Here is a 230,686-nt window from a genome sequence, read left to right on the forward strand (position 1 = left end):
GCTTTTCTCTTCAGGCTCCACCAGGTATCAGGCCGACTGCCGGGCTGCGGGACACCCGGCTCCTTCCGCTTCCGCCGGCGGGCGATCGCTTCAGACATATTGCTCCCCCTCCTTATTGCGGAAGTCCAAATTCTCTCCGTTTCGAGCGTATCTCTTCATGCATGAATTCGACGTATTCGACGATGGTCTCGCGAGGCTCGGCTTTCTTGCCAGGTACGCGCAGACCGACCACATACTGATCCTCACTGTTGACAACCACCGAATAGAAGGCATTGAGCAAATGACGTCCCGTAAAGTAACCGCCAGGCACCTCGGGAATTCCTTCGACCCATTCGAATTGTGCCTTGAGCTGCTCGTAGTCATTGACCGGCCACGGCAGACTGTCGAGTGCTCGTATGTTCGCTGTCGGGTAGCGTGCAGCGGCTCCCATCAGACTCTCCATCTCGCGGCCATAAGCGATTTGCACCTCATCGCTGGTCCACCATTTCATGAACTCCCATGACGCATCCTTATCTTTCGCACTCTCCAGCATGACTGTTGCACTGCCGCCGCTCGGCACCGAACGGTCAATGCTGCCATCCTCCTGCAATGTGCCAGGGATAGGGACGAAGCCCCACAGCCCCCGGATCTCCGGTGCAAAGACGGTCAACTGGTTATAGGTCGTGTAGTCGGCGATGCCGACAGGCATCTCACCGGTCCGAAAGCGGTTAGCGAAGTCAAATTCGCGTTCCAGCTTGTAGTCGGTATAGAGCTCCGTCCAGGTTTTGAACGCCTCGACGCCAACCCGGGAATCCAGATCGGATTCGCGTCCGCCATCCCGGTAGAACTGGCCGCCGTTCTGGATCAGCAACGAAGCATACAGCGAGTTCGGCGGGATATTCTCCCCCGGATACTGTGGCTGCAGAACCAGTGGCATGCCGAAGCTCATCTGATTTTTGTTCAAAATGGCGAACAGGCGCGTGATATCCTCCCAGGTATTCGGCACGGACATGCCTAACTCGTTGAAGATATCCTTGCGATAAAATAACATGTTGAAGGTCTGGGTTTCCGGCAATGCGTAGACGCCGCTCTCGTACTGGTAAGGCACGATTGCGCTGGGCCGGAAACGCTCGGCAACTTCTTCAAAATCGCTGAAGCCGGCCAGATCGGCTACCGCATTACGCATCGCGTAGTTGACGGGAATATCATTGCCGATCTGCATCGCCACGTCCGGGCCTTGCCCTGCCAGGGTAGCCGGCAAGAGCGTGTGCATTTGCACCAGCTTCAGATTGACCGAGATGCCAGTCTCTGGCGTGAATGTGTCGTCGATCATTGACTTCAACGTATTGGCCTGGTCTCGGCCACTGCCAATCCAGACGGTAATCGAGCGCTCTTCGTTACCGCTTGCGACATTGCCAATCTGGTTGTAATCAATGAAGAACGAATAGGCGAACGTACTCAGCTCATGACGCAGCCCTTTCCAGAAACCTGCCCCTTTTTTCTTCAGCTTCTCATCGGGCGAGACGACATAGAATTCGTCAATCTGCAGCGGCATCTCTCTCGCAGTCAGCAGCCAAGTGCCCAGACCACCCGTGTTAGCCTTGTATGCACCAAGCCGGCGGGGAATCGTATGCGGTTCGTCGACCATCTCATCCAACTGGTTATACATCGTCTTCAGCAGTGCCTCTGAATCCCCGCTGCCGCCGGAGAGACGCCGCAGTTCTTCACTTACCTGCTTCAGACGGTCACTCTCTGCTGCGAAGGTCTCCAGCAGATGAGGCACCTGCTGCTCCACCCGATAATCCCGGAACTGATCCGGCGAAGCGCCAGTTATCATCAGAATCTTCCGGTAGATCGCGTTCAAGTGATACACGCTCTCCTCCACCTGGCGGATGAGCTCTGCGAACTCGCCCAGCGTAACCTCAAGACGCAGCACATGCTTGCCTTCCTCCAGGTAGTAGAGGTACGGCTCATCCTCACCCAGCACATCCGTCCGGTATCCGCTCGCGTAGCGGAACGGTACCCGCTCCATCTCCTGAAACGGCACTTCGCCATCAATCGTCAACCGGCGGGTGGAATAGATCCCCCGTACGAAATTCTGCTGCACCTTGAAGCCAAGGTTATACAATCCCGACTCCGGCACTTCGAACTCCCATTCGATCCACTCTCCCGGCAACCGCCAATTGTGACCGCCAATCGTATTGACTCTCGTTTCCGAGGGACTGTATGGATGGACAGCAGGCGAGGAGCGCTCGATTTGCGGATACAGGGTCGGCGATGATTTGGCTATCGCATCCTCTCCCTGAACGACCACTCGTACCCCGCTGGTCGGTTGTCGGCCAGCATCCGTGTGCGCAGCTTTCACTTCTTTGTAAGGGACTGCATCCGGCTGCTGGAACAGCTTGAGCTGGCGGATCGCCATCGGTTCACGCTGTGAAACCAAGGTCAGCGTGTGCTCCCCCGCCGATAGATAGAACTGGAACGGCTCCTCATAATATCCTTCCGAGTCCTTGAACAGTGTCTCGCGCCACTCGGGATTCTCCTGCTGCCTTGGTCGCAGTTCATTGCCGCGGTTATCTCGCTGCACTTCGCTCAGTTCGTTGTCCCAAACCCGGTCGAATTGGAGATAGGCCGCTTCCTCAAACGGTACCTCGTCGTCAATCAACAGTGTGCGGACGATGCCTGAGCTTTTGCCCCGGGTGGGGTAATAGAGCATGGATATATGGTAAAGTCCCGACTGCGGGACATTCACTTTCCACTCCACCTGGCCTTGCTCTTCCGTGAGGAGAGCCGTGCCGTCCATCCCTTCAAACCGGTCCCGGGTCTGGAAGCCCTCGCCTCGGATCTCGGTATAGTCCGCCGCATCGATAACGATCTCCCGCTCCGGCGCAGCTACACCGTCATGAGACGCTACATAGTCGGCATAAGTATTGCCCTGCATGATCATATCGAACAAGCTGTCCGCATCCAAACTCGTCTGTCCGTCAGCCTGTGAAGAGAGTTGCTGTTCTTCGGCCTTGAGATTCGAGGTGGCGGCAGGTACGCCGCATGCCAGCGTAATGCACAAACCTGCGATGAAGGTACGAACCAATCGACGCGTTCTATTCAATGCCAGACCTCCTCTTCTTGAGCCTTAAGACAGGAGGGTGTGCCCAGACGCAGCACACCCTCCCGAGGCTCATGACTGCTTAACTACCGAGGTTCGCCAATGCTTCCTGGGCCGCCTGCTTGTGACTTTCGACGGTTGCGGTTACGGATTGCTTCTGGATGATGATTTCATCCATGATTGCGAAGAACGGATAATCCGGCACACCTTCCTCAATCGAGATCATGCCTGTTCCGTTCACATGCTCCAGCGCAATTTCAATATCGCGCTCGGTTTTGTAACGGCCTTCCAGCCAATCCTGACCAACATACTCTTCTGTAGTGGTGATGTCGCGCATTTCTTCGAAAATGCGGTACACGTGCTCCGGGTTCTCTACACCTTTTGGAATGAACCAGCCATTCAGTGCCGTGTTGGCGAATGTATGGGTACCATCCGAGTTCGGACCAGCAGGAATCGGTACAACGCCAGCTTCAAAGCTCAGATCGCCGATGTTCCAATCGTACTGCAGCGACATCGCCACATCGCCATCTTTGAACGTGTTCGTTTCATTCCAGTCCATCGGATTGCCCGATTTGACCTTGACGACATTCTCTGCGTTGTAGACACGGTTCACGAATTCCAGCGCTTCAATCATTTTTGGATCAGTGGACTTATCCTCCATCGTGTTGCCGTCTACAAAAGTGATGCCGTTGGAAACGCCGAAGTGACGCGCCATATCGGCTGCCCAGCCAGAGTATCCGTAAATATCCGGAGTTCCATCGTTGTTCGTGTCGCGTGTCGCAGTCTTGGCAATTTCCAGAAATTTATCCCAGGTCCATTCTCCGCTCTCCAACAGATCCTGCGGATCCGGCAAGCCAAGCTGGTTGAAGATCTCACGGTTGTAGTGAATCCCTACGATCGATACACTCGGCGGCCAGAAAGCGTATTCACCACCGGCTAGTGCTGGAAGCTTTCCTACCAGATTGCCCTCGTTGTTGATGTTGCTGTCCGCTGTCGTGAACTCGCTGAGCGGCAAGACCAGTCCGGACTTCACCGGAACCGCGGCGCGCTTGTATTCCATAACGGCAACGTCGGCAAAAGGTTCGCCGGAGAGCACCGAAGTTGTAAATTTGTCCATATATTCTTCAAAGGGGATGTTAATGAATTCAAACTTGAAGTTATAGGCTTCTTCCAGCTCCGCCATTTTCTCGAGCTGGGCAATCTCGTCCGCCGTCTCGCCAGCCGGCATTCCATCCCACCAAGCTGCGATCCGAATGGTCCGTCCGTCCAAGTTAATATCCGCTACTTCCTCCACAGGCTCTTCAGCTGGTGGATCCTCTGCCGCCGGTGGCTCATTCTCTTGAACCGGTGGTGCTGGTGGTTCATTGTTTCCCCCGCTGCATCCTGCCACCACTAGTGTAAGCGCTAACATAACCAATAAAAGCCATTTCACTGATTTCATTGTTGCCATCCTCCCCTGGAATTGTTTTGGAGATGAAACCTGTTTCTGTTTGACTGAGATTCTGTTTTAGTAAACGCTTACAACCCCCTTTTAAAAAATAAGCACCACTACCTGCTTGATTCTAGTTAAGGAAAAGGCTGGATGCTAATCACAAAAAAATAATAACACGACACCTACCAAACGTCAACATTTGATATTATTTTGTTTTTCTTTGTTATGACTTGTTTTGCTTCTGTTTTGTTTTTGTTAGGAAAAAGAGCCCTCTTCGCTTGGAAGAAGGCTCTTTTTGCTTGATTCATTTGCTAGAGTCAGCTAGACGCTGCTGACTGTTTTTCGCCCATGCTGTTCTCTGACAACCAACTCTCCGGCGATGAGCTTGCGCTCGGGACTACTGTCGGGGCAATCCAGACGCCAGAGCAGCTGATCCACCGCCCGGGTGCCCAGCCATCCCTTGTTAACATCGATGGTTGCCAGAATCGGCGCCTCCTCCATCGTGTTGTCAAAACCCGTCACGACGCAGTCTGCAGGGACGTTGAGCCCCCTTTTGGCCAGCTCCTCAATCAGATAGGAGGCATTCACGTCATGCGCGCATACGAAGACTTCCGGCAAGTTATCCAGCGGGTATTGCTGCATCATCAAGTAGATGTCGTACGCCTGGGCACTGATAAGCAGCGGGTCCTGCTGCAAGGGGATCTCATGCTCCTCCAGCGCAGACTTGAACGCAAGCCAGCGCAGCTCGAAGCTGAGTGCGTCCTGGATAGGGCCGACAAACTGATACGAACGGTAGCCCTTACTGATGAGTCGGACCATCAACTGCTTCATGGCATGAAAATTATCGACGAACACTGTATCACATGGAAATGCAGGATCGTCATGATCTACCATCACCGTAGGGATCTTGGTCTTGGCGATATCCAGCAGGATATGCGTGGAGACTGCGCCTATGGTAATGATTCCACGAATGGCTCCTGGATTAAGCAGGCTGAACAGGTTGTCTCCCGACGGCTCCGTCACGGTCAGAAAATCAAGTCCCCGTTGTTCAAGCCGGTTCGTAATGCCTTCGAATATAGGCCCCCAATAGATCGAGTCCCTGTTCTGATATCGGACATTGGGAAAAAGCACGACGATCGTGCCCGACTCCGTGCCGTTGGGACGCCAGTTACTGTCGGGGCGCGGCGCGGACTGTCGTATCGGCATCTGTTGGTTCTGCTCCGGTTGTCGGAAGTAGCCCAGCTGTCCTGCGGCTTTCAAAATGGTTTCTCTCGTCTGCGGGCTAACGCCGGACTTAGCGCTCAAGGCACGGGAGACAGCAAACTTGGAGACGCCCACCAGATCGGCAATCTCTTGTATGGTAACTTTTTTCCTCATGTTCCACCCATCCTCGAACGAACTGTCATCTAGCCTAGTATAGCATTTTTCGTCGTTTATTCACTCCCCGGCTGTGTCAAAAATTCGGGGAGCTCATCCAGAGTCAGAACATACTCATGATTCAGCACAGCCGCAATATGCTCCGGGCTGTTGTGCTTGCCGTCTCCGATAAATTCGTCGCTCCAGGTACAGAACCAGCTCCAGTGCGCACCATACTGGATCATGAGCTCAGGATTGGGTATCGCCCCGTTCTCGGTCAAGGCAACCAGCTTGCGATCATTCACGAGACGGACCAGATTATCGTAGCTGCGGCTGACGGGATGGTGATCGCCCGGCTGAGGGTAGGAATCGACACTTACAATATCAACCACATCGTCCCCAGGATACCAGTCCGGGTCTTCCGAGTTCCAGATCCAGATGAGATTGCTCAGCTCATGCTTGACGGTTAGTCGTTCGAATAAAATCCGGTACAACGCCTTGGCTGGCTCCGGTCCTTGAGCGCCCCACCAGAACCATCCACCCTCGGCTTCGTGAAGTGGTCGCCAGAGCACTGGAACCCCGGCTTCCTGAAGACGTTTCAGCTGAAAAGCGATGACGTCGATGTCGCGCATCAGCAGTTGGTAGGCCTGTGACTCCGGATCCGCTAAAGCTTCCTGCACATTGAAGGTCGTGCCGTCTGTATAAAAGCCTCTCCACCATGGCTGATCCTCGCTATCGATAAGATCCATCGGCGCATTCCAATGCCAGGCCAGCGTGACAATGCCACCCTTGTCATGCCAAGTCAGCATGTCCTCGACCTCGCGGGAGGTCGTGCCCCGTTCCGTACGGCTGGGCGTATAATCCATCAAGTCGAAGCCCGCAATGGCGGGCAGCTTGCCGTAGGTCCAGCCCAGTTGAAGCGCCTCCTGCAGGGTCTGCTGTCCCGAGAGAATCTTGCTGCCATACTGCTCGATGAGAAACTCGTGCAGCGCTAGTGCCCCCGCGCTGGGCTTCGGAGTAACCAGCACATTCTCTACGTTGTGCTCCGCGCGGACAGACGCAAGGCGAATATCCACATAATCCAGGTCATACCACCCCCAGGAGGAGACAAATTGCAGTGCGTTCTCCCCTTCCTCCAGCAACAGCTTGCCGGCATACACTTCTTCGAACCCGCTGGAGGCGGGCAGGCGCAGATCGCCTGCAGGATCATCATTCAACCGCATGACCGTCATCTTCTCACCATGCGCGCCACGGTAGCCGACCCGGACTTCATACAGTGATTTTGTAGACGCTTCCAAAATAACCGTCAAGGCATCGTCCTCTTGTTCAAACCCTGTCACATAGCCCTGTCCAGAAAAACCGTCGCCATCGGAAGACGCTTCCGTGCCATGCACCAAGCCTTCTTCCGCTTCAAACCGCAACCAGGCTTCTTCTACCGACTGGGTAGTGCAGGCTGCCAGTATCAAAAGCAATCCAATCCCAGCTAGGGCTTTCAAGGATCTGTTGCGAATAGAATCCCCTCCCGGGTCGTCCGAACCAAACAGTAGGACGATTTTATATTTATTTTGTTAGGATAATAATAACTTTAAACACAAAACAAAACCTCGTCAATAGCCTCTACAACATTTCTTCAATTGTTCATGTGATTATTAGACGGAAAATCATGCCTTAATTAGCTATTGAACATACTAGCCGGGAAACAGTCGAAACCGACAAAATGACAAGTTCCATCTAACACAAGGCTATTTTAAAACCATTATCATTTCCTTATTATCAAATATAGAGGTGATGATAAATGCCCAAGAAACCTAACATTCTGCTAATCACAAGCGACCAACAGCATTGGAATACGCTCGGTGCATTTCAACCGGAGCTCACGACGCCGAATCTCGACCGGCTGGTGCGGGAAGGCACGACATTCGACCGAGCCTACTGTCCCAATCCGACCTGTACGCCCAGCAGGGCCTCCATCATTACAGGGATGTATCCGAGTCAGCATGGCGCGTGGACGCTGGGCACCAAGCTGCTAGAGACCCGTCATACCGTCGGTGAAGACTTCGCCGCGGCTGGCTACCGCACTGCCCTGGTGGGCAAGGCCCACTTCCAGCCGCTCCGCTCCACGGAAGCCTATCCATCGGTGGAGGCTTACCCGTACCTCCAGGACTTGGCCTATTGGCGAGACTTCCACGGCCCCTTCTATGGTTTCGACCATGTCGAGCTGGCACGAAATCATACCAATGAAGCACATGTTGGCCAGCACTATGCCTTATGGCTAGAGGAACAAGGCTGCCACGACTGGCGACAATACTTCCTTCCCCCAACCGGAAGTATGGATCCCGCAATCACCTACACCTGGCCGATTCCGGAGCAATTCCATTACAATACCTGGATTGCCGAGCGTACCAATGTGCTGCTGGAGAGCTATCAAGCGAAGGACGAACCATTTTTCCTATGGGCCAGCTTCTTTGATCCGCATCCTGAGTATCTGGTGCCTGAGCCGTGGGCATCCATGTATGACCCGGAGCAGCTTACGGTACCCGCTGTCACCCCAGGCGAGCATGACCGCAATCCGCCGCACTTCGGACTGACCCAGCAGGAGGACCCGGATTTCTCACATCTGGCTGAGACTGGCTATGGTATTCATGGTTACCGCTCCCATCACTATTACGAATACGGGCAGCAGCTGCGCTTGACAGACGTCGACCGCAAGCGTCTGGTAGCCGTCTACTACGGTATGATCAGCATGATGGACAAATATATTGGACGTATACTGGACAAGCTCGACGAGCTGGGTTTGGCCGAGGACACAATCGTCGTATTTACGACCGACCATGGGCATTTCTTCGGACAGCACGGCTTGCAGGCGAAGGGTGGATTTCACTATGAGGATTTGATTCGGCTCCCTTTTGTCGTCCGCTATCCTGGGCAGGTGCCTGCGGGACGGCGGTCAGATGCCATCCAGTCCTTGGTCGATCTGGCGCCGACATTTTTATCCTTCGCCGGACTGCCCATTCCCCATGAGATGACAGGATGCGACCAACGCAAGGTATGGCTGGGGGAACGCGAATCGGCCAGGGAGCATGCCATCGTCGAATTCCGTCACGAGCCGACGACGATTCATCAGAAAACCTATGTGGATGCGCGCTACAAGATTACGGTGTATTACAATCAGATCTATGGGGAGTTATTTGATCTGCAGACGGATCCGAATGAACTGTGCAATCTGTGGGATGATCCAGGGAGCGCAGCGTTGAAGAGCGAGCTCCTGCTCCGCTACGTGTGGGCCGAGCTTGGCAAAGAACCAATGCCAATGCCGCGGATTCATCATGCGTGAAGGTAGTTGCACAACTTGTCATAAAATGTAACTAAGGCCGGACCCCGACGGGATCCGGCCTTGCGTGCAAGAGGATATTATTAGGATCAGTTCGGATCTTTCCTGCCCGTTCACATCCTATTATTATTTGCTAGCTTCATAGGTAATCATGCTGCCCGCCTCTGAGGGTGGCGATCCATGCTTGTAATTCCCCGTCACTGTTACATCCGTGAACCCGGTGCTCTCCAGCAGCAAACGGAATTCGTCGACTCCGTACCAGCACAGCGGCAGCCGCTGCAGCTCAGACTGGACGAGAGATCCATCACGCCATTTGTCATAGCGCAAGAGAGAGAGGATACGCTGGTTAATGAAATCAACCTCGATTCGTTTCTCCTCCAGTGTAATGGCATCCCCATCCTCGGTTTCCCACATTCTTGTTTTCGTCGTGTCCAGGTTGTAATCGGTGGGAAGAAAGGTGTCCAGAATCAGCACGCTCTGCTCCTGCATATGCGTGCGGAAGCATTGGAGTGCTTGTAGCAGCTCCTCCCGGGTCTCGATTAACTGAATGGAACCCCCGGGGATAATGATGGCTTCATACGAGGCGTCCAGGCTGAAACGGCTCATCTCCCCATGGTGCAAAATAGGTTCAACTCCAAGCCTGCGACCATTTCGTCTACCGGCCTCCAGCATGGCTGGCGCATTATCCACCCCTTCTATGGCAATGCCATGCTGCAGAAGCGGAATCATGACGCGACCAGAGCCGCAAGCCACCTCCAATACGCGACCGGAGACGTGCTGAAGCCGCTCCTTATAATACTCGACATCCCCATAAGAGAAACCTACGGGTTTGCTAATCTCATAGACCTCGGTACATAATTCACCGTAAGTATGCATGTGGTCTTGCTCCTTTCCTTCGAGCCTCTAGATGGAGGCTTGAGGGTAACCCAATAGGCGCAAAGCTCGTTCGTACTTGTCCAGTCGTCGCTGGTCTTCATCCGTAGGATTCGGGATGCGCGACAGATCCATATTTTCCTGGATATCAGCAATCTTGACCGACCGGGCCAACGTATGGGTGCTTACCCTAGCAATGAATTTCTCGTAGCTGTCGCCTTCTGACTTGGTCAAGCGCGCAACGGCCTCGATAATGGGCTCTTCAAATCCTTCTCGTCTTAATTCTTCAAGCGTCACATCAGAGTCCTCCACGACATCATGCAGCACGGCAACTATCTTTTCGTCGAGCGTATGTACCCGGTTCATAACCGCCAGCGGATGCAGAATATAGGGGTGGCCGCCTTTGTCCAGTTGGCCTTGGTGGGCCTGTAGAGCAATGGCAATGGCGCGTTCGATGTTCATTGTGGGCTTCCCTCCTTCATAGCTTGATCGTACACCTAAACCGCTCCACGCCGGGATACTTCTCCCCCAGGCTCTGAATCTGGAAACCGCATTGCCTGTAAAATTCGACCGCGTCATGGTCTGTCTCCGCCTCCAGACTGCGGATTGCGTGTAACCCAACATACTCTGAAATCATGCGCTTGCCTATCCCCTGATGGCGACAGTCTTCTCGTACCGCAATATGACGGACGATTGCGCTGTGGTCCAGTCTATAACGAACGCCCATTAGGCCAGCCACTACCTGGTGCTGAAGCATACCGTATAGCGTGTAATCGTCATTTGACATATAGGAGTTGTAGACCGTTGCCACCTTATCCCGGTCACCCCAGACGCAGGCGGACAGCAGCTCATTGATGGCATTGAAGTGAGTCGAACCAACCAATTCAACAAATGAGCAAGCTTGCTGATCTGTCATCTTAATATTTTCTCCATGCACACACTTGACGGACAGTCGGCGTATTCCCCAAATCGTTCAATCTCGTAATAGCCATTCTTCGCATAGAACTTCATCGCCGCCACCTGGGGCAGTCCCGCTTCTAATTTGAGGATCTTACAGCCTCGCGCAAGCGCCGCGGCTTCCAGATAATCAAGAATTTTTTTGGCAAGGCCAACATTACGGTACGCTGGCCTCACATAAAATCTCTTTAATTCAACACTATCCAAGTGGAGCGGTTTTATGGCCCCGCATCCGACAGCTACTCCATCCGCATAGGCGACAACAAAGCTCACCTGTTCACTTGTTGGTGCATCCAGATCTACCCGGAATACTTCTTCCGGCGGATAGAGGGTATCCAGATAAGCATCCAATTCCCCAACTAACTCGCGCAAATGGGGGGCGTTGGCACTCACATCCCGCAATTCAATTGTTCTCATGTTGATCTCCTTTTCAGCCCGAACACCAGCTATCTGCTGCTATTGTAGCATACATACAGACAAATGAGCGGAAAAGCATTGACTATGACCGAGGATAGAATTATACTTTATTTAAACATATGATCAACTATTCATATATTAAGTTGAAGGGATGAATTTCTTATGACAGTGCCTACCTCGAATCACACTCATGCTCACGATCACAATGACGAACACACCAACAACAAGAAGATTCTACTTGTATCGTTCTTAATCATTACCTTCTATATGGTTGTCGAGGCCATTGGCGGGTTTCTGACGAACAGTCTGGCACTCTTGTCGGATGCCGGGCATATGCTCTCTGACTCCATCGCGCTCGGGATTGCCTTGCTGGCATTTACCTTTGGACAAAAGGCAGCTCACCAGCGTAAAACCTACGGTTACCGTCGTTTCGAGATTCTCGCTGCCTTGCTGAACGGTGTTACCTTAATTGGAATTTCGCTGTACATCTTCTACGAAGCCATGGTGCGCCTCAGCCATCCGCCAGAAGTTGCCACGATGGGCATGCTAATCATCAGTACGATCGGGCTGCTTGTGAATATCCTGGTTGCCTGGCTGATGATGCGAGGCAGCGATACGGAGCATAACCTGAACATGCAGGGCGCTTATCTTCATGTCATCAGCGACATGCTGGGTTCGGTCGGTGCTATTGCCGCCGCACTGTTGATGCTGTTCTTCGGTTGGGGCTGGGCAGACATTGCCGCTAGTGTGATCGTCGCCGCACTCGTATTGCGCAGCGGCTACAAAGTAACCCGCTCTTCCCTTCATATCCTCATGGAAGGCACACCAGCAAGCATGGAGTTGGATAACATCGTCCGTTCCATACGGGAGGTCGAAGGCGTGAAGGGAATCCATGATGTGCATGTCTGGACCATCACCAGCAGTCTGCATGCGCTCACCGCCCATATCGAAGTGGATGCCAGCCTGACCATAGCCCACACCGAAGCCATTCGACAGGAGATTGAACATCGTCTAGCACACCAGGATATTCAGCATGTTACCTTGCAGCTTGAATCTGTCGACCATGGGCATGAACGATCGGTGTTATGTACGGTGAAGGCTGCACTTAACACTAGTCACGTGGGACACAGTCACTAGAGAAACGGGGCTCTCGCAGTGGAGAGCCCCGTTCTTCACACAGTTATCCCTGAACGCGTGGACAATCCTGGACAAGAGAGCTTTTTACGCCTATTATATCAAGTAAAAACCAGATGTACATGCATTATGTTAGCTTATTAGCCTGGCGGAGCTTAACCCGCCTATACACATATACGCTTGCTAGGATCGCCACAACTCCGGCAATCAGGAGATAAGGCCAAGCCGCTGCCACTGGACGATTACCACGCAGATTCCAAGTCTTCGCATCCTCTGCAGGAGTCTGAACGCTCATTGTCTGAGCTTCAGCGTACCGCTGCATCATGACATCTATGGGTTGTGTTTGCCCATGGATGTCAACAGTAACCTGCCCGTCCTCAACCGGGAGCGAAGTAATCCAACTGGGGTGCAGGAGAGTCATCTGTCCGTCGTCTCCTTCCTTGAAGAAAACTACGGAAGACTGTCCCTGAGCGAATTGGGCTGAATAATCAGGACACGTAGAGTTTTGCCCTTTATGATCGTAAAACGTAGCCGGCATCACAATCGCAGGCGGCGCCGAGACGGCGCCAATAAATTGTTCCACCAGCAGTGTCGCCTTTCGACCATCCCGGCTGACGTCTGTTAGCTGACCATACACGACGGCTGAAGATTGCCCCGCTAAGGACTCAAAGGACCAAGTGGCAGGAGTACATGCATAAACAAATATCTGCCCGCCCCACCAGCCTGCGATTACCATCATCCATAGACACACACAGACCATTACTCGTTTCATCCCGGCACGCTCCCAATACTTGGTATATCTTGAGAAACGAATGTCGGGGTGAAAAAGTTGCTATATTAAGGAATTTTCTAAATCAAGTGATGATATACTCGCAGACTTGAAGGAATATGACCTGCTGCAAGCAGAAGCGCAAACACGCTCATGAACCACGAGTGCAGCAACAACGAGGACCCGGCAAAATAAAGAACAGGCGCAACCGCTAATGGAACCGGGATGCCCATGAGTTGCTCATACAACAACTTGCTCGAGCGTCTTCCCGAAAAAAAACGAAGCCATCCGGCATAATACAGCGCCAGTGCAGCAAACATGACGGCCAGCGCTGCTGTCCCACTCGCGCCGCCCAACTCGGCTGGCAAAAAGAGAGGGAGCGTCAGCACGCCAATTCTGCCCAAATTCTCGGCTATGATCCATGAGCGCGGCATCCGAATCTTGGAAAATGCTGTCTCCGCTCTCGGCGGTGCTACAATCAGCAGCACATTCGGTAATAGAATGAGAATCGGAATCCACAAATTAGCAACCAGGATCATGATGGGTTCATCGACCTCTCGCAGTGATGCTTAGCGCCTGCTCCATATACTGACAAGCTGCCAATCCCAGCTCTTCCTCACTCACTTGCATAGCATTGCATACGCCGAATAGCGGGAGCCAGTTGGCTCCTACCAAATTTGCCGTAGCCTCATAAGGACGAGTCATTTCCTCCAGACTGTACCGGTTATACCCCTCTGGTCCGTAGGATTCCGCTGGACTGCCTGCCGTGACCGCCACCATCCATTCCTGTCCGTGAAGCCGATCCCCGCCCGGTCCGTACGCCCAACCGAATGTGAGCACCTCATCGAACCAATGCTTCAGCAGCGGCGGTGCGCTGTACCACCAGAGCGGGAATTGAAAGATCACTCGCTTGTGCCCGAGTAACAGCTCCTGCTCCCTTTCAACATCAATCTTGCCATCTGGATAGTTGGCATAAAGCTCATGGATCGTTACCTGCTCGGACTCACGCAACTGTTTCACTAAACGACGATTGACCCGCGAGCCCTCCTCCAGCCCGGGATGGACCACAATAACCAGTGTATGCATCGCACTTCTCCTCCTACTCCGTCTGGTATGGCTTGCCATTACCGCTCTTGGCTAGGCAAGATTCAATACGAGACCTGAATTACTTTGAACTATAACCGATCCCACCGCGCTTCCCTATGACAAAAATCACGTCCTCTTTCTCATCGATCTCATGCCCAGTTCATCGAAATGGACATTCAAAAATAAATTCACCACTTGTGATTACTTTCACAACCAAGCGACATCAAATGCGTTATGGTTAGAATGTGAATGAATTCACAATGAGAAAACGGAGGGTTCAGCAATGAAAAAAATGTGGAGTAGCCTGCTCGTCATGACGTTGACCATCGCCTTGTTATCAGCTTGCGGAAGCAACAACGACCCCGAGGAAACGCAGCCAGTCAATGCCGACCCTGCCCCGCCTGTCACTTCAACGAATGAGGGAAATGAGGGGCTGGCAGACGGACGTTATTATGCCGAAGGTGACTATGCGGAAAAATCCGGCTGGAAAGAAGTTGTCGCCCTTGACGTCCAGAATGGCCAAATCGCAAGCGTTCACTGGAACGGCCTGCACAGGGATGGCGGTCTTGACAAAAAATCAGTCTCCGAGGCCGGCGCTTATGGCATGGTCGCGAACGGTGGCGCGCAGGCCGAGTGGCATGAACAAGCTGCCAAAGCCGAGCAGTTTGTAGTGGATCAGCAAAAGAGTGAGGCGCTCGCGCCAAACAGTGAAGGCAAAACCGATGCAGTCTCCGGGGTATCCATCGGTGTCGGCGAGTTCTCTTCCCTAATTGATGAGGCGCTGGCCGCCGGTCCCGTGACCCCTGGCCCTTACAAAGACGGGACGTACCGGGCCGAGGCTCCCGAATTCGATGCCAAGTCTGGCTGGAAAGAAAATGTCACCATCACGGTCATTAACGGCAACCTTGCAGCAGTTAGCTGGAATGGTACCCACAAAGACGGCGGCACCGACAAAATCACGCGTTCCAAAGACGGCGAATACGGCATGAAAGCCAACGGCGGAGCCGCGGCTGAATGGCACGAGCAGGCCCGCAGCGCCGAACAGTTCCTGCTGGAACAGCAAGACCCGGCCAACATTGTTTATCGGGCAGAAGACGGCAAGACGGATGCCATCGCAGGTGTTTCTATCCACGTGGACAGCTTTGTCCAGTTGGCTGAAGAAGCATTGGCAGGCGCCAAGTAACCCCAGCATCGGGCAACCAAGACTACTACACCCTTAAGGGGGACAACACAATGAAGCGAATTATCGTCCTAGGCGGCGGCTACGGCGGGGTTCTGACCGCCAAGAAGCTCGCCAACCGGTTGCGCAAGCATCCTGACGTGTCCATTACACTTATTGATCGCAAACCGTATCATACGCTGCTTACCGAGCTGCATGAGGTTGCGGCGAACCGGGTAGCAGAAGACTCCATCAAGATTGATCTCAAGAAGATTTTTGCCGGCTTCCGCAATGTGCGGGTCGTGCTCGATGAAATCGGAGACATTGATTTTGAGAGCCAGACTCTGCAAGGTCACCAGCAAACCTATGCCTACGATTACCTGGTCATCGGGACGGGCAGTAAGCCAACCTTCTTCGGAATTCCCGGGGCTGATGAGCATGCATTGACGCTGTGGTCCTACGAGGATGCCGTTCGACTGAAGGAGCATACCCGGGAGATGTTCCGCAGCGCCGTTAAGGAATTAAATACACAGGCCCGCAAAGAAATGCTGACCTTCGTCGTGGTGGGCGGCGGGTTTACAGGGGTAGAGATGATCGGCGAGCTCGCTGAGTACACGAAGGAGCTGTGTCGGGAATTCCATGTCGATCCCGGCGAGGTCTCCCTCCATGTGGCCGATATGATGGACCGCATCCTGCCCATCTTGCCCCAGCGACTGATCGACAAATCACAGAAGCGGCTGCGCAAGATGGGTGTACAGATCTCCACCGGAGCTAAAATTACGGAAGTGAAAGCAAATGCCGTGACAGTGGGCGGAGCAGACATCCTCTCGCGTACCGTCATCTGGACGGCCGGCGTCGAAGGCACCGATCTGGTGGGAGAGCTCGACGTGGAGCAGAAAGGCCGCCGCCGGATTCTAACCAACGACAAGCTGCAGGTACCCGCGCATGAGAATGTGTATGTGGTCGGAGACAATATCTTCTATATTCCGGAGGGGGCTACGCACCCCGTGCCCCAGATGGTCGAAAATGCCGAGCTAGCAGCGCCAATCATTGCGCACAACATTGCATCCGAGTTTTTAAAAAAACCTAAAAAAGCCTATCAGCCGACCTTTCACGGAACGATGGTCTGTATCGGGAGCCGTTACGGCGTCGCCAATGTAGGGATTCCGGGCATGATGTTCCAGCTTAGCGGCCTGCCTGCGATGGCTGTGAAGCATCTCATCAATCTCGTTTATTTGTTCCAGGTGTGCGGCTTCAACAAAGTGTATCATTATCTGCTGCATGAGTTTGTCTATATCCGCAACAATCGCAGCTTCCTGGGCGGACACTTCGCCAAGCGGTCACCGAACTTCTGGCTCGTCCCCCTGCGGCTGCTGACGGGGGGCATGTGGTTCCTGCAAGGCTGGGATAAGATGGTGAAGATTTTAAAGGAGCCTGGAGCGGTGTTTCTGATCCCCGCCCAGGCGGCGGACGGCACTAGTGGTGCAACCGCTACGGCTGATGCAGTGTCCGCGGCATCAGCCCATACCGAAGCTGCCCTCTCTGCCCTGCCCGTTCCTGACATCGTTCAATCGATTGTTGACTGGTCGATGGGACTCATGTTCTTTCATGGAGATGGCAGCTACAATGCTCTGGCGTACGTGTTCCAGGCCACCATGGTGGGGGCCGAGCTGATTGTCGGACTCCTGCTCATTGTCGGATTGTTCAGTGCTCCTGCTGCAGCTGCATCTGTAGCGATGGGGGCAATGATCTGGATTTCCGGCATGGCTCCCTACGACATGCTGTGGTACATGGCAGCCGGCATTGCCCTGATCGGTGGATCGGGAAGCACGTTCGGACTTGATTACTACGTCTATCCCATACTCAAAAAAATATGGCGCCATATCCCGCTCGTCCGGCGCTGGTACACCTATTCTGACTAGCCCGGTTTTCCCGGAGAGCTGCAAAGGAGTGTGAGTTCCATGACAACTGTGCTGATACACGAAGCGCTCCGGCTGTTGCGCGAACAGATGGACCCGTCGGTCGAGATGGCATTGACGCTGGATGTAGTGCCCTCCGAGGATATCGCGGCCCTACTGCAGATGCATGAGCTGGATTCTGACCGGAAGGTGACCATCCTCGCCTGCTGCATCCTTATCCGCATGGCCGTCATGAAGCATCGCCGCCTGTCCGCAGAGGACAATGAACAGTTGACACGGGCGATACTGGATGGTGATTACTTAAGCGGACTCGTCTATCGTCTCGCCTCCAGGCGCAAGGAGTGGAAGCTGCTCGGCATGTTGACGCCTCTGCAAAAGCGGATGCAGCTCGCCCTGCTGCGGGGGCGGGCAGCAGAGGGGCTCTTCGCGGAACAGCGCCAGCATATAGCAGAGTATTTGAATCGGTCCTGCGCGTGAGATAGCAGTACAATCCAACAAGAGGAGGAGGAATGCCGCATGAAGCTACATGACCAGTTAGGTGTGGATCTGCGCGTCATTGATGCGACACTGCGGGAGGTCATCCGTACGGACCGGGACCTCCCTGCCTCCTCCATTGTCCGTGATGGGATCTTGAAGTTGATTGACGCCGGGGGCAAACGATTGCGTCCTATCATGGTTATTGTCGGCAGCCGGTTCGGCAAGCTGGAGCGGAGACGGCCGGTCCTCAGGGTCGCAGCTCTCGTTGAATATTTGCATATGGCTTCCCTCATTCATGACGACATTATCGATCAAGCCGACCTGCGCCGGGGAGCGCCGACTCTGCACACGCAGATCGGCATCTCCGGCGCTGTTCTTACAGGTAACTACATGATGGCACGAGTCCTGGAGTGGGCGGCCGAGGCTGCCCCAGACCGGGAGCCTGATGCACAGGAGCAGCAGCAGTCCCAGCTGGCGGCCAGTCTCTCGGAGTTGTGTATTGGCGAATATCAGCAGCTGCATAACCGCTTCAACTTCGATCTGACCCTCCAACATTATCTGGATAAAACTCGGCGTAAAACCGCCCTGCTGCTCGCCTTGTGTCTACGCGCAGGCGCCCATAGCACACACGCAGAGCCCGAGGTTGCCGAGCTGCTCTATCAATTGGGCGAAGCGCTGGGCATGACATTCCAAATCCGTGACGACATCATGGATTTCACGCAGCAGGAGGGCCAACTCGGCAAGCCGGTTGGAGCAGACTTGCGTAACGGCAACATTACACTGCCGGTGCTCTATGCACTAGAGGAACCCGAACTTGCACAGCAGATTCGTGCGCTGGGTCCGACAGCGAATGCGGCTGCCTTTGACGAGGCGATACGTGAGATTGCAGCCAGTAACGCCATCGAACGCTGTGAGGCAATGGCAGACTCGTACGCACAGGCGGCCCTGGCGCTGATCGGCCAGCTGGCTCAACATCCCGCAAGCCCGCAGTTGCGGGTGCTGGCGCAATATTTTCTGAGCTGATGGCAGACAAACAAACGACGACCCACAAGAAGGACACGATGCACGTGCCCTCTTGTGGGTCATTTGCGTTATACCTAAGGCCAGTTAGGGAATTAGGATACAAACGAACGCATGGAAAGAGTAATATTGGCGGAAGGCCAGGGGGATGGGAGGTTAGTAGACTGGAGAGTAGTTCACTGAGTCGTAGTGAACTGGAGCATAGCTACTGGGTCGTAATAATCCAATGTTCGGCGTGACCACCGACCAGAACGTAGTCGGTTATCATTATGACTGTTATGGCTTCTATTTTCCTTTATGAATGGTTTAAACCCAATTCTACGACGATGTGGCGCAAATGTTCCGCTATTGCGTGAATTCAGGCCGATTTTGCTAGTCCATTCAAGAAATAACGGAACATAAGCGCCATAACCTTCTGATGCCCCATGTAAAATGCGATATAGCGGAAAATATGCGACGTTTCATACGTTCATAAGCAACCTCACACGTCGCTTTCGTCTTAAGATTCGCTTCCCCCTGCCCCCTCAGCCCCCAAGCAGCGCAGCCGCCAGCATGGTCAGGCCCATCAGCTGGTAGAGCTGAATCGTTCCGGCGTTCGCAGCGAGAAACCTGGGAAGATCGTCCAGATGTCGTACTGCCGAGCGGACCGTGCGCCAAGCCAACGGTATAGTGACAAGTCCAAGCAGCCAATACAGGTTGCCGGTCAACCAAGCCAGGACGGGGAGACTGAGATACGTACACACGAACAGGCCGCCGAAGACGAACAGGCCGGGACGTTTGCCGATTCGTACCAAGCCATTGCGCTTGCCCCCGCGGATATCCGCTTCGTAGTCCGGATACTGATTAATCCACAGAATGGCCATGACGAGAAACGCAATGGGCACACCGATCAGCACCACCTTCAGATCCAGCCTGCCCGTCAGCATGACATACATGCCAGAGAGGAGCAGCGGGCCAAACGCCAGACCCACCGCGAACTCGCCCAAGCCATTGTAATTTAGTTTGAACGGCGGCAGGCTGTAAGCCACCGCCAGTACTCCTCCAATCATTCCAATCCAGAACACATGTGGTTCGCGGAACCAGGCGATCAGCACGCCAACAATGAAGGCCGCGGCTAAGGTCACCAGTGCAATGAGGGCTGTCTCGCCGAGTGTGAGTCTGCCGTCGATGATTGTTTTTTTGCCACCGCTAAACGGGGTCCGACGATCTGCAGTAACATAGCGGTCTACGCCTGTGTAGTAATCAATGAACTCATTGACGGCGTTCTTACCAATCTCAATCAGGTAGATGCCGACCAGGGCGGCTACGATCCATCCGACAGGCAAGCTGCCCGTATCTGCATACGCCAGTGCTGTCGCAATAAGCAGCGGTACGGTCGAAGCGATCCAAATCTTCGGGTCGGCCAGCTGCCAGAATCCGCGCCAGCGTCTTCTCAAGGTGGTCTCCATCCTATTCATCTCCTTTATCTTAGTCTGCTATGGACTATAACCAAGCGGCGGCCGCAATGGGGAGCACGAACAACCCAAGGAAGCATGAGTCGCGGAGCTGCCAGCTCAGAGAGCGATACCTGGTGCGGGGAGCATCCAGACGATAGCCGCGCGCTTCCATCGCCTCTGCCAAGGCTACCGCCCGCCGCAGCGCACCCGCGGTTACGGGGATCAGCAACGCAGCCAGCAAGCGTGCCCGCTTTTGCAGAGGTTGGCTGCGCAGGTCAAGTCCACGGGACACCTGTGCCTTCCATATCCGCTGAGCTTCATCGAACAGCGTGGGCACAAACCGCAGCGCAATGCCCAGCATCAGCGTCAAGCGATCGCTGCGCACACCCAGCCGTCGCAGCGGGGCCAGCACCTCGCCCAATCCTTGTGCCAGTTGGTCCGGCTGGGTTGTGAACGTCAGTACAGCCGCAAAAACGATGAACATCACCATTCGCAAGGCGGCAACAATACCTCGCTCTAGCCCGCCTGTGTACAAAGCCACTGCTCCCACCTGCATCAATTGTGCGCCGCTGCTGTCAAACAGCAGGTGAAACAAGACAATGAAGGACAGCAGCAGCCACAGCGACTTCACCGCCCGGGCAACCGCTAGCAGCGATATGGAAGTTGACTTCACTAGCAGGAGAGTGAACGCCAATAGGGCCAGCAGCTTCGTATAGTCGTCGACAAGGAAGACCGCGGCCATAAAAAGAGGCACAGCGAGTATTTTGGCGCGAGGATCCAGTCGGTGCATCCACGAGTCCCCCGCAATATATCGTCCAAAAATCATCCGTTGTCTCTTCATGTGGGCCGCCCCCTCTCGTATGCCTGATGAATCGCAGCAGCCAATTCGGAGGGCTGGGGCCAGATCCTGTCAAATTCAATGCCAGTCAGCTCGGCTACCCCAAGAGCCAGACGTATCGCACCCGGTACAATCACGCCTGCCGCCTCCAGTGCTGCGGTATGCTGCAAAAGCGTATGGCCTGCCCCATGGAAGGTAAGCTGTCCCTCCCGCAGAACGACATAGTCTTCAGCATATGGCGCGACATCCTCTAACCGGTGAGTGGCCACAAGGACGGTTTTGCCTGCCTCCCGGCACATGGCATCCAGCCTGGCCATTAACTCGCAGCGACCAGCCGCATCGAGTGACGCTGTCGGTTCATCCAGAACGATGATATCCGGATCACAGGCCAGGACAGCGGCTATGGCTGCCCGGCGCTGCTGCCCCGAGCTGAGCCGGAAGGGGCTGCGCGCCAGCAGCGAGTCATCCAGACCCATCCATTGCGCCGCCCGCCGAGCAGCAGCCTCTGCCTCCGCTTCATCCACGCCATGATTCAGCGGTCCGAAGCACAAATCCTGGAGGACCGTTTCCTCAAACAGCTGCTGCTCGGGATATTGAAAAACCAGACCGACGCGTCGCCGTACTGCCCGGCAGGCCGCTTGGCTACTGCCCGCATCCAGGGTAATCTCCCCTACCCTTACGTTGCCACTGTCCGGCAGCAGCAACCCGTTGAAGTGCTGGAGCAGAGTAGACTTCCCTGAACCAGGTGCGCCAAGCACAGCTGTCATGGCACCTTCCCTCAACTGAAAACTCAAACCGACAAGGCCTGCTCCATGCGGATAGGTGAAGCTGATATCTTCGAGACTAATGCCCATAACGCATCCACCGCCTCCCGTTCTGTCGTCCACTCCCCGGTCTCCACACCGAGCTGGCGCAGCTCTCGGCATACTTGCAAGGCATAAGGGATCTCAAGCCGGCTGTCCTGTAGCAAGCCTTCATCCCCTAGCAATTCTCCGGGCTTGCCGTCGGCGACGACACAACCTTCGCGCAGCACAATTAACCGGTCCGCCGCCGCCATCTCCTCGATCTCATGTGTTATCATAACAATCGTTAGAAGACCGGATCGGTGGGTACGCTTGAGCCAAGACAACAGGTCCGCCCGCGACGAACCATCCAGCATGGCAGAGGCTTCATCCAGAATGAGAATTTCCGGCTGCATAGCTAGCACAGCGGCCAGGGCCACTCGCTGCTTCTGTCCTCCGGAGAGCGTACCGGGATGCCGATCCAGCAGCTCCGTGAGATTGAACTGGGCCGCTATTTGCCATAGCCGTTTATCGATTGCTTCTGGGGAGAGCCCTTGATTCTCCAGCCCAAAAGCCAAATCATCCTCTACCGTCAATCCGACGAATTGATCATCGGGCTGGGGGAAAACGATACCTACCTTTTGCCGAATATCCCAAAGCGTATCCGCTCTCAGCCAACGTCCATCTATTTCGATTGTTCCACTCTCTGCTAGCAACAGGCCGTTAAGTAGTCGGACTAGCGTTGATTTGCCTGAGCCGTTGCCGCCAGCCACACAGACCCACTCGCCTCGCTCCACAGTTAGCGTCACGCCATTGATGACGGGTGCTTCGCCAGTTGCTCTGCGGCAAACAACATCCTTCATCCGAATCACCGGATTGGACTTCTTCTTCTGGACCATCATCGCCACCCTCCCTCAGATCTTGTCACTTGCGAGATGAAATAATCCATGACGCGTCAATGCTGTACTTAGGTAGCCCGAAGCGACACCGACGAACAAACCTGTAGCGATGCCGGCAACGAGCAGGAACGGCAGATAGTAGTAGATTTTAAAGGTCCCCAGTACCCAAGAGGCTGCCGTTAGCTGGCCAAGGTTATGAAATATTCCACCGACAATGCTAATTGAAATCAGGCTGAAACTGCCGCTGCCAAGCTTCATCATCGCCAGCATGACAAGAAAGCTTGCCAATGCGCCCATGATGCTGAAGAGAAAGGTGGAGAAGCTTCCCAGAATGAATGCCGTCAACAAGGTTTTGACGACAATTAGCATGATCGTGTCCTTGCCGCCAAAGAACAGTAAAGCTACCACCACCACAATATTTCCCAGTCCCAGCTTGGCTCCGGGAATGGCTACGGCAAAGGGTATCATCGACTCTACAATTCCCAGCACCACGGCGAGCGAAGCAAAGATCGCCACCATCGTCAGCCGCCTTAACCCCTGAGGGTCATTGGACAACAGCATCGATACCGCCCCCTTCCTCCTCATGATCCACCATTTCCACGAATACGCGGTTGGGCAGGCAGACGATTTTTTCATTGCGATGATGGATCCGCTTCATGGCCAGACATAGCTTGTCGGGACAATCGGCCTCAATCATTTTGACGCCAGCTGTTGAAATCTCCAACACGTTGTGCCCCTGATAACCCGGAATCTCTACGAATTGGACGGAAGCTGTCACCTCGATCGTCTCGAACAACTTACCATCCACCTCAATGCGGACAGCTGCCGCTTCCACAGGCGCCCCGCTCCCGAACAATTGAACACTCATCCATACGCCAACAATGGACAGAATGACCAGTAACCATTTATCGCCTCGTTTTCGCATGCTGCATTCCCCCACCTGCAGGTTGATACTCCCATTATCACCGCTTGTGAAAATATTCACTATGATATCCGTCACAGGAGAGAATGCTCACATCTGCTACGATGAGAAAAAGTGTGTCGGAGGGATCACAATGACAATCCAGCGCAGCCAGATAACGATGGTACTGATGCTCGTCGTCTCCTTGCTCGTTACAGGATGCGGGGGGGCAGCCAAGGCAGACGATAAACCAGCCAGCCGAACTTATTACCTGTTCAGTACCATTATTACGGTACGTGTTTTTGATGATCGTATAACGGAGAAGCATTTCGATCACATTCGTGGGCTGTTGGAGGAGATCGATCAACAGATGAACCGTCAACTCGCAGGCAGCGAGTTGGATGAGGTCAATCGGCAAGCGGGCGGTCAGTCGGTCGTCGTATCTGCGGATACTTATAAGGTCGTGGAGCGGGCGTTGTTCTATGCCGAGCAGTCGCAAGGTACCTTTGATCCGACGGTGGGTCCGCTCGTAGATCTGTGGGCTATCGGCAATGGTGGGATTGAAGTCCCCAGGGGAGATCAAATCCAAGCAGCAGTTGCCCTTATCAATTATGAGGATGTGGAAATGGATGCCACTGCTCGCACAATCCGGCTGAAGCAGCCCGGGATGAGTCTCGATTTGGGGGCCATCGCCAAGGGATTCGCTGCGGATCTCATTGCGGAGTATTTGACGTCAGAGGGCATTGGAAGTGCGCTCATCGATCTAGGGGGCAACCTGATAGCACTCGGGGCTAAGCCCAACGGGGACGCCTGGTCAATCGGGATCCAGGACCCGGCGGAGCATCGCGGCGCCCATCTGGGCACATTGCAAGTGGTGAACAAGACCGTCGTTACTTCAGGGGTCTATGAGCGTTTTTTTCGGGTCGGGGACACGATCTATCACCATCTGCTTGATCCGAAGAGCGGCTATCCATTCCAGAACGATCTGCTCAGCGTAACAGTCATAACTGAAGAATCGATGGCGGCCGATGCGCTCTCGACCTCCGTGTTCGGCCTTGGCTTGGATCAAGGGCTCGCCTATCTCGAGCAGTGGAAAGGCGTCGAAGCGATCTTCGTGACCACTGACCACGTGGTGACTCTGACACCCGGACTGATAGGCAAATTCCATCTGAGTCATGATGGTTATCGGTTTGCGGAATAGACGGTACGTTTTTGATACCCGCGCCAAAAAGCGACGACTTGCACCATAGGGTGAGGGTCGCCGCCTTTTGCTGGAACAGATGATGCAGCAGTCGCATTCATCCATCAACGAACAAAGGTATTCTGCACCCGGACCGACTTTCTGAAATAAGGAATCCAGATGGCACACGTCATCGCCGAGCGGCCGAGATCTCGCATGGTCTCCCCTTCATCCAGTTCACGCAAAAACGGAATATTAAAGACTAGGAACGCATCGGCAACCGCAAGGAGAAAACTGAGACTGTAGAAAATAATCATCAGCCGCGGGACAATCCACTTCTTCTGGTAGAAGCAAATCAGAATATAAATGATGAAACCAAACAACAAAAAATTATACGCCGCTTCAAAGATGATAATGGGCCCGACCGCCGGGTGGTAAAACTCCAGATCCGGTGAAGTGAGGACGGTCCAGAATTCGGAATCCAGCAGAATCGGAATTGTGCCGGTAGCTGAATAGTAACCGATGAGCAACAGCGTCAGGTACAAACCAATCTGCACTAAAATCAACCATCCACCCAGTCCCTCAATAGTGAGAGAGCGATTGAACTTCTTTTGCTTTTCTAATTCGGAATTCATTTAGGTGACCACGTCCTTTGACATAATTAGGAATAAGCTATGTATGCTAGTTCATTGGTATCTTAAACGCTTTTCTCCAGTATAAATCCAAAATTACCCACCCACAACAAAAAACAGACACCCTGCGGCTAGATTGCGCAAGGTGTCTACTCCCGTTTAAGTTATGATACGCCCTCTTCGCCAAGCATCCTCAGGATCAAGGTCACCGCTTCAGCCCGAGTAGTCTCGCCTTGCGGCACGAACAGATTATTTCCACGACCCTTAATGAGACCCCGTTCTGTAGCGGCCGCAACGGCTGGGCGGGCCCATGGCTGGATAAGCTCTGCATCGCTGTAATTCAAAGCGATCCCCGCTTCCTCCGGAAGAGGCTGCTTCATCGCGCGCATGATCATGACCGCCATCTCGGAACGGCTGATCCGCTTGTGCGGCCGGAAGCTCTGATCTTCAAACCCTTGCACGATTCCAGCGGCTACCGCCTGTGCAACATGGGTCTGCGCATAGGCTGGGATCTGATCCTCATCGATAAATTCCAGTCCTTGCCCCGATCCCCCCGTCAGCATGAGTGCTCTGGATAGCATGGTAGTGAATTGGACTCGTGTCACCGTCTCCTGTGGTCTGAACGTCCCGTCAGGATACCCGTTCACCCATCCCAACTGGGCCGCTCGCAGGATGTTGGCGCTGGCCCAATGGCCGTTAATATCTGTGAAGGAAATCTGTGGCTGTTCAACCTCTGGAGCGACGGACAACCGCAGTTCAAGGCCCGGCTCGACGAGCTCACTCTCAATCTTGCTGTTAACCAGCTTAACCCGCACGAGCGAGATGGAGGTATCGCCCGGAACAAGTGCTTCAAACCGCAACGTCGCTAGCTGCGCCTCCCCATTCCTACCCGGCGTTTGCCCAATCAGCGTATGCGCAAAAATAACCTCTCCCGAACGATCAATAGGCGGCACGGTCATGCCGCTCCAAGAGGTTGTTCCACTAAGAAACCGAACCTTCTGAGGGTCATATGCAACGCGAAGCTCAAACCCAAACACATCCATCAAGTGACTACCCTCAATCGTTACTGCCGTCTCCTCTCCCATCTTGACATCCAGAATACTAATCGTGTCAGAGCCATTTATCGAGAAGACCGGCTTCTCTTGCGCGAATCCCGTTGACGGCAACAGGGGCAACAACAGGATCAAGGATAACAACAGGGGGAGTAGTCTCGTATTCACGGGCAATGTCTCCTTTATAAATGGGAATGACACAACGTATGAAAAATCCTGCTCGGGCATCAACAGGAATATCTGTCCGTCGATGCCCTTACAGGTTAGTGCATTACTGCGCGAGGATCAGTCTGGCCAGGATGACCAAATCCTCGATATCGATGACACCATCCTTGTTCATATCATAGGCTTTGAACTGATTCCAATCCGGACTATCCTTCGTTTTGCCGTAAGCCTTGGCCATGTTGGCCAGGTCACCCACGCTTACCCGTCCATCATTGTTGTAATCCCCTGGTATCGTAGGTCGTTGAATCTGAATGGTATGTGTTGTTCCATCCGCCAGCGTCTCGACCCCATGCTCATCTGCGAGGATCAAATCGGTTACCCGTACATGAGCTGGGCCCACCCTATCCTTGGCCTGGAACGCGAGCTTCATCAGATCCTGATTCGGGTTCGTCTGGAGATCGTCCAGGTGAATGCCGAGAATCCGGGTCTTGCCTGCCTCCTGGACATAATCAACAACCAGGAATTTATCGCTGTTCAACGACATTGGTAAACCTGTGAAATCCAGCTTGTCGACATCATGTTCAATCGTAATATCCTGCGCCAGGACATTCTGCTCCACTCCACGCAACCCGTACAACAGCTCCAGCGCTTGACCCGGAGCAACTGTCTCTTCACCGGACAGAACGGCTGAGCTTGTTGCAGAGACAAGCGGTTTTTGCGGATACAGATCAAATCGGTCAAAGGCCGGGGTATACTGTCGCGGCACCGCTGTATAGTGCGTAAAGCCAGCCGTTCCAGCGCCATTATTGCCTCCGAATGGATTCGACCCTCCATCATACGTATTGTTATTGGAGAATCGAATCGTATTGACGCCCGCCTTCAGCTCCACATCGATTGTCTGTGTAGCAAATTGATGCCAAGAGATCGTGTTTTTGAAGAATACCGTTTGTGGCTCGCCCCCATTGACGCTGATTTGGGCATAACGTTCGACCACATCGTTATTGTAAGCGTGTGTGCCGGCACTTTCACCGTTGGCGTAAGTGACTACCAGCTTGTAAAGACCATCCTCTGGCACGTTAACCGAATCCAGCTCCAGATAGCGCTCTGCACCATCATAGGATGTAATGCCACTCACATACTTGCCGCCCGAAGCATATCTCGCGAACGCGTCATTGCGGATGAACGGAAGCTCTGTGCCAGCAGGCGTTCCCACCACTACTGCCTCTTCAGCCTCGATGGAATACAATGCCGTAGCATCCGCGAAGACGGCCTCTACATAATCCAGACTCAGATCAGCTGTAGATTGAATATCCAGGAGGTTGATACCTGTACGCAGGAACATCCTCAGCTTCGCCTCTTGCCACTGCCCGTTCGTATGGGCCACAGGCAGGTTGACCACGTGCTTGCGGTCATGATCCAGCTTGATATGACCGTTGCCACTTGCGGCATAACGAATCGTAACGTCATACATCCCGTCGTCGAGTACGCTGACAACAAAACGTGTATTCGCCGAATCGTCCTTACCATAGCCAGCAACATAGCCCGCACCTTGGAATCCGGCAAGCTCACTGCCGCGGCTGAGGCCATTCGCCGTGTCATACTCGGCGAATTCTGCCTGCACACGATAGCTCGGACTTGCGCCCATCTCCCCATTGTAAGTGAGTTCAATGGCGTCCAGCGTTGACTCGCCTTGACCCGCTTCGCCATTATCCGGGTTAAATTTACTGATGCTGATGGAATGAGTGCCTTTCTCCAAATCAATGTGAATCGTGTTACCGCCAAGCAATTGATAATTATAATCGGCCCTTAGCACCACTTTCCTGGATGGTTGATCATCAACCTTAACGAACCATTCCGAATTAATCCGCTGATTCGCCTGACCGGTATTCGCCTGATTTGGCATATTAGCTGTCGCGCCGCTACCGCCAATCAGATCGACCCGGTAACTGCCATCCTCGGGAACCGTAATATTGGTCCATTTCACCAGACTGTCTTGCTGTCTGATTCCCTGCACGTATTGTCCATTAGACGCCGACCGGCTCGCATTGCTAATGACAGGATATACACTCGTAGTCGTAACATTCGTTTTCACTTCGGCTAGTTCAGCTTCATACCGGCTGTACCATACTTCTTCCGAGTCGCTGTTGACAGCCGGGGTAATGACAGCGAAGTAGGCGGCCGTGTAGTCATCCAATTCAACGTCCAGCGTTACCGTCCCATTCTTGACCGGATAATTGCGATCCAGAATTTGTGTAGGCTCAACAAGGAATCCCGTTAATCCGGTATATCCTGCGTGCCACACTGTAATATGCACTTGCTCGGCGCCCTTTAAGAAGTCTGGACTGTTGGCGTGACCTGTCAAGTGATTGAAGACAATGGAACTGTCTCCCTTGGTTCCGCCAAACGCTAGGCTTACCTGTTCGCGGTCGTCCTGAATCGAGGATAGGCCATACAGCCCCGGACCATAAGCATCCGATTCACTTCTTGGCGTCGTCACTCCGACCTTGGCCATGTCGCCACCCATCATATCGGCATACCACTTGTAGAGCCACCACGAACCATTCGGCTCATTTTGACCAGCAAGCAGAGACCCATACGAGTTAGCGGTATTCCAGTACGGCAGCATACTGTTCATCTTCAGTTCGTCATAGCGAGCAATATATTGCACCAGTGATCCGCCTACAGCGATCTCTGCCGGAGCAGCATATTCGTTAATATCCACTTTAATTGGAAAAGGCACTTCGCGATCAGGATATAACTCCTTGAATCGTGCTGTAGCATTCGCTTCTACCGTACGGTAGGTTGCTACATTGCCAGCAGCCTGTGCGAACGCTTTGTTCCACAGCATGTGCCAGCTGGTGATATCGGGCAGACAGTCATTTTCCACGCAGAAAGGAATGAAGTCCTCAAACACCTTTGCTCCATATTGCGTGAGGTTTACACCTGAAATAACAGCTCCCGGGTCAATCTCCTTGATCTTGTTCGTAACCGCCAGCCAGTCATTGTTGAAGACGGCTCTTGAGTTCCGGCCTGTCTGGTTGTCTGCCAGCAGTTGCGGATACCGCGTATTGTCCTGCTCGGGCTCATTGTAAGGGATATAGATAAATTTCTCATCCGGATTCTGTCCCGGATTCTCGGCAGCCCATTGTTGTTTGAATGCTTTTACTGCTTCTGTGATCGGAATGATCGCTTCATTGATGAATTGCTCAGCTGTCCTCGAAGGATAGTACCACCGCTGATAATAATCCTGCATGACGATGTTCACGACTTCTCCGCCAGCCTCAAAGAAATAGTCCGCCACGCGCAAGGCATCACCGGTCGGGTGCTGGATGCCATTGGGCGGCTTCTGAGTAATATGGGAAGGCTTGATTGGAATGAGGGTATTAATGTCCGGTACGTTAGGCTCGCTTATCGCATATAGCGCCCCTGCAGAACCGTGGAACACAGGACCCAGAGATCGGTCTGCCAGATCGACTGTAATTTTGGCTGGAATCTCAGCGTCTACTTCCTCATGCTTGGTTTCCTCATACAAAGCGTTCACTTGCTCCGCCGTTAGCTTGGTTGTATACAACCGGATATCGTCGAACTTCCCACGGATGTCGCCATCCGAGGTGTAGAGGGATCTGCCAAATGCATTGTATGTGAGCGCATCCAGATAACCGCGTGAGAAGAGCCGGTCCAGCACGCTCGCCAGCGTAGCGCCCGAAGTACTGTTGCCCGGGTCAATTCGGCTCTCACCGAGCGGATTTCCATTGAGATACACGGAGTACGCGCCTTCCTTGTTCATGGAAACGGCCACATGCTGCCATCTGCCTTTGGGCGGGGAGGCCGGCCACACGATATCGCCCTTGTAGGTGGCGATTGCATCAGGATTGGTGCCCGTGTATATCCGGTTATTAAAAGATCCGCCACCGGTCACAAGAACGAATTCAGAGTCCTGCCAGCCGCTAATGCCGCTGTTCGAGAGACCTTTTTCCTGAATGGTCGAGGAAAGCAAGCGTGTATAGGCACTCGAGGCCTGGTCGATATCGGTCCACACCGAGAAGGTCAATTCGTTCTCCACTTCCCGGTACAAATGATCAGGCAGCTTCAGCCAGCCCGCTCCATTCGCTCCGCCTGGCAGAGAGAGCACCTCACCGCGCTGTTCATCGTTTACGATGGTTGCTGCTCCTCGGAGCTCTGCATAATCAGCACTAGCCTCCGGTTTGCTACGATTCACAACCGTCCGACCTTCTGTGGTCGCAGCTTGGTTAAAATCCCAATTAAACACGGGGGCTGGTACGGAGCTGCTGACAACAATTGCTGGAGCAGAAGGCTGATCACCTGAAATGGAGGCGCTTGCAAATGTTGGCGGTATCATGATTACAAGAGCAAGCATGGTTAGAACAGAACGTTTTGCACCAAATCTCACGATCTTCTCACCTCTTGGCTTTTTTTTGATCCTTCGTGTTTCTTATATGACCCGTGACCTCGCCGTTAAACCAACCGTTGGCTTGGTTTCATACCCGCTACACCCTCCCTTGATCTTCCCAACTGGTCTGTTCACTGACCATGATAAGCCAAGCGATCCTGATAAGAAATCAAGGTTTTTTACTACTCCTGTACCTTTCTTTACGCCATGAAAAGACCCGTGAGCTCAGCCCATTACAAGCTGTCCTTTTTTTGTGCTTTCTGTCCTTTTTTGACCGTAGATCATTAATTCCCCCAATCAATGTCCTTCCCTTGCATGATCGATAGCTTCCTGAATGAATGCAAGCGCGTCCTCCAGCTCAGCTCCAGTCAGGTACTGGTTTACTCCCTCAAGTATCTTCACCTGCAGCGTTTCCGTCGAGACGGTATGAGGCCAGAAGATCATCGCATCTTCCCGGGTGACCACTGCGGCAATTTTCTCAATGATGGGGTGGTTCACTTCCACTCCCTTGACGGAGGGGACGGCGAGCGCACCCAAGGCAAGCTTCTCCTGGTTTATCTTGCCGTTCATAAAGGCGACAAACTGCTTGGCCTGCTCTGGATAACTCGTATTTGAATTAATGACCCTATAGGTTCCAATATTAATATTCGGCACCGCCTGCTCATCACCCGGTACAATCATGAATCCAATGTCCATCTCCGAATTACGCTCAACAATACTAGGGATATCCCATGTTCCGGCAGCCATCATCGCTGCTTTTCCCTTGCCCATCAAATCCTTGGATTGTTCATGCTTCAAGCTCAGCCAGTTGTCCGGGACATACCCGAGATCCACCAGTTGCTTGGTCTTGGTCATCGCATCAAGGAAGAGCGGATCGGAAGCAGAAATCTTGCCATTCTCCAGATTTGCAGTCCACACCGAATCCGCACCATTGCTCGTCAGAATGGAGCCAAAGATAAATTGCGGCACCCACCATTCAGAGTCAAGTGCGATGGGTATGATTCCCGCAGCTTTCAAAGCGGCGCATAAGGCCAGGAATTCCTCCCAGGTATGCGGCGTCTCCAGTCCGAGCTCATCCATCAGCTGCTTATTATAAATCAGACCATCGCTGTGCATGACTTCGGGAACACCGTAAATCCGGTTGCCGATGGTGACAGGCTCCAAGGAGGAAGGAAGGAAATCCTGCAGGAACGAGGAATCCGTTAAATCCAGATAAATCGCATCCCCGAGCCTTAGAAATTCAGCAAACAAACTCGGAGACCAGGTGTCAAAGACATCCAGTTTCTCACCACCAAGGAGCCTTGCCTTGATTCCAGCCGTATAATAGGCATTTTGAATAAAGTCCGTCTCAATCCGGATCGTCGGATGCAGCGCTTCGAACTCCTCAATTGCTTTGTAATAGGTTCGTCCGGCTTGCGCCATATCCAGTAAATAGCTGGCATAACGGAGCGTGATAACCGGCGGCTCAAGAGGCGCGTGTTCGTCGGCGCTCTGATTGTTGAAGCTGTCATAAGGTGCGCAAGAGGACAGGAGCAAGATCCATCCTGCGATAAGGCAAGTGATGATGCGGCGTCTCACAGGCGCCCCTTCCTTTCTATGCATTTGAATCACCCCCGGTACTCCTCAGGACTCACACCAACGACTTTTTTGAAAATTCGGCTGAAATACGAGTAATTATGATACCCGACCTTCTCTGCCACCTCGTATACCTTCAGCTGTTTGTTCTCCAGTAAGGCCTTGGCTTGGCTAATGCGGATATCAATGAGATAGCTGACAAAATTCATTCCCATCTCCTGCTTGAAGATCCGGCTCAGATACGATGGATTGACATTGATCTGCCTGGCTACGCTCTGCAAAGAAATATCCGAGCTGTAACAGCGGTCTATGATACGTATGGCCATGCTACCGTAAGTTTGCTGTTCGTTCTCCCGATTCCGAAGGTCGATCATCCCTACCATGTAGTCCTCTACAAGAACGTGGATGTCCGGCCAGGTGCCCTCCTTCAAGAGCATATCGTAGAGCGCCCGATCGTCTGCCGGATCACGGGGACGCAGGGCATGCGAGTTGGCCAACTCAATGAGGGAAATATAGATGCCGCGAACCTCCTCAGCACTGGCCTGCTCCTCTAGCAGGGACTGCCGGAGTTCATGTAGAAATTGACGCAGACGGCTACCGTTTCTGCTTTCCATCAAGGATTGGCATTCTCGTGCCTGCCGACGACTCAGCATGAAACCCTGGTTCACCCGACCTGGCAACTGCCGGTTCTCCTCTTCAAAGAACAAAACATGACCTGCCCCCACATAAAAACGCTGATGCAGGGCAAGTGTTGCCTCCTGGAAGGCAAGTCGGATGAACCGGAAGCCATCCACAACTGTACTGACACCTGCGGACAACTGCAGATTCATAAAATCCTTGAGTGATTGCATCATTTTGCTGCAGAGCTTGCCAATCTCATCACGTGATGCGACAGTGGAGCTGGATGCAGCATTAAGGATGACAAGATATTCTGACGAGCTCTCCACAATAATCTCCTTCATCCAACGGTTCGGGACGACCTCCTCTAGCACATTGACAATGGAGAACCGCAGCAGCTGCTCATCCTGCTCCACATACTTTCTCTTCAGCTCCTCAAACTGCTCAATTTTGAGCTTAATGAGGAATAGGGGCTGCGGCCGCAGCCTAATTCTCAGCTGCTCGGTCTTAGCTACCAGCTCCTCGCCCGCTTTCAAACCGCTGATGACTTCCTTGAACAAGCTTTCCTTCAAATAACCGATGCTGTGCTTCAAATCGATATCCGGCAGCTGCATACTATACCGATGGTGGGATGGATGTACGATTTCTCCACGAATCCGATGTAACAACTGAATCAGCGTGTCCGTCTTCATCTCACATTTGATCAGATAGTCCGAGGCGCCAAGCTGCATGGCCTCTTTGACATACCGAAACTCATCGAAATTACTTAGAATGACATACTTACATCCTTTTAGAATCAGGCTCGCCTCTCTGACCAGTGCGATGCCGTCCATAATGGGCATCCTTACATCCGTAATAATCAGGTCTGGCTGAACACTGGACGCAATCTCTAGTGCTTCTCTGCCATGAGCTGCTTCACCAGCAATTTGAAAACCATGCGCCTCCCATTGAATCATGGAACGGAGGCCAATTCGCATCAATAGCTCATCATCGACGATAATTGTCTTCAACATGGCATCTTCCCCCTCCAGTGCTCGCCGCCAGGAATAGTGATGGTGCAGGTGGTTCCCTCGCCAGGCTTGCTCGTTATTGCAACCCCATAATTCGAACCGAAGTGGAGCTGAATCCGACGATGCACATTCTGCACACCGATTCCGTGATCAGAGCCTCGCCTGTCCGATAGACTTTCCTCTAATGCAGCCAGTGTATCCGCTTCCATTCCAATGCCATTATCGCAGATCTTAATTTCGATGACGTCACCGACCTGACCCATCCGAATGGCAATGATTCCTTCATCCTCGGACTCCGCGAGCCCGTGAAAGATGGCGTTTTCCACCAAGGGCTGCAAGATGAGCTTGGGTACTTGGTAATCCAGTAATCCTTCGTCAATGTCTGTTACGATCGTCATGCGATTATAATACCGGACATTCTGGATCGTCATATAATTGTGGATATTGCCCAACTCCTCACGTACGCTCACCATGAAGCCTTCATGCCGTGTGGCGTAGCGTAACAATGAGATCAGTGCTTCGGTCATGTCGACAATCTTGTGTGCTCGCTGCATGGAAGCAATCCATTTAATGGATCCCAATGTGTTATAGAGAAAATGGGGGTTAATTTGCGATTGCAGTGCACGAATCTCGGCAGCCGCCTTCTCGCCCTCTTCCTGTTGGATGCGTTCCACCAGCTGCTTCAGCTCAGCTGACATCTGATGAAACCGGTGAGATAGAAGGCCAATTTCGTCGCGAGAGCGAATGGTTGTGAATGCATCGAATTGCCCCATTTCCACAAAGGTCATATTATGCATCAAGCGCTTGATCGGCCTGGTGATGAAACTGGAGGAATACCAGAATAACAAAACCGAGAACAACAGCATGAGAAGCGCAAGAATAATCAAATTCTGCTTCATAATGGCGCCTTCGGCAGAGACTTCATGCAGCGGCATATAAAAATAAGTGGTCCAAGGAAAGTTGTAGAAGGCGCTCTTGGCGACAATATAATCGACATCCTGTGATCGTACAATGCCACGTTCCCCCGTGAGTACAGGATCGCCCTTGTCCACTGGCAATACGGTGTCGGCAAATGGGCGCCCAATTAGCGAGGTGTCGGCATGGTAGATGATTCTCTGATGCTCATCAACCACTGCGAATCTGGAGCGCAGACCTTCTTGCAGCAAATCGTGAACAATATTCATAAAGGACACATCAATACTGACGACCATTACTCCGATCAGTTTGCCATTATGAATATCAAAGATTTTGCGAGCCTGCAAAATAGCAAGATGGTTCTCTGTTCGCACCTGCGGGTCCGGTCCGGTACTCATGAGTGCCACCTTTTGATCGGACTGCAAAAACTGTTGGAACCACGTCTCATGAACCGCACTGTAATTGTAATTAATCGGATGATGCGCACTGATATAAATATCCTTGCCGCCATTGAGATTGTACAAATAGACCGAGAACACGCGATCTTTCATCAGAATATAGTTCATCAACATCCGGTAAACAATGCTTTCATTCAAGTCACCGTCGTCTCTCAAGTAATCCTGAATCGGATAATCCTCATGGGACGAAGCGGATACGTAGCTGTTCATGCCATAGCTTGCAACCAGGGTGAGCGTTTCCATCTCACGCAAAAACTCTCCGATGCGGATCGTCGATTGGCTTGCTATATCTAATAGTAAATCGGAATATTTGCGTTCAAGAAGGCTCTGAGAGGTGTGGTACGAATTGAGCGTCATCGTGAGGAGAGGAATAAGGATACCACTCAAAAAAATAATCAACAATTTGGCCTTAATGCTGACAAATGGAAACACGCTTCGCATCGTCATCACGATCCCTGCATAGTCTGATTTCAGATGTACTCTATTGTCCATGAGCCGCCAATGCTAGTCAATAAAGGGAAAATCAACAAATTAACCAAGTGCCCAAAGACACAGAAACACGCCTCCGCCGCTGTCGAAATATAGCCGACATTGGCGTAAGCGTGCACTGTTGCGGGGTTCACAGCTTCCCTCCGGAGGAAGCAATGCCCTCCACGAATTGTTTCTGGAAGACAATATACACTAACAGCATGGGCCAAAATGCCAGCACGGAAGCCGCCATCAGCTCAGGGTAATTCACGGAGATGGCACTCTGAATCTTGGCGAGTGCGGATGCAAGGGTTGCGGATTGTGCACTCGTATTAATAATTAACGGCCACATCATGTCCTTGTAAGCAAAAAGTGCCGTAAAGATGCCCAGGGCTACCAGCCCGGACCTGGTGAGCGGAAGCATCACCAAAAGGAAGGTCTGCCCGATGTTGCAGCCATCGAGCTTGGAGGCCTCTTCCAGTTCTCGTGGCAGTCCCAGAAAAAACTGCCGCAGCAAAAAGGTGCCAAACGCACTAACGAACCCAGGGAACACCAGTGCAAAAATCGAATTGCGCATGCCGAGGGCGTCTACCATCAGATACTGCGGAATAATAAAAATCTGCGTCGGCACCATCATCTGGAACAAAACGATACCAAACAGGAAATTGCGTCCGGGAAACTGAAGCCGTGCAAATGCATACGCAGCCATCGCACTGAACAGTAACGAACATAGAATACGGAAAAACATCATCAGAAACGTGTTGACATAGTAAGCAGAGAAATGGTTTTGATTCAGGACTCGCGTATAGTTATCCACCCTCCAAACGGAGGGGAAAAATACAAAGGGATTCATCGATGTCGATTCAGCCACCGTCTTGAATGAGGTCAGCAGCATCCATAGCAAGGGAATGATCATCAGCGCGGCGCCGGTTATCAGAAACAAATAAGCCGCGGCCTTGGCTGCTTTACTGGCAATCCCCACCCCAGCTCACCTCCTACATGTAATTCACCCATTTTTTCTCGGCCTTCAACTGAAAATACGTAATGATCATGATTAATACCAGCAGGAGCACAACAATGGCTGATCCATACCCCTTGTCCATGTACCTGAATGAGTTATTGTAGAACAAATAAACTAGCGATACGGTCCGTTCGTAGGCAGGATTGGTCACATCAATCATCATGTAAATGACATCAAACACCTGCATCGACTGGATGATCGTTGTCACGAACACGAAGAATAGGGTTGGGGTTACCAACGGCACCGTGACAATGAAAAACTGCTGCATCTTGCTGGCCCCGTCGATATCGGAGGCTTCATAGAAGTCACGAGGAATTTCTTGCAAGCTCGCAAGCAGCAACACCATGTTGTACCCGAAGATGCTCCATATGCCTATAAGCGAGATGGAGATCAACCCTACCTGCGGATCTGTAGTCCATCGAACCGGATCGAGTCCTAGCTGCGTTAGCACATAATTAATCAAACCAAACTGGGGATTATACAGCCACCTCCAGACCATCGTAACGGCGGCGGGTGCAGCAATCATGGGAATGAAGTAAATGGTGCGAAAGATTGAGGTGCCCTTGACCTTACCATTCAGCAGCACCGCAATAATCATGGCTAGCGCCACGCTGAGTGGGACCACGAGTACGGTATAGAGCAAGGTATTGGCAACCGCGTGCCACACCTGCGCATCAGCAATCAGTCGCTCATAGTTGCCGATCCCTACATATTGGTTGCCCCGACCGAAGGCCCCACTCTTGAACAAGCTCAGATATAGGGTCTGGAAGATTGGGATAATATTCAGAATCAGTAAGCCAAGCATCGTAGGGGCTACCAGAAACCAACCCCACAACCACATATTCCATGTGTTCCGCGGAACACGTATTCTCTTGTATCCAGCCATAAGAATACTCCTCCTGCATAACGGCAGCCTCAGACAGACTGCCGCATGCGGGTTGTTGAGAGCCGCCCGTCATTGCGCGTGGTGCGGCTTACAGCACTTATTCTTCCGCGAGGATCTGGTTCATTGCCGATGCGGCATTGCTAGCGGCCTCTTCGACATCCACGTCACCCGTGAAGGCGGCCCGCAAGGACTCGTAAGCTCTGTCCTCCCAAACAATCGTCGTGTTGGAATAGGGCCGAATCACACCATACGCTACCATATCAACGAAGGCCTTGACATTGAAGGTGTCATTGGAAGACACCCACAGATCTGCTGCCCCTTCGTAAGCGGAGATGGCAATGCCGAGCTCGGCATGCCGCTCCTGCCCTTCCTTGGAACCCAGATATTCGGTGAAGGTCCAGGCCTCCTCCGGATGCTCTGTATTATGAGCAATCGCATGAGCCAGACCGTTGTAGATGGAGGCTTGCCTCTCCTGCTTCGGCAGGACCGCTACATCGAAATGCTCAGCCATGAAATTATTCGCTGTGAATCCCGACAGGTTCCAGGAGCCAAAGAAGCCCATGGCCGCCAGCCCATTCTGGATCGCCTCCGCCCGTTCTGCATCGCCATAGACTTCCGGGGACAGCCCTTCACGTACAAATCGCACGTAATACTCCAGCGCTTCGATGGTTTTGGGGTCATCATAGCCGGACTGCTTGTCATCTGTAATAATGGTGCCGCCATTCTGATAGACAAAATTATAATAGCCCTCTTGATTATGGAGCGGCGCCAGAATGCCATATACCCCATCCTTCGTTAGCGCCTTGGCCGCGTCATAGAGATCATCCCATGTCCAAGATTCATCAGGATAGCCCACTCCCGCCTCGTCGAACAGCGTCTTGTTATACCATAGCCCGATGGTATCGAAGTCCTTAGGCACACCATATTGATTGCCCTGGAAGTTGTAGATATCCACGATGCCTTGCGGGAATTTGCTAAGATCCACCTGATCACTAGACTCGATATACGTATTCAGATTCATTAGCATTCCATTCGAGGCATAACGGTAGATTTCATTTGAGTGCATCCAGAACACATCCGGCAGAGAGCCACCCGTTGCACCCGCCTCTAGCATGGTCCAATAGTCTGACCAGCCCACAACCTCAATGTCGATCTTGATCCCCGCATTGGCCGCTTCAAATTCGTCAGCCATCACGCGAAGGCCATTTGCTTGATTGGCATCCCACACGGCATACCGAAGGGTCACTTCATCCCCTACTTCTCCCGTGTTTGTGTTCGTTTCTGTCGGCTGCGGTGGCTGTGGTGGATCGTTCTGTCCATTCTCGGGCTGATTCCCCCCGTTCGTTGTACAGGCAGTCATGACAGCTAAACTTAGCATCATAACCAGGGTTGACCTCAGCATTCTGTTTTTCATCCTGCAATACCCTCCCTTATTCCAGTGAAAAGCGTTTTACTCTCATCATAGTAGAATAAAAGAAGACATCCGAAAATCAACACGTTTTACATCTCCTGTTCCTTTCTTTACCACCTGGCAGAGTTAGGGCTGAGTATGCCTGAGTCCTCGTACTTCCTTTACTTTTACATTGTTTTTTTTACTATTCCGTTAAAAAGTTAAACACGTGAGAGGCCTATGCGCATGCGCATAGGCCTCTCACAGATCTGGACAAGCAAGTTACTCTATCGAGTGTCGTTATCTCCAGTTGCTAAGCTTCTCCAAGTGTTCCTCGCTAATTGGAATGTGTAACTCCTTAAATGCTAACAGCACGGCACCGATGACCGGAGGGTAGACCGGCTCGACCAGTTGATAGCTCCGCTGTACGCCTTGAGCCAATCGGGAAGCAAGTCTTTCTCTGAAATAGTCGCTGGTGACTACGCTCCCAATCAAGGATACCTGTACCTTCGGTCGCTCAAAATACGAAGCCAGCATCTCCACCCCAATCGCAATCTGGTGTAGCGCGCGATCGCACACGCGCTGCGCCAAGGGACTGCCCGACGTGGCAGATTGGGTAATGAGCGGCGCAAGCTCGGCGAACCGTTTGTTGCGTTCTCGTTGATCCGCGATGAATCCCTGAAGTGCCAAGTGCGACAGCTCTTTGACCGTCGAGACATCCCAGAACGCCAGCATCTCCTGAATCAATGCATTGTCGCGATCTTCGACGCTTCCGGCCAGCAGCTCGTACGTCGCATCATACGCCAGAAACCGTGCAGCACTTGCCGCATAATGGTGGAGATCGTAATTGCGGATGCGACGTCCCTCCTCGTTCACGGCATAGAGGATCGAGCCCGTACCTGAGATGACGATAATGCCCGGCTCTGCCATCAGCGCGCCGCTATGCGCAACAACAGCATCATTGACGTGAACCTTAGTGCAGTCCAGCCCTTCCACATCAGTTAGAGGCAGCACCCACTCCAGATCGGATTCAGCGTCGAAGCCGGCAATTCCCGCGGTCAGCATGCGTACTTGCGCCTTGTCGACTCCCGCCTGCTGGAGAGCCTCTTCTATCGCTTGCCGCACATTTTGACTGGCTTGCGCGTCTTTGTAAATGGACGAAGCCCCTTTTTCCACATAAGACAGAACCTGTCCCTCCAGGTTGGCCACCATCACTCGGGTATGTGTCCCTCCGCCATCGATGCCGATGACAACCTCTTGATTTTGCGTCATGTTACACGTCCTTTTATCTATAAGATGCATTGTTATAATCACTCTGCAACATTGCGTACATTCGTTGATTAACGAAATACCCTTGAATTCTCAATTGTTCCCGCAACAGCCCCTCGAAGGTCATACCGAGCTTCTCCATCACACGGTAAGACCCCGGGTTGTGCTCGCTGCATCTTGCTTCCAACCGATGGACACCGACTTCAGTAAATAGGAAAGATACTACACGCCTACCTGCCTCTGTTATGAATCCTTGTCCCCAAAATTCACTTGCCAATGCGTACCCAAGCTCCGCTTTTTCGTGGTCTCCATCGACATTAATGATACCGATCCGACCAATGAGACGGCCACTTGATTTCAGGACAATTCCCCAGTGATAAGAATGTCTCAAGACATTTTGTTCTTCTACACGCTTTAGATAAGTATGGGTATCTGATAGCCGCTCGTGTCTAGGCCATATCGTGTGAGTAGTTACTTTTGGATCGGATGCGAGTAAAAAGTAATCGTCTGCATCTTCTGCTGTGAGCGCCCTAAAGAATAGTCGATCCGTTTCAAGGCCTGACGTCCTCGTAAACAGGTAGTCCAAATCCATGAAAATGCCCCCTAGTCCATCACGCAGTTTTCATTGTGAGGTCAAAGTATATCTATATATCCTCGTCTCACTATCATCCAGCAAGTATCCCTTGCCTATGTAATCCCAGCCTTGACGATCGTAGTAACCGGTTAAGTCTGTACACAGAAAAAGCTCAGGGTATCCCTTCTCTTGCGCCTGCGTCAGGGCATGCTGCTGCAGAGTGCCGCCCAGCCCTTGGCCTCGATGCTCGGGATTCACGAAGAGGCAAGCAAACCACGGACTTAAATCCTGTCTGCTGTTCAAGTCGCTTCGCAACAAGGCATAGGACCCGATGAGGGTATCGCCATCCAAGGCAAGATAGAAGCGGGGAACCGCTTCCTCGGTGCGGCAGGCCTGCTCCATACAATCACGATAAAAACGGGCATTCGACTCCTCGCCCCACTGTCCCCATATGAACTGATAGGCTTGCTCAAATAATTCGGGTACTTCTCGAATATCCACAATCTTCATGATGACAATTCTCCTTTAGTTCGATGAATCCTTTTTATAATGTAGTGTAAATTCCTCATTTTTAAGGATAAGATCAGATTTTTTCAAGTCCAAATCATAGGTTCCAAACGCCAACTCCATACGTTGATCCTCAACAATTTCATATCCCATTTCCACTTCTTGGCCATAAAATTCGCGTTCCTCTGGACGGACTCCGTGGATCGGGGCAAATTGTTTTAAAATCACTTCCTGTTCTTTAAATTCAAGATAATTGAATTGTACTAATTCATTATCCGCATCTACCATTTGATCAACCTCTTTCAAAGTCCAGGACCCTTGTATCTGCTCCACTTTGCTTTGTGAACAGCCTGTCAGGCTCAGCGCAAGAAACGAGGCCAAAAGGATACTTTTTCGAAGTTTCATCATCTTTTCCTTTCTACATGACCAATAAGCAAATTATAAGAAATAGCCGGAAGGCGCTTGTGTTACACTACAAGGGATAGTACACATTTCTAAGGAGGTCTGATGATGGCAGCCACCAATGCAAACACTGCAAGCCCAGGGATCATCCCACACCTTTGGTTCGACAGGCAGGCGGCAGAGGCCGCAGCATTCTACTGCTCCATTTTCCCTCGATCAGAAATAACCACCCAGGCAACACTTCGGGATACGCCATCTGGCGATAGTGACCTTCTGTCCTTTTCGCTATGGGGCGTGCCTTTTATGGCCATCTCAGCAGGTCCGTATTTCCAAATCAATCCATCGATCTCGTTCATTGTTAACTTTGATCCTTCTCGAGATCTCAATGCAGCCAGCTTGCTGACTGAGGTATGGGACAAGCTCTCGGAGGGGGCTACCACACTCATGCCGCTGGGAGAATATCCATTCAGTCCTCAGTACGGTTGGCTGCAGGATAAGTTTGGGGTTAATTGGCAGCTGATGCTTACAAACCCCGAAGGCGAGCCGCGTCCAACCATTGTGCCGAACCTCATGTTTACCGGAGAGAACGTAGGCAATGCGGAGGAAGCGCGCGCCTTCTACCTCTCTGTCTTTCGGGACAGCAGACCTGGCGCTCTTATACATTATGGTCCAGGACAGGAACCTAACAAGCCTGGGGGCGTGATGTTCTGCGATTTCATGCTTGAGCGTACGTGGCTGTCTGCGATGGATAGCGGATTGTTACACGACTTCTCCTTCAACGAAGCTGTCTCCCTGCTAATCACATGCGAAACGCAAGAAGAAATCGATTATTACTGGGAGAAGCTGTCCGCCGTCCCTGAGGCAGAGCAATGCGGTTGGCTCAAGGATCGGTACGGCATTTCCTGGCAGGTTACTCCCGCTTCAATGGAGCATTACCTCAGTAGCGGCACACCAGAACAGCGGGCACGAGTAACGCAAGCTTTTATGAAAATGAAGAAATTCAATCTAGACGAGCTTGAACGAGCGTTTCACGGCGCTTGATTTCGGGGGAGCGCCTCTGCTAGCACTAGCTGGTAGAGGCGCTTAGCCTAACGGATGATGCGTCATAACCGTCAACTAGAAGTCCACTTGCTGATCCAAAATCTTCTCTTCGATTCTGAAGCCAAAGTCTTCTTTGCTGGGGATCAAGGAGAATTCTACCCCGTCCAGACTGTCTGGAATTGGCGGGCTAACGAGAAACTGCATCTCCGTCTGCAAGCCGCCACCACGGCTGCCGTGCCGATTAATGGTGAACCGCTGGCTATCACTAATAATTTCAAGCATCAGGTGTGGAATAAGGTGCAAATCATGTCGTGTCCGATCTAAGTACTGGATTTCAACATGGAGAATGCTCGCATGCTCATGCTGCATAGCGTGCGTCAGCTTATATTGACATTCCTCAACAACGGATTGTTTCAGGATGGGGAGAACATTGCGAAGCTCGCCTGGACCTTCCTCAACGACGCGACGCATGTGGTTCTGATCCTGCAGCTGATGCAGTAAGTGTTGAATCTGCATCGGTTCCAATTCATATTGCTTGGCCCACGCCTCAATCGTCTCCCCTGCAGGGTATAGACGTACTCCTTGGCTCAGTTGACGCCGTTTGACACTTAGAGCAATAATTTGCTCATCCAGCGCCTGAACTTCTTCATTGTAAGCATTGGGGATCGCTCGCAATTCGCTCCAGCCCATAATTTCATCTCCCATCATTAAATGACAACGCAGTTCAGCTTTTTTGCCATCGATTCTTGTATAGGTCTGTTACCGTGAGTACAAGGGTAGCTGGCATCTTCAGTTCAGAGGATGGAACGTCATTCTCCGTTAGAAATGAGAAGGAAAAGCAATCCCCGTCCTTGTAATTGATGCCGCAGTGCCCGGTCCGATATGCATCAAGTTGACGGTTATCGTAGGTGTATGTCATCTTAGCCGTTTCCAAACTGGTGAAGCCCCCTTCCACCCTCTGATGATGTACGCCTGACACTAGACTAGCCCCGGATAATGAATACTTGCCACTTGATCGGAAGCCAATATCGTAACCCCCATTATTCGTTTTCTGCAACCAGAATACATAAATGCGGTGCTCTCCATCGTTATATAACTCTTTCCCTAAATTTGCATCTAAATCTGTTAAATCAATTGAAATCTCATAGTCATCATCAATTGAATGTCCATTCATAGTGTATTGAGATGTATGTTGAGAAATATAGGAGATTCCATGTGTCCAAATGCCTACCAAACCTGACGACCATAGAAACGCCAACGAGATGATCGTCAAGATGATGAATAACCATACAGATTTTCTGATCTTCACATTTCAGCAACCTCTCTGTAATAGTTAAGGAGTAAAGATGAAGCTATAATCGCATATCTATAATATGCTTTTGGTCACGCAGCTCCTTGCGAAGCATTCGTATTTCTTTGACTAACAACACTACTCGTCTGGATGTTCTGGAACTATCCATGGCCTTCCGAATGACAACGAATAATAGGAAGAAACTAACCACCCAAACGATCAAACCAATTAAAAACCACTCTTCCTTCATTATTTCGACCCCTTATTACACAATTTCCTATGTCTACTGATCATCTAGCATCTCCAACATGCGAGGATAACTATCTGGATCAATGATAGTCATTTGTGGGTGCAATTCATCAATTACGAGCTCCGGATGTTCGCGATCCTCTTCGAATGCTTGGAATAATGACGAATAAATAGCAACCACTGCCTCCAATTTCATGCGTTGCTCAACATTTAAGTCATACGAGCCTTGTTGCAGAAAACTAGTGTTCAGCTCTAAGAATAAGCCTTCAATCCGTGATAAACCAGCCTGCCACAAATGCCACCGATTCGACAAATCACCCATCACATGCGGATCAAAACGAGCCCAGTGGTACGAGTTTGACTGGCTTTGCCCCATGATTATTCGCCACGAATCCGTGAGTTCCTCGAATGGCACATTCGGTTCAGGTTGAAGTATTTTTTGAAGATACTTTGCTATGTTATTCCCACCTGTTGCAACACCCAATAAACCAGTATGATTGCGCTTTTGCATATTTTCAGTCTGATTGTTGCGTTGTGAGACAGCAGAGAGATTATAGGTTAGTAACACCACTAGTAAAAAGATTAGTATCTTGTTCCATGTGGTTGTAGTCATTCTATCGTCCTTTCTTTTGACTGAATTCATTCCTTTAGAAGTGAAATAATTTCATCGTAGGTCTCAACGCTTGGTGTGTTAGCTGGATCAATGATATGTAAATAACCACTCGCAACTTGTTGTTGCCAATATTGGGCGATCTCAAGAGCCGTCCAATCATTGTTACTCTTAAGGAATGGATCTGCACCAGCAAACAAAAGAAATTTCACAACATCCACGTGTCCGCCACCAGCAGCATTTTGCAGCAGCGTTGTCGGAAACGATGAACGGACATCTATATAGTTTACATCCATGCCATACTCCAAAAATAATGCAACGATGTCAACTGATTCATCTGCAAAGCTAAAGATAGCAGTTCCTAAAGGACCTATGTTTGTAGTTGGATCCGCACCAGCTTTTAATAAACTCTTGGTTAAATCTACATCTTTTTCTATCACTGCATCAAACAGCTGATTTTGCAAAGCAGATAGAATCCAGACTACGTTTAACTCCCCGCCGTAAAGCTCTACTGATCCTCCGCTAGCTGTTCCTACGAAACGAAGTGGGATATACGTGATTCCATCTTGGAGAACAGGGGCCAGGGGCATCTTCACTGCTGATCCGTTAATCAATGCAGAATCAGAGCCAATTTCGAACTTAATAACGTAGTCCGAATTTCTTCCAACGACTTGTTTTTGTTGCTTGTTCCATTCAATTGTTAGCCCTAACTGTTCAAACACAGGCCTGAACGGTACCATTGTCGTTCCATTTTGTAAATAAGGGGGCTCAGACAAATCTAGTTTCTTGCTATCAATAAAAATATCATAAGTAGGGATAAATTTATTTGAATTCGATGCATGCACATTTGAGGCGAATGCAAGAATGAAAATCAGAACCAATAAATTAATTTTCTTATTAAAATACATGTACATTGGCCTCCCGATGTTGTTCAAGCAATGTTTTTCTTTCTATTTACTAATCAATAAACCTAGATATCACTTGCCTCCGAGTAACGAACTCATACGTCCGCAGAAAAAACCAAAGGAACCCCGCATAGAATCCCACCCAAGGGTAGCGAAAGGAGGCCGGTTTATTCCCTTCAAAGTAAAAATGCCCTATCCAGGACAAGGCGTAGTGAAGAACCGCGAACAGGATTGTAAACCGCCAATCAATCAGAAGAAAGACCCAACCTAAGAATGCAAACAAAAAGGCAAAGTAATGCAGATGTTGATTTGTCCTGTGTTGATGCGCTTGGAGGTAATATGTAAGATCTCTTTTGATAGATTGCTTCAGGCTCATGCCTTCTCACCTCAGCATCGCTTCATGCATGTTTGTACCTCAACCCACGCGTTCTTCCCTCGCTGCGATTAACCACGGATGAACAAGCTTCAACTTGGTACGCTGCTCCCAGATGTGATTCAGATAGATGAGGATGCCATCCTCTAGTTGTAACGCATCGACTCTTTTCAACGGATACTATAGATCTTTCTTAAGATAATAATGCTTATATCCACCGGCATTCTCAATCGTTCCAAAGATCTCAAAGCCCTCGTTTTGATAAAACGCCAGCGCTTGAAAGCTTAACGTATCTAGCTTTATGAAATCACATTGTTTTTCTTTTGCACGCAATTCTGCTGCCCTAAGGAGTTGCCGCCCGTACCCCATCTTTCGGATGTTCTCATCCACATACAGATAATGAACCTCCAGCCAGTTCCAACAAAACTCTCCGACTATTCCTCCAGCCACTTCACCTTCCTGATTGACCAAGAACAAATTCAGTGGTTCATATCGCGTTCTTAGCTCAGCTGGGAAATGGGAAGCGTTAAATGCAAACATGTTTTGGGTCACGTAAGTCTTGTAATCATCCTTAGTCTTATTGATGATATGGAATGACATTATTTCTCTCCTACAGTTCCTTAGTAAAATACAAACACAGGTCATCATCGACCCGAACATGGTCCCCTGCCTTGACCTCTTCATTGTTGTACATGAGTCCGCGGCCATCGGGAATGTAGCCTCTTCGGCAATAGATGCGTTGGGCAGCGGCATAGCTCTTGAACAAGCCGACGCCAATGCCAATTTGGGTGTGCTTGCGTGCGGCAATCGCTTCGAATTCGGCCATGATCTGATTGGCGATCCCTCGCTGGCGAAAGGCCGGGAATACATTCAGATCGTTAATCTCCGGGATATCATGCTCCTTAAAATACGGATAATCGGATTCAAATTTCAAATGTGCTACGCCTGCTAAGTCTTGACCGATGAAAGCCAATAGAGTGACTCTTGCCTCGGTTTGATTCTCGTGCAAACATTGTGTGTAATAGTCATCTGGACGATGGAACTGTAGGGATTGAAAAGACTCTTTCCATTTGTAAAGTAATTCTGGATTCAATGATCGGATTGTTAGTTCCATAAGGTGCACCCCTCGCTCTGTTAATGAACCATTAATGAATCATTATTCCTTCAATCGCTCTAATTCTATCTATTTCAATTGGATCATCGGTGTTAATAATACCTATCTGCTCATGCGCCACCGTAACTAACCATGGCTCGCTCTTCTTGAAGAAGCAAATGTCCTCCGGCAGAGACGGCATGATCCACTGATAGAGACGGTCGGTACTGGCTTGGAGAATAGCTTCCACTTCTGGGTGGCATGCGATGTAATAAACATCGGCATAGTGACCGACTAGTTGAGTCCCTGGCCAGTACTCCTGCTTCTTAACCGTGTTGACATAGGGTTGTAACGTGTACAAGTGCCTTTGCATTCGCATCGAATGCTAGCTGGTCTCTCATTACTAGAATCAACTCATCACAAACATTGAAAGCCAGTGAAAGTAACTGGTGATATGTCACCCCGGCCGGCTCTTGCAAAATTTTTATCCTACTTGTGTTGCTCATCCTACGATTACCCCTACCACGGTATAGCCTATAATGCCTACAAGAAAAACCACAATAAATCCTAGACCAAAACTTATCCATAAAGGCTGTTCACGCGATTGCTTGTGGGTCAGCTTATCTAATTTGGTTTCCATTCGCTCTAATCGTTCGTTCATCTGTAGGAGTTGTTCTTCTGTCTTCATTGCAGGCCCTCCATTTCAAAAGTACGACTTAATCATTCAGGATACCTACTAAACTGCATACCGTCTTCCTTATTATACATCATATTCCAACCTCTATCTTAAGCTTTATCTAAAATGATATGAAAAAGAGACCCTGTACCTATATAAGGTATAGAATCTCAGCGAAAAACAGATGAATGGCCATATTATTCATTGCAACTGGTCAAACAAAAGAGCATAATACTCTTCCGTATTCGGTGTGATATCCTCTAACCGTACAACTCGTCGGTCCGCGCGCTCCGCTCCTGCTGCATCGTCAACATAGATTCCCTCAACCTCTACCTGCTCGATTGTACCCTCCACCAGCTTCTTGAAGTCATCCTGTGCAATAAAATAAAGTCCGGAGACCTCCTCCCGTTGAAAACGGTAGTCCGACAGCGGTCGAGAGGACGTATGAATAAAGACATGATTGAATTCCCTGTCGATTAGATGTTCATGAATTACACATTCCTGCGGCACCACTCCGCAATAGTGCAACTCCTCGAAGTCCACAGGGATACCCAGTTCCTCCTCCAATTCTCGCACCCCATCCTGGACGGTCTCACCCGCCAGAAGATGACCTGCGGCGGACACATCCAGTTTTCCCGGGAACGTGTCTTTATCCTGTTGGCGAAGCTGCAGCAGCACGGCCTGATCATGAGGGCGAATCACCCAGCAGTGAAACGTTTGATGCCAGAGTCCCTTTGCATGAGCTTCAGCCCGACTAGCCGTTCCCGTCCAGTTCATAGACGCATCGAATATATCTAGTCTCTCATCGTTTGCCATCTTTTCCCCCTCCTCGCCTCTCTCAGATGATTGATATTAGATTTAGACCTCGACAATACCAACAGCGGTATACGGGTAATCCAGCTGCTGTCTCACGGTATCAGCGGCTTCTGCGCCAGCAAACATCGCAATGATATACAGTCCCAGGTCAATCGATGTCGCGACGCCGCCAGCCGTAATGAGGTTACCATCCTTGACGATTCGGGACTTAATCACTTCCGCGCAATACGGTTCCAACAATGGATACACATTTGGGTGCGTGGTCGCCTTTTTATCCTTCAAGAACCCCGCGGCTCCCCACAGCAGGGACCCGGTGCATACAGACACTTTGTATTGTACCGGCTCAGCGGTCCGGATCCAATTAATAAAATCTTGGTCGTCCTTTAAGGTTCGGCTCCCCATCCCGCCTGGAATGAAAACCATATCGTAAGCAGATAAGTCCGGGTTAAGAACATCGACTTTGACCTTCATCCCCAGCTCATCCGTTACTTCCTCGGTCACCCCACACAGATCCCAAGTAAGCTCCTTTGTTGCTTCATACCCTTTAAGACGGTAAACCACATCGTAAAATCCTACAAAATCCAAGAAAGTCAGACCATTAAATAAAACAAAGGCGAGCTTCATCCCTTTACCTCCTTTTTTTATCCTCGATCTGCTGGATCAAGGCATCTACCTCTTTTGGCGTTCTGACAATGATAACATTTGTGCGGTCCCTCATCTGCTCCAGCTTTTGAAGTGTGCCGAGCCGGCCTCGTTTGGGATAATTCCATACCCATTTGATGAAGGGGAGATCTATCTTTTCTTGGCAGCCTTCATTCATGTCGGGTCTGGATTTCTTGTGATACATGATTCTGCGTTTAAAGATACGGTACATACATCGCCAGCGCGGAATATCGAGATAGATGACCATGTCCGCGCGCGCCAGTCGCAGATCCATCGTCCGGGAGTAATTGCCATCGATGATCCATCGCGGCTCCTTGACCATTCCCTCCACAAGTCTATCCCACTCCTCATTTGGCGTGGCTACCCAGCCCGGCTGCCAATAATATTTGTCCAGATGAATGGCCGGGAGATTCAGAATTTCACTTAAGCGCTGCACGAGCGTAGACTTACCTGCCCCCGCTGACCCCACTACCACTATACGATCCATGTCTAATCACCCAAAATCCCAGATTCTGATGCCTTCTGTTAACTGTTCTCCTTGGAATACAAGCTTATAGATATCAGGCATCGTAGACGCTTGCCAAAATGAAAAGCCATATTCTACGTTCCAATAATTAAGCATCAACGTCATGATATCCCCATGCGTCCCTAGCGCTATTATCTTACCAGCATGAGCATGAATGATCGGCTGAATGGCTTGAACGGCCCTTTCTTGAGCGACTGCACTCGATTCTCCATTAGGAAACGAAAAGTTAAATTCGTGATACAGCTTTTGTTTTGCTTCCAAGAATGAGAGAGGGGCAAAGTCCCCCATGTTCCTCTCTCTTAAATTTTCTTCAATATGTATATTTTCTCCTTTTAATAGCGGGCCTAATGTATCCACTGCTCGTTGATACGGACTGGAGACAAAAACGTCTATAATTACTGTGCTCAATAGCTGTCTAACGATGCTTGCATCCCGCTGGCCTTGCTCCGTGAGCCCCCTTCCCCGTTCATTGCCTTCCACATAGACCGATGCCGCATGTCTAACAAAGTACAGGGTTGTATTCATCTATTAGAAAACCCTCCTTTGCACGTTTAACTCAAACCCAAGTGCTTCAAATAAAACTTAATGCCCGCACGGTCGACATCAGAGAATTGCAATGGGTTTTCAGTAAATAATTGATGAAGTTCAGGTACAGGGATCCAACAGACCTCTGCTGTATCGTCTCCGCTAGACAGAAGAGTTCCCTCGGCTTTGCATCGAAAATAGTAACCTATGGAATCAACCGGTCCTTTAATCGTCTGATAGGCAGCAAATGGCTGCAAACACTCTACTTCAAAGGAGGGATTGATTCCTATCGTATCAACCTTTGTCTCCAGACCCTCGACCTCATAGACATCAAGTCCAGTCTCTTCCTTTACTTCTCTAATCAACGCTTGAATAATAGATTCAAAAGGCTCGATTTGTCCTCCCGGAAGCTCGAGGGCTTGCGGCATATCTGCTTTTGTTCTTCTTTGAATGACGACCTCAGTTATGTGCTCCGACGTTCGTTCAATGATAGCCCTTGCATTGACGTAGAACATTTTTCTCCTCCTCTGCTATCTTGACCCTATCATGGCTCGCAAGTTCGACTTTACCATGTGCAATGGAGCTTTATTAGAAACCGCAGGCTCTGTCCAGCCAAATCCATCTCCCATGTATCTAGGAAACACATGCATGTGATAATGGTCCAGGTCATTGAAGCTCCCGCCATTTTGAAGAATAGAGATCCCATCGGGTTTGTAGATCTTGTTGAGCGCTGTAGAAAGTAATACGGAAGCCTTCATTACCGATTGTAATGTGCGATCGTCCAACTCATCCAGCTCTCGTATGTGGCGCTTCGGAAGAATGAGCGTATGGCCTTCATTGAGCGGATCAATATCCAAGATACAAGTGATCCACTCATCCTCATACACTACGTGAGCCTCAATGAGCTGGTTGGCAAGTTGGCAGCCTAAGCAAGACATGTTCCTGCCCCCCTCGATCCAAAAACACAACCCTTATCACTGACTCTGCTCTCGATTTGTTCATCCCAATAATATGCTGCCATCTCGTGCCCGCTCCCTTCCAAGATTGGAAAAACCATTATACCATAATATTCCTGGTGGTAGTTCTGTTTCCTACACGATTCAACGCAGTTACATAATTCAAGGTTTAATCAGCCAGATTATGGAGGTCAACCTTATCGGAGAGAAAGGAAGGGATCACGTTGTTTTTCGGTAAACGATCTAAAGCCACACAGCAGCCGCTATCAGCCGGAACAACCGATGCCAGTAAATCTGACCGAAAAACAAATCCGTTTACTCCTTCGCTCAAGACGAACCTGGATGCCTTGAATCAACTGCTGGGGCACAGCTCCGATTTAAGCTCCAGAAGCCTAGGAAGTCCGCTAGCACCAGATATTACAATGTCCATCCTCTATCTCGGCGATCTTGTGGATGACACCAAGCTGAATGAGCATGTTTTGCGTCCCTTGCTATCCAGCCGATTACAGTCAGACCTAAGAAGCAATGATCTGGTTGAACTTATAGGAGAACGCGTCATCGAAATCGGCTCGACTTCGGTCTCCGTTTCATTGAATGAGTGTGCAGATCGTCTGCTTGAAGGCTATTGTCTCCTGCTCATTCAGGAAGCGGCATGCGGCTTGCTCATTGACATTCGTGAAATCAAGGTTCGACAGGTGAGTGAGCCAAGTGCGGAGACCGTTGTACGTGGAGCTCAGATCAGCTTTAACGAATCCATCAGCACGAACCTTAATTTGCTGCGGCAGATTTTGAGGTCCCCTAGCTTGCATGTAGAGGAAATGGAGGTTGGCAGTGAGACACGGACACAGTTGGCCTTAATTTATTTGGATGGCGTCGCTTCCTCCGATACCGTGAATACTGTAAGAAGTCGCTTGCAAGCTATTCAAATTAGCAGTGTATTGGATAGTGGATATATCGAGGCTCTTATACAGGACAAAGGATATACGCCGTTCCCGACCATCAAGAATACAGAGCGGCCCGATGCCGTGGCTGGCGGTCTTCTGGAAGGACAGATTGCGATCATCGTCGACGGCTCCCCCTTCGTACTGGTGGCACCGGTTACGTTTTTTCAGCAGTTTCAATCGCCAGAGGACTACTATATCCGATTTGATATCGCGACCTTTTTGCGCTTAATCCGTTATGCTGCCTTTATCATCTCTATGACACTGCCTTCCTTGTATATTGCCGTCACCACCTTCCATCAGGAAATGCTGCCGACCACACTGCTAATTACCTTGGCAGCCCAGCGGGAGGGCATACCATTTCCGGGACTGGTCGAGGCGCTGATGATGGAGCTGACCTTTGAGATCTTACGAGAAGCTGGCGTACGGATGCCCCGGGCCATCGGACCAGCCATATCAATAGTAGGTGCGCTCGTACTCGGACAGGCTGCTGTAGACGCTGGCATTGTTTCGGCTGGCATGGTCATTATCGTCTCGTTCACTGCCATCTGCAACTTTGTCATTCCCCAATTGAATATGGCCATTGCCGCCCGCCTGATCCGCTTCTTGTTCATGCTGCTTGCAGGCATGTTCGGCCTGATGGGAATCATCGCCGGGGTACTGGCCGTCATGATTCATGTGGTGCGGCTCGAATCGTTTGGGGTGCCCTATATGTCGCCACTTGCACCCTTCAGCTGGTCACGTATGAAAGACACGTTTATCCGCGCGCCCCTACAGAAGTTAATCAAACGGGAACCTCACAAAGTGTTCCAACCGGACAATAAACAAAAATAGGCCTCGGCCAATCAGAAGCTAGGAGGAACAGCATGATCAAGCATTGGCTGCGTTTTATGTATCCGTTCATCCTGCTCCTGCTTCTATGCGGCTGCTGGAATCGGGTCGAAATGAATGAAATCGGGGTCATCTCTGCAACGGCTGTCGATTGGAAAGATGGGAAGTGGATTGTCTCCTATCAACTCGTGATCCCACAGGCGATCTCCTCACACAGTGGCTCTTCCTCACGATCTGAGGCGCCTGTGAACGTATTCTCCACGGAAGGCGCCAGTATTCGCCAAGCGATTGGTGAGGCCAGCCGTGAGATGTCGCGCAAGCTTTATTTTGCCCATAACCAGATCGTCGTGGTCAGTGAATCGGCCGCCCGCAAGGGGATCTCTGCCATCTTGGAGATCTATATGCGGAATCCCGATGCACGAGAGATGGTATCCATGTTCATTACCAAGGGAAGCTCGCGCAAGCTGATTGAACAGTTGCTGCCCATTGAGAAAATCCCGGGCAATGCCATCCAGCGACTGATTGAGAACGAAGCGGGCAACAATTCACTGTACCCGGACATGACACTCTATCGCGTACTGCTCGATCTGTTGGGTCCCGAGCAAGCAACGGGCATCCCCGAGCTGACCATAGCCGGTGCAGATGAACCGCTGAATTCACTGGAGTCGCTCAAGACCACCTCCACCAAGTCTAAGATTCGTCTAGGCAATCTAGCGGTCATCCAGGGAGATCAATTGAAAAGCTGGCTAAGCCAGGAGGACGCTGCTGGTCTCATGTGGCTGACGGATGAAGTGGGACGAGTTACGATTGGATTCGATTGCTCTAAGGAGCAGAACGGTCCTAAGAATTCGGCGGCCATTGTCTCCAAAGCTACGACTAAGCACAAGCCGGAGCTCAGTGCAGACGGGAGAGTTACGATGCGAGTTACGGTTAAGGCCAATGGCTCTCTGCTCGAGTATGCTTGCCCGCATAAGCTGACGGAACCGGAAATTGTAAAACAAATCGAGCGGAGAATAGCGGAGGAAATTGAAGCTGAAATGATGAAAAGCTGGCATGCCGTACAACGTATTGAAACCGATATTGTTGGCTTCGGCACAGTCGTTAATCGTGCGTATCCGAAGCAATGGAAAGCCATGCGCACAGAGTGGAACCAGAATCTCACGGACCTTAAACTCGAGGTTAAAGTCACCTTTAATCTGACTCGAGTCGGCTTCAGTACCCGAAACTTCAAGGATGCACAAAACTCAGAATGAGTGGAATCCATGTGCTAGAAGCCCTATTCCTTAAGAGGAGCAGACGTCATGAAGCAAACGCGTATCAGTAACTATCAACTTGCCCTCATGATCATGCTCTTCATGATTGGCAATACTCCGCTTGTCGGGGGCGGCACCTCTGCCAAACAGGACGCCTGGATCGTCTATCTGATTGGCGCTTTGGTCGGCGGGCTGTTTTTGTGGATGCTGCTGATTCTGCAGCGACGGTCTCCAGAAGCAGACTTGCCGGAGCTATTCCGGCAGCTATTTGGCACATGGCTCGGATGGGTGCTGGTGCTGCCACAAGGCATTATTTTTGCTTACCAATCCTCACGCAACATCAGGGACTTCAGTGACATGACCGTCATGACAATCTTAACGCAGACACCTGAATGGAGTATCAAGCTAATCATTGTCGCCCTCTCGCTGTACGCGATCTGGGGTGGGGTGCAGTATTTTTTCCGATTAGCCGAGCTGCTGTTCCCGATTGTTCTATTCAGTTATGTCTTCCTGATCCTTCTTATCATGCTGACGGGACTGCCCGACTTTCATCGGTTGCAACCCGTTTTGGGTAATGGGTGGGGCCCCATTCTTCGCGAGGTATTTCCCAGCATGATTGCCTTTCCGTTCGGTCAAATGTTGACCATGTTGTTGTTCTGGAAGTATGTCACGCCAAAGGACGGCCTGCGTTCGACCACCCTGAGCGCCTATGGTTTAATCTCGCTGTTTATCATTTTCATGAAAATGCTTTCTCTGGCTGTATTAGGTCCCGGACTGTTAGATTACAGTACTATTCCTTTACTGGAAGTGGCACAGTTAATCCGCCTGGCCGATTTTCTGGAGCGATTGGATGTCGTCGTTACTCTGCTATTGGTGATCGGGTTGTTCATTAAATTATCGTTGCTCATGTTGGCTGCTGTTCTTACAATAAGCGCCTTATTCAAGCTTCCTTACCGTGTATGTGCGGCTATATTGGCGCCTATCATCTACGGGGTTTGCTTTCTGGAACCCAATAGCTCAGTCCATGAATGGATTGGAGAGCATATTGTCATTCCGTATGTTATACCGGGTCAGATGTTGTTGGTAGTTATTGCCTTTCTGGTTGGTTTTGTGAGGAAATCCGGGCGTCAGTCGACAGGTTGATGGGTAATCGGACGTATTATTTTTTTAGAATCCATTGTACCGCATCCCAAACGTCTTCCGCGATATAGTCAGGCTCCGTTTCCGCCCATTTCTCCCGATATGTCGTTAATGAGGGGGGTACCCCAACCTGTTCTGACAAGTATCTTCTTTGCGCCAACGGCATGAGCGGCAAGCATGTCCGTGCTCCCCACATCCCCGATCACAACACATTTTGTCAAATCCAGGTTGTGTTCCTTTGCAGCATCGATTAGCATGCCTGGCTTAGGTTTTCTGCACACGCATTCATCCTCATGCGGACAAATATAGGCTTGATCGAATCCGTACCCTTGAAACTGCTTATTAAAAGCTTCAACCGTGGCCTCGCCTCGTGAAATTCGGTGTTGGTTTGTGAGGGCAAACACGCGGATACCCGCAAGTTTCAAGAGATCGATCGACTTTTGTGCATTGGGATATAGTGTGAACGAATCTGGATGAACAAAGTGACCTGTTCCACCGATTGTTCCGTCTCTATCCATGAATACAGCTTGCACTTTATCATACGAATTAGACAAAATTTCATCCTCTCCTGAGCTGCTGTGCTGTTTCATGTCAGGTCATGGTTTCGAGGTTGGCTAGCGCTCACTTTGATATAATGATGAGGAACGACCATTCCTTCCCCTCGCCTTACTACTTGAACGATTGGCGCATGATGTTGATTACGATAGTCACCTAACTCTACATAAGAATCGACGTATGCCTGTGTACATTCCTTGCCATCTCTGCAATCATAGCCAAAGCCAATGCCTGTTCCTTTGTTATCCTGGAGCCGTTTGCACTCTAGGATGTGCGCATAATCCGCAATGTAGATCTGAAACGCATGCACAGGTACGCTAACTTCTAACAGTACTTCCCCAATATATTGAGTAGTAAGTAAGGCGCCTAGATCATCATAATATTTGCTTTGCGTTAACCAGTCTGGATACGGATCGATAAATCCTTCGATAAGAAAGGTTCCACTCAAATGTGTCGGGGGCTGTGGGCAAGCGACTTCACGTCGCGCCCATAACCCCTCTTCAAGGATGTTGGAGAGATGAGATGCATGCGTATAGTGGTAAAAAGCAAAACATCCGTCTGCACTCATGTTGAGTTCCGCTTGATCAGTTGAATCGAATAACTTGTTCAGGGAGATTCTACTGTTCCTCATAGCCATGTCCTTCCCCAGTGCGACCTACAAACAAGAATATACAACATTGCGCAATCGTCGATGAACGTAAGGCTCCTGGTTGTTCAGCAGATGCTGCGCATACATCACAGTGAGCTCCGACTCAGGATCCATGATCGCCATGCATCCGGCTGCGCCGCTCCATCCAAATTCACCGAGCGAGCTCAATGAGCCGCTTTTCGCCTTGGAGATGTGGGTGCGAACTCCTAGCCCATAACCATACCCAGCCATATGGTCCCAGTTGAAGTCGCCGCGCGTCGCTTCACTCAAATGATCCGTCCGCAGCAGATCCACACCAGCCGATGACAGAATACGCACACCCTTCGGACTGGTGCCTCGCCCTGTTAAGGCATTGAGGAATAACGCGTAATCACTAACTGTGGACAATAGTCCCGCCCCACCGCTCTCCAACTCGGTTCCTTTGCGGAATCCGTTGCCGTCCATGCGCTCAGCCTGTTCAAGCGCATCATTATAATGATACTGGGGAATCAGACGCTTTGCCTGCTCCGTATTCAAATCGAAGCTGGTATCGTTCATACCCAGCGGCCCAATAATTTCATCCTGCAGATAAGCGCCAAACCGTTTACCGCTGACAACCTCCACCAACGCCCCCAGCACGTCGTGGCACATGCTGTAGTTCCAACGGGTGCCCGGTTCGAATGATAGCGGATCTAGCGCCAACGCTTTTGCAAACTCACGGGTCGGCAAGGCGCCATTGGTTCGCTCCACAGCAGCTTGAATGTGGGCCGAACCAATATCATACGTAAATCCCGCTGTCATGGTAAACAGATCGCGCACCGTAATCGGTAGTGTAGCCGCTTCCAATTCGACCTCGCCATTCGCTAAAGTCTTCTTTACCTGCATCTCACGATACTCCGGAAGATACTCGTATACTGGATCACTCAGCAGCATGTCTCCCCGCTCCACAAGCTGCAGCGCGGCGACACAAGTCATAATTTTGGTCATGGAATAAAGGTTGAAGATCGCCCCTTCCCCAATTGGGGTCTTCTCCTCCAGGTTGGCATACCCGTTACGGTAACGGAATACGGTTTCATTTCTATGTACGACTAGCACTTCAGCCCAAGGAACTCGCCAGGATGTAACTCGATCAATGAAAGATTCTAACGGTTTAAAGTCCATTCTTCAACCATCCTTCTGTGTGAAATTGAAAGCAAAGGGACCCGCATACTACTAATCATACGATCAATTGTGAATCTTGACTACCTCAACAATATAATTGAAGCCGAACTAGAAGTTCTTGTTGGTATAGAGGAAATCTATATACTTCTCAGTTAGTGTTTCGAGTAAATCGGGTCTTCTGAGCATAAGCTTTTCATTATCTAAGACAAAATTAAATGATTGATATAGCCCATGAGCATCCTTTGTTCCTAATACACCTAACAAATTTTTATACTCCTCCGCAGTTGTAATGCTTTCGATCATTTTTTTTCCTAGTCCTTTACCTCGATATTCCTCATCAATGAAGACATCGCACAACCAATAAACAGTCGCATGATCCGTAACTAGCCTTGCTAGCCCGATTTGTTTTGTTCCGTGGTAGACGCCTACACAGATGGAGGCCTCGAGAGATCTTCTAATTGTTTCTTTTGATCGATTACTAGCCCAATAACTTCTCGACAAGAAGTGATGAATGGTTTCATGATCCAATAGATTTTTATCATCTGAAATTAAATATTCTTCGACTTCAATATGCATAGGTTTCCGGCCTCCTTGTGTTTTCCCCAGGATTAAATATTATCTTTTAATTGCACCAACATTATAAAAATCCATACCGGGGTACCGATGATGCTCCTCTACTGTCTTTACAAAAAAACCAGCAGCCTGTAGTGCATGCAAGGCTTGTTCTTTAGAAAGATATTTTTCAAAGTTCATTAAGTATAGTAGTCCATCATCTTTTAACGCCTTGTGCGCTCGAGCTAATAGCTGTTGGCTTTTCCCAACTTGATGCATGGTAGAGCCAATAATGGTAAGCAAGTCAAATCCGCAAGCCTGTTCATTGGACCTCAAAAAATCACCGCAGATGACTTCAGAAGGATTACTATGGCCCTCCTTCTTTTGTCGTAATTTAAAGACATCACAGATTTCTGAATCAATATCAATACTGGTTAACTGACCTTTACCCTCCAAATAATATCCAAGAAAATCATCCCATTCTCCCACACCAATCCCTACATTACATACCTTGCTACCAACAGTAGGCTTGTAATGACGGTGTAAAAAATCTCGCGTTTCTAACTCAACATATAAGCTCCTAGGCGAAAGATTCCACTGATAAGCTTCTCGATCTCGAAGGGAGAGATAATATTCAAGCAAAACTCGATCTTCCATAGAACACCTCATTAGCTGATAGCTGAATATTAAATTGTTAATGACTCTAACTCTTGTACTATATTCAGTAATAAGATATTATCACCTTGTTTTATAAAGCAAATCGTATATTTAAGCATAGTTACCTCTGTTTTATTTACTTTTTCACTTCACTTTTTTAATAAACCGCTTCCCTGTAACCTCAAAACCATATTTCGTGTATAGGTCATGTGCTCTTTTTCGTTCGTCTTTAATTCCACTAGTTAAGTATAAGGTCTGGGAGCCACTTGCCTCTGCCCTCTCTTCAACATGCTTTAACAATGCTCTTCCGATGCCTAACCCTTCGTACTCTTTTTTAGTGACCAAACACATAATATGCGTAATCACATCATCACTCTCATAATTTAAAATCGTATCAGTGCCGATCATCCCTACTATCGAATCATTCATGATGGCTACATAAGTAATATAGCGATCCGATTGCTCAAAACGTGTAAGTCTACGATCCATTTGTTCGATAGTCGTTGGGTAGCCTAAGTCTGACATAAGATCCGTCAAGCCACCTAGGTCAGTAGACTGATAAAATCGAATAGTTATCAACTTGTCGCCTCCTTAAACCGGGCTTTTTTCATACAGATTAGCACTCCAGCCCTCTCCATCAATTCTCCTTATGTAAGTGAACCCCAAGTCTCGATAGTATTGATTAAGCCGCGCGTTTTCTGCCATACAATCCAATCTGATGGTTGTCTTCCCATTTTGTTTAATCTGCTCTTCTGCTGTCTGCAAAAGAACCTTGCCGATTCCCAGCCCTTGATAATCTCGGTTCACGGCAAATCGATGAATATATCCTGACTTTGAGTTGTCGAGCTCTTTCCAAATTAATGGATCTGACCACGTAATGATATAAGTCCCTACAATGCTTTGATTTAGTTCGGCCAGATACACAGCAGACCCGTTATTTATAAATTTTAAGGTTTGTTCAATATGGAAGAACTCAGGTCTCCATTGATAAATTCCTTTTTCATTAAGCCACCTTGCCGAACCCTGCCAAAGGTTCAACACAACCGGGGCTTCTTCTAGCAACGCCGGCCTGATTACAAGCTGGGACTCGATGTGTTCCATTGTGAGAACCTCCCAACATTACTATGTCCATTCCACGCATTTTAAGAAAGCTATTTTGTACCCGACGACTTCTCGGCTCTCTGGACCCAGTTAGGGATATGATGACCAAAATACCTCGTGATTTTCTGCGCTTCAGTTAGAACCAGCTTGATACTTGTCTCATCCCGAAACCAGTTGTCTCGATTGACACGATAGTCATCCTGCTTGACTTGAAATGTCACCTCGTGTGGAAATACCGTCTGATACGTCATTAATGCCCTTCTCGAGAAAAAAGACTTACAAACGATAAGCGCGCGTTTCACCACAACGCCGTTTTCCTGAAGAACACGCCATGAATTGCGAGCATTATCAAACGTGTTTTGGGCCTCATCTTCTTGGAGAATACGCTTCTCTGGTACACCAAGTGACAAGGCGATGTCTCTAAGATGCTCCCATTCGGTTCTATTCAGCTTGGCATTGAATCCGCCAGATGGTAACAAATAAGGTCCCATGCCTGCGTGGTATAATTCAGAAGCGATGTTCATCGGATGGTTATGCGAGCCACCAGGTACTAATATAATATCTGCGGGTTGAAGCTCTTCCTCTTCAACAAACACAAGATTTGTGAGGCAATCAAACGGATATTTCAATGGAATGCCTCCTTTCGGGATAATGCTCCACATCTTCCTCAGCACCGCAGCATCATCTTATTCGATACATGAGCTGAATTGGGTCTTTTTCTAGTTCGTCTTTGAAAAAATAATTGTGATCTGCTCCGACGATACAGAGAATTCGTTTACTAGGACTAGATTTAATTTCATTTCTAACCCATTTAACCATAATGAGGTTCCTTACATCTGATCGGAAGTTTTGAAGATGGAGGCAATAATAAGGTCTGCACATTCTTCCGAAGTACGCTTACTTGTGTCCACTGAGAAGCTATATTTGATGTTAGCCGACATGAGGCGATGCTGCTCTTCCGATTGATGTTCTCCGCGGTCCCCACGCTCTATATTTCGTTGTCGACAAATCTCCAAGGGACAGTAAATCTCAACAATATCTAAAGGATAGCCGTCAAAAATAGCTTGAACTTGTTGATAATGAGGCTTTAACCCTGGCCAATCTGCGAGGATACCATCGATTAATACATGCCTCCCACGATCGGAAAAAAGCTTCGCAGTATGGTACATGACGATAATGGCCTCGCTTAAATATTTCCAGTAGTCTGATTGCAGATGTGTGTCGCCAATCGTATTCTCAAAGAGATCATTGGCCACCACGTAAAAAAACGGATCCGAATGCACTTGCATAGCCTCTACGATGGAGGTTTTACCTGAACTGGTGACACCATTCAAAAAGATAATTCGGCCTTGCTCCATGTTGTTTATCTCCTTTAATTATCCTAGTACTTTTGCCTTGAACTCATAATGAAGGTAAGTAACGAAAGAATTACTCCATTAAAAATAATCGTTTCTGTGGGAATGCCATATCCAATAGAAAACTCAAAGCCTTTGTCATTTAGACGCGGAAAATGATCAACGTTATTGATGTATACCTTGGTAATGATTAAAGATAGTAGACTATATAGCCCACCAGCGAGCAGCGCTGATAGTACATTTACCCATGCAGACGCTCGTGTAGCAATAGTTGCTGTAAGCCAAGAAAATAAGATCGACACCACAATGGACACGTTGGGAAAGTAAATAATCGCTCCATAATAATCCGAACCGGCGAAACGACTATTGAACATGAAAACGCCAAGTACAAAGGAAAGAATAAACGAAAGGATAGGGACGAGCAGACCATTTAGTACTCCATACATTAGCTGATTTTTCATGGTTGATCCTCACTTAGATGCTTAAAGGCAAACTCTCGATAGACTTCAAAGCCAAGTTTTGAATAGAATTGTTTTGCATCCTCATTCATGGACCAATAGTCCAGTTCAATTCGTTGGATCCCTCTTTCGACCGCAACTTCCATAACTTTGTTCATTAATTGCTTTCCTAATCCTTTATTTTTATGCGCTTTTGCCACACACAAATGCTGAACAAATATAGATTGATAGGCATGTAGAAAAGCATTTTCGTGATACGCTTTTATTTCAATCCAGACGTAACCTAAAGCTTCGCCACCCTGGCTTGGGATGATGAAAAATAAGTGCTTGGGGCTCTCCATCACCTGCTTGAAATAAGCATTAATCTCAGCAAAATTAAATTCCTTGAATCGCCAAGGAACCATTGAACGATGAAGGGTTTGAATTTCTTGATTGAGGTTGGTAATTAATTCTGAATTAAACGTTTGGATGATCTCCATCATTTAACCCTCTTTTCTACCGACATCATTTCTTGGAAAGGCATTAATTAGCCTAAGTTTTATTCCATTTGATCATTATGTACATACGCCAATGGCAATAAATCCTGGATTTCCACTTTGATCATTTTTTGTGACTCGTTATTTAAAATCACTTTGATGTGAGGACTATATTCAAGTAACATTTGACGGCAATTGCCGCACGGAGGTAGCAAACAATTTGGAGCATTTTTGTACACTGCTACAATAGTATCAAACTCTCTCACTCCAGCGGCTCTGGCTGCACCCATACTTATAAATTCAGCACAGGAACCATGAATGCCATCACAATTTATTCCAGTAAAAACCTCTCCACTCTTAGACCGAATGGCTGACCCTACCGTATAAATATAAGTTTTAGTATCAAAGTTTGTTTCAATAATCTCTTTCGCTCGATCAATGAGTTCATAATCTTGATTCGTTAATTCATACTGCTTCATGAAGGAACACCTCGATCTCCTTAAATTCTCAACTTCAATTGCATCTTTGATTACAACTCGAATCTCTCTTTGATCAACTCCGCAACCTTTTCAGCTGACAAGTCCCTGTTAGAAATGCGGATATAATGATCTTTAGTAATCTCCCCAGGTAATGAATTTAATCGATGCTTTTCATAGGTGGTAACAAGCTCGTCCTCGGACCACTTGAGATCGCGCTTCGAGGGTTTATGTAGCAGTCTATTCTCCGTACGATTACGTCTTTTCCGCTCTTCTAGGTCTGCCTCGAGTTCAACGTAATACACTGTGCCGCCTCGAGATTCAAACAAATTTGAAACTTTTTCTATGTAGTCCCAGTCGCTCTGAAGATCGAATGCCCACACGAACGTAAAGATGATACCTTTCAATTCGCTCTTGGAAACTTCCTCAAAAATCTCTTGTCTAATTAAACTTACGAGACGCTTACCCGAAGGTGTGCCGTAATCGAAAAACTGGGATACAAAATCAATAGACATATGATTATGAAAAAGCTTCAGGTCCGTTATGGTTGCCAGGTGTTGCCCCACGGTCATTTTCCCTACGGCTTGTGGACCAAACAGGATGATTAATTTCATTGGAGAGCGCCTCCCTTGCTACGAATGTTATTTATTTTGGAAACTAAATATCAACTTGTCTCCATCATCATTCGTGCGCTTAACTTCTTTGTGATAAGCACCCGAGGTATATTGTTGAATCGTTTTCGTCCAAAAGGCCTGCGCACGTAGGTTGGTATGTGTCGGATTTGTTTGAACCTCCCAGCTTCCTCGATGGGAATCAAAGACCTGATTTGCTGCCGACTGTGCGACCCCATGCGCTCTAAAAGGTTGCAAAACAAAAAACTCATTCATATAGTAATCCGTGCCGTGAGGCGTATAAGGCGGTGTGGCGACAAAAGCTAACCCTGCTGGAATGCCATCGACTCTAATTAAGTAGGGAAATAAAATGTTCGTATGAGCGTCTTCCCACCACACATCAAAAACCTTATTTTGTTCCGTTAAGGTGGGAATATCGCTTTCTTCGTAGACCCCGTACTTATTCGGCTTCCATCCCCAGATGCCGGATAAGTCGTGCAGATACAGAGGATAAATATTGTTCACGATGAATTTTGTTGTCTGATCTGTGAGTTCTATTGTGGTTTTCATTATGAGGTCTCCATTTATGTTTTTGTGGCCTTGATTGAGAATAGCAGAGGCAAATAATTATTGTCTTGCAGCCTCCATCTGCCTTGCTCGTCTTGCTGCATATGACCCGGGAACATGTTATAGACGGTATAAGAATGCTCATGTAGGAACTCTAAAGTAAGTCCCGCTCCAGTCAATGCACTTACGATATCCCCCAGCGTGTGCTGCCATTGATAACTGGTGCTATGTTCCAATACGTCGTCGTCCCCCGTGTAGGTTGTCGAGGCATCGTAAGCTTGCACCTCCCGGTCAAAATAAGGCGTGCTCACAAGAAGCAGGTTATCCACGACCTCATAGATAAAGGCAATCGGATGAAATTCAGCGATATAAAACGTGCCACCCTCCTTTAAGGAGCTAAAGATTAACTTGGCCCAAAGGTTCAGATCAGATAGCCAACACAGCACACCATAGGAGGTATATACAATATCGAACTGTTCACCTTGAAGAGCTTCATGGGCTTCATAGATGTCCGAGCAGATAAAGCGCGCATCGAGCCCCATTTGTTCGTTCAAGGATCGAGCTAACGTAATCGCCTCTTCAGAGAAATCGACTCCCGTTACCTTAGCGCCTGCCTGGGCCCAAGCTAACGAATCCTTGCCGAAATGGCATTGCAAATGAAGCATCGTACGGCCGGCTACAGATCCTAGTTCTGCTTGATCTAATTCGGATAACTTGGTGTCTCCCGATACGAAAGCTTCAACATCATAAAATTTGGACTTCGCATGAATCCTCGTACGGTCGTTCCAATTTAGACGGTTCATGTGCCGGTAGTTGGTCATGGTGATGTCTCCTATCTATAACGAAGTTTCTGGTGGATCCACAGTAATGTCTACTTCGATGTTTTGGTTATAGTTACTAGTGTCAGTCTCTGCAGTTAATGAAAAATTAGTGGCCGCAGTAATCTTATAATTGCCCGGCGGTAGATAGAGGTCCTTTTCGTTATAGAAACTTCTCCAGAATTCAAAGTTGGGATCGCTTTCATCAAAACTTCCGGATTTGGCAAAAGGAAAGGTATAAACCTTCCCCTTCGTTAAAGACGTCGAGCTGAGTATATTTTGTACGATGCCGCCCGTATTCATTTGCTCGCCGTCGCTAATAAAGAAATCAAGATAGGGTAAACCATGCCATATCGTTATTTTATTCTCCAGTCCAAGGTATTCAAGCGTAGCATGCAGCTCAATTTTTTCGTCTGACCTGAAATGTAGTTTTTCAAGATGCAAAACGAGTCGGAACATCTCGTCCTCACTTACATACTGATGGCTGAGTGGTTCTAAAGGTTCCGAGTGAAAAGTAGTTGTGTTGGTATGACATGAAACTAAGAACAACATGGCTAGGATAAAGGTTAGTGTTCGCTTCAAATACATTCCCTCTTGTTCTTGTCAATTTTCTTAGCAACATAAGTAATACAATCCGTGGTGAGTTGAACTAGCTCACCATTTCGTTCAATTCTATCCATTCACCTCTTATGGGTAAGGCTATATCAAATGGCTCACGAAAGATACTTTGAATTTACTAAGTTCCCTTTTATATCTATCTCTTTAATACCATTCGGTCGTTTGCCATAGAAGATATCCTGAAAAGAGGAAGCTTGACCTTGTAGAAACTCCTTTAAAAACGCATTCAAGAGACTACAGATCGTCTTGTGTTTCTCCGACACATTTAATTCCTTGTAATGTAAAGGAATGTCACTGAACGTCATATGATGTGCCCCTTGAACTTTAACGGTGTATCGGTTTCCAACCAACTGGTTGCAAGTCCTCTCATAACCTTGTATGTAAGAAGTAATGATTTCTTCAGGCAGCTCATCAAGCAGTTCATCATAGGTGCACTTTTCCTGTCTCATAACCAAAAAAGGAGTACCCAGCTTGGTGTTTTTCTTCGCATTCAAAAGATGAAAACTGGCGTCCAACATAACGCCTGCCCGAATCCTTTTGTCTTTTTTGGCCACCTCAAATGCAGCAGCCCCACCCAGGGAATGGCCTACAATTCCTATGTCATCCCAATTCACATCTCCAAGATTCGTGCCTTCGATTAGGAGATCTAAATGCTTAATAACAAACAGGATATCTTCTACCCTGGTTTTCAATAGTTTTTGCCAAAGCGAATAATCGGAGTCTTTAATATTAGATAAAACTTCTATTTGTTTAGAATATCGACTATCAGGAAAAATTGTGAAAATTGATTCATAAGTTGACCCTATAGAGATGACCACAAACCCACTACAGACCAATTCCTCCACGTGATAGCTATACATGTCCTTAGTAACACCAAAGCCAGGCGAGAATAAAATTACTGGGCGTCTACCATGAACGAGGTTTGGTGTAGCATCGTTGATAATCACTATTGGTAGAGACGCCAGATATTCAATATCCACTCCCATGTCTTGCAGGATAATGCTCGCCATTTCTTTGCAAGGATCAAATAAGTCTAGATAAGAATTAAAACCTATCTGGGCATGCGTAACATCTGCCGGATAATAGATGCTAGTTATGATTTCTCTAGTCTCACCGTCAGCAAAGGGGTCTTTTCTCGAAATATCATTTAGGGCCACTATTTTTCTACCCACAGCCATGTATTACACCTGTCCCTGTAGAACATAGTCTTGTTTAAGAATGGCATAGATTTCTAAATCAACAATCCCTTTGCCTGTCCATACATTTGCCTGTCTCAGAGTTCCTTCTTTGAGATATCCATTTTTAGTTAAAACACGCTTTGAACCTTCATTTTCAATCATCACTTCAGCATGTATTCGATTCACATTCACTATTTCGAACAAATGCTTAGTCAAAAAACTTACAGCCTCGGAAGCAATACCCTGCCCCCAATAGGTGGGTTCTAAATAATACCCAATGGTTACCATATTGACTTTCTGGTTAAAATCGAAGGCTTCAAGGATTCCAACTAGCTTACTTGATGAATCGTTTAGAAAGATTCCCCACTTCACCTTAGAACGTTTATGATAGTCTCGCTCAAAATGACCGATCATTTTTTCAACGGTATCTTTGTTATGCCTGGGAGTAATGCCACAATACTTAAAGACAATTTCATTACTATAAATGGAAAACACATCATCCAGGTGTATTATATCAATCTTCCCTAAATGGATTTTCTCACCGTTGATAACTGGAAATGATTCGAACAATTCGTTCATGCTCTGCTCCTTTTATGGACTAGATTTCAACCCTTAGCATCGTCTGTCATGTCTTGATTATTATCTGTTTGCTATACATTTAATTGAAGTCGCAAACGCTCAACATGTTGCTGAACTTCCATCCAACTACGAGCACGCAAGACTAAATCATGTTCAATGTGCCGATTATAGGGCTGATCGTATAGAACATAGGGCTTATTACATAAAACAAATTCTTCTGCGTAATGAGGCGCATCATCTATTAATAGATCTACATTCAGTTCCCGGCATTTAGCCAGCTTATCTTCAGTAAAAATGAGATGATGGTAGCCAATCTGATGTTTGTTCAGCCATTGAATCGTGATCTCTCTACAGAACATCGGTCTAGCCGTTATGAAAGAAACCGTATGACTTTGATATAAATTTCTCAGCACCTCTAATGCATCGGGGTACGGCGTTGAATGCCAATGAATATCAACCGCGTATTGATTCAATACGCGTTCTCTCTCCTCAATGCTCCACCCATATAACCGATAGATATAAAAATCATTCACATCGTCCACGCATTTAGACTGACCTGAAGCTAAATTATAATAATGCAAATGCGTCGATGTAGCGTCGAGTATGGTGTTATCTAAATCAATGCCAATATGGATATCCATCCCCTCCTAACTTTCCCGAGCTATCATCTATGAACTTGAAATAATACATACGATCCGGTCCACATTTGACTTGTAACGGTTCGCTGAGCGTTATCCTTTTTCGTAAAGAAGTATCCCGAGCCCAGCTGCTCAACAAATGTCCATTCTGCTTCCAGCATTCTTTGTTTCAGTGCTTCTTTTGCATCTAGTGGATTTCCTTTATAGCCATACCATTGGGTATTATCCTTTTCAATAAGCGGAATCAATTCATTCTCACTTTGTGCTAACAAGGAATAAACTTCTCTTTTTGATACGCCTTCCATAGGCAATTGAGGATAGTATGCTTTACTCATGAACAGCAGTAAGATACCGAGTCCAATCAGCACACAACTACTCAAAATAATTAGACGAATGCGCTTGATCATAGGTTGTCCTTTCCACGATTCCTCTAATGATATAGCCGTTTTCATAGATGAAAGAACGAAAAACCCACCTGCTGCTCTACCTAGGGTGGGCTGCTGCCGTTTCGATGGCACTGAAATTCTCTAATCGCCTTTCCTATTATACCATCATCTACCATTTCAGTGAAGGATGATTGTTAGATGGTTTCTCATCCACATTCCTGAATTTAAACCCTTGATAACAATTCATTTAATATATCATCGAGTTCTTCATGTTCTTCATCAGCTGTGGGCATATTCTTGACTCTTTCTAGGTCAGGCTTTAACTGATACAGGATAGAGTCCGGGAGTCTCCTGACTAGTCCATATAGTAGGAAGTATTTCCAAGATCCATCATCGGTTTGAAAAATGTCTCTCACATAGGGCACCAACTCCTCTTGAAATGGAGTACGATATCCTCAATAGGCTTAGCAATGGGCCAATTGGCATCTTGCAGCCATTCAAGCAGATCAGGAAGAATGGGCTTTATATCTTTTAGATCCAACATTTTTATAATTTCTACTTTTTCAAAATCACTTTTGTGCTGTGGGATTATTTCGCTTGGATTCATAAGAAGATCCTCACTTCCATTAATGCGGAGTGCTCAAAACTAACTGACCCATGTCTTAATGACTGCAAAGTACTCACGAAGCATATAGTTTATTCTTATCGTAGTCGGCGTCTTGCTTGATACCCCTACAGGTTCTAGATGGAGTTGCTTGGCAATCATCTTTGCGCGAAGCATATGATAATCGCTCGTAATTATTGCAATGGTTGGCATGCCGCTATCATCTATTTCATGTGCTATGATACTTTTAGAGAAACTTAGATTTTCCTCAGTATTCGTAGATGTATCTTCAAGGATGATTCTTTCAGTGGAGATACCTTCGCTTACCAAATATCGAGACATGGCCTCTGCCTCAGAGATACTGGCTCCTAGAGATTTACCACCGGATACAACCACCTGTAAGTGTGAATTCGTCTGTAAAACTTCGATAGCGGAATCTAGCCTGCGTTTCAGGGTCTTTGAGACTTGCTCCCCCTCAAGTCCAGCTCCTAATACAACGGCAAATTGAACCGCTTCAAGCTGATCGTTAGCATTGGCTTCCTTTAGGATGAGGCCACTTACTACAAGCACAGATAGTAAGAAAGTAACTATAGACAACCCCATTAGTTTTGCGAGTAGCTGGTAACCAAGATGTCTAACCCACAAAGCTAGGATGATACATCCTAGTACAAGGCCAATCGTAACTGTTCCAAAGCTAAATCCAAACACCAATAGTAAAATAAGCGCAATTATCGCTAACAGAACGGTAAGAATGACCATTGGATTGCGATGATTAAGTATGGTTTCACGTCCTTATACATCAGTTCACTTGCCTGTCATCCCATCTCCACAATAACACGCACACGTGGCCGCTCGCCGCTAGTGTCTATTTGTTGTCCCGGATGACCGAAGTAGGGAGTCCCGTCGGTATTCCAAAGCAATTGCTGCACACGTGTGTGGCGGTTTGGGTCGTACAGGGGCTCACCGTCAATCTCCTTGTAAGATCTTGCATGATAGACCATCAGGTCGGCGCTGCCATCCTCCGAGACAGTGAAGCTGTTGTGACCAGGTCCATATTGACTTGTGGACTCACAGCTGGAAAAAACCGGTTGTGGCGTTTTGGTCCAGGAGGCCGGATCGAGCAGATCACTTGACTCGTCTGCTGTGAGCAGGCCCACGCAATAACGGTCATCAGTAGCACTGGCCGAGTATGCCATAAAGACACGCCCGTTACGGATGATGACAGCCGCCCCCTCATTCACCCGATGACCCTGAATCTCCCAATCATGCTCGGGAGCTGCGATAAGCACCGGCTCCGTAGCAATGGACCAAGGCGTATCCATCCGCGCGATGTAGATAGAGGAGGATTCGATAATCTGGGCCCAGGCCAGATATCTCTCTCCCCTGTGCTCGAAGGTTGTTGCATCCAGGGAGAAGCTTTCAATAGGCGTCTGGATTCTTCCCTTTTCGACCCATGTGCCGGTAAGCGGGTTTGCATCGGCGCACTCCAGTACATAAGGCCGGATGGCCCACTTATCTTCTGCAGATCCTGCAGCAAAATAGATATACCACTTGCCATCAATCCTATGCAACTCGGGCGCCCAGATATGATTACCCATTTCGCCGGCATTGTGCTTGGTCCAGATGACCGTCTCCTCCGCTTCCGCAAGCTCCACAATTGTGCGGGCTCTGCGGAGCACAAGCCGGTCGTACTCTGGCACAGAAGCCGTAAAGTAGTAGTAACCATCGGTATGCTTTATGACAAAGGGATCAGCCCGGTTGAGGATAAGCGGCTGCGGGTACTCCCGTTCTTGGTAGGTACCCTCTACAACAAAGCTTCCGGGGGTCTCCAGGCGCGATGCATCTATTGGCTCCCATTCGACGGGTAACGAACCCTGCACACCACCAGATAATTCCACCTTCAGGTGTTCAGGCAAGTGTAGCGGCTCGCCGATCATCACTTTAATGACTTGCTCTTGCGAATTTTTTATGGTCAACATTTCTGCTCTCTCCTCGTACCAAGCGTCAGCAGAAGCTAGTGCAAAGGCCTGGTTTCTGCATAGCATTATTTTGACATACACGACTTTAAACGTAAAGAAGGCGCTTACGTGTAAGAGCGGACAGGTACTAGATAATCTGGACAATATGTGATGACACCTTGTCGTAGCTCTCGAATAAGCTTAGGTCATGGTACGGCAGAGGAATGTAACCCTTATCATATGCAGCCCGAATGAACGACTCGTTATGAGCTAAATTTGAATATACGCCTACGGGTTTTGCGTGGAGCAAATTATCGCGCACATAACATTCATCTCCAGTAATGACATACTCCTTGCCATCATGAACAAAATAAATGACCGATGAACCGTCAGTATGTCCGCCAATGACCTTGAACGTAAACTTATTCTCGACAACGTATGTGTCGTCAACGGTGAGGACATTGTCCTGAAGAAGTCTTTCTCGAACCCGTGGATTGCTGCCCTCAAGCGCTTGAAGGTAGTCTACCTGGCTGATGATAATCTGGGCATCAGGAAACTGGTCAATGTTGGAAATATGATCAAAATGATGATGCGTAATACAAATCAAGTCTACCTGTTCCACATGCAGCTCATTCTTTACTTCATCCTCAATATGGTTTAGCGTAATGCCCCATTCCTTGGCCGTCTGCGGGTCGCGGAACCCGACATCAAACAAGATCGTCTTCTGATTATACTTAGCAACATAATAGGACCATGCGATCGGAATGAGTTCTTCAGAGGAGGCACCACGAAAAATATAATTGGCGTTTAGTAACGATTCGCCGAATTTTACAGCATAGAGTTGCATCTGCGCACGCTCCCTAAATAATGGACTGATAAATTATAACGAGGATTTCTTATTCAATAATTGAATGCAATTCGAAAGCTTGAGCCTTCTAACTTTATAATCATCTGACGTGCCGTCTCAAAATTCATCACTACTCTACCTGACGTTTCAAAACCTTTTTGCCAATTTAGATACTTTTTCACCCGAGCAATAACAAAAACAGTGTATGTGTCTGTACTCTCCCAATACCATGATGCGATTGGAAGTCTATATTCATCTAATTCAATCCCTGCTTCTTCAACGGCTTCCCGGTTTAGCGCGGCAATCAAATCCTCATCTGCTTCGATTCTTCCGCCAACAGTAGTTAAAGTCTGCTCGTTTATGTCCCACACCAGAATGATAGAGCCATCTTCAGTAATGGGTAGACTATGAATACCTGCAATTTTCTTGTCATTGGGATAACTGTTAATCGGATTTAACACAACCATCCCCCTCTTCATCACACAGTTTCAACAACAACTTTTCTAAAATCTGGACATCGTTTTTTAGCCATAGAATAGTTTCATTGTGTTCTTTATCCGTCATGATTTTTCTTATCCAGTAAATATAGTTCCCCGCCTTATAATTCAGCATGGCAGCAGTTATACTTTGCCTAAAATCATACCAGCTTATTTGAATAATGGCGTATGTATTCCAAGCTTGAAAAAACGTCTGTTGAGACAAAAGAATACCAGTTTCTGAACTAGGAATTGACTCGTAAGCTTCCGCAAAATGTTCGAAGAACATGCTCAAAGGGCGAATGACAGCTGATTCAAAATCAAAAAAGACAACCTTACCACTGTCACCATGGATTTTTGCGTTATGCAGTGAAATATCCCCCGGATCTAATGCTTTTGGGATTTTCATAATACATTGAAATATATTATCTTTATGCGCCACAAGCTGTTGCATCATGTCATATGAAAAGGTTCCAACATGATTCTTTATCAGCTCCTCCTGATCTTGAAGAAGCGTTTTTAACTCAGTCATATGTATTAGCTCATCCGTGTCAAAGTCAAAGTAATTATTGTTCAAAAATGAGGTCTCTACTGCAAACCGTCCCAACGAATAAAAATAGTTCTGAATATCTTTATTATCTTGAAAGTCAGGATATCTTCCATCAATCCATTCTAATACGAGGAGATATAGGCTATCTATCTGTTCACAATATATGACCGACGGAATGCTAAGCTTTAATGTGCCTATTTGCTGGTACGTTTGAACCTCTTTCTTCATTCCAACATCTGTTCCATATTTCAAGACGAGAACTCTGGAACCACATTTGATCTTCTCGATGATCCTACCTGCCTTTGAATCGTCAAGCATCTCACGATAAGTGATTTTGTCTGAAACGATAGTTTCTATTACTTCGTTATCCATTAGTTTCATTGTTTTCACCTTCATTTACACGAAAATCTTTGAAATCATCTATGTAATAACAATCAACTACTTGCTTATAAATCTCTTTAATTTCGTTTTTAGGCAACCCACAATGAGTTAAAAGCCATTCCCTCATGAAGAATATATCCTTATTCTCAGTTTTGGCGTCAATACTGATGCACCGACATATGGGGAGTATTGGGATAAAGATCTGCAGAAACCTTTTATGATCTTAGGCAGCAAAACGATTGAGTATCCCACTCGAACAACCTTTTTGTACAACTCGAAGGATGCGTATCTCATCACTTTTGATCATGAAGACAATCGTATATTCCAATCGTGAAGGCATATCGCTTGACTACCCGCCAGTGCAAGCCCATCCGCCATTGACTATTACTATCTATTTCCTTTATCTTTTTTCTTAACTCTATATATGTACGAAAACAAAACTAACATAGCCGCTGGACCAAATATCATTATTAAGTGAGGAAATACTGCATAGGCCAGAAAGTACAAAACAGACCAAACAGCAATAATTGTAAACCTTAATGTCTTTCTATTTTTGTATTTCTCTTTATTCTTTAAAATCATTCCAGCTATAAGTCCTATGAAAATAGTATTTATTAACTGAACCAATGGGGCACCTCCTGCTTTAAATCATTTGCTAATATTTCAGATAACGTTCTTGTATGTTCTCAATAAGTCGTGGTATTGATGTATTGATATAATTTACAAGTTCTTTCATCTCATCCTTAAATCCTTCACTATCGGGTGCTCCAACCTGTACTGATACTTGAGAGCCATCGATCATCTCATTGAATCATACGATCTCTCTTCCAAATTTCTCTTTAATAAATTCGACATGAAGGTTGCTCATTCCAATATTAATATCGTATTTTTTGAAACAATCTTCGTTGAACATCATCCTTTTAAACCCACTAGTATCAACTCCGATTTCTTTTATTAATTCATATGCTCCTTTAAAGGGGCTTGGTTTGACAATCTTACCAGCGATCTTTCATCTAACGTTCTGATGCGCGAATGTGGTGTTAGATGAAGGATGCGCTCTCTTCGATTCATCGTAAACATTATTCTATTGGGTTTTCAAAGAATGTCTCATTTGTTATTTCTATGAGCTTATCTGTTGCTTTTTGATTTGATGGATCTTGTTGCATAATATAAAATAGATCTCTAAGCTCATCGATTCGAGATAAGACTAAAGCTTTCGACCTCTCTTCTCGCAATGAAATGTACAGATTGTGTAGACTTACATCTAGATCATCATTTATATCCTCATAAGAGGTTAGTGTGGACATTGAAGCCAAACTATACACACTTGCAATCATCCCTCTGTATGTATATTCATTCACTTCCACGCTAAAACTGCCGATAAGCATTCCTAACTGATGTTTGAAAGTTTGGTCATTTAATCTTTGAATATCACGATTGATGTTTTCTGATGAAATAATTTTAAACCCAAGAATTACTACGAGCACAGATAATATAGCTATGATATATGTGTTTCTCTTCATTGAATTACTCCCAGTTTCATGATTATGCTTTCGTCCATTCTCCAACAAGTACAGGGAACGGACTTGTACAACTAGGAATGGCTACTCTGGCAGCCATTTGCGTGACGGCAAGGACTTTATTGCAACTTACGTAGTCCATTTTCCTGAATTACTCTCTTAAATTCAAACGCTCACCACTTCGTTCTGATCTTGTAGAGCAGCAATGTTTGAAATAATGATTCTCGATCCCTATGGGTAGAGACTTTATTATGATACGGAAAATCATCGCTCGTAACGAGCATTTTTCCCACGGAGCTTGCCGGCTCATAATTAATCTATTCATCAAATTGAACCTTGCCTGATTCAGATCTTGTGAAGTTTTCCTTCGGCAGAATATACAACATCCCTTGGGTCCATGGATCATTGTTCATTGTAGATTCGTTCAATGAAAAATAATGATACCTGGAATTATGATGTAGGATGCAACCGTTTCGAAAACTGCCGATCAAATGACTTCTGTTAAAGACAGCGTAAAAGAGCGGCCAAATGGGATCCGTTGTGGCGAACACGGCTTTTGCCAATTCCCCATTATACAAGGTCTGTTCTCTAGGCTCAAAAACTTCAATATGAGAGTTATTCGAACCATGGAACACATACTTCTCCTTCATTGAAACGTAGGAAAGAAATCGAAATTTAGGGTAAGGCAGCATATACTCAAGAACTTGGCTTTGTCTGTCACCAATGGATGCTAGCAGTTGATCATATTGTTCTGCTTCTTCCTTCTCAATATCAATAGGGGGTGAACGATAAAGCAGGATCTTCAACAATGCGCTTATCATATCTGTGTAGGTCTCCTTAAGCTAGTATTGAGCAGGTGAGAACCTTTCTACTTGCCGTCCATCTCGTGTCATGACAAAAATTTCATTTTAATTTAATGCCTCGATATACTCCCGTTCTTAGTTCTTGAATATATTCATTTAATAAGGGCATATCGGCCTCTATGGCTTGGTCAATCGAGCGCTGAATGGAATAAGGAACTCTCACAAATTGAACACTTACTGCCGATTCTTTGGTTTCCCCATAGTGCCCCTCAAGTATCACATAGGAGGCTTGCGTAATCTCAAGCGGATTACCGACACTTCCTACATTAAATAACGTCTTGCCTTCGAAATGCTGGATGTACGCATTATGAATATCCCCATACCCCACTACATCTGCCTCAACATCACTTTCGCACTCATTTGAACTTTGGAATAAAGACAACAATGTTTCCCGGTCATTCCAAGGATGAATGCGTTCATACAAACTTCTCGGAGATGCATGAAACAGCCTAATCTTTTTCCCGCTCATTACGAATTCAATCGAAAACGGCAAAGAAGCCAGGTACGCTAACCGTTCTGGTCCAAGTTGTTGTTGATGCCATAATAACGCTTCCTCTTCCGTGGGTTTTGAAATGAACTCGTCCCAATTGCCTCGGATTACTTTTTCACATGTTTTAGCTATTAGATCCACTACAAGATGCCCGCTAGGTCCTTTTCCAATCAGGTCACCTAAGCAGTAGATGCTTTCGATTTCTCTTTCAGCTATATCATCTAGAACAGCCTGTAATGCAGGTAAATTTCCATGTATGTCTGAGATTAATGCTATTCTTTTCATCGGTTAAGCCTCCAAATTGTTATCAAGCTGCTCCGCCAATCCGATCAGAAGCCCTTCTACTCCACGAATGTAGCAGAGCCGATACGAATTCTCGTACTGAACCACTTCCCCGACAAGTTGCGCGCCATACTTTGCAGTGAGTCTAGATACCAACTCATCAATGTCTTGAACGGCAAACATAACACGCAGATAACCGAGAGAGTTTACAGGAGCAGTCCGATGATCGGATGTAACAGAAGGCGTAAGAAACCTCGAAAGTTCAATTCGGCTATGGCCATCTGGGGTAACCATCATTGCAATCTCAACGTGTTGTGACCCCAATCCGGTTACGCGGCCAGCCCATTCACCTTCAATTGCAGCTCGCCCTTCGAGTTTCAAGCCAATCTCCTCAAAAAAAGAAATGGCATCATCAAGGGATTCTACAACGATGCCAACATTGTCCATTCGCAATAATTTGTTAGGGTTCATCGTTTTTACTCCTCTTATGTTTTATGTTTGTCGTTAGTTACATTGACAATGATGTCCTTTAGTTCACTCAGAGTCTTAATTCGATAGCTGGCTTGTGAGAAGTCATGTGTTCTTGTGAAGTCATTATGTACGATAGCACAGTCGATACCAGCCGCGACGGCTGAATTTAATCCTCTGTTTGAATCCTCCACAACTAGAGTCTCTTCTTTTGTAGCACCGAAGCGCTCTAGGGCAGTCAAGTATGGCTCTGGGTGCGGCTTTGGGCGGTCGTAGTCTTCGCGAACAAGGACAAACTCCATGAATTGCGCAATCTGGCGCTTCTCATGAATCAGTTCAAAATCAGCACGTTTAGCAGTCGTTACGATGGCCATGCGGACGTATTTTGACAGTTCAGCTAGCGTCTCAACTACGCCTTCAATCTCTATCGCTTCGGTTCTTAAATATTCCTGATAATAGGCGTTGCGGACCTCACTCTGCTTGATAATGACCTGTTCATCAATACCTGCTGCCCTAGCTTGGGCCCAAGTGCCTAAAGGCTGGGTCATGTCGAGAAGATATTGATCTTTATCCAAGTTAAATCCAATATCAGCATGAGCGCGTTCCCCCGCTTTGTAATACCAGAATTCGGTATCCACCAGAACACCATCATGATCGAAGAGTATATACTTTTTCATTGTTCAGACTCCTTTTGGCAGCCATGCGCGCCACCACGCACAGTTGATTACATAAGTGAACTGTCACCGGTGTAAGCGAAGATATTTAAAAATGTAACCTCATTTACTCAATGATCAGCTTTATTCGCTCCTCTTCCTCAAACATGCTTAATAGTCTTTCTTTATTTCTTTGATCTTTAAATGCATACCATGCTTCTAACAAATCTTTATCCTCGGACAATGTATCCTTAAATCTCCGAAATACACCTTTCCCGCCACGAAGCGAACGTTCAAGATGATCCTTCATGATTTTGTTTGAAACGGTTTCCGTGAATTCTTCCATATCCTCAAAGGACTGCCAGGATTCTATGGTCGGCACTCTTATATACCGATCTTCAAAATCTTCTTCAATTCGTTCTTTTAGATCGGGGTCTACTTCAGTATAATCACCTAGCATTTCAACTTCACCAGTCTGCTTGTCAAAATAGAATCTAAGATCATTCCCAGAATTTTCACAAGCAAAAACCAATTCATTCCATTGAAAAAGTGTGATTTTAATTTCTTCGATTTGACCGTCCATAAATTCACCCTCTTTAAAATTTTGTATTTTCCCACATTATTATATTGACGACGTCATGGCCCTTTAGGTTTTAGTCCAAGGAAGTTCTGGAAGCAGCCATTGCATTTAAGGCATTCTCAAAATAGCTATATACTTCATCTGCAATTGCAAGAAACTCTTCAACACATACACTATTACAATCCAAGTAACAAGCGTACAGATAATCAACTAAAGCGGAGTCAATCTCACAATAGTTTACTATGGCATTCTTCATCATACTAAAGTCATCTTGCCACACACCTGTGTCTACTAAAACCAAAGAGTATAAGGCACGAATTAATCTCTTCGAGTAACCTTTAATATATCTGGTTTTCATAGTATTATCATTAGCATTAGAAAGTAAACGATGTATACGAACTACTTCCTCCTTGGTCTCTTTATTCAAGTCTAGAATAAACGCTGGCGAAATAAGTATTGGTGGTACTTCTTCACCAACGTCATGACCGTATATGCACACACAAATTATCTTGACCCAAAAGCCCCACTCATTCGGTTTACTTAATACATCGTCCATCGAGCAAATTGTCGTATCAATCTTAGTTAATACGGGATACTCTTCAAGAAGCCTGTCTTTTATTTTTGACAATCTTTCGTGATCCACAACTTTGGTATTCATACAAACAATAGTAAAATCTGCATCTGACTTAAAAGGTGTAGCCGTTCCTTTTGGAATCGAGCCACACATATAAATGCTATGAATCTTATCTTTGAATTCGGCAAGTATATGATCTATGTACTTATCAACAAAATCTTTATATTCACTTTGAATTTCAATTCTATTTATAACTTTTTGTAGTATCATATAGCCTCCTAAACTAAGAAATTATTTGGGCCAAGATTCGTACGTTCAGGCTGTGCAAAAGTTGTCTGCTTGAACCAGCTTCCTCGAATACCCTCGGGCAGACCAAGGGACTACTTTCTCACAGCGTGAATGTTTTGTTATGCGATGAATCACTCTACTCCGAATATGCTAAAAATCAATATGGTTTATCTTCCATTTTTCATTAGGAACCTTAGACAATTGAACTACAATCTTAAGGTCACCTTTGTCACCTTTCACTTTAATTTTGTAATTTGCATTCCCATATCCATTACTTTTATTTATACTACCTGAGGGAAAAAAGCCAAACCCATTAAACTCACCGATTTTTTCCTTAATAGTTACATCATTCTCAATGTGGATGATTGCAGTTTTGTAAGAAGCATCTTGTTTAATCATAAATGTGATTCCTAAGATGAATAATGAACCTATCACAGTTAATGAACCTAGAACTCTAATTATATTACTGGTTCTATCCTTATTCTCTACTATGAAAACATCAAGTCCATTTATAATATCTCCTTGTCTACGTTTGTCTGTAGAAAACAAAACATTAATTAGGTCCCTAGGCCAATTGAATGAAATTCTATTCCGATCTATCAGTTTACGTCTGTTGGGCAGCTGATAGCTCTCCACTTCTCGTATACCAATGTTGAAAATTCTCTTACCAACACTCTGACCATTAAATATATCTTTGAATATTAGTAAGAATACACCTCCAATAGTTGTAATTAATGTGACTATTAAAGAAAATATTTCATGCCTTTCAAGCCAATTAATAACAATAAAAGTTAGACTAATTGTCATAAAGACAGTTAGGTATGTGTCTATCATCCCCGCAAGAAAACGAACGTTTCTGGGTGCTCTTCTCATATATTTTCCTCGATTCGAGTGATTCAATTTAGTTATCTTTCGCATAACATCGTTGCATTTACGAATCCGAGAGGCTTAGGCTGCCCGCGAAGCGGTCATCATGTCAGGTCGCCAGACTTAGCCCCCGCAGGGTTTTCCGGCTGATTCTGCTTCCTCGCTTCATAACTTCTGTCGGACCAAGCGCGAACGCTCACCGCGTTAATCTGGTGTTATCCGAAGTGATTGGCTTCCGTGTTCATCATTATCAATCGTTCATTTCTTCTAATATCTCTTGAGCAGTGATATGCACTTCTTCTAGTTCCTCCCCTTTAGTAGGTCTGTGAGCAATTCTTTCAAGTTGTTCTCTTAAACTCTCTTTTAAATCTACTGGTAAATCTATCACAAAGTATCTTAGACACCATTCTTTCCAAAGATCGTCCTGGCCAGCAAGAACATTATTTACGAAAGGTAATGCTTCATGAGGAATAGTCAATAAAAGTTTTGATACCTCATTTGCAATTGGCCAGTTTATATCTTGTAGCCATTCTAGTAATTCCGGCACTATTTTTGTGAGTTCATCTCTGTCTAACCTTTTTAAATTATATACACTTTCAAAATCATGTTTATCTTTTGGCAATAGATCTTTAGAATTACTCATGCCAATATACCTCCTTCTATTTACAATAATCGCTGCTTAGACAACCATCTGCATGACTGCTTGGAATTGATGGCTTCAATATCTGTAGGCCTCAAACTGTTTAACGTAATTGTGATGTACTGATCATTTTCCTTGTGAATCCATACCTCCATAATACATCTCTATCATACCAAATTTATCTAAATAACCTAACAAAAAAGAGATTCTCCCCCTGCTCCAAGCAGGCTTTGAATCTCCGAAGCTTTCGGATGATTTCTATTCTTCGTGTTCTTTAGTAGCAAGCCCAACCACCACTCGATTAGCCGATGTAAAAATCCTATCTTGTCTCCAGATAGACGATGAACACTTTCAATCTTCTCCCCATTTCGACCAGGCCATTTGATGAGGTGGAGATCATCCAACTATATACATGACTACAACGAAAATTGGTGTGACAGAACCGTAATAGGAGCTTGAGTATTGACCTTTTAACTCCCGCAGCTCAACTTGGGCTGAGCCCTCCACCAGAAATGATAAAACCAAGTTATTTAAACTGCTCAAGTATAACAACTTTTCCACGAGCCAACTACCCGATCCTTTTTCTTATTAATTCCACAAGTTCTTGTTTTTCAACTTCCGGTATCCGTTCATTTAGACGAGCCGCTGCAACTGGAATCATCCAATCATCTACTTCATGTTTACTTATCATTGAATTCTTAAGATATTCATCTAGATATTTACTTGAGATTAGATGTCTTATTTGAGATCCGATCGTTGATATTAACTTTGGTGTTTTTTCAGATAGTCTACCGAGCTTTAGAATTAAAAATGACCTTGCAACATCTCCTGCCGGATTCCCTTCCATCCCCGTCATCCAGTCAATTATCCACTCATTCTGTTCACTAAGTATGATATTATCTGGATGGAAATCTCCATGGCATAATTTCGTATCATCTTTTAATTGATTCATGTGATTAAAGATCTGTTGCTTCTCTTTAGCTAATAGTATCGGAGCCTGAATAATTCTTTCACTGAGTACTTCTTTTTGTTTTGGAATATTAGAAATCGTATGGCTATGTATGCGAAGATGAATTCGGGCCAGCCTAATAGCTTCTCTACTTAACCTCCAAAATTTCTTGGAGATGAGATTAAGCATCGTCATCCCATGTACTCTAGTGTAGATGATGCCTATTCGACCATTGTACTCCGTTATATTAATAGGTGCTGGGCAATCAATTCCTAATTTATAAACACTATTGCTGATAGCAAATTCCTCGTGTATCAATTGTTCCGGCAAATCAGCATTAAATAATTTCAGAACTTGATGATCGCCCAAAGATAAGATGTCTGCTGATCTTCCAGATGCAATTACTGTATACTTCATGCTGCGCCCCCTTCGCTATTATTACACCTACATTTGCGGCTTAGCGTACCTTTATAGGTCTAGGATAACGGGCTATTATACATTACCTTCCCTCAAATGATTTTCAATCTGTGCCATATGGTGTTTGTTATGCCATATGAATCGTTGCAGCGCTTTTTCCAATGTGATTTCACCCAACACTTCGGTTTGGATCGTCCGTTTAAATAGGTTGGGATCAAGCTCAATCAGTAAGTGAAAAAAACGAAAATGGAGCATTTCCAGAAGCAGGATCGAATTATCTATGGGCAAGGTCTGATAATCATTCAGCTCTGCCCATAAGTCTTCTCGGTAAGTATTTGCAAGGGGATTATCCTCGGTTAATCCTCACTTAATCCATATGAGATGACCCAACTCGTTGCTCATAAGATTAATATCTGGTTGAAATTGGCCAATGGGGAATCTAACTGGATCCATTTTGTTATCTCCTCTTTTATTCGATTTTGAATCTCCAGTTTTTCGGATGTCGTTTCAATTTTAAAGCTGTAACGGCCACCACAGCGGCTATTTGGCCCGAAATCAGGGGTTTGAAATTCTAACGGCCATATAATTCGTTATTGCACCGTCCGAGGTTAATTTGTTAGTCATTTCGTTGAAATAAGTGCTCCTGTGGCCGTTAGAGGAGAATACTAGCTAAAAATGGGGAAATAAGCGCTCCTGTGGCCGTTAGCGGAAAAACCTGCTCTGCCACTCAACTCTGCTGCTGCCTGGCCACGGTTTTACTCTACTCTGCCCCCTACTCCGCTACTGTCTGCCTCCCCTGCTCTTACTCTACTCTAATCCTACTCCGCTATTCCCACCAACTGCACCTTACCATGAAAATGCAAAAACCCCCTTCATCTAGCCTGTCATCGTAGGCTGGACAAAGGAGGTCAATGTGTCGAGCATTATGTATAGATGTCGTCCATAAGAGCAAAGCTCATAGAAATCATATGGTGCCGAGGACGGGGGTCGAACCCGTACGATGGTCACCCATCGCAGGATTTTAAGTCCTGTGCGTCTGCCAATTCCGCCACCCCGGCATGGTGTCATAAATGGTCACAGCATGGTGGGCCCTGAGGGACTCGAACCCCCGACCAATCGGTTATGAGCCGACCGCTCTAACCAACTGAGCTAAGGGCCCTAAAAAGGGATTCCAACATGTGATTGAAATTGGTTGCGGGGGCAGGATTTGAACCTGCGGCCTTCGGGTTATGAGCCCGACGAGCTACCGAGCTGCTCCACCCCGCGATGGTTTCAATTGTGAGTCATTTACGAATGGCGACAAGATATAATATACTACAGGAGCCAAGCGAAAGTCAACCATTTTTTGACGATTTCTGACCTTGGCTCGCCAATATGTATTCTCAAGTTACTGTATATACCGAACCCCGTATCTCCCCCGCCGGGAACGGAAAATCTCGACCTCTTTGGGACTCTCATAGCCGTATAGCCACCAGTCGTTCTCCATTCGCTGCACGAGGCAGCTTGCCTGGAATTTGGTCTCATACAATCGCACCCAATAGATCCACCGCACCTGTCATCCCTCCAACATTTGTTAGTTCTAGCCTGCCCATTCTTCACAATATCAAGCCATATTGGGCATACTTGACTTATACTCTCAGCGGAAAAGGAGACTTCACTATGCAGATCGGACTGGTTATTTTCCCGTCCCGCACCGTCCAGGACTTTGCCAACAGCTGGCGCAAACGGCTAGACCCGCGTTACAGTGCCATTCAACCGCATCTAACCCTTCGTGCAGGGCTTCAGATCAGCGAGGAGGAGCTCGCCGTAATCACCACCCAATTGGAGCAAGCAGCGGCCACACAACCGCCGTTCTCCATCCGTTACGACCGCGCGTCCACCTTCTATCCGGTGAGTCAGGTGATCTATCTGGCTCTGGAGGATCCTCAGCCAGTCATCGCACTCCGTGAAGCATTGTGCACGGGTCATTTGGCAGAGACATCAACGCCCTATGTATATACGCCACATGTCACCCTTGGCCAGGAGCTCTCGCCTGATGAGCTGCATGATGTCCATGCCAGCATCCGTCAGAGCGCGATCGATTTTACCGACCGAGTAGACCGGGTCCACTTGCTCTATCAGACTGCCAACGGTTCCTGGACGGCGTATCAATCCTTTTTGCTGCGAGGGTAGCGTCAACAAGAGATCAGCAAGAGATATCTTCTCATCCCTCACGCTCCACACCATATTGCCAGTACAGCAGACGCACAGGACTTAAAATCCTGCGATGGTCTCGGGTGTACACATATTAACAATCGCATCCTACATCGCAAAGAGCCCGCCATCCTCTCAAGGGATCGCGGGCTCTTCCTGTATTCTTTCTGTATGTTACCCGGCTGGAGCCGGCTGCACTTCTACTGAGCCGCCTTCCTCCGTGCCGCCGCCAGCTGAGGCATCCGGATTAGTCTTCATTTGCTGCAGTGCGGCATCGCCCTTGGTCTCCCACTCGGCGAGCGCTTCCTGCGCGGTCTTCTTGCCTTCAATGACTTCCTGGAACAGCGGCTGTCCCATGGAAGTTACCTCATAGATGTTCGGATACTTGCGGTACGCCGCTTCCATCTCCATACTCATTGGCTGGGAAGGCTCCATGGTGTAGAACGCCGCCATGTTGTAATCCAGGCCTTCACGCGGCTTCAGGAACTGCTGGCGAGCGACCATCTCGTTGACACTGCGGGATCTCAGCTTCGCCCATGCTTCGCTATTGACGAATTTGATATATTCCCACGCATCATCCGGGTTCTGCGCCTTGGCGTTGATGCCCATGAGCGCGCTCAGCATAATATTGCCTCCAACGCCTGGCTTCTCCGGATGCTCAGGTACGGTGACCACATCCCAGTCGATCATTTCGAAGCCCTCCACGCTGCCTTCGCTCTGCTGAGCCCGCTTCAGATCATTAAGATAGTAGTAGTCGCCAATCATCATCGCCACTTTGCCGCTCAAGAACGCATCGTGCTCGAAGGGGCTCATCGGACGGTCCACCGTCATACTGCTCTGCATGTCCATGGACGTTGGAATAATCTTGTCGCGATACAAGCCGCTGATTGTCTCCCACGCGTTGGTCCACTGGTCGGAATTAACCAGCATTTTTTCAACCTTATCATCGAACACCTTCAGCTGCAGCGGATCCACATACGTCTGCAGATCCCAGAAGCCATCGCCGCCCCAACGGTTCATCATGAAGCCGTATTTGCGATCCTCGCCTTCGCCAGCAGTCACCAGACGGGCTTTGTTGAAGACATCCGGCCACTGCATGCCATCCGTAGGCGGCTCAACGCCAGCATCACTGAAGATTTTTTTGTTATAGTATAGTGCAGACGATGTGAATGTAGGGGTCAGGGCAAAGATATTGCCATCACCAGCCGTCTTAATACCCTTGAGCACTGTTGGGACATAGTCGTCCACACTGAATCCATCCTCCTGCATGAGCGGATCGAGCTGCTTCAGCGAGTTGTCCTGGACCAGGCGCCGCAGCATATTGTACTCGACCACCACGACGTCGACAGGATTGTCACCATTCAGCATCTTCTGCATCTCTTCATACGGGTCCGGCTGTTCTTGCTGCTGATCCGGCATCGCATAACGCATATTGCTATAATCAATGGCAGGCACGATTTGAATCTCAATATTGTTATTATTGAACTCATACATATCCGTGTATTGCTGACGGAACCACGGTTCATTCTCTTCGCCGCCGTACAATACGCCGATTCTCAGCACACGGTTCTCCGCCGTCGAAGTACCGCCATCCCCCGTACAGGCCGCCAGCAGCGGGACCAGCAAGGTCATTGTCAGGCCTGTAGACATCCATTTGCGCCATGGTTGTTTTCTCATTTTCTTTACCCCTCCAGTGATTTTGGTGCTCGGATAATAATTTTTTCTCCGTCAAACTCCATAGACGCTTTATCTTTGATGTTTAGATGATTCAAATAATCCTTGGGGATCTGCAGCCGGCCGACTCGGTCGACGACGACATACTCCTCATGCACGCCCTGCAGACCGAGCTTCCCCCAGCCCTGACTCTCGGACGCTTGATCGAGATTAGGATTGCGTTTAATAAATTCGGTGCTCGTCAGACCGTCGCGGATCGCGACGACCCGGTCCACCTTGCCGGCGAGTGAGAGATCATGGGTAACGATGACGACTGTCACCTGCAGCTCGCGATTCATTCGGCGAAAAATATCCATGATCATATCCGAGGTCCGACTATCGACGGACCCCGTCGGCTCATCGGCCAGCAGAAGCTGCGGCCGGTTCGACAGCGAGATGGCGATGGCCACCCGCTGCTGCTCACCACCGGAGAGCTGATGGAGCTTGTTGTACATTCGCTCCTTCAGACCGACCCACTCCAGCAATTGCTTTGCGTAGGCACGATCCAGCTTGCCTGAGAGCATCATCGGCATTTCTACATTTTCCAGCGCGGTCAAGTACGGGAGCAGATTGCGTGCATTGTTCTGCCAGATGAAGCCTACCGTGTCCCGCTTGTAGTGCACCAGCTGCTCTTCGGTTATCTTCAGCAGATCCCACGGCCCAACCTTGACTGTGCCCGCCGAGGGTCGGTCAAGCCCCCCCAGCGTATTGAGCAAGGTCGATTTGCCGCTGCCACTGTTACCGATGATTGCCATCAGTTCGCCCTTCTGCACCGTCAAATTGAGTCCTTGCAGCGCCACGACCTCCAGCTCATCTGTCTTGTAGATCTTGACCAACCCTTCGCATTCGATCATCGGCGCCGTTTCGGTCTCGATAGGCTTAGTTATCGTCTCGCTCATCGTTCTTCTCCCATCTTCACGGCTTGATGCACACGCAGACGACGAATCTGCAGGAACAGCATGGCCGCGCCTGTCAGCATCATAAAGCCCACGACAATATACAAAGACAGCGTATCATTGCTGTCGAAAACCACGCGGAACGGTGGAACGGATTCGGCAACATTGCCTGTCGTCTGCAGGAACGGCAAGAACAGGATACTCGTGACCTTGCCGATCGCAATGCCGAGACCAATAGAAAGACCGGCCGTGAAGATTTGCTCCAGCAGCATCATGCCTGTCAGCTGCTTGCGCGAGAGCCCCATCGCCCGTAGGATGCCGAACTGGACCACACGCCCCGAGAGGTTGAAGAACCAGAACAGGATGTACCCGGCCAGTGACACCAGGATGGAGACGAGAAAGCCCAGCGACAGAATCCCAAACACCCCGCCGCGCGTTGGATGCTTGGATTGAGCGGCCAGCTCGATACGCACATCCTCGACGGATGCCAGCTCTACACCTTGATCCTGCAGCGCATGGATAATCGGTGTGGTCAGTGCTCCGTCCTCCATCTTGAGCCAGACATCGTAAGGAATCATCGGTACCTGATCATAAATATAATCGATATTGGCAATCAGGAACGGGGAATCATCCGGATACTGACTCGGCCAGTAAGGCAGGATGCCGACGACTACAAACTCGACCATGCCATCCGGCAAACCGGCAGAGATGCGATCGCCTTCCTTCAGTTGGTATTGCTTCGCTACACTCGTCGGAATGATCGCCGCACTCTCATCGTAGATCCCAAGTGCATTGAGATAGTGATACGGATGTGTCGGGAACAAGTCGTTGCGGAACCACGCCACCTTGGCAAAATCATCATTGTTAATCCCCATCAATGTCCCCTGACCGATGGAGCGTCCCGAGACAACAATGTTGGCCTTGGTCTGCAGCACTCGCGCAGCCGCCTCGACGCCATCCAATTGGCGGAAAATTTCAAATGGCGGCTCATTATAGATGATTTTGGTTGGCATCTGCTGCCCACCGCCGCCACCGCCACCGGGACTACCTCCGCCGCCAGGACCACCGCCGGAGCCACCACCTCCGGGATTGCCTCCCGGGTTGCCGCCGCCATTTCCCCCGCCACTGCCGCCACCTGTGGAAGGTGGCAGCTCGGCCTCGCCTTCCCAAACCGTCTGAACAATAACATCGGTCCCATACTTATAGAGCGTCCGCTCTGTAGAATTGAGATCGATTGTCCGGGCCGCGGAGGCATTGTATACGCCGAGGCCCAGCGTCAGAATAAGTAGAATCATCAGCGGGTAATACGACTTGGACGAACGGGACAGCTGTGTCAGTGTCAGGTACAAGGGAACTGGCAGGAACGAACGCCCCAGCCAGCCAAACAGCTTCAGCAGCCATGGGAACAGCCGCAGGAAGAACAGCCCTAGCCCAAAAATAGAAATCGCGGGCACGAAGAAAAGGAATGGCTGCACATTGAGCTGGTCGGTTGTGAGACCGGTCTGGAACGTAATCATCTGTCGTTCCTGGAATAGATACCAGCCATAACCCGCTACGCCTAGCAGCAACACATCCAGAAACCACCGCTGCCAGAGGGGCCCCCGGTCCGAGCGGGCCAACTGCTGCTTGTAGCCGACAATCGAGGCCCGCGCATAAATGATGGCTGGGATGATCGTGGCCAGAATCGCTAACACGACAGCAGCCGAACCAGCAATGATGGCCTCTGTCGAGAAGCCAACCGGGATCGACTTGCGATCCACAAATTCCAGGAAGCCATTGGCCGAGCCGATGCTCTTGGCCATGAACCATCCGATCAGCGGTCCCGCCACCAAGGCTATGGCCCCCAGCAGCATACTCTCTACCAGATAGATCCCGACAATTTGCCGGGTCCCCGCTCCCCTGCTTCGCAGCACTGCGATGTCACTGCGTTGCTTGTCGAGCGCCTGTCGTGCGTTCATCGCAATGAAGTAGAACACCATCGCAATCATCGGCGCGGCCAGCGTGAAGAGCATCGTCTGCAGCTGCAGACTCTGCTGCTTGAATTGCTCCAGGGTGGAGGCGAAGGAAATCTCCACTCGGGTGTTCTCCAGCTTCTGGTAGAGCTCGATATTCAGACGCTCCAGATCCCGGCTGAGCGGTGCGAGCTGACTGGTCTGAATGTCGCGTAGATCGAACGCATAGTACCAGTTGCCTGTATGAACAGGAACACCATGCTGCTGCATGAGACGCTCCTTGAAGGCGGGTTCGCTGATGTGCAGACCGCTCATCAGACCCTCCAGCCCTTGATACCAATAGGGATCAGATGCATCAAGCGGCTGATACGCGCCCACGATCTTCACCTTGAGGCGCAGGTTGAGGCCGCCATAGACCGGGTACTCGAACACATCGCCGATATGCATGTCATTGCGGTACAGCGATTCTTCCATCACAACCGCTTCGATCTCGTCGCCGCTGCCTGCCGCATCGACGTACCAGCGGCCCTGCATCAGCTCCGCCTTCTCTTGAAGACCCGAGAGCGTCAGCATGGACATCTGACGAACCCGGCTGGCATCCACCGTGGTGGGATCCTCCGGTACAATCTCGCTGCTGCGGATCGATAGCGACTGGACGAAGGTCTGGTAGTCGAAGCCAATCATCTCCGGGACCTCATCGTGTATGTAAGCAGACAGTCCGTCCAGCCGCTCCGGATCCGTCTGTTCGCCACCGATGGCCTGATAGCGCATCAATAGCGAGCCAGCCGGGAGCCCGGTGCTATTGTCCTGCAAGGTTTGGGCAACGACCCGCTTAAGCGCACCGTCCGCATACATGGGTATGCTGGTTGCAAAAGCGACGGCAATAATCAAGCCGATCAGCGTGCTGGTGGTCAACCAGCGGTTGTTCCACATTTTACGGAACAGAAAACGGAACATCGGGAAGCCCATTGTTATCGACCTACGACTTTCTGGCCTGGCGTCAGCCCCTCAAGAATCTCCACCTGTGTTGATGTTTGCTGGCCTACTGCTACGTCCACCTCGCGTTTGCCCTGTTCATCGACCACTTGAACATAAGTCCGTGAACCGATGGTACGAAGCGCAGAGAGCGGAATAACAACTGCGTTTTCTTTACGCTTGGTAACAATGGTGACCGATAATGGCGTTCCACGGTTCAGCCCCTCAGGCATCTTCTCCAGCTGAACGATGAGGTAGTTCTCGGGACCGTCCTGCTCGCCACCGCCCTCGGGGTTGCCACCGTTGCCGCCACCGCCACCGTTACCTTCTTCGGCAGTTACCATCGGCAGCTGTTTGACGGTCCCTGTGAACTGGCCCACGCTATTGATATCCACCGTAACTGGCATGCCGACCGCTACTTTCGGCAGATCGGACTTGCTTAGCGTCGCGGTAATGACCAGATTGTTGGTATCGGCAATCAGGGCAATTGGTTCATACGCTTTAACGAGATCGCCCTTCTTTGCCGTCATGGAGACGACCGTCCCGCCAAGCGGGGCTGTCAGTTGCGCTTTGCCAATCTCTTCTTCCAGGTCCGCCAGATCCTGACGCCCCTCTTCGAAGGCGATGGCGGCTTGCTCGAACTCGACGGGCTCCATCTCGTCACGTTTGCGAAGCGTCTCCTTCATCTGGATTTCCTGCGTTCGGAAAGCGAGTTTCCGCTTACGCAGATCCTTCACCATATCGTCGACATCCAGCTCGCCGATGACCTGACCGGCTGTAATCTTGTCACCGACCTGAATGTTCAACTCTTTGAGACGCTTGCCGTCCAGTGTAAAATAAACATTCTCCTCGCGTGTGGACATCAGCTTGCCGATGCCCTGCACCTTGGTTTCCAGTGTTGTCGTCGTGACTTCATACTCCGGCTTCTTGGAGATCTGCGGCGGCGTAATCGCCGGCAGCTCCTCTTCCAACTCTTCATCCGGCAGCAGCGCACAGGCGCTGCTCATGACAAGCGCCGCACTCATCATGATAGCCATTGCGCCTTTGTACCATTTACTCCGTTTGCGCTTATGAGTATCCAGAACATTCTACTCCTCTTTATGTAAGATAAGTTCAACCAAACCGCCCATCCGCCATTTCATAGACATGATCCGCGACCTCCAGAATCGTTGGGTCGTGGGTGGTCATGCAGATCGTCACGCGCTCCGATTGGATAATGTGCTGAAACACAGCCATAATCTGCGCGGACATCTGCGAATCCAGCTCCGCCGTCGGCTCATCCGCAAGCAGCAGCTTCGGCCGATGCGCAATCGACTTGGCAATCGCCACCCGCTGCTGCTCGCCGCCCGAGAGCTCGAAGGGCCGGTGATGCATCCGCTTGCCCAGTCCAACCATATCCAGCACCTCGGTCACCCGTTTCTTCCACTCCCCCCGCGGCACCTTGGCCATCCGCAGCGATAGCTCAACATTCTCGTAAGCCGACAGCATCGGCATTAGCGCGAACGCTTGGAAGATGAAGCCCATATCCCGTCTGCGGACCGCCGTTCGTTTGTTATCGCTCAGCTTATGAAACGGCTGTCCGTCGAACCAGATCTCGCCCTTGGTCGGCTGATCCAGACCGCCGATTAGATTAAGCAGCGTGGTCTTGCCCGATCCCGAACGGCCTCGCAGCATGACGAGCTGGCGACGTTCAATCTGGGCATCAATACCCTTGAGCACATGCAGCGGATTGCCAGCCACCTGGAACACCCGCTCCACACCGGTCACCGTCAGCAATGGGCCGGTCGCTTCAGGCTCCTCTGAGGGCAGAACTTGGGCTAGCTGTCCATTAACATTATGTTCCACACTTTCCATCTCGGAATTAGGGGTTTCTACCTGAGATGCCGCTGCGGATTCCTCCTCAGCTGTCGCCTCTGTATTCTCAGAAACGGATCTCTTTTTTCGCAGCCACGCCATTGTGTATCACGCTCCTCCTCCCTGTTTCCCTGCGATATAGGGATTCATTATATCGTATAGACGATAGGGAAAGATTAAAAGTTACATATTTTTCTCATCTGTTCAAACTAAATTTTTCATAAAGATCATCCCGCTACCTCTCTCATTCTCTTTCCATTCCTAGAAACCTCATCCATTGAGGCTAGCAATCCTTCCTTTTAATCGGCACACATAATTCGCATTGATTATCAAGCAGCATCGTGCCCTGATACCTCTCCATAATCGGCCCGTCCTCCAACTGATAGCCGTGAGCATGCAACGTCGGGAAAATCATCTTCCACGCCTCTTGGACCGCTTCCACTGTGTGCTCCACAATGAAAATGGCGTAACTCCCACCAGTCAACTCGCCTTGCATGACTGTGTCGTCAACCATCATTTCTTCCGAAATGATGATGCCTGCATCATATCTGCATTTGTTTGGAGGGGTGGTCCGGGGATCATCCTGTGGGATACCAAAAAGAATAGCGGATTCGGTAAGTAGCCTGTTTCGTTTAGCCCAATGTTTCAGACGTTCCATGGCTTGCTTGTTAGCAGGACCATAGGGACCGGTTTGTCTTACAAAGGCGATAATGCAGGAAGGGAGCATCTCAATTTTCATTTTCAGGATCGTCCTCTCATGATTGGTGTGAACACAAGAAGGATCGTATCATGATATAAAATATATTTACATTACTTTTTTTAGTAAAGTTAGAATAACGAACGACAAAAAACCTCAAACCTGGAGCTTCCCTTTTTGGAGAAGCCCCCTGGTTTGAGGCTTTTTACTAATCTACATCTGTACACTCTTAGATTTTATTCACACGTTTACTTGCCAAAGCCTTGCGGGTCTTCGCGCCACGCTTGCAGCACCGCCACGTCCTCACTGCGGATCGCACCGATTTCGTTAGCTGCTTCTACTAGTTTGGAATAGCTAGAGAGTGTCTGCAAAGGGATACCTTCGGCTGAGAAAGCTTCCAGCGCCTGCGGGAATTCATATGTGAAGATTGCCAGTGTTGCCAATACGTCTCCACCAGCTTCGCGCACAGCCTGACCAGCCTTGATCGAGCTGCCGCCGGTGGAGATCAGATCCTCAATCACAACGACCTTTTTGCCTTCCGGGAGCTTGCCCTCGATCAGATTCTGCTTGCCGTGACCCTTGGCCTTGTCACGGACATAGATCATCGGCAGCTTCAGCTTCTCTGCCACCCAGGCAGCATGCGGGATACCCGCCGTCGCAGTACCTGCGATTACTTCCGCATCCGGGTACTGCTCGCGGATAATCGAAGCGAAGCCCTCCGCGATGCTCTCGCGAATATCCGGGTACGACATTGTGAGACGGTTGTCGCAATAGATCGGCGCTTTCAGACCGGATGCCCAAGTGAACGGGTCGTTCGGGCGGAGAACGACGGCTTCGATCTTCAACAGTTGCTTGGCGATTTGAGTGGATAGTTCATTCGTGGACAGGGTCATGCGTGTACCAGCTCCTCTAGAATAGATTCGAGCGCCGCTCTCGGGTCGGCGGCTCCGGTAATCGGCCGGCCGATTACCATGTAATCGGTGCCTTGGGTAATCGCTTGGGCAGGCGTCATGATTCTCGACTGGTCGCCAAGCGCTGCACCGGCAGGACGGATGCCAGGCGTTACGGTGAGGAATGAATGCCCGCAGGCTTCCTTGACGGCCGTGACTTCCTGAGGGGATGCAACAACACCATCAAGTCCACAGGCAGCCGTTAGTTTGGCATAGCGAAGCACAGCATCCTCTACCGAGCCCGCAATGCCAATTTCCTCATTCAGTACATTCTGACTCGTGCTCGTCAGCTGCGTCACGGCAATCACAAGCGGTCTGCGTCCATACACATTCGCCGAAGCAACACCTTCCATTGCAGCCTCCATCATTGCAGCCCCCCCAGCTGCGTGCACATTGAACAGGTCAACGCCAAGCCGGGTTACGCTAGCCGCGCCGCCTTTGACGGTATTGGGGATATCATGCATTTTTAAATCAAGAAAGACCGAGTAGCCCTTCTCTTTCAGACTTGCGACGAATGCAGGACCAGCGGCATAGAACAGCTGCATCCCGACTTTCATATAGCAAGGGATGCCTGAGAGCTCTTCCAGCAGCCGCTGGGCACTAGCGGCGTCAGGATAATCCAGTGCCACCATAATCCGTCCGGCAGCCTCTTCTCTTGTCAACGGCATAAGTCCAGCTCCTCACGTTCATTAGATTGTCCAGCGTATCCTCTCATGTTGGCATACAAGGACGGCCACCCGCCGCACTGCCCGCCCGGTACACACGGACGGACAGCGCAGGGCTGACCGCTACAGGATCAATTATTGCAGCACGGGCATCGGACGCGAGGAGAAGTTGATGGTCTGCATCATATTGAGCAGCGCTCGTACCGTATCAAGCGATGTCATACAGACGACGCCGTTCTCGACTGCCTCACGGCGGATCCGGAATCCGTCGCGCTCCGGTGTCTTGCCTTTGGTCAGCGTATTGACGACAAAGTGTGCCTGTCCGCCACGCAGCAGATCAAGAATGTTCGGTGAGCCTTCGCTCAGCTTGTTCACTCGTGTCACACGCATGCCTGCTTCTTCCAGTGCCTTGGCCGTACCGCCAGTGGCGATCAGGTTGTAGCCCAGTTCGTAGAAGCCGCGAAGAATCTCGATGGCTTCTTCTTTATCTTTGTCAGACACCGTAGCGATGATGCCGCCCGATTGCGGTACACGCATGCCGGCGCCGATGAGTCCTTTGTACAGCGCCTTGGCGTACTGGACATCGCGTCCCATTACTTCACCAGTCGATTTCATCTCAGGCGTCAGTGTTGGGTCAACCCGGCGGAGCTTGGCAAAGGAGAAGACCGGTACCTTAACGGATACGTACTCATCCTCTGGCCAGAGGCCTTCCGAATATCCTTGATCGGCCAGCTTGGCGCCAAGAATCAGCTTGGTCGCGAGGTTCGCCATCGGGATGTTGGTCACCTTGCTCAGGAAAGGTACGGTCCGCGAGGAGCGCGGGTTCACCTCAATGACATACACCTTCTCATTGAAGATGACGAATTGAATGTTGACCAGACCCAAGACCTTGAATTCCTTGGCAATCTTGATTGTGATGTCGACGATCTGCTGCTTGATATCCTCCGAGAGCGACTGTGGCGGATAGACGGCGATGGAGTCGCCCGAGTGAACGCCAGCACGCTCGACGTGTTCCATGATGCCAGGGATCAGCACCTGCTCGCCGTCACAGATTGCGTCGACCTCCGCTTCCTTGCCCAGCATGTAACGGTCGATCAGCACCGGATGCTCCGGGTTGATTTTGACGGCTTGCTCCATATAGGTCAGAAGCTCTTGGTCGGAGTACACAATTTCCATTGCCCGGCCGCCCAGCACGTAGGAAGGACGAACGAGGACAGGGTAGCCCAGACCGCTTGCCGTATCGACAGCTTCGTCAACCGAAGTGACCGTTTTGCCTTCCGGCTGCGCGATATCCAGCTTGCGGAGCAGCGCTTCGAATTTCTTGCGGTCTTCCGCCGAATCAATCGATTCCAGGCTGGAACCAAGAATTCGTACGCCTGCCTTCGTCAGCGGTGCAGCCAGGTTGATGGCGGTTTGTCCGCCGAATTGGACGATAACGCCGATTGGCTTCTCTTGCTCGATAACGTTCATGACATCCTCGAAGAACAATGGCTCGAAATACAAGCGGTCCGACGTATTGAAGTCCGTCGATACTGTCTCCGGGTTGTTATTAATAATGACGGCCTCATAACCAGCATCCTGGATCGCCCATACCGCGTGAACGGTCGAGTAGTCGAACTCAATGCCCTGGCCGATCCGGATCGGACCGGAGCCCAGAACAAGCACTTTCTCCTTGTCGGTTTGCGTCACTTCATTCTCAGTCTCATAGGTAGAGTAGTAATATGGTGTTGTCGCTTCGAACTCGGCCGCACATGTATCAACCATTTTATAAACGGGCTTAAGGCCTTTTGACAGACGCAGCTTGCGAATTTCATCTTCGTGCGTCAGGTCAGCGCCCGGCTGGCCTTCCTGGCGGAGTTCGCCGATTGCACGGTCAGTGAAGCCCATACGCTTGGCTTCGTAGAGCAGTTCGTCAGTCAGCGTTTCCTTGCGCAGCCGATCTTCGAACTTCACGATGCGCTCCAGCTTGTCCAGGAACCACCAGTCGATGCTTGTCAGGTCCTGAATTTCCTGCAGCGAATATCCTCTGCGGAACGCTTCAGTCACCAGGAACATCCGCTCATCGTCCGGCTTCTGCAGCCGCGTACGCAGAATCGCATCATCCAGTTGTACAGCGTCTTTCAGGAAAATCCGATGCACGCCAATCTCCAGGGAGCGAACCGCCTTCTGCATAGACTCTTCAAACGTACGGCCAATCGCCATAACTTCGCCGGTTGCTTTCATCTGCGTGCCCAGCTTGCGGTTGGCGGAGATAAACTTATCAAATGGCCAGCGCGGGATTTTCGATACAATGTAATCCAACGTTGGCTCGAAGCAGGCATAGGTTTGCCCGGTAACCGGGTTAATCAGCTCATCAAGCGTGTAGCCGATAGCGATTTTGGCAGCCATTTTGGCGATTGGGTAACCCGTTGCTTTGGATGCGAGTGCCGAAGAACGGCTGACCCGCGGGTTAACCTCAATGACATAGTACTGATAGCTTTGCGGATCGAGCGCGAACTGGACGTTACAGCCGCCTTCGATATTCAGCGCACGGATGATCTTGAGCGATGCCGAGCGCAGCATTTGGTACTCGCGGTCAGAGAGCGTCTGGCTTGGCGCAACTACGATACTGTCGCCTGTATGAACGCCGACCGGGTCGAAGTTCTCCATATTACAAACGACGATACAGTTGTCGTTCGCATCGCGCATAACCTCATACTCGACTTCCTTCATGCCGGCGATGCTCTTCTCGATCAGACATTGGTTGATTGGGCTGTAGCGGATACCGGATGCTACAGTTTCCAGCAGCTCTTCCTCGTTGGCGCAGATGCCGCCGCCTGTACCACCCAGCGTGTAGGCTGGACGCACGATAATCGGATAACCGATCTCATTGGCGAAGTCTACTGCTTCTTGTACCGTAGTTACGATCGTGCTGTCCGGTACTGGCTGCTCCAGCTCACGCATCAGGTCGCGGAACAGGTCACGGTCTTCTGCTTTCTCGATAGCCGTCAGCTGTGTACCGAGCAGTTTCACATTCTCCCGCTCCAGTACGCCGGCGCGAGCAAGTTCAACAGCCATGTTGAGGCCCGTTTGCCCACCTAGTGTTGGCAGCAAGCCGTCCGGGCGCTCCTGACGGATGATTTGCGACACGAAATCCAGTGTGATCGGCTCGATGTAAACCTTGTCCGCCATATTGGTATCCGTCATGATGGTAGCGGGGTTGCTGTTGATCAGCACAACCTCCATACCTTCTTCTTTCAATGCTTGGCAAGCCTGCGTACCGGCGTAGTCAAACTCGGCCGCTTGTCCGATAACGATCGGCCCGGAGCCGATCACGAGAATTTTTTTGAGTTCTTTATTTTTGGGCATACTGAAGTTCTCCTTTCGACGCTTCGGACAGCTGCGCCTGGCGTGGCGGCTGCGGATGAGTAAGCTTGTGACGGCGAATCATCGCCAGGAATTCATCAAACAGGTAGCTCGAGTCAAATGGACCCGGCGCAGCCTCGGGATGATATTGCACCGAAAACGCAGGGTGCGTGTTATGTTTCAGACCTTCGATGGTCCGGTCATTGTTATTGATGTGGGTCACGCTCAGATTGGTGCCTTTGATGGAATCCTCCAGCACGGTGTAGCCATGGTTCTGGGACGTGATATAGCAGCGGTCAGTGGCCAGATCCTTAACAGGATGGTTGCCGCCACGGTGGCCGAACTTCAGCTTGGTTGTATCCGCTCCGCATGCCAGAGCGAACAGTTGATGCCCGAGGCAGATGCCGAAGATCGGATATTCGCCGATCAGCTGTCTGACGGTCTCCACGGATTGTGGTACGTCCTTTGGATCCCCAGGGCCGTTGGAAAGCTGGATACCATCTGGATTCAGTTTACGGATTTGCTCGGCAGTCGTATCATGTGGAACAACGACAACGTCGCAGCCGCGCTTGGTCAGTTCCCGCAGAATACCGCTCTTCGCGCCGTAGTCAATCAGGACGATCCGCTCCGCTTCGCCAGGACTCGAGAAGACATGCTGGGTCGAAGTGCGTTTAACCTGGTCACGCATCAGTGGCGATGCAGAGAGACGCTCGAGCAGTTCCTCCACGCGCTCGCTGCCAGTGGTCAGAATGCCCTTCATCGTACCATGATGACGCAGCTTGCGTGTCAGCATCCGTGTATCGATGTCGCTGATGCCGGGGATGCCATATTCCTTGAGCAAGGTGCCCAGCGAATATTCGGCGCGCCAGTTGCTCGGCACCTCTTCATGACGACGGACGACAAAGCCGTGGATATACGGAGAGATCGACTCGAAGTCGTCGCGTGTAATCCCGTAGTTGCCGATCAGCGGGAAGGTCATTGTGACGATCTGTCCGCAATACGATGGATCAGAGAGTACCTCTTGGTAGCCTGTAATGCCTGTGTTAAATACAACCTCACCCGTCTGCTGCGCCTCGGCGCCAAATGAACGTCCGGTGAACAATGTTCCGTCTTCCAGTAACAATCTCGCTTGCATCCGTATCACTCCATTCATATCGTGTGTGGCTAATCCCAATCTGCGCGGGACGGATCGTTCTTCCGATCGCTGTTGTCCCCGGATTCTTTCATTATATAAACCCTATAGCAGAAATTTTATTCCTTATTGTTCCGACCAAACAACCGTTCCATCCACGATGGTTTTGACCGGCCAGCCTTGCAGCTTCCATCCGCCGAACGGGGTGTTGCGGCCTTTGGAGAGGAAGGTTTCTTCAATGACGTCTTGCTCGTTCTCCAAGTCTACGATGGTGATGTCGGCCGGTGCGCCTGCGACCAGTTGTCCGCTCTCCAAGCCGAACACGCGGGCCGGGTCTTCAGTCAAGCGCTGCAGCAGGAAGCCCAGTGTCCACTTACCTGTCTTCACGAACTTGGTGTAGAGCAGCGGGAACGCCGTCTCGAAGCCGACGATTCCAAAAGGGGCCAGTTCGAGCGCCCGGGATTTCTCTTCGGAGCTGTGCGGGGCGTGGTCAGTTACGATCATGTCGATCGTACCGTCCTCCAGTCCTTCAATGACCGCCTGCACATCGCGCGGTGTCCGCAGCGGCGGGTTCATCTTCCAGTTGGCGTCCATGCCCGGGATGTCCTCATCCGAGAGAACCAGATGATGCGGGCATACCTCAGCAGTAACGCGGATGCCGATGGCCTTGGCTTGGCGAATCAGACGAACCGATTGCTCGGTGCTGACGTGACACACATGATAATGTACGCCAGTCGCTTCAGAGAGCAGGATATCGCGGCCGACATGGATCGCTTCCGATTCGTTCGGTATGCCTTTCAGTCCATGTTTCTCAGCGAATTTGCCCTCGGTGAATGAAGCGCCTTTTACCAGAGAATCGTCTTCGCAGTGGGCGATAATTGGCATGTTGAGTGATACAGCCAGCTTCATCGCATCCTTCATCATCTGGGCGTTTTGCACACCTACGCCGTCATCGGTAAATCCGATGGCTCCAGCTTCCTTAAGAGCGGCGAAGTCCGTCAGCTCGCGGCCGAGCTCGTTTTTGGTAATGGCTGCATAAGGCAGTACCTTAACCGCGCCTTGAGCTGCCGTCTTATCGAGAATGTAGCGGACTGTCTCCGGCGTATCCGTTACCGGTCTGGTGTTCGGCATGCAAGCGATTGTGGTGAAGCCACCCTTGGCTGCCGAGCGTGTCCCGCTCTCGATGTCCTCTTTGTATTCAAATCCAGGGTCGCGCAGATGCACATGCATGTCGATAAATCCGGCAGACACGAGCTTGCCCGCAGCGTCGATCACTTCGTCGCCCGCTGTCTCAGGGCTCACGCTCTCAGCGTCGAACAGCCCGGCGATCCGTTTGTTCTCGATGCGTACATGCTTGGTCTCGAGCTCGCCTGTTTCCTTGTTCCACACCTTGCCGTTCAGTATCCATAATGCCATTGTCCATCGTCTCCCTTCGTTATAAGAAAGCCGGTCCGCCTTGCCTCCGGCTGTGGCTTCCATGTCCTCCTAGCTCAGCGCCCGTTCAATAACCGCCATTCGTACCGGTACGCCATGACTCATCTGGGTAAAGATACGCGACTGCGGATGCTCAACCAGTTCATCGTCAATTTCGACATTGCGGTTAACCGGTGCCGGATGCATGATAATGGCGTGTGGTGCAATCTTCAGCGCCCGCTCAACCGTCAGTCCATAATGGCTCCGGTAATCTTCAGCCGATCGGATGAGGCCTCCCTCATGACGCTCCAGCTGCACGCGCAGCATCATTACTACATCCGCTCGCAGCGCCTCATCCATCGTTACATACGGAGCATCCAGCTCTGTTGCTTGCATGCCCTGCGGAGCGCAGAACATAACGCGAGCGCCTAGTGTGCGAAGCGCCCACAGATTGGAGCGGGCTACGCGGCTGTGCAGAATGTCGCCAATGATGGAAACTGTCAGTCCTTCCAGACTGCCGAACTGCTTGCGCATCGTGTACAGATCGAGCAGTGCCTGCGTCGGATGCTCATTGTTGCCATCACCTGCGTTGATTAGGGGCACCCGAATCCGCTCTGCCAGCTCGGCGAGCACACCGATCGGCTTGAGCCGGATAACGCCAGCATCGATCCCCATCGACTCCAGCGTCCGTACGGTATCGTAGATGGATTCCCCTTTCTCCACACTCGAAGCCGCAGCCGTGAAGTTCAGCACTTCCGCTCCCAGTCGCTTCTCTGCTACTTCGAAGGAAAACCGCGTCCGGGTACTATTCTCAAAAAACATATTCGCTACGAACTGCCCTGGGATAACTGCCTGTACCTTCTCCGGTTGATTCTCCCAGTAGGCCGCCCGGTCAAGGATCGACAACATTTCTTCCTTGTCCAGCTCTTTGAGGCCCAGCAAGCTTCTCTGTCTTAGTTGCGTCACGCTCATGCTTGCTGCCCCCTCTGTTGTATAATCGTTACTTTGTCTTCCCCGTCGATCTCGGTTAAGTTCACTTCAATCTTCTCGAGCTTGGAGGTGGGTACGTTCTTGCCGACATAGTCGGCGCGGATCGGCAATTCCCGATGTCCGCGGTCTGCCAGTACAGCCAACTGGATCAGCTGTGGTCGTCCGTGATCCATCAGAGCGTCCATTGCCGCCCGAATCGTGCGTCCCGTGTAGAGCACATCATCGAACAGAATCACACGCTTGTCCTGAATGGCGAAGGACGCACCAGCCTCATCTACACAAGCTGTCGTGCTCTCTGCCGTCTTCCGCCCGCGATCGTCCCGGTAACTCGTAATGTCCAGCGCTCCGGCCTGCACCGGCTTGCCTTCGATTTCCAGGATGCGTTCGGCAATACGCCGCGCCAGGTAGATGCCGCGTGTTCGGATGCCCACAAGAACGCAATTGTCGATGCCTTTGTTCTTCTCCAGAATCTCATGGGCAATCCGGGTCAGGGCCCGCCGGATCGCAGTCTCGTCCATGATGTCATGGCGTTCTTCACTCACCGATATCCGCTCCTTTCGCAAAAAAACTCCTTGCGCGGGGCGCAAGGAGTAGGCATGTCTTGAGAATCTGCCGATACGGACATGACGAAGGTCCAGACCGCTAAACCACGGCACTGGTCTATCATCCGAAGGGATCGACACTTCTAGAATTCACGCTACCTTGACAGCCTCACGGGACTGAACTTAAAGGTACTTCGTTTCATTAAGAAGAATTATCCCACGTTCGACAAAAGAAGTCAATAGTCAGTACAACTCGTAGCAAAAGCTGTGAAATCCTCATTCGCTACGGTTTATTGTCTCTTACAGACTAAGTTTACGGATCCGTTCAACCGCTTTTTCCGTATTCTCACGGCTGCCGAAGGCAGTCAGGCGGAAGTAGCCTTGGCCGCTCTGGCCGAAGCCTACGCCTGGAGTACCAACGATGTTGGCTTCAGACAGCAGCTTGTCGAAGAAAGCCCAAGAGTCCAGACCGCTTGGTGTTTTCAGCCAGATGTAAGGGGCATTGACGCCGCCGTATACTTCCAGGCCAAGCGATTTCAAGCCGTCACGGATGATAGCCGCATTGGTCATGTAGTAATCTACGAGCTCAGCGATCTGAGCTTGGCCTTCAGGCGAGTAGATCGCTGCTGCACCACGCTGCGTTACATACGATACGCCGTTGAACTTGGTTGTGTGGCGACGATTCCAGAGATCGTTCACCAATACTTCATTGCCGCTCGCATCGCGTCCCTTCAGTTCACGTGGAACAACAGTATACGCGCAACGGACACCCGTGAAGCCTGCCGTCTTGGAGAAGCTGCGGAATTCAATCGCCACTTCTTTGGCGCCTTCGATTTCATAGATGCTGTGAGGTACATCCTCTTCACGAATGAAGGCCTCATAAGCTGAATCATACAGGATAATGCTGTTGTTGGCTTTTGCATAGTCTACCCAAGCCTTCAGCTCATCCTTGGTCAGTGTGGTGCCTGTCGGGTTGTTCGGGTAGCAGAGGTAGATCAGGTCAGCCTTGCTTTGCGGCAGGCTTGGCTTGAAATTGTTCTCTGCGTTGGACGGCAGATAGACGATGTTCTCGTACTGGTTCTTGTCCTTGTTGAACGATCCGGAGCGGCCCGCCATTACGTTGGTGTCCACATAGACCGGATATACCGGGTCCTGTACCGCAACGATGCTGTCCTGGCTGAAAATCTCCTGGATGTTGCCGACATCGCACTTCGAGCCGTCGCTGACGAATACTTCATTACTCTGGATGTCGATGCCGCGCGATTTATAATCGCCCTCGATGATGGCATTCACGAGAAAGTCATAGCCTTGCTCCGGGCCATAGCCACGGAAAGAACCTGGGGAGGCCAGCTCGTCCACTGCGCTGTGCATCGCCTTGGTGATGGCTTCCGGCAGACCAAGTGTCACGTCGCCAATGCCAAGACTGATAATCTCGGCATTCGGATTTTCCTGGATGAACTTGGTGCGGCGCTTGGCAATCTCGGAGAACAGATAGCTGCCCTGCAGCTCAAGAAAATTCTGATTGATTTGAGCCATTGTATATAAACACCTTCCTATTCGATAAATTCGGAAACCCGCGCTCAGCGTTTTCCTAACTTAATCAGCATAGCTTAGTTCACCGCATTCACTTAATGCAGGAAGTGGCGAAATGTTTGCACTTTTTGCAGCGGAAACCGCCATTGCCTAATCCGCTCAGCCATACGTCCTTAACGCTGTCGCAGCCCTTCCAATTCATGGCGCATATCATCCGGAAGCGAGGCTTCAAACTCCAGGTATTCGCCACTGCGCGGATGCTTGAAACCAAGCACTGCAGCATGCAGCGCCTGCCCTGGCAGAGCAATGGTCTTGTTGCGTCCATAGACCGGGTCGCCGGCAAGCGGGTAGCCGATATACTTCATATGGACACGGATCTGGTGCGTACGACCAGTCTCCAGCTTCAGCTCTACAACCGTATAATCGCCAAGTCGCTCCAGCACGGCAAAATGCGTCACGGCATGCTTGCCGCCCCGATCCGTGACCTTGAACAGCTTGCGGTCTTGCGGATCCCGGCCAATCGGAGCGTCGATCGTGCCGTGGTCATGCGGCAGATTGCCGTGGACAAGGGCGATATACTTGCGAGTGACCGTATGCGCTTTGAGCTGGTCCGCCAAGGCATGATGCGCAAGATCATTCTTGGCCGCCATCAGCAGCCCGGTCGTGTCTTTATCAATTCGGTGTACAATCCCCGGACGCAGTTCGCCGCCCACACCCGCAAGATCCTTGCAGTGGTACATCAGAGCATTGACCAGTGTTCCGTCAGGATGACCTGCAGCAGGATGGACAACCATGCCGCGGGGCTTATTGATGACAATAACATCGCTATCCTCGTAGACTACATCAAGCGCAATATCTTGCGGCTCGATTTCCGTTGATTCCGTAGGTGGCGGCGTTACCGAGATCCGGTCCTCCGGCACTACCTTGTAATTGGGTTTCACTGTACGGCCGTCCACCTGAACATGACCGCTGCGAATCCACTCTTGCACTTGTGTCCGGGAGACGGACTCTTCCTCCAGCGCTTCGGTCAGCAGCTTGTCCAGCCGTTCGCCAGCGCCTTGGTCATCAATGACCATCTCCCATGTTTCGTCTTCATTTAATAAGCTAGACTGGTTGTTTGAATTCTGGGTCATTATTCTCTCCGTCCTGCTTTCCGGGCTTGTCCTCATTTTTCATATCCAGGATGGTATCGAGCAGGATTAAACCTACGCCGATTACAATTCCCATATCCGCTACGTTGAAGATAGGGAAGGTGTACGAGCCAAAGTTAAATTGCAGAAAGTCTACCACTTCTCCTTTGGTCGCACGATCCAAGAAGTTGCCGAACGCTCCGCCAAGCACCATGCCCAGCGCGGCCAGCAGCCGGACTTTACCGGTATTGCGGTTCATGTAGATGTAGCCAATGATGCCGATTACGACCAGGGAGGTAACGATAATGAAGAACGTTGTCTGTTCCTGGAGAATCCCGAAGGCAGCGCCCCGGTTGCGGTGTGAGGTGATAATGAAGAAGTTCCATAGTACACTGATTCGTTCGCCTATCTCCATCTGCGTTTCAATGACTTTCTTGGTGATGAAGTCCAGAATGAAGACGGCAATGGCAATCCAATAATAATAATACCTCACTGTTTTATCCCCCCGGGTACATGACTATAATCATCCCAAATATTGTAGCATACGGCTGACCCCGCTTGCCAGCATACGCCTTAAATTGTACGTTTGATCCTGGGTTAAAAAAAGCCCCCTCCGCAAATGCTAAGCCTGCAGCAGCTTATATTCACTATCCACTGGAAGGCGGCTGATTATGACTCATTTATCGCAAGAACAATTATTGTCCCTAACCTCAGAACTCGAGCACAATCAACAACGTCTCGCCGAGCAGTTGGATGAGAACAATGCCTACGGTCTCGCTTCTTCCTTGCGCGATGCGACTGGTGAGTTATCCACATTCGACAATCATCCTGCCGATCTGGGTTCCGAAATGTTCGAACGAGGCAAGGATTTGGCGTTGCTAGAGCAGGCTGAACTGGAATTATCTCGCACAGAGGAAGCATTGCGTGCCATTCAGGAAGGCCGTTACGGTCATTGTTTGACCTGTGGAGCAGATATTCCATTTGAGCGCCTCCAAGCGCTGCCGGATACCTTGTACTGCGCTGAGCATTCTCCCCGTCAACAAGTATCGGACCGCAGACCGGTGGAGGAGCAATTTTTGCAGCCCCCATTTGGCCGTACGAGCCTCGATGATCAGGATGCTACCGGCTTTGATGGCGAAGACAGCTGGCAAGTTGTGGAACAGTATGGTAACTCCGACTCCCCTGCCATGGCCGAGCAGGATGTGGATAATTATGAAATGGGGATGACCGATACGGATGAAGCGGACGGCTATACCGAGTCGTTCGAGGGCTTCCTCGCCACAGACATGACCGGGACACAGCGCGTTTTTGTCCGCAATCATGCTTACCGCTCTTACATCAGCAGCGGGGAAGGCGATACCACTCTAACTTGGGATGAAGAAGTGGAAGATGCCGAGGATGACGGGTATCAGTAAGATTTGCCCTCCAACTGATTCTGGACAATCTTGACGATATCCGCAATATAGTCACCGATAATGGGCAGATTCAGTGCGCCGAGCAGCTTGAGCAGATACAGGATTGTGGCTGCAAAAAACGTGAAGCCGATTGCGATTCCGATTCCTCTCGCCGTTCCTGCCAGCAGATTGCGCCACAGGAGTGATGCCGGACGATTGAGCAGCTGCACGTAATCGGCAATCATGGAACGTTCCATATCAACGGTCACTTTTTGCAGCCGGGTTTCCAGCCCATCCAGTGAGTCTCGCAACTGCTTCCAGTCTCTTGTCTCTTCGTTGTTCGCCATGATTTGCCCTCCTGTCAAGGTAATGACAAAAACGAGCTCTTCACTTAGGTGAGAGCTCGTTTTGTTATACCGGTCTCATTAATACCAGTATATCCTCTTTATTGAAGGGAAATTCCAATCGTTTTATCGCCTAGATCCACGCGTTCCATATCCTCTGCTTCCCCATAGGCAACCGAGGTGAGCAGCACGTTATCCTGCAGTACATGCTCAAACGCCGTTAGCGCTGCTTGCAGCTCATCATCCACAGCGAGTGTGAGCGCGACGCGCTTCTCGATTGGCAGGTCGCGTTTTTTGCGGGTATCCTGAACCGCCCGGATCACCTCGCGAACCCAACCTTCCTGAATGAGCTCAGGCGTGACCTCCGTGTGCAGCGCAACGGTCAGCTGATAGCCCGATGCTGCGGCATAGCCAGCCTTCGCTTGTTTCTCCACCAGCAAATCTTCTTTGTCGATTACCAGTTCCTCGCCGGTATCCGATGTATAAGTCAGACTGCCGCTGTTAACCGCATCGCGCGTCTGGCCGGAAGAGAGCCCTTTGAGATAAGCCTGGATTGGCCCAACCTGCTTGCCATACTTCCGGCCTGCTAGCTTGAGGTTAAGCTTAAGGGTGAAATCAACAAAGCCACTATCGCCCTGTTCTACTTCAATGGCTTTGACGTTGATTTCGTCCTTGATGATCTCTTCGTAGGCTGCGAGTTCAAACGGGCCATCGAGTGAGACGATCAGCTTGGAGAGCGGTTGGCGCGTCTTGATGCCAGTTTCGTTGCGGACATTGCGCGCCAGCTCGACAATGCTACGAGCTGTCTGCATATCACGCTCCAGCTCACTGTCGATCAGCGATTCATTGGCAGTTGGATAATCTGTCAGATGAACGCTGCCTTCGCCTCCCAGATTACGGTGTACTTCATCGGCCAAGATCGGTGCGTACGGTGCAATCAGTCCAGCCAGAGTCAGCAGCACTTCACGCAGCGTCTGATACGCCTGCACCTTGTCGCCAGTTAATCCACTGCCCCAGAAACGGTCGCGTGAGCGGCGGATGTACCAGTTGCTGAGCTCGTCGACAAACGTTTCGATTTGCTTCGCCGGGTTCAGGAAGTCGTTGGCTTCCAGCCCCTTGCTGACCTGCTTGATCAACGTGTGGAGACGGGAGACAATCCAACGGTCCAGCTTGTTCTCGGTTGCCTGGATTTCATGCTCTTCCGGCTTGTAGCCGTCGATTGAAGCATAGAGCGCGAAGAACGCATGGGTGTTGACGATGGTATCAATGACCTTGGACTTCGCTTCGGCCACAATGCCTTTGGAGAACCGTTTACTGTTCCAAGGTGCACTATCAGCAAGCAAGGCCCAACGGAAAGCGTCGGTGCCATAAGCTTCGATGATCTCCCATGGATCAATAACATTCCCCTTGGATTTGGACATCTTCTGGCCGTTCTCATCCAGAATGTGCCCCGTCGAGATCACAGCTTTGTACGGTGCCTTGCCGTTGTATAGCGTCGAGACAGCCAGTAAGCTGAAGAACCAGCCACGGGTCTGGTCAATCCCCTCACAGATCATATCAGCCGGGTACTGCTGGGCGAAGCGCTCTTCGTTCTCAAATGGATGGTGCTGTTGAGCAAAAGGCATCGAACCGCTGTCGAACCAGACATCGATAACTTCCGACGTCCGAGTCATCTTGCCTTCCGCGCAATGCGGACAGTTCAAGTGAATCCCATCCACGTATGGCTTGTGCAGTTCGATGTCAGCCGGTACGTCCCCGACCGCCTTCTCGCGAAGATCGGCAATGCTGCCTGGTGAATATTCGCCATGGCAGCTATCGCACACCCAGACATTGAGCGGCGTGCCCCAATAGCGATTACGGCTGATATTCCAATCAACCAAGTCCTCCAGGAACTTTCCGAAGCGCCCCTCACGAATATGGCCAGGATACCAATCAACCCCGTTATTGTTGGCAATCAACTGCTCCTTGACAGCTGTTGTCTTGATGAACCAGCTCTCAGTTGCATAGTACAAGAGTGGGGATTTGCAGCGCCAGCAGAATGGATAGCTGTGCTCATAACGCTCTTTGCTGAACAACAGGCCGCGCTCACTGAGCATTTTAACAATATCCACGTCACAATCCTTGACGAAACGGCCGGCCAGGTCAGTCACAGCCTCGACATAACGGCCCGTCGTATCCACGACGCTGAGCATGCTCAGTCCGTGCTGTCTCAACGCCTTGTAGTCATCCTCGCCATGCGCAGGTGCCATGTGAACGATACCTGTACCGCTGCTATCTGTGACAAAATCAGCTGCAACCACGAGGTGCCCCTTCTCAACCGGTACATAGTTAAATGGCGGTTCATAGGTGAGGCCAGCCAGCTCGGATCCTTTGAGGGTACCGATGATTTCATGCTCGCCCTTCACTACACTCTCTACGAGATTCTCAGCTACGATGACAATGTCGCCGTCCACACGGACCCGGCTGTAGGTGAGCTCCGGATTCACGGCGAGCGCCACATTGGCAGGCAGCGTCCATGGTGTAGTCGTCCAGGCCAGGATGGCTTCCTCCCGGTCCTTGAGACGGAACTTGACCGTCGCACTCAGATCTTTGACATCCTCGTAGCCCTGCGCCACTTCATGGGAACTGAGTGTTGTCTGACAGCAAGGGCAATACGGACTGACCCGATGTCCGCGATAGAGCAGCCCCTTCTCATGAATAGTGGAGAGGATATGCCAGACGCTCTCGATGTAGCGGTTGTCGAGGGTGATGTACGGCTCATCCATATCTGTCCAGTAGGCGATCGCTTCTGTCAGCTCGCGCCATTGCTTCTCATATTCGAAGACACTCGCTTTACATTTCTTGACGAATGCTTCAATGCCATAGTTCTCGATTTCCTGCTTGCCGGAGATGCCCAGTTGCTTCTCCACACCCAGCTCTACCGGCAAACCATGCGTATCCCAGCCCGCTTTGCGCACGACGCGGTACCCCGCCATCGTTTTATAACGGCAGATGAAATCTTTGATGACCCGTCCCAGCACATGTCCGATATGCGGCGCGCCATTGGCCGTTGGTGGCCCTTCGTAGAACACAAAGTTTGGCTTGCCCTCGCGATTTTCTACCGATTGCCGGAAGGTGTCCTCCGTTTTCCATTGCTCCAGTACCCGCAGCTCCCGCTGACGGGCGCGTTCCTTGACATCCACGCGCTGCATTCTCGTCATTCCTTTCTGATTGTATAAGCTGTATAAAACACAAAAAAAACCTCTCCCTAAAGGGACGAGGCTTGCTCGCGTTACCACCCTAATTCCGGCACACACCCAAAACAGGTGAGCCGGCGCTCTAGTCGCGGACTGTCATCCGCGCTCCATGGTAACGGTGGATACCCGGCAACACCTACTTGAAGAGCGGCGCATTTGATCACGAAGTAACGCAGGGAAGTGGTTTCGACGTCGAATCTTAAGCTCAGTTGAAACTTCCGGTGCTCACGTAGGCTTACCTACGCTCCGCTCCTCATTTCCAACTTCCCTTAACCTTCTCGGTGCTGAAAACCGCCCTATCTTTGAATCGATTGCAATCAATTCAAATTACCTTCGTAAACTCAGCCTAACTCTAATAGCTTCAGCGTTGCTTCTCGGAGAGGATTTTGGGCTGGGGTCTGATCATCGGCTCTCAGCAGTTGCCGACTCTCTGGAGATCATCCTTGCAGCTTACTCGTTCTCGTCATTGAAGTTATATTACATACGGTTATTGCTTTAGTTATATCGTGTTCCACGTCATTTGTCAACGTTCGACCGCTGCCTCTTCTGGCTGTGCCGCCTCGAGGGCATCCCAATCGTCCTTACGCAGCATTTCCAGCTGAGCTTCTACCAGCATGCGGAACCGCGAACGATAGATCGACGCTTGCTTTTTGAGTTCCTCGACTTCCAGAGAGACTTTACGTGACTTCGACAAGGAATCGTTGATGATGCGGTCTGCATTTTTCTCGGCTTCCTTGATAATCAGCTGGGCTTCCTTCTTGGCATTGCCCTTAAGCTCATCAGCCGCTTCCTGGGCGACAATGATCGTTTTGCTGAGTGTTTCCTCGATATTCGCAAAGTGATTGAGCTTCTCCTGCACGGTCAGCAGTTGAGTTTGCAATTCTTTGTTCTCTCGAATCAGTAGTTCGTAGTCCTTAATCACTTGATCGAGGAACTCATTGACTTCATCTTCGTCGTAACCGCGCAGTCTGCGGCCGAATTCTTTGTTATGTATGTCCAATGGCGTTAACGGCACTGGCGCACCTCCTATCGAAATGACGATCCCCTCGTATGTACCATCAACCAATTCGACAATTAGGCGCAAAATCCTTCAAAGCGTCAAATAAATTTGCCCGCACGCACACGAATGCGGCCTTTTTTGGTGGTACCTTCAACCTCCAGCAGCTTGAAGCGGCCCAGTCCCTGGATCGAGACGACGTCGCCTTCCTTCAACTGCTTGGACGGATCCTCGGTTACCTTCCAATTGACCCGGCAGCGACCTGCTCGAATCGGCTCGACGATCCGCGCCCGGCTGAACCGGTGGACATCGCTTGCGATTCCATCCAGACGCAGCGAAGCGACCGAGAGACTCATTTCCTCCAGCTCCACTAATGCAGGACGCAGGGAGCTCAGCGGCAGAACCTCGGTCAGCACATTCGCCCGGTGGACTTGCCTGAGATGAACATTCAGGTAATCAGCAATTTCATCTGTCACCAAGCAATGACAGCTATGCTCGTGCACATGAATATCACCAATGCGATCCCGCTTGATGCCAAGGCCAAGGATGGCGCCCATGTAATCCCCGTGATCGAGCTCCAGCGGACTCCGGTCACTAGCCTCAATGGAGAGAACGGCGATCCCCATCGCTTCCGACTCCAGCGGCCGGTAATCCGGCGCAATAACCGCACGTTGCCGCTCAGCGCCCTCATAACCGCCGTCCAGCCTCACATGGACATCGGGATGCCTGTGTACCAGCGTAGTCAGGATAAACGCCTGACGGGGATCCAGAAAGTCCGTACGCTTCACTTCATGCCAGTCGCCGGCCTTGTTCACCCATTCAGATGCACGATCAACAAAGGGACGTTCGTCGGGATGAAAATGCTCATATATGTCGTGATTCATAGATCGCTCCAGTCTCTTCTACAAGAAGAAGCTGATAACAGCTACCAAACCAGCGGCCACGAACTGCAGTGCAAACACAGCCAGGATCGGGGACAGGTCAAGTACACCGCCGATTGGCGGAATAATCCGTCGGAATACGGACAGATACGGCTCTACAAATTTGCCGAGCAGTTCGCCGATGAAGCTCTCCCTCAAATTAGGAAGCCAGGACATCAGCACGTAGCCAATAATCATAAAGGTGTAAATGGTTCTAATGGTTCCGATAAAATCTGCAATTGCTGCTTCACTCAACGCAAGGTCACCTCATTTTATTGTAATCAACATCCTCTGCCATCATTTCCGTAATGGTGCCTTGAATTTCAACAGAATCCGGCGTGCATAGGAAAATATTGGGCCCGAGCTTCGAAATGTTACCGTTCAAAGCGTATACTGTACCGCTCAAAAAGTCAACGACACGGACCGCTTGCTCTGTCCGTACCCGCTGCAGATTAACAATGACCGGGCGCCGCGACCGCAGGTGATCTGCAATCTCCTGCGCCTCGTCATAGGTGCGCGGCTCGATAAGTACAACACGGGTATTCTTCTGCGAATGAATACTGACGACATTATTGCTCTTCGCCTGCTGCTGCCTGCGCGATTCAAAAGAATTGCTGTCTTGCTCCGATTCGTCTTGTTGAGCAGGCGTGGTGACTTTCTCTCGTTCAATCACCACTTCCTCTTCCTGCAATCCGAACAAGTTCATGATACGGTCCATAACACCCATTACGCTTCCTCCTCCTTGCCGACCAGAACGGTACCCAGCCTCAGCCAGGTTGCCCCTTCTTCTACGGCAATCTCAAAATCGTTGGACATGCCCATGGACAACTCTTGTAAAGGCTCCGTCAGCAGAGCCGCCTGATTCAGCTCATCTCGCAGCTCGCGCAGTCTCCGGAACACCGGCCTGGTTTCCTCGGGCTCCGCTTCGTACGGCGCCATCGTCATGAGGCCTGCGGGTCTCAGGTGGGGCAGCGAGCTTAGAGAAGCGGCAAATTCACGGAGCTCCTCCGGCTGCAGCCCATGCTTTGAATCTTCACCGGACACATTCACCTGGATCAGACAAGGTACCCTGATGCCCAACTGTTCCGCCTTGCGGTTGATTTCTTTGGCCAGGGATGGCCTGTCCAGCGAGTGGATCCACTCGAACCGGCCCACCACTTCCTTGACCTTGTTAGTCTGGAGCGAGCCGATAAAATGCCATGTTGGTTCGAGTGCCATCTCTGACTGCACGGCTTGCCACTTGGCCTGGGCATCCTGCCAGCGGTTCTCGCCGAGCTGCAGCAATCCATGTCGGATCGCGTCAAATGTCGTGCTCTCCGATACATACTTGGTCACGGCAATGACCTTGATCTCGTCTCTGCTGCGACCGCTACGGCTGCATGCCAGCTGTATCCGTCGTTCTACTTCATCTATGCGTTGCTGCATTGTTGTCAAGCCGTTGTCACCTCATCTCCATGCCAATCCAGCTGGCCATCCTTCCGGTCTGGCCTCCTTCCATTCGATGGGAGAAGAACAGATCGGTCTGACAGCCGGTACATCTCGTACTTAATTCGATATGGATCGGCAATATTCCTGCTTTTATCATAATCTGTCGGTTGATTTCTTTCAAGTTGAGCTGCGCCTTCCCGGAGTCCGCCTGCTGGATCATCGCCCGGTGGTCCGCCTTATCCTGCTGGGCCAACTCGTCAATTAATGGCACCATTCGCTTAATGACCGGTTCATCCACTTCATAACAGCAGCTGCCGATGGATGGACCGATCGCTGCCAGTACCTCGGAGGGTTCACAGCCGTATGCCGTTTTCATCTCTTGCAGGGTAGCTGCTGCAATCTCCAGCATCGTACCTTTCCAGCCTGCATGTGCCAAGGCCATCACTTCGCGGCTCGGGTCAAAAAAGTACAACGGCACGCAATCCGCGTACAGGGAGGTAAGCAGCATGCCCTTCTCGGCTGTGATTACCGCATCACAATCGGCGAGTGCATCTGCACGCGACAGACGTCCTCTGCCCCGCTCAGCATTCCCTACAATCCGCACAACTGCGCCGTGCACCTGTTCGCTGCTCGTCCACGACTCGGCAGGCCAGCCGATCGCCTCTGTCACCAACTCCCGGTTGCGAACCACATCCGCTGGCTCATCTCCCACATGCAGACCGACATTGAGCGACTGCCACGGCGCGCGACTGACGCCGCCATCACGTCCAGTGAATCCGGCCGTCAAGCCCGGATAGCGTTCCATCCAGGCTTGTAATGCATATAATGAAGGGCCTGTCTTCTCAGACCAGGCTGCAAATGGTTCCATTTCCGTCATCACCTCTGTACTAGTGTACCATAGGAAGAGCCCCTGCTTCTAATGATGCTCGCCTTCCTCTTCCTCATAGCGATAGGTCTTGCTGTCATCCAGTCGGACGAGCACAACATCTGCACCGATTTTGACAATATTCCGCCAGGGAATAACGACATCCGCGCCACCGCCCATCATGCCAAAAAATCGCGTATACGCTGGCACCACAATGGAATCGATCCGCCCCTGCCGCAGATCCAGCTCCAGGTCACTCACATGTCCGAGCCGCTTGCCATCGACAATATTAATCACATCTTTGGATTGAAAATCAGATATTTTCAAGGCTTTCACCGCCTATTCAGTCTCTTCCCGCCGCCTCCGCCCTCTCCCCTGACAAGCGCTGACGACTCCCTGCTATCAGTATATGTATCACCCTGCGAACTCGATGACTCGATACGAAGGTTGTTGAGACTATTATTCGGCATGCGAGGGTAACATCACACTGTGATTGAAGCCGATGTAACAGCAGATTGCCCAAATTTATCACGGATGTCCATATAGCAGCCTAAATTATGCTCGTCTCCGAACTTTTACATTCTGCTCCTACCGCAAGCGTTGGAATCCTTCACGAGCCAGATCGGTGAGCTCATAATAGTGATACCTGTGTCGGTTGGTTTTAACGGGGGTTACAAGTTGCTTGCCTATCAGCATCACTACATATTTTCTACAGGTCACATGACTTCTCATAAGACAGAGCTCTACATCTTTTATTGTAAAGGGACGGTTTAATAACAACACATAAGATAAAATATTCTTTTCTGTGAGCGTCAGGTCTGCAAACGACTCTGCAAAAGTAGCGTTCAATCGACCCAGCAACTCATAGATACATCTACGACAAGCGTCAGTCTTCTTATCCAACTCGTCATAGCTGAACGGGACATAGATGAAGCCGTACATAGCCATGCTCCTGACGCGTGTCCGCTCGAATGCGAAGCGGTCTCTCGTAATTAATTCCGCATGAACCACAAAGCCGTCGCATTCGAAGACAATACCAAACGGCTCATAGAAGACATCCAGATAGATTTTCACACCATTGATACCGATGATTTCATATTCCAGGTGGAAACCTTCAAAGGATTTGAATAGAGACCAGATCAGACGAAGCAATTCCTTTTCACCTGCTCCGACTTTTTCTAACCTCTCCAGACGACTGCCCTTCGCTACACTTTTCTGCTGCTGCAAAAACTGCTCGTATGCTTCTTCAAAACTAACCATGTTGTTACCTCCTTTAATTTTGGACGCAAAAAAGCCGCATGTCTCCGAGGAAACAAGCGGCGTGTGCTTCACGCGTGCGAAAAGAAAATATATGTAGTGCTTACCTGAAATAGTATCATACTGGTAACTACACGGCAATCCTAATCTCCCAAGCCAATCTCCCGTCCGCGCGCACACCTCTAACGAAAGTTCTTACCTTACAGCACCCTCTCCCGCCTCACGCACACCTCTAACGAAAGTTTCTTGCCTTACAGCATCCACTCCCGCCGCACGAACACCTCCAACGAAAGTTTCTTGCCTTACAACTCCCTCTCCCGCCGCACGCACACCTCCAACGAAAGTTTCTTGCCTTACAGCGCCTTCTCCCGCCTCACGCACACCTCCAACGAAAGTTTCTTGCCTTACAGCGCCTTCTCCCGCCGCATGACCACCTCTAACGAAAGTTTCTTGCCTTACAGCACCTTCTCCCGCCGCACGACCACCTCTAACGAAAGTTTCTTGCCTTACAGCACCTTCTCCCGCCGCACGAACACCTCTAACGAAAGTTTCTTGCCTTACAGCTCCCTCTCCCGCCGACTGCCCGCCTAACCACGCAAAAGGACGGCGCCTGCGCGCCGTCCTTGTTGGGTGTGTCCCCTATTTAGGTTTTCACATGCTTCTGCATCTGTTGGATGGCGGATTTCTCCAGCCGGGATACCTGGGCTTGGGAGATGCCGATCTCGTCGGCGACTTCCATCTGGGTTTTGCCTTCGAAGAACCGCATCGAGAGAATCATCTTCTCCCGATCGCCCAGCTTGTGCATCGCTTCGCGGAGCGCGATCTCCTCGATCCAGGTGACATCCTTGTTCTTGTCATCGCTGATCTGATCCATCACGAAGATCGGATCGCCGCCATCCTGGTAGATCGGCTCGAATAGCGATACCGGATCCTGGATAGCATCGAGAGCGAACACGACATCTTCCTTCGGAACATTGAGTGCTTCAGAGATTTCGAAAATCGTGGGCTCGCGCGAATTCTGGTTCGTCAGACTGTCCCTGACCTGCAGCGCTTTGTAAGCAATATCCCGCAGGCTTCGCGAGACACGAATCGGGTTATTATCTCTAAGATACCGTCTGATCTCACCGATAATCATCGGCACGGCATAGGTGGAGAATTTAACATTCTGCCCCAGATCAAAATTATCGATGGCCTTCATCAGTCCGATGCAGCCGACCTGGAACAAATCATCGACGAATTCGCCACGGTTGTTAAAGCGTTGAATCACGCTGAGCACCAGCCTCAGGTTGCCATTCACCAGTTTTTCTCTGGCAGACAATTCCCCCCGGGTCTGCAATGCCGTGAACAGCTCTCTCATCTGGGCGTTGGTGAGGACAGGCAGTTTGGCAGTATCCACTCCACAGATTTCAACTTTGTTTCGGGTCAACGTGATTACCTCCCAAGGTGAAACGGCTAACGCCGTCCTTTCACGGCGTAGTAAGTTTCATTCCGGAGAAATATAAGTCAGTACATGAGGCACCATCTACTGCTTACATTTCAAGGAGAAACATTACTGTACATTATCCCCTTGGATACCCGAATTATTCCTGCTCATCCAACGTTGCATTCCGTGTTCAAATTCGTTAAAATGCTTGGTTCAGACCATTTTGTTGAACTCTTTGCGCAGCCGTTTGATGATGCGTTTCTCCAACCGGGAGATGTAAGATTGGGAAATGCCGAGCAGGTCTGCGACGTCTTTCTGCGTTTTCTCTTCGCCATCGGTTAGTCCGAAGCGGAGCTCCATAATAATCCGTTCGCGCTCGGTCAGCTTCTCCAGCGCCTTGTGCAGCAGCTTGCGGTCCACCTGTTCCTCAATGTTGCGATAGATCGTATCGTTCTCGGTGCCCAGGACGTCGGAGAGCAGCAGCTCGTTGCCATCCCAATCGATATTCAGCGGTTCATCAAAACTGACCTCGGAGCGCGTCTTGTTATTGCGGCGCAGGTACATCAGAATCTCGTTCTCGATACAGCGCGAAGCATAGGTCGCCAGCTTGATCTTCTTCTCCGGGTCAAAGGTATTGACGGCCTTGATCAGGCCGATCGCACCGATGGAGACCAGATCCTCAATGTGAATGCCCGTATTCTCAAATTTGCGGGCAATGTAGACGACCAGCCGCAGATTGCGCTCGATCAGCATCGCCCGGATAGCAGCATCGCCTGTGGTTAGCTTCCCCAGCAGGTACTCTTCCTCTTCACGCGTCAGCGGCGGCGGCAGCGCCTCACTGCCACCGATGTAATAAATCTCGTTGCTTTTTAACCCGAATAAAAACAGCACACGGTAATAATATAACTGCAGGACCAATCTCCACTTCACAACCATGCGTGCGATTCCTCCCTGTCGTCAACCGTCATTGAGACGACGATTCCTTAGATTCTGAAATGAGCGATGGGTGAATAATAGCCTGATACACATCGTCTGCCGACAGTTTGCCGCCATCCAGACCAATCAGCACCCGGTGCGTTTCAATCGTTCTTCCCTCCTGCTCGATCCGCACACGATCCGGTTTTAGAGCCAACATGAATTGGGTGCCGCGGTTAATCCCGCGATACGGGATCAGTCTCAAACGATCTTGCCAAATCCATGATTCTTCACCGATGCCCGAGACCAGCTTATCAACCTCCGACTCCCGGATCCGGGCCAGCCACGAGGGCGGCAGTTCATCTTGCCATAATGCAGCTTCCATCACCATGACGGGAATGCGGGTCAGTGGATCATAGAGATGATTGCCCGTATCGACCAGACCCGTGCAGCGGCATTCCTTATCCTCGATATACACGGTTACATCCGCCACATGCGAGATCACTTGCTCCCGCTGCCTTCGTGCAGTCAGAACGCTTTTGTAGATGAGCAATCCAGCGGCTAACAGGATGAAGAGCAGAACCAGACCAAGGTTCATCTCCAGGCCCAGACCGCCAGACCTTGTGAACCATAGCCCATTCCACAGCTCGCTAGAGCTCTGTAACAGGTAGTAGCCTCCTAGAACCGCGCCGGCAGCAGCAAAGTTAACGCCATAAAATGCCGCCACATGCCTGGCAAACGGCTGAAGACCGCCGAATCCAAACGTCGCCCACAGCATCAGCAGGGACAATCCAACCTTCAGGGCAAACGTGAACAGAAACGACACCGGTGGAAAAAACATCATCGCTGCATAAGATGCCCCGATCACCGCGCCGGCGAGTAAGCGCCGCTTAAGCAACCGTACGCCTCGTACCCAGGCCGTCACAACCAGCAGTCCGCCGTCAATCACAAGATTCAACAGAAACACCAAGTCTACATACACAATCAGAACGGCTCAACCTCCTGCCTGCAGGCGAATCGGACAACCCGGTGCGCTAAAGAGGCAATCCGGAAACTCCGGCAGAGCGAGCACGCATCCAGGCCTGGGACATGACGCATGACCTCGTTGTACCTGCTATCGGATAAGCGCTCAGGAGACTTTGCTTGACGTCAATGAACCACCGGCGGTACCTCCGGCGGAAACGATTGAGACTAGTATAGTAAAATACTATTTCAATGTCTGTCTAAACATGCCGTCATGACCGATCTTTTTTTGTCGAGGAATTACCGCGTTGGATCAAAAAGGTTGTCCGAAGCACTCAAAAGCAGCCGAGTGGAGTGGATTCTGATGCACACGGAGGCGCTTCCGCCCTACTACTCCGGCACTTCTCCTCGAAACGACAAAAAAGCTGTGTTTCTTCAGAACCGGGAGGTTCTAAAAAAACACAGCTGCACTTCATACATAATGGTCTAGCGGTCGTTGCGCGGACGATTCCGAAGGAATGCCGGAATATCCAATTGGTCACTGCTAGGTTGTCCGCCATACGACTTCGGGGTAGAAGTCGGTTGACGCTGCTCGCCTGTTGACTCAGCTGCCGGCTGACCTGGCGCACGACGCACAGGATCCGGACCTTTGTGTTCGAAGCCGGTAGCAATAACGGTAACCTTGATTTCGTCCTTGAGCTCTTCGTCGATGATTGCACCGAAGATCATGTTCACCTCTGGGTCCGATGCTGCGATGACGATCTCCGCCGCTTCATTGACCTCGTACAAGGACAGATTAGAACCGCCGGTGATGTTCATGATAACGCCTCTAGCGCCATCAATGGATGTCTCGAGGAGCGGGCTCATGATTGCCTTGCGTGCCGCTTCAGCAGCACGATTCTCACCGGTAGCCACACCGATACCCATCAGGGCGGAGCCGCGCTCGGTCATAATCGTCTTCACATCCGCGAAGTCAAGGTTGATCAGACCTGGTACTGCGATCAGGTCAGAGATGCCTTGCACCGCTTGACGCAGAACATTGTCCGCTTCACGGAAAGCTTCCAGCATCGGAGTCTTCTTGTCGACGATCTCCAGCAAGCGGTCATTGGGAATGACGATGAGGGTATCGACCTTGTCCTTCAGTGCTTCGATACCAAATTCGGCTTGTCCGGAACGTTTGCGTCCCTCGAAGGTGAATGGACGGGTGACGACACCTACCGTCAATGCTCCGCATTCACGGGCAATCTCGGCGATGACCGGTGCTGCACCTGTTCCTGTTCCCCCGCCCATACCAGCAGTGACGAACACCATGTCAGCGCCTTTGAGCGTGTTGGCTACGAGGTCGCGAGATTCTTCGGCAGCTTTTTTACCTACCTCAGGATTAGCTCCTGCGCCCAAACCACGGGTGAGCTTGTCACCAATCTGCAGCTTATGCTCGGACTTGGCCAGATGCAGAGCTTGCGCATCTGTATTGACAGTTATAAACTCGACGCCTTTGACGCCGTTGTCGATCATGCGGTTTACTGCATTGCTGCCCCCGCCGCCAACGCCGATTACTTTGATCTGCGCCAGCTGCTCCATGTCAAAATCGAACTCCAACATTCTATTTCCCCCGATCAAATAAATTCACTAAACATATTTTTTATCCGCTCAAACAGTCCGGGCTTGGAAGGCTCTGCAGGAGCCGCTTTCCGGTTGCCCGATTTCTTCGGGGCGTTGGCCGGGCGGTTGCGCATATATTTGGATACGTACTGAATCATACCGACACCGCTGGTGAATGCCGGATCACGGACGCCGATGTAGTCCGGCACCGCGACGCGAACCGATGACTCCAGCTCGCTCTGCGCGAGCGGCAGTACGCCAGCCATGGACACCGTACCTCCGGTTAATACATACCCACCGACCTTATCACCGAAACCTAGGCGGCGCACCTCTTGCCGAACCAGATGAAAGATCTCCTGCATGCGCGGTTCGATAATATTGGCCAGGTCAACCTGGGTGAATTCCTTCTCTACGTTGCTGCCCATCCGCATGACCTTGAACCGCTGGTCATCGGCGGCGCTGTCGATCAGCGAGCAGCCGTACTTCAGCTTGATCTTCTCGGCTTGCTCCGTCTGTGTCCGCAAGCCGTAGGAAATATCGTTGGTAACATACTCGCCGCCGATCGGCAGCGTTGATGTGGCCACCAGACTGCCCTGTTCAAAGATGGCCAGCGTACAAGATCCGGCCCCTACGTCGACAAGTACGGTTCCCATCATTTTCTCGTCTTTGGTCAGCGCCATCTGGCCCGATGCCAGAGACATCAGGATGACGCCGGAGATATGCAGCTCAGCCTTCTCTACACACCGCATCAGGTTATGTATCGCCGTCTTGGCCCCTGTGATGACAGTGGCTTCCACCTCAAGCCGTACGCCGATCATCCCCCGTGGGTCCGAGATGCCATCCAGACCATCTACCAAAAATTGCTTCGGCACGAGCCCGATAATCTCCCGTTCCGGCGGCAAGGCAACAACCTTGGCAGCCTGCAACACGCGCTCGATATCGTCTTCGCCTATTTCCCGATCCTCATTGGAGACGGCAACGACGCCATGGTTGGTCGCCAGTCCGATGTGATTGCCTTGAATCCCCACATACACATCAGTAATCTGAATACCTACCATCCGTTCCGCATGATCCACAGCATTGCGGATCGATTGGACCGTCTGGTCAATATCAACGATAGCCCCTTTCCGAATTCCTTCCGAGTCGGCAGATCCAACACCAATAATATTAATGGCACCATTTGTAATTTCGCCAATAATAGCTCGTACCTTGGATGTACCGATGTCCAAACTAACAATGATGTCGCTGCTGCTCAACCTGCGGCACCTCCGTTTCGTAAGAAATTGATTTTGCTCTTTTCAACACACTGAATCTACTTATTCAACGCGCTTTATATTATCCCTCTTTTTTCAACAATATTTTTACCCAGGAACATTATGCCATCCAGACGGGTGAAACCCGCGACAGATAAGGCTTCCGCTCTCCTTCAATTGCGCGAAGAGCCTGCAAACTCCATAAATAAAATTCTACCACTCTTTAAAGGTATTGAGTAGTCTAATTTTCATTAGAATCTTCACTTTCTGACGGCTCCGGAACATAAGGCGTATACGTATCCGCAAGCAGCAGAGTCAGCTTTCCGGGCTCCTGCGTCTCGACAACGGCATGAAGCGTGGACAGCTTGTCCCGCAGCAGCGAAATGGCCGTAATGACCTCAAATTGCGTCCGCGTGTAAATTTTAATCCGATCCGGATAGGAAGTGGACGGGTAAGGGATAATTTCTGAGAAATCCGCAAGCTGCTCGGGCGGAATCTCTCCCAGCAACCGACTCAGCTCCTGCTTATGCGGATCATCCGCTTCCCACATGGACAGCACAGGCTTGTCCACTACATACTCTCTGCCTTGCAAATCGACTTGGGCGCCCCCCGCCAGAATCGCCGTCATCTCGCCGCGCGCCGAGATTTCGAAGGCCACCGTCGGGTATTCCTGGACGTGAATACTTACCTTGCCAGGGAAGGATTTGGCCATAACTGCGCCCTGAATCGGGTCCAGACCCTCTTCAATTTGCCGGCTCACTTCGTCCGTGCTGAAGCCAAAGAACGCATCCCCTACATGCAGCGTCGCAGCATCTAGAATCTCTTCATCGGTAACAAAATAATTGCCTGAGATAGTGATAGATGAAATTTTGCTAATCGAAGAATTAAAGAATAGAACGGATAATAAAATAAGAAATAACAGGAAGAGAACGGCTATCAGCTTGCGGTTGCTGCGGCGTCTGGCCTGTGGTTCCCGCAAGACCGGTATATGATCGGACATCACTCTCTCCCCCTTCTCTTCGTGATTCCTGCCTGCGGCAGCGCAGCGGCTGCAGAATTCTGCAATCGCTGCGCTGTCGCAGGCCGCAACAGCTCGCCTCTCCAGCAGGAGGACTTGTCCGTCCCGCCGCCAAAAAACATCCGGCTCCTCCACTCTCGCAAGGAAACCGGCATAGTCATCCGAACTGGCGGATGTAGAAGTGCCTCTCTCACCCAGAGATCGACTGGCTGCCGCCAACTGAGGAGAATCTTGTAATGCGTGCTCCCAGACGGGAAAACATCGTCTCGATCCGGTCGTAGCCGCGATCAATATGATGAATCTGCTCTACAATCGTCTTGCCATGCGCAGCCAGGCCGGCAATGACCAATGCAGCACCAGCCCGCAGATCTGTCGCTTCAACGGCTGCACCATAGAGCCTCGGTACCCCCCGGATAAACGCACTGTTCAGATCCACACGGATATCTGCCCCCATCCGCGACAATTCGTCGACATGGCGGAATCTGCCTTCAAAGATCGTCTCCTTCATGACACTTACACCACTTGAGAGAGACAGTAGCACCATGACTTGCGACTGCAGATCCGTCGGGAAGGCAGGATAAGGCGATGTGACAATTCGCTCGATTGCCTGCGGACGTCCATTGCTGGTGACCTTAATTATATCACCGTCAGCAGCCACTTCAACTCCGGCCCGGCGCAGCACATGAATAAGCGACGTCAGGTGAGCGGGGTTCGTATTGTGCAGGACGACTTGCCCTCCAGTCACCGCTGCGGCGACCATGACGGTTCCGGTAACGATACGATCGGGAATGATTTTATAGCGGCCTGGAACGAGTGACTGTACCCCTTCGACCGTGATCGTATCTGTCCCGGCACCACTCACTTTGGCCCCCAGGTGATTAAGGAACTGCTGCAAGTCTTGAATCTCCGGTTCTCGTGCGGCATTTGTTATGGTTGTCACACCATCAGCCAGCACAGCGGCCATCATCAGATTCTCAGTTGCTCCTACAGAAGGAAAGTCCAGATGGATATCTGCGCCTACCAGTCCTTGCGTACGACAGATGATCCGACTGCCCTGCTCCTCGATGTCCGCTCCCAGCATCTGCAACCCCCGCAGATGCAGGTCAATCTTGCGCTCTCCGATCGCACAGCCCCCAGGCTGATAGATCTCTACCTTGCCGAACCGGGCCAACAGCGGCCCCATCAGAAAAATCGATGAACGCATTTGACGCATCAGCGCTTCCGGCACGTGTGCGGAATGAGCCGAAGCCGTATCCAGCGCGACGGTGTGACCGTTATGATCCGCACGACAACCCAGTTCGCGCAGAATCTCCAGCATCACTTCAATGTCGAGCAGCCGCGGGACATGATCAAGCGTGACAGCACCCTTGACCAGCATACTGGCTGCCAGGATCGGCAATGCGGCATTTTTTGCGCCTTGGATTACAATGGATCCTGAGAGAGGTTTCCCGCCATCAATCACCAATTTGTCCAATCTATCACCTCCGATTTACCGCTCACCCACCACCAGTACTTCCGGCACCAGCTCAATTCCGTAGCGTTCCTTGATGATGCGCTGCGTTTGCCCCATGAGGGTGAGAACATCCTCTGCGGTCGCTTGCCCTGTGTTCACGATAAAATTGGCATGCTGCTCCGATATCTCGGCCCCGCCGGAACGAAGTCCCTTGAGCCCTGCTGCTTCAATCAGACGAGCGGCATGATCCCCCGGAGGATTGCGAAACACGCTGCCACAGGTTGCACTTTTGAGCGGCTGCGTGCGCAGCCGGCGGTCCTTGTAGGACGCCATAGCAGCGGCAATCTCCTTGCGATCGCCCGCTTCCAGCTCAAAGGTCGCGCTAATGACGAGCCCCTGCTGCTCCTGCAGAATCGAGTGCCGATAAGAGAAGCCCATTTCCTCTCGGCCGTATCGGACCAATTCTCCGTTCTTCAGTACAATTTCCGCGGATTGCAAAATACGTGACACATCCGAGCCGTGTGCGCCGGCATTCATATAGACCGCACCGCCAACTGTACCTGGAATACCCCCTGCAAATTCCAGTCCGGTCAGCCCTGCTTTTCCAGCCAACACAGAAAGTTTGATGAAGGAATGCGCAGCGCCGGCATGAACCAGATTCCCGTCAAATCGGGCATAGTCCAGACCCGCGCCTGGCTTCACGACGACGCCGCGAATGCCACGGTCACTGACCAGCATGTTGGAGCCGCGCCCCAAAGCAGTCCAAGACACGCCGTGCTTATGAAGCAGCCCGATTACGGACGTAAGCGCCTCTGCGCTGGAGGGAATGATCAGCAGATCCGCCGGTCCGCCAATTTTCCATGTCGTATGGCTGGCCAACGGCTCTTCGCGTCTGACTTCTCCCCAGTCGTTGTCTTCGATTAGTTGAATGATCTGCTGCATAAGCTGTACCTCCTTCTTGCTGTTAAGCTATACGGCATAAGTAACCGGTGCGGGCAATTGCCGTGCTCCGACTCTCGGATGTAACAACCGGTACGCTTCCTGAACACGCATGTTCAATCTTAGAAGCGATCGCGATTATACCCCATCTTATGCCTGGTGTCATAGTAGTGTGACAATCGCCCATTACCGTCATGGACGCGCGCTCAGGCGTTGCAGTTCGGCCGCAATTCGGATGGCGGCTTCCGGCATGCCGAGCCCCAGGGAGGCCTTGCCCATCTCCGAGAGGCGTGAAGCATCGGAGGTAATGGTGCGGATACTCTCCAGCAGTGCAGAACCGCTGAGATCGCGCTCCAGAATCATTACCGCGGCTCCGGCATCTACGAGACTGCGGGCGTTGGCCTCCTGATGATTGGCCGTCACATTGGGTGAAGGCACGAGGATCGATGGCAGCCCGAGCGCCGTAATCTCAGCTAGCGAGGACGCCCCCGAACGGCTGATGACCAGCGAGGTATCGGCCAGCACCTCGGCCATATTATGAATATAAGGCCGGACATGAAGATTGCTTGGCATACCGCCCTGCCGGGCTTCCAAGCGCTGCATGGTTTGCTCATAATAGATTTCGCCAGTGGCAAATACCAGCTCTACTTCGGGCAGACTAGCCAACTGATCCGCCATGTCGATGATGGATTCATTGAAGACCTTCGCCCCTCGGCTGCCCCCCACGCAGAGGACCAGCTTCTTCCCCGGACGCAGCCCTAGCGAGGCTAATCCCCGCCCCCGCTCTGCTTGCAGGACTGCCGTGGCACATGGATTGCCAGTGTACACAACCTTCGCCTGATCCCCGAAGCGCGGCTTCGATGCTTCGAAGCTGACAGCAACCACCGAAGCATAGCGACTTAGAAATTTATTGGTCAGTCCCGGATCTACATTCTGTTCATGAATCAGCGTCGGGATACCAAGTGCAGCCGCGGCATAGACGACGGGCCCGCATACATAACCGCCGGTTCCTACAACCGCATCAGGCTTGAAGGAACGCAGCAGCTGCTTGGAGCGACGAACTCCGCGGAGAAACCGCAGTACCGTCTTGACATTGTCCAGCGACAGCTTGCGCTTGAAGCCGGTAATGTCGATGGCCTCGAACGGCAGCCCCGCCTCAGGAACAATGCGGCTCTCCAAGCCGCGCTCGGTCCCAATATAGAGCAGTGCGCTGCCCTGGTCGGACTGCTGCACCTGCCTGCCGATGGCCAGCGCCGGGTAGATATGCCCACCGGTGCCGCCTCCGGTCAATACAATACGCATGTTAGGAATCACCTCGAATATCGGGATATATTAAGCAATATGCCAAGTGCCGTCAGCAGCAGGGTCAGCGAGGATCCGCCATAGCTGACCAATGGCAGGGTAATGCCCGTAACCGGCATCATGCCGATGACCACGCCAACATTAATTAGGACCTGCACGCCGACGATGCCGGTGATGCCGGTGGCCAGGAGACTCCCGAACGCATCCGGTGCGGTGATGGCCGTTCGGATGCCACGCCACACAACGATAAGGAACAGCAGAATGATCGTCGTACCGCCAATGAAGCCCAGCTCCTCGGCAATGATCGAGAAGATAAAATCGGTCTGTGGCTCAGGCAGATAGCTGTACTTCTGCCGGCTCATCCCCAATCCCAGACCAACCAAGCCGCCCGGCCCGATCGCATACAGGGACTGAATGATCTGATAGCCGGAGCCCAGCGGATCGCTCCAGGGATCTAGGAATGAAGTAATGCGGGCCATACGGTAAGGGGCTGCCAGCACCAGGCCTACCAGACCAAGCAACCCCGTCAATGCCAGCGAGCCTAGATGAGCCAGCCGAGCGCCTGCAGCGAAGATCATCAGCATACAAGCGCCCATCATGACTGTACCCGTTCCCAGATCGGGCTGTAGCATGATTAGACCGAATGCAGCCCCCAGCATCCCCAGCGGCGGCAGCAAGCCTGTGGTGAACGATGTAATCTTGTGCTGCCGGTCAGACAGAAACTTGGCCAGGAAGATGACCATGGCCAGCTTCATAAATTCCGAGGGCTGGATGCCAAAAGAGCTGATGCCCAGCCAACTGCGAGCGCCGCCGCGTACGATGCCAACCCCCGGGATCAACACCAGTACCAGCAGCACAAAACAGAGAATCAGGCCCGGCTTGGAAAACTTCTTCCACACAGTGTAATCCGTATTCATCGTCAGAAACATGGCCCCTAGGCCGAGTATGGCGAATAACAGCTGGCGCTTCACATAATAGAAAGCATCGCCGAACTCATTGAAGCTGAGCACGGCGCTAGCGCTGTACACCATAACCAGGCCAATGGAGAGGATCACTACAATGGCTGCGATCATCCACAGATCGGGAGCAGAACGGGCTTTTGTCATCACGCACAACACCCTTTACATGAAGAAGTAGGGACAGGCCCTCTTCTTACAAGGTATGCGCCGAATCTTTAAACATGCGCCCGCGATGCTCGTAGGACGGAAACATATCCCAGCTTGCGCAGGCCGGCGACAACAACACAATATCACCGGCTTCGGCAGCTGCGGCGGCGATCCTGACAGCGGTGCGGAGCGTAGCTTCGGCATCCTCTTCAGGTTCGACCGTTTGGATGCTTGCTAAACCTGCCTGGGCGGCAACTCCCGCCAGCTTGTCGCGCGTCTGCCCGATGGCGACAAGCGCCTTGACACGATCCCGAAACAGCGGCAGCAGCTCCATATAATCGGAGCCCCGGTCAAGTCCTCCGGCAATTAGAACAATCCCACCTTGCAGGGAACCGACAGACATGGTGGTCGCTGTCGGATTGGTTGCTTTGGAATCATTGTAGTAGCGGACATCCTTATGGGTGCGTACGTATTCCAGCCGGTGCTCGACGCCGTGAAACTCGCGCAACGGCAGCTCCAGTTGCTCCGGCGCAGCGCCGGCAGCAATCGCAGCTGCGGCCGCGGCCATAGCGTTAGCCGCGTTGTGACGCCCCGGAATCCCCAGTTCATGCACGCCAACCAGTCGATGGTCACGACCGTTCGCGTCCCGCCACACAAGCTCGCGTTCGGTTTCGTCTGCTTCGCCAAGAGCAGTCTGCGGATACGGAGGGCGCACGAACACGCCTTGCTCCAGCTCCTGCTTCGTTGAAAAGGGCAGCACGCGGGCAGCGGTTGCTTCCGCCATGGCGCGGCAGATCGGATCATCCCAATTCAATATGGCGATATCATCTGCCGTCTGATGGGCAAGCAGTTTTTGCTTGGAAGCGATATAATCCTCCATCGAGCCATGATAATCCAGATGGGTTTCGACGAGATTCAGCATCAGGCTGATCTTCGGCCTGAAGGCGCTTGTCCCTTTCAATTGAAAGCTGCTAAGCTCGGCGACAATCCAGTCGTCCTTGGCTGCCTCAACCGCCGCTTCGCAAAGGGGGCGCCCGATATTGCCTGCAACGAGCGGACGCATACCAACAGCCGCCAGCATGTCGCCAATCCAGGTCGTTGTTGTTGTCTTGCCATTGGAACCGGTGATGCCGATCATCGGCGCCACTGACAGATGCCAGGCCACCTCTACCTCGGTGACGACCTCGATCCCCAGCTCCGCTGCTTGCTGCAGCGGATGGATGTGATAGGGAATGCCTGGATTTTTTACAACAAGTGCGGTCTCGGAAGTAATCAAGTCCTCCGGGTGATGTCCACAGATGACGGGAATCCCCAACGCTTCCAGCTCCGCCGCCTCCGGCGACTCCTCCCGGCTCTTGCGGTCATTGACCGTTACGAAGGCTCCCAAATCATGGAATATTCTGGCGACGCTCACGCCGCTCTTGGCCAGACCCAGTACGACAACCGGTCGCTGGGCATAGGCTGACGGATGGTTCATGATGCATACACTCCTCTTTCAATTATCTGCACTGCATGAATGTTTACGTTCAGAAGCCTCTGTGCAGCAGCAGACCGATTGCCGCCAGAATCAGCCCTACGAACCAGAAGCTCGTGACGACGCGCCATTCCGACCAGCCGGACAGCTCAAAATGATGATGGATCGGACTCATCTTGAAGATCCGCTTGCCGCGGAGCTTGAACGAGCCGACCTGAAGAATAACGGACAGCATTTCAATGACGAACACGCCACCGATGATGACTAGCAGTAATTCAGACTTGGTCAGAATTGCTACAGCAGCGAGACCGCCTCCGATCCCCAGTGATCCGGTATCCCCCATGAACACCTTGGCTGGATGTTTGTTGAAGACCAGGAAGCCGAGTACCGCCCCGATCATGGCAGCGGAGAAGATGGCGCTCTCCTGCTCAAACAACTGCATAGCGATAAGTGCATAAGCTCCAAATGCAAGTGCGCTGGTCCCTGCCAACAGCCCGTCTACCCCGTCCGTGAAATTCACCGAGTTGCTCGTGCCGAACATGATAATGATCACCAAGCCGTAGTAGAACCAGCCCAGATCCAGCTCCCAGGACGTGCCCGGCACGAGCAGCGCGGTGCTGTGATCCATCATATAGAGCAGCACGCAGACGATAATAGAAAACAGCAGTTGCCCGGCCAATTTTTGGCGAGCCGTAAGTCCCAGCGAGCGTTTCAAAGCAATTTTGATATAATCATCCAAAAATCCGACCAGACCAAAGCCCAGCGATGCGGTTAATAGCACCCAGAAAGCTAATGATTTGTCGGAGAACTTCAAAAATGAAATAAACAGCGCAAGCATAATAATAATGCCGCCCATTGTAGGTGTGCCTTTTTTCTTCAGATGGCTTTGCGGCCCGTCGGTGCGGATTTCCTGTCCGAATTTCAATCGACGAAGCAGCGGAATGAACAAAGGCCCGATAATAACTGCAAGTAGAAATGATGCGCCAATCGCTAGCAAAATGGCCTTCATGTCCATCAGCTCACCCCCTTCATCGATGTTGTATCGCCTGTACGATTTGTTCCATACGTGTTCCACGCGAGCCCTTGACCAGCACCAGATCCTCCGGCGCCAGCTGCGAACGCAGCCAGGTCGCGAGCTTCTCTTTGTCATCAAAGGCTTTCACTGCTTCCGGGTCGGCATGAAAGGCAACGGCCGCTCCTTCAGCGATATAACTTCCCAACTGACCGAACGTTAGCACCTGATCCGCCTTGACCGGTGTGATGTAACGCCCCACCCCGCGATGCAGCTCTTCTTCCTGATCACCTAGCTCTAGCATATCGCCAAGGACCAGCCATTTATGCCGATAACCTTGCAGCTGCTCAACGAGATCGATAGCCGCGCGCATAGCTGTTGGATTCGCATTGTACGCATCATTAAGCACCGTTGCGCCATTGAAGGCCTCGCTTCTCTCGATGCGCATCGCACTCAGCTCCATGCCTGCCAAGCCTGCCGCAATCTGCTCGTAAGGCACGCCTAGCTCCAGAGCGGCAGCAACGGCGGCTGTGGCATTCATCATGTTATGAATTCCTGCGGCTGGCACAGACAGCTCGGTTAGCATTCCGGCACGGTCGTGCAGACTGAATGAAGACGAAGCCGCATCCATGCGCTGTGGCAGCACAACATAGTCATTGCCAGGCTGGCGTCCGAAACGAAGTACCTGTATCCCGGCTGGCAGCGAGACGGCATCTTCAGCCAGGAGTGCTTCATCCCCGTTAAGCAGCAGTGTGCCGCCCGGCTTCAGTCCCTCGGCAATTTCCAGCTTGGCCTTGGCTATCCCCTCGCGCGATCCCAACTGCTGCATATGCGCATCTCCGATATTGGTAATAATCGCTAGATCCGGTCTAGCAATTTCCGAGAGCAGCTGAATCTCGCCATAGCCGCTCATGCCCATTTCCAGCACGGCAGCCTCCGTCGTCTCATCCATCTCCAGTACAGTGAGCGGCAGCCCGATATGATTGTTCAGATTGCCAGCGGTCTTATGGACACGAAAAACGGTGGCGAGCGCGGCTGCCACCATGTCCTTGGTCGTCGTCTTGCCGTTGCTGCCTGTAATGCCTACGATGCGCACCGACAGTTCGCTGCGGTATGCAGCAGCCATCCGCTGCAGCGCTACCAGTGTGTCCTCGACGAGGATCACAGGCCAGTCCGCCAGCGCGGCAGGGAGCTCATGGTCCTCCTGCCACAGCGCAGCTGCCGCTCCACGTTCGCGGGCAGCCACCGCATACGCATGACCGTCAAAGCGATCCCCGATCAGCGGGACGAACAGCTGACCGGTCGCAATCGTGCGTGTATCTGTACTAACGCCGGCGATTCGCTCTTGGCCCGCTCCGGCATGGGCGGTGTGAAGCCGGCCTCCGCACAGGGCAGCCAGCTCTGCAATGGATTTATGTATCACGATTTTTGGCTCCTTATCAGTTGTTCGGCGATTTCACGGTCATCAAACACAGAGGTCTCGGCTCCGATGATCTGATAGGTCTCATGACCTTTCCCCGCAATCAATACTACATCGTCAGAGCTTGCCATATCAACCGCTTTTTTGATGGCTTTGCGGCGGTCAACCTCCAGGACGTAACGGGATTCGGATACACCTGCTTCGACAAGCCCCGCCTTGATGTCCTCCAGAATTCGCTGAGGATCCTCGCTGCGCGGATTATCCGAGGTGACCACGACATAGTCAGCATGGCTGGCGGCAATTTGACCCATCATCGGCCGTTTGGTGCGGTCACGGTCACCACCGCAGCCAAAGACACAGATGACGCGGCCTTTCGCGATTTCTTTCACGGCCTTCAGCACATTGTCCAGACCGTCCGGCGTATGCGCATAGTCAACGATAACCGCGTAAGGCTGACCGGCATCAACCGCTTCAACACGACCGGGCACCCCCGAGATTTGCTCCAGACTCTCCCGAATGCCATCCAGCTCCAGTCCTTCTACCAGTCCAGCAGCTACTGCAGCCAGCGCATTGTAGACGTTGAACTTGCCGACCAGCCGCATGTGCACCTGACAAGCACCACGGAAGGTTGTCAACCGGAACGAAGTACCTTTGGCTGAAATCGTGATTTCCGAGGCCCGTACATCGGCTTGTGATTCAATGCCATAGGTAATAACTTCCGTTGCTGCCGAACGGGCAAGCGTCGCGCCATACGGATCATCCACGTTGATAATGCTGTAGCTGCGCTGTGTCTCTTCCGCCGCATAGCTATTGCCAAGCCGCGAGAACAGCAGGCTCTTGGCCGCTGCGTAGTTGTCCATCGTCTCATGGTAATCGAGATGATCCTGTGTCAGATTCGTGAAAATGGCGCTCCGGTATCGGCAGCCTTTGACCCGCCCCTGCTCGAGTGCGTGGGAAGACACCTCCATGACGCAGTAGCCCATGCCCGCTGCTGCCATGTCTGCCAGCGATTGCTGCAGATCCAGTGATTCCGGCGTTGTTCCGGACATCGGCAATGAGCGTCCGCCATAGCGCATTTCGATCGTGCCGATGACGCCCGCGCGATGGCCTGCGTCTTCCAACAGTCGTTCAATCAGATACGTGGTTGTTGTTTTGCCGTTGGTTCCCGTGATGCCAATCATCCGCATCTGCTCGCTCGGATAGCCGTAGTAGTGGCTCCCCAGGACACTCATAGCAAGACGACTGTCTTTGACAACCAGCTGTGGCAATTTCACGGGCAGTGGCCGTTCGACGATGAGTGCTACAGCGCCGCGCTCGGCAGCCTGTGCCGCATAATCGTGTCCATCTACCGTATGACCGGGCAGACAGATGAACAGATCCCCTGGTTCGACCTTTCTGGAGTCGATCCGGATGCCGCTGATGGTGACCCCCTCCCCACTACCGTGCCACTGGGAGGTCAATAACAGAGACGCCAGTTCATCCATACGCATACCGCTCATTCCTTTCTATTGGTCATTATTGCCATTAATTATGGTCATGATGCTCTTCCTTGCCCAGGTAGACCCGGATGGTCGAGCCTTTATCCACCCGGCTGCCTGCCGCTGGCGCCTGACGAATCACAACATTGCCAGTGCCGGCCGTAGCCAGGTTAAAATTCATGTTTAAATCTTCATACAGCTCTGACACCGTACGGCCTACCAGGTTAGGAACTTGAACAATCGGCGTCTCGCCATATTTATATTCCTTGCTGATCTGCTCCTTGCGCGGTTCTACCCCCATATGCACTAGCGAATCAGCCATAATGTTCCGGACAATTGGAGCGGCCACGACACCGCCGAACTGAATCCCCTGCGGATTGTCGACTGCAACATAGACGACGATCTTCGGGTCATCTGCCGGTGCAAACCCGATGAACGAGACGATGTGTTCATTGGGCGAGTAGCGACCGTTGATCACTTTCTGCGCGGTGCCCGTTTTGCCACCTACCCGGTATCCGTCAATAAAAGCATTGCCCCCGGTCCCCTTGGCAACGACACTCTCCAGCGCCTCGCGCACTTGCTTGGAGGTTTCCTCCGAGATCACCCGGCGCACAGGCTCGGGCTCAATCTCCTCCACCATCATGCCGGATACGGGATCAATCCAGCCCTTGGCCACGTGTGGTTTGTAGAGTGTACCGCCGTTGATCGCTGCCGAGATTGCAGTAATCTGCTGGATCGGTGTGACCGATACGCCTTGCCCGAAGGCTGTTGTAGCCAGCTCAACGGGACCGACACGATCAAGCTTGAACATAATGCCGTTTTCTTCGCCGCCCATATCGATCCCCGTTTTTGTGCCGAATCCGAAGTCCTTGATGTATTGAAAGAGCTTCTCCTTGCCTAGTCGCTGACCCAAGGTGACAAACCCGGGGTTACAGGAGTTCTCGACAACCTCCAAGAAGGTCTGTGAGCCATGGCCGCCCCGCTTCCAGCAACGAAGCCGGGCACCGCCGACTTCAATCGCGCCGGGATCAAAAAAATGCTCCTTGTGCAAGTCGACCTTCTTCTCTTCCAAAGCAGCTGAGAGAGTAATGATCTTGAAGGTCGAACCGGGCTCATAAGTCATCCAAATGGGCAAGTTCCGATTATATACTTCGCTAGGAACCTCCCGATATAAGTCCGGCTGATAGGTAGGATGGCTTGCCATGCCGAGAATTTCGCCAGTTGATGGGTCCATGGCAATGGCCATGATACTGTCAGGCTGCAATGACAGCATGGTTTGCTCCAGCTCACGCTCCATAATGGTCTGAATCTGCTTATCAATCGTTAACTGCAGATTCAGGCCGTCACGAGGCTGGTTGAACGTGTCGGACGCACCTGGCATCAGCCGACCAGCTGCATCGGATAGGAACGAAATGCTGCCGTTAATGCCGTTCAACCGCTGGTCATACGTCAGCTCCACGCCAGTCAGTCCCTGATTGTCGATACCTGTGAAGCCCAGTACATGGGCTGCCAGCGTACCAAACGGATAGTAGCGCTTGTTGTCTTCGGCGACCACGATCCCCGGAAGCAACAGGCTGCGGATCTCTTGAGCCTTCTCAGGCGTAATTTTACGCCCGCCGGGCTGCAGCTTCACAATCCGCTCACGCTTTGTGATCAGGTTCTCGATCTGTTCCGCACTCATGTCCATATGCAAGGCCAGTTGCTGCGCCGTATGCGGCGCATCCTTTATCTGAGCCGGAATCGCCATGACGGTTGGTGAGCTTACATTATAAGCCAGTTTCGTCCCATTACGGTCGAGGATTTCTCCCCGCTTCGCTGAAAACGGAATTTCGCGGCGCCAAGAATCCTCCGCCCGATCAGCCAACTCATTTCCTTGAACAAGCTGGACATATGCCAACCGTACGCCAAGAGCGGCAAATCCGGTGATGGCCAGAATCAATACGACAAAGAGTCTTCGTCTTACCGTAACATTCGATATTTTCACGCGTATCCCCCCGAATGGCAGAGTTGGCCGCGTTGTTGCCGGGGCAGCCTTCTTGTTTCAGCCTATTCGCGGGGGAACGGTGATAGAACAAGCTGTTAACGCTCGTCCGCTGGAGCTTCCTCTGATTCATCGTTGTCAGCGTCAGTCGTGTCCGTTGATTCTTCGCCTGTGTCCGTTGTCTCCTCAGACGCCTCTTCGCCCTCGACGACAGTCTCGCCGTCATCTTCCGGCTCTCCTGGCGGCTGCAGCACCAGCTTGATTACGTCTTCGCCGTCAAGCTTGGCTTGCATTTGTGACGTCACATAGCCTTCTCCTTCAGAGATACACCGCATGTCGAGCAGGGAGCATACCTCAAGCGCGTCCCGCAAAGACAAGCCTCTCATATTGGGCACGGTGAGCTGGCTCCGTTCCTCCGTTAATAAATAGATGCGCTGCGAGGAGGGTACCGAACTTCCCGCTTTTGGAATTTGCTTGATGACCGTCGTGCCGCTGCCCAGCAGCTCATAGTTTAGTCCACGCGCCTGCAGCTCAGTTTGCGCCTGCGGGATTTGCAGCTCCTCCAGGTCCGGAACATCAACGATCTTGGTCTGCAGGCCATTGATCTCTTTCACCTGTGCATCCACTGTGGTGGGGGCTACGCCCATATGCAGTAGGCTTTTTTCCACAATCTCGCGGAAGATCGGAGCCGCGACCGAACCGCCGCCAACTGATCTCCCATCGATTTCTTGAGGCTCATCCACGACGACGTAGACGACAATTTTGGGGTCCTCGACTGGCGCATAACCGATAAATGAAACCAGATACTTATTAGCTGAATAGCCTTTTTGTCCGGGTCCGGCCGCTTTTTGAGCCGTACCGGTCTTGCCGGCAATCCGATAACCATCAATATAGGCATTATGGCCCGTTCCGATTTTCTCATCCGATACGACCTGCTCAAGATATTCGCCGACCTTGCGTGAGGTTTCTTCCGAAATGACCTGCCGCTCCAGCTTGGGTTCAACCACGGTAACAGCGCCTGTCGTCGGATCTTCAATTCGTTTAACCAGATGCGGCTGCATCAGATTACCGCCATTAGCAACCGCGGCAACTGCTGCAAGCTGTTGAATCGGAGTGACCTGCAGTACCCCTTGTCCGTAAGTAACGGTCGCAACCTCTACCGGTCGATTCCAGTTGAAATTCACTTGACCGGCAACCTCGCCAGGCAGATCAATTCCCGTTGGTTTGCCGAAGCCAAAAGCCGAAATATAATTATTCAGTTTTTCTGCACCAAGACCCTCTGCGCCCATCTTGACGAAGGCCACGTTACTGGAATGCTTTAGTCCATCAAGGTAAGAAATCTGTCCCCAGCCTTCTCGCTTGTGATCACGAAGACGTGTATTGCCGACCATAATGGAGCCGGACATGTACGTAGCGTTGGGATCGAACTTTCCTTCTTCTACAGCAGCTGCCAGCGTAACAATCTTGAAGGTCGAGCCTGGCTCGAACAACTGTCTCACACTGTGATTATAGAAATCCCCCTGGTCGGTTGTTTCCCAGTATTCATTAGGATCATAGTTGGGATAACTGCCCAGCCCGAGAATCTCCATCGTATTAGGATCCGCAGCAATTGCGGTGATGCTTTTTGGATTATATTCCTTGCTTGCCGCCTTAATAGCCGCCTCTATATAGGACTGTATTTCGGTATCAATTGTCAACGTCAAATTATTCCCATCATGAGCTGGCGTATATTCTACTTCGCCGTCCACCAGCTGTACCCGCTTGCCGTCTTTCTCGTATTTGAGAGAGCCCTGCGTCCCCCGCAGCATCTCATCATAATACTGCTCCAGACCATATACCGCCTTGCCTTCGTTCTTCTCGATATACCCTAGCAGATGGGAGGCCATACTAAAGCGCGGGTAATAGCGCTTCTGGTCATCCATCAAATAGATTCCGACATCGTCGCGATCCAACTCTTTGCGCAATTCGTTGCGGAATTCACTGACTTGATCCGCTAGATCCTTGTCAATTTTCCATCCGCCGTTGCGAACTTCGCGATTAACCAGAAAATCACCGTTCTCTCGTTTAGCTGTTACATCTTTTTGGAGCTGCTCTCGTTTCGTGCCCAACAACTCATGCAGCCGATCAACAATACGATCTTCCAATTTCAGCTTATTGATAACCTCTGGATTGACAGCCACCGTATAGGCCGCCGCGTCCATGGCCAGAATATTGCCGTTGCGGTCGGTAATCGTACCTCTGACAGGATTGATCTGTTTGGAAGCCGACCAGATATTTTTGGCCAACGAAAGATAGTGATCTCCATGTACGACCTGCACGAAGTAGACTCGGCCCATCAGGACAACAAAAAGGAGGGTTATGAGCCCTCCGACCAGTAGTGCGCGAAGTTTTATCCGTCTCGTCATGGTCTTAACCCCCTAATCCTTAAGAGCCATCTGGCTTCTGGTTTCGCCAACCTGCAGCGAAATCCGGTGATCCGACTGGACCATGCCTTGCGCCATGGCTTTCTCACGAATCAGATCGGGCGAGCTGAGCTGCTCCACCTTGCGCTGCATCTCCTTGATCTCGACGTTTAGTGTCTCATATTGACTAGTCATCTCTTGTACTTGCAGATTGGTCTGATAGACCTCAGCATACCGAAAAATAATCACGCACGACACGATAACACATACAAGGACCGTGACCAAATAAAGGAGTTTCTCCTGTACCGGCAACGACTTGCGGCGAACGACTACGTGTTTCTTCTCTCTGTACGAATGCTGCTGCTCTTCTTCGGGACGCTTCTTCGGCTGAAGCGCCAAATTGCCGTGCATATAGGCCATGTATGCTTCTCCCTCCGGTTCTTTCTATAATTTCTCCGCGACGCGCAGCTTGGCTGAACGAGAGCGCGGATTGTGCTCAAGCTCTGTCTCTCCGGGTACAATGGGCTTGCGATTAACCAGCTTCAGAACCCCTTCATTGCCACATACGCACATCGGAAAATCCGGCGGGCACGTGCACTTTCGCAAATATTGCGCAAAGGTCTGCTTGCAGATCCGGTCCTCCAACGAGTGGAAGGTAATGACCGAGACTCGTCCACCAGGTGCAAGACAGCGCACGGATTGGAGCAATGCTTGTTCTTCAGCTCCCAGCTCATCATTGACTGCAATGCGCAGCGCCTGGAATGATCTTTTGGCTGGATGCGGTCCACTTCTGCGGGTAGCAGCAGGAATCCCTTGCTTGATTAACTCGACTAGCTCGCCTGTTGTTGCAATCGGCTGCACTGCTCTTGCTTTACCGATCTGACGAGCGATCTGACGGGCGAACCGTTCTTCTCCATACGTGCTCAGAATCCGTGAGATTTCTCGTTCATCCCATGTATTGACGATCTCATGGGCAGTCAGATCACTCTGCTGATCCATTCGCATATCGAGCGGGGCATCATGATTGTAGCTGAACCCACGCTCAGCCTCGTCCAATTGAGGGCTTGACACCCCCAGATCGAACAAAATCCCATCGACTTGCGGCACGCCATCCGTCTGTGGCACACCTTGCTCGCGGAGGACTTCCTCCAAATACCTAAAATTGCTGCGGACCAACCTAACTTGGTTTATGTAAGGTGCCAGCCGATTGCGCGCATTGTCCAGGGCCCAATCATCCTGATCCAGCGCAATCAACAAGCCGTCTGGGCCGAGCCGTGAAGCGATTAGCTCGCTGTGGCCGGCCCCGCCCAGCGTGCAGTCCACGTAGATGCCGTCCGCCTTGATGTCCAAGCCGTCAACCGCTTCTTCTTTGAGTACGGTAATGTGATCAAACACGCGTTATCCTCCTGGGTTCGATGCTATGTTTCTCGTGATGGGATCAAAAATTGAAATCAAGGTCGACCAGCTTCTCTGCAATCTCATTAAACGTTTCTTCGGATTGCTGGAAATAACCCTCCCAGATAGCCTTGCTCCAGATCTCGACCCGGTTGGTAACACCCAGGACGATACATTCTTTGTCGAGCTTGGCATAATCTCGCAGATTGGCGGGTACGTTTACTCTTCCCTGCTTGTCCAACTCGCATTCGGTTGCACCGGAGAAGAAAAAACGGGTGAAAGCACGCGCATCTGATTTCATGAGGGGCAAGCTTTTCAGCTTCTGTTCGAGAATCTTCCATTCACTATCGGGGTAGACGAACAAACAGTTGTCTAAACCGCGGGTAACTACAAACTGGGGTCCGAGCTCCTCACGGAACTTGGCGGGGATGATGATCCGGCCTTTATCGTCGATGCTATGCTGATGCTCTCCCATAAACATACGGCCGTCCCACCTCTCTACCCTTTTACACCACTTTCCCCCACTTTGCACCACCACTTTTGAAAATATTCGCCACGCACGCTTAAACTCCTTCTTCAATCTCCTTTAAAATAACGATTTATTAATGGGATGAATGATTTCTAATCCTGAAGCCCCGATTCTAAAATTTTGCTAAAAAAAAAGCACCTCTCCGAGAGGAGAGATGCGTAAATTCTTAAAAAATCAATGTTCTGTCCAGCTGTCCAGGTACGACCGCTGTTCTTCGCTCAGCTGATCAATACCCGTTCCAAGCGACTCCAGCTTATAACGAGCCACCTGCTCATCGAGCTCATAAGGGACATTGAGAACCTTGCTGCCAATCGATTCATATTGTTCATTCACGTACTTGAGCGACATCGCCTGCAGAGCAAAGGTCATATCCATAATCTCTGCTGGATGGCCATCACCTGCAGCCAGGTTGACCAGACGCCCTTCGGCCAGCAGGTAAATGCTGCGTCCGTCCTTCAACTGATACTCTTCAATGTTGCGTCGCACCGTGCGCTTACCCGTACTCAGTGCATCCAACTCCGGCTTATTGACCTCGACGTCAAAGTGTCCGGCATTGGAGAGAATGGCTCCGTCCTTCATGACCTCGTAATGCTCGCCACGGATGACATCGCGGTTGCCGGTGACGGTGACGAAAAAATCACCTTGTTTGGCTGCTTCGAGCATTGGCATAACGGCAAAACCGTCCATGTAAGCTTCAACTGCCTTAATGGCATCAATCTCGGTCACGATGACGTTTGCTCCGAGACCTTTGGCACGCATGGCTACGCCTTTACCACACCAGCCATACCCGACCACAACGACCGTCTTGCCGGCAACGACCAGGTTCGTGGTGCGATTAATTCCATCCCATACCGATTGTCCAGTACCATAACGGTTGTCGAACAGGTATTTGCAGAATGCATCGTTAACGGCCACAACCGGGAACTTCAACTCGCCTTCCTTCTCCATTGCCTTCAGACGCAGGATGCCAGTCGTAGTTTCCTCCGCTCCTCCGCGCACCTTGGAGAGCAGATCCGGACGCTCAGAGTGCAGGATCGTGACGAGGTCTCCCCCGTCGTCGATGATGAGGTCAGGACCTGTCTCCAGAGCTTTCACCATCAACTCTTTATATTCAACCGGGTCAGGATTGTACTTGGCGAATACAGTGATTCCGTCTTCCACCAGCGCCGCACATACATCGTCTTGCGTAGACAGCGGATTGCTGCCTGTGATGGCTACTTCTGCGCCGCCAGCTTTAATTACTTTGGCCAGGTAAGCCGTTTTTGCTTCCAAATGCAAGGAGATGGCAACCTTCAAACCTTTGAATGGCTGCTCACGCTCAAACTGTTCGCGAATCCGGTTTAGCACGGGCATATGCGCCTGTACCCAGTCGATTTTCAAATGTCCTTCAGGAGCCAGCGACAGATCGCGGACGATACTATTTTCTTTAACACTCATAATGATAATTCCTCCATTATATATAGGTTCACTAGGCTGCCTTTTAAAAGCAAGCCTACAGTCACGGATCGATCTTACGATCGCTGTTGTCCCCAGATTTCTTGATTGTTAACCGCTCTAGCGGTTGAAATCCGGGGACAAAGGCGAACGCTTCGCAGCATATGCTCCCGAAGTCGCTTTCTTTCAGAAAGCGTTGACCAGATTCAATTCCGTGCCTCTCCGGCCGTTTCTAGGGCAGCCTAATACAGTTAGTTAATACGCTATGCTTATAACTATTCTATAAATACACTAAGCGGTGTTTGCCACTCGGATCAAACGGTATCCGCAGCAGCTGTTGGAGCCAATCTCCGCCGTATTTGTTCCAATACAGGGTGAAATTCAGGACACGCTCCTGCGGGATGCCTCCAGGATAGAGCATCAGCCGGATCCGCTCGAGCTGATTTAACGAAACCTCATGCTTCCGCTTCAACTCATCGTCTACCCGGCGTCGCATGAATGCAATGTGGGCGGAGAACAGCTCCCGGTTTTTGGCCGTGAGTGCTGCCAAACCAGGCATCCGAGCTGCAACATCCTTCAGTAGCGGATCGTAGAGCGCCAGCATTTGCTGTTCTGCCACATCAAACTGATTCCCCAGTTGATCTCTATCTTGCGCCGCTAACCACGTATCCCGGAATTCCTCAAACCGGAACATCACATCTTCGATGGTGAGCGCATACTTCTCCATATGCTTGGCCGTTGTCTCGTCAATCAGCGTAAAGGACATGCGCGGTACGACGATTGGCATCTCCATGCCCATGACTTGAAATGCGCGACCGGTGATGCCCCAATAGCCTATCTCTCCGGGACCAAGCACAGTCGCCAGCACCGGGAGCACATAATCCTGCATCATTGGGCGGCTCAAGACATTATTGCTGAACTGCTCTGGCTCGGCTGCAGCCGCAGCAATGGCTTCCGCTGTCGATAACCGGATCAGCCCACGACGGTCAGCGAAGCCCTGTTCTGTCCGATAGAGCTTGGTTCGCTCCCCGGCTCCCGGAGCGCGAACATCCTTCCTATAATAAAACAGGTTGGCGCTATCGGTCTCTGCTTCTGCTTGAAGCTTATATCCCCAAGCTTCCACATCGTCAGAGACGGAGCGGAACGACTCTTCCAGCTGCCGGTTATCCACCAGCATCCGCTGCAGCATGGGCGATTCCAGACGGCGCAGCTCTGGATCGTCCGCATCCAGCAGCACAAGTCCTTCATTAGCAAACAGCCAGCTGAGTACCGATGCGAGCAACTCGGACAAGGTGACACTGCGTGCTGCCATTGCCTCCAGCTGCCGTATTAGCCCAGGCTTATGTAAGGTGTCCGGAAGCAAGGTAGCTAATGCACCCAACTGCTCCGTCCAAATCGCCTGTTCAACTGGAGTACGGCTCACCGAGGTTCTGGGCCCGGCGGGACGCGCGATTGCCAGCTTCTGAAGCCCTCCCTCACCAGGCAAATACGTGTGGCAGGCTTCTTCCCAATCGTGATCCTCGCCTGCAATCCAAAAAACCGGAACCACCGGCCTTCTTAATCTCTGCTGAGCATCACGCGCAGCGTTGATTACGGTTACGGCCTTGTGGAGAATCATGAGTGGCCCGCCCCATAGTCCTGCCTGCTGACCGCCTACAATAACAAGTGCACCATCAGCCACACGGCTTATCGCTTCCATTGTCTGTGCAGAAGCGCCGTTACGGCGATTATAATTCTCCAGCACAGCTGCCAGAGCTATAGCATCCACCCGCTCAGAGGCTCGGCTATCGAGATACGAAGCCCTGCGCTCCCAGTCCCGCTCATCCTGCGGATGATAGGGGAATAATCCCTCAATCCTTGAGTCTGTACGATGCACGTACGCGTCGGTCAAGGTCGAGCCGGGCGACCTCTCCAGTACTTGCGTCTTCATGGCACTCCCCTAACCTCCTGTACATTTGCACTTCTAGTTTTGATTGTACACAACCTGATTGAACCCGTCAAAAGGTGAAATAGCTCTTCACGTGCGAATAGGTTAAAAGCAGCTTTTCTCCGGAAAGAAAAGCTGCTCCATTAAAGGACTGGTTTAACTGGCCAGCAAAAAGGTCTGTCCCATGCCGAGCACCATCAGTACGACATACAGCATCGACATTACAAAAAAACTGATCCGCCAAACGGCTCTAAAGATCCGTTTGGTATCGATTCGTCCTTTGGTCCGATATTGCAGGTTGCCCAGCAACCCCGCACCGATTAATAACAACAGCAAGATGCCGTAAAATCCGAAGCTGCTGCCGAAGATTCGATTGAACAAAACCGTGACACAGCCGATCAGAAGTGCTGTCGTAATATCCATAGCCAAGCGGAAGGCTTTCTTACGGTCCCCGAAATAAGCACTGTAGCCCAGATAGATCAAGATAAACGGCACAACGGGTATAACGGCAAGAAAAGCGTAAACTTGCTTGGCGCTCTCCCACAACACCTGCACGCGGCTTCGACCCCTCTCTCACCTGTTTGCATCCAATAACGTTATCCGTTCCACAACCTCCTCATTGCATGGCGCAGCAAGTCCAAGCCGGTTAGCCAATGCAACGACACCCCCATTGATCCAGGCCAGCTCTGTCGGACGCCCTGCCCGGATATCCCGAAGCATGGAGGATTCGTTCTTTGCCGTAAGGCGGCACAATTCCAAGACATGATTCCACTCATCGCCAGACAGCTCCAGTCCCGCTGCGTGAAGAATCGCAGCTGTCTCCTCATGAATGGCCTTCATATGGGCCAGACGCGCTTCATCTGCTGGCAGCTCTCCGTTCTTTACGCCGTAGAGCGCTGTCAAAGGATTAATCACACAGTTTAGCAGTAGTTTCCGATACATGCGATCCTCCATTTGATTCGACAAAAAGACGGTAATTCCTGCCTTTTTCATTGCAGCGAGTAACATTTTTTGATGATTAGTCTCCCTGCTGCCACTGGGAGTTCCTTCTTCTAACCAGAGTTCGCCAGCTCCGGTATAACGCACGCTGCTCGGACTGCTCCGGAGCGCAGCCTCAGTGGTGCTGGCGGCCAGTACCTGCAGGCGCGGCCAACAAGCCTGAAGCCGGGTGAGATGACCTATTCCGTTCTGCAGACAATAGACGGGCGTTTGCTCTGGCAATACTCTCCCTACCTGCTCGATCAAGTCTTCTGTAATCTGATATTGCTTCACCGTCAGCATGACGACTTCCGGTCTGTAATTCCGCAACGATCCTATGGAGTCTGGCTCCATGGCGTAGGCCTTAACCGGCAGCCGCGCTTCCCCTGCGTCGGTTATAAGCCCGATGCCTTCGCGGCTCAGCAGCGCTGCCTGCTCAGTTGTTCTCGTACCTACGCACACAGACTGATCTCCACTAGCCAATCTCGCGGCATATAATAATCCGATCGCTCCGCCTCCGATAATCAGCCATCTCATAACCTGGTCCCCCTACGGCATCTATTTTCTACATCTTATCAAAATGCCAGAGGCCCGTTAAGACCAAAACAACCGTCTCGCATGCGCGGATGTTCATCCTTCGCATGACAAGGCGGTTGTGCGGTGACCTCTATTCGATTCGTTCCAGGTTGCCGTTGGCATCCATTTTGAAGCGTGGCTTTAATTCTTCCTCTTCACTCAGTGTCGCAAGCTTCCGGGCCCTGTCCATGATCTGAATCAACGTTTTGTAATCATCATTGACGGCCCGATAATCCGTTTGCGCATTATTGACCTCGCGCGAGAGCTTCTCGTTTTTCACTCTAAGCTCGAAAATCTCTTCATCTTTTTCTTTTAGATCCTTCTCCAGCGTTTTGATATGCCGGTTTAACTCTTGATAATGGCCCCGCCAGCTTCTCAAGAATCGGATAATCGCTTCGACGGATAACTCTTCCACGCCGGACTTGCCGGCCTCTTCCCCCGTCTCGGCTGTCGCTACCGCCGATACCTGCGGTACACTTGCAAAACTTTGTTTTCTCAGATAATTCCGTTTTTGCCGCTGCTGCTTGGCAAGTTGGATTCCTTCTTCATGGCGCTTGCGCACACAGCTGTTCCAGCGGAACCCGCATGCCGCCGATGTGCGGCCGATCCGTTCGCCAACCTCCTCAAAGGCTGCCAATTGGGTACTACCCTCCCGAATGTGCCGCAAAGTCACCTCTGCCAGCATCAAGTCGTCATCCGCACTCCACGCATCTTGTCTTACTGCTGTCATGCTTCCCAAAACCTCCTAACATAAAGGGCGCTCCATTTATCTTTATGCCCTTGGTAGAGTTCATAGAATCTATCGGATACTAAAATGTATATCCATTTTCACAACCACTCATACATGACTGGCAGGTAATCTGAACATACTATGTTCAAAATCAACTGGCATCGGACCCTTTGACCTCGTGCAAATGCGGCAGAAAGTTTGCCATTTCGTCACGGATTCAGGTTTACAGTAAGAAGGGCCCAAGGTATAATGTTGAATAGTATTGGGATGCGACTGACGGAAGGGGGATGGAAGTATGGCACGTATGTTTCGGGTACTAGGCTTCTGGACGCTCGTTATCGGGCTCATGGCATATGCTGGTCATATGTATGAAATGGCGATTTTGTTCTTTGCCCAGACCGCAGTGTTCGTCCTGTTGGGTTACCTCAATTTCTCCGAGAGAACATACATAATGATGTTCTGGGGATACATGGTCGTTGCATTTGTGGGATTCACATACTGGTCCGTTTTCGAGATGGGCTTGCCTTTCTAATAACGAACGGTAGAGAAAGAAAAACGACTAGCAACGACGAACAGCCGGGACAAGCGTCCGGCTGTTTTTCTTTGTCGCATGATCTGTTGTCTCACGCATATATTGGTGTGAGGGACAGGTTTCAAAACCAGAATCTACGGCTAAATCATATTTAAATACATAAGGAGGCGAAGCCGTCAGTGACCATAAAACGCAGACCCGTTCTGTGGGCAGCCGTCGGCCTGTTGCTGCTGGGGCTGCTCCCCTCTCCCGCCTCTCTGGCTCAACCTACCGAGGAAGAAACGCGCCAACTCCTGGAAAAAAGCCTATCCGTCATCGAGATCGACAAAGAAATCGAACGGGTTGCCCAGCAGCGTGTGGCCTTGCAAGACACGATCGATGCGATGACGTTGGACATGTCTGATAAGGAAAACGAAGTTGAAATGCAGCGCGAAGAAGCCGGCAAGGTGCTGCGCGCCTATTATACCGGAGAGAAGCAATCTCTGCTGATGTCTATTTTTTCATTTAACAGCTTCAAAGATTTATTTGCTGTGCTGGACTACTATGATTATATTATGGCCCGGGACAAGCACACCTTGGATACCCTGCTGCTTCAACAGACTGAACTGGCTTCAGGGCGGGAGCGGCTGCATGCGGAACAGCAACAGCTGGATGAAATTAACCGCAATCTGCAGTTGCAACGGGCGCGGCTTGTCCTGCTCCAACGGGAGATTGACAGCGAAATGAGCACGCGCAGCGATAGTGACCGAATCAAGCTGATGATGGATGAAATCGCCAGCTTTTGGGAGAGCGTCGGCATCTATGAAGTCAAGCAATATTTCCGTGCACTTGCAGGTGCCATGGGCGAGCTGCCCGGGTGGTTGCAAGAGAATACGCAGTACATGACCTTGCGGGGTTTGGAGTATACGATTGAACTTCCGGAGGAGGCACTGAATACTTTTTTGCGGGAACAAAATAAGTTATTCAACAATTTTGCGTTTTCATTTAAAGATGACCAAGTCATTGTCGAGGGTCAACGTGAGGGCATGCAGGTTTCCATAAGTGGTCATTATACACTGGAGAAGGAGCCGCGCAACGCTATCCTCTTCCATGTGGACAATCTGGTCTTCAACGGGTTATCTTTGCCTGACACCACCATGCGAGCCTTGGAAGAGGAGTTTGACCTGGGATTTTATCCTCAGATGATCGTGTCGCTCGTCGAAGCCAAATCTGTCTCGGTCCGCGACGGCTATCTAACAGTCAAGCTGGGGTTGTCTCTATAATCAAATACATTCGCTATGGGAGTCTGCGCTCCGGCAGCAATATGGCCTCCAGTGAGGCGCGGTACTCCTCCTCGATCTCTGCACCGGAGTCCCATTGCAGCCATAGGGCGTGAATGTCATCCAACTCTATATGAGATAGCGGACCAGGCGTCCATACGGATGGATGGGATAAGGCATTCGGCAGCCATGATGGAAGGATTGAACCCTTATTCACTTCAGTTGCATTCAGCGAGCTGCGGGCAGGCAGTGTTCCTCTGTTGCTCCAAGCAGCTTGCTGCACCTCGGGAGAGGCTGCTGCAGCCACCCAGGCATGCGCTAGCTCCTTGTCGTTTGTCCTGTCCGAGACCACATAACTGCTGCCTTCCGCACCGAATAGACGCTCTTCTTGCAACGAGAGCATCCATGAGGTGCCGCCTGCTTCTCTGGAGATTTCAACATACTCCGACCAGCGCATGACAGACGATAAGAGATTCCCCTGATGCAAATCGGTTGCGATATCGTGCAAATCCGCGTTGTCAGTCAGCCTAAATCGTCCCTGTGCGTTGGAGCCGTAAAGGAACTGCCACAAGGTCTCAGGTAAATTTGACGGCGCCGCTATCTCTTCATTGCTGCTATCATGCACCAGAGCCGCAAGCCATGCCAACCAGACCTTGCTGTCATTATCACCTGCCAACCAAGGCCGGATAGCCCCTTCAGCAGCCTCTTCTAGCTGCAGCACCTCCGTCAGTGCAATGAGCTGCTCCCATCCATCCGGCGGCTCCTGCAGCCCGCCCTGCGCCAGCAAGAGCCGACTCCACACGGTAACGTAAGGGTCAGCATAAAGCGGCATCCCCCACATATACCCATTCCACTTGACTGGCTGCAATAGAGATACCGGATGATCAGCCAAGGATTCAGCAGTATACAGATCATCCAAGGGGTCCAGGTATCCGCGCGCAGCAAATTCTTGCACCCAGGAATTGTCCAGGAGCATGATATCCGGCAGCTCGCCAAGCACGGCTTCTTGTTTCAACTGATCGTAAAACTCTATGTATGGCAAATTGCGAAAGTTCACTTCAACACCTGGAAACCGGGCGGCAAACCGCTCGCTCACCTCCTGAAGAGCTGCGAGCTCGTTCTCATTTATGGAAACGGTTACATTAAGGGTTTTAAGAACCAGTTCTTCCTCCGTATCCGGATCGGGCTCCCAGCTCCAATCCTTACCTTCAGCATCTTGATGCAACGATCCAGGCAGCATAAGCAGGGGGATGAATATGATCAGCAAGAAGACCAATCCAAGTAGAAGCATGGTATATCGACGGCGAGACATCGGGATGGCTCCCTTCACTTGTTTACCTTTCTCTCCTTATCATAACAAGAATGCACACGTTTGTCTTGCTTCATTACGAGAACGAGCTCAGGAGCGCCTCCTGCGACGCTCCTGCCCATTCCCTTTACCGATTAGAGCAAGTCTGTTGCGAGCTGAGCCAGTCTTGAGCGCTCCCCTTTTTCCAGCGTGATATGGCCACTCAGCCCTTCCTGCTTGAAGCGTTCCATAATGTACGTCAATCCATTGCTTACTGCATCCAGGTACGGATGGTCGATTTGCTCGGGATCTCCCATCAGAATGATTTTACTTCCTTCCCCTACACGAGAAACGATCGTTTTCACTTCATGCTTGGACAAGTTCTGCGCTTCATCGATGATGATGAACTGTCCTGGAATGGACCGGCCTCTGATGTACGTCAAGGCTTCCACTTGAATACTTCCCAGACCCATCAGGATCTTATCAATATCGCCAGCTTTTTTGGTGTCAAAGAGGTATTCCAGATTGTCATAAATGGGCTGCATCCACGGTCTCAGCTTTTCATCCTTCTCACCGGGCAAATAACCGATATCTTTCCCCATAGGGACCACAGGCCTGGCGATTAAAAGCTTCTTATATTTGTGCTCGTCTTCAACCTTGAGCAGTCCGGCGGCCAGCGCAAGCAGGGTTTTGCCTGTACCGGCCTTGCCGCTTAAGGTAACGAGTGGAATGTCATCATTGAGCAGCAATTCCAGCGCCATCCGCTGCTGGGCATTGCGCGCCGTAATGCCCCATACGGGATCATTGCTCAAGAAGAGCGGCTCCAGCTTGCTCCCGTCTTGAGATACTTTAAGCAGCGCAGACTTGGAGGTTCCCATTTCATCCCGCAAAATAACAAACTCATTGGGGTGCAGCTTGGTTTTGATGGACAACGATTTGACCGATAGGAAGCGATAAGAATAAAACTCATCTATAACCGCCGGATGGACGTGGATGGTCAAGTTGCCGCTGTAAATATCCGATGCTTCCACTGTCTGATCAGACAGGTAGTCCTGTGCTTCAAGACCGAGCACATCCGCCTTGATCCGCACGAGCACATCCTTGCTGACAATCACGACCTGCCTTGGCGTTTCCTTCTCTTGTTCTTCCAGCGAGTAATTAAGGGCCACCGCCAGAATCCGGTTGTCATTGGACATGTCCCCGAACATTTCTTGCACCCGCACGAAGCTGCGATGATTCAGCTCAACCTTGAGCACTCCCCCCCTCTCTAGCACGATTCCCTCATGAAGATGACCCTGCTCCCGCAAACCGTCCAATAACCGTGAGACCGACCGGGCATTGCGCCCCAATTCATCAGCCAAACGCTTCTTGGAATCAATCTCTTCTAGGACCACGGCCGGGATGACCACCTCATTATCTTCAAAAGCATAGATGGCTTGGGGATCATGCAGAAGCACATTGGTATCGAGCACGAATATTTTTTTCATCGTGTAACCCTCCTGGCGTAGGTAGTTGAGCGGGGCGGCCCAGGCCATATCCGGCTCTCTCGTACATAGCTTCCATCCATTGCGGACAGACTAGGCATGGGAATTGCCAACACATGCAGGTAGAAAGGTTGAATGTGAGATGAGACAGCTGCTCCTATTTCTGTCGATCCTGAGTATAGTTCTGACCGCAGGATGCGCGACTACAAATGAAACATCACCCTCTCCTGAGAATAATCCGCAGGTTCGTGTACAGCAGAGTATGCCCGAAAACAGCGGATATGATCAATCCGGGGAACTTGTTGAACATTTGGAAAACCTTGCTGCCAATGTTCCGGGGGTACAATCCGCTCATTGTGTACTGTTAGGGAACACAGCGGTCGTCGGAATTAACGTGGACGCCGATATGGAACGCTCACGTGTAGGAACCATCAAGTACTCGGTGGCCGAGGCGCTGCGCAAAGACCCCGATGGTGCCAATGCGATTGTTACTGCTGATCTCGACATGACCGAACGTCTACGCGAGATGGGAGACGATATCCGCGGCGGCCGGCCGGTTGCGGGCTTCGTCGAAGAACTGGCCGATATAATCGGTCGCATTATTCCACAGCTGCCGATGGATGTGGTTCCTCAAGACGACATTCAAGAGGATAGGAATGAGACAAATTCCGGCATCAATCCGAATGGCGCTGCCTCACCCGACAATCGCTGACACGTCAACCCAACAGTCCCCAAAAATCAGCAAAAGCCTAGTGGCATAGCCACTAGGCTTTTCTCATCGCATCAAATACTTGTCCGTCGAGCTTGTCAGCGGCACGCTGATCATAGGTTTTCTCGGACACTGGAGCGGCAGCGAGACGAGAACCGGCATACATCGCATTTCGCCAGGAGTCGATCTCGATGTCGAAGCATGATACCTCAAACGGCACATCTTCGAGCACAGGTACTACCCGTACGGCTCGGCCATGTACAGTATACACCCCACCGGAAGCAAAAACAGTCACGCAAACATGCGGATTGGCCTCCAGGTTCTCGGACAGGCTGGACCGAGTGTCGATCGCAAAGCGCAGTTTGTCGCGAGTTGGTGCATAGATCCAGGAAATTGCGCTGGACGTGGGGCGTCCAAGCTCGGCATCCGTTGTATGAAGCAGGACGAAAGATTGCTGTTGCAAATGCGTGAACAATTCATCATTCAATGCGGTCATCGTTTTGGACATCCCTTGGCCTCCCCGCGCACTCCATGGTAGTTGCCGTTCATAGCTCCATTATAGCATATGCCAATAGCTTCTCCAATCGTCACTCTGCCAATTTCGCCTGAAGTGCGGCGCTTGCGGCACTCACTTCTTCATTCGTCACATGAATGTAAGGCGACCGCCATGTGCCTTCCAAGCCGATGGATTCAATACCGGAGCTGCTGATGGAGAAATAAGTTGTGCCCAGGTTCTCAATTTCCTTCCAATGCATATCCGATTTGATGTTATCGCCTACAGCCTCAATGACGCTGCCCAGTTTGGTGACGCCGCTGAACGACATCATCCGGTCGGCGATGGCACCGATGACCTGAGTCTGGCGAGCATTGCGCTCGACGTCATTGGACTCCCTTGTCCCATCGTTAGACTTGCGGTACCGAACATAGTCCAGCGCATTCTTGCCGTCCAGACGCTGCATACCGGCCGTCAGATTGATGTTGGTGCCGTCCGCATTATCGACGTAGCGCATATCCATGTCTACATCAACATCGATGCCGCCGAGCGCATTCACAACATCAGTGAAACCGTCAAAATTAATGACCACCGTGTAGTCAATCGGCACATCGAAATATCGACTGAACAGCAATTTTGTCTCTCGTCTCGCTTCGGCACGGGCTTCATCTGCACTCATGCCATTTTCACGTGCTTGACTGAAAAATCTAGCATAATAAGCATTGGCTTTATTGCTCTTGTACCCGTCCAGTTCAATCCTGGTGTCACGGGGAATAGAAACAATCGTCGAAGTCTTGCTGTTCGGGTTAAGTGCAGCCACCTTGATGACGTCGGTATTGAGTCCGCCACCTTGGGCTCTGGCGTCCAACCCCAGAATCAGGATTGTCGTCGGCTTGACACTTACTGACTCCTCCGGCGCGACCTCCGTAACGGTCTCATCGCCGATGGCCTTCAGCGCGCCCTTGGTCTGGTAGACCAAATACCCCAAATACCCAGCAGCAGCCAGCATTAGGATAAGCAGCGCCACCATAATGCGAATCCCCCAGCGGGGCTTCTTCTTGGGTGGGGGAGCGGCAGGCGCCCGGCGCCTGCGTGGCGCCATGCCTGCCGAGCTCTGGTCTCTCGTATAGGTACTCATAGTCTCACCTGTTATCCGTTGGATTCGGGGTCGCCTGGGATGCTCCGTTACCCGAAGACGTATCGTCTCCGGAGCGCCCTTTCATCTTGTCGTAGAATTGGCGGGCACGCCAGATCATCATCATCAGTACGGCAACACCCATACATTGGATAATGGGCAGCTTATCAATCTGCAGGACCAGCAGCACAAGCGCGCCGAAGGCCATCAGCAGATGAACCATAATTTCCTTAATAATTGGCATCCGCTTTTGTACACGGAACACCTTGTTGAAGATGTAGATGGTACAGCCCAATATGAGCACATAAGAAACGAGCGGATGGTTACTTAGCCAGTCCTGCATCGTGAGTTCCTCCTTGCTTAGACGCCCGCTTGCGACATTTTGCGATGTTTCTCCGCACGCTCCCGCTCACTTTTGTTGAGGATCTTCTTGCGCAGACGAATGGACTTAGGCGTCACTTCGCAATATTCGTCGTCGTTGAGATACTCAAGCGCTTGTTCCAGCGAAAAGATGATCGGCGTCTTCATTTTGACGGTGTCGTCCTTCGTTGCGGAACGAACGTTCGTCAGTTGTTTTTCTTTGCACAGGTTGACAATGATGTCGTTGTCGCGATTATGCTCGCCGACAATCATGCCTTCATATACTTCTGTACCGGATTCCAGGAACAGCACGCCGCGATCCTCTACTGACAACATACCGTAGAACGTTGTCGTGCCTTGTTCACTAGCGATGAGTACGCCTTGACGACGTCCACCTACACCTGCTCCCGCCAACGGCCCATAGCTATCAAAAGCATGGTTCATGATGCCGTAGCCTCTGGTCAGTGTCAAGAAGTAGGTCCGGTATCCAATCAAGCCGCGTGCAGGAATAATAAACTCCAGCCGCACTTGTCCGCTGCCATTGTTAATCATGTTGACCATCTCGGCTTTACGCGCACCGAGGCTCTCCATGACAGATCCCGTGCTATCTTCCGGTACGTCGATCATTAGACGCTCGTAAGGCTCCGAACGGACACCGTCGATTTCTCTTGTAATAACCTCAGGCTTGGAAACCTGCAGCTCAAAGCCTTCACGGCGCATATTCTCGATCAGGATACCCAAGTGCAGCTCACCGCGGCCAGCCACTACAAACGCATCCGGGCTGTCCGTCTCATGTACACGCAGGGCAACGTCCGTCTCGATCTCTTTCATCAAGCGCTCACGCAGCTTGCGTGACGTAATCCATTTGCCCTCACGGCCAGCGAATGGGCTGTTGTTGACCAGGAACGTCATCTGCAGTGTCGGTTCGTCGATGGTCAGTACAGGAAGCGCCTCAGGATTCGCAGGATCGGCAATCGTCTCGCCGATATTGATATCCTTGATGCCTGCGATTGCAACAATATCGCCTGCACCCGCCTCAGGAATTTCAATCCGCTTCAGTCCCTGGAAGCCGAACAGCTTCTCGATACGCGCTTGCTTGATGCCGCCCTCGCGGTTAATAACAGCGACAACCTGTCCCTGCTTAATGATCCCGCGGTTTACGCGTCCGACAGCAATACGGCCCAGGTATTCGTTGTAATCCATCAGGGTCACAAGGAATTGAAGCGGCTCTTCGACATTCTCGGTAGGCGAAGGGATATGACCGACAATCATTTCATAGAGCGCCTGCATATTATCATCCTGCTGGTCCGGGTTATTGCTCGAAGTTCCCATCAGAGCAGAAGCATAAACGACAGGGAACTCAAGCTGCTCGTCATTGGCACCCAGCTCAATGAACAGATCGAGCACCTCGTCCACTACTTCGGAAGGACGTGCATTTGGACGGTCAATCTTGTTCAGAACAACAATCGGCGTCAAGTTCTGTTCGAGCGCTTTGCGCAGCACGAACTTGGTCTGTGGCATACAGCCTTCAAAAGCATCGACAACCAGTAGTACGCCGTCGACCATTTTCATAATCCGTTCAACCTCGCCGCCAAAGTCGGCATGGCCTGGTGTATCCACGATATTGATCAGGAATTCCTTGTAGTTAATCGCTGTATTCTTGGCTAGAATCGTAATTCCGCGCTCGCGCTCCAGATCATTGGAATCCATCGCCCGCTCCTGAACCTGTTCGTTCTCACGGAACGTACCGGATTGTTGGAGCAGCTTATCCACCAAGGTGGTTTTGCCGTGGTCGACGTGGGCGATAATCGCGATATTGCGCAGATGTTCTCTTGAATGCATGGTTTGTTTAATCCCTTCTGATTCTAAAATTTGGTGCGTTTTCCCAGCAACTGTCGTCCGAAGACCAACCAAGCGCCTCCCAGAATCAGGAGTGCAGCCAGCAGGTATATGCCCCATGTCCAGAGCAGAACTGCTGTAAAGCAGCAGGCGGCTACAATCGCCAGTATCATCGCTGCAATCATCGGACCGCGCGGACGCGGCACTTCAAACAAATGGTATTCGTACAGGCCGACAGCAATACCAAAAATAAAAAACGGCCATATATGCTGCAAGTTCTCCCAGCCAAACAATGTACAGTACAGGAAAACGAGCGAATATACCGTCAGGATGCCACCCGGAATGAGAATGGCAGCCGGCAGAATCCGTCCGAAATACAAGACATGCATTAATATGCCGGGGATCAGCAGGAACAGCGGCCAGAAGATGGTCCCGATAAAACTGAATATACCAAGTTTTCCAAGCAAAATAATAGCGCCGGCAATCAGCATCAGAACGCCGACGGTATATTGATTTTTGGACATCCGGTTTCCCCCGTTTCTTGCACCGCCAACCGTATCCCTTGACGAAAGACGACACGCTTTTACCTCTAGTGTAATTGAAGTGAAGGGAAAAAACCAGTGCGTATGAAAAATAGCCATAAAATTTCCCCACAAAGTGGAGCCTGTTCTTCGAAGCTTAGCCAGAACCTTTGCGGGGGGCCCCGAGAACCTCTATACGTTATAATAACAAAAAACGCCGCTTATAAATTATAAACGGCGCCACAGCAAGGCTAATGAAATGACAAACGGAATGGCCAGCAGCGGGATGGCCTCCATCGCTGTCTGGGATCCATGAAACAGATGCCGGTCGAGTCCTGGATCATGCACAAGCATCTTGCCAGCCGCATATCCAAGCAATCCCGCACCAAGGTAAACCAATGATGGAAGCTTGCGCAATGCACGGCTAAGCAGTTGACTTCCCCAGATGATGATGGGGATGCTGAGGCCGATGCCAAGCAAAATTAACAGAATCTGTCCCTCGGCAATTGCGGCGATAGCAAGCACATTATCCAGACTCATTACAAAATCGGCGGCCACGATGGTCCATACCGCCCCCGCCAAAGTCGTGGTCACGCGTCCTTTGCGCTGTCCTGACGAATCATGCTCCGACGCCCCTAGCAGCAATTGCACGGCTATGATGAACAGCAAGACGGCTCCGGCAGCCTGCAGGTACGGAATATGCAGCAGACTGATCGCCACCAAAGTCAGCACACATCGCAGGCCAATCGCACATGCCGTCCCCCACACAATCGCTTTCTTGCGGGCTTGCGGCGGCAAATGCTGGCTGGCCATTGCAATAACCAATGCATTGTCTCCGCTGAGCAGCAGGTTGATAAACATAATTTGCAGGAAAATAATCAGGCTTTCCATCGGACTCGCCCCCTCACCATTTATGTATGTGAGGATGCGGCCTGTTATGTCCAAGCCATGCAATTGTTCTTGTTCGTTCTGCTAACCCATTATTCTCTTTGCCTAAAACCAGTCTTCCTCATCTGGAGATGTCAGCTGCACCTGATGTTCCGGTTCCAGGATCATCGTCTCTGCCTTCGACACCGCTTCCTCTAGCAATCGGTCATACTCCGGCACAAAGCTCTCAACCTTCTCAACAACCCGTAGATTGGGATTGGTGCTTGGCGACTTTGGTACAAATAACGTACAACAGTCCTCATAAGGAAGAATCGAAACAGGGTAAGTCCCGATCGCTTCCGCTCGTTCGATAATCTCCTGCTTATCCATCATGACGAGCGGTCGCAGCAATGGCAGCGAAGCAGCGCGGCCAATTACATTCATGCTGCCAAGTGTCTGACTGGCGACTTGGCCGAGACTGTCTCCGGTAATCATCGCCAGAGCTCCGTGCTGCTCGGCCAGGCGTTCCGTAATTCGCAGCATGGCCCTTCTCATCATTGTAATGACGAGGGGGTCCTGCTTCATGCTTGCAAAAGCCGTCTGCAGCTCCGTGAACGGCACCAAATGCAGCTTCAGCTGCCCGCCGGCAAACCGGGAGAGTCTGCTTGACAGAGCAATGACCTTGTCACGGGCCTGCTCGCTCGTAAAGGGATAGCTGTAAAAATGTACGGCTTCAACCTCCAACCCTCTACGCATCGCATGCCAACCAGCAACAGGACTGTCGATTCCTCCCGAGAGCAACAGCATCGCTTTGCCGTTGGTTCCGTACGGGAACCCGCCCACGGTCCGGATAACCTCACAATAGACGAGGGCAAAGGCCTCTTGAATTTCCACCCGCAGTTCAATCTGAGGCTGATGGACATTGACTTTGAGCAGCGGGTGGTTTCGCAGCACATGGCCTCCAACGAGATGATTCATCTCTTGCGAGGTATGGGGAAAGCCTTTCCAGGCTCTTCTGACCGTAGCCTTGAACGTGCGCTCCTTGCTGTCATAGGACTCCATCACTTGCAGGGATGCCGTCTGGATGGGAATTAGCTCTGGAGGTACCGTAAGCGCCGGACTGATCGATGCAATGCCGAAGATATCTCGGACCTGTTCGATAATCGGGCCATGCTCATGTCCGTTGAGATACACATAGATTCGGCCAAAGGTACGCTGCAGCTTTAAATCAGTATAGCCGGTCAGCGCCTGACGGACATGTTCCATCAGTCGTTTTTCAAAGCGGTTGCGATTCTTGCCTTTTATGGTGAATTCTCCGAACCGCAAGATTAGCATATCGTAACGAATCATTAGTTTCTCCCTTTCACAATCGGCCTTAGAGAAGTTACCGCACGTGCCAAGTGCTCTGCCAGCCGATGGATATCCTCTTCCGTATGTTCATCGCCAAAACTGATGCGGAGACCGCTCTCGGTCAGTGTGCGCTCCATTCCCATGGCCTGAAGCACTGGACTTGGCTGACCCGACTTGGAAGAGCAAGCGGACTGGGTAGAAATATAGATTTCTTCTTGCTCCAACATATGCACCACAACTTCCGGTTTCAGACCAGGACAGCTTAAATGCACAATGTGCGGAGCAGCCGGACATTTCGTCAGCACGATCCCTTCGACATCGGCAAGCGATTCCCGTAGCAGCCTGCCCAGCCCCGTCATGCGCACCTGGCGCTCCACTTGCTTCTCCACTGCCAGCCGTATCGCCTTAACCGATGCAACAATGCCAGGGACGTTGGATGTGCCTGACCGTCTTCCCGCTTCCTGCCCCCCGCCATAAACGAGCGGCTGCAGGCGCACGCCTTCTCTTACATACAATAGGCCTACCCCTTTTGGGCCGCGTAGCTTGTGAGCAGAAACAGTGAACATATCGATCCGCCAGGCCCTCAGCTTAACCGGAAGCTTGCCGACGCTCTGGACACCGTCTACATGAAAGAGAATCCGTGGATGGTGGGACAGCACACTAGACAGTTCCTCCAGGGGTTGAATAGCCCCTGTCTCATTATTCACATGCATAATACTGACGAGTATTGTATCCCCTCGGATCGCCTCTGCCAGAGAATCCGACCTCACACATCCTTGCTCGTCTACCGGAAGCCATGTCACCTCATACCCTTCCTGTTCGAGCTGCCGGAACGCCTGTACGACACTCGGATGCTCTATCTTGCTTGTAATCAGGTGCTTGCCACGCGACTGCATGGCGCGGGCGGCCCCCAGAATGGCCAGGTTATTACTTTCTGTGCCACCAGAGGTGAAGACCCACTCGGAGGCAGAGACCCCGAACTGAGCAGCAAGCACTTCACGTGCCCGATGCAGCAGGCGGTCCGCGTCGAGGCCTGCCCGATGCAGCGAAGACGGATTGGCATAATGGCGCGTCATCACTTCCATCATCGTCCGCACCACATCCTCATGCGGGGGCGCGGACGCGCTATGATCAAAATAAAGCAAAGCCGTTCCCTCGCCTTCTGTATACATAGTAAAAGGACCACAGACAAGCCTCCGTCCAATACCATACTGGAGGCATAAGTCGTGATCCTTGCATGTTCTGGAGCCTTTAGCTGAACATCCGTAATGCATCCGTTACCTTGTCGACATATTTCTGTGTCTCCAGTGGTAGCGTGCTTCGCTTCGCAACCAGATCGGCTTCGGTCCGGATACCCAGCCTGTCAACCCGACCCGGGCCAGCGTTATAAGCGGCTAGCGCTACTTGCAAGTGACCGTCATACTTGCGCAGCAAGTACCCTAGATATTTGGTGCCGCCCTCAATATTCTGAGCGGGATCAAAGGAATTGGTCACTCCGAGCCCGCGAGCTGTCCCGTCCATCAGTTGCATCAAGCCTTTGGCGCCTGCCGAGGATTCCGCATTGGGCCGGAAGCCGGACTCCGTCTGAATCACAGCCTTGACCAGTGACGGATCAACGCCATGCTTGTCTGCAGCCATTGTAATGAGTTGTTCATAAGAGGAGTCACCGACAGGAGCACGGGAATTCTCCATTTCTGCAGCAGTACTCACAGCTTCCGTCAGACTGACACTAAGCGGTGCCAAGCCCGGCAGAACCGTCCCTTTCTGAGGCGGGGCAGCCAGATAGCCCTCCAGCGTCGCAGGACGGTAAGACGAGTCCGTTAACGCTGCCTTTTCACTGTCCATCATTTGGTCTAGCATCGTGTCGAACAGCGATGAGACGGAATCATTTCCTGAGGACTGCCCTTCTAATCCGATCGGCTGCGACCATTGCAGCTGAAGAATGGTTTTCATCGTACGGGGGTCGATTGCCATGGTCATGTCTAATGCCTCCAAACAGGTTCACATCATTTGCTTTCATTGTACACGTTTTGTCCGCGGCGGGCTAGTCCCAATTCCAGCATTAACCTGAGGAGACTTCTCTATTCATCAGAGCAAAGGCTGCTTCTGGCGAGTACCACCGGAAGCAGCCTTTGGCTCTAAGATAAGGTGTAGTAATACAAAGGAAGCAATGCAAGATAGGCCGCCAGAGCAACCAGGCCAATGACAATTGACCAGATGCCCAGCGTCTTGCTGCCTTGCCGATAAGCAAACCAGCCCAATAACGCCGAGGCTGCACCCATCAGTACAGGCCAGAGAAACCAAGAAGCAATCGCAAATGCGAGTGCGGTCCATCCAATCACTCGGCCGGCGGCTGCATCAGCCCGTTCCATATCCTCATGATGACCGTATGCAGGCACATCTGCACTCAGCTCTGCGGATAACTCGGTATCCCGTTTTTCTTTTCTTGCTTTGGCTTGCTGGCGTTTTTTCGGCAGGACCTCACTGGCCCAGCCATCTTCGTCTTTTTGGCGTCTCATGAGCTCACTCCTTCGGTTTGAAGGTGTGGCAGCATGTGACGGACGAATCTTCAGCTTGATCCTTGTGGTTCGCGCCGAGCTCGCCTTCGCCGAACTCAGTGTCGAGGCGCTGATGCGCATGCTTGTCGACATCAATCATAATCTGGTCAGCATTGCAGTTGTTGCCCTGCTCCCAAAAGGTGCAATTGGCCACGCTGCACTTTACGCCATCTGGCATAACAATCACCCCCACTAACAAGTTGCCCGTTAAGTGGGGGTGTTATGCTGATAAATAGTGGCTAAACCACACCTTACTTCTGCCGCTGCATCCGGACATGCGTCATGTAGTCAGTCTCATAATAACCGAGATCGTCCCGCAGCTCCTCAAAAATCTTGGAATGCGTCAATACGATATCGCGTGCTGGCTCGACTGGCTTGAACAGGAAACGAATCGCGTCCCGTCCGGTATAAGCGTAACGGCCATCCTCGGAATAGCCTTCATTTTTAGGGTAAAAGTACGCGTTTACGCATTGATGATATACCTCATACAGCGTGCGCTCTGCAGCGTCCGTATCAAAGTTCGGGCGACGCAGCAAGGCGCCGAGCTTCTCATAGGCCACTTCACTGAAGACGAGCAGGTGGCGAAGATCCGACAACAAACCTTTATAGAAAGCTGTCTGGTCCTCACTGTCCAGCTCGGTTAGCTGAGGCACAGCATATTGGTTTAAGAATTCTTCCAGTTGGCTAATCGCCGTTTTCAATTTTTCATGGGTAGATTCGCTTAATTGTTTCACATTTGAGGCTGGCATTAGTTGATTGTCCCCTTTCATCATTCCACCGAAAAAACATTTTTACATTCCAACAACATGGTACCACAAATTACTTGGAAGTGGTACTGCCTATTGCGGAGGGGTGGCGTATATTTTGTGCCTTGCTTCCTTACCCTAACGCTACTTACATCAATAGCACTGGAGGTTGTCTACAATGCGTTCTCGCCGCTCGCATGTCGCGATTATGCACGCGATTGCTCTGATTGTGCTGGTTGCCTCTGTCGCCGGCTGCACCTCTGCTCCAGAGAATTCGGAGAACTCTGCTGCCCAGGAGGAGACCCGGCTGAAGCAATATACGGTCCTGCGGGACGTCAAAGCCACCGAGCAATTATCGAAACTTGATTGTGAACGAGAACTGCAAGCACTGCTCTCCAACTCGCAGCAGGAGGAGAAACGGGAGCATCAAATTCAAACGCTTCTGGCCAGTCATCCCCATATTGTACGGCTGGAATGGATTACATCCGATGAGCAGTCCGCTGCTAAACCAACTGACAAGCTGGAGCCGGCGGTTGCCGAGCAGCTAAAAGGTGCAATGGATCGAGCCCGTGCCAAGCTCGCTAATGGCGAATCCTTTGACTCAGGAAACCTGCATCGCAATGAAACCGATTATACGGTTCTGGCTGTACCTTCTCCGGAGCACAAGGGCGAAGGCTTGATCAGCGTGCTGGACCATCGCATTCTCGGTGATGTACAGCGACATCAGCGCAGGAATATGAGACTCGTCCCTTATCCTGCCGAAGGCCGTTACCGCACCGAATCCGTCGTTCCGAATACAACTCACGATGTGACGGTAACAGATGGTGAAGCTAATGGTGATGTCAGCCATTATCATACGAATGAGGTCGTCGTTCGTTTTACCAAGGATCCAGATGCAAAGGGTATGGACCAGATCCAGCGCGAGATCGGCGTCAAGGATGTCCGCAAGCTGGGGTATACGTTTGTGTTTCGATCCCATACCATGAGTACACAACAATTAATGGCTTACTTTGAACGCAACTGGCAGCCGATCTATGTAGAGCCCCATTATTTATATATAACCAATATGCGCAGGGTTGAAGAAAGCTCCGGTTCTGCTGACCTGGGGGCCTCAAGTCTGGAATTGGAACCCATCATTCCAAATGATGCCCTCTATTCGGATTATCAATGGAATCTGAGCAACATTATGACGGAGACCGGCTGGAATGTATCCAAAGGCGGTGAAGATGTGATTATCGCCGTTCTCGATACCGGCGTTCAATCAGACCATCCCGACCTGGCAGGGCAGTTAACTACCGGTTACAATGTCATTGATGGCAGCCAGTCCTCCGAGGACGACGTTGGACACGGTACCCATGTCGCCGGTATTATTGGTGCTGCGGTCAACAATAATGAAGGTGTAGCCGGCATTTCGTGGTACAACAAAATTATGCCGGTCAAGGTTCTCGATAGCTCCGGGGCCGGTACCACTTATTCTGTTGCCGAAGGGATCATTTGGGCAACGGACAACGGAGCCAAGGTCATTAATATGAGTCTTGGCAATTATGCCTCCGCTCAGTTTCTTCATGATGCCATAAGGTACGCATATGACCGTGACGTTGTTCTGATTGCTGCCAGCGGGAACGATAATACCTCCCGCCCGGGATATCCGGCAGCCTATCCGGAAGTGTTTGCCGTTGCAGCGACAGACGCGCATGAAGCCAGAGCTCCTTTTTCCAATTATGGCGATTATATTGATGTGGCTGCACCTGGTGACGGGATTGCGAGCACTTATCCAGGCAGTCAGTACGCTGCTTTGTCGGGCACCTCAATGGCTGCACCGCATGTCGCTGGCCTAGCCGGCCTGATTCGCACCAAGAATCCGCTGCTTACGAATGAGGAAGTTATGGAGGTCATGCGCAGTACGGCGAAGGATCTCGGCAAGCGGGGCAAGGATGAGGATTTTGGGTATGGTCAGATTGACGTCATTCAGGCGTTGCAAGCCGCCAGCGGCAGCTCCTACGAATCTATGCAAGAGGCACACCCGCTTCGTTCGGTAAGTGACATCTTGGACTACTTGGCAAGTTTACTCCGATTAAGATAAGGCAATACACAAAAGGCTGTCCCAGGATCGGAATAACCGATTACGGGACAGCCTTTTGTCCTGCAGATCACTGCAGATTGCTAGGTTACAAATGTTCGTTACGGAAAGCCTGCCATAAGCCGGGTTCTGTGCTTCTGGTGGTCCAAACGGGAACGACCCTCCCACTAATGAAGCGACAATCATCTATCTAGACAAACCATTGCTGATTCGTTCAAGCGACCAACCCGAATGCACTCCGGTGCCAGAGCTGCGTTGCCGCTGCATTCTCTTCGGTCTTGCTCCAGATGGGGTTTACCAGCCGCTATGTCACCATAGCCGCTCGTGGTCTCTTACACCACGGTTCCACCCTTGCCTGTGCAGGCCTTGCGGCCAGCCATCGGCGGTCCATTTCTGTGGCACTATCCTTCGGCTCGCGCCGACTGGACGTTATCCAGCATCCTGCCCTGTGGAGCCCGGACTTTCCTCTCGCAGCGCGAAGCTGCCAGCGATTGTCTGTCAAACTTTCCGGTGTATCCAATAGTATACTAAATATCGCCCTAAACCACAATGTTCAACATAAGGATGTTCAAAAGGCCACTTTTGATCACGAAGCAATCCAGAGAAGCTTACTCGACTTCGAATCTTGAATTCAGCCGAAACTTCCGGTGCTCACGTAGGTACACCTACGCTCCGCTCCTCATTTTCTACCTTCATTCAACCTTCTCGGTGCTGAAAAGCAACCTTTTGAACTTTTAATAAAGTAGTTGATCAAATTACACAAAACGGAAAATCTCCGTATCCACCGCAGAGGCGACAACTTCGGTTTGGGATTTCTGATCCCGAAGTCGGGCAGCCAGCCATTCGGCGACGCGCGGCTTCATGAGCTTCTCGATATTATGGCCCGGGTCAATGATGAACAGGCCTTCGGCCAGCGCATCCTGGGCAGTGTGGTAATCGATGTCCCCAGTAACCAGCACGTCCGCCCCCTTGAACAACGCATGGCGCACATAACGGCCGCCAGAGCCACCCAGAACGGCGACCTTGCTGACGTCCGCCGAGAGATCACCGACAACCCGCACAGCCGGCACTTCGAATGCCTGCTTGACCTGCTCCGCCAGCTCTGCCAGCGTAAGAGAAGCTGGCAATCTGCCTACCCGGCCCAGTCCCAGTGACGGACCTTTCTGATCCAACAGATACAGATCATAAGCCACTTCTTCGTAAGGGTGGCTCTTGATCATGGCCTGCACGACCCGGCGCTTCTGCTGAGCCGTCACTACGGTTTCAATCTTGACTTCGCGTACGCGCTCCAGCTTGCCTTGCTGTCCGATATGCGGTTGTGTCCCGGCTCCGGGCAGGAATGTCCCTGTTCCCTCCGAATTAAAGCTGCAGCAGCTGTATTCTCCGAGGGCACCGCCCCCGGCCCGCCAGATCGCTTCGCGTACTTGTTCCTGACTGTCTTCCGGAACAAACACGACCAGCTTGTACAGATCCTCTGTATAGACAGCCTCCAGTGAATCCCGGCCTTCGAGCGCAAGCAGCTCCGCCATCCATTCGTTAATACCTGGCGCTGCCACATCCAGATTGGTATGCGAAATATAGACAGCGATATCATGCTTGATCAGCTTTTCGTACAAGCGTCCAGCTGGTGTAGTGAAGTCAAGCTTGGCGAGCGGCCTAAATATAATGGCATGATGTGCAATAATCAGATTGGCTCCGACCGTAATTGCCTCTTCTACGACCTCATCATTCACATCCAGAGCAATCAGTACTTTGGTAATGTCCTTTTGCAGCGTCCCCAATTGCAGTCCGATCTTGTCGCCCTCAACTGCATAGCGCTTGGGGGCAAGCTGCTCCATCAAGCCAATGACGGCTTGTCCGTGGGTATACATGACAGCACCTCCCTGATTTCATTCATCTCGTTTTCCAGCGCATTCCGGCGCACAAGAGAGGACTCCAGTTCGGAAGCCGCCATCTGCCGCCAGATGCGTTCCATGTTCTGCAGCTCACGCTGCCACTTCTTATGCCATACAGGCGAAGCCTCCAGGATCAGAAACGGGCCCATCTGATATAATCGGTCTGCCGTAACTTTGCAACCGATGGTCGCCTCGAAACGCGCGGTTTCATACAGGCTGACAGCGTCCGTGCTAGGAGCTGAAGCGCTAAGGATTTCATAGATTTTACCATCCTCTTCGAGAATGTGTTCGGCGGTTAACTGCCAGCCATGCTGGTCGAGCCACCTCCGGAGAGAATCCTCTCCAACATTCGGCTGCAGAAGAAGCTGCCTGACTCCCGCCAGCTTGCCCTCAAGTCTGCCCGCCTCCAGAATATCCCGAATCAGTGAGCCCCCCATACCCGCAATCGTCACCGCATCGATCTCACCCGGGGAGATGACAGCCAGTCCATCCCCCTTTCGGACTTGTATCTTAGCTTGCAGTCCGGCATCTCTTACACCCCGTTCAGCTGCTGCCAGCGGGCCTTCTGCGACCTCACCAGCTACAGCTTGCGAAGCGATGCCCTGCTGAATCAGATATACCGGCAGCAGCGCATGGTCGGAGCCGATGTCAGCTACACGGCTGCCCGGTATAATTTGTCTGGCAATACATTGCAATCTTCTAGATAATTTAATCATTTATGCTACCCACGCAATCCATTTTTTTCGTAAAGTGTACAACAGCAGACCAGCAACCACCAATTTGGCGATTAGCTGAAGCTGCAGCATGACCGGTTCCTCCACCAACACAGCGTGATAGACCTCTGGCATGAACCACAAGAGCAGTGCCCCAACAAATAGAATCGAGGAGGCCTGCTTGCTGAGTCGTTGTACAAGCCAGCTTGCCCAAGCGAATAAACAAGCGACGGGCACCCAGAACAACTGAATATCGTACCAAGCAGGCTCTTCCGTAAGGCGATACAGCAACAGGGCATATACCATCATCGCGGCCGCCCAGCCACATAAATGCAACAAAGGAATCGCTGTTGCCAAGCCATAGATAATCCAGAACACGGCGCATAACCCGAGAAAGCCCGCCAGCCACATCCATGAGCCATCGGTATGCCTGTCCAGCACGTATAACCCGCCACCCAGCATAAGCAGCATAGCTGCTGCAATCCATGCCAGCCCAACCGACTCTTTTTGGGCTTTGCGTTTGCGGTGACCCACCCGGAGTAGAGCCGCAACACCAAGTCCAATGACCGGGATTTGCAAAACCGAAGGGAAATCGTTAAAATAAAGGACAATCATACAGATCAAGGAAATTAACCCAATGGTGTACACCCATTGGATGCCGCGGGAGCGCTGCACCATGGCTGCCGTTTTGCCCGCAATTGAGGACGGCGTACGCTCTGTGCCATCATCCAAGTACAAATTCAGCAAGAAATCGCAATACTGATCGGGAAGCAGCTTGCTCCGCTGCCAGTGCTCGATCTCTCTGATTATTACTTTCCGGCGTTCCTGATCCATCTCTCCCGTTCCCTTCGGTCAGACTTAATTTTCTACGAACTACAGCATGAAGAAAAAAAGACCTTGCTGCAGGGGCTGCAGAAGGTCCAATGGCTTACTCGAGGAAATCCTTTAGCCGTTTACTGCGGCTCGGGTGGCGGAGCTTCCGGAGCGCTTTGGCTTCGATCTGCCGGATTCTTTCACGCGTTACGCCAAATACCTTGCCCACTTCCTCCAACGTACGGGTGCGACCGTCATCCAGTCCAAAACGCAGCCGGAGCACATTCTCCTCGCGTTCTGTCAGAGTGTCCAGCACATCCTCCAGCTGCTCCTTGAGCAGCTCGTAGGCAGCGGCATCCGCTGGCGCCAATGCTTCCTGATCCTCAATGAAATCCCCCAGATGTGAATCATCTTCTTCACCAATCGGCGTTTCAAGCGAGACAGGCTCTTGGGCAATTTTCATAATCTCTCTGACTTTATCTGTGCTCAGATCCATCTCAGCGGCAATCTCTTCAGGCGTGGGTTCGCGCCCCAGTTCCTGCAAGAGTTGACGGGATACACGGATCAGCTTGTTAATCGTCTCCACCATATGAACCGGAATCCGGATCGTACGGGCTTGGTCCGCAATCGCCCGCGTAATCGCCTGACGGATCCACCATGTCGCATACGTACTGAATTTAAATCCTTTATCATGGTCAAATTTCTCAACCGCTTTGATCAAGCCCATGTTGCCCTCCTGAATCAAATCCAGGAAGAGCATACCGCGTCCAACGTAACGCTTGGCGATACTGACGACCAGACGAAGGTTGGCTTCCGCCAAACGGCGTTTGGCCTCTTCATCACCCTTCTCAATCCGTTTCGCCAGCTCGACCTCATCATCTGCAGAGAGCAGCGGGACACGGCCGATTTCTTTGAGGTACATCCGTACCGGGTCATTGATCTTAATGCCGGGAGGAAGCGCCAGATCATCGTCGAAGCTGAAATCGTCATGCTCGCGGTCATGATCCTCACGGGCACCGAGCGGCAGCTCTTCCTCTCGCTCATTTGTGACCTCGATTCCCAGATCGTCGAGCTGCTCGAAGAACTCGTCGATTTGCTCCGGGTCCTGCTCAAAAGGGGCCAGCTTCTCCATAATCTCTTTGTATGACAAAGCCGATCTTTTTTTACCCTGCTCGATCAGTTGATCCTTGACCAGTTCCAGCTTCTGTTCTGTTTCTAGTTCAGTATGTTGATCATTCGCCATATTCCGACTCCCTCCTCCCTAGAAACGTTCATCCAAAACCAACTTTCAGCTGTCTTTCTAGGGCATTAATCTCAATCAAGATTTGTGCTGCCAGAACGGGCTCACCGGCTCGTTCGGCCCGCACCCACTCTTCTTTGCGTTGTTGCAATTCTCTACGTTTGCTTTCTTGCTGTATAACATGAATATACGCTTCCATCAGCTCAGGCCCGAACGGTGAATAGTCATCCGTCATCAGGATCGAGCTTGCCGTTCGCTCCAGACGGTCATCCTGTAGCGTGCTCATGAATCGGCTGACGTCCGGCTCGTTGCCCTGCGCGTAATAGGCATATAAGTAAGCAGCAAGCGCTGCGTGATCCTCTACGATGAATGCATCGCCCAAGCGGTCGTACACCATGCCGGCGACCTCGCCATCCTGAAGCATCGTATACAGCAGGTGGCGTTCCGCCTTGTGATAAGCCGGGAGCACACTCTGCGCGCGCGACGGGCGCGGTTTTTCATTCATACCATTATTCCACGGATTTTCGTTATTATCCCCTGCAGGCTTGTTTTTTTGGCGCTGCAGTTGGATTTGGCTGCACTGATGCTTCAACGTGTCGAGGGAAAAACCGAATTCGGTTGCCAGTTCCTTCAGATAGAACTCTTTCTCCACTGCAGACTCAACTTCAGCGATCAGGTTAACAGCAGCCATGACATAGTTTTTGCGGCCCTCTTCTTCTAGCAGTATATGGTTTTTCCGCAAATATAGTAGTCTAAATTTCATCGTTGAAACGGTATGGGACATCACTTCTCGAACAAAGCTCTCCGGCCCTTTGGCTGTAATATATTCATCCGGATCCATTCCTTGAGGCAGCAAGGCCACGCTTGTCTTGACTCTTGCTTTGGCGAACATCGGAATCGTCTTCATTGCTGCAGCCTGTCCCGCCTGATCCCCGTCGTAACAGAGTACAACCTCGGAGGCGTTGCGGCGAATCAGCTCCACATGCTCATCCGTCAGCGCGGTCCCCATCGTGGCTACCCCGTTATGAACACCAGCGCTCCAAGCCTTGATCACGTCCATATACCCTTCAAACAACACGATCCGGCCGGATTTGCGAATCTCGGGCCTGGCCGCATGGAAGTGGTATACGCTTCTTCCTTTATGGAAGAGAGGCGTTTCTGGCGAGTTCAAATACTTGGGCTGGGTATCGCCGCTGCTCCTGCCCGCGAATCCGATGACCTTGCCCTGCCTGTCCCACAGCGGGAAGATGATTCGCTCCCGGAATCGGTCGACATACCCGCTGCCGTCTTGCTTGGCAGATAGCAGCCCGCCCTTTTCCATTAGGCTCAAATCGTATTCGCGCTTCTGCAGAAAGTTGACTAGCGTGTCCCAACGTCCAGGCGCATAGCCGATCATGAACTGATCAATGAGCTTGTCCGTCAGTCCACGGTTGCGCAAGTAAGCCATGGCCGGCTGGCCGAACTCCGTGTTCTTCAGAATATAATGATAGAACTTGGCCGTGTAGTCATGTGCCGCCAGCAGCGTATCCCGTTCTTTCTGCTGCTCGGTTGGCTGGGCAGGCGCTTGTGACCACGTAATCGGGATTCCGGCATCTTCAGCCATGGCCGATACAGCTTCCGGAAAGGAGTAGCCCTCCATTTCAGCCACGAACTTAATGACATCGCCGCCTTGACCACAGCCGTAACAATGAAAAATCTGTTTCTCTGGCGTGACGGTAAACGATGGCGTCTTTTCGGAATGAAACGGACATAGCCCCTTCATATATTTGCCTTGTTTGGATAGATGAACGTATTTGCCTACTGTTTCCACAATATCATGATGTCTGAGGACGTCTTGGATGACTGATTCTGGAATTTTGCCGTAAGACATGCTTGATCACCTTCATCCTTGTAACACGTAGATAACTATTCGCTATGGTTCCTTAATCTCCTGCCGCATTTGCAAAACTTTTGTCAGCTTTTGTTGAAACCGGACGCGGTCCTCACCGGACATCGCGCGCGGCCCCTTTGCTCGTCCGCCGCCTCTCCTGATCTTTGCCTGCTCATGCCGACGCTCCATCAAAAAGTCAATGGTCGCATCGTCATAGCGCTGACCTCTGTTGGATAGCACCGTTGCCCCCTTGGCCAGGGAAATGGTCGCCAGACCAAAGTCCTGGGTCACGACAATGTCGCCCCGCCGGATGTGATTGGCGATATACAAGTCGACCGATTGACTGCTACGGTCCACTTGAACCACGCGTACACCTTCCTCTTCCTGAAGCCGGTGATCGTATGAGGCCACCAGAAGCACGGGCACGGAAAACAGTCGGGCGGTTATCGCGATCTCGGATTTGACAGGACAGGCATCAGCATCGACAACAATCGTTGGACCTGCGTATTCGATAGATCATCACCGCAATCCTCGTAAACTTCCGTATTATAATATACGATGCCAGAACTTAAAATCCTGCCTGATTCCTACGCGAAATACGGATTTCGCATTTTTTTTCGTCGAAAAAAAACGAATCGCATCAATTTCGTATATGTTCCAGGATCAAACTGGCGGTTTCTTCGACTGCGCGATGCGACACATCAATCACCTTGCAGCCAATTTGCTTCATGATATCTTCTGCGTATTTAAGCTCCCGCTCAATTCGCTCCGTTGTTGCATAGGAGGCACTATTGGGCAGGCCCAGTGCCTTTAGTCTTTCCTTGCGGATGACATTCAAATAATGGGGACCGATTGTGAGCCCCACCACCTTGTCAACAGGGAGTCCAAACAGCTCATCCGGCGGCTTGATCTCAGGGACCAGCGGGACATTGGCTACCTTAAATTTTTTGTGAGCCAGATACATGGATAACGGCGTTTTGGACGTGCGGGATACGCCGATCAGTACAATATCTGCCTTGAGGACACCGCTTGTATCCTTGGCATCATCGTACTTGACGGCGAATTCCACAGCTTCAACCTTGCGGAAGTAGTCTTCGTCCAGCACATGATTCAGTCCGGGCTCATTGCGGGAGCTGCGGCCAATTCGCTGCTCCATGCTGGTAATCAGGGTGCCGAGCAAATCAATGGCCATGATTCCATACTCCTCGCACAGGCGGGCGATATACTCGCGCAAATGCGGGATAACCAGCGTGTACAGAACGATCGCCTGGTTCTGCTTGGCCAGCTTCACCATACGCTCGATTGCCGATTCATCCTGGATAAATGAAGCCCGGCGAATCTCCGAGTGGACCGGATGGAACTGAGCGATTGCGGCTCTCACTACCAGCTCCCCGGTATCACCGGCCGAGTCGGAAACGACGTAGATGATCACATCGGGATTTTTGTTGAAAAGAGTCAACGGGTCCACAGTCACGGTGAGCACCTCCTGGTTCAATAATGGAAGGGACGATTTATTTTGGACTACCAGACAATCTTACTGAAATCTGCAATCGGACGAATACCGGATGCGATATCAGCGAGCTGGCCCAGACGATTCGCGCGAACTGCCGGATCTTCAGCCATAACCATGACTTTGTCGAAATAAGCCGTGATGGGCTCGCGCAGCGAGGCCAATCGACCAATCGCCTCTGCCGCATCACCTGCGGCCAACGCCTCAGCAACCTGCGGACGCGCAAGGTTCCAATGCTCATGAAGCTCACGCTCTACGTCCTCCGCGAACAGCCCAGAATCCGAACCGGTCTGTTCGGCCTTGGCAGCCAGGTTGTTCACCCGGTTAAGCGCGTCGACGGCGAGCTTGAAACTTTCCTTCTCCTCACCACTAGCCGCGGCGAATAGGGCCGATGCACGTTCAACCGTCATGCGCAAATTGTCGAAGCCGGAAGCCATGACCGCATCGATAATATCGTAGCGAATCCCGTGCTCACCGAGGAGATTCTTTACGCGCAGCGCAAAGAATTCCAGTAGTTCGCCGCGCACCTCTTCCCGCTCCCGCTTCAAGCCGCGCGCTTCATGAACGTCAAGCGAGATATCAAACAATTCACTTAGTCGGAGCTCGAAGCCATGCGTAATCATAATCTGTACGATACCAGCCGCCTGTCTGCGCAGTGCATAGGGATCTTGCGAACCTGTCGGAATAATGCCGATCGAGAAACAGCCAACGATGGTGTCCATCTTGTCAGCCAGACTGATAATGGCGCCTGGAACACTGGCTGGTGCTTGCTCGCCTGCGAATCGGGGTTGATAATGCTCGAACACGGCGCGTGCGACGGCTTCACTCTCGCCTGCTTTCCGCGCATAGTCTTCACCCATGATGCCCTGCAGCTCTGGAAACTCATAGACCATTTGCGTCACCAGGTCAAACTTGGCAATTTGTGCAGCACGGTCAACGGCCGCTGCTGTCTCTCCGCTAAGCCCCAGACGCTGATGCAGCCTGCTGGCTACCTCGCGAATCCGGCCAACCTTCTCGGCAGTTGTCCCCAGCTCCTCGTGATACACAATGCTTTCCAGCTTGGCAAGTGCGGCTTCGATCGTCAGCTTTTGATCCTCTGCATAGAAGAATTTAGCATCCGACAACCGGGCACGCAGCACCTTCTCATTACCTCTGGCCACTTGCTCGATGGAAGTGGAATCGCCATTGCGAACCGTCACAAAATGCGGCAGCAGCTCCCCTTGTTCATTGAGCACCGGGAAATAGCGCTGATGCTCGCGCATCGAGGTAATGAGCACCTCTTTTGGAATCTCCAGGAATGATGGATCAAAACTACCATAGAGAGCCGTTGGATACTCGACCAGGAATACGATTTCCTCCAGCAAATCCTCTTTGACGGCAATATGCCAACCGCGCTCCTTGCTAAGCGCTTCGATTTGCTTCAGAATCATCTCTTCGCGCTCCTGCACATTGACGATAACGTGCTGCTCCCGCAAGCGTTCGACATAATTCTCAGGTTTGTCGATCGTCGTCTCGCTGCCCAGGAAACGATGGCCCTTGGAGCGATTGCCGCTCTGTACACCAGCGATCTCCAGAGGAATCACTTCTGTGCCGAATAATGCAGTCAGCCAGCGAATCGGTCGCACAAACCTTAGCTCCTGTGTGCCCCAACGCATATTCTTGGGAAAGGTCATGGATACGATTTGCTGTCGCAATCCTTCGGACAACACGTCAGACGTATTGGTGCCCAGGCTGCTCTTGTTTGCATAGACATACTCTACACCTTGCAGCTCTTTCATAAACAATTGGTCCGGCTCTACCCCCTGACTTCTGGCGAAGCCAAGCGCTGCCTTGCTCCAGTTGCCTTCGCCATCCAGGGCGATTTTGCGAGATGGACCTTTTACTTCTTCATGGATGTCCGATTGTTTCTCGGCTACTCCTTCAATCAGCAAAGCAATACGACGCGGTGTCGCAAAGGCTTGAACCGCTTCATGACCAATACGAGCTTCTGTGAGCCACTTCACGACACGCTCTTGCAGCTGATTCATCGCCCCGCGTACAAAACGCGCAGGCACCTCTTCCATTCCGATCTCCAACAGCAGATGTCTACTCATGAGCCGTCGCCTCCTTCTTCAGCAGCGGGAAGCCCAGCTTCTCGCGTTCCTCCAGATACGTAGCTGCGCATTGACGCGCCAGATTACGCACACGGGTAATATAGCCGGTCCGCTCCGTGACACTGATTGCGCCGCGCGCATCGAGCAGATTGAAGGTGTGGGAGCACTTCAGCACATAATCATAAGCAGGGAAAACAAGATTCTCCGCCATGGCCCGCTTGGCTTCCTCTTCGTATTTGGCGAAAAGAGAGAACAACATCGCTGCATCTGCCAGCTCAAACGTATATTTGGAATGCTCGTATTCCGGCTGCTTGAAGACATCTCCGTATGTGACGCCGTTCACCCACTCCAGATCGAACACATTTTCTTTGTCTTGAATGTACGAAGCAAGACGTTCCATTCCATAAGTAATTTCGACAGCAACAGGCACTGCGTCGATGCCGCCTACCTGTTGAAAATAAGTAAATTGCGTAATTTCCATGCCATCCAGCCATACTTCCCAGCCTAATCCCCATGCACCCAGCGTCGGCGATTCCCAGTTATCCTCGACAAACCGGATATCATGATGAAGCGGGTCAATGCCCAACTGGCGCAGACTTTCGAGATATAGCTCCTGAATATCATCAGGTGACGGTTTTAGAATGACTTGGAACTGATGATGCTGATACAGACGGTTCGGATTCTCGCCATACCGACCATCTGCCGGCCGTCTCGAAGGTTCCACGTAAGCTACATTCCAAGGCTCCGGTCCGATCGAACGAAGAAACGTCATGGGGTTCATCGTGCCGGCACCTTTCTCTACATCATAAGGCTGCATGAGGAGACAATTCTGTCCCGCCCAAAATTGCTGCAGCGTGAGGATCATGCCTTGTACATTCATCCTTGCTCACTCCCGACTCATAGTAATTACAGACAACCGGCGAAATCGCTCTGTCCTCGCTGGGTCAATACATTTGATCCCGAAGACAGCAAAAAATCCCGTCTCTACGTCTGCCATAGACATAGGGACGGGAATATCCTCCCCGCGGTTCCACCCTACTTGGTCCGCTATCGCAAGCGAACCCGCTCTCGTGTGTTGCTCGCACTCCGGAGTGCCCTTCACTGATCGTCCCCCACCGGGCTTGCACTATCCCCGGCTCGCTGCATGAGGTCAGGATCAGTTACTCTCTCCATCATCATCCGATCAGAGAACGATCCATAGGATTGTTCCCATTTCATAATAATCTATCATAGCAGGTACCTTCCTACAAGTCAACGGGTCTGTTCATCGGGTGCGCCTTTTTCATCCGTCTGAAATAATGGCTCCATCTGATCCAGGAAATCCCGTGATTTAAGTGTCAACGGCAAATGGGTGTCTAGCATGCCCCGAATACAGGCTCGAAGCTCGGATTTGGTCGTTGAGCTCACTTGAATGCTGCCAAGCCGACGCAGGTCTAGCTGTTTGAACAATCGCAGCAGCTTCAAGGCTCCGTCACCGGTCTGCAGCACGCCCGGATCGATGCCTCTGCATCTGCGGCAGAGAATCCCACCCAGGCGGTAGCTGAAGCTGAAAGGCCCGTCTTCATTGCCGCAATGAATGCAGCGATCCATCTCTGGCGCATAACCGGCTAGCTGAATGATCTTCATCTCGAAGAGATGGAGCGTAATCTGGGGATCCTTGCCCTCTTGCAATGCAGCAAAGCATGCGCGCAGCTGTTCAAAAATAAAAGCCCCCGCTTCTTCGTCCTGAAGAGCCCGGTCGCACAGCTCGGCGGCATAAGCTGCGTAGGCTGACAGCTCCAATCGCTCCCGCAGCTTGTAATGCGACTCTATGATTTCGCCGTGATTCAGCGTGCCCAATCCGCTTTTCTTAAAAAACACGAACTCGCCATGGGTGAATGGCTGTGCCAGCGACCCATGGCGGCTCTTTAGTTTTTTGGCTCCCCTCACCATGATGCCGGCTTTGCCGTGCGTATTGGTCAGGATTGTAATGATGGCATTGCCTTCGCCATATGGCATGTTGCGGATGACGATTCCTTCCGTACGGTACAACATCTGGCGTACTCTCCCGTCTATAAACCTGCTTCCGTCATTCGGGAGTGCGCAAGCGCGGATGAGATAGGTCTAGTCCAGCGTATCGGCCTCTTCCACCGCTTCCTGCAAGGCAGCCCCGTCCGCTGCCGTTCCCGCCTCCGTGTCTGGAGCAAGTGCATCTACTTCCTTGTACAGCATAAAAGCATCCACATCGCCAGTCTTCGTGAAATAGGTCCAGGAGAAATTACGCATGTCTCAACCTCATCCTCTCCGCTATAAATAGCTACTTCAGTAGGATGTGATGTTCTGATAACCTCTATCCTGGTGAATCCTTCCGGTGTTGATCACGAAGCAACTCAAGAAGCAGATTCGACATCGAATCTTGAATGCAGTCGGAACTTCCGGTGCTCACGTAGCCTCCACTACGCTCCGCTCCTCATTTCCTCCTGCCTCCAACCTTCTCGGTGCTGAACACCGGTATTGAAGACAATTATTCGTGGCGGTAACCGAATTCTTTGAGCATGCGGTCTTGGTTGCGCCAGTCTTTTTTGACCTTGACCCAGAGCTCGAGGAAAATACGCGAGCCCAGCAGGGTCTCGATATCCGTACGCGCCTGCTTGCCCACTTCCTTGAGGAGGGCGCCGCTTTTGCCAATGACGATCCCTTTTTGGGAGTCGCGCTCGACATAGATGACGGCACCGATATAGACCACGCCATTGTCCTGTACCCGCATATCCTCAATCTCTACAGCGATCGAATGCGGAATTTCCTCGCGAGTCATTTGCAGAATCTTCTCGCGGATGAGCTCGGCGCACACGAATTGTTCCGGGTGGTCCGTCACCTGGTCGGCAGGATAGTACTGAGGACCTTCCGGCATATACGGAAGCAGCTGCTCCAGCAGCGTGTCCACATTACTTCCCAGCAGCGCAGAGACCGGGATAATTTGGGCAAACTCATGCAAATCCTTGTATTGGGTAATGATCTCAAGCAGCTTTTCCGGATGCACCTTGTCGATCTTGTTAAGGACAAGCACAACCGGCGTATTGGTTTTCTTCAGTTTTTCTATAATAAACCGGTCGCCCCCGCCTAGTCCTTCGAATACATCAACCAGAAAAAGTGCCGCATCGACTTCACTCAGTGCGGTGTCCGCTGCCTTAATCATGTAGTTGCCCAGCTTGGAGGTCGGCTTATGAATGCCTGGCGTATCCAAAAATACAATTTGGGCTTGATCCGTCGTGTAGACGCCATGAATTTTGTTGCGCGTGGTTTGCGGTTTGTCGGACATAATCGCAATCTTCTGGCCAATAATCTGATTGATCAGGGTAGACTTGCCCACATTGGGGCGGCCGATTATGGCCACAAAGCCGGAGCGGAACGCTTGTTTCGTAGAATCCTGTTGCGTAGCCATCGTTCGCTACACTCCTCTCTTATCGTTCGTATCTAATGCAAATGCTCCCGGGAGCAACTCAGCTACCGTCATGCGCTGCCAGTCACCCTGCAGGTTCCCCATCCATACGGGCATGTCCGGCGAGCATAGCTCCGCGAGCACCTGTCGACATACGCCACAGGGCGTAATCGGGCCAGGTGTATCGCCTACAACGGCAATCCCCTGAAACCCATGGGGCCGTATACCGTCTGCAATGGCTCGGAACAGCGCAGTCCGTTCGGCGCAATTAGTCGGCCCATAGGCTGCATTCTCCACATTGCAGCCTGCATGCATCCGTCCCTCTTCATCCAACAGCGCGGCACCTACCTGGAATTTGGAATAGGGGGCATAGGCTCGCAATCTTGCCTCAATGGCTGCTGCCTGCAAAGCGTGCACAGCTGCCTCATTCATCGGTTCCCTGTTCATCGCTTCCCCCTCCTCTCTTCTTCGCTTTATTTTACCTTCATAGCCCGCCTGTACGTAACCAGGACAATAGCGGCGGTCCGAGCACCAGCAGGCCAATCAGCGCCGCACCGATCGCGGCTATCAGGACAGCTCCAGCAGCCGCGTCTTTGGCAACCCGGGCAAGCGGATGCTGCTCTGGCATGGCCAGGTCCACCGCTTTTTCAATGGCGGTATTGAGCAGTTCCGCTGACAACACGAGCACACAAGCACCAATCAACAGCGCCCAATCGCCTGCCCGCAATTGAAGGAGGGCAGCCAACAGCATCACTGCCGCCGCTGCCCCCACATGGAACCGCATATGCCGCTCGTTCCGAAGGGCATAAGCAATTCCGTGGCCTGCTTGTCTCATACTTTGGACGAACCGTCGCATTACCGGCTCAGACCTGCTGCTGCGAGTACAGCTTCCTGCTTGACCGTCATGACTTGCTCGCTGTTGTCGTCCTGATGGTCATAGCCGAGCAAATGGAGAAAACCATGGACGAACAGAAAGCCGATCTCTCGTTCAAGGGAATGACCATATTCCTCGCTTTGCTCTCGTGCCCGCTCGGCGGAGATAATAATATCGCCCAGCATGTCTGTAACGAGCGACGCAGCGCCCTCCGATTCTTCATCAAAGTGGATGTCCGTCTCCTCTTCGCCTTCATCCTGCATAGCAAAGGACAGCACATCCGTCGGCCGGTCGATGCCGCGATAGTCACGGTTCAGTCGATGAATCTCTTCATTGTCAACAAAGGTTAGCGCCACCTCGCCGGAGCTCAGTCCTTCCGCTTCAGCGGCCAGCTGCAGCAGTTGCTCCAGGCGGGCAATCCATGCTTCAGGAATATCCACCTTCTCCTGCTCATTGCTCCAGTCCAGCTGCATACTCATTCGGTTCGCTCCTTTGATTTGGTGTCGTCCGGATATTCAATTCGAGAATGGAAAATCCCGATGACTGTTTCTTTCAAGGATTGTGCAATCATGTCCAGCTCTTTGAGCGTAAGATCACATTCATTGAACTGGTTATCATCCATGCGGCCTTTAATAATCTTGGCAATCATGGACTCTACCTGCTCCATAGTCGGGTTGCGCAAGCTTCGTACGGCGGCCTCCACACAGTCAGCAATGCCGACGATAGCCGCTTCCTTGGATTGCGCCTTCGGACCCGGATACCGGAAATCATCCTCGGTGAAGTCCGGCTCGACCCCTTCCGCTTCGGCGATCTTAGTCGCCTTGTGGTAAAAGTATTTCAGGAACGTCGTCCCATGGTGCTGCTCCGCAATATCGCGCAGCGGCTTCGGAATATTGTGGCTCTTCTGCATCTCCACACCATCGCGCGCGTGAGCCACAATAATTTCTTTGCTGAGCTTCGGATCCATAGAGTCATGCGGATTCTCAATATTGGTCTGGTTCTCGATAAAATAGCTTGGCCGCTTCGTCTTGCCGATATCGTGATAGAACGAACCGACCCGGCACAGCAGTCCATTTGCACCAATCGATTCGGCCGCTGCCTCCGACAGATTGCCGACCATTACGCTGTGATGATAAGTCCCCGGCGTCTCGGTCAGCAGCTTGCGCAGCAGCGGATGATTCGGGTTGGACAGCTCGACGAGCTTGAGCGCCGAGAGAATCCCGAAGGTGACCTCGAAGAAAGGCATCAGTCCGATGACGAGCACCGCAGTCAACAATCCGCTCGCAAATGCAAAACCGATCGAATACAGCAGTTCTGTCCGTGATGGCAAATCGCCGATTAGCAACAACGATAACACGGCAAGTGATCCGAACAAGCTGACCATGATTCCCGCCTTGAGAATCGTTGAACGCTGACTGGCCCTGTGAATCGAGAAAATCGCGGCAAAAGCTACTACCGTGAACACAAATCCATAATGATAATCAAAGATTTGGTCCTGTCTTACATTGAATAGAATACTGCCGATGGCAGCAAACAGAATGGAACTTATAATAGCAAGATGCGTATCCAGCAGCAGCATGATCAGCATGGCGCCCATCGCCACAGGGGCGATATACCCGACAAAGGAGGCATTCTGCGTCTGAGTCATGGCCACTACCTGCATAATCGCTAGATTCAGGAAAAAAATCAGCCATAGCATAAGTAGCTGCGCGTTGTTATACGTTGTCTTTTCCCCGTGGGCCGAAATGGTCGCTGACCGCTCCACAAACTGAAAGATGATGACCAGGAATAACGCGCACAAGAGCAGCAGCCCAAGCTGCGGCCAGTACGTCTTCTTGCTCTGCAGCAAGCCGAGCATCTGTAGCCGGTCATACAGCTCTTGGGTGATACGCTCTCCCTCACGGACAACGACATCCCCCTCCTGAATGACGACCTTAGCTGTATTCTCCTTGGCCAGTCGTCTTGCCTCGTCCGTCGCTTCCTTATCTGCAAACTTGTTCGGCATGAGGGCGAACCGGGCCAATTCCTGGACAATTTCCCGCTCGGTCCGGTTCGTGAGCGAACTGGCGTTGACCAGCTCGGCCACCTTGGTTCTGGCGGTCTCCGCTTCGCGCAGCTGTTCCGTCATCAGCTCGCGTACGATGTCACGCGTGACGTCCTGCATGGCGCGAATCCGTTCGCTGCTCAGTTGAGGCAGCTTGTAGAAGGTTTCCTCAGGAATGGTATATTCCTGATCCTTGACGATAACCAGCATCTCCTCCAGCAGAGTCTGGTTATACAGCTCTGTATTGCTGTTGGAGCGAACGAAGCGATCAACATATTGTCCGTATTTGCCGGGGATCTCCGTCCGGTAGATGTCAATCTTGTTCTGCAGCGTCACCTGATCGTCGCTATTGAGCTGATCCATCCGCTGGAAAATTTCATCCACCAGATTCTGGGCCCCCAGCGCTACTATGGTGTACTCCGTCGGTACACGTTCCGCCGCTTCCTCCTGTGCCTTAATCGTCGCCTTCTCGTCATCCATCTGACGGGAAGCCGCGATATTGCGGTCACTGACATCATTCAACTGAATGTTGTACGTCTTGGGCACCAGGTGTGGCGACAGACTAAAATAGAAAAGCAGCACGAACAGAAGCAGCAGCAGCCAGCGAACTCCCCTGCTGTGCCGCCAGCCCGCCAGCTTGGAGGATGATGAGCCCGTCCGGTTTGTTGCCTGGTTTCGGTTCATACGGCTTGCATTCCTCTCTATCTTTGGTTTTCAGCATTCTCATTGTAGGCCATAATGATCTGTTGAACCAGCGAATGACGGACGACGTCCGATTCGGAAAATTGTATGAATCCGATTTCGTTAATCCCTTGCAGGATCTTCACCGCTTCGATCAGTCCCGAGTTCTTGCCCCGCGGCAAATCGATCTGAGTCACATCACCGGTGATGACCATCTTGGAGCCAAAGCCCAGACGTGTCAGGAACATCTTCATCTGCTCCGGCGTCGTGTTCTGTGCCTCATCCAGAATGATGAACGAATCGTCGAGGGTTCTTCCGCGCATGTAGGCAAGCGGCGCTACTTCAATGAGGCCTCTTTCGAACGCTTTGGCCGACTGATCGGGCCCCATTACATCATGCAGCGCATCATAAAGCGGGCGCAGATACGGGTCAACCTTCTCTTGCAGATCGCCAGGCAGAAAGCCCAGACTCTCGCCAGCCTCAACTGCAGGCCGTGTCAGAACAATTCGCTTCACAGCGCCCTCCTTGAGAGCTGCGATCGCCAGAACTACAGCAAGATACGTCTTGCCGGTACCAGCAGGGCCAATACCGAATACGATATCTTTCTTGCGAATGGTAGAAACGTAGTAGCGTTGACCAATCGTCTTGACGCGTACAGGTTTCCCCCGGTATGTCGTCGTAATCTCGCCTTTGAACAGGTCCAGAAGCTGATCTGCCTGCATTGTACGGGAGAGCTCCAGCGCATAGGAGATATCACGCTCGGTAGGGTTGTAGCCGCCTCTCACCAGCTCCAGCAATACGTTGAACAACTGCTCCAGCGATTCTGTCTCTTCACGGGGACCCGTTACCGTAATCTCGGCTTCCCGGGAGAGAATTTTCGACTCCACCTGCTGCTCGATGAGCTTGAGGAATCTATCTTGCGGGCCGAACAACGCCTGTCCTTCTGCAGCATTGCCCAGCGGTATTTTTACGATCAAGGTTTTGTCTGTCAAAAAGCCTCATTCTCCTTGCATTTGGACTAGGGGCATCTCGGTTGTTATCGATTGTTCGACTTCAAAAAGCACTTTCATATAAACTTTACCATTCTCCGTCTTTTCATGCAAAAGGTTTTCGGCGCGAATGACGATATTAGGCCCTAATTTTGTCCATAAATCGGCTTTTGCTTGCAACAGACCGGTTGTTTTAGCTTCCTCCGGGGTCAGCTCACGCTGCAGCACTGCCGATTCACGGACCGTTTCCTTAATGCGGCCGACCGGCAGTTTAAGACCTCTCCAACTCAGCTGCTGTCGCTGCTCCACTACCTCATACTGTTCGAATTCCGGCTTGCCAAAACCGCTAATCTTCAGGCTGCGGTTCCCCAGCAGGAGACGCCATCTGCTCTCGCTTGCACCGGTATACACCTTACTGCGGTTCACCAGCGGAACCTCAACATTATAGTTATGCCATACGATTCCTCGCACCTCACCCTTGGCCACAACGGTGCGTGTGTTAGGCTCTGCTCCGATTGTGCCGGAGATGAGAATATCGCCCTTTTTGACCCGAACATCCTTTCTGACAACTGGTCTGCCGGCTTCAGCTATAATTCGCGTCACCACTGCATCCTCGGCTGCGACCAGATGACGCGGGGTGTACAGGGACGGTGGAGTGGCATTCCGGTTCTCTACCACCTCGATGGTAATCTTGGTACCCTGCTTGTCTACCCCAACCCAAGCAGCTTCTGGCAGTCGTTGAGCAAGACGCCGGGACAGCACGTCCACATCCAGCATACGAAAAGACCACTGGTACATGCGGATCCCCTCTTCTTCTGCCGCCTGAAGCACCTGTTCCTCCGTCAAGGCGACATTCCCCTTAACCTCGACATTCCAAATCATGCAGGATAACAAATACAGACCGGCCAAAAACACAAAGAGCCCTGCAGCAAAAAACTTGCGACGCTCCAGCTTGCGAAGCCAGAAAGGAAGCCCTCTGCGATTGGTGACATGCACCCTGCAGCTCGTCCGTTTCAAGTGCGGCCGCAAGCGAAAAAAATCGCTCACTGTCAGCTCGCACTCCATTTCTCCATCCTCAGTATAACGGATCGACCAGAGCCGGACTCCGGCAGCTCCCGCTTCATTGACCAGTGCAGACGGCGAACCGCCGCGGACCTTAATGGTAACTATGCCTTGCAAGGTGTGCAGCCATGAATCCCGCATCTGACTCTCCTCCTAAGCAAACATTTGAATAGCTTCAATACGTCCTTCTATAAACACTTCCTCCGTCCAGATCCCTCGGATAACGAGGTCTGCACCGCTCACCTCTAGCTCTCCCTTGCTCAGCGCCAGGCGCAACCGGTCCTGTGAAAAATGGAGGACGCCACGGTGATTTTCGATATACAGCTGGCGGTCGCCAATCATCGTCATACGGGGCAGATCAAAAACAACATCCTGGGGTAAATCCAGGAGCTCTGCAGTTAGTTTTCGAATTTTGCGGCTGAAGTGGCGCATTGGCAGTGTCTCCTCCTCCCGTACTGTACCAAACTATGCGCCCGTCAGTCGTTTTATGAGAAGTCTGTTGCCGAAAAAGAAAAACACAAAAAAAACCAGCCGACCAAGTCGACTGGTTTAAAATCCTTTGATTTAAAGCTTGCTCGTTTTAGCGAAACGGACGTTTGGCGCGCGGCGGACCAAGAATTTCGGCCCAAAGTACTGCGCTCGTCAGTTCGTTGGCGCCTGGCAGTGTCTCTCCCGGGCGAACAGGGCCAGAAGATACGGCTGCAGCCGTACGGTCACGATCACCGTTCTCTTCTTGTCTCTGTTGCTCTTCAAGCTGCCTACGCCTTTGCTCCTCACGAGCTCGACGCTGCTGTTCCCTGCGTCGCCCTTCTTCCTCTTTGTTCCTTCGTTGCTGCATTTCCTCTTCCATACGTCTGGCAGCTTCCTCAGCCAGAGACACGTCTTGTGAATTCTGGGAATCGGAAGATGGGCCGGGGTTGTGCTGCTCCACAGGTTCTGGTGTCCGCTGCTCGTACTGTTGCGCGGTCTGAGTCGTTCTTCGTTCAGGCGGTACCCGGCGTTCCCCCTGGCGATTGCCACTCCCAAAGTCAGGCATCCTGTTCGCACCCTTACCTTGTTGCTGTTGTTTCTGTCCCTTGCCAAGCAAAGAGAGCAGAAAGCCGATAATGATGATGACAAAAAACAAATTTTGGGACAAGAATTCTATGATATTCATGCTTTACCTCCCTGTGACAGGGTCATCAGATGTGAATGGCATTAGTTGTTCTTTTTGCCGTCATCTGCCGGTTTGCCAATGGAGCTGCGCATTTGCGTATCCGCTTCAATGTTCTTCATGTTCATGTAGTCCATAACACCAAGCTTGCCTTCACGCAGCGCATCGGACATTGCAAGCGGGACTTGGGATTCGGATTCCACAACCCGTGCTCTCATCTCGACGACTCTTGCTTTCATCTCTTGCTCCAAGGCTACTGCCATCGCACGACGTTCTTCTGCCTTTGCCTGTGCGATCTGTTTGTCGGCTTCTGCCTGTTCAGTTTGCAGGAAGGCCCCGATGTTTTTGCCGACGCTGACATCAGCGATATCGATGGACAGAATCTCAAATGCTGTACCAGAGTCCAAACCTTTGGAGAGGACAGTTTGTGAAATAAGATCCGGATTCTCCAGAACATCTTTGTGGGAAGCAGCTCCGCCGTTAGTACTAACGATACCTTCACCAACACGGGCAATGATTGTTTCTTCACCAGCACCACCGACAAGTCGATCGATGTTGGCACGCACCGTAACCCGCGCTTTGACCTTAACCTCGATACCGTCTTTGGCAACGGCTGAAACAACTGGTGTCTCAATCACTTTTGGATTAACACTCATCTGGACCGCGTTCAACACATCGCGGCCTGCGAGGTCAATGGCAGCGGCTCTTGCGAATTCGAGCGGAATGTTGGCGCGTTGTGCCGCGATTAATGCATTGACGACACGGTCAACATTACCGCCAGCAAGATAGTGACTCTCTAGCTGGTTTATGTTAATGCCCAGACCGGCTTTATGAGCCTTAATCATCGGATTGACGATACGCCCAGGTACAACACGCCGGAGTCGCATCGCGACGAGCGTAATAATGCCGATTCGCACGCCCGAAGACAGAGCCGCGATCCAGAGCATGACCGGGAAGAAATTGAAGAAAACGATGAGCAAGATAAAAGCGACGACACCTATTACTAGATACGTAATCATTGGATCCATTTCTACATATCCCCTCCAAATTAGATGGTATGGCAATGCTTGCCACCCTTCGTTCTTACACTATTTCTTTAACGATGACGCGAGTACCTTCAACTTTGATAACTTTAATCGGCTTATTATGAGCAATAAATTGGCCTGATGTAACAACATCAATCCGTTCATCACCGATCTGAACCGTTCCCGATGGGCGTAATGGCGTTAAGGTTACGCCTTCCATATCAAGCAGGTCCTCCCGGCTGGTTGCCGGAATGTAGCCTTCTTCTTTGGTAAGGGAATCCCTTAGGATGAATCGGTTCCAGACGCCGCGTTTTTTGAAAATTACAGCGAAGATAATCACCAATACAGTGGCAACGCCAAACGCGATGAGCAGTGAGTAAAACGCATTTGTAGAATCGTAAGCTGCTGTAATCACCCCCGCTACTAATGACCCAATCCCCAGGAATCCTAATATGCCGAAGCTCGGTATAAATAACTCGATAACCAGTAAGGCAATACCGACGACAAACAGCACGACAGATTCCAATCCTGCAAAGCCGGCGATGTAATGGGCAAAGAAATACAATCCAAAACCTGCGATACCGATAATGCCCGGTGCCCCGAAGCCGGGTACAACCAGTTCAATCGCCACACCTGCAATACCGACAATCAGCAACAGAGTACGAATGAGCGGCGATGTTAGCCACGTGGCAAGGCTCTCAGCGAACGTCAGGTCCACCTCAATGACTGTCCGCTCTTGCAGTCCCAGCCATTCCAGCGTCTCTTGTACTGAGCCAGCGATATGCTCAGCATAACCAACCGCAAGCGCCTCTTCGGAAGTCAGGGTCAGGATGTTGCCGGGACCGATGGTCATATCGAGTTCCTCGATGGTCAGCGTCATGTTAGGATCAACCATCTTCATGGCAATATTCGGATCCCGACCATTGAACTCTGCCGCAGTCTTCATCTTGCTATTCCAAAGTGAAGTTACCTTGGGATTATCAATCAGTTCCCCGGTTCCGTCCACAACCGCTGCATCACCGATGGAGCTGCTCGGCTGCATGACGATTTGATCCGCATTCAGCGCAATAAAAGCTCCAGCAGAAATTGCGTTACTTTCCACAAAAGCAACTGTAGGAATCGTACTCCCCCGAATCAGCTGCCCAATCTGATCAGCACTGTCGACCCGGCCGCCATACGTATTCAATACCAATATGATGTGTTCAGCTTCCGCTTCTTCAGCTTCTTGAAACGCTCGTTCCAGAAAAGATAACAAACCGGATTCAATGGTCTGCTTAATCGGAATGACATATACGGCAGAACCATTGGCTGCCGGTCGTTCAGCCGCAGGCTCTTCGGCCGCTGCCAGCAACGGCAGTGCCGTGCCGGCAAGCAATCCCAGCGCAAGAAGTACAAGCGGAACCCGCAACAACCATTGCCTGATTTCCTTTGTTAACACTAGACTTCCCTCCTTTATCTCTTTTCATTTCAGTATTCCCTAATACGTTAGGAATGGACGCGCGTTTCACTTTTTCGACAATCGTCTGTCAATTCCCTTTATTAAACTGTACGAACTGTACAAAAAAAGAGAACTATATCTTGAAACGGGCAATGGCCCCGTCTAGCTCTCCTACAATATCTTGGAGCTTGGCGGCAGAAGAAGCGATGCCATCCATCAGAGCCAGTTGCTCCTGCGTAGCAGCAGCCACGCTCTCTGTAGTGACAAGATTCGACTCTGCTGCAGACGCTGTTACATTCAGGGAAGCACTGATTTGTTCCGAGCCAGCCGACATTTGTTCTGCAATAGCCGAATTTTCCTGCAGCTGGCTCGTCATATCCGTAACCGCAGATGCAATCCGATGAAAGCTGTCGCTGCTTTCCTGAACCGATACACTACCCGAAGCCAGCTCTTTCACAGTCACATCCATATAGGCGGCAGCCTCGTCGATTTCCTGGCTAGTCCCTGTCACCAGTTCCTGGATATGGTCAGCAGATTCAAGCGAGCCTTCCGCGAGCTTGCGGATTTCTTGCGCAACAACCAGAAATCCTCTTCCTGCCTCCCCTGCCCTCGCGGCCTCAATGGATGCATTCAGGGAAAGGATATTCGTCTGCTTGGCAAAAGATGTGATATTGTCGGCGATTCCCGCAATCTCTTGAGAACGTCCTGCCAGGAGGCCCATGACCCGCGATAACGAATGCATGGATTGCTGAACCGTATCCATTTGCGTGACAAGTTGCTGCATCGCCTCCTTGCCGATATCTGCCTGCTGCGAGGTCATGCTAGAGAGCTCGGCGAGGTGAGCCGTGTTGCCTGCAATTCGTTCAATGCCCACGGCCATCTCCTCTACCGCTCTGGCCGTTTCAGCCGCTGCCCTGGTCTGGACTTCCGTTGACTCAGCTACCGCTTGGATATCCCGTGCCACCTGTGTAGAGGCATCCGCAGATTCCTTCGAAGAGTCAGATAAATGGTTGGCCGACTGGCCAACTACCTGGGCATGCGTTGAAATCTCAACAACGAGCCCTTTGATTCCCGCTATCATCTGGTCAAGCGACAAAGCCGTTTCTCCCAGCTCATCCTTGGTATAGTGCGTTTCGGGAGGCGCCGTCAGATCGCCTTCCGCGACCGTTCTGGTTTTGGACATGACGGTGCGGACGGTGGACATGATGCGCCGAATCATGAGAACCCCTATGATTCCAACAAGGATGACAATTCCAGCGAGAACAGCGATCAGCAGCCATTCGGTATAGGTAAGGCTTTGCTGAATTTCCGTCATTTTGTGCCTTACATGCGCATCAATATTATCTCCGATTTCATCAATGTTGGCGCGAGTCAGTGCAAATCCGCTATGGGCCAGGTCGTTAATCGCCCAGCTCTCGTCCGACAACTCTTGTTCCACCGTGGCTGCCCATCTGGCATATTGATCTGTGAATTGCTCCAATAGTAAACCGAGCGCTCGCCCGGATTCTCCGTACTGCAAGTCACTCAGCCCTTCGGACTCGATAATTGCAATGGCTGCTCCCATCCGCTCATCCACCTGGCGTTTGTTTGCTACCCATTCCTCACGTGCCGATAGCAATTGGTTATTATTCAACTGGCCAGACTCTAATCTGAGGTATGCCACATATGCCTGATACAGATCACGATCAGCATTAAGTACCAGCGTCTGCACTTCCGTACTGATTTTGTTGACTTCTTCCGTCATCACGTCATATAGCTGACGTTGTTGGTGGAGCAGGAAGGCACTTGTTGCGATGTAAAACAGAAGCGGTATAACGGAGAGTAATGCCAGTTTAAACCGGATGGATCGTTTCACAAAAATCCCTCGCTATTCGTCGTTGTATGCGGACCATGCGCTAGCGACGGATATGCCCATCAGCTTCACACTGAATGTATATATCGGTGTGTGATGAGAAAAGTATGATACTAAAAAGCACCCCCACAAGGCGGGAGTGCTTCCGTAAGTATCTATTGCAGAAATTGTTGAACCGCTTGATTTACTAGTTTACCGTCTGCGCGTCCTTTAACCTTCGGCATCAAGGCACTCATGACTTTACCCATCTCGGCTTTGGAAGAAGCTCCGGTTTCCTGGATGGTCTGCTGTACGATCACTTTGATTTCTTCTTCGGTGAGCTGCTGGGGCAGGTAAACACTAATAATATCTATTTCTGCTGCGAGATTTTCAATCAAATCTTCACGGCCGGCTTTTTGAAATTCTTGGAGGGAATCTTTACGCTGCTTGATTTCACGACTAAGAATTGCAAGCACTTCATCATCTTCGAGCGGTCGCTTCAGCTCAATCTCCTGGTTTTTGACAGCCGCGCGAAGCATCCGAATGGTGGTGAGCTTGAATTTCTCCTTGCTCTTCATCGCTTGCTTCATATCGTCGTTTAATCGTTCGTTAAGGTTCATTGTGGAAGGATCCTCCTAAAACTTTCTCTTGCGCGCAGCCTCAGACTTCTTCTTACGCTTGACGCTTGGTTTTTCATAATGCTTGCGTTTTTTGACCTCGGCCAAAACGCCGTCCTTCGCGATGGAACGCTTGAAACGACGAAGTGCAGCATCGATGGTCTCATTTTTGCGAACTTTTGTTTCAGACACCAGTTTTCCCTCCCTCCAGAACAGACCGTCCAGAACGATAACACGGATTATCAAACTTCATTATACGGGAAAGGGAAAGGCAGTGTCAACTTCCAAACCCAACTTGGCCCAGGAAATTATCTGGCTACCAAAGGACCCATGGCTTGTCCGCCCAACAGATGCACATGCAGATGGTAGACAACTTGTCCGCCTTCCTTATTGCAATTATTAATCAGGCGATATCCTGACTCTGCAATTCCGAGCTCGGCTGCAATCTCGCGCGCCGCGGCAAAGACAGCTGCAATCGTCTCTCCGTCTTCTGCAGTCACATCATTCATAGTCGGGATATGCTTCTTGGGTATAATCAGGACGTGAACCGGCGCCGCGGGCTCAATATCATGAAACGCCAGCACATGCTCGTTTTCCATTACTTTTTTCGATGGAATAGAGCCTTCGATAATTTTACAAAAAATACAATCGGACATCTTGCTTCCTCCTTTGATCTTCCTCTCACTATGCCTCTATCATAGCAGAAACACCAGTACCCTGCACCTCCGCCTGTTGGAACGCAAAGAAGCCCGAAGCATCCGCCTCGGACTCCGGAATAATCAGTAAAAAGGCAGCAGCGATAAACCAAGCAATGCAGCCAGTGGAAAAACCTGTCGGGCAAAATAACGTCTTGGATAATAGGGATAAGGATATAAAGGTGGTCTGGCAAATGGCGTACCGAAGTAAGGGTACGGAAAAAAGCCGCGCGAATCCTCCCAGCCCCCGCCGCAGGGCACCGCCAAGGCGACGCACTCATCGTCCACGTACTCGACGAAGCCGTCCGTACACCAGCCCTCCTTCGTGCGAGCTACGACATACCGGTGCATATGCTCCTGACAACGCTGCTTCATTTCTGTCTGTTCCATCCTCCCAGCTCCTTTCTTCATGCTCCATCTTATTCGGAACTGGGCAAATGGCTACTCACTGACCCAAATTTATTGGAAGGCTATAGCCGCTTGAACCGCCTTCTTCCAACCGTTATAGAGACGATCCCGTTCATCGGCATCCATAGCTGGCCCGAATGCGCGGTCCCGCTGCCAGATGGCTGAGAGCGCCGCCCTGTCAGGCCAGAAGCCCACGGCAAGACCGGCCAGAAATGCCGCGCCCATTGCCGTCGTTTCACCAATCATCGGGCGCTCTACCTCAACGCCGAGAATATCGCTCTGGAACTGCATGAGAAAATCATTGACGACCGCTCCGCCGTCAACGCGAAGTGTTTTTAGTTCAATCCCTGCATCCTGAATCATCACATCCAGCACATCTCTGCTCTGGTAGGCTAGGGACTCCACAGTGGCCCGAACAAAATGCTCTTTGGAGGTGCTTCGGGTCAAGCCGAATACTGCGCCGCGCACGTCGCTCTCCCAGTATGGCGTACCAAGGCCAACAAAGGCCGGCACGACATATACTCCCTCCGTTGAGTCCACTCTACCTATATACTCCTCGCAATCCGAAGAAGAGCGCAGCATGCGCAAGCCGTCTCTGAGCCATTGAATGGCTGAACCCGCCACGAAGACACTGCCTTCAAGCGCGTATTCTACTTTGCCATCTACACTCCAGGCAATCGTGGTCAGCAACCCATGCTCTGAACGGACCGCCTCCTGACCTGTATTCATCAGCATGAAGCATCCTGTACCATAGGTGTTCTTGACCATTCCCTTCTCAAAACAGGTCTGACCAAACAACGCGGCCTGCTGGTCTCCCGCCATCCCTGCAATTGGAACCTGGTGGCCAAAGAAGTGATGAGCAACCGTATGCCCATAAATCTCGGAGGAAGAGCGTACCTCGGGCATCATCGCCCTTGGAATATCCAACAGTTCCAGCAATTCGTCGTCCCAATTCAGCTCATGGATATTATAGACCAGGGTGCGGGACGCATTGGAGTAATCTGTCGCATGCACCTGACCGCCTGTCAGCTTCCAGAGCAGCCAGGTGTCAATCGTTCCGAAGAGCAGTTCTCCTTGTGCTGCCCGCTCCCGCGAGCCTTCGACGTGGTCCAGCAGCCACTTGATTTTGGTCCCCGAGAAATAGGGGTCAATCAACAATCCTGTCTTCTCTCGAACTACGGCTTCGCTGCCTGCCTGCTTCAGCTCTTCACAGATGGTCTGCGTCTGTCTGGATTGCCAGACGATCGCCCGGTGAATCGGGTGACCGGTATCCTTCTCCCAGACGACCGCAGTCTCGCGCTGGTTTGTGATACCGATGGCCTTAATCTGAGCCGGTGCGATCTCGGCCTTGGACAAGCAAGCCGCCATGACGCCCAGCACCGAAACCCAGATTTCATTGGCATCCTGCTCCACCCAGCCGGGCTCAGGATAATATTGAGGGATCTCTTGCTGGGCCGTACTGATGATCCGTCCCTCTTTATCGAATACGATCGCGCGGGAGCTTGTCGTCCCCTGATCAATGGAAAGAATATATTCACCTGCTGACACGGATCTTCCTCCTATCGTTCATCATTTTCAAAGTGCTGCCACAACTCCTTGCGTGATGAGGTCACGGCAACCGCTCCCGCGCGGACTGCCTCCTCGACCTCTTCCACCGTTCGGACCAAACCGCCTGCAATAACCGGAATACCTGTGCGTTCCTTGACCTCTTTGATCATATGGGGAATGACTCCAGGCAGCACTTCAATATAATCAGGCTCCGTTTTCTGAACTAATGCGTAGCTTTTCTCCAATGCATTCGTGTCCAGCATAAAGAGGCGCTGGATCGCCAAGATGCCGTTTTGTTTTGTCTTTGTTATGACGCCAGCCCGCGTTGAAATAATACCTGCCGGTTTAATCACCTGACACAGATACTCCGCTGCATCTTCATCGTTTCGGAGTCCACCGATCAGATCCGCGTGCAGCAGCGGCTGCTTGCCATGCGATTTGGCCAGCTGCACAAGCGGCTGAAGCTGGCCAATATGCGTATCTAGAATAACAATGTATTTAAAGGGTCGGGTTAGCAGCTTCTCCAGATCTTTCATGCGCCGGGCCGCCGGCAAGATGGTCTGATGTTCCAGCGTCATACGCTTCCTCCCTGTCTTCTGGGGTAACAGCTGCCCGCAGCTCTTTTTCCAATTCTGCTGCATATGCCATTTTTTGCTCCTCTGAATAGTTCAGATGGGCGGCCATGTAGTCGATCACCTTGGCCTTATGCTCATGCACCCAACGAATATCAAAGAATAAAGCACCGGTACGACGGATAAAGAAATCGACCGGCTTCACTGTCATTTCTTCCTCCATGCTATAGGCCAGCATGGCGTGTACAGAAGCCGGCATGCCATGGATCAGACCCGACTTCCCGTCCTGAAGATGGGCAAATACAGAAGACACATTGGAACCGTAGCGTTCAGATAGCATGCGTGCCTCCGTCTGGGTTAAGCCCAAGCGCTGTCCTTCAGCTGTCATTCGTTCCACAAATGTCGGGAAAGCGGCCGAACCCCCCACATCGCCTCCGGACATTGGCAGGGTACGCGTAACGCAAGCCTTCCATGAACGGCCAGTTCCGGCGGGAATCCGCTTGACGATCAGATCGATAACCTGCTCTGCCATCTTGCGGTAGCCTGTCAGCTTGCCTCCTGCGATGGTAATCATGCCCGATGGGGAAGTGAAGATCTCGTCACGCCGCGATACCTCTGAAGGCGATTTGCCCTCTTCATAGATGAGCGGTCTCAGACCGGCCCAGCTCGACTCCACGTCTTGCTCCGTTAGCTTGATACCTGGGAACATGTCATTGCAGGCAGCCAGCAGATACGAACGGTCCTCTTCTGTCATTCTTGGATGCTGCGTGTCGCCTGTGTAATCCGTGTCTGTCGTTCCTACATACGTTTTCCCTTCACGCGGGATAGCAAAAACCATTCGTTTGTCGTCTGTATCGAAGTAGACGGCCTGCCGAAGCGGAAACCGTCCACCGTCAAAGACCAAATGAACCCCTTTGGTCAGTCGCAGGGTCTTGCCCCGCTTAGAGTGGTCCTTGGCTCGTAATTGATCTACCCAAGGCCCTGTAGCATTGACTACCTGACGGGCATGCACCCGGTATTCCTTGCTGGTCGTCATATCTTTGGCAATGACCCCCACCAGCTTCCCGTTATCGTAGAGCAGCCGATCCGCCTTGGTATAGTTTACGGCAGCTGCCCCGGCATCCACTGCTTTTTTGAGCACTTCCATCGTCAGACGGGCATCGTCGGTCCGGTACTCCACGTAGGTTCCGCCGCCGAGCAAACCATTCGTTTTCAACAGCGGCTCCTTGGCGGAAGTCGAATTCACATCCAGCATCTTGCGGCGTTCATTACGCTTGACCCCTGCCAGATAATCATACAGCCGCAGTCCAAACGAGGTGGACAACGCCCCGAAGGTACCGCCTTTGTAGAACGGCAGCAGCATCCATTCCGGCGTCGTCACATGCGGTCCGTTCTCATAGACGACTGCACGCTCCTTGCCAACATCTGCTACCATTTTCACTTGGAATTGTTTCAAATAACGCAGTCCGCCATGCACCAGCTTGGTCGAACGGCTGGATGTGCCGCTGGCAAAGTCCTGCATTTCAATCAGCGCAGTCCTGAGCCCCCGTGTCTGGGCATCCAGCGCAATACCGGCACCCGTAATGCCGCCTCCTATAATCAGAATATCATATTCGCCCTTCTCCATCTGCACCAATCTGTCTTTGCGTTCCATGGCCGAAAATGTGTGATTCATATCTGAAGTCTCCCTTCGAATGTGACAAGAGGCATATAAAAAAACCACAAGACACCCAGACTGCGCCGAAGCGCAGATTGGGGGCTTGTGGTTCTCCCGATCTCCTACCCTTTATTAACTTGCTCTTATTGTATCACATTTTATACTCACCTGAAAGCCGCTTTTGATCACGAAGTGCCTCAGGATGCGAATTCGGCGTCGTCTCGGTGCTGAAAACCGGCCTCTTTAACCACGTTAGCTGTCTGTATTCGTCTCGAGTTCGGATTCTTCGACACCCTCGTATAAGCTCGTATCCGGTTCGTTCATAATGGACACCATCGCATATGCGATATCTACCCACTCGGTGTCCGTAAACATCAGAAGTGATTCCTGTTGCGTCGCACGGGTCACGTCAAAGGCGGTAATCTCCTCCAGCAGGCGTGTATACCATGATTCTACTTGAGCCAGATAGGCACGTTCGGGCCCCGTCAATTGACCTTCATGATTGCCAATGATTCGTAGCGACGCTTCAACTTCTTTCATAAACGTGAAGGCATCGCGCAGTTGGCTCGGCAGATCGCGCGGCTCTTGTTCCTGTGCGGCTACGATTAAGTCTTGTAGGCCTTGGGCGCTATTCCCGAAAGCATAGCTAAGTTCTTGCTTGGCCATTATGCGTTCTTCAAGCGAGCTACTTGCCATAAGAGTCTGGGTTTGGGACAATATCGTCTCGGCATACAGCTTGGTATCCCATGCGGCATGAATAATACGCTCCCCCGCTTCAACCCGCTCCCGTTGATCGCTATGCAGCTTCTGTGAAAACAAAAACATATTATACGTCATGCTTGCCACCAGCAGGACGACAACCACGCCCGTAAACCAGGAGCGCTTGACCGGCTGTTCCTCTTGCAACCTTACCGCCACCTTTATGAATGATTGTTAGCTGACAAACGCACCGATTGACCACCATCAAAGAAAAAGACATGACACTCCGCTACCGGTTTCTTCAGTATGGCTCCGACGGCCTCGGCGTACAGCTCCAACTGAAACCGATGGCGCTCGGCGGCAGCTTCCCACTGATTCATGACGATCCGGTCAGTCTTATAATCTACGAGCACCAGACCCTGGTCGTCCTCAAACAGGCAGTCGATGACCCCCTGAATCAATACCGGCTCTTCAGCCGCCGCTGGATCGATTGCAGCTTGCGGGTAGATACGGGAAGCCGGCAGCGTGCAGCTGAACGGAACCTCGCGCCTAACCCAGTCCGCTTGCAGCATCCTTACGCCTATTGGACTGTCAAAATAGGATACAATCGCTGCCAGATCCACCGCTGCCGCCTGTTCAGCTGTAAGCAGACGCCGCTCCTGCATCTCGGTCAGCAATACCTCAAGCGATGCTATTGTAACGGCGGATGTGAGCGGGATGTGCTGCATGACCAGATGGCTAACCGTACCTCGCTCGGCGGCTGTAAGCGCCCGCTCCTCCATGAAACGCGGTCGTCTCAGCTTCAAAGCGCCCGGCGGCAGCGCACCGGGTTTGGCTCCGCTGCTGCCGGGCAGGCCGTCACCTCGCGCCTCATCCAATGTTACCGCACCTTCGGCATGCCCCCACTCTGCCTGGAGCCGCTTCATCTCCGTAACGGACGTTTTGGCGGCTAGCGCGGTTGCTGCCTGATGCGGGTATCGCCAGGAGAGACGTTGATCGATGTCCTTTGTCCACTCCTCCTCGCCCTCTGCCAGGAAAACGCCTGATGTCAAGGCCTCCAGCACCTCTTGGCGCCGGACGGTATCCTCGGGATCCACCTCTTCTGTCGCAGCGGCGTAAGCGGCATAGATTGCTGCGGGTACCAAGGCGCAGGTCCAGCCCTGTCCCCCCTCGGCAACCGTAAGCTGCCGGGCAGGAAGCTCACCCACCAGCGGCAGCAGCCAATCCATAAATCGCCGAGCCGCTGCCAGCGAGAAGTCTGGAATGACCGCTGCCGGGCCTGTATCCTGCCATCTTGCCAACTGCTTCCCAGCATCCGCGAGCGTACCTACAAGAAACAGCTTTTCCTTCGGGCGTGTCATAGCAACATAGAGAATTCGCATTTCCTCGGCCAACAGCTCCATCCGCTGTTTACGCCGGATGGCCAGTTGAGGCAGCGTTGGATAGCTTACTCTCACCTCGCTGTCGACGTGGCGCGGACCGTAGCCAAGATCTTTGTGCATTAAAAACGGCCGGTTTAAATCCTGCATATTAAACTGCTTGCCTAGTCCAGCTGTAAAGACGACGGGGAACTCCAGTCCCTTGCTGCGGTGGATCGACATGATTCGAACCACATCCTCCTGCTCGCCGAGTGCTCTGGCAGTGCCCAGATCTCCGCCGCGTTCCCGCATCCGGTCAATGAATCTCAGGAAGCGAAACAATCCCCGAAACGATGTCTCTTCATATTGCCTTGCACGATCATGCAACGCCCGCAAATTGGCTTGACGCTGCAGGCCGCCTGGGAGGCCGCCCACGAAATCGTAATAGCCGGTCTTGCGGTAGATTTGCCATACCAGCTCAGCAAGCGACCCCTGTCGCGCTTCTTCCCGCCATAGCTCCAGACGTTCCAGAAACAAGCTCAATTTGCTTCGTACAGACTCAGACAGCAGAACATTGGAGGCCGCTTGTCTCACTGCATCATAGTATGAACCTTTGCGAGCCTGAACGCGAATCGCTGCGAGCTCCTCCGCATCCAAGCCAAACAGGGGCGATCGCAGGACACCTGCCAGCGGGATATCTTGGTATGGATTGTCTATGATACGCAACAGAGAGAGCATGATCTCAACCTCAGTCGCATCAAAATAACCGGTGCTCAGCTCTGCATAAGCCGGTATTCCCTGTGCCTGCAGCTCTTCAATTATGATCGGCGCCCATTGGCTGGTCGCACGCAGCAAGATAACGATATCCCGCCAGGCGAGCGCCCGGCTGGTCTGCCGTTTGCCATCATATACGCGGAACGGCGGCTCACCTTCTTCGCCTTCACGCAAACGCCCGATTTGAGCCGCGATGTAGCGTGCTTCCAACTGCGCGGTTTGCAGATCAGAGAGGTCTTCTACAGCATCTAAATCCTCCGTTTCTCCTTCTGAAGCATCTATGGCCTTCTCGGCTTCTGCCCGGTCCAATACAGCCAACTCGACACGGTAAGGCCCGCCCTGCTCGCCCGCTGGCGGGTAGGACGCGCCGCTGACCAGCTCGGCAGCCCGGTCATAGTCCATCTCGGCGACCGTTTCCCGCATGATAGCCCGGAACACATCGTTGACGCCATCGACAACCTGCGCACGGCTGCGGAAGTTTCTCGCCAAATCAATCCGTAGCCCCATTGGTTGCGATGGAGCTGCGTACGCTTTGTATTTGGCCAGGAACAAACCCGGCTCTGCCAGTCGGAAGCGGTAGATGCTCTGCTTGACATCACCTACCATGAAGCGATTCCCCGGCTCCTCCCGGGCAATCAGCTGGACAATAGCCTCTTGCACCCGGTTTGTATCCTGGTACTCGTCCAGCAGAATCTCATCGAATTGGCGGCGGTATTCGAGCGCCGCGGCTGATGGCAGGGACATCTCCGGTGTTGAGGCCGGCGAGCGAAGAATACGCAGACAATAATGCTCCAGATCGCCAAAGTCCAGCAGGCCTTTGCCCCGCTTGGCTTTCTCGTAGCGTACGCCAAAGTCAATGACCAGCGTAGCCAGGGCCTTCATCTGAGGAGCTGCCTCATGAAGCTCCTCCAGAAAATGCTCTGGCGGACGGCTGAACAAATCCGAAACAAGCTCTCCGATCAGCTTTTTGACCTGATCTCTTAGAGACTTCACTTGTTCCTGCAACAGCTTGTCTATCTCTTGGCCGCGCAGCGCCTTGAGCTTGCCAAACGCCGCTGTTCGAAACTCGTCGTACCATGAGGACCAGGCGCCGGCATGAACGGCTTCCGCCAGCCGCTCGACCAGCTTGAGATCCTCCTGCAGGGTGGGAAGGTACCCCTCGGGTCCACCTGGCTGGCCAATGACTCGGATCGCATCCTCCAGCATGTCCTTGGCTCCTCGGAGCACCAGCTCGACATCTGTGGTCAGCGCCTTGACCCACTCACTGTTGCCCAGAGCTTCGACATCCGGCGCTTCGAATGCTGCGGCCGTCTCCAGAAGCCAATGCTCAGGCCAGGGATTACTGCGTGAGAAGTCGTACAGCTCCTGCACCAGATGATACAGCGGCTCATCTCCCCGCTCCCCTCCGTAGTCATCTGCGAGACGGAGGAAACCGAGGTCGACATCAGCTGCTGCGTACCGTTCTTCGAACAACGTGTCCAGCACATCAAGCCTCATTAGCTCCGCCTCGGTTTCATTGGCGACGCGAAAACCGGGATCGAGTCCGATCATCGGGTAGTACCGGCGGATGACATCGAGACAGAAGGAATGAAGGGTTGTGATGGACGCACGATTCATCATGGCAAGCTGCCGGCGCAAATGCTCGGATTGCGGCTGTCGCTCAAGAGCGCGCTCCAGCGCCAGCCGAATTCTTTCCTTCATCTCCGCAGCCGCTGCCTTCGTGAAGGTAGCCACCAGCAACCGGTCCACATCGGTATCTGCGGAAATCTTGCGTATAATCCGTTCCACCAGCACGGCAGTCTTGCCAGAGCCGGCGGCAGCGGCGACTAGAATGTCACTGCCACCGGCTACAACGGCATGCCATTGCTCATCTGTCCAGGTGCTGCCTTGCGGCTTGGGAGGCAGCTCGTCCGTTGCAGGCATGATATGTGATTGTCTATCCTCTTCACGTTCCATCGGGTAACTCTCCCTCCTCTTGCCCACCGACCTCTGCTGGCTCCTCTGCCGTTGCTGCACGCTCGGCCAGCGTCAGCCACAGCTCGTCCTTGCCCTGCTTGCGCAGCCGGACATAGTCGTTGCCTTCGAAGAGCGGATCGAACTGGCAGACCGGCTTGTAGGAGCAGAACGTACAGGGCGACTGCGCGCCTAGCCGATACGGTGTAATGGCTACTTCACCACAGGTAATGCGTTCACCGATCGTACGGATGGTGCTGCGCACAGCATGACGCAGTGTCTCCCATTGCTCGCCAGTGACGACAGATGAACTGCCGTAGAAGCCGCCGTCCTTCTTGATCGCTACGGGCAGCAGCTCGGAGTGCCCCGTACCCAGCCCTCCATCCATCATGCGGATGGCTTGCTCATCAGCAAGCAGCAGTCCTTTGAGCTTGAAGCGCTTGAGGATTAGCTGCCGGGCCTCTTCGCCCTCCAGACGGTTGGAGGCGAGCAGCATCGGGTTATGCACATGAAAATAGAGTACACCTGCGGCTATCGCCGGCTGACCGAGCCACGCTGGGGCATGCGTTAATAGCACATCGAGGTAGGTAAGCATCTGCAGAGATAGCCCGTGCACCACTTCCTCCAGCCGCAGGGAGGTGGACGAAGATTTGTAGTCGATAACCCGCAGCAGCATCCCATCCTCGGTCTGCGCCGCATCCACACGGTCGATCCGACCGATAATCTCCATCGTATGCCCACCTGAGAGCGGAATCTCCAATGCAGGCAGCGTACCTGTCTTACCGCCGAAGTCCAGCTCCAGTCCTACAGGTGTAAAGCTCGCCCGTCTCGCATGCTCTCCCAGAATTACCGCAGCCTGTGCAACGATGGCTGCCAGCTTGCGGGCGATGTATTGAAACCGGCTGCTGCTTAGCAGAATCTCGGACTGCAGGCGCGGCGCCAGCTCCTCAACCGCTTTGGCTGCTCGTCCTCTGATCTGCTCTTCGGTCTGCGATCCCCAGCTCTCGGCCATTTCTGCGGCCAATCGACTAAGCGCAGCATGAAACAACTGGCCGATATCCGGCGCGTCGAGCCGGTACAGACGTCTCTCCTGAAGCCGCAGGCCATGGATAGCAAAATGCTGGAACGGACAGGATACAAACCGCTCCATTCGCGACACGCTGGCGCTGAGTCGCTCCCCATACAGCTGGCTGGCGGTTTCGGCGGCTAGCGGCGATTCTTCATTGCTGTAACGCAAAGAGGAAACGACAACCGTCAGCCTGCGGCGCCACTCGGGTCTGGCTGCATACCAGTTGTACACTTGCCACCAAAGACCGTCGATCGCCTCGCCTTGATGCCAGTGGCGAAGCTGGGCGATTAGCCGGGACATCGTCGGTCCGGGACGCGCAACGTAGGCGAGCTGTTCCTCCGGCGCCGAGCCTCGCTCCGGCTCGCCAGCAAGGACATGCTCCTCCAGCCCCGGGAACATCTGCTTCAGGTGTCGGATAATCTCTGAGGGCAGCAGACTTTTCCCTTCGGTATCCGAGGCAGGATAACTGATCCACAGATGACGCGAAGGCAGTGTCAGCGCATTGTAAATCAAGAAACGTTCGTCCAACAGCCTCCGGCGTACCCCAGGAGCCATAACGATTCCATCACCTGCCAGCCGCTCTCGCTCTGCCTCTGTCAGAATGCCATCCTCCTGGACGCGCATCGGCAGCACGCCATCTACGGCGCCTAGAATATAGCAGATCCCGATATGTCCGGTTCTTGTTCGTTCCATGTTGCCCACCAACACCTGGTCGAGCGAAGGTGGTACAGCAGCCAGCTTCAGCGAGGACAGGCCGGCTTCCAGCATGCCAGCGAAGAGTTCGCGCGAGATTTGTTCCTCACCTGCCATCTCCACCAGTTGGTCCAGCAGATCCATGATGCCTTCCCAGAGCTGCCGGTGCTCGCGGGCACGGCGCAGCTCGCCTCGCTCAGCCGCCTCTCTGCTCCACCGCTCCATCCGCTCGGCCGCCTCCGTATGATCGAGCAGCCGGTACAGAGCCTCACACATCTCTCGAACGTTGGCGGCTTGCTTGAGGCGCTGACCAAATCGCCCCAGCGGCCCCACGATCAGCTCCCGGCAATCCATCACTTCATCAAAGGCTCGCTGTTGACCTGCCCGCACCTCTTCCGGACTCCCGTCGAGGGAATCCTGAATCAGTGGACGCCAACGCTTGCGGTCCAGCCATCGGGAACCGTCGATTCCGCTGGCGAGGATGTAGTTCTCCAGCCGGTCCATCGCCTCCCGCTTGACCAGGCCATCCTCTGGCAACAGCATCTCGGTCTTGATGCACCGGAATATCGCATCATAGCGCCAGCCCTGCACCACAGTCTCCAGCGCCGAGCGAACAAACTCCACCAGCGGATGATGGTGTGCGTCACTCTTCTGATCCAGGAAGTAAGGAATGCCATACTCCGTGAACGTCTGCTCTATGTAGTCTGCGTAGCTTGCGCTGTCTCGCACCATAACGGCCATGTCCCGCCATCTGCAGCCGCCGTTCCTAACCCGCTCAATCATATCGCGTGCGACAGCTTCAACCTCCGCCCGCCGGTGTACAGCCTGATGAATCGATATCCCTCGCTCCACCTGTCCGTCTGCCTGCTTGGCCTGCAGCATCGGAATACGCGAGACAAAATGACGTTCCAAGTGTGCCAAATCCGGCCGCTGATCAAATCGTACTGGAGGCTCCTTATCCAAGATGATATCCGGCTGCCGGGCAACTTCCAGCCGCTCAGCGAGCTCCTGCAATTGAATGTAAGTTTCTGCTGTCGGATGGAACAAATCCAGCTCATGCGGACGCTCACCTGGCCCATACGGGCGGTCCAGCGTCAACGTAACCGTCACCTCATCGGCCTCTTGCAGCAATACCCCTAGCGCCTCCAGCTCACGCGGCGTGAACCCGTGGAATCCATCGATCCAAATCTTCGCGCCACGCAGAATGGACGATTGTGCGCCCCCATGTGCCAGCCAGCTCAAATAATCCTCAGAATCAAGGTAAAACCCGGCCAGCTCTGTTTCTAACTGTCCGTAGATCAGCTTTAAATCCTCCAGCTTTCGTTCCAACAGCGGACTGATGGCTGCACCAACCGCCGTGTAATCCTCAATGGTCTCCGGCGCGATGGCATAACGCTTCCACTCTGTCAGCAGCTCGCCCAGCCGCTCGATAAAGCCCTGCTGCTCGCCAGCGCCTTGATAGAGCTGCAGCTGCGGACCGATCCGGTGGAGTATCTTGTACAACATCATATGCTTGCCGTCCTCCGTGATCGGCACCAGAGCCGAGCCACCGGTCTCCTGCATGACCCGGAAGGCAAGCCTGCGAAAGCTGAGCGCCTGTGCCCGAATCGTACCAGCCAGCCCTTCGGAGCGTGCGAGCGCGTATTCCGTCTGGAACGTCGCCTGTTCCGGCACCAGCAGGATCAAAGGATCGCCCTCGGCTTGCTGATGCAGCTCACGGAGCAGTTCGTCCATACATAATCTTGTTTTGCCAGCCCCGGAGCGTCCCAGTACCATGCGAAGCGTCATTAGCTCAGGCCCTCCTTCCCTCTATCTTCATTGGTGCTACTATTCTATCATATTCAGCCCTTGCTTTTCACCCGATCCTCCAAACATGCGTTCCGCATTCCAAAACACACGAAGAAGCCGTCCCTCGGCTCCTAGCAGAGCACCAAGACGGCTGTGGTTCGGGATCGGCAAGTTTACCGGCTCCGCACTTCAAAAATGCCAAATTTGAGGTAATGACCCTCGCTAACACCAAGCAGCTGAGGATGATCCTTGCCAGCCGTGCGCCACTCAATCAGACGCAGCAGCTTGCCCGCGTCGCTGGCGGCCTCCTGAATCGCCTGCAGGAACATCTCTGGCCGCATGTGATAGGAGCAACTGGCCGTGACCAGGTAGCCGCCTTCATTAACAAGCTTCATCCCGTGCAGGTTGATGTCCTTGTACCCCCGCATAGCGCCTGCTGCAGCCTGTTTGGTCTTGGCAAAAGCTGGCGGATCCAGAATGACCACATCCCATGTCCGGCCTCCGGATCCAAGCGGCACACTGGTATCTGCTCCACCGCCAGCGCGCTTGCGTCGCTCTTCTATGCCCTTGGCCTGTTCGCGCAAGTAGGCGAAAGCATCCGCCACTTCGAACTCGACGCGATCTTCAAAACCGTTGCGCGCGACATTGCGCTTTGCCGTCTCAATCGCATGCTCGGATACGTCCAGACATGTGACCTTCTTGGCTCCGTATTTGCAGGCATGCAGGGTGAAGCTGCCCGTATGGGCGAAGCATTCCAGCACGGTTGCACCATCCCAATACGGATAAGTAACCAGCTTGCCTGCCTTGTTCACAGGCACGACTGCCTCATGCGAGCCAGCCTCGGGCTGAATCCAGTAATCGTCAGGCAGCTGATCTACAGGACGTGACTGGGTGCGGATGCCACTGCGTGCCCCCCAGCCACGCATCAGAGGAGCGATGGAGGCGCGGTTTTCTCGCTGATCATAGAAGTATCCGGTTTTCTGACCTTTCTCGATATCCACTTCTAGCAGCAGGCCGTTTTCCTCGATCTCAATCAGCCCTGGCGCCTCGCCATAGAGTACGCCGACACGTGGCTCCAATCCTTCCAACGTACGAACGCCAACATCGCTCCGTTCATAGATGCAGGCGGGCTTGAAGACGTCCAGCAGCGCGGCAAGCAGAATCTCCCGGCGCACCTCCATCCCGAGACTGAGAATCTGCACGACCAACGTACTGCCGAACCGGTCAACCGTCAGGCCTGGCAGATAGTCGGCTTCTCCGTAGACCAGACGGCAATCCTGTGAAGCAGCGAGAAACCGCTCGCGATGCGCAAGAGCTTGACGTAACCGATCTGTAAAAAAGGCCAGATCCATCTCCACTGGTTCGTAGGCCACGATGCGCACGACGATGCGAGATTGCGGATTCCAGTAGCCCGTAGCCAGGTATTTCCCTTTGTGATCCACGATGTCAACCAGAGCTCCGGGCTCGGCTGCGCCCTCCATGCGGTCCACTTCATTGGCATAGATCCAGGGCTGCCCTTGCTCCAGCCGCGGCTTGCGGCCGCGCTGCAATATGATTGATGCTCTCATTTCTTGCCTCCAACCTTTTCGGTGCTGAACACCGGTCTTTTTGAATCTCCTTATACCTGTGCTGATGGCTTCCCCGCATGCCTGTCTTCCTGTTCGCATACAATGTACGAGCATTCTGTACATGAAGGAGGTGCCTTGTGATGCTGCTGTCGATTATGCTGCCCATGCTGCTTGGATTTGCCGTGTTTATGCTCGGGATGAAAGCGATGGAGATGGCCCTCCACCGGCTTGCCGGGCCTTATCTGGGAGCCGTGCTCCGCCGCAGTACCGATACCCCGCTGCGCGGTGCCATTGTCGGCACTGCAACAACCGCCATCCTGCAGAGCAGCACGGCGGTAACTGTCATTACAATCGGCATGGTTAGCAGCGGCTTACTGACCTTTCGGCGCTCGCTTGGTATCGTATTGGGCACCAATATCGGCACTTGCCTGACAACCGAGCTAATCGGTCTGCAGCTGCATCGGCTAGGCGCTCCCCTCCTGGCCTTCTCCATCCTGCTGTGGGTCTTAACTGTCGTGTTGGATGAAGGCCGCGGCAGGCATGGAGGCTCGCGTCCCGGCACATTCCCGCATTCTCTCCGGTACAGCGCAGTAGCAGCAGCCGGATTCGGACTGCTGCTGGTTGGTATGACGATGATGCAGAAGCTTGCTCCTGTCATTGAGGCAAGTCCCCTATATAGCTGGCTTCTGGACCGCGCGGGTGAGAGTCTGTGGTGGGGACTGGCAGCTGGGGCCGTTCTCACAGCACTCGTTCATAGCAGTGCAGCCGTTATCGCCATGATCATGGGACTGGCTGCAACCGGAGCGATGCCTCTGGAGCTCGCCGTCGCCGTCGTCCTCGGTGCAAATGTCGGCACCTGCGCAACCGGCCTCTTGGCCGCTTGCGCCAGCTCAAGCGCCGGAAGGGCGGTTGCCTTGGCCCATGTCGTTTTGAATCTGGGCGGTGCTCTTCTCTTCGCCCCGTTCATTCCAGAGCTGGAGGGGCTGGCCCGGGCACTCTCGGAAGATCCGGCAGCACAGGTCGCCCACGCTCAGACCTTATTCAATATCGCCTGCTCGCTGCTCGCCCTGCCACTCTGCTATCTGCCAATCTGGCGGGAAGGTCCCCCGAAGACAGTGAACCCCGTTAACGGATCTTGACGCCTAGCAGACGCAGCGCGCCAGCAACAATCCGATCATTGTTGTCATAGCCTGATTGCCGCTGACGGCGCCAGGCTTCCTCGGGCGCGAACCAATCGACGCCACGGATTTCTTCCACCTGTGCCTGAAGGGTACCGCCGACCGCCTCCACCAAATAATAATGCACTTCTTTATTGACCTTGCCTTTGATTTCATCATGGTACTGATATTTGATCTGGTCGATCGGCTCGATAATCTTGCCCTCGATGCCCGTCTCCTCCACGATCTCGCGCAAGGCGGTCTGCTCGATCGTCTCGCCTGCCTCCATCTTGCCCTTGGGGAGCGAGATCTTGCCGTACCGGTCCTGGATAAGCTGTACCTGCAGTCCACCCACTGTCCGGCGGAATACAACGCCCCCCGCAGAGTATTCGACCATCGTATTCCCCTGCCTTCCTCTTCTTAGACGACCGAAGCTGTCCGCAGCTGTGCCGGGGCTGATTCCGTAACGGCCACCAGCTCGCCTCGGCATTCGTTGACCCCTGCCTCGGTAAGTCTTACCTGGCAGAGCTGACCAATCAACGATTCACTGCCCTCGAACACGATCTGAATGTAATTACCCGAATAGCCCATAATCATACCTGCCTCTTCATCCCCCTTGTGCGCACGCTCCGGAATGACGTCCAGCACCTGACCGACATGATGACGGGCATAGTCCAATTGCATGCGCTCTGACAGATCGATCAGCTGGTGGACACGCTCATGCTTCACATCTTCATCCACCTGATCCTCCATACGGGCTGCAGGGGTCCCTGTCCGTTTGGAGTATGGGAACACGTGCATCTCGGCAAAACCGATTTCTTCCATGAACGCATACCCTTCACGATACATTTCTTCCGTCTCGCCGGGGAAGCCGACAATAACGTCAGTTGTAATTGCAACGCCCGGCATAGCTTCCTTCAGTCGGCGAATCTTCTCAGCAAACTCAGCTGTCGTATACTTGCGGCGCATCCGTTTGAGTACCGCATCGTTACCTGCCTGCAGCGGAATATGAAGATGACGGCACATTTTCGGTGAACGATTCAGCACCGCAATGACTCGCTCGTCAATTTGGCTGGCCTCAATGGAACTGATGCGAATCCGCTCCAGACCGTCCACCTTGTCAAGATCCTCCAGCAGATCGGCAAGCCGGTAAGCCTCGAGATCGTCGCCATAACCCCCGGTATGAATACCCGTGAGCACAATTTCCTTGTAGCCGGCTTCGACAAGCTGACGCGCCTGTGCAAGCACGCTCTCCGGCGAGCGGCTGCGCGAGAGACCACGCGACCATGGAATGATACAGAAGGTACAGAAGTTGTTGCACCCTTCCTGAATTTTCAGGAACGCCCGGGTACGCTCTGCGAAATCCGGTACGTCCAGTTCTTCAAACTCGCGGGTTTTCATAATATTGCGCACCGCATTGACCGGTTGACGTTCTTGCTGATATTGGTCGATAAAGGACATCAGCTTCTCACGGTCCTGGGTACCTACAACGAGGTCTACGCCTGGAATGGCCAGGATCTCGGCGGGCGAGGTCTGCGCGTAACAGCCCGTCACCGCAATGACCGCATCCGGGTTGCGGCGTACCGCACGCCGTATGATTTGCCGGCTTTTTTTGTCGCCCGTATTCGTTACTGTACACGTATTAACAATATATACATCCGCAGTGGCGTCAAAATCCACTTGCTCATAGCCTTCCTGTTTGAACAACTGCCACATTGCCTCGGTGTCATAGAAGTTAACCTTGCAGCCGAGGGTATAGAATGCAACCGATGGCATCGTCTATAGACCTCCCATTTCTCCGGATTCGTACATCAGGCAGGTCAAGCCTACCATGGCTGCCGTCTCCGTTCGTAATATTCGCTTGCCCAGACCGGCAATCCGAATGCCGCAAGCTTCAGCTTCAGCCACCTCGCGCTCAGAGAAACCGCCCTCCGGGCCTACAATCAACAATACCTTGCGTGGGCTTCCTGGATCAGAACCCGGACCAATTACTTCGCGCAGCCCGCGGGAAGGGGATTCACTCTCCTTCTCGTAGCAGAGCACAATCAGATCATAACCAGCCACTTCCCCAAGCAGGGCCGACCAGGACAGCACGGGATGAATCTGCGGAATCATGCTTCGATGCGCTTGCTCGGCAGCCTCCTTGGCAATCCGCTGCCAGCGTTCCAGCCGCTTGCCTTCTTTTTTGGCATCATACTGTACAACCACACGTTCCGATTGAAACGGGATGAATCCCGCTGCGCCAATCTCGGTCCCCTTCTGGATGACGATTTCCATCTTGTCTCCCTTGGGCAGACCCTGCGCAATGAATACTTGCCAGGCCGGCTCATTGGTCATGGACCGAAGCTCCACGATTTCGGCTGCTACCTCACCGGTCGCGAGCTCCGCAATTTCCACAATGGCTTCCCTGGATTCGCCGTCGCTGACGATGATCCGGTCCCCCGGCTTCATGCGCATAACTCTGGCAATATGATGGGCATCATTGCCGCTGATCGTCACTGTATGAGCTCCGAAGCTCGCGGCATCTATAAAATATCGTTGCATATGCATCCCTCGTTCCGGCATTACAGACTCCAAAGTGAAAGACAGTGAAGCTTGTCAATCATCTATTATAGCATGGTCTTCACTGCTTGATCCACCCTAAGTCTAAACCGGCTTACGGGCAACGAATGCAATCCAGCTGTCTTCGCGATGCCGGCCTTCGATTTGGAATCCGGCAGCAAGCAGTCCTTGCTCGACCAGTTCTTCCTTGTTCTCATAAATCCCCGAAGCAATGTAGGTGCCGCCCGGCTTCAGTGCCGCATAAACATCATCGAGGAACAGCATGATAATCTCTGCGAGAATATTGGCGACCACGAGGTCTACCGGCACTTTTACATGAACCGGAGCGCCGTCAGTCGCGTCGTCATTCTGCAGAACACCGAGCAGATCGCTCAGCTTGACCTGGATTTCTTGCTCCAATCCGTTGAGTCGCGTGTTCTCTGCTGCACTGGATACGGCTACTGGATCGAGATCAAGCGCCAGCACACGGCTCGCCCCCAGTCTGCAGGCACCTATGGCCAGAATACCGGAGCCTGTCCCGACATCAATGACCTCTTCGCCGCCGCTAATGACCGTCTCCAACGTACGCAGACAGAGCGCTGTGGTCGGATGTGTCCCGGTACCGAAGGCCATGCCCGGATCAAGCTCAATGATGCGTTCATCCGGCCCCGCCTCGTAGGGCTCCCAAGTCGGCTTAATCGTGAGCCGCTCGCTAACACGCAGTGGCTTGAAATACTGTTTCCAGCTGTTCGCCCAGTCCTCTTCGTCCACGACTGCCGTCTCCAGCGTGAACTCGCCAGGTTCAATCCCGAATTCCCGCAACCCGCGAATCGACTGGTCTACACTGTCCAGAATCGGTCCCACTTCGCGTTCCTCCAGGAAATAGCCTTTGATAACCGCCTGTCCCTCCGGAATATCATTGAGCGGATGCTCGTACCATTGACCAAGAGACGTGTCGCGCTGGTTGTTCAACGTCCCCGATTCCTCAATGGACACGCCGTCGGCGTCCAGCTCATGCAAGAAATTGGTAATCATCTCGATTGCCTGTTCCGTTGTATGAATCGTAATCTCATGCCATTTCATCACAACATCTCCTTTGCTATAAAAAAAGGCTTTCCTTCAGGTCTGGCGACCCTTGGGAAAGCCCCTGATAGAGGTTTTCAAAAAGTGCGAGGCCTCCGTTATTCTCCCCGGAAGGCCTTCTTCATCCGGTCAAAAATCGATTCGTGATGCTCCTGGTCCTGCGATGGTGACTTCAGGCTGTCTCCTGCAAATTGACGCAGCAGCTCCTTCTGCTCATCGGAGAGCTTGGTCGGTGTCACGACCGTTACCTTCACATGCTGGTCGCCTTGCCCATAACCGCGCAGCTTCGGTACGCCTTTCCCTTTTAACCGGAAATAGGTCCCGGTCTGGGTGCCGGCAGGAATTTTTAGCTTCACCTTCTCGGTCAACGTCGGAATTTCGATCTCGTCCCCGAGCGCAGCCTGCACGAAATTAAGCGGAACCTCGCAATAGATATCGTCTCCGTCCCGTTCGAAGAAATCATGCGACTTCACGCGCAGTACAATATACAGATCCCCCGGCGGGCCTCCGCGTGTACCGGATTCGCCTTCGCCGCTCATGCGGATTTGCGCGCCTTCATCAACACCAGCTGGTATCTTGACGTGCAATTTGCGCTGTTTTTTCACTTTGCCAGCTCCACCGCAAGTGCTGCAGCGATCCTTGATGACTTTGCCCGTGCCGCTACAGTTCGTACAAGCACGACGGTTGACAATACGGCCGAATGGCGTATTCTGCGCAACCTCTTGCTGGCCTGTACCGCGACAAATCGTACACGTCTCTGGTCGCGTGCCCGGCTTGGCGCCAGAACCGTCACAGGTGTCGCAGTTTTCCGTACGAGGAATTGTAATGTCCTTCTCGACGCCGAAGACCGCTTCCTTGAAGTCAATCGTCATCGTGTATTGCAAATCATTGCCGCGCTGTGGCGCGTTAGGATCACGACGACCGCCGCCACCGAAAAACATGTCAAAGATGTCGCCGAAGCCGCCATTAAAATCACCGCCGCCGCCGCCGAAGCCTTGATTTGGATCCACATGGCCATAACGGTCGTAGGTCGCCCGCTTCTGATCATCGCTAAGCGTATCATAGGCTTCTTTAACTTCTTTAAACTTCTGTTCAGCATCACTCTCTTTATTCACATCGGGGTGATACTGCCTTGCCAGCTTGCGGTAAGACTTGCGAATGTCGTCTCCCGACGCATCCCGATCTAACCCCAGAACTTCATAATAGTCCCGCTTCTCCGCCACATGGTCACCTCCTGTTGATGAAAAATAATCGGATGTCCTTACACAAAGCGAAGGTCAAAATCAGGCCACGCCTGACTTTGACCTTGCGCAATCACAACCCTTTACTGACAGATGCCAGTACTTATTTCTTGTCGTCGTTAACGACTTCATAATCGGCGTCGACCACGTTCTCTCTGCCTTTGCCGCCTTCGCTTGCTTCTGGACCTTCGCCGCCTTGGGCTTGCTGCTCCTGAGCCGCCTGCTCATACAGCTTAACGGACAATTGCTGTGCAATTTCCTGCAGCTCTTCGGTCGCTTTGGTGATCTCTTCGAGATCGCCTTCGCCTTCCAGCGCTTTTTTCAGTTTCTCGCTTGCTTCGTTCGCCTTGGCCACTTCGCCGCTATCCGCTTTGTCACCCAGGTCTTTAATGGTTTTCTCAACCGAGTAGATCAGCTGATCTGCCGTGTTGCGAGCCTCTACGAGATCGCGACGTTTTTTATCTTCCTCGGCATTGAGCTCAGCATCCTTCATCATCCGGTCAATCTCTTCGTCGGTCAGACCGCTCGAGGATGTGATTGTGATTTTCTGGCTCTTGCCTGTTCCCTTATCCAGGGCGGAGACGTTAACGATGCCGTTGGCATCAATGTCAAAGGTAACTTCGATTTGCGGTACGCCGCGCGGAGCCACAGGGATATCTCCCAGCATGAAGCGACCCAGCGTCTTGTTATCTTTCGCCATCGAACGTTCGCCTTGAAGCACGTGAATTTCTACGCTCGTCTGGTTGTCTGCATAGGTCGAGTACACTTGCGATTTGCTTGTCGGAATTGTCGTGTTGCGGTCGATCATCTTGGTGAATACACCACCAGCTGTCTCGATACCGAGGGACAACGGAGTCACGTCAAGCAGGACAACGTCCTTCACATCGCCGGTCAGGACGCCCGCCTGTACAGCCGCACCCAGGGCAACGACTTCATCCGGGTTAACGCCTTTGTGTGGATCTTTGCCGGTCAGTTTCTTGATTGCTTCCTGTACAGCCGGAATACGGGTCGAGCCACCAACCAAGACAATCTTATCGATCTGGCTAGTAGACAGGCCGGAGTCACTCAGAGCTTGACGAGTAGGTCCCAATGTGCGCTCTACCAGGTCTGCGGACAGCTCTTCGAACTTAGCACGGGTCAGCGACAACTCCAAATGCTGAGGCACGCCGTCTACCATGGTGATGAACGGCAGAGAGATCGAAGTCGTCATGACGCCGGAAAGCTCTTTTTTCGCTTTCTCGGCAGCATCCTTCAGACGTTGTACAGCTGCTTTGTCCTTGGACAAGTCGGTACCATGTTCTTTTTTAAACTCGTTTACGAGGTAATCAATAATCACTTGGTCGAAATCATCGCCGCCCAGCTTGTTGTCACCACTGGTAGCCTTAACTTCGAAGAAGCCGTCGCCGAGCTCAAGGATCGACACGTCAAACGTACCGCCGCCGAGGTCATACACGAGAATCGTCTGGTCTTCGGATTTTTCCAGACCGTAAGCCAGTGCCGCAGCCGTTGGCTCATTGACGATACGCAGCACTTCCAGCCCCGCAATTTTACCTGCATCCTTGGTTGCCTGACGCTGGCTGTCATTGAAGTAAGCTGGTACTGTGATGACCGCTTGGGATACCGATTGGCCAAGATAGGCCTCAGCATCGGATTTCAGCTTTTGAAGAATAATCGCAGAGATTTCCTGAGGAGAGAACTCTTTGCCGTCGATCGATTCCTTGTGATTTGTTCCGATATATCTTTTGATCGAAGCGATTGTACGGTCAGGATTGGTGATCGCTTGACGTTTTGCTGGTTCGCCGACGATCCGCTCGCCGTCTTTCTTGAAGCCTACAACAGAAGGCGTCGTGCGGTTGCCTTCCGGATTTGGAATAACGACGGCTTCGCCGCCCTCCATCACTGCAACGCAAGAGTTGGTGGTGCCAAGGTCAATACCGATTACTTTACTCATTTGTCTATTCCTCCTTATATGATTAGAGAGCGATGAACGTGCTTCCTGCAAGGACAGTCCGTTCAATAGGCTTACGGAATTAACGTGTTAGACGTGGATTAACCACTTACCTTGACCATTGCCGGTCGCAGCACTTTGTCCTTCAGGATATACCCCTTCTGAACCTCTTCGACAACGATGCCTTCTTCATGCTCATCCGACTCCACCTGCATAATCGCCTGGTGGAACTCTGGATTAAACGGCTGACCTACCGATTCCATCGGCTTCAGTCCTTCTTGCTCGAGCACTTGAGCCAGCTGGCGGAAGATCATTTCGACGCCCTTGGCCAGAGAATCCTGGTCTCCGCCGCCCTGAGCTGCGGCTATCGCACGCTCAAAGTTGTCAACGACCGGCAGAAGCTCGGTAACCAGCTTGCTCGAGGCATATTTCGCCAGTTCTTCCTTCTCCTTGACAGTGCGTCTGCGGTAGTTGTCGAAATCGGCTTGCGCCCGGAGCAGTCTTTGTTGTCCTTCGTCTACTTGTTTGATCAGTTCGTTGATTCTTGGGTCCTGGTCTCCAGACTCATCAAGGTCTGGCGCCGTGCCTTCAGCTTGCTTGGCTTCCTCGACAGGAACCTCGGTACCTTCCGCTGTCGTATTCTGCTCATCCGCTTGGGCAGTGGGCTGTTGTTCGTTCTCTGTATGTTCCGTGTGTTGCGCTTCTTGCGTATGTGGGTCGTTCGCCTTCACGAATGAATCACCTCCTTATCCTGTTCAGGCCGCAGCCTGTTGTATCCCTCATTACCCCAACGAGCTTACTTGTACCACCTGGACAAGGTAGACACCATATCCTTGGACAAGACGTCCAGCAGACTGATGACCTTGCCGTATTCCATTCGGGTCGGACCCAAAATGCCGATCGTTCCAAGCGATTGTCCATCGAGGGAGTAACTGGCTGTAATCAAACTACAATTGCTGATCGCCTGGTGGCCGTTCTCGCTGCCGATCTTGACTTGAATACCATCGGGCAATGAGCCGACCAGCTTCATGAGCGTCGGGGTCTCATCAAACAAATCCAACAGCAGTTTAACCTTATCGACATCCTTGAACTCCGGCTGCGTCAGCATGTTGGTGGTACCGCTGACGTAGACACGCTGGTCACCCTCACGGGCAAGTGCATCATCTAACACACCCAGCAGTTGTTCACAGTGCGTTACATAGCGGCCTAGCTCCGCGCCAACCTCGGAATAAAGCTGGGAGCGAAGACGGGTAAGCGGGACGCCTGCAAGCTTCATATTAAGAATACGAATGACCTTCTCCATCTCCGACATATCCATGCCCGGCGGGATGGAGACCGTGCGGTTCTCGACGTGACCCGTATTCGTCACGACAATTGCTACCGCTGTATCCTCATTGAGCGGGATGAGCTGAAAATGCTTCAGGGAATTACTGAAGATCTCCGGCCCAAGCACGATCGAGGTGTAGTTGGTCAAATTGGAAAGAATCATCGCAGCATGCTGGATGACTTGCTCCATCAAATTCATCTTGTCGGCCAGGAATATCCTGATCCGCTCAAGTTCAAGATCGTTTACTTCGCCGATCTTGACCAGATGATCGACATAATACCGGTAGCCTTTGGTTGAAGGTACGCGGCCGGCAGAGGTATGCGGCTGTTCCAGGAACCCAAGGTCCTCCAGATCTGCCATCTCATTACGAATCGTCGCAGGCGAGAAGGCCACATCTCCACGCTTGGAAATACTCCGCGAACCAACAGGCTCGGCTGAGCGGATGTAGTCATCTACTATCGCATTTAAAATCATCCGTTGGCGTTCTGTCAACATCCTAACCCCTCCTGGTCCAAATCGATTCTCGCGGTCGCCAAGGAGCACTGTCCCGGCTATCGTTAGCACTCCAATCCATCGAGTGCTAATCCGTAATACAAAAATACCAAACCGACTTGGCGATTGTCAAGTCAGTTCAGTATTTTGAGCACGGCAATTTCATCACAGCGATCCTGCTTCGCACAATGAATGCAATCGGTCCAGACCTTCTCGGGAAAGATGTCTTTGCTGACGATCTCATATCCGTTCTTACGGAAGAAATTCGCCTCATAGGTGAGCGCCATAATCTTGGGCAGCTCCTGCTCTCTTGCTTCGCCTTCGAGGAATTGGACCAGCTTGCTGCCAATGCCCTGCCCTTTATGCCCTTCAGAGATTCCGAGAGAGCGGATTTCCACCAGTTCAGCTCCAAGCTGGAATAAGGACCCGCAGCCCACAAATTCGTCATCAATTTCAGCCACCACGAAGGTGTCGATCTGCCTGGCCAATACGTCCCGCGAACGGGGCAGCATGATGCCTTTCTCAGCGTATCCTCTGATCAGCTCATATAATGAATCGACGTCCTCCGGCGTCGCTTTGCGGCATGTTGTCGTCATGAAGCTCCCTCCATCATCTTGCGAACCCGGCCACAAGGGCGTGCCCCAATGAATCAATACGAATAAATATACAACATTAGGAATTAATATTCAACCTCATTTTACTAGCGCTGTGACTGCTTCAATCCTCCAGCACCGTAACAAAGGCGCCAAACACTTCATTGCCTAGCAGCACGCCTTGCTCTGTCAGACGATACCGATCCCCTTCGGCCTCTAGAAGCCCGTCATCTTGCAGCCGCATAATAATATCGCCAAATTGCTCCTCGATGGAGTGACCGGGGAACTGACGACCGAAATCGGTATTGCTTACCCCTTCGAGAAGCCGCAAGCCTACCATCATGAAGTCTTCCATGGCTTCCGATTCGGAGACGTCGCTGCTATCCAGCCGTGGCAGACCGTTACGCGTCGCTTCGATATACGGCTGCACACCTTTGATGTTGACATGACGATGGCGACCGGCATAGCCGTGGGCTCCTGCTCCGAGTCCGTAATAAGGCTCATTGCGCCAGTATATCGTATTGTGCCGGCTCTCAAAGCCAGGTTTTGCAAAGTTGCTGATCTCATACTGCCGTCTGCCGGCATTCTTGAGTTGCTCCATAATGTAGAGATACATCTCCAGCTCTTCTTCCTCTTCGGGGAGAATGAGTTCGTTCCGCTCATACAGTCTATGGAAGAGCGTATTCTCCTCTACCTTCAAACCATAGAGCGAATAATGCGGCAGATCGAGAGCCAAAGCGCGTGCAACACTGTCTTGCAGGGCATCAACGGTCTGTCCAGGCAGTCCGAACATCAAGTCAATCGACAGATTGTCAAAGCCCGCAGTACGTGCATTAGCTATGCTGTTGTACACGTCATCCACGTCATGGATACGGCCGATTCGCTCCAGCAGCACATTATCAAACGACTGAACGCCGAAGCTGAGTCTGTTCACGCCGCCCTCTCGCATGGCCTGCAGCTTCTCCAGGTCGGTCGTGCCGGGATTGGCTTCCATGCTGAACTCGACATTGTCTGCTAATGGAAAATGCCGTTTGACGGCAGCCAGAAATCTAGTCATCTGCTCCGGGGTCAGCACCGTAGGCGTACCGCCGCCAACAAATACGGTATCTATGACTTGCGGGGGGAGCATGATGCTAGTCGCGGCCATCTCCCGCTCCAGTGCCTCCAGGTATTCGTCCACCGGCTGTCCCTTCAGGACGAAGGAGTTAAAGTCGCAATAGTGACACTTGTTCGTGCAAAACGGAATATGAATGTAGACACCTCTAGGCGCCGGTTGTTGTTTCATGGGGAAGCCTCCTTGCCCGCAATTCATTTACAGTAAATCGAGTGTCAAACGAGAAGCAAGGGAGAGCTTCGCTCCCCCTTGTGTTCATCCGGTAATGGTCTAGTCGTCAATCTTCAGGACTGCCATGAAGGCCTCCTGCGGCACTTCGACGCTGCCGACCTGCTTCATCCGTTTTTTACCTTCCTTCTGCTTCTCCAGCAGCTTGCGCTTCCGGCTAATATCGCCGCCATAACACTTGGCAAGTACGTTCTTGCGCATCGCTTTGACCGTCTCGCGCGCAATGACCTTCTGTCCGATTGAAGCCTGAATCGGCACTTCGAACATCTGCCGCGGAATCAGCTCTTTCATCTTCTCGCAGATGACGCGGCCACGGTTGTATGCCCGGTCCCTATGCACGATAACAGATAGCGCATCGACCTGCTCGCTATTGAGCATGATGTCCATCTTCACGAGGTTGGAACGGCGGTAACCGGACAGCTCATAATCGAAGGACGCGTAGCCCTTGGTACTCGACTTCAGCTGATCGAAGAAGTCGTAGACGATCTCCGAGAGCGGAATATCGTAAGTAATGGTGACACGATTGGTGTCGAGGTATTCCATATTAATAAATTCGCCGCGTTTATTCTGGCACAGCTCCATGATTGCGCCGACGAAATCGTTTGGCACGATGATGGCTGCCTTGACATACGGCTCTTCAACGAATTCAATTTTGCCAACCTCTGGCAAATTGGACGGATTGTCGATATCGATCGTCTCACCGCTGGTCAGCGTAACTTTATAGATAACACTTGGCGCAGTAGTAATGAGCGGAATGTTGAACTCACGCTCGATCCGCTCCTGAATAATCTCCATATGGAGCAAGCCCAGGAAACCGCAGCGGAAGCCAAAACCAAGTGCAGTTGATGACTCCGCTTCGTAGCGCAGGGAAGCGTCATTAAGCTCCAGCTTCTCCAGGGCTTCACGAAGGTCATTATAATCCTGTGTCTCAATGGGATACAGACCACAGAATACCATCGGATTAATCCGGCGGTAACCTGGAAGCGGCTCTGGCGCTCTCCGCTTGGCTTCGGTGATCGTATCACCGACACGGGTATCCTTTACGTTCTTGATGCCAGCAATCACGAAGCCGACGTCGCCCACAGCCAATTCATTGACCGATGTCATACGCGGCATGAAGGCTCCAACCTCGAGTACCTCGAACTCAGCCTCGGTCGCCATGAAACGAATACGCGAACCTGGCTTAATGCTGCCGTCCACGACACGCACATAGACGATGACGCCTTTGTAGGCATCATAGTGTGAATCGAAGATAAGCGCTTTGAGCGGATTGTCCGGATTGCCTTCCGGAGACGGCATCTTGGTTACAACCTGCTCCAGAATTTCCTTGATACCAATTCCAGCCTTGGCGGACGCATGCACTGCATCGCTTGCATCCAGGCCGATCACGTCCTCGATCTCCTGCTTTACCCGCTCAGGCTCCGCACTAGGCAGATCGATCTTGTTGATGACCGGGATGATCTCCAGGTTGTTGTCCAGCGCCAGATATACATTGGCGAGGGTTTGCGCTTCAATGCCCTGTGCAGCATCAACGACCAGCAGCGCGCCTTCACAAGCTGCTAGCGAGCGTGATACTTCATACGTGAAGTCGACATGTCCGGGCGTATCAATCAAATTCAAAATATATTCTTCTCCGTCGTCGGCTTTGTAGTTCAGCCGGACAGCCTGCAGTTTGATGGTGATGCCCCGCTCACGCTCCAGGTCCATCTGATCCAATACCTGCTCCTGCATTTCGCGGGATGTCAGGGCGCCCGTAAACTCCAGGATCCGGTCCGCCAGCGTGGACTTCCCGTGATCAATATGGGCTATAATAGAAAAGTTGCGAATCATCTTTTGTCGGTTTCGAACGTCAGTCATGCCTAACCCCCACACGAGTCCATAATACAAATCATTCTGTTCATTATAGCAGTTGGAGGGCTGGCCTTCAACGCATATCTTACTTGGTCAGCGAGTCGAACACCGACACGACCATTCGAATGCCATTATTGGACAACGTCTGCAGCATCCCGGCCGTCTGTTCAGCTACCCGATTGACGGATGGCTCTCGCACCGTACCATAGACTCTCTGAGGCGGAAGCGGTCGATATTCAAACGACCCTGCTGCCGCTCCTCCCACCGAGATGCGCTCCGGTACGCCCGCTGCTGCAACCGGGACACGTACGGGCGCAGGCTCATTAACCGGCAGCGATTGCGTTGGGGAATACGGATTGTCTTCACGTGAAGTATGTGCTGCAGGCTCCTGACGCGCATCGGTTATCTGGGTCGGAATGCGCGAGGTTTCGAGCGGACCATATACAGTACCGATTCCGCTCGTGACCACTTCAATTCCATATAACACGAGGAATACCACCACACCGCCAAGCAATGCCCATTTCATCGCATCTTTTTTCATCTCACCGTTCTCCTCTCGTCACGAAGCTGGGGCAGGCGTACCATCCACCCGCTCAGCTTCCCATATAATATCCGCTATGACCTCCGCCAGAGCATCGGCCGTCCGATTCGATTCCTCCAACGTATTGTCGACGCCGCCGATCTCGATAAGGGCACTCGTCGATGACAGTGACTGGTTGTACTCCCCATTTCCGTTGGCAGACGACTTGCCCCAGATGCCTCTTGATATGCCAGGATATCGCGCTTCGAGCTCCTCATGAATTCGGGTCGCGAACGCTTCGTTCTTCTTCCAATCAGGATTGCCATGGCCGATGATAAAAAATACCTGGGCGTAATCTTTTCCGTGGATGGTTGCCGTTGTATGCTTGCGCCGGTTGGAGTCTCGGTGGAGGTCAAAGAGGTAAGTAAGGTCGCCGTTGGTGGCCATGGCATCCTGGACTGTCTTCATCGAATACTTGTAGAGCAGCTCCCAGCGGTACCCCGGCACTGTTGTCGGATAGTCCTGCATGGAGACCGACGCTCCGATCCCCAGCTCTTCCAGTTTCTCACCAAGATGCTTGCCGACATGCGTGATATTGACATCCGCCGAGCTGGGATCCTTGGTCCCCTCCGGCAGCTCAGGATACCAGGATTCGCGATTATGCGTATGATAGATGAATACTGTATTGCGCTTGGGCTTGATCGAGCCATCATCGGCCGGTTCGGGAGATTCGGTCGGTTCTTGAACCGGGGGCGTCTCCGGGGGGGCGATCGTCTGTCCCGGCTCTGGAATCTCTGAAGGATCTACGGGAATCGGCACCTGGTCCTTGGGCGCGACGCCAGTTCCAGTACCCGAACCGCCTCGAAGCAGGAAGGCTTGGTCACTGCTCATCCCAGGTAATTCTCCGGCAACCAGCGAACGAGGGTCCTGCGGATTAATATCCGTCAGCAGACGCATTAGGAAGGCAGCGGTCTGAATGCCGTTAATTGTACTGGCGGGTCTGTCATTCTCGAAGGAGGGCAGCTCCATGCTGATCATCTCAGCGAACAGCGAGCTGGATACGGCAGCAGCAAAGCCCTTCATTGAACTTACCGGAGAACTGGCTGTATGACGCTGGACAATCCCCCCCACGCCAAGCAGCAAAAAAAACACCATCGAGCAAAGGGATAGGATCGCAAAGGTGCGGCCGGTAACGAGCCACTGACGGATTCGTTCGCTGCGTCTGCTGCCGCTAAACCGGGCAACGAGCTTTCTCATGTTCTTCCTCCCTACTTTCGGTCACGCATCGGTAGGCTGCGCTTAGTCTGCTACCATACTATGAGAGAGTAGGAAATGATAGAACGATAGAAACCAAACTTTTACAAGAATCATAGAAGGTTCGGTTTTGATCACGAAGCTATTTCAAGGAGATGATTCGGCATCGAATCTTGAAGGCATGTGAAACTTCCGGTGCTCACGTAGGTTCACCTACGCTCCGCTCCTCATTTTCTCCTGCCTCCAACCTTCTCGGTGCTGAAAACCGAACTTTTTGAACTTTTATTTGAAGTTTTTCCGACAGCGAACGAGAATCCTTAACTGTTCTAACGGCCACCAGCGCTCTTATACCGGCCATTTTGGGTAGTTCGCAAATCTAACGGCCACCAGCGCAGTTATTTCAGTGAAATCAAGCTACAATAGGCACTGACAAGGTAAATAGGTGCTTATATGGCCATTACAATTTCAAACAGCCCATTTCGAGTAAAATAGCGGTCATGGTGGCCGTTAGAGCTCATGCAAGCTACATTTCTCCAGATCACCTCTGAGCACGCCCCCCCCACTGGTTGGGTTATAACACCTCCTGCAAACAAAACAGCTGGGCGGTCGTTTCGCGGTGATACTAGTTTCATTTCTTTCTGTAATCACAAAATAGCCTGCCCGGGATTTGTCCGGGCAGGCCTGCAGTTTCAAGCGGGATGTTAGTGGGTGTAGGCTGCTACGTTGGTGGGGTCTACCGCGTCATGCAGGGCGGCGTTGAGGCCGCTCGCGATAATGTTGGCGATATCCTCGATAAATTGGTCAACTTCCTTTGGCGTGACGAGCATGTCGTTACCAAGCGGCTCCAATACCTCCTTCACGAGCATCAGGCGCTCCTGATCCTGCATCGAAGGCAATAATCCCAGGATTTGACCCGTCTGGTCCGTATGGCTCTCAAAATGGCGCTGCATCATCTCAATGGTGTTGTTCACAATGGTCGAAGCGTAAACGACTGTCGGAATGCCAATTGCTATGACGGGCACGCCCAGGATTTCCTCAGTCAACCCACGTCGCTTGTTGCCGATTCCCGAGCCTGGGTGAATGCCTGTATCTGCAATCTGAATCGTCGTATTGACCCGCTCCATCGACTTCGATGCCAGAGCATCAATGGCTATGATAAGATCCGGTTCGGATCGCCCGACGATGCCTTGAACGATTTCACTGGACTCAATCCCGGTAGTGCCCATGACCCCCGGCGAGATTGCACTCACCGAACGGTAACCCGGTGCGACATCGTCGGGCATCAATTCGAAAAAATGCCGGGTAATCATAACGTTCTCCACTACAAGCGGACCCAGTGAATCGGGTGTCACATTCCAGTTACCCAGACCGACGATCAGTACTTTGGCATCGGTACGCACGCCAAGTCGCTGCAGCAGCGCTTCGAACTCGCGCGCAAAAATGGTCGCCACTTGATCCTGCAGACCTGTATCCAATCCACGCAACCCGGGCGCTTCCAGTGTCACATAACGTCCCGGCAGTTTGCCAATCGCCTGCGAGCCCTGCTCGTTCTCAACAACCAACCGGGTGATGCGGACGCCTTCCTCTTCAGTCATCTCTGACGTGACGCCAGGGATGGGATGGCCACCGGATTCAGCCAGCTCTTTGGCCTCCAATGCAAGGTCGGTACGTACCATATAGTGTTGCAGATCAAGTGAATGATTCACGCGTTCCAACTCCTCCTACACGTTTGGCCTTAGTGTGCGCCACTGAGGAGTCTTTATGCAGTCCTGCCATGTGCTGAGCGCTTCTCTAACTACAGCCGTGGCTTTATTTTAACCATGAAGCTACTATTGCTTTTTCATCATTTGCGTGATAATATATTTTAAGTTGTGTTTCTGATTCACAGTTGTTTCTTTGCCAGGAGGTGAAAGCTATGCCAAACATTAAATCAGCTATCAAACGCGTAAGCACGAACGAAAAACGCCGTGCTCTGAACGCTTCGCAAAAATCCGCCCTTCGCTCGGCCGTTAAAAACGCCGATCAAGCCATCGCCAGCAACGATGCAGCAACTGCTGCAGCTGCACTGGTCGCAGCTACGAAGAAGCTGGACAAAGCCGTTACTAAAGGCCTGATCCACAAAAATGCTGCTGCGCGCAAAAAATCTCGTCTGGCCAAAAAAGTTAACGCTCTTTCGGCTCAGGCTTAATTCAATCGCAAGCAAAAAACAATCCTGTCCCTACCTTCCACAAGAAGGCGGGACAGGATTTTTTTCTTTTAAGCGGGACGCTGACCGCCCAATGCGATTAAAAATAGTTCTAACCCCAGAACTTTATCGATCTGTCCCGTCTTCATCTTAAAGTCCAGATCCGCCAGTTTGCTGAGCAAACCCGCCAGGGTCTTGGTGTCGAAACGGCCGGCTTTCTCCAGCGACAACTTGACGACATACGGATGAAGACCCAGTTGTCCAGCCATTTGCTGCGGGGAGAACCGCTGGCTGTCTAGCTCCTTGATCTGCAATAAAATCCGGAATTGTCTGGCCAGCAGAGCTGCAATCTTAATTGGCTCTTCGCGACGCAGCAGGAGCTCTCTGTACATGGTCAATGCTTTTCCACTCTGCAAGGTAGCGATGGCATCGACGAGCGCAAATACGTCCTCTTCCGTCGAGGAGGCTGTCAGCAGTTCGACTTCCTGCTTGCCTATTGTACCCCCTTCGCCTGCATAGAGACAGAGCTTGTCCACCTCCTGGGCTACCCGATGGAGATTAGAGCCTGTTCGCAGCACCAGCAGCTCAGCGGCGTCCTCTTGAAACGTCCGCTGCTGGTCTTTGGCACGTTTGCCGATCCAACGGTACAGGTCCTTTCCCTCCAGCTCCTGAAAGAGCAGGAGCGCGTCTCGCTCCTTCAACTGCTTCACCAGCTTGCGCCTCTCATCCAGCTTGTCCGCCTGAACGATAAAGACAATCGTACTGGTATCTACTGGATCCTTCAGGTAGCGAAATAGTTCATCGGTTTGATGAGTTACCTTCCCGTCCTTGCCGGCGGCGAGCAGGGTCTGATCCCGAACAAGCAGAAGCTTGCGGGATGCAAAAAACGGCAGGGTCTCCGCCTCCAGAACAATCTCTTCTATTGGTGTTTCGGCTGTATCTGCTTTTACGATGCCCAGACTCCGCTCGTCTTCGCTCAGCAGTGTCGAAGATAAGAAGTCGACAAATCCCTGCATGCGGAATCGGTCCTTCCCATAGAGGACATACACCGGCCTGGCTGCCCCGTTTTTAATTTCCTGCGTGGCTGTTTTTAAATCCACCCTGAACCGCCCCTTTCCCTGTGTATTCCATCATGGTATACGTAATCAGTGCCAGGCGCAACAAAGGGATGACGCCGCTGTGGCTTCATCCCTCTGTCCCTGAGCATCTATATAAACATCCGTAGGCAGGGCCATGGTTCCTCCTACCGGACGGTCATACGTGTCAAGGCGCTTTCGTCAACGTTGCTTTATACCTTAGTATATTCCCGCTGCCGAGAAGTGTGCGTTCATCCCTGCAATTACTGTTTAGTCTCTGTCCCGTCCTTGATATTCACGACGTAGCGTTCAACGGACGTTGCTTGATTGGTCACGCCATTATTGTTGGAACTGTCTTCGGCCACACGACCATGCAGCTCGTAGGACAACGTCTGACTGTCGGAAGACCAGCTCAGATGCTGAATACTGCTGCCCGGCTGCTTGCGGCTCTCGAAGATCAGCATGCCGTCGCTGCCATAGATCTGCAGCACATGGCTCTGGACCGCCGCCTTCATCTGTCCGTCAGGTGACGCCACCGTGTCCGCCTGAGCATAGCCTCTGGCAACATCCGAAGCACTCGGCAACTCTTCATCGAAGGTTGGCGCCATATCCATCGGGAAGTCAAACAGCATCTCTTCCCGTACGGGCTGATCCATGGAAGGCTGCTCCGAGACAGGCGGTGCGGATTCCGGCTCAGACATCATACCTGCTGAGGGTTCATCACTGTTAGCGTTACTTGAATTCTTTCTTGTGTCTTGCTTCTGACCAGACTCCGGCGCATTCTGCTCGCGATTCGGTAAGGACTTCTCCGAGCTCGGTTTCCCTTGCTCCGCAGGAGTAGCTTGTTCATCCGTGTTAGGAGTCAGCTCGTTTGCTCCTCTGGGGGCTGGCTGCGTGCTAGGCTCTTCAGAGCCTGATGCATTTTCGCCCACAGAATCATTAGTGGCTGACGGCTCTTCATTGCCGTTGGTTACAAAAATACCCATCTCTTCATTCCCATCGGGAACGCCGCCTTCTAGCTCACCTGGCATTTCACCGCTGCCATTCATTGAACCCGCTCCAGTATCGTTCGTATCACCAGTTTGCGCCTGGAAGGTACTGACCTCCGCCGCTTCATCACTTGGTGACGGAGTACTGTAATTGAAAATGAACAAGCCGGCAACGATACTGGCAGCTACAACGCCGCTGAGTGTTCTGAGCGGCAGTCGGTCCAGCCAGCCTTTTCTTCTATCCGTCGGGGCAACCCTGCGGGATGCCTCCTCTGGCGCAGCAAACGCTGCGGCATGTGGGGCTGGTTTATGTTCAATTTCATCTAGCTGGGGCAGAATGGCATCGACCAGGCTGAACGGCGGAGTAACCTTGGGAAGACTGTCCAACTCGCCAGATAGACGCTGCAATCGTTCCAGCATCGCGGCGCAGTCGGGGCAATGCCTGGTATGCTTGTGCAAGATGTCGGTTTCCCGCTCATCGAGATCCCCGTCCAGTTGTCGTTGCATATAGTCCATCACCTCTTGACAAGTCATCCTCGGACACCACCTTTCTCATAATCATGGAGTAAAGTCTGCAGCTGCTGCCTGGCCCGGAACAGGTACGATTTGACCGTATTCAGCGGAAGATCCAGGGAGTCAGCTATTTCGTTGTAAGAGAAATCCTGCATGTAGCGCAAAACAACGACCGCGCGATGGTGGTCCGGCAGCTTGTCGATGGCCTCTCGGATGTCCTGAGCAGCATAGGCCGCCAGCACTTCTTCTTCGACATTCTGCTTCTCCCGGAAAACCATATCATGTTCATCAATGGATACCGTCGGTTTGGCTCTACGGAACTTATCGATGCAAATGTTCGTTACGATTCGTTGTACCCAAGTCTTGAACTGTGCTTTCTCCTCGTAGGAATGAATCTTGGTATAGACCCGGATCAGCGCTTCTTGCGCCGCGTCCATCGCATCCTGTTCATTGCCGACGATATAATAGGCCGTTCGGTATACGTGGGATTCAATTTCGCGCAATAGAGTTATAAGAGCGTCGCGATCGCCCGATTGAGCGGCTCTGATGAGGCCAGGCTCTACCACGAAGGATCCCCCTCTCTATCAACCTTTCAGACGGAAAGGCTGTGTCAAATGTTGCAGTCGGAACTGCGATATTATAAAAAAAGTCTAAATTTTTCATTCTGCCTGTTTAATAAAACGACAATCTCATGATAAGAGTTCAGTGAAAACCTAACGAGCCCGTCCCTTTTTCATTGAAGAGCAGGCATGAAACTGCGAATTTCCCCTCATAAGAATAACAGAAAACCTTAGTTCCGTATACCCTGGACAGCCTCCCGCTACGGCGTTTTCCGGTCAAGGATAAAGTTTGGCGCGATGCTCTATTCCGTGCTCCGTCATTCGGAACAATACACCCCCATCACGGTCAGAGCGAAGCACCACCGTCCCTGCGTCTTCCAGCCGCCCCGTCACGGTTGGATGGGGATGCCCATACCAATTATAGCGTCCGACCGGAATGAGGGCCGCGGCAGGTTGCCAATAATTCACCCACTCCTGTGTCGTCGAATGACGGCTGCCATGATGAGCCACTTTCATAATATCCACTTGCGGGTGTCCTTGCGTCTGCTCCGTTAGACGCTGCAACACGAGACGCTCAGCCGTCGTTCCAATGTCCCCGGTAAGCAATAAGCTGTAGCCATAGAGTTCAATCCGGGCAACGACACTATATTCATTTTGTTCATTAACTACCGGAAGCCGATCCACATCCGCGCCACAGCTGGCCGCACCCGCAGCAGGCGGCCATAGCACCTTCACCTTCGCCTGCGGTTCAAGCTGCCACTCTTGAGGGGCACACGCCGGATAAAGAACGACGCCACGCTGCACCGCCTTTGCTAATAAGCTTTTGGCCTCCGTCGACTCTTTGTAGCTGCCGTTCCATAGCATTCGCTTGACCGGAATTGTATCGAGCACCGCCGCTAATCCGCCAATATGATCGGTATCCAGATGACTAACGATGAGCAGATCGATTTTATGAACGCCCCGCTTCATAAGTAATGGAACCAGCAGCTTGCGGCCCACCTCATACGGCTCCCGACGCTCGCGCCATTCTTCTCCTGGCTGGCGGAATTTCACAGTGCCCCCACCGTCCACTAGAATATGTCTGCCTTCCGGGGTCCTGATGAGCAATGCATCGCCTTGTCCGACATCAATCATTTCTACATAGGCGGCATGATCCCATCGGTTTGGTGCGTAGGCATAACCTAATAAGGATGCGTTCAGGAGCAATATGCCGGCCAGACGTGCAACAGGACCTGACAGCCACTGAACACGCCATTTCCGTAGCTGCGGAGCAGAGGAATCCCCCGGCAGGGCCTGGCTGCCCAACGGGACTGTAGGTGCTTCCGCAGATGTACCGGTAAGAGGATTGCCCTTCGGAGCAATGCCCTCGGCGCCACGAAACGCCGGTAAACAACGGTAGAGCAGCAAGAGTGCCGCGTACCAGGCTAGTACCCACCATAGCGGCGGCGTTGGCCAACTCGATCGCAGCACATCCGGCTGGTTCATGAGGTCAGTGATGGTGAAGGTCAGGTCATTGCCCAACTTGGCAAGCGATGCCACCAGATTGGCCGCGGGCTGCCAAACCGTCGTTAGTGCAAGTGAAACTGCGCCCAGGGGCATCACAATAGAACTGATAAATGGCACCAGCAGGATATTGGCCGGGAGAGACACCAGATTAAACTGATTGAAATAATAGATGGTCAGCGGAAAAGATGCCAACTGGGCAGCTACGGACACCGCTACCAGATCGATAACCGCTTTTCCCCGTGGCAGTTGAGGCAGCGACTTACGCAGCGGCTGAACCCCCACGATCAAGCCGCCGGTAACAATGACTGACATTTGAAAGCTGACATTGCCTAGCATGTAAGGCTCGATGATCAGCATGAGCAAGGCTGCGGCACACAACAGATGAAGACCGTCCTTCAGCATACCCAGCTTGGCCGCAAACAGACCGATCATCGACATGATGCCTGCACGAATCACAGATGGAGATGCACCGGATAACAGCACATACAAAGGGACGGCTGCAATCAAGATGTTCATGGCTGTCTCCCGCGGCAGCCGGAACATCCGTAGAAGCAAGTGCAGGCAATACAGGAACACGGCCACATGCAGGCCGGATATGGCAAGAATATGTGTCAGGCCGAGTTCAGAAAACTGGCGGAACCGTTCAGGATCCAGATCATCGCTCATTCCCATGACCAGGCCTTTCATGTATCCCGCTTGCTGCTCCGGGTACATCGCATCCATTCGAGCACCCATTGCCTCCCGGACCGCATCCACGCGTCCCATCCAGGCACTGCGGGTCCAGAAGCCTCCTGGTTCTGCTGTTACCGCTCCCGCTCCATCCACTTGGAGCAGCCAATGAATTCGCTGGCTATGCAAGTACCGCCGGTAATCAAAGCCATCAAAATTACTGGCTTCTGCCGGCAGCCGCAGCTCCCCGTTCAGACGAACCCTGTCGCCCCGTCGCCAGGTCGCAGCTAGCTCCTGCTCTGCTTGTTCTGCCAGCTTCACTTGCACCTGGAGACGATCCTCAATTGCGACTGGCTCTGTATCATCTGAAGCTGTAAGCCACTCCAGCTTCATTCGAAATTGTGCACGATCGCCATCCACCGATACGGGCTGAGTGATCGTACCGATGGCTTCAATGGCATAGCTGAGTGATTCATCTGCCTCTGCGGCTGCCAGCCACTCCGGCAGTCCGCTTGTATTGGCCGCATCCGCCCATATTCGGGAACCTGCAGCTACCCCGTAGGCGAGCGCACACACCGCCGCCACACGCCATGGTAGCAAGCGCAGCCAAGCAAGAGCGCTCAGCAGCGCGAGCAATGCCGCCAGCCCGAGAATGATTCCTTCCATACGGAGCGCTGCAGCTGCCGAGCTGCCAGCCACATAACAAATCGTGCACCACACGACCGGTCGTTGTACCATCCGATAACCTCCCTGTTTCCATGCAAAAAAAGAACCCCTTCCCGTATCTGACATACGGCAAGAGGTTCTTCCTCTGCAACAAGCTACTATTTAATTTAACCTGCTCTGCGCATTTATGATATCACCGGCATCACGGTCTGCTCCGGCGGCTCATAGCCGCTCAGGTTGCGGAAGATTAGCCCCTTCAGCTCCATGAGCCGCAGCACCTTCTCACTGTCCTTGGGATAGGCGCGATGGTAGACGACCTCCTGGATGCCGCTGTTGGCCAACATATTGGCACATGTCCAGCAGGGCTGGTCTGTCACATAGACGGTCGAGCCCTCACGATCAGTACGGTCGGTGAACAGCAGAAGATTCTGCTCCGCATGAATCGTGCGGATGCAGCGCTGCTTGCGCAGCATTTCCTCCTGGCCATCCACTACCTTGACCTCCAGCTCTTCGACGATCATGCAGCCATCCTCCGAGCAGTCCGGCACCCCCATTGGCGCGCCGTTATATGCTGTACCCAGCAGCTTCTTGCCCTGCACGAGCACTGCGCCGACATGACGGCGCGGACACCGTGACCGTGTTGCTACCATATAGGCGATATCCATAAAGTACGTATCCCAATCCTTGCGCAAAGCGTCTTGTGTTGACATGAAGATGACTTCCTTTCTCTTGGTGCCGCTTCGCTGGCCCTTCCTCTAGGATTGGCTTGCGCGGAGCGCTTGATCCAGATCGTAAATGATATCCTCGATACCCTCAGTGCCAATGGAGAGGCGAATCATGCCCGGCGAAACGCCTGCCGCCTGCTGCGCATCCTCTGTCAGCTGTTGGTGCGTTGTGCTGGCCGGGTGGATAATGAGTGACTTGGAGTCGCCGACATTGGCAAGATGCGAGAACAACTGAACCGCTCCAATCAGCTTTTTACCTGCGTCGATGCCGCCCTTCACGCCGAATGTGAGAATCGCGCCTTGGCCTTTAGGCAAGTATTTCTGAGCCAAGTCGTAGGAACTGTGGCTTGGCAAGCCGGCATAGTTCACCCATTCAACCGCTTCATGTCCCTCAAGATATTGAGCTACCGCTAGTGCATTGGAGCTATGACGCTCCATCCGCAGATGCAGAGTCTCAAGACCTTGCAAGAGCTGGAACGCATTGAACGGCGACAGGGCCGCGCCCATATCGCGAAGCAATTGTACGCGAGCCTTGATGATGTAAGCGATCGGACCAACCGCTTCGGTATAAATGACACCATTATAGCTCGGATCGGGCTCGGTCAGACCCGGAAATTTGCCGCTGGCTGCCCAATCGAACTTGCCGCCGTCGACGATGATGCCACCAATCGACGTGCCGTGACCACCAATAAACTTGGTCGCTGAATGCACCACGATATCCGCTCCATGCTCAATTGGACGGCTCAGATATGGACTCGGGAACGTATTATCGACAATCAAGGGAACCCCATGCTCATGGGCGATTGCCGCGACTGCTTCTACATCGAAGACATCCCCTCTGGGGTTGCCAATAGTCTCGGCAAATACAGCCTTGGTCTTATCCGTGATCGCTTCTCGGAAATTGTCCGGGCTCGAAGGGTCCACGAATTTGACGTTAATGCCCAGCTTGGGCAGAGTCACGGAGAACAAATTATACGTGCCGCCATACAGACTGGCTGCGGAGACGATCTCATCTCCCGCACCCGCGATGTTAAGAATAGCATATGTAATTGCGGCTTGACCGGATGCCACCGCCAGCGCAGCAGGCGCGCCTTCGAGCGCAGCTACCCGCTTCTCGAGCACATCTGTCGTCGGGTTCATAATTCGGGTATAAATGTTGCCGAATTCTTTCAGTGCGAACAAATCAGCTGCGTGATCGGTATCGCGGAAACCGTAAGAAGTGGTCTGGTAAATCGGCACAGCACGCGACATCGTCGACGGATCGATCTCCTGTCCTCCGTGAACCGAAAGGGTATCCAACGTAAATTTGCGTTCCTCGCTCATGCCATTGTTCCTCCTTGCCGCAAGGGCATATAATATGTACGGCTTTGACTGAAATACGTATAAAAGGTAACGCTTCCTTCCGTCTACTATTGTCGCATATTACCGGATAATCGACAATCCCGACCGCCAAACTTTAAGGAAGGGCCACAATCTGCTCTTTCATCTTCTCAAGCATCTTCGGTCCGATTCCCCTGACTCTTATAATATCATCCGCTGACCGGAAAAAACCATTCTGTTCGCGGTCTGCGATGATCGCTTGCGCCTTGGCTGCGCCTATGCCTGGAAGGGTGTCCAACAGTTCGGCCGATGCCCGGTTAATATCTATCTTTCCTGCTGCATCTGGTACTGTAGCTACGGGGATCGCTTGAGCAGGCTCCTCTGGCCCGGGAGTTGGTGCCAGGGGTTCAGATTCAGCTTCAGGCTGGGTTCCTGTCGCGTCATCCGAATCATCAACAAGGGAGATGGGTTCTTCTACCGGTATAACCGCATCTGTTGGTCCCTGCAACTCTATCGGAGAAGCTGCCGTCTCAGGCTCGACTTGCCCACTAACCATTTTGCTGTCCAATGGCTTCCATCCTTCCGGCTCGTCTTCTCTGGGCATTCCCAATGCCATCAGCAGCAGCAAGGCGCCCCCAGCCAGCAAAAGAGTCGTGACACGCTTCTCAGTGGATAACAAGCGCTTCAACGTTTTCATCCTATATCATCCTTTCCTTTCGAGTTTTGGCGAATAATGGTCATGTCGGTCGAGCTGCTCCGCATAAGGTTAGTTAGGCAGCTTATGATGTCATGATGCAAGGAGGGATTCAAGATGAAAGTCGGATTTATCGGGACAGGAAGTATGGGAAGCTTGCTCATCGAATCGTTCATCCGCTCTGGCGCGATGAGTCCCGAACAGATCACGGCCAGCAGTCGCAGCCTGGCCAAAACCGAACGCCTGGCGGCTTCCTATCCAGGGCTGCGCGCCGTTCCTTCCAATGCAGAGGTGGTGCGCAGCAGCGATTTGGTCTTTCTGTGTATCAAGCCTCTCGATTTCAAACATGTCATAGACGACATAAAGGCCAGCGTGCACCCGGAGCAAATGATCGTGTCGATCACTAGTCCAGTGCTTCTGGCCCAATTGGAGGAATGGTTGCCCTGCAAGGTTGCCAAGGTCATTCCAAGTATTACAAACTATGTGTGCAGCGGCGCAGCGCTGTGCATTTATGGCAAGCGGATTGATCCTGCCGATCGTGACCGTCTGGAAGGCTTGCTCTCGCACATCAGCGAGCCGCTGCGCATTGAGGAACAATACACGCGCGTCGTATCCGACATCTCCAGCTGCGGACCGGCTTTCTTTGCCTGCTTCCTGCAGCGGTTCATTGATGCCGCCGTTCAGGAAACTGGCATCGATCCGGAGGAGGCAACAACCTTGGCCAGCCGCATGCTCCTGGGAACCGGCAAGCTGCTCACCGAAGGCGGATTAACTCCGGATCAACTACAGGCCCGAGTCTCCGTACCTGGCGGCATCACTGCGGAAGCGATCCGCATGCTAAACCACGAATTGGATGGCACGTTTAACCGGCTCATTCGAACCACGCACGCCAAATTCTATGAAGATGTGGAAAAGGTAGGTGTATCCTTCCTGATTCACTAATTTGGCGCGACAATATTGACGAGCTTGCCCTTAACTGCAATCACCTTGCGAATCGTCTTGCCGCCGATAGCATCTTGTACTTTAGGCTGCTCTTTGGCGATTCGCTCCATCTCCGCTTCGTCCAGACCGGCAGCAATAGAGATCCGCTCCACGATCTTCCCATTTACCTGAATGGCGATCTCCACTTCCTGGTCGACCGTCCAAGCCTCGTCATATTGCGGCCAGGACGTGTACGAGATCGTCTCTTCCCCACCCAGCCGGTTCCAGAGCTCTTCGGCGATATGCGGTGCCAGCGGCGACAGCATTTGCAGGAACTGCTTCATAGCATCCTTTGGCAGTTCCTCCGCTTTATAGGCCTCATTGACGAAGATCATCAGCTGGCTGATGGCCGTATTGAAGCGCAAATGTTCAAAGTCCTCCGTGACCTTCTTAATCGTCCGGTGCCAGACCCGTTTGAAGGCGTCACTGCCTTCGCTGTCAGTTAATTTGGAGGTTACGGAACCGTCTTCGGCAATGAAGAGACGCCATACGCGACTCAAGAACCGGTAAGATCCTTCCACCCCGTTAGTATTCCAAGGCTTGGTCGCCTCCAGCGGACCCATGAACATTTCATACATCCGCAAGGTATCCGCGCCGTACTCTCCGACGATATCATCCGGGTTGATGACATTGCCGCGCGATTTACTCATTTTCTCATTGTTCGTGCCCAGGATCATCCCCTGGTTCACCAGCTTCTGGAACGGTTCCTTGGTCGAGACCACACCAAGATCGTACAATACCTTATGCCAGAACCGCGCATACAGCAAGTGAAGCACGGCGTGCTCTGCTCCACCGATGTAGAGATCGACCGGCAGCCATTGTTCCTGCTTTTCCTTGGCGCACAGCTCATCGGAATTGTGTGGATCGATAAACCGCAGGTAGTACCAGCAGCTGCCCGCCCATTGCGGCATGGTGTTGGTTTCGCGGCGGGCTTTCATACCGGTTTCCGGATCGATTGTTTCCACCCAGTCCGTCACAACAGCAAGCGGAGACTCGCCAGTACCCGAAGGCGTAATCTGGTCCACATCAGGCAGCAATAGCGGCAGCTCAGACTCGCTGACAGGCTTCATGGTGCCGTCTTCCAAATGAAGAATGGGAATCGGCTCTCCCCAATAACGCTGACGACTGAACAGCCAGTCGCGCAACCGGTACGTTACCTTGCCTTGTCCCTTGCCCTCTGCTTCGAGCCAATTCGTCATTGCCTGGATGGCCTTCTCATTGTCCAAGCCGTCCAGCAGTCCGGAGTTGACATGAGGTCCGTCACCTGCATAAGCTTCCTTCGTCACATCGCCACCCTCGACGACTTCGACGATCGGCAGCTCATATTGCTTGGCAAATTCCCAGTCCCGTTGGTCATGCCCCGGTACCGCCATGATTGCGCCTGTGCCGTACCCGGCCAATACATAATCGGCAATCCAGATGGGCAGTTTGGCACCATTCGCCGGGTTCACGGCATACGCACCGGTGAACACCCCGCTCTTCTCCTTCGCGAGATCTGTACGCTCCAGATCACTCTTGCGAGCCGCTTTGTCCTGGTAGGCTTTGACCGCTTCCAACTGCTCAGCAGCCGTAATGCTTGCCACCAGCTCATGCTCAGGTGCCAAGACGCAATAGGTCGCACCGAACAGTGTATCCGGACGCGTAGTGAAGACTTCCAGCGTTTTGTCATGTCCGTCGATGGCAAAGGTAACCTCTGCCCCCTTGGATTTGCCAATCCAGTTGCGTTGCATATCCTTAATGCTTTCGGCCCAATCCAGCTCCTCCAGATCCTCCAGCAGGCGCTCAGCATAAGCCGTAATGCGCAGCATCCATTGACGCATTGGCTTACGGATAACCGGGTGGTTGCCGCGCTCGCTCAGGCCATCGATGACTTCTTCATTGGCCAATACAGTGCCCAATGCCGGACACCAGTTCACCGGCACCTCTGCTACATACGCCA

General features: G+C 51.7%; 227 protein-coding genes, 3 tRNA genes, 1 other RNA gene and 2 pseudogenes (2 of these 233 only partly in view). 21 read left to right on the top strand and 212 right to left on the bottom strand.

Features of this window, described 5'->3' with window-relative positions:
- The 5 genes from F556_RS0103170 to F556_RS0103190 form a co-directional block, all read right to left on the bottom strand.
- Positions 1-98, bottom strand: the 5' portion of a protein-coding gene (locus F556_RS0103170) for a carbohydrate ABC transporter permease (RefSeq protein ID WP_020615446.1). 874 nt of this gene lie to the left of the window's left edge; the window shows 98 of its 972 coding nt (coding positions 1-98); it begins with the start codon at positions 96-98; its stop codon lies off the left edge, out of view.
- 14 nt (positions 99-112) lie between these two features.
- On the bottom strand, positions 113-3,088 hold the full coding sequence (locus tag F556_RS0103175; protein WP_020615447.1) for an extracellular solute-binding protein: 2,976 nt from the start codon (positions 3,086-3,088) through the stop codon (positions 113-115).
- 79 nt (positions 3,089-3,167) lie between these two features.
- Positions 3,168-4,526: an ABC transporter substrate-binding protein gene (locus F556_RS0103180; RefSeq protein WP_020615448.1), complete on the bottom strand. Its 1,359-nt coding sequence runs from the start codon at positions 4,524-4,526 to the stop codon at positions 3,168-3,170.
- A gap of 312 nt (positions 4,527-4,838) precedes the next feature.
- The gene (locus F556_RS0103185; protein ID WP_020615449.1) at positions 4,839-5,894 is read right to left on the bottom strand and encodes a LacI family DNA-binding transcriptional regulator; all 1,056 of its coding nucleotides are present in this window, start codon (positions 5,892-5,894) and stop codon (positions 4,839-4,841) included.
- A gap of 56 nt (positions 5,895-5,950) precedes the next feature.
- Positions 5,951-7,369: a glycosyl hydrolase gene (locus tag F556_RS0103190; RefSeq protein ID WP_157272590.1), complete on the bottom strand. Its 1,419-nt coding sequence runs from the start codon at positions 7,367-7,369 to the stop codon at positions 5,951-5,953.
- A gap of 299 nt (positions 7,370-7,668) precedes the next feature.
- Here F556_RS0103190 and F556_RS0103195 point away from each other — a divergent pair, with 299 nt between their 5' ends.
- Positions 7,669-9,207 (top strand): sulfatase family protein, encoded by a 1,539-nt coding sequence (locus F556_RS0103195; protein WP_020615451.1) that lies wholly within the window; start codon positions 7,669-7,671, stop codon positions 9,205-9,207.
- A gap of 123 nt (positions 9,208-9,330) precedes the next feature.
- Here the strand turns inward: F556_RS0103195 and F556_RS0103200 are convergent, their stop codons facing one another.
- From F556_RS0103200 to F556_RS0103215, 4 genes are read right to left on the bottom strand one after another with little or no spacing between them, the layout of a single operon-like run.
- Positions 9,331-10,080, bottom strand: a complete 750-nt coding sequence (locus F556_RS0103200; protein ID WP_020615452.1) for a class I SAM-dependent methyltransferase — start codon at positions 10,078-10,080, stop codon at positions 9,331-9,333.
- Between the two features lie 27 nt (positions 10,081-10,107).
- Complete coding sequence (locus F556_RS0103205) at positions 10,108-10,539, bottom strand: HD domain-containing protein (protein ID WP_020615453.1); 432 nt, start codon at positions 10,537-10,539, stop codon at positions 10,108-10,110.
- A gap of 16 nt (positions 10,540-10,555) precedes the next feature.
- Positions 10,556-10,993 (bottom strand): GNAT family N-acetyltransferase, encoded by a 438-nt coding sequence (locus F556_RS0103210; RefSeq protein WP_020615454.1) that lies wholly within the window; start codon positions 10,991-10,993, stop codon positions 10,556-10,558.
- Positions 10,990-11,451 (bottom strand): GNAT family N-acetyltransferase, encoded by a 462-nt coding sequence (locus tag F556_RS0103215; RefSeq protein ID WP_020615455.1) that lies wholly within the window; start codon positions 11,449-11,451, stop codon positions 10,990-10,992. The genes F556_RS0103210 and F556_RS0103215 overlap by 4 nt, the downstream gene beginning before the upstream one ends.
- A gap of 162 nt (positions 11,452-11,613) precedes the next feature.
- Between F556_RS0103215 and F556_RS0103220 the strand changes: the two genes are divergently transcribed.
- Entirely contained in the window at positions 11,614-12,588 is a 975-nt protein-coding gene (locus F556_RS0103220) for a cation diffusion facilitator family transporter (protein ID WP_020615456.1), read from the top strand.
- A gap of 124 nt (positions 12,589-12,712) precedes the next feature.
- Here the strand turns inward: F556_RS0103220 and F556_RS0103225 are convergent, their stop codons facing one another.
- The 3 genes from F556_RS0103225 to F556_RS0103235 all read right to left on the bottom strand — a co-directional run bounded on the left by F556_RS0103225 (position 12,713) and on the right by F556_RS0103235 (position 14,440).
- Positions 12,713-13,357 carry a hypothetical protein gene (locus F556_RS0103225; RefSeq protein WP_020615457.1) on the bottom strand — a complete coding sequence of 215 codons (645 nt, stop codon included), beginning with the start codon at positions 13,355-13,357 and terminating at the stop codon, positions 12,713-12,715.
- A 77-nt stretch (positions 13,358-13,434) separates the two neighbouring features.
- On the bottom strand, positions 13,435-13,893 hold the full coding sequence (locus F556_RS36000) for a hypothetical protein (protein WP_020615458.1): 459 nt from the start codon (positions 13,891-13,893) through the stop codon (positions 13,435-13,437).
- Positions 13,894-13,900: 7 nt separating this feature from the next.
- Entirely contained in the window at positions 13,901-14,440 is a 540-nt protein-coding gene (locus tag F556_RS0103235; RefSeq protein WP_020615459.1) for an NAD(P)H-dependent oxidoreductase, read from the bottom strand.
- Between the two features lie 283 nt (positions 14,441-14,723).
- Here F556_RS0103235 and F556_RS0103240 point away from each other — a divergent pair, with 283 nt between their 5' ends.
- Genes F556_RS0103240 through F556_RS0103255 form a run of 4 tightly spaced genes read left to right on the top strand, consistent with a single transcriptional unit; the run spans position 14,724 to position 19,018 of the window.
- Complete coding sequence (locus F556_RS0103240; RefSeq protein ID WP_020615460.1) at positions 14,724-15,623, top strand: hypothetical protein; 900 nt, start codon at positions 14,724-14,726, stop codon at positions 15,621-15,623.
- A gap of 50 nt (positions 15,624-15,673) precedes the next feature.
- Positions 15,674-17,521 carry an NAD(P)/FAD-dependent oxidoreductase gene (locus F556_RS0103245; RefSeq protein WP_020615461.1) on the top strand — a complete coding sequence of 616 codons (1,848 nt, stop codon included), beginning with the start codon at positions 15,674-15,676 and terminating at the stop codon, positions 17,519-17,521.
- A gap of 39 nt (positions 17,522-17,560) precedes the next feature.
- Positions 17,561-17,995 (top strand): hypothetical protein, encoded by a 435-nt coding sequence (locus F556_RS0103250; RefSeq protein ID WP_020615462.1) that lies wholly within the window; start codon positions 17,561-17,563, stop codon positions 17,993-17,995.
- 39 nt (positions 17,996-18,034) lie between these two features.
- Positions 18,035-19,018 (top strand): polyprenyl synthetase family protein, encoded by a 984-nt coding sequence (locus tag F556_RS0103255; protein ID WP_020615463.1) that lies wholly within the window; start codon positions 18,035-18,037, stop codon positions 19,016-19,018.
- A gap of 521 nt (positions 19,019-19,539) precedes the next feature.
- Here the strand turns inward: F556_RS0103255 and F556_RS0103260 are convergent.
- The 6 genes from F556_RS0103260 to F556_RS0103285 are packed head-to-tail and all read right to left on the bottom strand — an operon-like array spanning position 19,540 to position 23,895.
- Positions 19,540-20,463: a prenyltransferase gene (locus tag F556_RS0103260; RefSeq protein ID WP_020615464.1), complete on the bottom strand. Its 924-nt coding sequence runs from the start codon at positions 20,461-20,463 to the stop codon at positions 19,540-19,542.
- Between the two features lie 34 nt (positions 20,464-20,497).
- The gene (locus tag F556_RS0103265) at positions 20,498-21,292 is read right to left on the bottom strand and encodes an energy-coupling factor transporter transmembrane component T family protein (protein ID WP_020615465.1); all 795 of its coding nucleotides are present in this window, start codon (positions 21,290-21,292) and stop codon (positions 20,498-20,500) included.
- Positions 21,289-22,143 carry an ATP-binding cassette domain-containing protein gene (locus tag F556_RS0103270; protein WP_020615466.1) on the bottom strand — a complete coding sequence of 285 codons (855 nt, stop codon included), beginning with the start codon at positions 22,141-22,143 and terminating at the stop codon, positions 21,289-21,291. The genes F556_RS0103265 and F556_RS0103270 overlap by 4 nt, the downstream gene beginning before the upstream one ends.
- Entirely contained in the window at positions 22,080-22,973 is an 894-nt protein-coding gene (locus F556_RS0103275) for an ATP-binding cassette domain-containing protein (RefSeq protein ID WP_020615467.1), read from the bottom strand. Before F556_RS0103275 ends, F556_RS0103270 begins: the two co-directional genes overlap by 64 nt.
- Positions 22,974-22,985: 12 nt before the next feature.
- Positions 22,986-23,531 carry a Gx transporter family protein gene (locus F556_RS0103280; protein WP_020615468.1) on the bottom strand — a complete coding sequence of 182 codons (546 nt, stop codon included), beginning with the start codon at positions 23,529-23,531 and terminating at the stop codon, positions 22,986-22,988.
- A complete protein-coding gene (locus F556_RS0103285; protein ID WP_020615469.1) occupies positions 23,515-23,895 on the bottom strand; it encodes a NusG domain II-containing protein in 381 nt (126 codons plus the stop codon). Before F556_RS0103285 ends, F556_RS0103280 begins: the two co-directional genes overlap by 17 nt.
- Positions 23,896-24,025: 130 nt before the next feature.
- Here F556_RS0103285 and F556_RS0103290 point away from each other — a divergent pair, with 130 nt between their 5' ends.
- Entirely contained in the window at positions 24,026-25,072 is a 1,047-nt protein-coding gene (locus F556_RS0103290) for an FAD:protein FMN transferase (RefSeq protein WP_020615470.1), read from the top strand.
- Between the two features lie 104 nt (positions 25,073-25,176).
- Here the strand turns inward: F556_RS0103290 and F556_RS0103295 are convergent, their stop codons facing one another.
- The 3 genes from F556_RS0103295 to F556_RS0103305 form a co-directional block, all read right to left on the bottom strand.
- Complete coding sequence (locus F556_RS0103295) at positions 25,177-25,686, bottom strand: DUF2569 domain-containing protein (RefSeq protein ID WP_020615471.1); 510 nt, start codon at positions 25,684-25,686, stop codon at positions 25,177-25,179.
- Between the two features lie 161 nt (positions 25,687-25,847).
- A complete protein-coding gene (locus tag F556_RS0103300; protein ID WP_020615472.1) occupies positions 25,848-26,903 on the bottom strand; it encodes an S-layer homology domain-containing protein in 1,056 nt (351 codons plus the stop codon).
- Positions 26,904-27,006: 103 nt separating this feature from the next.
- Entirely contained in the window at positions 27,007-31,119 is a 4,113-nt protein-coding gene (locus tag F556_RS0103305) for a LamG-like jellyroll fold domain-containing protein (RefSeq protein WP_169447541.1), read from the bottom strand.
- A gap of 139 nt (positions 31,120-31,258) precedes the next feature.
- Between F556_RS0103305 and F556_RS37580 the strand changes: the two genes are divergently transcribed.
- Positions 31,259-31,522, top strand: coding sequence for a hypothetical protein (locus F556_RS37580; RefSeq protein ID WP_157272594.1), 264 nt, complete (start codon positions 31,259-31,261; stop codon positions 31,520-31,522).
- Positions 31,523-31,608: 86 nt separating this feature from the next.
- On the opposite strand, the gene F556_RS0103310 is transcribed toward F556_RS37580, so the two are convergent.
- The 10 genes from F556_RS0103310 to F556_RS0103355 all read right to left on the bottom strand — a co-directional run bounded on the left by F556_RS0103310 (position 31,609) and on the right by F556_RS0103355 (position 42,407).
- Entirely contained in the window at positions 31,609-32,913 is a 1,305-nt protein-coding gene (locus F556_RS0103310; RefSeq protein WP_157272649.1) for an ABC transporter substrate-binding protein, read from the bottom strand.
- A gap of 5 nt (positions 32,914-32,918) precedes the next feature.
- Positions 32,919-34,517: a helix-turn-helix domain-containing protein gene (locus F556_RS0103315; protein WP_020615475.1), complete on the bottom strand. Its 1,599-nt coding sequence runs from the start codon at positions 34,515-34,517 to the stop codon at positions 32,919-32,921.
- The gene (locus tag F556_RS0103320; protein ID WP_245583005.1) at positions 34,511-36,379 is read right to left on the bottom strand and encodes a cache domain-containing sensor histidine kinase; all 1,869 of its coding nucleotides are present in this window, start codon (positions 36,377-36,379) and stop codon (positions 34,511-34,513) included. The genes F556_RS0103315 and F556_RS0103320 overlap by 7 nt, the downstream gene beginning before the upstream one ends.
- 127 nt (positions 36,380-36,506) lie before the next feature.
- Positions 36,507-37,337: a carbohydrate ABC transporter permease gene (locus tag F556_RS0103325; RefSeq protein ID WP_020615477.1), complete on the bottom strand. Its 831-nt coding sequence runs from the start codon at positions 37,335-37,337 to the stop codon at positions 36,507-36,509.
- A gap of 13 nt (positions 37,338-37,350) precedes the next feature.
- Positions 37,351-38,262, bottom strand: a complete 912-nt coding sequence (locus F556_RS0103330) for a carbohydrate ABC transporter permease (RefSeq protein WP_020615478.1) — start codon at positions 38,260-38,262, stop codon at positions 37,351-37,353.
- Between the two features lie 97 nt (positions 38,263-38,359).
- Entirely contained in the window at positions 38,360-39,676 is a 1,317-nt protein-coding gene (locus tag F556_RS0103335) for an ABC transporter substrate-binding protein (RefSeq protein ID WP_020615479.1), read from the bottom strand.
- A 276-nt stretch (positions 39,677-39,952) separates the two neighbouring features.
- Complete coding sequence (locus tag F556_RS0103340) at positions 39,953-40,924, bottom strand: N-acetylglucosamine kinase (protein WP_020615480.1); 972 nt, start codon at positions 40,922-40,924, stop codon at positions 39,953-39,955.
- 13 nt (positions 40,925-40,937) lie between these two features.
- Entirely contained in the window at positions 40,938-41,513 is a 576-nt protein-coding gene (locus tag F556_RS0103345) for a GNAT family N-acetyltransferase (RefSeq protein WP_020615481.1), read from the bottom strand.
- Between the two features lie 30 nt (positions 41,514-41,543).
- Positions 41,544-42,005 (bottom strand): GNAT family N-acetyltransferase, encoded by a 462-nt coding sequence (locus F556_RS0103350; protein WP_020615482.1) that lies wholly within the window; start codon positions 42,003-42,005, stop codon positions 41,544-41,546.
- A gap of 15 nt (positions 42,006-42,020) precedes the next feature.
- The gene (locus tag F556_RS0103355) at positions 42,021-42,407 is read right to left on the bottom strand and encodes a hypothetical protein (RefSeq protein WP_020615483.1); all 387 of its coding nucleotides are present in this window, start codon (positions 42,405-42,407) and stop codon (positions 42,021-42,023) included.
- A gap of 105 nt (positions 42,408-42,512) precedes the next feature.
- Between F556_RS0103355 and F556_RS0103360 the strand changes: the two genes are divergently transcribed.
- Entirely contained in the window at positions 42,513-43,445 is a 933-nt protein-coding gene (locus F556_RS0103360) for a VOC family protein (RefSeq protein WP_020615484.1), read from the top strand.
- A gap of 75 nt (positions 43,446-43,520) precedes the next feature.
- On the opposite strand, the gene F556_RS0103365 is transcribed toward F556_RS0103360, so the two are convergent.
- From F556_RS0103365 to F556_RS0103440, 16 genes are all read right to left on the bottom strand, one after another.
- Positions 43,521-44,150, bottom strand: a complete 630-nt coding sequence (locus F556_RS0103365; RefSeq protein ID WP_211222538.1) for a hypothetical protein — start codon at positions 44,148-44,150, stop codon at positions 43,521-43,523.
- 19 nt (positions 44,151-44,169) lie between these two features.
- A complete protein-coding gene (locus tag F556_RS0103370; protein WP_020615486.1) occupies positions 44,170-44,754 on the bottom strand; it encodes a hypothetical protein in 585 nt (194 codons plus the stop codon).
- A gap of 265 nt (positions 44,755-45,019) precedes the next feature.
- Positions 45,020-45,598 carry a hypothetical protein gene (locus F556_RS0103380; RefSeq protein WP_020615488.1) on the bottom strand — a complete coding sequence of 193 codons (579 nt, stop codon included), beginning with the start codon at positions 45,596-45,598 and terminating at the stop codon, positions 45,020-45,022.
- A 26-nt stretch (positions 45,599-45,624) separates the two neighbouring features.
- Positions 45,625-46,503, bottom strand: a complete 879-nt coding sequence (locus F556_RS0103385) for a stalk domain-containing protein (protein WP_020615489.1) — start codon at positions 46,501-46,503, stop codon at positions 45,625-45,627.
- Between the two features lie 49 nt (positions 46,504-46,552).
- On the bottom strand, positions 46,553-46,876 hold the full coding sequence (locus tag F556_RS0103390) for a DUF962 domain-containing protein (protein WP_020615490.1): 324 nt from the start codon (positions 46,874-46,876) through the stop codon (positions 46,553-46,555).
- A gap of 39 nt (positions 46,877-46,915) precedes the next feature.
- Complete coding sequence (locus F556_RS39025; RefSeq protein WP_281167883.1) at positions 46,916-47,047, bottom strand: hypothetical protein; 132 nt, start codon at positions 47,045-47,047, stop codon at positions 46,916-46,918.
- Between the two features lie 6 nt (positions 47,048-47,053).
- Positions 47,054-47,473 (bottom strand): GNAT family N-acetyltransferase, encoded by a 420-nt coding sequence (locus F556_RS0103395; RefSeq protein ID WP_020615491.1) that lies wholly within the window; start codon positions 47,471-47,473, stop codon positions 47,054-47,056.
- Positions 47,474-47,483: 10 nt separating this feature from the next.
- Positions 47,484-47,987 (bottom strand): GNAT family N-acetyltransferase, encoded by a 504-nt coding sequence (locus tag F556_RS0103400; RefSeq protein WP_026297082.1) that lies wholly within the window; start codon positions 47,985-47,987, stop codon positions 47,484-47,486.
- A 31-nt stretch (positions 47,988-48,018) separates the two neighbouring features.
- Positions 48,019-48,327, bottom strand: coding sequence for a hypothetical protein (locus tag F556_RS33160; RefSeq protein ID WP_245583006.1), 309 nt, complete (start codon positions 48,325-48,327; stop codon positions 48,019-48,021).
- Positions 48,328-48,468: 141 nt separating this feature from the next.
- The gene (locus F556_RS0103410; protein WP_020615494.1) at positions 48,469-48,654 is read right to left on the bottom strand and encodes a hypothetical protein; all 186 of its coding nucleotides are present in this window, start codon (positions 48,652-48,654) and stop codon (positions 48,469-48,471) included.
- Between the two features lie 189 nt (positions 48,655-48,843).
- On the bottom strand, positions 48,844-49,458 hold the full coding sequence (locus F556_RS0103415) for an NUDIX hydrolase (RefSeq protein ID WP_020615495.1): 615 nt from the start codon (positions 49,456-49,458) through the stop codon (positions 48,844-48,846).
- Positions 49,459-49,500: 42 nt separating this feature from the next.
- Positions 49,501-50,082, bottom strand: coding sequence for a DJ-1/PfpI family protein (locus F556_RS0103420; protein WP_020615496.1), 582 nt, complete (start codon positions 50,080-50,082; stop codon positions 49,501-49,503).
- 4 nt (positions 50,083-50,086) lie between these two features.
- Positions 50,087-50,608 (bottom strand): DNA topology modulation protein, encoded by a 522-nt coding sequence (locus tag F556_RS0103425; RefSeq protein WP_020615497.1) that lies wholly within the window; start codon positions 50,606-50,608, stop codon positions 50,087-50,089.
- A 6-nt stretch (positions 50,609-50,614) separates the two neighbouring features.
- A complete protein-coding gene (locus F556_RS0103430) occupies positions 50,615-51,172 on the bottom strand; it encodes a histidine phosphatase family protein (RefSeq protein WP_020615498.1) in 558 nt (185 codons plus the stop codon).
- A gap of 26 nt (positions 51,173-51,198) precedes the next feature.
- Positions 51,199-51,687, bottom strand: coding sequence for an NUDIX hydrolase (locus F556_RS0103435; protein ID WP_020615499.1), 489 nt, complete (start codon positions 51,685-51,687; stop codon positions 51,199-51,201).
- 15 nt (positions 51,688-51,702) lie between these two features.
- Entirely contained in the window at positions 51,703-52,110 is a 408-nt protein-coding gene (locus F556_RS0103440; protein WP_020615500.1) for an HIT family protein, read from the bottom strand.
- A gap of 242 nt (positions 52,111-52,352) precedes the next feature.
- Between F556_RS0103440 and F556_RS0103445 the strand changes: the two genes are divergently transcribed.
- The 3 genes from F556_RS0103445 to F556_RS0103455 are packed head-to-tail and all read left to right on the top strand — an operon-like array spanning position 52,353 to position 56,296.
- Positions 52,353-53,903 (top strand): spore germination protein, encoded by a 1,551-nt coding sequence (locus tag F556_RS0103445; RefSeq protein WP_020615501.1) that lies wholly within the window; start codon positions 52,353-52,355, stop codon positions 53,901-53,903.
- Positions 53,904-53,935: 32 nt separating this feature from the next.
- Positions 53,936-55,153, top strand: coding sequence for a Ger(x)C family spore germination protein (locus F556_RS0103450; protein WP_020615502.1), 1,218 nt, complete (start codon positions 53,936-53,938; stop codon positions 55,151-55,153).
- A 48-nt stretch (positions 55,154-55,201) separates the two neighbouring features.
- Positions 55,202-56,296 carry a GerAB/ArcD/ProY family transporter gene (locus F556_RS0103455; protein WP_020615503.1) on the top strand — a complete coding sequence of 365 codons (1,095 nt, stop codon included), beginning with the start codon at positions 55,202-55,204 and terminating at the stop codon, positions 56,294-56,296.
- Positions 56,297-56,312: 16 nt separating this feature from the next.
- Here the strand turns inward: F556_RS0103455 and F556_RS33165 are convergent.
- The 43 genes and pseudogenes from F556_RS33165 to F556_RS38265 all read right to left on the bottom strand — a co-directional run bounded on the left by F556_RS33165 (position 56,313) and on the right by F556_RS38265 (position 84,066).
- Positions 56,313-56,883, bottom strand: a pseudogene (locus F556_RS33165) (HAD-IIIA family hydrolase).
- On the bottom strand, positions 56,880-57,479 hold the full coding sequence (locus F556_RS0103465; RefSeq protein WP_020615504.1) for a hypothetical protein: 600 nt from the start codon (positions 57,477-57,479) through the stop codon (positions 56,880-56,882). The pseudogene F556_RS33165 and the gene F556_RS0103465 overlap by 4 nt, the downstream one beginning before the upstream one ends.
- Positions 57,480-57,503: 24 nt before the next feature.
- Positions 57,504-58,637 (bottom strand): serine hydrolase domain-containing protein, encoded by a 1,134-nt coding sequence (locus F556_RS0103470; RefSeq protein WP_020615505.1) that lies wholly within the window; start codon positions 58,635-58,637, stop codon positions 57,504-57,506.
- 108 nt (positions 58,638-58,745) lie between these two features.
- The gene (locus F556_RS0103475; RefSeq protein WP_020615506.1) at positions 58,746-59,213 is read right to left on the bottom strand and encodes a GNAT family N-acetyltransferase; all 468 of its coding nucleotides are present in this window, start codon (positions 59,211-59,213) and stop codon (positions 58,746-58,748) included.
- Between the two features lie 39 nt (positions 59,214-59,252).
- Positions 59,253-59,846, bottom strand: coding sequence for a class I SAM-dependent methyltransferase (locus tag F556_RS33170; protein WP_020615507.1), 594 nt, complete (start codon positions 59,844-59,846; stop codon positions 59,253-59,255).
- A gap of 144 nt (positions 59,847-59,990) precedes the next feature.
- Positions 59,991-60,425 carry a GNAT family N-acetyltransferase gene (locus F556_RS0103485; RefSeq protein ID WP_020615508.1) on the bottom strand — a complete coding sequence of 145 codons (435 nt, stop codon included), beginning with the start codon at positions 60,423-60,425 and terminating at the stop codon, positions 59,991-59,993.
- Positions 60,426-60,437: 12 nt separating this feature from the next.
- A complete protein-coding gene (locus F556_RS0103490) occupies positions 60,438-60,947 on the bottom strand; it encodes a GNAT family N-acetyltransferase (RefSeq protein ID WP_020615509.1) in 510 nt (169 codons plus the stop codon).
- A 50-nt stretch (positions 60,948-60,997) separates the two neighbouring features.
- Positions 60,998-61,609, bottom strand: a complete 612-nt coding sequence (locus F556_RS0103495) for a YdcF family protein (protein ID WP_245583007.1) — start codon at positions 61,607-61,609, stop codon at positions 60,998-61,000.
- Positions 61,610-61,777: 168 nt separating this feature from the next.
- Positions 61,778-62,305: a phosphotransferase-like protein gene (locus tag F556_RS0103500; protein WP_020615511.1), complete on the bottom strand. Its 528-nt coding sequence runs from the start codon at positions 62,303-62,305 to the stop codon at positions 61,778-61,780.
- A gap of 23 nt (positions 62,306-62,328) precedes the next feature.
- Complete coding sequence (locus tag F556_RS0103505; RefSeq protein WP_020615512.1) at positions 62,329-62,763, bottom strand: hypothetical protein; 435 nt, start codon at positions 62,761-62,763, stop codon at positions 62,329-62,331.
- Entirely contained in the window at positions 62,760-63,242 is a 483-nt protein-coding gene (locus tag F556_RS0103510) for a GNAT family N-acetyltransferase (RefSeq protein WP_157272599.1), read from the bottom strand. The genes F556_RS0103505 and F556_RS0103510 overlap by 4 nt, the downstream gene beginning before the upstream one ends.
- Positions 63,243-63,298: 56 nt before the next feature.
- A complete protein-coding gene (locus F556_RS0103515; protein WP_020615514.1) occupies positions 63,299-63,715 on the bottom strand; it encodes a cytidine/deoxycytidylate deaminase family protein in 417 nt (138 codons plus the stop codon).
- 50 nt (positions 63,716-63,765) lie between these two features.
- Positions 63,766-64,326 (bottom strand): DEAD/DEAH box helicase family protein, encoded by a 561-nt coding sequence (locus F556_RS0103520; protein WP_020615515.1) that lies wholly within the window; start codon positions 64,324-64,326, stop codon positions 63,766-63,768.
- Between the two features lie 27 nt (positions 64,327-64,353).
- Positions 64,354-64,893 carry a GNAT family N-acetyltransferase gene (locus tag F556_RS0103525; RefSeq protein WP_020615516.1) on the bottom strand — a complete coding sequence of 180 codons (540 nt, stop codon included), beginning with the start codon at positions 64,891-64,893 and terminating at the stop codon, positions 64,354-64,356.
- 14 nt (positions 64,894-64,907) lie between these two features.
- Entirely contained in the window at positions 64,908-65,711 is an 804-nt protein-coding gene (locus F556_RS0103530) for a class I SAM-dependent methyltransferase (protein WP_020615517.1), read from the bottom strand.
- Positions 65,712-65,726: 15 nt separating this feature from the next.
- On the bottom strand, positions 65,727-66,260 hold the full coding sequence (locus F556_RS0103535; RefSeq protein WP_211222539.1) for a hypothetical protein: 534 nt from the start codon (positions 66,258-66,260) through the stop codon (positions 65,727-65,729).
- A gap of 161 nt (positions 66,261-66,421) precedes the next feature.
- Positions 66,422-67,504, bottom strand: a complete 1,083-nt coding sequence (locus F556_RS0103540) for an alpha/beta hydrolase family protein (RefSeq protein WP_020615519.1) — start codon at positions 67,502-67,504, stop codon at positions 66,422-66,424.
- Positions 67,505-67,507: 3 nt separating this feature from the next.
- On the bottom strand, positions 67,508-68,083 hold the full coding sequence (locus tag F556_RS0103545; RefSeq protein ID WP_020615520.1) for a GNAT family N-acetyltransferase: 576 nt from the start codon (positions 68,081-68,083) through the stop codon (positions 67,508-67,510).
- 71 nt (positions 68,084-68,154) lie between these two features.
- On the bottom strand, positions 68,155-68,724 hold the full coding sequence (locus F556_RS0103550; RefSeq protein WP_020615521.1) for a 5' nucleotidase, NT5C type: 570 nt from the start codon (positions 68,722-68,724) through the stop codon (positions 68,155-68,157).
- Between the two features lie 23 nt (positions 68,725-68,747).
- Positions 68,748-69,173, bottom strand: a complete 426-nt coding sequence (locus F556_RS0103555) for a hypothetical protein (protein WP_157272600.1) — start codon at positions 69,171-69,173, stop codon at positions 68,748-68,750.
- 158 nt (positions 69,174-69,331) lie between these two features.
- Positions 69,332-69,714, bottom strand: a pseudogene (locus F556_RS39210) (DUF5071 domain-containing protein).
- Between the two features lie 39 nt (positions 69,715-69,753).
- Complete coding sequence (locus tag F556_RS0103565; RefSeq protein WP_020615525.1) at positions 69,754-70,470, bottom strand: YdcF family protein; 717 nt, start codon at positions 70,468-70,470, stop codon at positions 69,754-69,756.
- A gap of 56 nt (positions 70,471-70,526) precedes the next feature.
- The gene (locus F556_RS0103570) at positions 70,527-71,690 is read right to left on the bottom strand and encodes a family 43 glycosylhydrolase (protein WP_020615526.1); all 1,164 of its coding nucleotides are present in this window, start codon (positions 71,688-71,690) and stop codon (positions 70,527-70,529) included.
- Between the two features lie 127 nt (positions 71,691-71,817).
- Entirely contained in the window at positions 71,818-72,516 is a 699-nt protein-coding gene (locus F556_RS0103575; protein WP_020615527.1) for an MBL fold metallo-hydrolase, read from the bottom strand.
- Between the two features lie 53 nt (positions 72,517-72,569).
- Complete coding sequence (locus F556_RS0103580; RefSeq protein WP_020615528.1) at positions 72,570-72,977, bottom strand: NUDIX hydrolase; 408 nt, start codon at positions 72,975-72,977, stop codon at positions 72,570-72,572.
- Positions 72,961-73,914 (bottom strand): protein kinase family protein, encoded by a 954-nt coding sequence (locus F556_RS0103585; RefSeq protein WP_157272601.1) that lies wholly within the window; start codon positions 73,912-73,914, stop codon positions 72,961-72,963. Before F556_RS0103585 ends, F556_RS0103580 begins: the two co-directional genes overlap by 17 nt.
- Positions 73,907-74,050, bottom strand: coding sequence for a hypothetical protein (locus tag F556_RS37590; RefSeq protein WP_157272602.1), 144 nt, complete (start codon positions 74,048-74,050; stop codon positions 73,907-73,909). The genes F556_RS0103585 and F556_RS37590 overlap by 8 nt, the downstream gene beginning before the upstream one ends.
- Positions 74,051-74,310: 260 nt before the next feature.
- A complete protein-coding gene (locus F556_RS0103590) occupies positions 74,311-74,550 on the bottom strand; it encodes a hypothetical protein (protein WP_020615530.1) in 240 nt (79 codons plus the stop codon).
- 452 nt (positions 74,551-75,002) lie between these two features.
- Positions 75,003-75,446 (bottom strand): hypothetical protein, encoded by a 444-nt coding sequence (locus F556_RS0103595; RefSeq protein ID WP_020615531.1) that lies wholly within the window; start codon positions 75,444-75,446, stop codon positions 75,003-75,005.
- A 314-nt stretch (positions 75,447-75,760) separates the two neighbouring features.
- Complete coding sequence (locus F556_RS0103600) at positions 75,761-76,264, bottom strand: hypothetical protein (RefSeq protein WP_020615532.1); 504 nt, start codon at positions 76,262-76,264, stop codon at positions 75,761-75,763.
- 82 nt (positions 76,265-76,346) lie between these two features.
- Complete coding sequence (locus F556_RS0103605) at positions 76,347-77,081, bottom strand: metallophosphoesterase family protein (protein WP_020615533.1); 735 nt, start codon at positions 77,079-77,081, stop codon at positions 76,347-76,349.
- A 3-nt stretch (positions 77,082-77,084) separates the two neighbouring features.
- The gene (locus F556_RS0103610; RefSeq protein ID WP_020615534.1) at positions 77,085-77,549 is read right to left on the bottom strand and encodes a VOC family protein; all 465 of its coding nucleotides are present in this window, start codon (positions 77,547-77,549) and stop codon (positions 77,085-77,087) included.
- Between the two features lie 14 nt (positions 77,550-77,563).
- Positions 77,564-78,223 carry an HAD family hydrolase gene (locus F556_RS0103615; RefSeq protein WP_020615535.1) on the bottom strand — a complete coding sequence of 220 codons (660 nt, stop codon included), beginning with the start codon at positions 78,221-78,223 and terminating at the stop codon, positions 77,564-77,566.
- A gap of 103 nt (positions 78,224-78,326) precedes the next feature.
- Entirely contained in the window at positions 78,327-78,782 is a 456-nt protein-coding gene (locus F556_RS0103620; protein ID WP_020615536.1) for a UPF0158 family protein, read from the bottom strand.
- 70 nt (positions 78,783-78,852) lie between these two features.
- The gene (locus F556_RS0103625; RefSeq protein WP_020615537.1) at positions 78,853-79,623 is read right to left on the bottom strand and encodes a nucleotidyltransferase; all 771 of its coding nucleotides are present in this window, start codon (positions 79,621-79,623) and stop codon (positions 78,853-78,855) included.
- Positions 79,624-79,791: 168 nt separating this feature from the next.
- Complete coding sequence (locus F556_RS0103630) at positions 79,792-80,448, bottom strand: cytochrome c oxidase assembly factor Coa1 family protein (protein ID WP_245583008.1); 657 nt, start codon at positions 80,446-80,448, stop codon at positions 79,792-79,794.
- Positions 80,449-80,758: 310 nt separating this feature from the next.
- Positions 80,759-81,151 carry a DUF5071 domain-containing protein gene (locus F556_RS0103635; protein WP_020615539.1) on the bottom strand — a complete coding sequence of 131 codons (393 nt, stop codon included), beginning with the start codon at positions 81,149-81,151 and terminating at the stop codon, positions 80,759-80,761.
- Between the two features lie 565 nt (positions 81,152-81,716).
- Entirely contained in the window at positions 81,717-82,514 is a 798-nt protein-coding gene (locus F556_RS0103640) for an aminoglycoside phosphotransferase family protein (protein WP_020615540.1), read from the bottom strand.
- 75 nt (positions 82,515-82,589) lie between these two features.
- On the bottom strand, positions 82,590-82,820 hold the full coding sequence (locus tag F556_RS39165; RefSeq protein ID WP_157272652.1) for a DinB family protein: 231 nt from the start codon (positions 82,818-82,820) through the stop codon (positions 82,590-82,592).
- 663 nt (positions 82,821-83,483) lie between these two features.
- Positions 83,484-83,572, bottom strand: a tRNA-Leu gene (locus F556_RS0103650).
- Between the two features lie 24 nt (positions 83,573-83,596).
- A tRNA-Ile gene (locus F556_RS0103655) sits at positions 83,597-83,673 on the bottom strand.
- A 30-nt stretch (positions 83,674-83,703) separates the two neighbouring features.
- Positions 83,704-83,780: transfer RNA gene (locus tag F556_RS0103660), tRNA-Met, on the bottom strand.
- A 121-nt stretch (positions 83,781-83,901) separates the two neighbouring features.
- The gene (locus F556_RS38265) at positions 83,902-84,066 is read right to left on the bottom strand and encodes a hypothetical protein (protein ID WP_020615543.1); all 165 of its coding nucleotides are present in this window, start codon (positions 84,064-84,066) and stop codon (positions 83,902-83,904) included.
- A 107-nt stretch (positions 84,067-84,173) separates the two neighbouring features.
- On the opposite strand from F556_RS38265, the gene F556_RS0103670 reads away from it, so the two are divergent.
- Entirely contained in the window at positions 84,174-84,686 is a 513-nt protein-coding gene (locus F556_RS0103670) for a 2'-5' RNA ligase family protein (RefSeq protein WP_020615544.1), read from the top strand.
- 195 nt (positions 84,687-84,881) lie between these two features.
- Here F556_RS0103670 and F556_RS0103675 read toward each other — a convergent pair whose 3' ends face one another.
- The 16 genes from F556_RS0103675 to lspA all read right to left on the bottom strand — a co-directional run bounded on the left by F556_RS0103675 (position 84,882) and on the right by lspA (position 104,987).
- Positions 84,882-86,384, bottom strand: coding sequence for an ABC transporter substrate-binding protein (locus F556_RS0103675; protein WP_020615545.1), 1,503 nt, complete (start codon positions 86,382-86,384; stop codon positions 84,882-84,884).
- Between the two features lie 5 nt (positions 86,385-86,389).
- Positions 86,390-87,274 (bottom strand): ABC transporter ATP-binding protein, encoded by an 885-nt coding sequence (locus tag F556_RS0103680; RefSeq protein WP_026297086.1) that lies wholly within the window; start codon positions 87,272-87,274, stop codon positions 86,390-86,392.
- Positions 87,275-87,315: 41 nt separating this feature from the next.
- Positions 87,316-90,237: an ABC transporter permease gene (locus F556_RS0103685; protein WP_020615547.1), complete on the bottom strand. Its 2,922-nt coding sequence runs from the start codon at positions 90,235-90,237 to the stop codon at positions 87,316-87,318.
- Between the two features lie 2 nt (positions 90,238-90,239).
- A complete protein-coding gene (locus tag F556_RS0103690) occupies positions 90,240-91,280 on the bottom strand; it encodes an efflux RND transporter periplasmic adaptor subunit (RefSeq protein ID WP_020615548.1) in 1,041 nt (346 codons plus the stop codon).
- A gap of 76 nt (positions 91,281-91,356) precedes the next feature.
- Positions 91,357-92,199: an ABC transporter ATP-binding protein gene (locus tag F556_RS0103695; RefSeq protein ID WP_020615549.1), complete on the bottom strand. Its 843-nt coding sequence runs from the start codon at positions 92,197-92,199 to the stop codon at positions 91,357-91,359.
- Positions 92,200-92,380: 181 nt separating this feature from the next.
- Positions 92,381-92,842 (bottom strand): AraC family transcriptional regulator, encoded by a 462-nt coding sequence (locus F556_RS0103700; protein ID WP_026297088.1) that lies wholly within the window; start codon positions 92,840-92,842, stop codon positions 92,381-92,383.
- A 200-nt stretch (positions 92,843-93,042) separates the two neighbouring features.
- Positions 93,043-93,687 carry an orotate phosphoribosyltransferase gene (gene pyrE, locus F556_RS0103705; RefSeq protein ID WP_020615551.1) on the bottom strand — a complete coding sequence of 215 codons (645 nt, stop codon included), beginning with the start codon at positions 93,685-93,687 and terminating at the stop codon, positions 93,043-93,045.
- Positions 93,684-94,412: an orotidine-5'-phosphate decarboxylase gene (gene pyrF / locus F556_RS0103710; protein WP_020615552.1), complete on the bottom strand. Its 729-nt coding sequence runs from the start codon at positions 94,410-94,412 to the stop codon at positions 93,684-93,686. The genes pyrE and pyrF overlap by 4 nt, the downstream gene beginning before the upstream one ends.
- A gap of 132 nt (positions 94,413-94,544) precedes the next feature.
- Positions 94,545-97,757 (bottom strand): carbamoyl-phosphate synthase large subunit, encoded by a 3,213-nt coding sequence (gene carB / locus F556_RS0103715; protein WP_020615553.1) that lies wholly within the window; start codon positions 97,755-97,757, stop codon positions 94,545-94,547.
- On the bottom strand, positions 97,744-98,889 hold the full coding sequence (locus tag F556_RS0103720; protein WP_020615554.1) for a carbamoyl phosphate synthase small subunit: 1,146 nt from the start codon (positions 98,887-98,889) through the stop codon (positions 97,744-97,746). Before F556_RS0103720 ends, carB begins: the two co-directional genes overlap by 14 nt.
- Before the next feature lie 123 nt (positions 98,890-99,012).
- A complete protein-coding gene (locus F556_RS0103725) occupies positions 99,013-100,302 on the bottom strand; it encodes a dihydroorotase (RefSeq protein WP_026297089.1) in 1,290 nt (429 codons plus the stop codon).
- Positions 100,303-100,371: 69 nt separating this feature from the next.
- Entirely contained in the window at positions 100,372-101,271 is a 900-nt protein-coding gene (locus F556_RS0103730) for an aspartate carbamoyltransferase catalytic subunit (protein ID WP_020615556.1), read from the bottom strand.
- On the bottom strand, positions 101,268-101,807 hold the full coding sequence (gene pyrR / locus F556_RS0103735; protein WP_245583026.1) for a bifunctional pyr operon transcriptional regulator/uracil phosphoribosyltransferase PyrR: 540 nt from the start codon (positions 101,805-101,807) through the stop codon (positions 101,268-101,270). The genes F556_RS0103730 and pyrR overlap by 4 nt, the downstream gene beginning before the upstream one ends.
- A gap of 324 nt (positions 101,808-102,131) precedes the next feature.
- Entirely contained in the window at positions 102,132-103,367 is a 1,236-nt protein-coding gene (locus tag F556_RS0103740) for an LL-diaminopimelate aminotransferase (RefSeq protein WP_020615558.1), read from the bottom strand.
- A gap of 170 nt (positions 103,368-103,537) precedes the next feature.
- The gene (locus F556_RS0103745; RefSeq protein WP_020615559.1) at positions 103,538-104,440 is read right to left on the bottom strand and encodes an RluA family pseudouridine synthase; all 903 of its coding nucleotides are present in this window, start codon (positions 104,438-104,440) and stop codon (positions 103,538-103,540) included.
- Between the two features lie 28 nt (positions 104,441-104,468).
- Positions 104,469-104,987: a signal peptidase II gene (gene lspA / locus F556_RS0103750; RefSeq protein WP_020615560.1), complete on the bottom strand. Its 519-nt coding sequence runs from the start codon at positions 104,985-104,987 to the stop codon at positions 104,469-104,471.
- A gap of 178 nt (positions 104,988-105,165) precedes the next feature.
- Here lspA and F556_RS0103755 point away from each other — a divergent pair, with 178 nt between their 5' ends.
- Positions 105,166-105,909, top strand: coding sequence for a TraR/DksA C4-type zinc finger protein (locus tag F556_RS0103755; RefSeq protein WP_020615561.1), 744 nt, complete (start codon positions 105,166-105,168; stop codon positions 105,907-105,909).
- On the opposite strand, the gene F556_RS0103760 is transcribed toward F556_RS0103755, so the two are convergent.
- The 35 genes from F556_RS0103760 to F556_RS0103930 form a co-directional block, all read right to left on the bottom strand.
- Positions 105,903-106,235: a DUF5665 domain-containing protein gene (locus F556_RS0103760; RefSeq protein WP_020615562.1), complete on the bottom strand. Its 333-nt coding sequence runs from the start codon at positions 106,233-106,235 to the stop codon at positions 105,903-105,905. The two genes, F556_RS0103755 and F556_RS0103760, sit on opposite strands and share 7 nt — an antisense overlap.
- 98 nt (positions 106,236-106,333) lie before the next feature.
- On the bottom strand, positions 106,334-109,423 hold the full coding sequence (gene ileS, locus F556_RS0103765) for an isoleucine--tRNA ligase (protein ID WP_020615563.1): 3,090 nt from the start codon (positions 109,421-109,423) through the stop codon (positions 106,334-106,336).
- Between the two features lie 568 nt (positions 109,424-109,991).
- Positions 109,992-110,483, bottom strand: coding sequence for a DivIVA domain-containing protein (locus F556_RS0103770; RefSeq protein WP_020615564.1), 492 nt, complete (start codon positions 110,481-110,483; stop codon positions 109,992-109,994).
- Positions 110,484-110,566: 83 nt separating this feature from the next.
- Positions 110,567-111,349, bottom strand: a complete 783-nt coding sequence (locus F556_RS0103775) for a YlmH family RNA-binding protein (protein ID WP_020615565.1) — start codon at positions 111,347-111,349, stop codon at positions 110,567-110,569.
- A gap of 18 nt (positions 111,350-111,367) precedes the next feature.
- A complete protein-coding gene (locus F556_RS0103780; protein WP_020615566.1) occupies positions 111,368-111,640 on the bottom strand; it encodes a YggT family protein in 273 nt (90 codons plus the stop codon).
- Positions 111,641-111,647: 7 nt separating this feature from the next.
- Positions 111,648-112,112 (bottom strand): cell division protein SepF, encoded by a 465-nt coding sequence (locus F556_RS0103785; protein WP_020615567.1) that lies wholly within the window; start codon positions 112,110-112,112, stop codon positions 111,648-111,650.
- The gene (locus F556_RS0103790; RefSeq protein WP_020615568.1) at positions 112,112-112,810 is read right to left on the bottom strand and encodes a YggS family pyridoxal phosphate-dependent enzyme; all 699 of its coding nucleotides are present in this window, start codon (positions 112,808-112,810) and stop codon (positions 112,112-112,114) included. The genes F556_RS0103785 and F556_RS0103790 overlap by 1 nt, the downstream gene beginning before the upstream one ends.
- 16 nt (positions 112,811-112,826) lie before the next feature.
- Positions 112,827-113,681, bottom strand: a complete 855-nt coding sequence (gene pgeF, locus F556_RS0103795; protein WP_020615569.1) for a peptidoglycan editing factor PgeF — start codon at positions 113,679-113,681, stop codon at positions 112,827-112,829.
- Between the two features lie 48 nt (positions 113,682-113,729).
- A complete protein-coding gene (locus F556_RS0103800) occupies positions 113,730-114,005 on the bottom strand; it encodes a YlmC/YmxH family sporulation protein (protein WP_026297093.1) in 276 nt (91 codons plus the stop codon).
- A gap of 261 nt (positions 114,006-114,266) precedes the next feature.
- A complete protein-coding gene (locus F556_RS0103805) occupies positions 114,267-114,938 on the bottom strand; it encodes a hypothetical protein (protein WP_020615571.1) in 672 nt (223 codons plus the stop codon).
- A gap of 640 nt (positions 114,939-115,578) precedes the next feature.
- The gene (gene sigG / locus F556_RS0103810) at positions 115,579-116,361 is read right to left on the bottom strand and encodes an RNA polymerase sporulation sigma factor SigG (RefSeq protein WP_020615572.1); all 783 of its coding nucleotides are present in this window, start codon (positions 116,359-116,361) and stop codon (positions 115,579-115,581) included.
- Between the two features lie 210 nt (positions 116,362-116,571).
- On the bottom strand, positions 116,572-117,294 hold the full coding sequence (gene sigE, locus F556_RS0103815) for an RNA polymerase sporulation sigma factor SigE (protein ID WP_020615573.1): 723 nt from the start codon (positions 117,292-117,294) through the stop codon (positions 116,572-116,574).
- 28 nt (positions 117,295-117,322) lie between these two features.
- Positions 117,323-118,261: a sigma-E processing peptidase SpoIIGA gene (gene spoIIGA / locus F556_RS0103820; protein WP_026297094.1), complete on the bottom strand. Its 939-nt coding sequence runs from the start codon at positions 118,259-118,261 to the stop codon at positions 117,323-117,325.
- Between the two features lie 461 nt (positions 118,262-118,722).
- Complete coding sequence (ftsZ, locus tag F556_RS0103825) at positions 118,723-119,838, bottom strand: cell division protein FtsZ (RefSeq protein WP_020615575.1); 1,116 nt, start codon at positions 119,836-119,838, stop codon at positions 118,723-118,725.
- A 14-nt stretch (positions 119,839-119,852) separates the two neighbouring features.
- Positions 119,853-121,094: a cell division protein FtsA gene (gene ftsA / locus F556_RS0103830; protein ID WP_020615576.1), complete on the bottom strand. Its 1,242-nt coding sequence runs from the start codon at positions 121,092-121,094 to the stop codon at positions 119,853-119,855.
- Positions 121,095-121,332: 238 nt separating this feature from the next.
- Positions 121,333-122,091 carry a cell division protein FtsQ/DivIB gene (locus tag F556_RS0103835; RefSeq protein ID WP_020615577.1) on the bottom strand — a complete coding sequence of 253 codons (759 nt, stop codon included), beginning with the start codon at positions 122,089-122,091 and terminating at the stop codon, positions 121,333-121,335.
- Entirely contained in the window at positions 122,091-122,270 is a 180-nt protein-coding gene (locus F556_RS37600) for a hypothetical protein (RefSeq protein ID WP_157272603.1), read from the bottom strand. Before F556_RS37600 ends, F556_RS0103835 begins: the two co-directional genes overlap by 1 nt.
- Before the next feature lie 29 nt (positions 122,271-122,299).
- Entirely contained in the window at positions 122,300-123,583 is a 1,284-nt protein-coding gene (gene murA, locus F556_RS0103845; RefSeq protein ID WP_020615579.1) for a UDP-N-acetylglucosamine 1-carboxyvinyltransferase, read from the bottom strand.
- 15 nt (positions 123,584-123,598) lie between these two features.
- On the bottom strand, positions 123,599-124,504 hold the full coding sequence (gene murB, locus F556_RS0103850; protein WP_020615580.1) for a UDP-N-acetylmuramate dehydrogenase: 906 nt from the start codon (positions 124,502-124,504) through the stop codon (positions 123,599-123,601).
- Between the two features lie 189 nt (positions 124,505-124,693).
- The gene (gene murG / locus F556_RS0103855; protein ID WP_020615581.1) at positions 124,694-125,803 is read right to left on the bottom strand and encodes an undecaprenyldiphospho-muramoylpentapeptide beta-N-acetylglucosaminyltransferase; all 1,110 of its coding nucleotides are present in this window, start codon (positions 125,801-125,803) and stop codon (positions 124,694-124,696) included.
- A gap of 8 nt (positions 125,804-125,811) precedes the next feature.
- The gene (gene spoVE, locus F556_RS0103860) at positions 125,812-126,909 is read right to left on the bottom strand and encodes a stage V sporulation protein E (protein ID WP_020615582.1); all 1,098 of its coding nucleotides are present in this window, start codon (positions 126,907-126,909) and stop codon (positions 125,812-125,814) included.
- A 46-nt stretch (positions 126,910-126,955) separates the two neighbouring features.
- The gene (murD, locus tag F556_RS0103865; RefSeq protein WP_020615583.1) at positions 126,956-128,386 is read right to left on the bottom strand and encodes a UDP-N-acetylmuramoyl-L-alanine--D-glutamate ligase; all 1,431 of its coding nucleotides are present in this window, start codon (positions 128,384-128,386) and stop codon (positions 126,956-126,958) included.
- 49 nt (positions 128,387-128,435) lie between these two features.
- Entirely contained in the window at positions 128,436-129,398 is a 963-nt protein-coding gene (gene mraY / locus F556_RS0103870) for a phospho-N-acetylmuramoyl-pentapeptide-transferase (protein WP_020615584.1), read from the bottom strand.
- A gap of 13 nt (positions 129,399-129,411) precedes the next feature.
- Positions 129,412-130,818, bottom strand: a complete 1,407-nt coding sequence (locus tag F556_RS0103875) for a UDP-N-acetylmuramoyl-tripeptide--D-alanyl-D-alanine ligase (RefSeq protein ID WP_020615585.1) — start codon at positions 130,816-130,818, stop codon at positions 129,412-129,414.
- Positions 130,815-132,305 carry a UDP-N-acetylmuramoyl-L-alanyl-D-glutamate--2,6-diaminopimelate ligase gene (locus F556_RS0103880; protein ID WP_020615586.1) on the bottom strand — a complete coding sequence of 497 codons (1,491 nt, stop codon included), beginning with the start codon at positions 132,303-132,305 and terminating at the stop codon, positions 130,815-130,817. The genes F556_RS0103875 and F556_RS0103880 overlap by 4 nt, the downstream gene beginning before the upstream one ends.
- Before the next feature lie 34 nt (positions 132,306-132,339).
- The gene (locus F556_RS0103885) at positions 132,340-134,277 is read right to left on the bottom strand and encodes a stage V sporulation protein D (protein WP_020615587.1); all 1,938 of its coding nucleotides are present in this window, start codon (positions 134,275-134,277) and stop codon (positions 132,340-132,342) included.
- 95 nt (positions 134,278-134,372) lie between these two features.
- A complete protein-coding gene (locus F556_RS0103890) occupies positions 134,373-136,679 on the bottom strand; it encodes a penicillin-binding transpeptidase domain-containing protein (RefSeq protein WP_040715503.1) in 2,307 nt (768 codons plus the stop codon).
- A gap of 12 nt (positions 136,680-136,691) precedes the next feature.
- Positions 136,692-137,096 carry a cell division protein FtsL gene (ftsL2, locus tag F556_RS0103895; protein WP_020615589.1) on the bottom strand — a complete coding sequence of 135 codons (405 nt, stop codon included), beginning with the start codon at positions 137,094-137,096 and terminating at the stop codon, positions 136,692-136,694.
- 24 nt (positions 137,097-137,120) lie between these two features.
- On the bottom strand, positions 137,121-138,071 hold the full coding sequence (gene rsmH, locus F556_RS0103900) for a 16S rRNA (cytosine(1402)-N(4))-methyltransferase RsmH (RefSeq protein WP_020615590.1): 951 nt from the start codon (positions 138,069-138,071) through the stop codon (positions 137,121-137,123).
- 43 nt (positions 138,072-138,114) lie between these two features.
- Positions 138,115-138,552 (bottom strand): division/cell wall cluster transcriptional repressor MraZ, encoded by a 438-nt coding sequence (gene mraZ / locus F556_RS0103905; protein WP_020615591.1) that lies wholly within the window; start codon positions 138,550-138,552, stop codon positions 138,115-138,117.
- Positions 138,553-138,774: 222 nt separating this feature from the next.
- Entirely contained in the window at positions 138,775-140,037 is a 1,263-nt protein-coding gene (locus tag F556_RS0103910) for an adenosylhomocysteinase (protein WP_020615592.1), read from the bottom strand.
- A gap of 277 nt (positions 140,038-140,314) precedes the next feature.
- A complete protein-coding gene (gene bshC / locus F556_RS0103915; protein ID WP_020615593.1) occupies positions 140,315-141,964 on the bottom strand; it encodes a bacillithiol biosynthesis cysteine-adding enzyme BshC in 1,650 nt (549 codons plus the stop codon).
- A 153-nt stretch (positions 141,965-142,117) separates the two neighbouring features.
- Positions 142,118-142,516: a DUF3397 domain-containing protein gene (locus tag F556_RS0103920; protein WP_020615594.1), complete on the bottom strand. Its 399-nt coding sequence runs from the start codon at positions 142,514-142,516 to the stop codon at positions 142,118-142,120.
- An 18-nt stretch (positions 142,517-142,534) separates the two neighbouring features.
- Positions 142,535-143,476, bottom strand: a complete 942-nt coding sequence (locus tag F556_RS33180; RefSeq protein ID WP_020615595.1) for a ketopantoate reductase family protein — start codon at positions 143,474-143,476, stop codon at positions 142,535-142,537.
- Positions 143,477-143,606: 130 nt separating this feature from the next.
- A complete protein-coding gene (locus F556_RS0103930) occupies positions 143,607-144,245 on the bottom strand; it encodes an RsfA family transcriptional regulator (protein WP_020615596.1) in 639 nt (212 codons plus the stop codon).
- 295 nt (positions 144,246-144,540) lie between these two features.
- Here F556_RS0103930 and F556_RS0103935 point away from each other — a divergent pair, with 295 nt between their 5' ends.
- Both F556_RS0103935 and F556_RS0103940 read left to right on the top strand, forming a co-directional pair.
- Positions 144,541-144,777 carry a DUF2626 domain-containing protein gene (locus F556_RS0103935; RefSeq protein WP_020615597.1) on the top strand — a complete coding sequence of 79 codons (237 nt, stop codon included), beginning with the start codon at positions 144,541-144,543 and terminating at the stop codon, positions 144,775-144,777.
- Positions 144,778-144,956: 179 nt separating this feature from the next.
- The gene (locus F556_RS0103940) at positions 144,957-146,039 is read left to right on the top strand and encodes a hypothetical protein (RefSeq protein WP_020615598.1); all 1,083 of its coding nucleotides are present in this window, start codon (positions 144,957-144,959) and stop codon (positions 146,037-146,039) included.
- 13 nt (positions 146,040-146,052) lie between these two features.
- Here F556_RS0103940 and F556_RS0103945 read toward each other — a convergent pair whose 3' ends face one another.
- Together F556_RS0103945 and F556_RS0103950 are read right to left on the bottom strand one after the other, a co-directional pair.
- Entirely contained in the window at positions 146,053-147,348 is a 1,296-nt protein-coding gene (locus F556_RS0103945) for an ABC transporter substrate-binding protein (protein WP_020615599.1), read from the bottom strand.
- Between the two features lie 131 nt (positions 147,349-147,479).
- Complete coding sequence (locus F556_RS0103950; protein WP_020615600.1) at positions 147,480-148,811, bottom strand: PhoH family protein; 1,332 nt, start codon at positions 148,809-148,811, stop codon at positions 147,480-147,482.
- Positions 148,812-148,950: 139 nt separating this feature from the next.
- Between F556_RS0103950 and F556_RS0103955 the strand changes: the two genes are divergently transcribed.
- The gene (locus F556_RS0103955) at positions 148,951-149,520 is read left to right on the top strand and encodes a YhcN/YlaJ family sporulation lipoprotein (RefSeq protein ID WP_020615601.1); all 570 of its coding nucleotides are present in this window, start codon (positions 148,951-148,953) and stop codon (positions 149,518-149,520) included.
- Between the two features lie 52 nt (positions 149,521-149,572).
- On the opposite strand, the gene F556_RS0103960 is transcribed toward F556_RS0103955, so the two are convergent.
- The 12 genes from F556_RS0103960 to F556_RS0104015 form a co-directional block, all read right to left on the bottom strand.
- Positions 149,573-150,025 carry a pyridoxamine 5'-phosphate oxidase family protein gene (locus tag F556_RS0103960; protein WP_020615602.1) on the bottom strand — a complete coding sequence of 151 codons (453 nt, stop codon included), beginning with the start codon at positions 150,023-150,025 and terminating at the stop codon, positions 149,573-149,575.
- A gap of 79 nt (positions 150,026-150,104) precedes the next feature.
- Positions 150,105-151,148: an LCP family protein gene (locus F556_RS0103965; protein ID WP_040715505.1), complete on the bottom strand. Its 1,044-nt coding sequence runs from the start codon at positions 151,146-151,148 to the stop codon at positions 150,105-150,107.
- Positions 151,149-151,152: 4 nt separating this feature from the next.
- Positions 151,153-151,488, bottom strand: coding sequence for a YlaH-like family protein (locus F556_RS0103970; RefSeq protein ID WP_020615604.1), 336 nt, complete (start codon positions 151,486-151,488; stop codon positions 151,153-151,155).
- A 17-nt stretch (positions 151,489-151,505) separates the two neighbouring features.
- Positions 151,506-153,347, bottom strand: a complete 1,842-nt coding sequence (gene typA / locus F556_RS0103975; RefSeq protein ID WP_020615605.1) for a translational GTPase TypA — start codon at positions 153,345-153,347, stop codon at positions 151,506-151,508.
- 23 nt (positions 153,348-153,370) lie between these two features.
- A complete protein-coding gene (locus tag F556_RS0103980; RefSeq protein ID WP_020615606.1) occupies positions 153,371-153,868 on the bottom strand; it encodes a hypothetical protein in 498 nt (165 codons plus the stop codon).
- A gap of 225 nt (positions 153,869-154,093) precedes the next feature.
- A complete protein-coding gene (locus tag F556_RS0103985; RefSeq protein ID WP_020615607.1) occupies positions 154,094-154,756 on the bottom strand; it encodes a TerC family protein in 663 nt (220 codons plus the stop codon).
- Positions 154,757-154,858: 102 nt separating this feature from the next.
- Complete coding sequence (thiI, locus tag F556_RS0103990; RefSeq protein WP_026297097.1) at positions 154,859-156,079, bottom strand: tRNA uracil 4-sulfurtransferase ThiI; 1,221 nt, start codon at positions 156,077-156,079, stop codon at positions 154,859-154,861.
- A gap of 2 nt (positions 156,080-156,081) precedes the next feature.
- Positions 156,082-157,254, bottom strand: a complete 1,173-nt coding sequence (locus tag F556_RS0103995; protein WP_020615609.1) for a cysteine desulfurase family protein — start codon at positions 157,252-157,254, stop codon at positions 156,082-156,084.
- A gap of 79 nt (positions 157,255-157,333) precedes the next feature.
- Positions 157,334-158,062 (bottom strand): lytic transglycosylase domain-containing protein, encoded by a 729-nt coding sequence (locus F556_RS39030; protein ID WP_020615610.1) that lies wholly within the window; start codon positions 158,060-158,062, stop codon positions 157,334-157,336.
- Between the two features lie 158 nt (positions 158,063-158,220).
- Positions 158,221-158,601: a hypothetical protein gene (locus F556_RS36015; RefSeq protein WP_020615611.1), complete on the bottom strand. Its 381-nt coding sequence runs from the start codon at positions 158,599-158,601 to the stop codon at positions 158,221-158,223.
- 4 nt (positions 158,602-158,605) lie between these two features.
- Positions 158,606-158,818, bottom strand: coding sequence for a DUF1540 domain-containing protein (locus tag F556_RS0104010; protein WP_020615612.1), 213 nt, complete (start codon positions 158,816-158,818; stop codon positions 158,606-158,608).
- 73 nt (positions 158,819-158,891) lie between these two features.
- On the bottom strand, positions 158,892-159,389 hold the full coding sequence (locus F556_RS0104015) for a YpuI family protein (protein WP_020615613.1): 498 nt from the start codon (positions 159,387-159,389) through the stop codon (positions 158,892-158,894).
- Positions 159,390-159,564: 175 nt separating this feature from the next.
- Between F556_RS0104015 and F556_RS0104020 the strand changes: the two genes are divergently transcribed.
- Positions 159,565-161,469, top strand: a complete 1,905-nt coding sequence (locus F556_RS0104020) for a S8 family peptidase (protein WP_020615614.1) — start codon at positions 159,565-159,567, stop codon at positions 161,467-161,469.
- Positions 161,470-161,569: 100 nt separating this feature from the next.
- Here F556_RS0104020 and rnpB read toward each other — a convergent pair.
- From rnpB to F556_RS0104200, 35 genes are all read right to left on the bottom strand, one after another.
- Positions 161,570-161,973: RNase P RNA component class A (gene rnpB / locus F556_RS36105), an RNA gene on the bottom strand.
- 248 nt (positions 161,974-162,221) lie between these two features.
- The gene (locus F556_RS0104025; protein WP_020615615.1) at positions 162,222-163,337 is read right to left on the bottom strand and encodes a Nif3-like dinuclear metal center hexameric protein; all 1,116 of its coding nucleotides are present in this window, start codon (positions 163,335-163,337) and stop codon (positions 162,222-162,224) included.
- Entirely contained in the window at positions 163,304-164,077 is a 774-nt protein-coding gene (locus tag F556_RS0104030) for a tRNA (adenine(22)-N(1))-methyltransferase (protein ID WP_026297100.1), read from the bottom strand. The genes F556_RS0104025 and F556_RS0104030 overlap by 34 nt, the downstream gene beginning before the upstream one ends.
- The gene (locus F556_RS0104035; protein WP_020615617.1) at positions 164,078-164,908 is read right to left on the bottom strand and encodes a hypothetical protein; all 831 of its coding nucleotides are present in this window, start codon (positions 164,906-164,908) and stop codon (positions 164,078-164,080) included.
- A gap of 94 nt (positions 164,909-165,002) precedes the next feature.
- Positions 165,003-166,130 (bottom strand): RNA polymerase sigma factor RpoD, encoded by a 1,128-nt coding sequence (gene rpoD / locus F556_RS0104040; RefSeq protein ID WP_020615618.1) that lies wholly within the window; start codon positions 166,128-166,130, stop codon positions 165,003-165,005.
- Between the two features lie 28 nt (positions 166,131-166,158).
- The gene (gene dnaG / locus F556_RS0104045; protein ID WP_020615619.1) at positions 166,159-167,997 is read right to left on the bottom strand and encodes a DNA primase; all 1,839 of its coding nucleotides are present in this window, start codon (positions 167,995-167,997) and stop codon (positions 166,159-166,161) included.
- A 42-nt stretch (positions 167,998-168,039) separates the two neighbouring features.
- Positions 168,040-168,510, bottom strand: a complete 471-nt coding sequence (locus F556_RS0104050; RefSeq protein ID WP_026297101.1) for a YaiI/YqxD family protein — start codon at positions 168,508-168,510, stop codon at positions 168,040-168,042.
- Between the two features lie 127 nt (positions 168,511-168,637).
- Entirely contained in the window at positions 168,638-169,471 is an 834-nt protein-coding gene (locus tag F556_RS0104055; protein WP_020615621.1) for a pyruvate, water dikinase regulatory protein, read from the bottom strand.
- Between the two features lie 47 nt (positions 169,472-169,518).
- Positions 169,519-171,600 carry a glycine--tRNA ligase subunit beta gene (gene glyS / locus F556_RS0104060; protein ID WP_020615622.1) on the bottom strand — a complete coding sequence of 694 codons (2,082 nt, stop codon included), beginning with the start codon at positions 171,598-171,600 and terminating at the stop codon, positions 169,519-169,521.
- A complete protein-coding gene (glyQ, locus tag F556_RS0104065) occupies positions 171,593-172,480 on the bottom strand; it encodes a glycine--tRNA ligase subunit alpha (protein ID WP_020615623.1) in 888 nt (295 codons plus the stop codon). The genes glyS and glyQ overlap by 8 nt, the downstream gene beginning before the upstream one ends.
- Positions 172,481-172,851: 371 nt before the next feature.
- Positions 172,852-173,634, bottom strand: coding sequence for a DNA repair protein RecO (gene recO / locus F556_RS0104080; protein WP_020615626.1), 783 nt, complete (start codon positions 173,632-173,634; stop codon positions 172,852-172,854).
- Positions 173,635-173,703: 69 nt separating this feature from the next.
- Complete coding sequence (locus tag F556_RS36995) at positions 173,704-173,865, bottom strand: YqzL family protein (RefSeq protein WP_020615627.1); 162 nt, start codon at positions 173,863-173,865, stop codon at positions 173,704-173,706.
- A 238-nt stretch (positions 173,866-174,103) separates the two neighbouring features.
- Positions 174,104-175,021 carry a GTPase Era gene (gene era / locus F556_RS0104090; RefSeq protein WP_020615628.1) on the bottom strand — a complete coding sequence of 306 codons (918 nt, stop codon included), beginning with the start codon at positions 175,019-175,021 and terminating at the stop codon, positions 174,104-174,106.
- Between the two features lie 6 nt (positions 175,022-175,027).
- Positions 175,028-175,465 (bottom strand): cytidine deaminase, encoded by a 438-nt coding sequence (cdd, locus tag F556_RS0104095; protein WP_020615629.1) that lies wholly within the window; start codon positions 175,463-175,465, stop codon positions 175,028-175,030.
- A 37-nt stretch (positions 175,466-175,502) separates the two neighbouring features.
- Entirely contained in the window at positions 175,503-175,853 is a 351-nt protein-coding gene (locus F556_RS0104100; protein ID WP_245583010.1) for a diacylglycerol kinase family protein, read from the bottom strand.
- 20 nt (positions 175,854-175,873) lie between these two features.
- Positions 175,874-176,371, bottom strand: coding sequence for an rRNA maturation RNase YbeY (gene ybeY, locus F556_RS0104105; protein WP_020615631.1), 498 nt, complete (start codon positions 176,369-176,371; stop codon positions 175,874-175,876).
- Complete coding sequence (locus tag F556_RS0104110; RefSeq protein WP_020615632.1) at positions 176,368-178,620, bottom strand: HD family phosphohydrolase; 2,253 nt, start codon at positions 178,618-178,620, stop codon at positions 176,368-176,370. Before F556_RS0104110 ends, ybeY begins: the two co-directional genes overlap by 4 nt.
- Before the next feature lie 17 nt (positions 178,621-178,637).
- On the bottom strand, positions 178,638-179,609 hold the full coding sequence (locus tag F556_RS0104115) for a PhoH family protein (protein WP_020615633.1): 972 nt from the start codon (positions 179,607-179,609) through the stop codon (positions 178,638-178,640).
- A 6-nt stretch (positions 179,610-179,615) separates the two neighbouring features.
- On the bottom strand, positions 179,616-180,809 hold the full coding sequence (yqfD, locus tag F556_RS0104120) for a sporulation protein YqfD (RefSeq protein WP_020615634.1): 1,194 nt from the start codon (positions 180,807-180,809) through the stop codon (positions 179,616-179,618).
- A gap of 12 nt (positions 180,810-180,821) precedes the next feature.
- Positions 180,822-181,100 (bottom strand): sporulation protein YqfC, encoded by a 279-nt coding sequence (gene yqfC, locus F556_RS0104125; protein ID WP_020615635.1) that lies wholly within the window; start codon positions 181,098-181,100, stop codon positions 180,822-180,824.
- A 148-nt stretch (positions 181,101-181,248) separates the two neighbouring features.
- Positions 181,249-181,824 carry a hypothetical protein gene (locus F556_RS0104130; protein WP_020615636.1) on the bottom strand — a complete coding sequence of 192 codons (576 nt, stop codon included), beginning with the start codon at positions 181,822-181,824 and terminating at the stop codon, positions 181,249-181,251.
- A gap of 41 nt (positions 181,825-181,865) precedes the next feature.
- The gene (gene floA / locus F556_RS0104135) at positions 181,866-182,849 is read right to left on the bottom strand and encodes a flotillin-like protein FloA (RefSeq protein ID WP_020615637.1); all 984 of its coding nucleotides are present in this window, start codon (positions 182,847-182,849) and stop codon (positions 181,866-181,868) included.
- A 55-nt stretch (positions 182,850-182,904) separates the two neighbouring features.
- Positions 182,905-184,284, bottom strand: a complete 1,380-nt coding sequence (locus F556_RS0104140) for an NfeD family protein (RefSeq protein WP_020615638.1) — start codon at positions 184,282-184,284, stop codon at positions 182,905-182,907.
- A gap of 133 nt (positions 184,285-184,417) precedes the next feature.
- On the bottom strand, positions 184,418-186,139 hold the full coding sequence (locus F556_RS33190; protein WP_020615639.1) for a methyl-accepting chemotaxis protein: 1,722 nt from the start codon (positions 186,137-186,139) through the stop codon (positions 184,418-184,420).
- A 152-nt stretch (positions 186,140-186,291) separates the two neighbouring features.
- A complete protein-coding gene (locus F556_RS0104150; RefSeq protein WP_020615640.1) occupies positions 186,292-186,735 on the bottom strand; it encodes a GatB/YqeY domain-containing protein in 444 nt (147 codons plus the stop codon).
- Between the two features lie 15 nt (positions 186,736-186,750).
- Positions 186,751-186,924, bottom strand: coding sequence for a 30S ribosomal protein S21 (gene rpsU / locus F556_RS0104155; protein ID WP_005547957.1), 174 nt, complete (start codon positions 186,922-186,924; stop codon positions 186,751-186,753).
- A 116-nt stretch (positions 186,925-187,040) separates the two neighbouring features.
- A complete protein-coding gene (locus F556_RS0104160) occupies positions 187,041-187,388 on the bottom strand; it encodes a histidine triad nucleotide-binding protein (protein ID WP_020615641.1) in 348 nt (115 codons plus the stop codon).
- 123 nt (positions 187,389-187,511) lie between these two features.
- Positions 187,512-187,817, bottom strand: a complete 306-nt coding sequence (locus F556_RS0104165; protein WP_020615642.1) for a hypothetical protein — start codon at positions 187,815-187,817, stop codon at positions 187,512-187,514.
- 69 nt (positions 187,818-187,886) lie between these two features.
- Complete coding sequence (gene glpK / locus F556_RS0104170) at positions 187,887-189,383, bottom strand: glycerol kinase GlpK (RefSeq protein WP_020615643.1); 1,497 nt, start codon at positions 189,381-189,383, stop codon at positions 187,887-187,889.
- An 11-nt stretch (positions 189,384-189,394) separates the two neighbouring features.
- Positions 189,395-189,961 carry a glycerol-3-phosphate responsive antiterminator gene (locus tag F556_RS0104175; RefSeq protein ID WP_020615644.1) on the bottom strand — a complete coding sequence of 189 codons (567 nt, stop codon included), beginning with the start codon at positions 189,959-189,961 and terminating at the stop codon, positions 189,395-189,397.
- Positions 189,882-191,630 (bottom strand): glycerol-3-phosphate dehydrogenase/oxidase, encoded by a 1,749-nt coding sequence (locus F556_RS0104180; protein WP_020615645.1) that lies wholly within the window; start codon positions 191,628-191,630, stop codon positions 189,882-189,884. Before F556_RS0104180 ends, F556_RS0104175 begins: the two co-directional genes overlap by 80 nt.
- A 234-nt stretch (positions 191,631-191,864) precedes the next feature.
- Positions 191,865-192,518 carry a hypothetical protein gene (locus F556_RS0104185; protein ID WP_020615646.1) on the bottom strand — a complete coding sequence of 218 codons (654 nt, stop codon included), beginning with the start codon at positions 192,516-192,518 and terminating at the stop codon, positions 191,865-191,867.
- A 14-nt stretch (positions 192,519-192,532) separates the two neighbouring features.
- Complete coding sequence (gene addA, locus F556_RS0104190; protein WP_020615647.1) at positions 192,533-196,399, bottom strand: helicase-exonuclease AddAB subunit AddA; 3,867 nt, start codon at positions 196,397-196,399, stop codon at positions 192,533-192,535.
- The gene (gene addB / locus F556_RS0104195) at positions 196,389-199,946 is read right to left on the bottom strand and encodes a helicase-exonuclease AddAB subunit AddB (RefSeq protein WP_020615648.1); all 3,558 of its coding nucleotides are present in this window, start codon (positions 199,944-199,946) and stop codon (positions 196,389-196,391) included. The genes addA and addB overlap by 11 nt, the downstream gene beginning before the upstream one ends.
- Positions 199,947-200,119: 173 nt before the next feature.
- Positions 200,120-201,514, bottom strand: coding sequence for a class I SAM-dependent rRNA methyltransferase (locus tag F556_RS0104200; protein ID WP_020615649.1), 1,395 nt, complete (start codon positions 201,512-201,514; stop codon positions 200,120-200,122).
- A gap of 140 nt (positions 201,515-201,654) precedes the next feature.
- On the opposite strand from F556_RS0104200, the gene F556_RS0104205 reads away from it, so the two are divergent.
- Entirely contained in the window at positions 201,655-202,653 is a 999-nt protein-coding gene (locus tag F556_RS0104205; RefSeq protein ID WP_020615650.1) for a Na/Pi cotransporter family protein, read from the top strand.
- On the opposite strand, the gene F556_RS0104210 is transcribed toward F556_RS0104205, so the two are convergent.
- From F556_RS0104210 to gpr, 14 genes are all read right to left on the bottom strand, one after another.
- Positions 202,640-203,068 (bottom strand): NUDIX hydrolase, encoded by a 429-nt coding sequence (locus F556_RS0104210; protein ID WP_020615651.1) that lies wholly within the window; start codon positions 203,066-203,068, stop codon positions 202,640-202,642. The genes F556_RS0104205 and F556_RS0104210 overlap by 14 nt on opposite strands.
- A gap of 23 nt (positions 203,069-203,091) precedes the next feature.
- Positions 203,092-204,447: a tRNA (N(6)-L-threonylcarbamoyladenosine(37)-C(2))-methylthiotransferase MtaB gene (gene mtaB / locus F556_RS0104215; RefSeq protein WP_020615652.1), complete on the bottom strand. Its 1,356-nt coding sequence runs from the start codon at positions 204,445-204,447 to the stop codon at positions 203,092-203,094.
- A 3-nt stretch (positions 204,448-204,450) separates the two neighbouring features.
- A complete protein-coding gene (locus tag F556_RS0104220) occupies positions 204,451-205,215 on the bottom strand; it encodes a 16S rRNA (uracil(1498)-N(3))-methyltransferase (protein WP_026297104.1) in 765 nt (254 codons plus the stop codon).
- 102 nt (positions 205,216-205,317) lie between these two features.
- Positions 205,318-206,295: a 50S ribosomal protein L11 methyltransferase gene (gene prmA, locus F556_RS0104225; RefSeq protein ID WP_020615654.1), complete on the bottom strand. Its 978-nt coding sequence runs from the start codon at positions 206,293-206,295 to the stop codon at positions 205,318-205,320.
- A gap of 98 nt (positions 206,296-206,393) precedes the next feature.
- On the bottom strand, positions 206,394-207,518 hold the full coding sequence (gene dnaJ, locus F556_RS0104230) for a molecular chaperone DnaJ (protein ID WP_020615655.1): 1,125 nt from the start codon (positions 207,516-207,518) through the stop codon (positions 206,394-206,396).
- Between the two features lie 121 nt (positions 207,519-207,639).
- Positions 207,640-209,487, bottom strand: coding sequence for a molecular chaperone DnaK (dnaK, locus tag F556_RS0104235; RefSeq protein ID WP_020615656.1), 1,848 nt, complete (start codon positions 209,485-209,487; stop codon positions 207,640-207,642).
- Between the two features lie 98 nt (positions 209,488-209,585).
- Entirely contained in the window at positions 209,586-210,215 is a 630-nt protein-coding gene (gene grpE, locus F556_RS0104240; protein WP_020615657.1) for a nucleotide exchange factor GrpE, read from the bottom strand.
- A gap of 65 nt (positions 210,216-210,280) precedes the next feature.
- Complete coding sequence (hrcA, locus tag F556_RS0104245) at positions 210,281-211,306, bottom strand: heat-inducible transcriptional repressor HrcA (protein ID WP_020615658.1); 1,026 nt, start codon at positions 211,304-211,306, stop codon at positions 210,281-210,283.
- A gap of 131 nt (positions 211,307-211,437) precedes the next feature.
- Positions 211,438-211,899 (bottom strand): N-acetyltransferase, encoded by a 462-nt coding sequence (locus tag F556_RS0104250; RefSeq protein ID WP_020615659.1) that lies wholly within the window; start codon positions 211,897-211,899, stop codon positions 211,438-211,440.
- A 121-nt stretch (positions 211,900-212,020) separates the two neighbouring features.
- Entirely contained in the window at positions 212,021-213,181 is a 1,161-nt protein-coding gene (gene hemW, locus F556_RS0104255) for a radical SAM family heme chaperone HemW (protein WP_020615660.1), read from the bottom strand.
- 99 nt (positions 213,182-213,280) lie between these two features.
- Positions 213,281-215,095, bottom strand: a complete 1,815-nt coding sequence (gene lepA / locus F556_RS0104260) for a translation elongation factor 4 (RefSeq protein WP_020615661.1) — start codon at positions 215,093-215,095, stop codon at positions 213,281-213,283.
- Between the two features lie 79 nt (positions 215,096-215,174).
- Positions 215,175-215,630 carry a hypothetical protein gene (locus F556_RS36020; protein WP_020615662.1) on the bottom strand — a complete coding sequence of 152 codons (456 nt, stop codon included), beginning with the start codon at positions 215,628-215,630 and terminating at the stop codon, positions 215,175-215,177.
- Positions 215,631-215,648: 18 nt separating this feature from the next.
- Complete coding sequence (locus F556_RS0104270; RefSeq protein ID WP_020615663.1) at positions 215,649-216,866, bottom strand: stage II sporulation protein P; 1,218 nt, start codon at positions 216,864-216,866, stop codon at positions 215,649-215,651.
- A gap of 698 nt (positions 216,867-217,564) precedes the next feature.
- The gene (gpr, locus tag F556_RS0104275) at positions 217,565-218,539 is read right to left on the bottom strand and encodes a GPR endopeptidase (RefSeq protein WP_040715811.1); all 975 of its coding nucleotides are present in this window, start codon (positions 218,537-218,539) and stop codon (positions 217,565-217,567) included.
- A 239-nt stretch (positions 218,540-218,778) separates the two neighbouring features.
- Here gpr and rpsT point away from each other — a divergent pair, with 239 nt between their 5' ends.
- Positions 218,779-219,051, top strand: a complete 273-nt coding sequence (gene rpsT, locus F556_RS0104280) for a 30S ribosomal protein S20 (RefSeq protein ID WP_020615665.1) — start codon at positions 218,779-218,781, stop codon at positions 219,049-219,051.
- Positions 219,052-219,119: 68 nt separating this feature from the next.
- Here the strand turns inward: rpsT and holA are convergent, their stop codons facing one another.
- The 7 genes from holA to F556_RS36030 all read right to left on the bottom strand — a co-directional run bounded on the left by holA (position 219,120) and on the right by F556_RS36030 (position 227,769).
- Positions 219,120-220,148, bottom strand: a complete 1,029-nt coding sequence (gene holA / locus F556_RS0104285; protein WP_020615666.1) for a DNA polymerase III subunit delta — start codon at positions 220,146-220,148, stop codon at positions 219,120-219,122.
- Positions 220,149-220,387: 239 nt separating this feature from the next.
- Positions 220,388-221,647 (bottom strand): zf-HC2 domain-containing protein, encoded by a 1,260-nt coding sequence (locus F556_RS36025; protein WP_020615667.1) that lies wholly within the window; start codon positions 221,645-221,647, stop codon positions 220,388-220,390.
- Positions 221,644-222,192 carry an RNA polymerase sigma factor gene (locus tag F556_RS0104295; RefSeq protein WP_020615668.1) on the bottom strand — a complete coding sequence of 183 codons (549 nt, stop codon included), beginning with the start codon at positions 222,190-222,192 and terminating at the stop codon, positions 221,644-221,646. The genes F556_RS36025 and F556_RS0104295 overlap by 4 nt, the downstream gene beginning before the upstream one ends.
- A 270-nt stretch (positions 222,193-222,462) precedes the next feature.
- The gene (locus tag F556_RS0104300) at positions 222,463-225,099 is read right to left on the bottom strand and encodes a ComEC/Rec2 family competence protein (protein WP_020615669.1); all 2,637 of its coding nucleotides are present in this window, start codon (positions 225,097-225,099) and stop codon (positions 222,463-222,465) included.
- Positions 225,100-225,212: 113 nt separating this feature from the next.
- Positions 225,213-225,737 (bottom strand): deoxycytidylate deaminase, encoded by a 525-nt coding sequence (locus F556_RS0104305; protein ID WP_020615670.1) that lies wholly within the window; start codon positions 225,735-225,737, stop codon positions 225,213-225,215.
- Between the two features lie 45 nt (positions 225,738-225,782).
- Positions 225,783-227,075, bottom strand: coding sequence for a homocysteine synthase (locus F556_RS0104310; protein WP_020615671.1), 1,293 nt, complete (start codon positions 227,073-227,075; stop codon positions 225,783-225,785).
- Between the two features lie 133 nt (positions 227,076-227,208).
- Positions 227,209-227,769 carry a ComEA family DNA-binding protein gene (locus F556_RS36030; RefSeq protein WP_020615672.1) on the bottom strand — a complete coding sequence of 187 codons (561 nt, stop codon included), beginning with the start codon at positions 227,767-227,769 and terminating at the stop codon, positions 227,209-227,211.
- A gap of 114 nt (positions 227,770-227,883) precedes the next feature.
- Here F556_RS36030 and comER point away from each other — a divergent pair, with 114 nt between their 5' ends.
- Positions 227,884-228,708 carry a late competence protein ComER gene (gene comER, locus F556_RS0104320; protein WP_020615673.1) on the top strand — a complete coding sequence of 275 codons (825 nt, stop codon included), beginning with the start codon at positions 227,884-227,886 and terminating at the stop codon, positions 228,706-228,708.
- Here comER and leuS read toward each other — a convergent pair.
- On the bottom strand, positions 228,705-230,686 hold the 3' portion of the coding sequence (leuS, locus tag F556_RS0104325; RefSeq protein WP_020615674.1) for a leucine--tRNA ligase. 463 nt of this gene lie beyond the right edge of the window; only the last 1,982 of its 2,445 coding nucleotides appear in the window; the start codon falls outside the window, past its right edge; its stop codon occupies positions 228,705-228,707. The two genes, comER and leuS, sit on opposite strands and share 4 nt — an antisense overlap.

Source organism: Paenibacillus daejeonensis DSM 15491 (genome assembly GCF_000378385.1).
GTDB lineage: Bacteria > Bacillota > Bacilli > Paenibacillales > Paenibacillaceae > Paenibacillus_D > Paenibacillus_D daejeonensis.

Excerpts from the sequence above, each read along its gene's own strand:
- F556_RS0104300 (WP_020615669.1), bottom strand. The coding sequence starts at position 225,099 with ATGGTACAACGACCGGTCGTGTGGTGCACGATTTGTTATGTGGCTGGC.
- mtaB (WP_020615652.1), bottom strand. The coding sequence starts at position 204,447 with ATGCCATCGGTTGCATTCTATACCCTCGGCTGCAAGGTTAACTTCTAT.
- F556_RS0104250 (WP_020615659.1), bottom strand. The coding sequence starts at position 211,899 with ATGACGACAACATGCCGCAAAGCGACGCCGGAGGACGTCGATTCATTA.
- typA (WP_020615605.1), bottom strand. The coding sequence starts at position 153,347 with ATGCATTCAAGAGAACATCTGCGCAATATCGCGATTATCGCCCACGTC.
- F556_RS0103670 (WP_020615544.1), top strand. The coding sequence starts at position 84,174 with ATGCAGATCGGACTGGTTATTTTCCCGTCCCGCACCGTCCAGGACTTT.
- F556_RS0104210 (WP_020615651.1), bottom strand. The coding sequence starts at position 203,068 with ATGGTCGAATACTCTGCGGGGGGCGTTGTATTCCGCCGGACAGTGGGT.
- F556_RS0103210 (WP_020615454.1), bottom strand. The coding sequence starts at position 10,993 with ATGACAGATCAGCAAGCTTGCTCATTTGTTGAATTGGTTGGTTCGACT.
- F556_RS0103420 (WP_020615496.1), bottom strand. The coding sequence starts at position 50,082 with ATGAAGCTCGCCTTTGTTTTATTTAATGGTCTGACTTTCTTGGATTTT.
- F556_RS0103215 (WP_020615455.1), bottom strand. The coding sequence starts at position 11,451 with ATGAGAACAATTGAATTGCGGGATGTGAGTGCCAACGCCCCCCATTTG.
- F556_RS0103395 (WP_020615491.1), bottom strand. The coding sequence starts at position 47,473 with ATGTCATTCCATATCATCAATAAGACTAAGGATGATTACAAGACTTAC.
- F556_RS0103290 (WP_020615470.1), top strand. The coding sequence starts at position 24,026 with ATGACAATCCAGCGCAGCCAGATAACGATGGTACTGATGCTCGTCGTC.
- F556_RS0103255 (WP_020615463.1), top strand. The coding sequence starts at position 18,035 with ATGAAGCTACATGACCAGTTAGGTGTGGATCTGCGCGTCATTGATGCG.
- F556_RS0104175 (WP_020615644.1), bottom strand. The coding sequence starts at position 189,961 with ATGACGCTGGAACATCAGACCATCTTGCCGGCGGCCCGGCGCATGAAA.
- F556_RS0103890 (WP_040715503.1), bottom strand. The coding sequence starts at position 136,679 with ATGACGAGACGGATAAAACTTCGCGCACTACTGGTCGGAGGGCTCATA.
- F556_RS0104030 (WP_026297100.1), bottom strand. The coding sequence starts at position 164,077 with ATGATTAAATTATCTAGAAGATTGCAATGTATTGCCAGACAAATTATA.
- F556_RS36025 (WP_020615667.1), bottom strand. The coding sequence starts at position 221,647 with ATGACTTGTCAAGAGGTGATGGACTATATGCAACGACAACTGGACGGG.
- F556_RS0103585 (WP_157272601.1), bottom strand. The coding sequence starts at position 73,914 with ATGGATAACGAAGTAATAGAAACTATCGTTTCAGACAAAATCACTTAT.
- F556_RS0103675 (WP_020615545.1), bottom strand. The coding sequence starts at position 86,384 with ATGAGAAAACAACCATGGCGCAAATGGATGTCTACAGGCCTGACAATG.
- F556_RS0103910 (WP_020615592.1), bottom strand. The coding sequence starts at position 140,037 with ATGAGTGTTAAAGAAAATAGTATCGTCCGCGATCTGTCGCTGGCTCCT.
- F556_RS37580 (WP_157272594.1), top strand. The coding sequence starts at position 31,259 with ATGATTACAAGAGCAAGCATGGTTAGAACAGAACGTTTTGCACCAAAT.
- prmA (WP_020615654.1), bottom strand. The coding sequence starts at position 206,295 with ATGAAATGGCATGAGATTACGATTCATACAACGGAACAGGCAATCGAG.
- F556_RS0104025 (WP_020615615.1), bottom strand. The coding sequence starts at position 163,337 with ATGTATACCCACGGACAAGCCGTCATTGGCTTGATGGAGCAGCTTGCC.
- F556_RS0103275 (WP_020615467.1), bottom strand. The coding sequence starts at position 22,973 with ATGATGGTCCAGAAGAAGAAGTCCAATCCGGTGATTCGGATGAAGGAT.
- F556_RS0103790 (WP_020615568.1), bottom strand. The coding sequence starts at position 112,810 with ATGCAGCAACGCATAGATGAAGTAGAACGACGGATACAGCTGGCATGC.
- F556_RS0103355 (WP_020615483.1), bottom strand. The coding sequence starts at position 42,407 with ATGAAACTTCGAAAAAGTATCCTTTTGGCCTCGTTTCTTGCGCTGAGC.
- F556_RS0103745 (WP_020615559.1), bottom strand. The coding sequence starts at position 104,440 with ATGGTCATTGATGACCAAGGCGCTGGCGAACGGCTGGACAAGCTGCTG.
- F556_RS0104150 (WP_020615640.1), bottom strand. The coding sequence starts at position 186,735 with ATGAACCTTAACGAACGATTAAACGACGATATGAAGCAAGCGATGAAG.
- F556_RS0103245 (WP_020615461.1), top strand. The coding sequence starts at position 15,674 with ATGAAGCGAATTATCGTCCTAGGCGGCGGCTACGGCGGGGTTCTGACC.
- F556_RS0103955 (WP_020615601.1), top strand. The coding sequence starts at position 148,951 with ATGAGACAGCTGCTCCTATTTCTGTCGATCCTGAGTATAGTTCTGACC.
- F556_RS0103285 (WP_020615469.1), bottom strand. The coding sequence starts at position 23,895 with ATGCGAAAACGAGGCGATAAATGGTTACTGGTCATTCTGTCCATTGTT.
- F556_RS0103605 (WP_020615533.1), bottom strand. The coding sequence starts at position 77,081 with ATGAAAAGAATAGCATTAATCTCAGACATACATGGAAATTTACCTGCA.
- F556_RS0103835 (WP_020615577.1), bottom strand. The coding sequence starts at position 122,091 with ATGTCCGATCATATACCGGTCTTGCGGGAACCACAGGCCAGACGCCGC.
- F556_RS0103410 (WP_020615494.1), bottom strand. The coding sequence starts at position 48,654 with ATGAAGACAGAAGAACAACTCCTACAGATGAACGAACGATTAGAGCGA.
- F556_RS36020 (WP_020615662.1), bottom strand. The coding sequence starts at position 215,630 with ATGAAAAAAGATGCGATGAAATGGGCATTGCTTGGCGGTGTGGTGGTA.
- F556_RS0103935 (WP_020615597.1), top strand. The coding sequence starts at position 144,541 with ATGGCACGTATGTTTCGGGTACTAGGCTTCTGGACGCTCGTTATCGGG.
- F556_RS0103430 (WP_020615498.1), bottom strand. The coding sequence starts at position 51,172 with ATGAATACAACCCTGTACTTTGTTAGACATGCGGCATCGGTCTATGTG.
- F556_RS0103680 (WP_026297086.1), bottom strand. The coding sequence starts at position 87,274 with ATGATCGAATGCGAAGGGTTGGTCAAGATCTACAAGACAGATGAGCTG.
- F556_RS0104160 (WP_020615641.1), bottom strand. The coding sequence starts at position 187,388 with ATGTCCGATTGTATTTTTTGTAAAATTATCGAAGGCTCTATTCCATCG.
- F556_RS0103945 (WP_020615599.1), bottom strand. The coding sequence starts at position 147,348 with ATGTCTCGCCGTCGATATACCATGCTTCTACTTGGATTGGTCTTCTTG.
- F556_RS0103930 (WP_020615596.1), bottom strand. The coding sequence starts at position 144,245 with ATGACAGCAGTAAGACAAGATGCGTGGAGTGCGGATGACGACTTGATG.
- F556_RS0103530 (WP_020615517.1), bottom strand. The coding sequence starts at position 65,711 with ATGACCAACTACCGGCACATGAACCGTCTAAATTGGAACGACCGTACG.
- F556_RS39030 (WP_020615610.1), bottom strand. The coding sequence starts at position 158,062 with ATGACCATGGCAATCGACCCCCGTACGATGAAAACCATTCTTCAGCTG.
- F556_RS0104270 (WP_020615663.1), bottom strand. The coding sequence starts at position 216,866 with ATGAGAAAGCTCGTTGCCCGGTTTAGCGGCAGCAGACGCAGCGAACGA.
- F556_RS0103620 (WP_020615536.1), bottom strand. The coding sequence starts at position 78,782 with ATGGACGGTCAAATCGAAGAAATTAAAATCACACTTTTTCAATGGAAT.
- F556_RS0103330 (WP_020615478.1), bottom strand. The coding sequence starts at position 38,262 with ATGGCTGGATACAAGAGAATACGTGTTCCGCGGAACACATGGAATATG.
- F556_RS0103360 (WP_020615484.1), top strand. The coding sequence starts at position 42,513 with ATGGCAGCCACCAATGCAAACACTGCAAGCCCAGGGATCATCCCACAC.
- ileS (WP_020615563.1), bottom strand. The coding sequence starts at position 109,423 with ATGCAGCGCGTGGATGTCAAGGAACGCGCCCGTCAGCGGGAGCTGCGG.
- yqfD (WP_020615634.1), bottom strand. The coding sequence starts at position 180,809 with ATGCGGGATTCATGGCTGCACACCTTGCAAGGCATAGTTACCATTAAG.
- pyrR (WP_245583026.1), bottom strand. The coding sequence starts at position 101,807 with ATGGACGAGACTGCGATCCGGCGGGCCCTGACCCGGATTGCCCATGAG.
- ftsL2 (WP_020615589.1), bottom strand. The coding sequence starts at position 137,096 with ATGGCCTATATGCACGGCAATTTGGCGCTTCAGCCGAAGAAGCGTCCC.
- F556_RS0103725 (WP_026297089.1), bottom strand. The coding sequence starts at position 100,302 with ATGGCATTATGGATACTGAACGGCAAGGTGTGGAACAAGGAAACAGGC.
- F556_RS0103880 (WP_020615586.1), bottom strand. The coding sequence starts at position 132,305 with ATGCGTATGGATGAACTGGCGTCTCTGTTATTGACCTCCCAGTGGCAC.
- spoVE (WP_020615582.1), bottom strand. The coding sequence starts at position 126,909 with ATGACAAAAGCCCGTTCTGCTCCCGATCTGTGGATGATCGCAGCCATT.
- F556_RS0103720 (WP_020615554.1), bottom strand. The coding sequence starts at position 98,889 with ATGCAAGCGAGATTGTTACTGGAAGACGGAACATTGTTCACCGGACGT.
- F556_RS0103475 (WP_020615506.1), bottom strand. The coding sequence starts at position 59,213 with ATGCATATTGAAGTCGAAGAATATTTAATTTCAGATGATAAAAATCTA.
- F556_RS0103965 (WP_040715505.1), bottom strand. The coding sequence starts at position 151,148 with ATGAGTACCTATACGAGAGACCAGAGCTCGGCAGGCATGGCGCCACGC.
- dnaG (WP_020615619.1), bottom strand. The coding sequence starts at position 167,997 with ATGTCTTACGGCAAAATTCCAGAATCAGTCATCCAAGACGTCCTCAGA.
- F556_RS0103205 (WP_020615453.1), bottom strand. The coding sequence starts at position 10,539 with ATGAACATCGAACGCGCCATTGCCATTGCTCTACAGGCCCACCAAGGC.
- F556_RS0103265 (WP_020615465.1), bottom strand. The coding sequence starts at position 21,292 with ATGAAGAGACAACGGATGATTTTTGGACGATATATTGCGGGGGACTCG.
- F556_RS0103320 (WP_245583005.1), bottom strand. The coding sequence starts at position 36,379 with ATGGACAATAGAGTACATCTGAAATCAGACTATGCAGGGATCGTGATG.
- F556_RS0103615 (WP_020615535.1), bottom strand. The coding sequence starts at position 78,223 with ATGAAAAAGTATATACTCTTCGATCATGATGGTGTTCTGGTGGATACC.
- F556_RS0103250 (WP_020615462.1), top strand. The coding sequence starts at position 17,561 with ATGACAACTGTGCTGATACACGAAGCGCTCCGGCTGTTGCGCGAACAG.
- bshC (WP_020615593.1), bottom strand. The coding sequence starts at position 141,964 with ATGAAGACGCAAGTACTGGAGAGGTCGCCCGGCTCGACCTTGACCGAC.
- F556_RS37600 (WP_157272603.1), bottom strand. The coding sequence starts at position 122,270 with ATGACTATGCCGGTTTCCTTGCGAGAGTGGAGGAGCCGGATGTTTTTT.
- F556_RS0103550 (WP_020615521.1), bottom strand. The coding sequence starts at position 68,724 with ATGGATATCCATATTGGCATTGATTTAGATAACACCATACTCGACGCT.
- F556_RS0103380 (WP_020615488.1), bottom strand. The coding sequence starts at position 45,598 with ATGACTACAACCACATGGAACAAGATACTAATCTTTTTACTAGTGGTG.
- F556_RS0103220 (WP_020615456.1), top strand. The coding sequence starts at position 11,614 with ATGACAGTGCCTACCTCGAATCACACTCATGCTCACGATCACAATGAC.
- F556_RS0104035 (WP_020615617.1), bottom strand. The coding sequence starts at position 164,908 with ATGGATCAGGAACGCCGGAAAGTAATAATCAGAGAGATCGAGCACTGG.
- mraY (WP_020615584.1), bottom strand. The coding sequence starts at position 129,398 with ATGGACATGAAGGCCATTTTGCTAGCGATTGGCGCATCATTTCTACTT.
- F556_RS0104200 (WP_020615649.1), bottom strand. The coding sequence starts at position 201,514 with ATGAGAGCATCAATCATATTGCAGCGCGGCCGCAAGCCGCGGCTGGAG.
- F556_RS0103505 (WP_020615512.1), bottom strand. The coding sequence starts at position 62,763 with ATGAAAAATCAGCTAATGTATGGAGTACTAAATGGTCTGCTCGTCCCT.
- F556_RS0103195 (WP_020615451.1), top strand. The coding sequence starts at position 7,669 with ATGCCCAAGAAACCTAACATTCTGCTAATCACAAGCGACCAACAGCAT.
- F556_RS0103730 (WP_020615556.1), bottom strand. The coding sequence starts at position 101,271 with ATGAGCGTGACGCAACTAAGACAGAGAAGCTTGCTGGGCCTCAAAGAG.
- F556_RS0103570 (WP_020615526.1), bottom strand. The coding sequence starts at position 71,690 with ATGTTGACCATAAAAAATTCGCAAGAGCAAGTCATTAAAGTGATGATC.
- pyrF (WP_020615552.1), bottom strand. The coding sequence starts at position 94,412 with ATGCCGTTGACAAGAGAAGAGGCTGCCGGACGGATTATGGTGGCACTG.
- F556_RS0104010 (WP_020615612.1), bottom strand. The coding sequence starts at position 158,818 with ATGCCAGATGGCGTAAAGTGCAGCGTGGCCAATTGCACCTTTTGGGAG.
- F556_RS0103335 (WP_020615479.1), bottom strand. The coding sequence starts at position 39,676 with ATGAAAAACAGAATGCTGAGGTCAACCCTGGTTATGATGCTAAGTTTA.
- F556_RS0103980 (WP_020615606.1), bottom strand. The coding sequence starts at position 153,868 with ATGTCCAAAAATCAATATACCGTCGGCGTTCTGATGCTGATTGCCGGC.
- F556_RS0103540 (WP_020615519.1), bottom strand. The coding sequence starts at position 67,504 with ATGGCTGTGGGTAGAAAAATAGTGGCCCTAAATGATATTTCGAGAAAA.
- pgeF (WP_020615569.1), bottom strand. The coding sequence starts at position 113,681 with ATGGAACCATTTGCAGCCTGGTCTGAGAAGACAGGCCCTTCATTATAT.
- F556_RS0103295 (WP_020615471.1), bottom strand. The coding sequence starts at position 25,686 with ATGAATTCCGAATTAGAAAAGCAAAAGAAGTTCAATCGCTCTCTCACT.
- F556_RS0103385 (WP_020615489.1), bottom strand. The coding sequence starts at position 46,503 with ATGTATTTTAATAAGAAAATTAATTTATTGGTTCTGATTTTCATTCTT.
- murD (WP_020615583.1), bottom strand. The coding sequence starts at position 128,386 with ATGAACCATCCGTCAGCCTATGCCCAGCGACCGGTTGTCGTACTGGGT.
- F556_RS0103755 (WP_020615561.1), top strand. The coding sequence starts at position 105,166 with ATGACTCATTTATCGCAAGAACAATTATTGTCCCTAACCTCAGAACTC.
- F556_RS36995 (WP_020615627.1), bottom strand. The coding sequence starts at position 173,865 with ATGCGTAATTTCTCCTGGACCTATTTCACGAAGACTGGCGATGTGGAT.
- F556_RS33180 (WP_020615595.1), bottom strand. The coding sequence starts at position 143,476 with ATGAGATGGCTGATTATCGGAGGCGGAGCGATCGGATTATTATATGCC.
- F556_RS0103455 (WP_020615503.1), top strand. The coding sequence starts at position 55,202 with ATGAAGCAAACGCGTATCAGTAACTATCAACTTGCCCTCATGATCATG.
- F556_RS0103630 (WP_245583008.1), bottom strand. The coding sequence starts at position 80,448 with ATGACAATTAGTCTAACTTTTATTGTTATTAATTGGCTTGAAAGGCAT.
- F556_RS0103535 (WP_211222539.1), bottom strand. The coding sequence starts at position 66,260 with ATGTTGTTCTTAGTTTCATGTCATACCAACACAACTACTTTTCACTCG.
- gpr (WP_040715811.1), bottom strand. The coding sequence starts at position 218,539 with ATGGTACGTACCGACCTTGCATTGGAGGCCAAAGAGCTGGCTGAATCC.
- F556_RS0103185 (WP_020615449.1), bottom strand. The coding sequence starts at position 5,894 with ATGAGGAAAAAAGTTACCATACAAGAGATTGCCGATCTGGTGGGCGTC.
- F556_RS0103200 (WP_020615452.1), bottom strand. The coding sequence starts at position 10,080 with ATGCATACTTACGGTGAATTATGTACCGAGGTCTATGAGATTAGCAAA.
- F556_RS0103340 (WP_020615480.1), bottom strand. The coding sequence starts at position 40,924 with ATGACGCAAAATCAAGAGGTTGTCATCGGCATCGATGGCGGAGGGACA.
- F556_RS0104180 (WP_020615645.1), bottom strand. The coding sequence starts at position 191,630 with ATGAATCACACATTTTCGGCCATGGAACGCAAAGACAGATTGGTGCAG.
- F556_RS33170 (WP_020615507.1), bottom strand. The coding sequence starts at position 59,846 with ATGGAAGATCGAGTTTTGCTTGAATATTATCTCTCCCTTCGAGATCGA.
- F556_RS0103425 (WP_020615497.1), bottom strand. The coding sequence starts at position 50,608 with ATGGATCGTATAGTGGTAGTGGGGTCAGCGGGGGCAGGTAAGTCTACG.
- F556_RS0103365 (WP_211222538.1), bottom strand. The coding sequence starts at position 44,150 with ATGGGAGATGAAATTATGGGCTGGAGCGAATTGCGAGCGATCCCCAAT.
- glyQ (WP_020615623.1), bottom strand. The coding sequence starts at position 172,480 with ATGAATGTACAAGGCATGATCCTCACGCTGCAGCAATTTTGGGCGGGA.
- F556_RS0103225 (WP_020615457.1), bottom strand. The coding sequence starts at position 13,357 with ATGAAACGAGTAATGGTCTGTGTGTGTCTATGGATGATGGTAATCGCA.
- comER (WP_020615673.1), top strand. The coding sequence starts at position 227,884 with ATGAAAGTCGGATTTATCGGGACAGGAAGTATGGGAAGCTTGCTCATC.
- F556_RS0103510 (WP_157272599.1), bottom strand. The coding sequence starts at position 63,242 with ATGATGGAGATCATCCAAACGTTTAATTCAGAATTAATTACCAACCTC.
- F556_RS0103345 (WP_020615481.1), bottom strand. The coding sequence starts at position 41,513 with ATGGATTTGGACTACCTGTTTACGAGGACGTCAGGCCTTGAAACGGAT.
- floA (WP_020615637.1), bottom strand. The coding sequence starts at position 182,849 with ATGGATCCAATGATTACGTATCTAGTAATAGGTGTCGTCGCTTTTATC.
- F556_RS0103775 (WP_020615565.1), bottom strand. The coding sequence starts at position 111,349 with ATGAATCACGACATATATGAGCATTTTCATCCCGACGAACGTCCCTTT.
- F556_RS37590 (WP_157272602.1), bottom strand. The coding sequence starts at position 74,050 with ATGAGGGAATGGCTTTTAACTCATTGTGGGTTGCCTAAAAACGAAATT.
- F556_RS0103985 (WP_020615607.1), bottom strand. The coding sequence starts at position 154,756 with ATGGAAAGCCTGATTATTTTCCTGCAAATTATGTTTATCAACCTGCTG.
- mraZ (WP_020615591.1), bottom strand. The coding sequence starts at position 138,552 with ATGTTTATGGGAGAGCATCAGCATAGCATCGACGATAAAGGCCGGATC.
- F556_RS0103500 (WP_020615511.1), bottom strand. The coding sequence starts at position 62,305 with ATGGAGCAAGGCCGAATTATCTTTTTGAATGGTGTCACCAGTTCAGGT.
- F556_RS0103465 (WP_020615504.1), bottom strand. The coding sequence starts at position 57,479 with ATGAGGAACAGTAGAATCTCCCTGAACAAGTTATTCGATTCAACTGAT.
- F556_RS0103635 (WP_020615539.1), bottom strand. The coding sequence starts at position 81,151 with ATGAGTAATTCTAAAGATCTATTGCCAAAAGATAAACATGATTTTGAA.
- rpoD (WP_020615618.1), bottom strand. The coding sequence starts at position 166,130 with ATGGCGAATGATCAACATACTGAACTAGAAACAGAACAGAAGCTGGAA.
- F556_RS0104310 (WP_020615671.1), bottom strand. The coding sequence starts at position 227,075 with ATGAGCGAGGAACGCAAATTTACGTTGGATACCCTTTCGGTTCACGGA.
- era (WP_020615628.1), bottom strand. The coding sequence starts at position 175,021 with ATGGCTACGCAACAGGATTCTACGAAACAAGCGTTCCGCTCCGGCTTT.
- F556_RS36015 (WP_020615611.1), bottom strand. The coding sequence starts at position 158,601 with ATGAGACGCCAAAAAGACGAAGATGGCTGGGCCAGTGAGGTCCTGCCG.
- F556_RS0103350 (WP_020615482.1), bottom strand. The coding sequence starts at position 42,005 with ATGAAGATTGTGGATATTCGAGAAGTACCCGAATTATTTGAGCAAGCC.
- F556_RS0104015 (WP_020615613.1), bottom strand. The coding sequence starts at position 159,389 with ATGCCAGCCTCAAATGTGAAACAATTAAGCGAATCTACCCATGAAAAA.
- F556_RS0103695 (WP_020615549.1), bottom strand. The coding sequence starts at position 92,199 with ATGGCGTGGCTGCGAAAAAAGAGATCCGTTTCTGAGAATACAGAGGCG.
- ftsZ (WP_020615575.1), bottom strand. The coding sequence starts at position 119,838 with ATGTTGGAGTTCGATTTTGACATGGAGCAGCTGGCGCAGATCAAAGTA.
- yqfC (WP_020615635.1), bottom strand. The coding sequence starts at position 181,100 with ATGCGCCACTTCAGCCGCAAAATTCGAAAACTAACTGCAGAGCTCCTG.
- F556_RS0104100 (WP_245583010.1), bottom strand. The coding sequence starts at position 175,853 with ATGAGACAAGCAGGCCACGGAATTGCTTATGCCCTTCGGAACGAGCGG.
- F556_RS0104165 (WP_020615642.1), bottom strand. The coding sequence starts at position 187,817 with ATGGAACAGACAGAAATGAAGCAGCGTTGTCAGGAGCATATGCACCGG.
- F556_RS0103495 (WP_245583007.1), bottom strand. The coding sequence starts at position 61,609 with ATGTGGAGCATTATCCCGAAAGGAGGCATTCCATTGAAATATCCGTTT.
- F556_RS0103960 (WP_020615602.1), bottom strand. The coding sequence starts at position 150,025 with ATGTCCAAAACGATGACCGCATTGAATGATGAATTGTTCACGCATTTG.
- F556_RS0103450 (WP_020615502.1), top strand. The coding sequence starts at position 53,936 with ATGATCAAGCATTGGCTGCGTTTTATGTATCCGTTCATCCTGCTCCTG.
- F556_RS0103280 (WP_020615468.1), bottom strand. The coding sequence starts at position 23,531 with ATGCTGTTGTCCAATGACCCTCAGGGGTTAAGGCGGCTGACGATGGTG.
- F556_RS0103515 (WP_020615514.1), bottom strand. The coding sequence starts at position 63,715 with ATGAAGCAGTATGAATTAACGAATCAAGATTATGAACTCATTGATCGA.
- F556_RS0103575 (WP_020615527.1), bottom strand. The coding sequence starts at position 72,516 with ATGCAACTCTATGCTGTAAAATTCGGCGAATCGTTACTAAACGCCAAT.
- F556_RS0103600 (WP_020615532.1), bottom strand. The coding sequence starts at position 76,264 with ATGATAAGCGCATTGTTGAAGATCCTGCTTTATCGTTCACCCCCTATT.
- F556_RS0103310 (WP_157272649.1), bottom strand. The coding sequence starts at position 32,913 with ATGCATAGAAAGGAAGGGGCGCCTGTGAGACGCCGCATCATCACTTGC.
- F556_RS0103995 (WP_020615609.1), bottom strand. The coding sequence starts at position 157,254 with ATGTATACAGAAGGCGAGGGAACGGCTTTGCTTTATTTTGATCATAGC.
- hemW (WP_020615660.1), bottom strand. The coding sequence starts at position 213,181 with ATGAAACAACAACCGGCGCCTAGAGGTGTCTACATTCATATTCCGTTT.
- rpsT (WP_020615665.1), top strand. The coding sequence starts at position 218,779 with ATGCCAAACATTAAATCAGCTATCAAACGCGTAAGCACGAACGAAAAA.
- F556_RS0103525 (WP_020615516.1), bottom strand. The coding sequence starts at position 64,893 with ATGAAAACCACAATAGAACTCACAGATCAGACAACAAAATTCATCGTG.
- carB (WP_020615553.1), bottom strand. The coding sequence starts at position 97,757 with ATGCCCAAAAATAAAGAACTCAAAAAAATTCTCGTGATCGGCTCCGGG.
- F556_RS0103260 (WP_020615464.1), bottom strand. The coding sequence starts at position 20,463 with ATGGAGACCACCTTGAGAAGACGCTGGCGCGGATTCTGGCAGCTGGCC.
- F556_RS0104305 (WP_020615670.1), bottom strand. The coding sequence starts at position 225,737 with ATGTCAACACAAGACGCTTTGCGCAAGGATTGGGATACGTACTTTATG.
- F556_RS36030 (WP_020615672.1), bottom strand. The coding sequence starts at position 227,769 with ATGAAAACGTTGAAGCGCTTGTTATCCACTGAGAAGCGTGTCACGACT.
- F556_RS0103435 (WP_020615499.1), bottom strand. The coding sequence starts at position 51,687 with ATGTTCTACGTCAATGCAAGGGCTATCATTGAACGAACGTCGGAGCAC.
- F556_RS0103470 (WP_020615505.1), bottom strand. The coding sequence starts at position 58,637 with ATGGACTTTAAACCGTTAGAATCTTTCATTGATCGAGTTACATCCTGG.
- F556_RS0103690 (WP_020615548.1), bottom strand. The coding sequence starts at position 91,280 with ATGGCTATCATGATGAGTGCGGCGCTTGTCATGAGCAGCGCCTGTGCG.
- sigE (WP_020615573.1), bottom strand. The coding sequence starts at position 117,294 with ATGGTTGTGAAGTGGAGATTGGTCCTGCAGTTATATTATTACCGTGTG.
- addA (WP_020615647.1), bottom strand. The coding sequence starts at position 196,399 with ATGGAACGTGAAGAGGATAGACAATCACATATCATGCCTGCAACGGAC.
- cdd (WP_020615629.1), bottom strand. The coding sequence starts at position 175,465 with ATGAACAGGGAACCGATGAATGAGGCAGCTGTGCACGCTTTGCAGGCA.
- F556_RS0103315 (WP_020615475.1), bottom strand. The coding sequence starts at position 34,517 with ATGTTGAAGACAATTATCGTCGATGATGAGCTATTGATGCGAATTGGC.
- F556_RS0103565 (WP_020615525.1), bottom strand. The coding sequence starts at position 70,470 with ATGGTCATTCTTACCGTTCTGTTAGCGATAATTGCGCTTATTTTACTA.
- F556_RS0103440 (WP_020615500.1), bottom strand. The coding sequence starts at position 52,110 with ATGTCTTGCTTAGGCTGCCAACTTGCCAACCAGCTCATTGAGGCTCAC.
- F556_RS0103490 (WP_020615509.1), bottom strand. The coding sequence starts at position 60,947 with ATGGAACACATCGAGTCCCAGCTTGTAATCAGGCCGGCGTTGCTAGAA.
- F556_RS0103400 (WP_026297082.1), bottom strand. The coding sequence starts at position 47,987 with ATGGAACTAACAATCCGATCATTGAATCCAGAATTACTTTACAAATGG.
- F556_RS0103390 (WP_020615490.1), bottom strand. The coding sequence starts at position 46,876 with ATGAGCCTGAAGCAATCTATCAAAAGAGATCTTACATATTACCTCCAA.
- glyS (WP_020615622.1), bottom strand. The coding sequence starts at position 171,600 with ATGAGTAGACATCTGCTGTTGGAGATCGGAATGGAAGAGGTGCCTGCG.
- F556_RS0103740 (WP_020615558.1), bottom strand. The coding sequence starts at position 103,367 with ATGGCTCAAATCAATCAGAATTTTCTTGAGCTGCAGGGCAGCTATCTG.
- F556_RS0104110 (WP_020615632.1), bottom strand. The coding sequence starts at position 178,620 with ATGAACCGAAACCAGGCAACAAACCGGACGGGCTCATCATCCTCCAAG.
- F556_RS0103785 (WP_020615567.1), bottom strand. The coding sequence starts at position 112,112 with ATGGGTGTTATGGACCGTATCATGAACTTGTTCGGATTGCAGGAAGAG.
- F556_RS0103610 (WP_020615534.1), bottom strand. The coding sequence starts at position 77,549 with ATGAACCCTAACAAATTATTGCGAATGGACAATGTTGGCATCGTTGTA.
- F556_RS0103235 (WP_020615459.1), bottom strand. The coding sequence starts at position 14,440 with ATGCATACACTGGTTATTGTGGTCCATCCCGGGCTGGAGGAGGGCTCG.
- F556_RS36000 (WP_020615458.1), bottom strand. The coding sequence starts at position 13,893 with ATGATCCTGGTTGCTAATTTGTGGATTCCGATTCTCATTCTATTACCG.
- F556_RS0103270 (WP_020615466.1), bottom strand. The coding sequence starts at position 22,143 with ATGGGCATTAGTCTCGAAGATATCAGCTTCACCTATCCGCATGGAGCA.
- F556_RS0103595 (WP_020615531.1), bottom strand. The coding sequence starts at position 75,446 with ATGAAGAGAAACACATATATCATAGCTATATTATCTGTGCTCGTAGTA.
- F556_RS0104130 (WP_020615636.1), bottom strand. The coding sequence starts at position 181,824 with ATGAATATCATAGAATTCTTGTCCCAAAATTTGTTTTTTGTCATCATC.
- addB (WP_020615648.1), bottom strand. The coding sequence starts at position 199,946 with ATGACGCTTCGCATGGTACTGGGACGCTCCGGGGCTGGCAAAACAAGA.
- F556_RS0104220 (WP_026297104.1), bottom strand. The coding sequence starts at position 205,215 with ATGCAACGATATTTTATAGATGCCGCGAGCTTCGGAGCTCATACAGTG.
- pyrE (WP_020615551.1), bottom strand. The coding sequence starts at position 93,687 with ATGACCCTGTCCACGAATGAACTATCCACTCAAATCGCCAAGCAACTG.
- F556_RS0103555 (WP_157272600.1), bottom strand. The coding sequence starts at position 69,173 with ATGAAAACGGCTATATCATTAGAGGAATCGTGGAAAGGACAACCTATG.
- murB (WP_020615580.1), bottom strand. The coding sequence starts at position 124,504 with ATGCAGCAGATCATTCAACTAATCGAAGACAACGACTGGGGAGAAGTC.
- ybeY (WP_020615631.1), bottom strand. The coding sequence starts at position 176,371 with ATGAGTATGCAGCTGGACTGGAGCAATGAGCAGGAGAAGGTGGATATT.
- F556_RS0104205 (WP_020615650.1), top strand. The coding sequence starts at position 201,655 with ATGCTGCTGTCGATTATGCTGCCCATGCTGCTTGGATTTGCCGTGTTT.
- F556_RS0103545 (WP_020615520.1), bottom strand. The coding sequence starts at position 68,083 with ATGAACGAATTGTTCGAATCATTTCCAGTTATCAACGGTGAGAAAATC.
- F556_RS0103520 (WP_020615515.1), bottom strand. The coding sequence starts at position 64,326 with ATGAAATTAATCATCCTGTTTGGTCCACAAGCCGTAGGGAAAATGACC.
- F556_RS0103625 (WP_020615537.1), bottom strand. The coding sequence starts at position 79,623 with ATGATACTACAAAAAGTTATAAATAGAATTGAAATTCAAAGTGAATAT.
- F556_RS0103415 (WP_020615495.1), bottom strand. The coding sequence starts at position 49,458 with ATGGCAAACGATGAGAGACTAGATATATTCGATGCGTCTATGAACTGG.
- F556_RS0103805 (WP_020615571.1), bottom strand. The coding sequence starts at position 114,938 with ATGGTTAGTTTTGAAGAAGCATACGAGCAGTTTTTGCAGCAGCAGAAA.
- F556_RS0103640 (WP_020615540.1), bottom strand. The coding sequence starts at position 82,514 with ATGAAGTATACAGTAATTGCATCTGGAAGATCAGCAGACATCTTATCT.
- F556_RS0104020 (WP_020615614.1), top strand. The coding sequence starts at position 159,565 with ATGCGTTCTCGCCGCTCGCATGTCGCGATTATGCACGCGATTGCTCTG.
- lepA (WP_020615661.1), bottom strand. The coding sequence starts at position 215,095 with ATGACTGACGTTCGAAACCGACAAAAGATGATTCGCAACTTTTCTATT.
- dnaK (WP_020615656.1), bottom strand. The coding sequence starts at position 209,487 with ATGAGTAAAGTAATCGGTATTGACCTTGGCACCACCAACTCTTGCGTT.
- murG (WP_020615581.1), bottom strand. The coding sequence starts at position 125,803 with ATGCGTATTGTATTGACCGGAGGCGGCACCGGTGGGCATATCTACCCG.
- F556_RS0103685 (WP_020615547.1), bottom strand. The coding sequence starts at position 90,237 with ATGGGCTTCCCGATGTTCCGTTTTCTGTTCCGTAAAATGTGGAACAAC.
- F556_RS0103970 (WP_020615604.1), bottom strand. The coding sequence starts at position 151,488 with ATGCAGGACTGGCTAAGTAACCATCCGCTCGTTTCTTATGTGCTCATA.
- hrcA (WP_020615658.1), bottom strand. The coding sequence starts at position 211,306 with ATGTTGACAGAACGCCAACGGATGATTTTAAATGCGATAGTAGATGAC.
- F556_RS0103180 (WP_020615448.1), bottom strand. The coding sequence starts at position 4,526 with ATGAAATCAGTGAAATGGCTTTTATTGGTTATGTTAGCGCTTACACTA.
- recO (WP_020615626.1), bottom strand. The coding sequence starts at position 173,634 with ATGTTGTACCGTACGGAAGGAATCGTCATCCGCAACATGCCATATGGC.
- F556_RS0103240 (WP_020615460.1), top strand. The coding sequence starts at position 14,724 with ATGAAAAAAATGTGGAGTAGCCTGCTCGTCATGACGTTGACCATCGCC.
- F556_RS0103760 (WP_020615562.1), bottom strand. The coding sequence starts at position 106,235 with ATGGCGAACAACGAAGAGACAAGAGACTGGAAGCAGTTGCGAGACTCA.
- F556_RS0103950 (WP_020615600.1), bottom strand. The coding sequence starts at position 148,811 with ATGAAAAAAATATTCGTGCTCGATACCAATGTGCTTCTGCATGATCCC.